Origin of the sequence: Amycolatopsis sp. DSM 110486, from assembly GCF_019468465.1 — a bacterium.
In the GTDB taxonomy this organism is placed as follows: domain Bacteria; phylum Actinomycetota; class Actinomycetes; order Mycobacteriales; family Pseudonocardiaceae; genus Amycolatopsis.
Map to the genome: position 1 here is coordinate 945,001 of NZ_CP080519.1, position 228,636 is coordinate 1,173,636.

Here is a 228,636-nt window from a genome sequence, read left to right on the forward strand (position 1 = left end):
CAGACCGTCGCCGACCACCCCGAGCGCGTCCAGGCGCTCCTCCTGGCCGACACCTTCCCCACCGCCGAGACCCCCGAGGGTCGCCAGAACAGACGAGCCGCCGCCACCAGGATCGAGCGACAAGGGATGAGCGACTACGCCGACGAGCTCCTCCCGAAGATGGTCTCCCCGCAAACTCGCGCGAAGAACCCCGAGGTCACCCAGCACGTCCTCACGATGATGCGCACGACGCCACCCGCCGGCGCCGCCGCGGCGCTTCGGGCCCGTGCGCTGCGCCCCGACTACCGGGTGACCCTCGAACAGGTCGACGTCCCCACTCTGGTGACAGTCGGCAGCGAAGACGAGTTCACCCCCGTGTCCGACGCCCAGCTCATGCGCGGGCTCGTGGCCGGTTCCGCACTGGCGGTGCTGGAAGGCGCGGGCCACCTGCCTAACCTGGAGTCCGCGGCCGGGTTCAACGACGTGTTCGGCCGGTTCCTGAACGCACTCCGGCCCCGGCCGGACCACCAGGCGGAAGAACGGTGACCCACCCCATGAAGACCGTATTCGTGACCGGCGCGAGTGCCGGGTTCGGTGCCGCGATCACGCGCCGGTTCGTGGCCGAGGGCTCGCGGGTCGTCGCCACGGCCCGCAGTGCCGACCGGCTCGCCGCGCTGACCTCGGAGCTCGGCGAGTCCGTGCTGCCCGTGGTGCTCGACGTGCGCGACAGCGACGCGATCGTCGCGGCCGTCGGCGCGCTGCCCGGCGACTGGGGCCGGATCGACGTGCTCGTGAACAACGCCGGCCTGGCCAAGGGCCTCGAGCCGGCGCAGGAGGCCAAGCTCGAGGACTGGGACCAGATGATCGAGACCAACGTGACCGGTCTCGTGCACCTCACCCGCGCGGTGCTGCCCGGCATGGTCGAGCGTGGCAGCGGCCACGTGATCAACATCGGCTCCATCGCCGGCACCTACCCCTACCCCGGCGGCAACGTCTACGGCGCGACCAAGGCGTTCGTCCACCAGTTCAGCCTCAACCTGCGCAGCGACCTGCGCGGCACCGGTGTGCGCGTGACCAACATCGAGCCCGGCATGGTCGGCGGCACGGAGTTCTCCAACGTCCGCTTCGGCGACGACGACAAGGCGGCAGGCGTCTACGCCGGCACCACCCCGCTCACGGCCGACGACATCGCCGAGTCCGTGTTCTGGGCCTCCGCGCAGCCGCCGCACGTGAACGTGAACGTCATCGAGATCATGCCGGTGGTGCAGAGCTTCTCGGCCCTGACCATCCACCGCGAGAGCTGAGCCTCGAAAATCTAGGGCGCGAATCGCTCCAGCCCGAACAGGTCGAACAGCGCCTGCTGGGCCGGGTCGCGGTCGGTGAGGATGCGGCGGCTGCGCGGCCGCCCGCCGGTGGACGGGTAGCGCAGCACCGTCTCGCCGATCCCGCATAGCTGATCGAGCAGCTCGCCCACGGACAGGTTCATCCCGTCGCGGTCGGCCTCGCGCCGCATGAGGTGCGTGACGGTGGCGGCGAGCACCGAGACCAGCGCGTGCACGGCGACGCGGTGCGGGGTCCACTCCCACCGCGGCGTCGGGCCGACCGCGGCGGGGCCGGTGAGCCAGCGGAACGTCGACTCCAGGTAGGTCCGCGCGCGGTAAGCGGTGACGATCTCGGCCACCGGCCAGTCGCGGTCGGTCACGAGGATCTGCTTGCCGAAGTACTCGTCCACCAGCCGCGCGACGGCCGCCTCGTCGACCCGGCGCGTCAGCCGGATCTCCCCCGGCCGGGTACCGGTGAGCGTCGCTTCCAGGACCCGGCCGACGCGGCGGCCGCGCGTGACCCGCGAGATCTCGGCGTGGACCTGCGTGCGGTCGCCGCGGTGGGTGCCGGCTTCCAGGGCCGCGGCCAGGCCGTCGAGCTCGCGGATCGCGGTGCTCAGCTCGTCGGTGAACGCGCGGTACTGCGCGGCGTACAGCGTGGCCGAGTGCGTGAGGATGACCCGGCGCCGCACGCCGTCGACGGTCGCGCGGGTGTCGATCGCGGTCAGCCCGGCGAAGCGTTCCGGGTCCACGCGCCGGCGGGCCGAAGCGGGCTGCGTGAGCAGGTCCGGGTGGTCGGCCGGCAGGACCGAGCCGACGAACCCGCGCCGCGCGCCGAGGTCGAGCTGCGCGGCCTGCCCGGCGTGGAAGACGAGCGTGACGTCCGTGGCCGGGTAGCGCTCGCCCAGCTCCCCCGCCAACGCGCCGAACGTCGGCGCCGCCCCGCTGTCCCTGCGGTACACCCGCGACGCGAGCGGGATCGCGCCGTCGCGCGTGACCACGAGGCCGAGTCCGGCCAGCGCATCCTGGCAGGCCGAGGGCACCGTGCAGTCGGCGGCGGTGAAGGCCGCGAACTGCGGGACGTCCACCGCGAGCGCGGAGGTGCCGTCGTCGCCGAGCAGGTCGAGCACGGCTTCGGCGACCGCCGTTTCGACGCCGGTGATGCGCTCCGGCGTCAGGCGCTGCAACGCCCGCCAGTGGGCCGCCGTGGTGACGGCGGCCTTCGGCGGACGCGGGCGCACGAGATCCTGCGCCGCGCAGCCGGCCCACCACTGTTCGAAGCTCACACCGGCGCCGGTCGCGCGGTGCAGCACGGCGAGCGCGACGTGGAACCCGAGCGTGGTCTTCGCGCGCTGCGGGCCCGCCACGGCGTCGACCCGACGGACGAGATCGAGGCGCTGGATCGTGCCCCACACGGCGGCCACATCACCGAACGTGCGGTGCCGCGCGCCGCCCGGTTCCGCGCCGCCGGGCAGCGCGCCGGCGATGTCCTCGGCCGTGCCGAGGTACCGCTGCGTCACCACCCGTGGCGCGCCGTCGACCCGCGCGGATTCGGCCAGGTAGTAGTACGTCCGGCCGCCGATGCGCTTCCCGATCACCGATGCCACACTTTAGGTAATACACGTTCCGCGGGTGATCGACAACCTTTCCACGCCTCTGACCAGCGCGGATGATCGTCTCTTCCGAACGGGTGAGCACGTGGCGGACAACGCACTGGCCCACCTCTGCGAGCTGGTCCTAGCGTGACGGGAATGGCACCCGAACCCGAGTTGACCGCCCCCACCCCGTCGGCGATGCGCCGCGCGCTCGCGCGGGCCAGGGACGGGAAGACGCTCGACCTCGCCGAGGCCACCGTGCTGCTGCACGCGCGCGGCGACGACCTCAAGACGCTGTCCGAGCACGCCTCCCGAATCCGCGACGCCGGCCTCGAAGCCGCCGGGCGCGCGGGCGTCATCACCTACAGCCGCAAGGTTTTCATCCCGCTGACGCGGCTGTGCCGCGACCGTTGCGGCTACTGCACCTTCGTGACCGTGCCGGGCCGGCTCGAGTCGCCGTTCCTCTCGCCCGACGAGGTCCTCGAGATCGCCCGCAAGGGCGCCGAGATGGGCTGTAAGGAAGCCCTGTTCACACTCGGCGACCGGCCCGAGGACCGCTGGACGGCGGCGCGCGACTGGCTCGACGCCCACGGCTACGACGACACGCTCTCCTACGTCCGCGCGATGGCCATCCGCGTGCTGGAGGAAACCGGCCTGCTGCCGCACCTGAACCCCGGCGTGCTGAGCTGGCAGGACTTCCAGCGGCTCAAGCCGGTGGCGCCGTCGATGGGCATGATGCTCGAGACCACGGCGACGCGGCTGTGGAGCGAGAAGGGCGGCCCGCACTACGGCTCGCCGGACAAGGATCCCGCCGTCCGGCTGCGCGTGCTGGAGGACGCAGGGCGCAGCTCCGTGCCGTTCACGACCGGCGTCCTGATCGGCATCGGCGAGACGCACGAGGAGCGGGCGGACGCGATGTTCGCCATCCGCAAGACCGCTCGCGAGTACGGCGGCATCCAGGAAGTCATCATCCAGAACTTCCGCGCGAAGCCGGACACGAAGATGCGTGCGACGCCCGACGCCGATCTCGAGGAGCTCGCGGCGAACATCGCCGTGGCGCGGCTCGTGCTCGGGCCGAAGATGCGCATCCAGGCGCCGCCGAACCTCATCGGCAACCAGTACGACCTGATGATCCGCGCCGGCATCGACGACTGGGGTGGCGTCTCGCCGCTGACCCCGGACCACGTGAACCCCGAGCGTGCGTGGCCGCAGATCGACCAGCTGGCCCGGCAGACGGAGAAGGCCGGCTTCACGCTGCGCGAGCGGCTGACCATCTACCCCGAGTTCGTGAACATCGGCGAGCCGTGGCTCGACCCGCGCGTGACGCGGCACGTGGCCGCGCTCGTCGACCCCGCGACGGGGCTGGCGCGCGAGGACGCGATGCCCGTCGGGATCCCGTGGCAGGAGCCGGACGGCGGCTGGCAGCAGTCGGGCCGCACCGACCTGCACACCGAGATCGACACCACCGGCCGCACCGACGACCGTCGAGGCGACTTCGACTCCGTCTACGGTGACTGGAAGGAAATCGGCCGCAAGATCAAGACGGGGCCGCAGAAGTTCGACACGGACATCCTGGAAGCCTTGCGCAGCGCGGAAAAGGACCCGGCGGGCCTGTCGGACGACGCCGCGCTGGCCCTGCTGCACGCGGACGGACCCGAGCTCGACGCCCTGGCGCGGATCGCCGACGACCTGCGGCGCGAGACGGTGGGCGACGACATCACGTTCGTGGTCACGCGAAACATCAACTTCACCAACGTCTGCTACACCGGCTGCCGCTTCTGCGCGTTCGCCCAGCGGCGCACCGACGCCGACGCGTACACGCTCTCGTTGGAGCAGGTCGGCGACCGCGTGGACGAGGCGTGGGCCGCGGGCGCGACCGAGATCTGCATGCAGGGCGGCATCCACCCGGATCTTCCCGGCACCGCGTACTTCGACCTCGCCGCCGAGGTCAAGCGCCGCCGGCCCGACATCCACCTCCACTCCTACAGCCCGATGGAGGTCGTGAACGGCGCGTCGCGCACCAACCTGTCCCTGCGCGACTGGCTGATCCGGGCCAAGGAGTCCGGTGTGGACTCCCTGCCGGGCACCGCCGCCGAAATCCTCGACGACGACGTGCGGTGGGTGCTCACCAAGGGCAAGCTGCCGACGTCGGCGTGGATCGAAGTCGTGACCACCGCGCACTCCGTGGGCCTCCCGACGACGTCGACGATGATGTACGGCCACGTCGACAACCCCAGCCACTGGGTCGCGCACCTGAAGCTCCTGGCGCGGTTGCAGCGCGAGGGCATGGAACGCAACGGCCGGCGCGGGTTCACCGAGTTCGTGCTGCTGCCCTTCATCCACCAGAGCGCGCCGATCTACCTCGCCGGCCTGGCTCGCCCCGGCACTTCCTTGCGGGAGAACCGCGCGGTCCACGCACTGGCACGGCTGCTCCTGCACGGCACGATCGACAACATCCAGAGCTCCTGGGTGAAGCTCGGCGAGGAAGGCAGCCGGGCGGTGCTGCAGGGCGGCGTCAACGACATCGGCGGCACGCTGATGGAAGAGACGATCTCCCGCATGGCAGGCGCGTCGAACGGCTCGTACAAGACGATCAGCGACATGCGCGCGATGGTCGAGCCGCTGGGCCGGCCGTTGCGCCAGCGGACGACGGGGTACGGAGTGCCGTCGGCTGAGCGCATTGCCGCCGCGGAGGCGTCGGACGGGGTGGCGACGGCGGTGCGGAAGCCGTTGTTGCCGTTGTTGACTTCCTGAGTTTCGGTGGTGCTGCGCCCCGGGCCGAGTTCGGTCCGGGGCGCATTCATGCGCACTGTCTCCACTCGATCGGGTGTAGACAACTGGCCTCGAGAGGGCCTGCGAGCCGGGAATTGTCGGTGGTCGCCGATAAACTGGACGTGGGACGCCCCCCTCGGGAGGGCGGGGTCTGTCCGGCGATTCCCGGGGCCGGGCACAGTCCCGGGTGGTCGAGAGCTAGGTTTCCTCGCCATGGGGATCTTCAAGGCGTTGCCGGTCGTTGTCGTGGCCCTCGCGGCCGTCGGGTGCGGTTCAGGGGAGCCGTCGGCGCCGGTCACCCAGGCGCCGGTGAGCTCGTCGCGAGTCGTGCCGCCGCCGGCGTTGGTGGTCTCCGCGGGGATCGTCGAGGCCGGGCTCGGGCATCGGGCGTCGGTGCTGACGCTGACCAACAACGACGCCGAAGCGCACACGCTGAATGGCTATCCCACCGTGCGGATCCTCGACGGAACCGGGAAGGCGCTGGATGTCCAGGTGCACCACGGGGTCTCGTACTTCTCGCCGGACCCCGGGCCGAAGCCGTTCACGTTGGCACCGCACGAAAAGCTGCTGAGCGTGGTGTCGTGGTCGGCCACGGTGACCTCGGGTGACACGACGACCGGCGCCGCGGTGGGCGTGGTCGCGGCGCCGGGTGAGGCCGAGCAGACCGTGCCGCTCGAGACCGACCTCGGGACGACCGGGGAGATCACCGTGACCGCCTGGATGAAGGACCTCCCGAAGTAGGCCTCAGCCGAGGATCCGCCGCAGCCACGGTGCCCGCGCCGCGCGGGCCTGCACCGAAAGCGCCGCGTCCGGGGCCGAGCCGTCGAAGCCGTGGTAGGCGCCGGGCCAGACGTGCAGCTCGGCCTGGACGCCGGCTTGCCACAGGCGCGTGGCGTAGGTGACGACCTCGTCGCGGAAGGTTTCGGCGGTGCCGACGTCCAGGAAGGCCGGCGGGAGGCCCGACAGGTCCGCGGCGCGGGCCGGGGCGGCGTAGGGCGAGACGTCGGGGCCGCCGCGGGCGGAGCCGAGCAGCGCGGTCCAGCCGATGTCGTTGGCGGTGCGGTCCCAGACGCCGAGGCCTGCCATCTGGAACGACGACGGGGTGTCGTTGCGGTCGTCGAGCATCGGGTAGAGCAGGAGCTGGCCGAGCAGCGCCGGGCCGCCGCGGTCGCGCGAGAGCAGGGCCACGGCGGCCGCCAAGCCGCCGCCCGCGCTGGCGCCGCCGACGACCACGCGAGCGGCGTCGATGCCCAGTGAACCGGCGTGCTCGACTGTCCACTTCAGACCCGTGTAGCAGTCTTCGACCGGCGCGGGATGCGGGTGTTCCGGGGCGACGCGGTAGTCGACCGAGACGAACGCGAGGCCGAGCGAAACCGCGTACTCCTTGAGCACCAGCAGATCACGGCCGCGGTGCCCGCCGAGGATCATGCCGCCGCCGTGCATCCAGTAGAGCACCGGAGCGTCGGCGGTCACGTGGGTCGGGCGGCCGATGACGAGCGGCACGCCGTCGGCGTCCACTTCGGACAGGGTGACAGTGCCGTCGGCCGCAACGTCGGCGAGCGAGAGCTCACGCGTGGCGCGCTCCTCGCGCAGGGCCGGGATCGCGGCGGCCGAGTCGAGCGCCGGCCGCTCGGCCCGCATCTGCTCCAGCACCACCTCGAGCTCGGGGTCGAACGGCAGCGGCGGCCCCACCTTCGGACGGGTCGCGGTCATCTCGGTACCTCCCAGGACGTCGTGGCTCTCGCCTGATCATCCTGGCCCGGCCGGGCCTCGCGCCACCTCCGCCAGGTGGCGGGAAATCCGTGAGCCGAACGAGCCATGACGTCGGATGTCGAAAATTTGCGTAAGTCCGTCCGACTATTGCGATTTCCTGTCGGTAATTCGTATGATCCAGCTCACACACTGTCCCCACCAGTGCACCCGACCCCGACGAAAGGCGAGTGCTGCTCCGTGTCTCCCCTAGGTGTCTTCAGCGCGCCCGAAAAACGACGACCCACCTCGAGAAAGATCGCCGCGCTCGGCAGCGCCGTGCTCGCGGCCGCCGGCCTCACCGCCCTGACCGTGATCGCGGCTCCCGGCAGCCCGGCGACAGCCACTCCGAACGCCGCCGTCGCCGGCCGCGGCGCGACCGTCCCGTTCATCGAGCAGGAAGCCGAGAACGCCGCCACCAACGGCACCGTGATCGGCCCCGACCGCACCGCCGGCACCCTTGCCGGCGAGGCTTCCGGCCGCAAGGCCGTCACCTTGACCGGCCAGGGCAAGTACGTCGAGTTCACCCTCAGCGCCCCGTCGAACTCGCTCGACTTCCGCTACAGCCTCCCCGACAGTGCCCAGGGCACCGGGATCAACGGCACGATCTCGGTCTACGTCAACGGCACCCACAACCGCGACCTGAACCTGACCTCCCGCTACGGCTGGTACTACGGCGGCTACCCCTTCAGCAACGACCCCGGCCAGGGCAAGGCGCACCACTTCTACGACGAGGTGCGCACGCTCTTCGGCACCAGCTACCCTGCCGGCACCAAGATCAAGCTGCAGATCGACGCCGGCGACGTCACCCCCGCGACGGTCGACCTCGCCGACTTCGAGCAGGTCGCCGCGCCCGCGACCAAACCGGCCAACGCCGTGAGTGTCACCGACTACGGCGCCACCGCCGGCGACACGAGCGACGACGCGGGTGCGTTCGACGCCGCCGCGGCCGCCGCGAAGAGCCAGGGCAAGCAGGTCTGGATCCCGGCGGGCTCGTTCACGCTCAACCACCACATCACCGTCGACCAGGTGACGATCCGGGGCGCCGGACCGTGGTACTCCGAGCTGCACGGCGCCCGCGCGGGCATCTTCGGCAAGGGCGAGCCGGCCAGCTGCTCCACCCCGACGTACCCCGGCAACGCGGCGGTGCCCGGGAGCAGCACGAACGTCGGGCTCTATGACTTCGCGATCATCGGCGACGTCCAGGCCCGGGTCGACTGCGACCAGTCCAACGCCATCGGCGGCGCGCTCGGCGGCGGTTCGGTCGTGCAGAACCTGTGGCTGCAGCACACGAAGGTCGGGCTCTGGCTCGACGGGCCGTTCGACGGGCTCACCGTGCGCGGCAACCGGATCCTCGACCAGACGGCCGACGGCCTCAACCTGCACCAAGGCATCAGCAACACGCTGGTGACGAACAACTTCCTGCGCAACACCGACGACGACGGCCTCGCCATGTGGGCCGAGCACGACGCCGACCACCACAACACGTTCTCGTTCAACACGGTGCTGCTGCCGATCCTCGCGAACAACATCGCGATCTACGGCGGCCACGACAACACCGTGTCCGACAACGTGGTGGCCGACAACCAGGACCAGGGCGGCGGCATCCACGTGGCCAACCGGTTCAGCGCCGTGCCGCTCTCGGGGACCACCACCGTCACGCGCAACACCGCGATCCGCACCGGCGTGCTCGACTCCAACTGGCAGTTCGGCGTCGGCGCGCTGTGGTTCGACGGTCGCGACTCGGCCATCACCGGCCGCATCGACGTGGTGGACAACGACCTGCTGGACAACAACTACGAGGGCGTGCAGTTCATCGACGGCGCCACCACCGACGTGCACTTCGACGGCCTGCGGATCACCGGCGCAGGCACGTTCGCGTGGCAGCTGCAGTCCAAACCGAGCGGTACGGTCAAGAACGTCGTCGCGACGAACGTCGGCCGCGCGGGCGTCTACAACTGCATGGGCCCGGACGCGCTGACGGGCCTGGCCGACCAGGGCGGCAACTCGGGCTGGACCACGACGTTCTGCGGTTCGTGGCCGACGCCGGTCTACAACGGCGGCACGACTCCCCCGACGACGCCGACCACACCGACGACACCGACGACGCCCACGCAGCCGCCGACCGGAAACCTGGCGCTGCACAAGGCAACCACGGCCAGCGGCTCCCAGGCCGGCTTCCCGCCGGCCAACGCCGCGGACGGCAATGCGAGCAGCTACTGGGAAAGCAGCAACAACGCGTTCCCGCAGACGCTGACCGTCGACCTCGGCAGCGCCCTGAATGTCAGCCGGCTCGTGCTGAAGCTGCCGCCTTCCAACGACTGGGGCGCCCGCACCCAGACGCTCACCGTGCAGGGCTCCACCAACGGCTCGTCGTTCAGCACGCTCAAGTCCGAGGCCGGCTACCGCTTCGACCCGGCGAGCGGCAACACCGCCATCGTCTCACTGAGCCCCACGAGCACGCGCTACCTGCGGCTGAGCTTCGCCGGCAACACCGGCTGGCCCGCCGGGCAGCTCTCCGAGCTCGAGGCCTACGCGTCCTGATCTTCTCCGGAAAATCCCCAGAAAGGACAAAGATGTCCCCCACCTCAGCACGACCCAGGGCAGCCTTGCTGGCCGCGGCGCTGGTGTCCTCCGGGCTGACCGTGTTCGCGGTCGGCTCGGGCACCCCCGCCGCGGCGGCGACCTGCCCGGCCACGGCGTCCGGCGGTGCGAGCGTTCCGTTCCGGATCGTCGAGGCCGAATGCAGCGCCACCAACGGATCCGCCGTCGGCCCCGACTACACGCAGGCCACGGTGGCCTCCGAGGCGTCCGGCCGCCAGGCCGTGCGGCTCGGGCAGGGCCAGTACGTGGAGTTCACGCTGCCGGCCGCGGCCAACTCGGTCAACGTCCACTACAACCTGCCCGACGGCAGCTCCGGCCGGATGTCGGTGTACGTCAACGGGACCAAGCTCGGCAGCGGGCTTTCCGTGACGTCGCAATACACCTACACCGACACCCCCGGCATCCCGGGCGCGAAGACCCACCACTTCTTCGACGACGCCCGTCTGCTGTTCGGCCAGAACGCCGCCGCGGGCGCGAAGGTCAAGGTGCAGCTGGACTCCGGCGACGTCGGGCAGGCCACGATCGACCTCGCCGACTTCGAGCAGGTCGGGGGCGCCGGCGCGCAACCGGCCGGCTCGCTGTCGGTCACCGACTACGGCGCCACGGCCAACGACGCCGGCGACGACACGCAAGCTTTCCGCAACGCCTTGCAAGCCGCCCGGCAGCAGGGCAAGGAAGTGTGGGTGCCGAGCGGCCGGTTCGAGATCGGGTCGGCGCTGCAGATCGACCAGACCACCGTGCGCGGCGCCGGGCAGTGGTACACCGTGCTGCACGGCAACAACATCTTCAACAACGGCAGCGCTTCCGGGAACATCAAGCTCTACGACTTCGCCGTGTTCGGCTCGGTCTCCGAGCGCAACGACTCCAGCCCGGACAACGCGTTCCACGGCGTGCTCGGCAATGGCTCGGTCGTCTCGGGGCTGTGGATCCAGGACACCAAGTGCGGCCTGTGGCTGATGAACGGCGCGTCCTCGAACCTCACGATCGAGGACAACCGCATCCTCGACACGCAGGCCGACGGCGTGAACTTCGACGGCGCCGTGACCAACTCCGCCATCCGCAACAACTACCTGCGCAACAACGGTGACGACGCGCTCGCGCTGTGGTCCAACGGCCAGGCCGACGCCGGCATCACCATCGCGAACAACACCGTGGTGCAGCCGAACCTGGCCAACGGCATCGCCCTCTACGGCGGCTCGAACAACACCGTCAGCGGCAACCTCATCCAGGACACCAACGCCCTCGGCGGCGGCTACCTCGTGGCCAACCGGTTCAACTCGGTGCCGCTCTCGGGCACGGTCACGCTGACGAACAACACCGCGCTGCGGGCCGGGGCACTCGACCCCAACTGGCAGTTCGGCGTCGGCGCGCTGTGGTTCGACGCCCGTGACCAGGCCATTTCCGGCGTGACCATCCGCGTCAACGGCTTCACGGCCATCGACAGCCCGTACGAGGCCATCCAGTTCATCGACGGCAACGGCGCGGGCAAGCAGGTCAGCGGCATCACGATCGACGGCGTGACCGTGCGCGGCGCGGGCACGTTCGTCGCACAGTCGCAGACGCAGGGCACGGTGTCGATCAGCAACCTGACGGCGTCGGGTGTCGGCGTGGTCGGCACGTACAACTGCCCCTACCCGAGCTCGATCCCGAAGATGACCTTCACCGGTTCGGGCAACAGTGGCTGGACCGGCACCTGGAACGACTGCGCCGGCTGGCCCGCGCCGAACTCCGGCCCGCCGCAGCCGCCGCAGTCGGGCGCGAACATCGCGCGCGGCAAGGCAATCACGGCGAGCGGCTCGCAGGGCGGCTTCCCGCCGGGCAATGCCGTGGACGGCAACGCGAGCTCCTACTGGGAGAGCACGAACAACGCGTTCCCGCAGACGCTGACCGTCGACCTCGGTGACCCGGCGGCGATCAACAAGGTGACGCTGAAGCTGCCGCCCTCGGGCGACTGGGGCGCCCGCACCCAGACGCTCACCGTGCAGGGCAGCACCGATGGCGGCTCGTGGACGACGCTGGTCGCCTCGCGCGGCTGGAACTTCAGCCCGTCGTCCGGCAACACCGCGTCGGCGAGTTTCGGCACGACGACGCAGCGCTTCGTGCGCGTGACGATCACCGGCAACACCGGCTGGCCGGCCGGGCAGGTCTCGGAACTGGAGGTGGCCGCGGCGTGATCTGACGGAGAAGGGCTCCCCGGCCGGCGGTGCCGACGGCAGGGGAGCCCTTCCTGTCACACCGCGGGAGCCGGTTCCAGCTCGGCGACCTCGGCCGTCCGCCGAGCCCGCCGTCCCAGGTAGAGGATCAGCACCGCGCACCCCAGCATCGGCCCGGACAACGCCAGGAAGATCGCCGCCGGGGACCAGGAGGCGGCCACCGCGGCGCCGACGACGAGCGGGCCGAGGATCCCGCCGAGGCGGCCGATGCCCAGCGCCCAGCCGACGCCCGTCGAGCGGATGTTGACCGGGTAGACCACGGCGGCCAGCGCGATCAGCGCCTTCTGGCCACCGCTGACCCCGCAGCCGACGAGGAACATCGCCGCCAGGAGGATCCACACCGGCGCGTGGAACGCCGGCCCGGTCACCGCGAGGAACACCGCGCCCACCACGAACAACGCACCCAGCGAACCGAACGCGCCCAGGCGGTCCATCGCCGGCCCCACGACGAGCGCGACGACGATGCCGCCGACGGTCGTGAGGCTCGTGGCCGTGACCACCGTGCCGTTCGCGAAACCGAGGTTCGTGAGCATCGTCGGCAACCAGCTCTGCAGCGCATAGAACTCGCCGAGGTTGACGGCGAAGACCACCCACAGCAGCACTGTGCTCAGCACCCCGCCGTTGGCCAGCAGCGCCTTCAGCTTCACGCGGCCACCGGCTTCGGCCACGTCGACGCTCACCGGCTGTGTCTCCGCGGGCAACGCCGGGTCGATGCGGCGGCACAGCCGGTACGCGCGTTCGGAGTTCGCGCCGCGGCCCACCAGGAACACGAGCGACTCCGGCAGGAACTTCAGCATCAGCGGGATGATCACCAGCGGCGCCAGCGCACCCACGAGGAACACCGAACGCCAGCCGGCCGTCGGCACGAGCCAGCCCGACACCACCCCGGCCACGACGAACCCGAGCGAGAATCCACAGTAGATCGCCAGGACGAAGCTCGCCCGCAGGCGTTTCGGGGTGTACTCGGCGGTGAGCGCGACCGCGCTGGGCGCCGCCGCGCCGAGACCGATGCCCGTGATGAGCCGCAGCACCACGAGCTCGGCCACGCCGCCGACCCAGACGGACACGAGGCTCGTCAGCGCGAACAACGCCGTGCCCGCGATCACGAGCCGCCGGTGGCCGAAGCGGTCGGACAGCGGCGAAAGCACGAGGTAGCCGATCATCAGGCCGACCAGGGCCGAGGAGAAGATCGGGCCGAGCACCGCGACCTTCAGCCCCCAATCTTTGGCGATGTGCGGAGCGAGGTAGTTGATGGCCTGCGTGTCGAAGCCGTCGAAGAACATCACGAGCCCGCACAGCACCACCGTGCCGTACTGGAACGGGCTGACGCGCTTGCCGTCGACGAACCCGGTCAGGCGGACGCCCGCCGTCACCGGGTGCCGGCCAGCAGGTCGGCCACTTCACGCGGGTGCGTCAGCGGGGCCAGGTGCGGGGCGTCGAGGCGCACGACGTGGTCGGCGCCCGCGGCCATCTTCTCCTGGTCCACGGGGAAAATCGCCTCGTCGCGCTCGCACACGACGTAGGTGACCGGGTGCGTGCGCTCGGGTTCGGTGGCCGGCTGGGTGAAGGTGACGGCCGCGTGCGCGCGGCGCTGCCCGTGGACGCCGGCGAACGCGGCTTCGTCGAGGTCGGGGGCGAGCACCTTGCGGGCCAACTCGTGGTCGTCGGTGACGTGCAGCGTGCCGTCTTCGCGGGGGACGATCCACTCCTCCGGGTGCGGAGAGCGGATGTCGAGCAGGTTCTCACCGCGGCGCGGGCGGAACGCGGACAGGAAGACGCTGTGACGCACGCGCGGGTGGTCGGAGAGCTCGCCGACGACGATGCCGCCGTAGGAATGCCCGACCAGCACGACGTCACGGCCGAGGCCGTCGACGAGGTCACGCACGTGGGCGACGTCCGTAGACACGTCGCCGAACGCCGCCGGGTCCGGGCCCCCGCTGGGCAGCTGCTCCACGACGTGCACCTCGTGGCCCTGCTCACGCAGCGCGTCGGCCACTTCCCGCCAGCTCCAGCCGGCGTACCAGGCGCCGTGGACGAGCACGAAGTCCATGGGATTCTCCTTTGAATCGTGGTGGGGTCTGACGGAAACGCAGTACGGAAACGCAGTACGGAAAGCGGTCAGGCGGGAATGCGGGGCTCGGCGGCGGGCACGAACGAGTCGGCCAGGAAGCTCTCGGCCGGCAGCCCGCCGCGGCCGGTGAGCAGGTCGTGGGCGTCGGTGGTCATCGCTTCGCTGCCGCACGCGTACGTGCGGTGGCCGGTCAGCTCCGGGTGGTCGGCGAGCGCGGTGTGCTGGACGTGGCCGGTGGCGCCGGACCAGCTCTTGCCCGGGCGGGAAAGCACCGGCGTGTAGTCGAACCAGCTGTGCCGGGCCGCCCAGCGCTCCGGGAGCTCGGCCAGGTAGAGGTCCGCCTCCGTGCGCGCGCCCCAGTAGAGGTGGACGGGCCGGGTGCTGCGGCGGGCGATGAGGTCGAGCACGATCGACTGGATCGGCGCGAAGCCGGTGCCCGTGGCGAGCAGCAGAATGGGTCCGGCGCCGTCGTCGAGCACGAACTCGCCGAACGGCGTTTCGACGTCGAGCGTGTCGCCGGGCCTCAGTGCCCCCACCGTGTGCTCGGAGAAGCGTCCGCCCCGTTCGGTGCGGACGTGCAGCTGCACCGCGTCGTTGTGGTGCGGCGGGTTCGCGAGCGAGTACGGGCGCGGTTCGTCGTCCGGCAGCTGCACTTCCAGGAACTGCCCGGCGCGGAACGGCGCGCGCCGCCCGATCGGGAACCGCAGGTCGAGCACGGTGACGCGGGGCGCGGGACGGCGGATGCGGTGCACCACCGTGGTGAGCTTCTTGCGCCGCGGCGGCTCGCTGCGTTCGATGCGGCGCGGCCGGACCACGACCGGGCCTTGTGGTTCGGCGCGGCAGAGCAGCACGCCGTCGGCCGGCCCCGTCAGCTCACCGCGGCCGCGCACCACCACCGAACCCGCGACGAGCGAGCCGGTGCACGACGTACAGACCCCCTTGCGGCACGAGTACGGGATCGCCCAGCCCGCGTTCTCGGCGGCTTCGAGCACGGTTTGCCCGTCGTCGCACGGGATCTCGACGTCCGTGTCCGCCACGGTGATCATGCGGTGGTCTCCTTCGTTCGTCCGAACAGGCCCAGCGCGCGCACCACGGCCGTCGGGTCCGCGACACCGCGCCCGGCGATGTCGAACGCCGTGCCGTGGCCGACGCTGCAGAACGGCACGCCGGCGCCCACGGTCAACGCGGTCGAGGTGCGGCCGGCGAGCAGCTTGACCGGAATGTGGCCCTGGTCGTGGTACAGCGCGACGAACCCGTCGTGGCCCGGGGTGGTGAGCGCCACGTCGGCGCCGGTCGGGCCGACGGCGTCGATGCCTTGCGCGACAAGGGAAGCCACGGCCGGCGCGGTGACGCCCTCGTCGTCGGTGCCGAACAGGCCGCCTTCGCCCGCGTGCGGGTTGATGCCGAAGACACCGATGCGCGGGACGGCGACGCCGAACGTCCGCAGGGCTTCCCACAGCGCTTTCCCGGCAGCGGTGACGAGCTCCGGGGTGAGCCGGGCGAGTGCGTTGGCGAGGCCTTCGTGCAGGGTCGCGTGCACGATGTTCAGGCCACCGCCCGACAGCAGCAGGAACACGCGGTCCTCGGGCACGCCGGTGAGCCGCGCGATCAGCGGCGGGTAGCCGCGGAACGGAATGCCCGCGGCGTGTACGGCCGTCTCCGAATGCGGGCAGGCGACCACGCCGCGGTAGCCGCCGCCGAGGGCGAGCGTGACGGCGGTGCTGACGTACCGGATCGTCGCCGCGCCCGCCTCGGCGCTGAGCACGCCCGGGCGGAACTCGTCCGGCGGCAGGTGCCCGACGTCCACGAGGTCGAGCAGACCGTCCTCCGCCGGGGCGCCGGGCGCGTGCTCACGCAGCCGGAAACCCTTCGCGGCGGCCAGATCCGCGAGAACATGATGGTCGCCCACCAGCACCGGCGGGTCCTCGGCCTGCGTGGCGGCCGCGACCGCGATCTCGGGCCCGATGCCGTTGGGGTCGCCGATGGCCAGCAGCACCCGGCTCACAGCGGCAGCGCCAGGAGCGTGTCGATCTCCTTGCTGTCGCACACGACCACGCGTTCGCGCAGCAGAGCCTGATCGCCCTCGACGCGGTAGCGGTCGACATAACGACCGCTGGCGAACAGGTCGGTCGGCCCGCCGCCGGTCACGCGCAGCACGAAAAACGGCGTCTCGCTCTCGACGTCACCACCGGACTCGGTGAGGATCGCGGGCTGGCCGAGCATGTGGCGGTACACGTGCGGCTCGTAGATGTTGGCTTCCTTCAGCGCCGACACGCGGTCGGTCAGCATGCCGCGGGTGTCGGCCCAGATCAGGCCGGCGGGCAGGCCGCGGGCGTAGTTGTCGGCTGTCGTCACGCGGTAGTGGCAGTCTTCGGTGAAGAACGTGGGCCAGTCCTCGAGCGGCCCGTCGTCGATGCAGCGGGCGTAGTGCGCCTGGGCACGGGCGATGGCGACCTGGTTGTCCATCAGGCACGCACCACCCGGGTGCGTTCGTGCTTGCCGATCTCGGGCAACGGCGCGTCGTCGTCGGGCACGAAACCCATCGACTGGCGGTAGGCCAGCCAGAACCCGCGGACCGACGCCTCCGTGACCCGGCTTTCGCTCGACTCCGCGGTGTCGCCGCCCATCTGCAGGGTGGCGTACTCGTCGGACGCACCGGCGATGCCGCGCTGCACGAAGCCGCCGATGCCACCGTCCTCCATGGACACGTAGCCGGCGGGACCGACCAGATTGGACTGTTTCATCCGGACGAGCCGCTGCTCCTCGGTGTCGGACTCGAAGCCGAGGTAGGTCCAGTTGAGCAGCGTGTCGTCGGTGCCACGCGGGAGAATCTGACGCACGGCCACGGAGTTCTGGATCTGCTGCAGCACGAACCCCGGGTAGACGGACAGGATCTGCAGCGTCACGTCGTCGCCGACCTCGCTGAAGCCCTGCAGCAGCGACGGGTCGGCCAGGCGGTATTCGGACTCGGACCGGATGTTCTGATCGCGGTACTCGGTGGTCTCGGTGGCGCTGCGGTCGATGGCCGAGTAGCTCACGTGGTGGCCACCGGACTCGTCGACGATGATCGCGCCCCGCTGCGAGAGGCGGTTGATCCCGAACGTCGTGAAGAACAAGTGCAGGATGCTGGCGTGGTAGGAGTCGCGGACGTTCTCCGCGTACAGCTTCCAGTTGTTCGGCAGCCGCTGCGCGAACCGGCCGAGCACCACGGGCTTGCGGCCGCCGAGCACGCGGTCGATGCGGTCGAGGATCTCCTCGCCCAGGTACTCCTCGATGTCGGGCAGGTCGTTGGACAGCGTGCCGAACACCAGACCGTGGACCACGGCGATGCGCAGCTTGCGCGGCCCGTGGTCGGACAGGCAGAAGCTCGGCGGCATCCCGCCCTTGCCGCCCACGCCCTCGGCGAACGCGACAGCCGTGAGATCGCCCTGCAGGTTGTAGGTCCAGGCGTGGTAAACGCAGGTGAAGTCGCGGGCCTTGCCGTGGTCGGCCATCGCGATCAGCGCGCCGCGGTGGGCGCAGCGGTTCTCGAACGCGTACACCTCGCCGTCGACGTCGCGCGTCACCAGCACCGGCTGCTCGCCGATGAAGGTCGCGCAGAAGTCGCCGGGCTCGGCCAGCTCGGCCTCGAGGCACAGGTAGCTCCAGTGCGGACCGTGGAAGATCCGGTCCTGCTCGGCGCGGTACACCGCCTCGTCCTGGAAAACCCAGTACGGCACCCGGGTCAGCGACCGCGGCCAGCTGCGGTCGGGTGCGCGGCCCGCAGTGGTCCCCGTGAGGCGATCCATCGTCGGTTCCTCCTCGCCCGGGGTGCCGCTCGACAGCTCGCGGCACCCCTGATAGTGTTCGAATAACGAACGCAGTTTCACTTGCCGAACACATTGAAGGCAAGCGAGGGCCTGCCGTCAAGACCCATCTCCGGGGAGAGCCGTGCCCGCAGCCGAAGGAATGGCCGGTTTGGCCAAGGGATTGGCGATCCTGGAGCTGTTCGGCGAGGCGTCTCCGAAGCTCGCGATCAGCGACGCGGCGCGCCTCACCGGCCTCAACCGCGCCGTGGCCCGCCGCTGCCTGCTCACGCTCGTCGACCTCGGATACCTCACCCACGACGGCAAGCACTTCCTGCCCACCCCGCGCCTGTTACGCCTGGGCGACGCGTACGTCGAGTCGACAGCGCTGCCGCAGCTCGCGCAGCCACACCTGGCGGCGGTGCGCGAGCACGTGCAGGAGTCGGCATCGCTGGCGGTGCTGCAGAACGACGAGGCGCTGTTCATCGCGCGCAGCGAGGTGAAGCGGATCGTCAACACGGGCGTGCGCATCGGCGCGAGCGTGCCGGCGTACGCGTCGGCGACCGGGCACGTGCTCCTTTCCGCACTGTCCACGGAGGACTTGACGGCCTATCTCGACCGGTCCGAACTCCACCCCAGGACCCCGAAAACACCGGTGACCCCCGACGAGATCCGCCGTCGGGTGGACCTCGTACGAGAGGAAGGCGCGGCGTTCACCGACGAGGAGCTGGAATACGGCCTGCGCTCGCTCGCCGTACCCGTGCTCGACTCGCGCGGCCGTACCGTCGCCGCGATGTCGGTGAGCGCCACCGCCGGCCGCATCTCGATGGACCAGCTGCGCGACGAGTTCCTGCCGGTACTGCTCGACCAGGCGGAGCAGCTGGGGCGCAAGCTGTAACCGGTGGCTCAGCGTGTCAGCACCCTCGCGCCGTGAAGTCGAGATTTTGCGAGCCGTTGCAGTAAAGTTTCAGCCATGACGCGTCGACTTGCCGAAGTGGCCCGACAGGTGGGGGTCAGCGAAGCCACGGTCAGCCGGGTGCTCAACGGCCGGCCCGGGGTTTCCGCGAGTACCCGGGCCGCCGTTCTCACCGCGCTGGACGTGATGGGCTACGAACGCCCCACCCAGCTGCGCGGGGAACGGGCCCGCCTGGTGGGGCTCGTGCTGCCCGAGCTGCAGAATCCGATCTTCCCCGCGCTGGCCGAGATCATGGGCAACGCGCTGGCCCAGCAGGGGTTCACGCCCGTGCTGTGCACGCGCACCGCCGGCGGGGTGTCCGAAGCCGAGTACGTGGAGCTGCTCCTGCAGCAGCAGGTGTCCGGGGTGGTGTTCGCCGGCGGGCTGTTCGCCCAGGCCGACGCCGTGCACACGCACTACCACCACCTCGTGGAACGCAAGCTGCCCACGGTGCTGATCAACGCCGCCGTCGACCACCTCGGGCTGCCGCAGGTCTCGTGCGACGACGCGGTGGCCGTGGAGCAGGTCGTGGGGCACCTGAGCTCACTCGGCCACGAGAAGATCGGCCTGGTCCTGGGCCCGGCCGACCACGTGCCGTCGCAGCGCAAGCTCGCGGCTTTCCGCTCGTACGCGGCGAAACTCGGCCTGCCCGTGCTCGACGAGCTGGTGGAGCACGGCATGTTCTCCATCGAGGGCGGGCACGCCGCGGCCGCGCGCCTGTACCCGCGCGGGGCCACCGCCGTGCTGTGCGCGAGCGACCTTCTGGCCCTCGGCGCGATCCGCGCCGCGCGGCGGCAAGGCCTCTCGGTGCCGGACGACATCTCCGTGGTCGGCTACGACGACTCCGCGCTCATGAACTGCACCGACCCGCCGCTCACGACCACGCGCCAGCCGATCGAGGCGATGGGCCGCGCCGTGGTGGAGCTGCTCGTGAAGCGGATCAACGGCGGCGAGGTCGCGGCCGAGGAACTGCTGTTCGCTCCCGAGCTCGTGGTGAGGGGGTCGACCGCGCGGCACCGGGCGTGATCACGTCCTGTTCGTAACTTGCAAATCCTCGTCGGGTTATTGCGGCGTTCTGGTCTCACACTTTAGAGTGACGGCCATCACGACACAGCCGTCGCGACCGCGAGAAGAGGCTTGAGATGAGCAGTCCCTGGTCCCGAGCAGCGAGGTCCAGCCGCACCCCCAGAACCGTGATCGCCCTGCTCACCGCGGGCGGCCTGGCCGTGAGCCTCGCCGCCTGCGGCTCCGGCTCCGAGGGCGGAGACGCCGGCGGAAAGGTCCAGATCACCGTCACCGGGCAGCCGCCGACCACGCAGCCGTTCGAGCGCAAGGTGTTCGACGCCGACGTCGCCGAGTTCGAGGCTTCGCACCCGGACATCGACATCGTGCCCCACGAGGGGTTCATGGACCCCAAGACGTTCTCGGCCAAGCTCGCCGGCGGCCAGCTCGAAGACGTGTACTACGTGTACTTCACCGACCCGGCTCAGATCATCGCCCGCCACCAGGCCGCCGACATCACGGAAGCGGCGAAGAGCGTGCCGCATGTGAACGACATCCAGCCGCAACTCCTGGACAACTTCCGGGACGCGAGCGGCAAGCTTTACGGCCTCCCGACGGCGAACTACACCATGGGGCTCGTCTACAACCGCAAGCTCTTCCAGCAGGCCGGGCTCGACCCGGACAAGCCGCCCGCCACCTGGGACGAGGTGCGGGCCGACGCGAAGAAGATCTCCGCACTGGGCAACGGGGTCGTCGGGTACGCCGACTACAGCAAGAACAACCAGGGTGGCTGGCACATGACCGGCTGGCTGTACTCGATGGGCGGCGACATCGCCCGCAAGGACGGCGACAAGTGGGTCGCCGACTTCGACAACGACAAGGGCCGGGCCGCGCTGGACTACCTGCACGCCATGCGCTGGGACGACAACTCCATGGGCAGCAAGCAGCTGCTGCAGGACGTCGACGTGCAGCGCATGATGGGCGCCGGCCAGCTCGGCATGTACATGGCCGCGCCGGACAACGTGCCCGTGCTGGTGAAGCAGTTCAACGGCAAGTACGAGGACTACGGCATCGCCGGTATGCCCGGCACGCAGGGCACCCTGCTCGGCGGCGAGGGCTACATGATCAACCCGAAGACATCGGCCGCGAAGATCAAGGCCGGTCTCGAGTGGATCCAGTGGAAGTACCTCAACCCCGACCGCTTCGACAAGCACGTGAAGCAGTACGCCGACGGCAAGCAGCCCGTGGGCCTGCCGACCGAGCCGACGCCGGACATCTGGCAGGGCGCGGTACGCGACCAGCAGCTGGCCGTGAAGAAGAAGTACGCCAACGTGCCCGCGGAGAACTACCAGTCCTACGTGGACACCGCGGACAAGATCAAGGGCAGCATCGAACCGCCGAACGCGCAACAGATCTACGCGGCGCTCGACAGCGTGATGCAGGCCGTGCTCACCGACCGCAACGCGAACATCGACCAGCTGCTCGGCTCGGCGCAGTCGAAGGTCAACAGTGTCCTCGCCCAGGTCAGGTAACGTGCTCGACTGGCCCGCGGTCACCCCGCGGGCCGGTCGGCCTGCCGCCTCGCCCGCCGAACGCCGGCGCGCCCGGCTCAAGCGGCGCCTGCGCGAGAACCTCACCGCGTACACGCTGTTGTGCGCCGCGCTCGTGGTGTTCGCGATGTTCTCCTGGTATCCCATCGTGCGCGGAGTGCTGCTGAGCTTCCAGCAGGTCGACTTCGTGAACCCGCCGACGTGGGTCGGGTTCGACAACTTCGTGCGCCTGTTCGCCGACCCGCTGTTCGGGGTCGCGTGGCGCAACACGTTGCTGTTCACCGGGTTCGCCCTCGTCTTCGGGTTCCTCGTACCGTTCGTCGCGGCGGTGCTGCTCAACGAACTGCGCCACGCGCGGGCGTACTTCCGGCTCGCCGTCTACCTGCCGGTGATGCTGCCGCCCGTGGTCACGGCGCTGATGTGGAAGTGGTTCTACGACCCGGGTCCCGGGCTGTTCAACTCGGCGCTGAACGCGGTCGGCCTGCCCGGTCTGCAGTGGCTCGACTCTTCGACGACTGCGATGCTGTCGCTGGTGTTCGTGTCCACCTGGGCCAACATGGGCAGCACCACGTTGATCTACCTCGCAGCGCTGCAGACCATCCCGGGTGAGCTGTACGAGGCCGCGGAGCTCGACGGCGCGGGGATGTGGCGGCGGCTGCGGCACGTGACCTTCCCGCAGACGCGGTTCGTGCTGCTGGTGCTCCTGCTGCTGCAGATCGTGGCGACGATGCAGGTGTTCACCGAGCCGTACGTGATGACCGGCGGTGGCCCGGACGACTCGACGGTGACCGTGCTCCTGCTGCTGTACCGCTACGCCTTCGTCTACAACGACTTCGGCTCGGCCAGCGCGATGAGCCTGCTGCTGTTCGTGGCGCTGGGCGTGTTCTCGGCGATGTACGTGCGTCTCACGAGGAGGGTGGAATGACAGCCGCGCGGACGCTGGTCTCGCCTTCGCAACTGCGTACACCGGGCGGCAAAACCGTCTACGTGATCGTGTTCGTGTGCACGTTCGCCTTGTTCACCTTGGCGTTCCTGTTTCCGTTGTACTGGGCGGTGACGGGGGCGATGAAGTCACCGGCGGAGCTGGCGGCGACCCCGGCGACGATCGTGCCGCGCGAGTGGCATCCGGAGTCGTTTTCCGAGGCCTGGGACCAAATGGACCTCGGAAAGTACTTCCTCAACACGGTGGTCGTAGCGGGTGGCGCGTGGCTGGTGCAGCTGGCGGTGGACGTACCGGCCGCGTTCGCGCTGTCGAAGCTGCGGCCCAAGTTCGGCAATGTCGTTCTGGGATTGATGCTCGTCACGCTCATGCTGCCGGCCGCGGCGCTGCTGGTGCCGACGTACGTGACGGTGACGGACCTGCCGCTGCTGCACTTGAACCTCATCAACTCGCCCGCCGCGATCTGGCTGCCCGCGGCGGCCAACGCGTTCAACATCTATCTGCTGAAACGGTTCTTCGACCAGATCCCGGACGAACTCATCGAAGCCGCGCGCCTCGACGGCGCCGGTCCGGTACGGACATTGTGGACGATCATCCTGCCCATCTCGCGCCCGATCCTCGCCGTGGTCTCGATCCTCACGATCGTGGCCGCGTGGAAGGACTTCATCTGGCCACTGCTGGTGTTCCCCGACACCGGCAAGCAGACGCTGAGCGTGATGCTGCAGCGGGTGGCCATTGACATGCCACTGAACCTGCTCGTGGCGGGGATGGTGCTGGCGAGCGTGCCGATGATCGTGCTGTTCCTCGTGTTCCAGCGCCAGATCCTCGCCGGGCTCACCGCCGGTTCGATCAAGGGCTGACACACCGACCGTGTACACAAACGACTCTGGGAGGACTACGCAGTGACCGAACTGTCTTCGGCTTGGTGGCGCAGCGCGGCGATCTACCAGGTGTACATCCGCAGCTTCGCCGACGGAAACGGCGACGGCATCGGCGACCTCGCCGGCGTCCGGTCCCGTTTGGACCATCTCGCCGAACTGGGGATCGACGCCATCTGGTTCACGCCTTGGTACCCGTCGCCCATGGACGACGGCGGCTACGACGTGGCCGACTTCCGTGACATCGAACCGCTTTTCGGCACTCTCGCCGAGGCCGAGGAGCTCATCGCCGAAGCGCACGAGCGCGGCATCCGCGTGATCATCGACATCGTGCCGAACCACTGCTCCGACGAGCATCGGTGGTTCCAGGCGGCACTCGCCGCCGGGCCGGGATCGGTCGAGCGGCAACGGTTCTGGTTCCGCCCCGGCCGCGGCGTCGACGGTTCGCAGCCGCCGAACAACTGGAAGTCTCGCTTCGGCGGTCCCGCGTGGACTCGCGTCGAGGACGGCGAGTGGTACCTGCACCTGTACAGCTCGCGCCAGCCCGATTTCAACTGGGACAACGCCGACATCCGCGCAGAGTTCGAGGACGTGCTGCGGTTCTGGTTCGACCGCGGCGTCGACGGCTTCCGCATCGACGTCGCCGACGGGCTCGTCAAGGACCCGGCACTGCCCGACGTCGAGAACGGGGACGAGACACCGTTCTCCGACCAGGAGGGGCTGCACGAGATCTACCGGTCGTGGCGCAAGATCGCCGACTCGTACGCGGGCGAACGCGTGCTCGTCGGCGAGATGTGGCTGCCCGACATGTCACGCGCCGCGCGCTATCTGCGCCGCGACGAGCTGCATTCGGCGTTCAACTTCGACTTCCTGGTGTGCCCGTGGGACGTCTCGCGCTTCCGCGACGTCATCTCGCGCACGCTGCGGGCCCACGACGAGGTCGGCGCGCCCGCGGCGTGGGTGCTGTCCAACCACGACGTGACGCGGCACGTCACCCGGTACGGCCGCTCCAGCGACACGGGCTTCTCGTTCGCCGACCGGCTGCACGGCACGCCGGTTTCGCTCTCCTTGGGCACCCGCCGAGCGCGGGCGGCGGCACTGCTGACATTGGCGCTGCCCGGCGGGGTGTACGTGTACCAGGGCGAAGAGCTGGGGTTGTGGGAAGTCGAGGACATCCCTTCGGAGCTGCGGCAGGACCCGGTGTGGGCGCGGACCGACGGCGCGGACCCGGGCCGGGACGGATGCCGGGTGCCGCTGCCGTGGTCGGGTCCTGCCGCACCATTCGGCTTCGGCACGGGGACGCCGTGGCTGCCGCAGCCGTCATCGTGGGCCGAGTACACGGCTTCGGCGGAGGCGGCGGACCCGGCGTCGATGCTGTCGCTGTACCGCGACGGCCTCCGGATCCGCGCGGAACAGGCTGCGCTCGGCGCGGGTGCGCTGGAGTGGCTTTCGCGCGATGACGGCGTGCTGGCGTTCACGCGGGAGCCGGGGTTCACGTTCGTGCTGAACTTCTCCGCCACGGCGGTTCCGTTGCCGGCCGGGGAGATCCTGCTGGCGAGCGGTCCGGTCTCCACGGAGATCCCGACGGACACCGCAGTGTGGCTGCGGTCCTGATCGTCGGTGGAGGGTGTCGAGGGGGCACCCTCCACCGGCGTCGGTCAGCTCCGCGAGTGGCGCGGAACAGCCGGCGGCCACCTCCCGTCTCGGCCGCCGGGCAGCCGCTCAGAAATTTTTCGAGCGACGGTGTCGATTGGTGTCGAGCGGGTTCGTAGGCAGGGTGAGGGGCCGCCTGGCCCCGAACCTCACTCAAGGAGCACACCATGACCGCCACCTACACCTTCGACGTCTTCTCCAGCCTCGACGGCTACGGCTCCCACACCGGCGACTGGGGTGGCTACTGGGGCAAGCAGGGCCCGGAGCTGCTGGCGCGCCGCCTCGAGCTGTACGGCGAGGGGCAGCGGATGGTGTTCGGGAAGACCACGTTCCGGGACAACGTGGAGATGTTCACCGAGTTCGGCGTGGAGAACCTCGACCCCTGGGTCGCCCGGATGCGGAACCTGCCGGCCACCGTCGTGTCCACCACCCTGCGCGGCCCCTTCGACTGGCCGGACGCGACGGTCCTCAGCGGCGACGCCGTCGACGTCATCGCGCGCCTCAAGAAGGAGTCCGACGCCCCGCTGCGCTCCCACGGCAGCCTGACCATGAACCGCGCCCTGATGGCCGCCGGCCTGGTCGACCGCGTGCAGCTGACGGTCTTCCCCGTGCTCACCGGCCGAACGGGCGCCGCCCGCATCTTCGAGGGGGCCGAGGACTTCGACCTGGAGCTCCTCGAAAGCCGCACCTTGGACGGCCACACGCAGGAACTGATCTACCGGCCCACGCGGCATTGATGAGTGGACTCAGTCGATCAACTTGTTCGTGCGCGGGCGGCGCGGAGGCGTTCGAACGCTTTCGGCCGCCCGATCGCATCGAGGCGGCCGGCGATCTCGCGGGCGCAGTCAGCCGCCGTGCGGTGAGTGGTGTCCACGACGAGGTCGTTGTCCCGGTGGGAGTAGATCAACGTCTGCGAGGCGGCGAGACCGTGCGGCCGGTCGCCGCGCGAGCGCTCCCGCCGGGCGAGCTCCTCCGGCGCGCAGTGGACGTCGACCAGGGTGACGTCGTAGCTGTCGAGGACGACGAGGAGATCGTCGAGGCGCCACGGCTCGCTGAGCAGGTAGTCCATGACCACGTCGTTCCCCGTGGACGTGAGGGCTGCGACGGCGCGGTGGTAACCCCGCCGGGTCCGTCGCAGCATTTCCTGGACTCCGGCGTCGTCGAGCTCACGGGTGTAGCGCGTCGACCGCATCCCGCTGATCCCGTCGACGGGGACGTGGAACCAAGGGTCGGGCAGGACCGCCAGCAGTGCCTGCCCGATGCTCGACTTCCCCGAGCTGGAAGGGCCGTTGAGGAGAATGACCCGGCCGCGCGACACTGGCTCCATGATCGAACTGTAGCCAGGCAAAGCTGATCGATCCCGGCCTGAACCCGGCGACTCTCAGGCAGTCAGCTTCAGGACATCCACGCCACGCACGTTGTCCGCCACATACACATACCCGTCATGCCAATACGGCGCCCACGAGCTGGCGTCCGCCGGGCGGAAGTAGGCGATCTGGCGCGGGTTGGTCGGGTCGCTGACGTCGAGGAAGCGCGTGCCCTGGGAGTAGAAGGACTGGACGAGTACGTGGTCGCGCAGGTCGAAGTAGTGGGCGGAGCAGTCGTCGGAGGCGGGGTCGCTGCCTTCCTGGCCGGCGACGCTCCAGGTGCCGATGCTCTGCAGACGGAAGGGATCCGACGCGGTCGAACGCCAGCCTTCGCCGTGGTACGAGCCGGCCAGGGACGAGATGGTGAGCACGCCGTCGCCCGCGCAGCCGTCGAGGAAGTTCTCCTCGGTGGCGTACACGAGGTCGTGGCCGCGCCAGGCGCCGGCGTCGCGGGGGCCGACCGGGTGGAAGCTGTTGTGCAGGAACTTCGACGGCGCGGCGGTCTCGTCGACGCCGCCGCCGGCGTACGGGATGGGCGCCAGCGCCGTGGCGCGGTGCACGCCGCCGCGGACGGGGTCGCGGTGCTGGCCGCTGGTCCAGTAGCCGCGGACGCCGCCGCGGCCCGACACCCACGCGACGCCCGCGGAGTCGACCTGGACGTCGTGGACGTAGTCGGTCTGGCCGTCGTTGCGGGCGAGTTCGATGGGGTCGGGGTGCACGACAGGGTGGCGCGGGTCGCGCACGTCGGTGACCCAGATCGGGCGCCCGCCCCAGTCGGCCGGCTGGTCGTCGGCCTTCGCGGGGCCGCCGGTCCACAGGTAGCGGCAGCTGTCGACGCAGCTGGTGGTGTGGCCGGCGGGCACGCGCACGTAGCTGAGGATCGTGGGCTTCTCCGGGCGCGAGACGTCGACGACGTAGATGCCGGACTCGCCGCTGTGCGTGTTGCCCTCGAACGCGCGCGGGTCGCGCGAGAGGAACACCAGCTTGCGCTGCGCGTCGACCTCCGTGTCCTCGGTCTCCCACAGGCCGGGCAGGCTGAGCTGCCCAATCGCCTTCGGTGCGGCGGGGTTGCGCGTGAGGTCGTAGACCTTGAGGCCGAACTCGCCGGACACCACCATCACGTCGCGGCGGCCGTAGGACAGGAAGTTGGCGGAGATCGCGCCCGCCGCGTCGGGCACGTTGCCGACGGCGCGCACGCCCTTGACCGCGCCCGGATCACCGGCGGTGTGTTTGGCCTGAACCGCAGGCTTGTCGTCCTCCCCGCACGCGGCCGCGGGCAGCTCGGTCGCGATGAGCGTCGCGGCTACAGTGGTCAGGGCCAAGCAAGATCGAACCCACCAGCGGCGCACACGAACCTCCCAGAACGCCCAGCGTGACCGTTGCACTCTAAGACGGTGACCAACCGGACACAACCGCCTTTCGTCCCTTTCCAACTGGTATTAAGACAGCATGCGCCTGCCCGCCCTGCTCGCCGCCGCAGTGGCGGCGTTGTCCGCGCTCGCCGGCTGTTCGTCCGACGAGCCGGCGCGCCCGGGCGTCGTCACGGTCGGACTGCAGGAGCCGGGCACGCTGCTGCCCGCCGACGTCGACGATCAGGCCGGGCGCTTCGTCACGGGCGCGCTCTGGACGCCGCTCGCCGACTACGACCCGGCCACGGGCAAGCTCACCCCGCGCGCCGCCGCGTCGATCACGAGCACCGACCGCGTGACGTGGACCGTGAAGCTGCGCCCCGGGTGGAAGTTCCACGACGGCACCCCGGTCACCGCACAGTCCTATGTGGACACCTGGCAAGCCATCGCCGGTGAGAACTGGGAGGTCACGCCGGTGCTGACGAAGTCGTTGCGGGCCAAGCAGATCACGGCCCCCGACGCGGCGACGATACGGCTCGTGCTCGACCGTCCGAGCAGCCAGGTACCGGCGTGGCTCTCGGCGCCGGGGCTCGTGCCGATGCCCGCCTCCGTGCTCGCTTCGCACGACTGGAACGGCTTCGCACGCCACCCCGTCGGCGACGGCCCCTTCCGTCTCGCCGACGGCTGGGCCCCCGGCACCGGCGGCACGCTCCTGCGCGTCACCCCGGCCGGCGAGCGGGCCACCGAGGTCGACCTGCGCGTGGGCGACCCGGTGGAGCAGTACGACGCCGTGCGCGACGGTTCGCTCGACCTCGTCACCTCCGTCCCCGGCGAACGCCACGAAGCCATGCACACCGACTTCGCCGACCGCCACACCACTTGGCCCCTGCCCGAGGCCGGCTACCTCGTCTTCCCCACGGCTGACCCCCGCTTCGCCGACGCGGCCGTCCGCCACGCCTTCGCCCTCGCTGTCGACCGCTCAGCGCTGGAGGCCGGTCCCCTCGCGCACCAGGTCGACCTCGCCCACGCCCTCCTGCCACCCGCCGACGCCCCCGGCGAACGCACCGGCACCTGCCGCCCCTGCTCCTTCGACGCGGCCGCCGCCAAGTCACTGCTGGGCCAGTCCGGCTTCACCGGCCCCACCACGGTCTACTTCGACCCCGGCGCGGGCCAGTGGACGCGCCCACTCGCCGCGGGCTTGACCACGGCACTGGGGGTTCCGGTGACCGCCGCCCAACGGCCGGACGGGCAAGCGGACGGTCCGTCTACTGTGGACTTGAACCTCGCCTCCGCCAGTCCGGCGGACTTGCTGTCGGCCCTGGCTTCCGTTTCGGGCTACTCGGACGCCGGCTTCGAGCAGGACCTCGCGGCGGCGGAGTCCGCGGCCACCGCCGCGGAAGCCGGACAGCTGTACCGGGTCGCCGAGAACCAGCTGCTGCGCGACCTCCCGGTGGCTCCTTTGTGGACGGGCCACGGGCACGCCGTGTGGTCGCCCCGCTTGCACGACGTGACGGCGGCGGCGTTCTCGGGTATCGACCTGGCCAGGCTTTCCGTCTGACGTTCACACCCTCGCGTGCCGCGCGAGGATCTCGACGAAACCGCTGGTCAACGGATCCGGCCCGGGGCGGTTGTAGGCCGTGAGCACCCGGCGCACCGGCTTCGACGGGCGCAGCACGCGGCCTTCGAAATTCGGCGGCAGCACGTTGGCGGGCACCAGCGCCGGGCCCAGGCCGGCCGCCGCGAGGATGGGGGCGGTGGCCGTCTGCTCGGTGCGCACGGCCGGGCGCGGGCGGAACCCGGCGTCGGCGCAGGCGGCGTCGAGGATCTCGGCCAGGCCGTGGCCGGGGGCGTAGTGCACCCAGGCGCAGTCGGCGAGGGTGGCCAGGTCGACGGTGCCGCCGTCGCCCTCGGTGGCGCCGTCGGGGGGGAGGACGACCACGAATTCCTCGACGCCCAGCGAACGCACCGGTCCTTCCCAGCCCGCGGGCTCCGGGCCGATCGCGACGTCGGCTTCGCCCGCCGTCATGGCTTCGCGGAGCTCGTCGGCGTGGCGGAATTCGAACAACCGCACGTCGACGGCGGGATGGTCGCGCCGCCACACCCGCAGCGCGGCGGGCAGCACGCCGAGGCTGACGGAGTACACCGTCGCGACGAGCAGCTCCCCCGCCATCAGCCCGGACGCCTGCCGAGCGGCGCAGAGGGCGCGTTCGGCGTCAGCGAGCGCGGCGCGGGCGTGCGGGAGCATCGCGCGGCCCATCGGCGTGAGGCGCACCGAGCGCGGCAGCCGTTCCAACAACGGCCCGCCCACGTGCTGCTCCAGCGCCCGAACCTGGTGCGACAGCGCGGGTTGCGTCACGTGCAGCTGCTCGGCCGCGCGCGTGAACGAGCCGGTGTCGACGACCGTCACGAGGTACTCCAGCTGCCGCAGGCTCGTCATGACCGCAGTTTATCGCTGACCAAAGAACTATGCCTTGGACTTATGCATAGCCCGGTCGCAGGATCGAAGGCATGAGCACCCCACGCAAAGCCCTGGTCGCCGGCGCCAACGGGATCATCGGCCGCACGCTGACCGACCACCTGCGCGGCCTCGGCGGCTGGGACGTCGTCGGCCTCTCACGGCGCGGCGGGCCCGGCGCGCTCGCCGTCGACCTGCTCGACGCCGCCGACACCCGCGCCAAGCTCGCGGACCACCGCGACGCGACGCACCTGTTCTACGCCGCCTACCAGGACCGGCCGACGTGGGCGGAGCTCGTCGCGCCGAACGTCGCGATGCTGGAGAACCTCGTCGACGGACTCGACGGCGGTGCGCTGGAGCACGTGAGCCTCATGCAGGGCTACAAGGTCTACGGCGCCCATCTCGGGCCGTTCAAGACGCCCGCGCGGGAGTCGGACGCCGGGCACATGCCGCCCGAGTTCAACGTCGACCAGCAGGAGCTGCTGGAGCGCCGGGCCCCCAGCTGGTCGGCGATCCGGCCGTCGGTCGTCGGCGGCACCACACTCGGCAACCCGATGAACCTCGCGCTCGTGATCGCGGTGTACGCGTCGATCTCGAAGGAACTCGGGCTGCCGCTGCGGTTCCCCGGCAAGCCCGGCGCCTACGACAGCCTCCTGGAGATGACCGACGCCGGCCTCCTGGCAGAAGCTACGGTCTGGGCCGCGACCTCCACCCGCAACGAGGCCTTCAACATCGCCAACGGCGACCTCTTCCGCTGGAGGGAGCTGTGGCCGAAGCTCGCCGCGTATTTCGAGCTCGACACGGCGCCGCCGCTGCCCATGTCGCTCGCGACCGTGATGGCGGACAAGGAGCCGCTGTGGTCCCGGATGTCCGCGAAGTACGGCCTCAAACCGGCCTACCGAGACGTGTCCGCCTGGCCCTTCGGCGACTTCGTGTTCTCCTGGGACTACGACATGTTCGCCGACACGTCGAAATCACGCCGCGCGGGCTTTCACTACTATGTGGACACCGAGCAGATGTTCTACCGGCTCTTCGATGAGTTCCGGCGAGACAAGGTCATTCCCTGACCCAAATCAGGCGTTCGGGTCCAGACCGACGTCGGCGGGCTTCGCGGTGGCGAGTGTGCCGTTGAAGCGGTCGTCCGTCAGCTTGAACGTCGCGTCGCCGAAGTCGGCGGAGGTGAGCTTGTCGCGGATGCCCGAGGGGTAGTTGTCCCAGCCCACGAGGCCCTTGACCTGCCACACGCCCTCATCGTTCTCGGGTGGCTCGTCACCGTTGCCGTCCTTGGGGAAGCGGAAGTCGTGCGTCGTGACGCCGTCCTTGTGGTACACGGCCTTCGGGTGGCTGTCCTGGAACGGGACCTCCGACGCCGGCTTCGTCTCGTAACCCTGGTGCTGGGAAACGGAAATGTACTTCGCCTGGTCGTCCTGCACCCACACGACGATGTGTTCCCAGTCGTGCTTGTGGCCGGCCGACACGGGGCCGTCGGAGACCTGGTCCTTCTCGAAGTAGTACCCGTAAAGATAGGCGCACCAGCCGTTGTTGCACTTGGCCCTGGAGTAGACGTTGGTGTTGGCCAGATCGGACTTGTCGTGGCAGTTTCCGTTCACGGCGCCGCCGAGGTCGAGGCCCGGGTTGAGCGTGCCGTCGGGGCCGATGGCCGGGGTGTTGTAACAACCGTCCTTGTCGAAGTCGAGCGCGGGCTGCCACTTGGCGTCGGCGGCGGGCGCGGCGGCCGGCAGGGCCGAGGGCGGGTCGGCCCACGCGGTCGCCGAACCGAAAGCGACGGAGCCGAATGTCACCGTGGCGATCGCCAGCGGTACGACGGCCAACCTACGCAACGTGCGGTGCTTCATCGAGCGGGTCCCTTCTCGTGATCGCACGCCCAGCGTGGTCGCGGGACACCAGCACCGCAGTGTGGATCAGACCACTCGAAGATCCTTGCCCGAACGGGTAACTCCGGCAGTACGGAAGGGTCAGCCCCTCCCGATGAACGGCATGGTCGTGGCCGTGATGGTCAGGAACTGGACATTCGCGTCCAGCGGCAGCCCCGCCATGTACAGCACCGCGTCGGCCACGTGGCTCGCGTCGAAGGTGGGCTCGGCGAGCACGCGGCCGTCGGCCTGCGGGATACCGCCGGACATGCGTTCGGTCATCTCCGTGGCGGCGTTGCCGATGTCGATCTGTCCACACGCGACGTTCCAGGCGCGGCCGTCGAGGGAGATCGACTTGGTCAGGCCCGTGACGGCGTGCTTCGTGGCGGTGTAGGCGACGCTCGCGGGACGCGGCGCGTGCGCGGAGATCGAGCCGTTGTTGATGATCCGCCCGCCCATGGGTTCCTGGTCCTTCATCAGGAGCACGGCCTGCTGCGCGCACAGGAACATTCCGGTGAGGTTCGTGTCGACCGTCCGGCGCCAGCGTTCCACGGACAGGTCCGCGACGGTCCCGCCCGCCGACACCCCGGCGTTGTTCACCAGCACATCCAGACGGCCCCACCGCTCCCGCACCGCCGCGAACAACGCCGCGACGGCCTCGGGCGAAGCGACGTCCGTGGGCACGACCAGCGCCCCCTCGGCACCGTCCGCCGTCTCCTCCAGCGCTTCGGCCCGGCGCCCCGCCAGCGCGACCTGGTAGCCGGCGCCCAGCAACGCCCGCGCCACCCGCCGGCCGATACCCGAACCCGCTCCGGTGACCACCGCGGTCTTCGTCGTCATCCCACCCCTCCTCGGCTTCGCCGCCCAGTACACAGCAGGCCAGCACGCTGCCACACCATCCGGGCCACCACAATCCAGGTCGTGGACTCGCGGCCGTCACGAGGGCAGACTTGCGGAAATGGGACCACGAGACACTCTGCTCGCCGGGCTGGCGCGGCAGCTCGGCAACCCCAGCGGGCTGCCTGGCCGGGCCGTCGGGCGGCTGCTGAACCGCGCCAATCGCGGCAACATGACGGCGGCCGTCGAAGCACTCGACCTGAAACCCGGGGAAACCGCGCTCGACATCGGCTTCGGCGGTGGCCTGGGCCTCGACCTGCTGCTGCGCGCCGCGGCGGGCGGCACGGTGCACGGCGTCGACATCTCCGACACGATGATCGCCAAGGCCCGCGCCGCGTTCCCCGCCAACATCGCCGCCGGCCGGTTGCGCCTGCACCGCGGCACGATGACCGCGCTGCCGCTGGAAGACGCGTCGATGGCCGCCGCGATCACGCTGGACACGGTGTACTTCATCGACGACCTCGACCTGGGGTTCGCGGAGGTCGCCCGCGTGCTCACTCCGGGTGGCCGGTTCGTGCTCGGCATCGGCGACCCGGAAGCCATGAAAGCCATGCCGTTCACCGAACACGGCTTCCGGCTGCGCCCGGTCGCCGACGTCGAGACGGCGCTGGGCGAGGCGGGCCTGCGCCTGGACCGCCACCAACGCATCGGCGAGGGCACCCGCGCCTTCCACCTGCTGATCACGAGCAGGTGAGCCGGCGGCCCCGATCAACCCGGGGCCGCCGGAACCGCACCTAGCTCTGCGGCACGCCCAGCGCGTCCAGCGCCGGGCCCGCCATGATCACGCCGGCGCCCGTCACGGCGTCGTACCCGGGCGCGCCCAGGTCGAACGCGCTCGACACCAGGGCCGAGCGGATCTCCGCGGGTGTCGCGGTGGGCTTGCCCGAGAGCAGCAGCGCCGCGATGGCGGCCGCGTGCGGGGCCGCCGCGGACGTGCCGTAGAACGGCTGGAAGCCGGCCACTGACGTGGCGACGCCGTCGGCCGCGGTGATGTCCGGCTTGGCGCGCGTGGCGCCGCCCGTCGAGGAGACGTTGCCCGGGGTGAGCTCGATGCCGTCGGGGTTGAAGAACACGTGGCGCTCACCGTCGGAGGTGAAGCGTTCCCACTTGCTCGCCGCAGTGAACTGGCCCGGGTACGGGCCGGCCGGGTTCGCCGGGTCGCCCGTCTCGAGTGGACGGCCGAACGCCGTCGCCGCCGGGGCCGCCGCCACGCTGAACGCGTCGGCCGCGGCCGAGTGGCCCGAGGTGACGCCCGCCGTGCTGAACGCCTTGAGCGAGCCCGAGTCCACGAACCGGCCGCGGATCACGTTGAGCGCGAGGAACCGGTCGGCGCCGCTGTACTTCACCACGGCCACGCGGTAGCCCGAGCCCGTGGTCGGCACCGAGGCGATCTCGTACGGGTTCTGCGAGCCGGTCTGCGGGTTGTCGCTGGAGGACACGACGCTGCCGGACGCGTTGAGGATGAACAGGTCGTAATCGTTGCCGGACTTGCTCCACGGGTCCGACCAGAACAGCGTGACGGGCTTGCCGAGCGAGCCCGCCGACAGCGGGTCGGAGGTCTGCACCGCCGAGCCCGGGTCGAAGTCGTGCGGCGTGCCGCTGATGCCCGGCAGCGTGGAGGCCGAGGCGCGGAAGTCGCCCTCGTAGTAGCCGCTGGTGCCGTCGGTGAAGTTGCCGGAGTTGCCGGCGGAGGAGAAGTACAGCGTGCCCGCGGCGGTCACGTCGTTGACGGCCTGCGCGACCTGCGTGTCCTGGAACGGCGACTCGTCGAAGTAGGCGACGTCGTCGACGATCACGGTGCAATGGCCGGTGGTGCGCAGGGCTCGGATGTTGGCGGCGAAGCTCGCTTCGCTGGTGAACGCCGTGGCGAAACCGAGCGTGGCGCCGGGCGCGAGGTCGTGGACGATCTCGAGCATCGCCGTGCCCTCGTCACCGCTGCCGGCCTGGCCCGCCAGCACGTCGACGGCCGGCAGCTCACCCGCGGCCTGCGACTTCGACAGGGAGTTGACGCCGTCGGACAGCACGCAGACCTTGATGCCGGAGCCGGTCACGCCGTACTGCGCGCGGGCGGTGTCGGCGCCGTGGGCCTTGTCGCCTTCGGACACCTGCGTCACCGCCTGGGCCACCAGCTCACGGCGCGGGTCCTGCTCACGCCACGTCATCGCCTGCGCGGCCGGCGCGACGGCGGCCACGTCACCGCGCGCCGCGATCTTGTCCACGGCGGCGAGCGGCAGGTCCGCGCGCACCGCGCCGTCCGGCGAGGCGTAGCGGACGGTGCCGCCGGCCGCACGCACGGCCTGGGCCACGGCGGTGCCGGCGATGCCGGCGACGCCTGTGATGTCGACGGAGACCGCACCGGTCTTAGCCACGGGCAAGCCGGTGCGGTAGTCGGGCAACAGCGCGGCGAGCGCGTGGTCGGCACGCAGGCGCTTCTCGATCACCAGCCGGCTGTCCTGCTTGCGCTCCGAGGGCGTCAGCGACTTCTTGATGCCCTGCAACGCGCTGATGCCGGCCTCGGTGCGCTGCGCGACGACATCGGCCGCGGACGGCTGCGCGCTCGCCACGCCGGTGCCCAGCAGCACGACCCCCACCGCCAACGGCACCGACCGAGTGGCGGCCCGGCTGAATCTCCGCATCGACTCTCTCTCCCTGCTTCGCCCGCCCCACCGGCGGTAGTCAGAAGAATCTAGAGAGTCACCACCGCGCAGTACACCGACAAAAGTTTGAATCGTCCGATGTGTCCACTCCGTGGACGCGGTGGTCAGCGTAGCGGCCCGTCCCCCGCTCGTGGACTCTCTCCAGGCAGACGGGTGATGAACCGGCGGACAACGACGCCGGACCGTCCGCAGTGGACGATCCGGCGTCGTGGCAGGAAGACCTCAGAAGTTGATCATGTGCCCGGCCAGGCCGTGGATCGCTTCCTTCACCGCCTCGCCCAGGGTCGGGTGGGCGTGGACGTTGCGGGCGACCTCGTGCACCGTCAGGTCCCACTGCTGGGCCAGCGTGAGCTCGGGCAGCAGCTCGGTCACGTCCGGGCCGATGAGGTGCGCGCCGAGCAGCTCGCCGTACTTGGCGTCGCTGAGGATCTTGACGAAGCCGCCGGCGTCGCCGAGGCCGTGGGCCTTGCCGTTGGCCGTGAAGGGGAACTTGGCGACCTGCACGTCGTAGCCCTTGTCGCGGGCCTGGGCCTCGGTCCAGCCGAAGCTGGCGATCTGCGGCTGGCAGTAGGTCGCGCGCGGGATCATCACGAAGTCGAGCTCCATGGTCTCCGCGCCGGCGATCGTCTCGGCCGCGACGATGCCCATGGACTCCGACGCGTGCGCCAGCATCAGCTTCGCCGTCACGTCGCCGATGGCGAACAGGTGGGGCACGTTGGTGCGGCCGCGGCCGTCCACCGCGATGGCGCCGCGCTCGGTGAGCTCGACGCCGGTGTTCTCCAGGCCGTAGCCCTTCACGTTGGGCGCGAAGCCGATGGCCTGCAGGACCTTGTCGGCTTCGAGCACGTCCTGCTTGCCGTCCTTCGACACCGTCACACGAACCTTCGCGCCCGAGACACCGGGGTCCTCGATGGCCTCGACCTTGGTGCCGGTCAGCACCTTGATGCCGAGTTTGCGGTAGCGCTTGGCCAGCTCCGCCGACACCTCGGCGTCCTCGAGCGGCACCATCCGGTCGAGGAACTCGACGATGGTCACGTCCACGCCGTAGTTGCGCAGCACGTACGCGAACTCCACGCCGATCGCACCGGCGCCCGCGATGACGATGCTCTCGGGCACCTCGCTTTCGAGGATCTGCTGTTCGTAGGTGACCACGCGGTCACTGCGGGAAGTCCCGGGCAGCAGACGCGCCGTGGCGCCGGTCGCGATGACGCAGTGGTCGAAGGTGATCCGCTCGCCGTTGACCTCGAGGGTGTGGTCGTCGACGAACGTGCCGTGGCCGTCGTACTCCGTGATCTTGTTCTTCTTCATCAGGAAGTGCACGCCCTTGACGCGGCCGTCCGCGACCTTGCGGCTGCGCTCGTAGGCGGCCGAGTAGTCGAAGCGGATCTCGCTGTCGGAGGAGATGCCGTAGGTGGCGGCTTCTTCCTTCACCGTGTGCGCCAGCTCTGCGTTGCGCAGCAGCGCCTTCGACGGGATGCAGCCGACGTTGAGGCAGACTCCGCCCCAGTACTTCTCCTCGACGACCGCCGCGCTCAGACCGAGCTGCGTGGCGCGAATGGCGGCCACGTAGCCGCCGACTCCGGCCCCCAGGACCACGACGTCATAGTGTGCACTCATACCATCCAAATTACCCCGAACCGGCTGGCGGGGCGGGGTGACGGTGCTCGCCTCACGGACGGTCGCCGGGGGGCTCTTCGCCGCGGATCCCGGCCAGCAGATCCGTCACCGCGCGCATGATCCGGGCGGTCGCTTCTTCGAGCACCTCGCGCGTCGGCGCGCCGTTGCGGAGATCCGAAAGGTCCACCGGCGGGCCGGCCACGAGCTCGACGGTCTTGCGCGGGATCCCGTGCAGGAACCAGGCCCCGGCGGGCAGCAGGTGGTGCGTGCCCCAGTTCGCGACGGGCACCACCGGCACGCCGGTCTCCAGCGCGATCCGCGCGACGCCCGTCTTGCCCTTCATCGGCCAGCCGCCGGGGTCGGCCGAGAACGTGGCCTCCGGGAAGATCGTCACGCACTCGCCGGCTTCCACCGCCTTCACGGCGTCGCGGTACGCGCCCGCCGCCGTCGGCGCGCCGCGGTACACCGGGATGTGCTGCCCGGACCGCATCACCGAGCCGACCACCGGCAGGTCCCACAGGCTCGACTTGGCCAGGTACCGCGGCACGCGGCCGGCGGCGAGGCAGAACGCCGTGAGCGTGGTCGGGTCGGCGAACGACAGGTGGTTCGACGCCACCAGCACCCCGCCCGAGGCCGGGATGTGGTGCGCGCCCCGCACGCGGAAGCGGCTGAACAGCACGAGGAACTGCCAGACCACCTCGATCGCGAAGCTGTACCAGGCACCACGGCCGGCGCGGGCGAAGCGCCGGCCGTAGGCCTCCATCTGACGGAAGGTGAGCAGTTCCCCCTCGTTCTCGAGCGGGGTCCAGCGGTCGCGCGACCGGTTTCGCAGGGCCATGAGCGTCATTCGTAGCCGAAGACCACCCGGCTCGGTGACCCCGGGTCCCGGACGCGGCGCGAATCACACCCGCTCGAGGACCACCACGGGGATCTCGCGGTCGGTCTTCTTCGCGTACTCGTTGTAGTCCGGCCACACCGCGGCGAGCTTGTCCCACAGCCGGGCGCGCTCCTCGCCGGAGACCGTGCGGGCCCGGGCGGTGAACTTGTCGGCCAGCACCTGCACGCCGGCCTCCGGGTTGGCCTCCAGGTTGAGGTACCAGCCGGGGTGATTCGGCGCGCCACCCTTGGAGGCAACGATGACGGGGTTGCCGTCCACCTCCTGGTAGATGAGCGCGAACTTGCGGTCCTCACCGGACTTGCGGCCCTTGGTCGTCAGGACCAGTGTCGGCACGCCGGGCTGCCACTCGTGGCCGATCTCGCCGTCGGTCTCCTCGTAGCGGCGGACGTGCTCGTCACCAAAAAGCATCCGTGTGTTTCCTCTCGGCTCGTCGATCTCGCGGTCGTCCCAGCCTGCCGCGAACCGGTCGGTCGTGCTGATCAGCTCGTGCAGGGTCCGGGGCTCGTCGAAGGCGTGACCGGCGTCGGAGATCATCTTCAGCTCCGCGCCGGGCAGGACCTGCGCCAGCTCCCACGCCGTGGTCGCGGGAGTGACCACGTCATACCTTCCCTGCACGAGAACGCACGGGATGCCCGCGAGCTTCCCGGCTTCGCGAATGAGCTGGTCCTCGGCCAGCCAGCCGCCATGGCGGAAGTAGTGGTTCTCGATGCGCGCGATGGCGAGCGCGAACTCCGGCTCGGTGAACGCCGACACCACTTCCTCCTGCGGCGTGAACTTCACCGTCTCGCCCTCCCACCGGCTCCACGCGATCGCCGCCGGTCCGTGGACTTCGGGGTCCGGGTGGTGCAGCAGCTCGTGGTACACCTCGAGCAGGTTGTCGCTGCGGCGCGCGTACGGCACGGGTGCGAGGAACCGCGACCACGCCTCCGGGAACAAGCACGCGGCGCCACCGCCGAAAAGCCACTGGATCTCTTTCACCCGCAGCGTCGCGACTCCGCGCAACACGAGCTCGCTGACGCGGTTCGGGTACTGCTCGGCGTACGCGAGGGCAAGCACGCTGCCCCAAGAGCCCCCGAACAGCTGCCACCGGCCGATGCCGCGGTCTTCGCGCAGGAGCTCCATATCGGCGACCAGATGCCAGGTGGTATTCACCGACAGGTCCGCCTCGGCCGTGCTGCCGTGAGGTGTGCTGCGGCCGCAACCGCGCTGGTCGAACAGCAGGATCCGGTACCGCTCGGGGTCGAACAGGCGCCGGTGCCGCGCCGACGCGCCGCCACCGGGACCGCCGTGCAGGAACGCCACCGGCTTGCCCGCGGGGTTCCCGCACTCCTCCCAGTAGATTACGTTGCCATCGCCCACCGGCAGCATCCCGTGGTCGTAGGGTTCGATTTCCGGGTACAGACCGAGCATGGGGCCACTATGCCCGAGGAACCACCATGGAGGAGCGATGAAGTCCGGGCCGCACGTGACCCTGGCGGACGTGGCACAAAGTGCCGACGTGTCACTCGCCACGGCTTCGCGGGTGCTCAACGGCACCGCATCCGTCCGCACGGACCTGCGCGATCGCGTGATGTCGGCCGCGGCTGAGCTCGCGTACGCACCGAACGCACACGCGCAGGCACTCGCCGGAGGGACACATCGGACGGTCGGGGTGATCTGTCACGATGTGTCCGATCCGTACTTCTCCGCGGTCGCCGGCGGGGTCATGAAGGTGGCCAACGGCAACGGCCTGCTCGTGATGCTCGCCGACACCTTCCGCGACGCCGACCGCGAAGTGGCGTACGTCTCGGCGCTGCGTGCGCAGCGGGCGTCGGCGATCGTGCTGATCGGGTCCGCGTTCGAGGACCGCTCGTGGGAACGCGCGATGGCCGCGGAGCTCGACCCGTACCGCCGTGGCGGCGGCCAGGTCGCCGCCGTCAGCCGGCACCGCGGGCTCAAAGTGGACACCGTGCAGCCCGACAACCGCGGCGGCGCGGCCGCGCTGGCTAAGGCGCTCGTCGGGCTGGGCCACAAGCGATTCGCCGTGCTGGCCGGGCCGACACGGCTCACCACGGTGTGCGACCGGCTCGACGGGTTCGCCGAAGAGCTCGCCGCCCAGGGCGTCACGCTGTCCGACGAAGACGTCCTCGAGACCGCCTTCACCCGCGACGGCGGCTACGAAGCAGCGAAGCGGCTTCTGGAGCGGCCGAAGCGCAAGCGCCCGACGTGCGTGTTCGCGGTCACAGACCTGATGGCGATCGGTGCGCTGGCCGCGTTGCGCGAGGCCGGCGTCGCCGTGCCGGGCGAGATCTCCGTGGCGGGCTTCGACGACATCCCGGTGGTCCGCGACCTCACGCCGGCGCTCACCACTGTCGCGCTTCCCCTGGAACAGCTGGGAGAACGCGCGATGGACCTCGCGCTCAAGGGTTCCGGCGCGCGAGCGCGCACGGTCCGGGTCAACGCCGAGGTCGTGCTGCGCGAAAGCACCGCGCGCCCGAGGCGCTGAGAACCGTCCTTTGTAGACGTAACCGGGTTCCGCGGATTTCCCGGCACGCCCCTGCCAGGGTGTTGGTTAGGCTGCTCCCGTGGCCAAGGTGCTGGTGGTGGAGGACGACGTGACGATCGGCGGCGTCCTGGAGTCGTCGCTCGCGCGCCACGGCCACGAGGTGCGCTGGTGTCGCGACGGCCGCAGCGCCCTGAACGAGGCCGGGGCCGAGCTCGTGCTGCTCGACCTGGGCCTGCCCGACCTCGACGGCGTGGACGTGTGCCGCCGCCTGCGCACGAGCATGCCGGGCGCCGTCGTCGTGATCCTCACCGCGCGGACCGACGAGATGGACGTGGTCGTGGGCCTCGACGCGGGTGCCGACGACTACCTCACCAAACCCATCCGCCTCGGCGAGCTGCTCGCCCGCGTGCGCGCCCACCTACGCCGCGGCGCGCCCGCGAAGCCCGCGGTGCCGGTGGTCACCGTCGGCTCGCTCGTGGTCGACGCGGCGAGCCGGCGCGCGGTCGTCGGCGGGCGGGAGGTGGACCTGCGGGCGCGGGAGTTCGACCTGCTGGCACGCCTCGCCGAGCAACCGGGCGTGGCGGTGAGCCGGGAGCGGCTGATGGCCGACGTCTGGGACGCGAACGCGCACGGCTCGACCAAGACGCTCGACGTCCACATCGCGGCCTTGCGGCGCAAGCTCGCGGACGCCGCGCCCGAGCCGGCCGACGTGCCCCGGATCGCCACCCTGCGCGGGCACGGCTACCGCCTGGAAGAGGCCTGAGCGTGCGCCGCCGGATCGTGACGCTCACGGTGCTCGCCGCGGTGGTCGCCACGGTGCTGTTCGGGCTGCCGCTGGCCGTCGCGGCACTGTGGTACTTCCGTGAGGACACCGGCTCCGAGCTCGAACGCGCCGCCGACGGCACGGCGCTGGAGGTGTCCGACGCGCTCGCCGCCGGGCGCGTGCCCCGCCAGCCGGTGCAGGGCAGCGCGACCGTCGGGATCTACGACCCGCGGGGACAGCTGGTCTCCGGCGCCGGCCCGGAGACCGCCGACGCGGTGGTGCACCAGGTGTCCGGGGCGGACGTCGACGTGGCGTCCGGACAGGTCGGCGGCGAGGACGTGCTGGCGGTGCCCGTGATGGACGGCGCGCGGCTCGCGGGCGTGGTCCGGGCAGCGATGCCGCACACCGTGCTCCTGCGCCGCGTCGGCCTGACCTGGCTCGGGATGATCGGGTTCGGCGTCGCCGCCGTGGCCGCGAGCTGGCTCATCGCGCGGCGCATCGCGGGTCGGCTGTCGAGCCCGCTGGAGGAGCTGTCGTCCGCCGCGACCCGGCTCGGCGACGGTGACTTCACGGCTCGCAGCCCCCGCGCGGGCATCGCCGAGATCGACCGGGTCGGCGCGGCGCTGGACGTGACCGCGGAGCGGATCGGCGAGACGCTCGATCGCGAGCGCGCGTTCTCGGCCGAGGCGTCGCACCAGCTGCGTACGCCACTCGCCGGCTTGCGGCTGCAGCTGGAGGCCGCGCTGGAGACGCCCGGGCTCGACCCGTACGAGGCGATCCGCGCCGGCATCGACTCGGCCGACCGGCTCGAGCGCACGATCGACGACCTGCTCGCGTTGTCCCGCGAACGCCGGGCACCGCGCGCGGAGCTCGACCTCGACGCGGTGCTGGCCGAGCTGCGCGAGGCCGGCGCTCCGCTGCTCAACGGCCGCGGGCTTCATGTCGACGTCCTGGACCCGCCCACCGTCCGGGCTTCGGCGGCGGCCGTGCGCCAGGTACTCGCGGTGCTGCTCGACAACGCGACGACGCACGGCCGTGGGCCGGTCACCGTTGTCGCGCGCGACGCGGGGGGCGCGCTCGCGATCGACGTGGCCGACGACGGCCCGGATCTCGGCGACACCGACCCGTTCGCCCTGGCCCGCACCGCGCCGCCGGGGCACGGCATCGGATTGCGGCTGGCCCGCAGCCTGGCCGAGGCCGACGGCGGGCGGCTGCGGCTGTCGAGCCCGCACCCGCCGACGTTCACCCTGCTGCTGCCAGCGAGCGACGACCCGGCGGAGCCGGCCGCACCCGCGGAGCCGGCTGAAGCGGCCCAGCCGGCCGAGCCGTCGCCCGCCGTCGCGGAGTGAACAGATCACCGTTTCCGACCGTGAAAGTGCAATGAAACACCCAGATCTCATCCGAACGCGCAACGTTTTCCAGTTTTCGGGGCACACTTCGCTCGATACCGTGGCTCGCACCCGATCTTCATCGCAGCCGCGACGACGAGGAGTAGCCAGGTGACGTCCACCCGACCCGCGTGCGGTTCGGCACTGCGCTGGGGCGCCGCAAACCGGTCGCGGACCTGGTGGCCGAAGCCGGCCACGGCCCGTTGAAACGGTCGCTCGGCCTGGGCCAGCTCACGATGCTGTCCATCGGCGCGACGCTGGGCAGCGGCATCTTCGTGGTGCTCGGCGAGGCCGTGCCCGTGGCCGGGCCCGCCGTGGTGCTCTCGTTCGTGCTCGCCGGGGTCACAGCGCTGTTCTCCGCGCTGTCCTACGCCGAGCTCGCGGGCCTGATCCCGCTGTCGGGCTCGTCGTACTCCTACGCGTACGCCACGCTCGGCGAGCTGGTGGCGTGGGTCTGCGGCTGGTGCCTGATCCTGGAGTACGGCGTGTCCGTGGCGTCGGTGGCCGTCGGCTGGGGCCAGTACGTGAACGAGCTGCTGCGGCTGGCGTTCGGATTCGCGCTGCCCGAGTCGATCAGCGGCCCACCCGGCGACGGCGGGCTGGTGAACCTGCCCGCGATCGTCGTGGTGCTGCTGGCGATGGTGCTGCTGCTTTCGGGTGCGAAGGAGAGCGCACGGGCCAACGCGATCATGGTCGTGGTGAAGATCGCGACGCTGGTCCTGTTCTGCGCCATCGCCTTCACCGCGGTGCAGGCCAAGAACTTCACGCCGTTCCTGCCGCTGGGCCTCGCCGGCATGAGCGCGGGTGGCGCGAAGCTGTTCTTCTCCTACATCGGGTTCGACGCCGCGTCGACCGCCGGCGAGGAGGCCCGCAACCCGCAACGCGACCTGCCGCGCGCGATCCTGCTCTCGCTCGGCATCGTCACGGTGCTCTACTGCCTGGTGGCCGTCGCGGCGGTCGGCGCCCTGCCGTGGCAGCGGTTCGACGACCAGCAGGCGGCCCTGTCGCACGTGCTGACCTCGGTGCTGGACAGCCCGTTCTGGGCCGGCGTGCTCGCCGTCGGCGCCATCGTGGCGATCTCCAGCGTGGTGCTGACCGTCCTCTACGGACAGACGCGGATCCTGTTCGCCATGTCGCGCGACGGGCTCGTACCCAAGGCACTGTCCACAGTGCACCCGAAGACCGGCGTACCGCGCACGAACACCCTGGTGGTGTCGGCGTTCGTCGCCGTGCTCGCCGCGTTCGTACCACTGGGCAAGCTCGCCGACGCGACCAGCATCGGCACACTCTTCGCGTTCGGCCTGGTCAACATCGCCGTGCTCGTGCTGCGCCGGCGCCGCCCGGACGACGCGCGCACGTTCCGCGTGCCGTTCTCCCCCGTCACACCGATCCTGGGCGTGCTCTGCTGCGCGTACATGATGTTCAGCCTCGACGGCGCCACCTGGGTCGTGTTCGGCGGCTGGATGCTGCTCGGGCTGGTGCTGTACTTCGGTTACGGCATCCGGCGTTCGCGGCTGGCGACGGCGAAATGATCGTCGCCGTCCACCAAGGGCCGTACGAGGAGCTGCCCGCCGCGCTCGCCGCCGCGGCCGAAGGCGGAGCCGCGCTCGTCGTCACCGCGGAGATGATCACCACGGGGTACGCCATCGGCGCCGCCGCGGTCGCCGAACGCGCCGAGCCGGCCGACGGAGCGCTGGCTCAGGAACTGGGCGCGCTCGCGGCCGAGCACGGCGTCGCACTGGTCTACGGCTACCCCGAACGCAACGGCGACGCCGTGTACAACTCCGTGCAACTGCTGTCCGCACAAGGGGAACGGCTCGCCAACTACCGCAAGACGCACCTGTTCGGCGACCTCGACCGCGGCCAGTTCTCCCCTGGCGCGGACCTGGTGGTGCAGGCGGACCTCGGCGGGCTGCGCGTGGGACTGCTCATCTGCTACGACGTGGAGTTTCCCGAGCCGGTGCGTGCGCGCCCTCGCCGGCACCCAGTTGCTGCTCGTGCCGACCGCCTTGATGCGGCCGTACGAGCGGGTCGCGGACGCGCTCGTCCCCATCCGGGCGCACGAAAGCCAGCTGTATGTCGTGTATGCGAACCGCTGTAACACCGAGGGCGAGCTGTCCTACTGCGGCCACTCCACCGTCGTCTCGCCCGACGAGACCGTGGCGAAAGCCGGCGAAGAACCCGAGCTGATCTTCGCCGACGTCGACCCGGCAGTGCTTGCGCGTCCGGAGAACACCTACCTGGCCGATCGCCGGCCCGCGTTGTACCGATCCCTGACCGAAGAAGGACTCCAGGCATGACCTCCGCCGTCCCGACCGCGATCCCCACGGACGAGCCGGCCGGGCGCCCGATCACCATGTTCGGCCCCGACTTTCCGTTCGCCTACGACGACTACCTCGCCCACCCCGCCGGGCTCGGCACCGTGCCGGCGGAGCACCACGGCACCGAGGTCGCCGTGATCGGCGGCGGGCTCTCCGGTGTCGTCACGGCCTACGAACTCATGAAGCTAGGGCTGCGCCCGGTGGTGTACGAGATCGCCGAGCTGGGCGGACGCCTGCGCACGCACCGCTTCCCCGGCTTGCCCGACGACGTGGTCGCCGAAATGGGCGCGATGCGCTTTCCCCCGGCGTCCACCGCGTTGTTCCACTACATCGACAAGGTGGGCCTGAAGACCTCACCGTTCCCGAACCCGCTCGCGCCCGCGACGTCGAGCACGGTCGTGGACCTCAAGGGCCACAGCCATTACGCGCGCACGCAGGACGATCTGCCGCCGGTGTTCGGCGAAGTCGCCCAGGCGTGGCAGCGCACGCTCGACGAGCACGCGTCCTTCGCCGAGATGCAGACCGCGATCCGCGACCGTGACGCGAAAACCGTGAAGCGGATCTGGAACGAGCTCGTGCCGCGCCTGGACAACCAGACCTTCTACGGCTTCCTGTGCGATTCGCCCGCGTTCGCGTCGTTCCGCCACCGCGAGATCTTCGGCCAGGTCGGTTTCGGCACGGGCGGCTGGGACACCGACTTCCCCAACTCGATCCTGGAGATTCTGCGCGTCGTCTACACCGGCGCCGACGACGAGCATCGCAGCATCACCGGCGGCAGCAGGCAGCTGCCGGTGCGGTTGTGGGACCACGCACCGGAAACGCTCGCGCACTGGCCCGCCGGCACCAGCCTCGCCACTCTGCACGAAAACGGCCGGCCGCGGCCCGGCGTCACGCGGCTGCACCGCACGGCGCCGAACAACGTGACCGTCACCGACGTGTCCGGGCACATCCGCACCTTCCGCGCCGCGGTGTTCACCGCGCAGAGCTGGATGCTGCTGTCCAAGATCGAATGCGATGAGGCACTGTTCCCGATCGACCACTGGACGGCCATCGAGCGCACGCACTACATGGAGTCGTCGAAGGTGTTCGTGCCGGTGGACCGGCCGTTCTGGCTCGACCGCGACCCCGTGACCGGGCGCGACACGATGAGCATGACGCTGACCGACCGGATGCCGCGCGGTACCTATCTGCTCGGCGACGACCCGGGCAAACCCGCCGTGATCTGCCTTTCCTACACGTGGGCCGACGATTCCCTGAAGTGGCTGCCGCTGAGGGTCTCCGAGCGCGTGGAGGTGATGCTGCAGTCGCTGCGCGAGATCTACCCCGGCGTCGACGTGCGCAAGCACCTCGTGGGCGACCCGGTGACCGTGTCGTGGGAAGCGGAACCGCATTTCATGGGCGCGTTCAAGGCGAACCTGCCCGGCCACTACCGCTACCAGCACCGGCTGTTCACGCACTTCAAGCAGGACGCGCTGCCCGAGCGCTACCGCGGGCTGTTCCTCGCCGGCGACGACGTGTCGTGGACCGCGGGCTGGGCCGAAGGCGCGGTGCAGACGGCGCTCAACGCGGTGTGGGGAGTGCAGCGGCACTTCGGCGGCGAGTCGGCGCCGGCCAACCCCGGTCCTGGTGACCTGTTCGACGACCTGGCGCCGATCGAACTGCCGGACTGACCCCGCGGCCAGTCAACCCGTACCCGCCGGTAGCCAACCAATGGTGTCCCCGGGCGCGACACCGCCGGAGATCGGTCGGCCCGGCTGAACCGATCATGCGAAAATATTACGTATGAATACGGAGCCGGCGCCGAAGTGGCGGAGACTGGAACCGGACGAGCGCAGAGAACAGATCTACGCCTGCGCGGCGCGCCTGTTCGGCGAACGGCCCTACTCGGCGGTGTCCACTTCGGACATCGCCGCGGCCGCCGGGGTCGCGCGGGGGTTGATCAACCACTACTTCGGCACGAAACGCGAGCTGTACCTGGAAATCGTGCGGCGCGCGCTGACCGTGCCGCGGCTCGCGATCGAGATCCTGCCCGACGGGCCGCTCGAGCTGCGCGCGGACGTGGCCATCGACTGGTTCCTCGACATGGTGCGCTCGCAGGAGAAGACGTGGCTCGCCGCGATCGCGCCCGAGGGCATCGGGCGCGACGCGGAGGTCGACCGCATCCTCGAAGAGGCCGACCGCGAATCGGCCGACCGCGTGCTGGAGGCCGTCGGCCTTTCGCGCGACAGCGAGCACGGTGAGGAGCTGAACGCGGCCGTGCGCGCGTTCGCCGGCATGGTGAAGGCGGCGGGACGGGAGTGGCTCGTGCGGGGTTCGCTGAGCCGGGACCAGGTGCACACGCTGCTGAGCAAATCGCTCGTCACGCTCATCGGTGAGGTGTTCCCGCTGATCCAGGGCGAAGTTCCCGGGGAATGACGGAACCCCCGGCACCACGAGGGGGGAGGAAAGTGCCGGGGGCCCCGGCCGGAAGCCTCACGACCCCCGGCTCCTTGCCACGTTACCCCTGGTCGACGTGGGTTCGCTGTCAGTTTCCCCCGGATTTCACCGGGGTGGTCACACGTTCGGCCCACGCCGGAAGGCTGCCGCCACCCGATCAACCCCGCGGGTCGGCCTCGAGCTCGGCCAGGCGGTGCGCCAGCCCGTCCACGCAGCGGCGCACCGCGTAGTCGTACAGGCGGGCGTACCAGCCGGCCGCCAGCTCCGGGTCGGCCATCAGCTCCCGCATCGCGCGGCCCTGCGCGGCCATGCCGGGCAGGTCGGCACGGTCGTGATAGGTCGCGTACTCCTCGGTGTTGTCCAGGCGCAACGCGAGCGTGCTGTCGCGGTCGTCCTCCATCGCGACGAACTGGCAGGCCGTGGCGACGAGCACGTTGTAGGCCAGCACGCTCTCCTCGCCGAAGCCGGCGGCGAGCAGCACGCCGATCCCGCGGTCGATCGTGCGGATGGCGGCCGACACCGACGGCCCGAACAGCACCAGCCGCCGCGCCGTGCCGGGGTGCGCTCGCAGCACCGTGCGCAACTCGGCCAGCAGTTCGGCGAACCAGTCCTGCCACGGCAGGTCTTCGTCGGGCAGGCTCAGCAGGCCGACGACGCGATCGAGCACCTCGGCCACGACCGCGTCCCGGTCGCCGACGTGGTGGTAGATCACCGCGGGGTAGGCGTCCACGGCCGCCGCGAGCTGGCGCAACGTCCAGTTGTCGAGGCCGCGCTCGGCGGTCAGCGCGACCGCCGCGTCGACCACCTTCTCGGCGGTGACGGCCGGCAGTCCCGCTGCCGCGCGCGAGCGCGGACGGTTCCCGGCCCGCGAGGACGAAGACGGCATGCGATGTACCGTATCCGGATAACGACGGCGCGTGCCAGGATTCGGGGATCTAGGGCAGGATCAGGGCATGCCCCGTGCCCTGGCCAACGGCCTCGAACTCGAGTACGACACTTTCGGCGACGCCGCGAACCCGCCACTGGTGCTCGTGATGGGCCTCGGTGCCCAGATGGTGACGTGGGAGACCGGGTTCTGCGAGCTGATCGCGAGCCAGGGATTCTTCGTCGTCCGCTTCGACAACCGCGACATCGGCCTGTCGGCCTACCTCGACGAACTCGGCGCGCCCGACCTGGCGGGGATCTCGGCCGGGCAGGCCTCGGCGCCGTACCTGCTCTCGGACCTCGCCGACGACACCGTCGGCCTGTTCGACGCGCTCGGCTTCGCGAAGGCCCACGTAGTGGGCGCGTCGATGGGCGGGATGGTCGTGCAGCAGCTCGCCATCGACCACCCGGACCGGCTGCTGAGCCTCACCTCGATCATGTCCACGACCGGCGACCCGACCGTCGGGCACACCTCGCCCGTCGCGCTGGCCACGCTGACGCGCCCGCCCGCGGCGACGCGCGAGGAGGCCATCGAGCAGAGCATCGCCTCCTACCGCACCACCGGCTCGCCTGGTTACCCCGCGACCGACGACTACCTGCGGTTCAAGGCGGCGCGGGGCTACGACCGCGCGCAGCACCCGATGGGCACGCTGCGCCAGGCCGCGGCAGTTGTCGCGTCGGGCGACCGCACGGAGGCGCTGCGCTCGCTGCGGCTGCCGACAGTGGTCGTGCACGGTGACTCCGACCCGATGATCGACGTGAGCGGCGGCAAGGCCACCGCCGCCGCGATCCCCGACGCGGAGCTGGTGGTCATCCCCGGCATGGGCCACGACCTGCCCGAACCGCTGTGGCCGGAAATCGTGGGCGCGATCGTGCGGGCCACGAGCCGCAGTTACTAATCGGGCCAAAAGTAGGCCGGCCCCCACGCGGTACGTAACCGTTGCTACGAAGCCATTCGGCCGTGACTGTGGTCGGATTGGTAACGATCGGCACAGTTAAGGAGACGTCAAGAACACCGCGCGGGCTGTAGGGAAAGCGTCCGCGCCTCTCGCGCGGTGCGGGCGGGCACGCTGAGCTGGACTCATGGGTATCACCGGTGGTTTCGGTTTCCCGCTCGGCTGCGCGGCCGTGGTGGCCGCCGCGATCGGGGCGGACATCGCGGGGGCGACCGCGCACCCGCTCTACGCGCTGGTGCCGCTGGCGCTCGTCGTGGTCGCCGCCGCTGCGACCACGGCCCCGGCCGCGGCGGCGGGGATCGCCGTCGTGGCCTGGGCCGTCGACTCCGGCTTCATCCTCGGCCGCGAAGGCCACCTCCTCTTCGACACCGCGAGCGGCCGCGCCGCCCTCGTGCTCGGCGCGGTGCTCGTCGTGGGCTTGCTGTCTCGGCTCGTGGTGACGGCGGCGGTCCGCGCCCGCCGCCGCGTTCACCCCCGGCCGCACCGGTTCGTGGCGTCCGTCCCCTCGCCGCGAACCGCCGGACAGCGGCGGACCGATCACGCAGCCTCCGCTTGATCGGTCCGGCCGGTACCCCGTCCGGAGCGGCCAACCCATCGTCGTTGGCCGTTCCCGGACGGGGTACCGGCGCGTCCGCGGCTGGTCGAGCGTGGTTGGCTGTGGGGGTGTGAGCGTGTCCCTGTGTGTCGAAATCGACTCGCGTCGGGCTCCCGGCGGTGCCAGGCTGGGACGGTCACACGTCGTCACCTTCGGAGGTAAGCATGAGTGATCCGCAACCGTCGCCCAGCGGCGAGGAGGACGACGTCAAGCGCAAGTTTCGCGAGGCGCTGGAGCGCAAGCAGGCCCACGCCCGCTCCGGCTCCGCCCACGAATCCGGCGGCGGCAAGAACCAGCACGCCCACGGGCCCGCCGCGAACAAGCGCACGTTCCGCCGCAAGAGCGGCTGAGCGTCACCCACCGGCGAAGGCCCTCTCACCGCGGTGAGAGGGCCTTTCTCATGCCTCCAGCAGCCGGGCCAGCCGCGCGGTGTCGCGCAGGTACTGCTCGTACGGGAAACCGGCTTCGAGCAACGCCGTGCGCAGCTCGTCGTAGAGCGGTTTCCCGTTGTCGTGGAAGGCTTTCGCGCCGACCTCGGTGATCGTCACGAGCCGGCGCCGGGCGTGTTCGGGGTCCTGGCGCACCTGTACGAGCCCGGCCGTCTCCAGCGGGCGTAGCGCCCGGCTGATCGCCGGGTCCGACACCGAGAGCGCCTGCGCCAGCTGGTGCTGGGTCACCGGCTGGATTTCCTCCAGTGTGCCCAGCAGTCGCATCTGGCTGTAGCTCAGACCCCCGGCACCACCGGAACTGTCAGCACGCCGGCGCGCGGCCTCCCCCAGCAGGAACACCACGCGATGCAGCAAGTCAGCGAGATCGTCGTCCACGCCACAAGTCTACCTTGAGTCTTGCAAGGTTAATATTAACCATGCAAGACTCAAGTCATGACCACGATCGAGTACCTCGCCCAGTCCGCCGTTCCCCTGCTCTTCGTCGTGGTGCCGGCCATCGGCGCCTTCGTCCGCACCCGGCACAGCCCCTCCCGCCAAGCCGCACTGGAGACCTGGCAACGATGGTGGGCCATCGGCGCCCTCGGCTGCTCGAGCCTCTGGATGACGCTGGCGTTCCTCGGTGCCCCGGACGTGATGTCCACGGCGATCGGCTTCACCCGGACCCCGTTCGAGTTCGAAATCGCCTTCGCCAACCTCGGGCTCGCGATCATGGGCTTCCGCGCCGCGTCGGCGTCGGCCCGGGAACGCATCACGATCGGCCTCGGTGCCGGGATGTTCCTCTGGGGCGCGGCCGCCGGCCACCTCTACCAGTGGTTCGCCAACGGCGACCACGCACCGGGCAACACCGGCGGCGTCGTGATCACCGACCTGCTCATCCCGGCCGTGCTGATCATCCTCGCCCGCCGCGCGCAGCGACTGTCCACAGCGGAACCGGCCACGCCGGCGCTGGTCTGAAAACCTTCCTACACAAAGAAAATCCTGAACAAAGAAAAGCGGGCGCACGGGAACACCGTGCGCCCGCCGTCGTGAAAAACTCAGACCGTGAGGATCGAACGCAGCCGGCCGACGTCGGCCATGCGGCGCTCTGCGAGGCGGTCGGCCGCCGCGGCGGGCGGGACGCCGTCGGCCTTGGCCAGGGCGTACACGGCCTTCGTGGTGTCGAAGATGGCCGTGGTCTTGCGCTGGGCGCGGGCGAAGTCGAAGCCGTGGCGTTCGTCGTCGACCTGGATGACGCCGCCGGCGTTGACCAGGTAGTCGGGCGCGAAGAGGATGCCGCGGTCGTCGAGGAGCTTGTCGACGCCCGGGTGGGCGAGCTGGTTGTTCGCGGCACCGCACACGATGCGGGCTTGCAGCGCGGCCACCCTCTCGTCCGTGAGCACGCCACCGAGAGCGCACGGGGCGAAGACGTCGAGGTCCGTGCGGATCAGGGTGTCCACATCGGACACGACCTCGACGCCCGGGTACGCGGCGCGCGTGCGCTCCAGCGCGGGCGCCGACACGTCGGTGATCACGACCTGCGCGCCGGCTTCGACGAGGTGGCCCACCAGGATGTGCCCGACCTTGCCGACCCCGGCGACGCCGACGCGGCGGCCGGCCAGCTCGGGCACGCCCCACACGTGGTCAGCCGAAGCGCGCATGCCCTGGTAGACGCCGTACGCGGTGAGCACCGAGGAGTCGCCCGCACCGCCGTCTTCGGGTGAGCGGCCGGTGACGAACTTGGTCTCGCGGGCCACCACGTCCATGTCGTGCACGTACGTGCCCACGTCGCAGGCCGTGATGTAGCGGCCGCCGAGGGACTGCACGAAGCGGCCGTATGCACGCAGCAGCGCTTCGGACTTCATCGTGGCCGGGTCGCCGAGGATCACGGCCTTGCCGCCGCCGAGGTCGAGTCCGGCCAGCGCGTTCTTGTACGCCATCCCCTTGGAGAGCGCGAGCACGTCGTCGAGCGCGTCGTCCTCGGTGGCGTAGGGGTAGAAGCGAGTGCCGCCGAGCGCCGGGCCCAGTGCGGTGGAGTAAATGCCGATGATGGCTTTGAGGCCGCTGGCCTCGTCGTGGCAGTACACGACTTGTTCATGGCCGCTGTGCCGGCCGAACACTCCTTCGGTCACGGTGGTGACTCCCTTGTCTGACCGCTCGCGGTTCGTGGCCGCGCGCTCCGGAAGGTGGTGTGCCGGACGGAGGTCGTCCACCCCGCACACCGCCAACCTAGAGCCATCCGCGCGAACCGACCACCGCAGGTCGTCGATCAGCCGGCGACGACCTTCCCGAGTGTCGCCATCGCTGCTTCCAGCTGGGCATCCGACAGGTACGGCGCCGGGCCGAACCGCAGGTAGGAGCCCCTGCTGTCGGTCCGGACGCCGTGCTCGGCCAGCGCGTTCTGCAGGTCGCCGGCCGAGGGGCTGCGCAGCGACAGGAACCCGCCGATCATCCCCGGCGGCGTCTCGCGGTCCCTCGACACCACGTCGGCGGGCAGGCCGAGGTCGTCGAAGCACTGCGCGAGCAGGCCGACCTGGTGCTGCGACACCGTGCGCAGGAACTCCGGCGTCAGGCCGTGCTCGGCGAAGAACCGCTGCACGCGCACGCCGCGGTAGTGGCTCGACGGGTCGTAGGTAGCGCCGGCGAAGCGGTCGCCGCCGGTGGCGTAGGCGACGCGGTCCGGGCGCTGCCGGTCGGCGAGCGCGCCGAACTCCGCGTACCAGCCGGTGACGACCGGGCGCAGCTCCTGCGCGTGGGCCGGCAGGCGCAGGAAGCAGTTGCCCTCGCCGAGCTGGAGGTACTTGTAGCCGCCGCCGACCACCCACGCGTTGGTGAGTCCCAGGTCGTGCAGCGAGAACGGCACGACGCCCAAGGCGTGGTAGGCGTCCACGACCAGTTCGACATTGCCGGCGCGGCAAACGTCGGCCAGGTGCGCGAGCCCGGGCACGAGCCGCGCGGTCTCGAACAACACGGCGGACACGAGCACGGCCGCCGTGTTCTCGTCGACCTCCGCGGCCACGCGTTCGGCCAGCGTCGGCACGGGGTCCACGGGCACCCGCACGACTTCGACGCCCTCTTCCTCCAGCCGTGCGAGCTGGCGGCGCAGGGTGTGGAACTCGCCGCCGGTGGTGACCAGGCGCGGGCGGGACCGCAGCTCGATCGCCGAGAGGAACCGGATCACGAGCTCGTGGGTGTTGGCGCCCAGGGCGTACTCGCCGTGCTGGTCGGACAGCAGCGCGCGGAAGCCGGCGCGCAGCTCGTCGGCCTTGGCGAACGCGGCGGTCCACTTCTCGTCGACGTCGCGGGCCGCGTCGGCGAACGCCTCGGCCAGACCCTCCTCCGCGACGTCGGGCCAGGCCTGGTGCGAGTGCGCCGAGAGCAGCAACCGGTCGGCCACACGGAAGCGCGAGTAGTGCGGCGCGAGCGCGTTGTCGTCCGCGCGCAGAGAATCCAGCGTCGTCACAACTTGCTCCGCACGGCCCACAGGTCCGGGAACATCGGCTGGAAGAGGGTGGTCCGCAGGTACGTCGCGCCCGACGACCCGCCCGTCCCGGTCTTGTCGCCGATGGTCCGCTCGACCATCTTCACGTGCCGGTAGCGCCACTCCTGCATCCCTTCGTCGAGGTCGACGAGGCACTCCGCGACCACCGAGGGGCCGCCGTCGTCCTGGTAGACCTTCAGCAGTACCGCCTGCAGTTCCGCCGACGGTGCCACCGGCCGGGTGACGTCTCGATCACGGTCCACGGCATAACCGCTGTTCGCGAGGTATTTGAGGAACGAGTCGAAGACCGACGGCCGGGCCATCGCGGCGGCGATCCGGGCGCGCTGCTCGCCGCCTTCCGGGTAGTGCGCGAACACGCGCTCGTCGCGGCGGCCGAGCACCGCCTCCAGCTCGCGGAACTGGGCCGACTGGAAGCCGCTGGACGCGTCGAGGCGCGCGCGGAAGCTCGTGAACTGGCTGGGCGTCATGGTCTCCAGCACGTCGAGCTGCGCGACGATCACCTTCAGCACCGTGAGGATCCGCCGCAGCGTGCGGATCGCGTGCGCGGTGTTGCCGGCTTCGAGGTTGGCCTGCAGGAACTCCGCCTCGTGCAGGATCTGCTTGAACCACAGCTCGTACACCTGGTGGATCACGATGAACAGCAGCTCGTCGTGCTCGTCGGAACGCGGGCGCTGGGCCTGGAGCACCTCGTCGAGCGCGAGGTACGACGTGTAGCTCAGCGCAGCCTGCGTGTCGTCGGTCTGGGTCATGGGTTCCTCACCTCGTCGAAATCACTGGTCCGCACGGCACGATCGAAGTGCCGTTGCGCCGCGGGCGCCAGCGCGGCGTACAGGTCGTGGAAGAGCTCGACGGCCGCCGCGCGCCGGCCGGGCGCGGGAATCAGCTCGCCGGGCAGCTCGGGATCGAGCGACGGGAACACGCGGAACTCGTGCACCAGTCTCGTTCGCACCGTAAACGCTTGCGCGTCGGGCAGATCGTGCGGGCTGCCACCGAACTCGGTCACGAACGCGTCATAGCGGGCCGACAGCTCGTCGAGGTCCCAGGCCCGCCCGGCGAACCGGCGGACGTCCAGCGCCGCCGACGGAGTGCCCAGCATCAGGCCGGCGTGCTCGGTCACGCCGAGCTCGGCGAGCAGGCCGAGCACCTCGGCCTCGCGGTCGTGCGGCGCGATCCACGTGCCGTCCTGCACCGGGCCGAAGCCGAGGAACCGCAAGCGCCGCACGAGCGTCTCGCGGGCCTGGCGGCGGGTCTCGGGGATGTTCTGCCACAGCACCGTCCACGGGCCGGCGGGCCGGTCGCGGCGGCCGAGGCTGAAGATGCGCCGGTCGCCGTCGGCCAGGACCGCGATGGTGCGGCTCGTGAGCGAGTAGTGCACCAGCCGGCCTTCGCGGTGGCGCGCCAGCAGGTCGCGGTTGACCAGCCGGGTGAGCGCGATGCGGGCGGCGCCGTCGGAGAAGCCCAGCTCGGTGAGCAGCGACACGAGGCCGCCCGACCACACGCGCCGGCTCTCGCGCGGCCGCGCGTAGCTGCCGAGGAGCGTGATCACCAGCTCCTGCGGTCCGGTGGGCGATGGTTCGGGCACGGCATGACTCTATACACCCCAGTCCGCTGCGGTGTAGCTTTCGAGTGAGCAGGTTGTCAGGAGGCTGGATGAAACGGCTGGTGGTCGTCACCGGCGGCACTCGCGGCATCGGCGCAGCGATCGCGGAACGGTTTACGGCGGCGGGTGACACAGTGCACGCGCCGGGCAGACGTGAGTGCGACGTGACCGACGAGCAGGCCGTGCGCTCGTACTTCGCCGATTTGGGCCCGGTCGACGTGCTCGTGAACAACGCCGGGATCTCGTCGAGCGCTCCCACCGCGAAGACGTCGATGGAGGACTGGCGAGCGCAGTTCGAGGTCAACGCGACCGGCGCGTTCCTGTGCACCCGCGAGGTGCTGCCGGGGATGCGCTCGCGCGACCGCGGCCGGATCGTCACGGTGGCCTCGACCGCCGGGCACGTCGGTTACCGTTACACCACGGGCTATACGGCCTCGAAGCACGCCGCGGTGGGGCTGATGCGCGCGGTCGCCGCGGAGATCACCGGGACCGGGGTGACGGCCAACGCGGTGTGCCCGGCGTTCGTGCGCACCGACATGACGGCCGACTCGGTCGCCCGCATCCGCGAACGCACCGGCCGCGACGAAGCCGACGCCGAAGCGGCTTTGGCGGCCGCGTCACCGTTGGGGCGGTTGCTCGAACCCTCGGAGGTCGCCTTCGCGGTGGCGTTCTTCGCCGCCGAGGAAGCGGCCGCGATCAATGGACAGACCCTCGTACTCGATGGTGGAGGAATTCAGAAATGAGCCCGTTCCGTGCGACTGCCCCGATCACGAAGTCGTGGGACCACTTCGAGTTCACCGTGGACGACGGCGTGGCCACGTTGACGTTCAACCGCCCGGAGAAGCTGAACGCGCTGACGTTTGACGTGTATGCGGATTTGCGGGACCTGGTCACGGAGCTGCCCCACCGCGGCGACGTGAAGGTGCTCGTGATCACCGGCCAGGGACGGGGCTTCTGCTCGGGCGGGGATGTCGAGGAGATCATCGGCGAACTCCAGAAGATGGAGACCGCGGAGCTGCTCGAGTTCACGCGCATGACCGGCGCGGTCGTGAAGGCGTTGCGGGAGACTCCCATTCCGGTCATCGCCGCTGTCAACGGCGTGGCGGCCGGTGCCGGGTCGGTCATCGCGTTGGCGTCGGACTTCCGTGTGCTGGCGAAGTCGGCGAAGTTCGCGTTCCTGTTCACGAAGGTCGGCTTGGCCGGCGCGGACATGGGCTCGGCATACCTGCTGCCCCGGCTGGTGGGCCTCGGCCGGGCCACGGAACTGCTGATGCTGGGCGACAAGCTGGACTCGGCCCGGGCTGAGGCGATCGGACTGGCGACGTCGGTCGTGGAGGACTCCGAGCTGGCGCCGACGGCCGCTGCGCTGGCCCGCCGCCTCGCTGACGGGCCGGCGTTGGCGTACTCGACTACGAAGGTCCTGCTGACCCGTGAGCTGGACATGGACCTGGGGTCGTCGATCGAACTCGAGGCGATGACGCAGGCGTTGCTGATGACGGCTCACGACCACAAGGAGTTCTACGCCGCTTGGTCGGCGGGGCGTAGTCCACAGTGGACTGGTCGGTGACCGGCGGCTTGGCGGCGGCTATTTCGTCGCCAAGGTGACGCTACCCAGGCCGGGAATGTCGGCCGCGAGACTTTCGCCGCCAGTGAACGGCGTCGGCGCGCACAGGGTGCCGGTGAGGATCAGGGCGCCCGCCGGGATTTCGTCGCCCGTCGTGGCGAGGTGGTTGGCGAGCCAGGCGATGGCGGCGGCGGGGTTGCCGTTCAGCACCGCGGTGGAGGCGCCCGGAACGACGCGGTCGCCGATGGTGAGGGTGCAGGTGATGGCCGAAAGGTCTTGCGGCACCGGGACCTGGGGGCCGAGCAGGGCGTAGGCGGCGTTGGTGTTGTCGGCGGCGAGCATGGGCAGCGTGGTGGGGCCGCCGGACCAGCGGGAGTCGACGATTTCGAAGGCGGGGGCGATCGCGGCCGTCGCGGCGAGGACGTTCTCGGCGGTGGTGTCGGGGCCGGAAAGCGGGCGGCCGAGGATGAAGGCGATTTCGACTTCGGCGCGAGGGGCGAACAGGTCCGCGGTCGACAAGGGTTGCCCGGGGTCCAGCACGGTGGAAGCCAGGACGTAGCCGAGGGCGGGCTCGGCGGCGCTGTAGGTGGCGCGGGCCGGCTCGGACGTGAGGCCGATTTTGTAGCCCGCGAGGCGGTCGCCGGCGGCCAGGGCCAGGTCGCGGGTCGATCGGGAGACGCGGTAGGCGTCCGCGAGATCGGCCAGGGGTTCGGGGGCGACGGCGGGGCCGCCGTGGGTGGCCTTGTGCAGGCGCCAGGCCAGGTCGTCGTCCGCCACCGTGTGCTCCTCAGGGGTCCGGGATGGGCCCGGTCATCTGATCACACCTCGGTGTGCGCGATGGCGTTGCCCTCCAGCGAACCGAACCACAGGCGACCGGCGTGCTCGCGGACGCCGACGAGCATGTGGAAGCCCGGGATCTCGCCCCACCGCTCGTGCTCCACAGCGCCGTCGGCGGCGATGCCGAGCACACCGACCTTGCGTTTCGGGGCGGGTTGCAGCGCAGCCGGCAGCGAGCGCACGGCGGCGCGCAACGAGGCGGGCAGGCTGCGGATGGCGTCGAGGGCGGGCACGCGTACGGAGGCCTGCGTGACCCAGATCAAGCCGTCGCTGCCGGTGGCGATGTTGTCGGGGAAGCCGGGCAAGTCCGCCACGAGGGTGTCGCGCTGGCCCTGGCGGGTGCCGTGGAGCCAGAAGCGGGTGACGCGGAACTCGCCGGTTTCGGCGACGGCCACGAAGGATTCGTCCGGGGGCAGGGCGACGCCGGTGGCGAACTGGAGGCCGTCGGCGATCAGATCGATGCTGCCGTCCGGGGCGCGGCGCAGAAGACGGCCACCGGCGGTCTGTTCGATGAGGTCGTCGCGCCAGCGGTCGATGCCGAAGCGGCGCGAGGAGTCGGTGAAGTAGATCGTGCCGTCGGTGGCGACGGCGGCGTTGTTGCAGAACACCAGGTCGAGGCCGGCGGCGGAGGTCGCGAGCGTGCGCACCGCTCCCCCGGCCAGCGGCATCGTGAGCAGGCCTGCGCGGGCGTCGCAGATGAGCAGGTCGTCGCCGTAGAGCTCCAGGCCCAGCGGACGGCCGCCGGTGTCGCCGAGGACGTCGATGCGACGGCCGTCGGGAGCGACGCGCAGGATGCGGCCGTCGTCGACGCCGGTGTAGACCCGGCCCTCGGCGTCCACCACCACGTCTTCGGGTGCGTGCCCGTTGACCGGGACCACCGTGACGTCACCGAAGTCCATCACGAACCTCCTACCGGTAGGTGAGCAGCTGCGCCGCCTCCGCTTCGAAGTGCGGGTGTTCGTTGAACGTCAACAGGTTCACGCCGCCGCGGCCCGAGGTGAGCTTGGTGATGCCGGTGTTCACGGTGACGCGGTTGAACTTCAGCAAGCCGACCTCGGGCACGCCCAGCACCGCGCCCGCGATCGTGCCGATCACGCCCCCGGAGGTGAACACCAGCGCGTGCTCGCCCTTGCCGAGTGACTCGACGAGGTCGGTCAGCCCGGCCGTGCAGCGTTCGAGGAACGCCGGCCACGTCTCGGCGCACGGCCCGTCGGCGCCCGCCGCCACCCACGCACCGAGCGCGGCGTCGAGCAGGCCCTGGTACGCGCGGGAATCCTCCTGCGGGGCGCCGCCGGCGTGGTGGCGCGAAATGTCCACGTGGTCGTATTCGTTCCACCGCGGGTCCTCGACCACGGGCACGTCCGAGCCGAGCGTCTTCAGCGCCGTCGCCGCCGTGTCGCGCTGGCGGGCGAGCGAGCCGGAGCGCACCTGCGCGAACTCGACGCCCCGGCGCGCGAGCTCACGACCGACCACAGTGGACTGTTCGAAGCCGCGCTCGGACAGCGCGTCGTAGTCGGCCGCGCCGAACGAGGCCTGACCGTGACGGACGAGGTAGATCGCACCCAACGCATTTGCTCCTTTTGGCTCGTCAGGAGAACTTGGCCAGCAACCCGGCGGGCAGCACGCGCATGACCGCACTGAGCGGCACCCACGGCCACGAAGGAACGTACGCCATTTTCGGCTCCGCCTCGATCGCCTTGGCCATCGCGCGGGCCCCCGCCTCGGCGCCGGTCAGCAACGGCGTGGTGCCGCTGCGGTCGGTCATTTCGGACGCGATGTAGCCGGGGCGGATCTCGGTGACGCTGATGTCCGTGCGGCGCAGCTCGACCCGCGTGCCCGCCACGAACGCGGAAATCCCGGCCTTCGAAGCGGCGTACGCGGTGAGGTTCTTGGGCAGGCCGCGGATCGCGCTGAACGACGAGACCACGGCGAGGTGCCCGTCACGCTGCTCGCGGAGGATGCCAACGGCGGCCTCGATCTGCGCGGCCGCGGCGACGAAGTTGGTCTCCAGCGTCTGGCGGTTGGCGTCGAAGCGGCCCTTGCCCACGGGCTGGCCCTTGCCGAGCCCGGCGTTCACGATCACGCGGTCGAGCGAGCCGAGCTCGCCGCGGAACTCTTCGAAGACGGTGAACACGCGGTCGTGGTCGTTGACGTCGAGCGGGCGGGTGACGACCGTGATCCCGGGGAAGGCGGCTTTGAGTTCGGCCGCGAGCTCGTCGAGGCGGTCGGTACGCCGCGCGCAGAGGGCGAGGTTGCGGCCGCGCGCCGCGAACTGGCGCGCCATGCCTTCGCCCAGCCCCGAACTGGCGCCGGTGATCAGGATGTTCTTCCGCAGGACCATGGGCCGGATCCTACCGGTTGGTAACCACCGTGCCGCGGCCCTTGACCGGTGGCCCGGCGCTGGGGGCATCGCCGGGCCACCGGTACCGGGTACGGCCGCCGGCCGTGCACGGGGCGCGGACCGCGGGCCGGGGCCGAAGTAGCTGCGCCGCAACCGGGATCGCCGGTGCGGGGCTCGATGGCCATACAAACGCGACCCCGCAGGTCAGGGCAATGGTTCACAGTTGCCAGTACTAGCCCGTTCGCCCCAGTGGTGACGCGGAGTGCCTGGTCGGCTGCTGATACGGTCTGGAGTGTCGGTTCGGACACTGTGGGTTTTCGGACACTCCGTTTGGAGGACCACGGGTTTTCGGACACGGGTTTTCACGGGTTTTCACCACGAACCGGTGCGGTGCGAGACCACGGGCGGGGGCATGGCTGGTGGAACTGCGGACGAGTCCGGGGCCGACGGCGCCCGGACCGCGTTCGCGAGCGCGCTGCGCGCGGCGATCACCGCCAGCGGCCTGTCGCTCGACCGGATCCAGGCGCGGCTGCGCGCCCGCGGCGCGGCCGTCAGCGTCACGGCGCTGAGCTACTGGCAGTCGGGCAAACGCCAGCCCGAACGCTCGGGTTCGCTGTCCGCGGTGCGCCTGCTGGAGGAGATCCTCGACGTCCCGGCCGGCTCGTTGCTGGGCCTGCTGCCGCCGCCCCGCCCCCGCGGCGCGACCCGCCGCGACCGCGTCGGCGAAGAGCCGTTGACGTTCACGCGCGAGACGCTGCAACCGCTGCTGGACCGCGTCGGCGCGTCGAACATGCTCGACCAGCAGCAGCACCTCAAGCTCGTCGGCCTGCACGACCGCTGCGAGATCGCCGCGGACGGCGGCCAGCAGGCCGTCACGTCCCGCGCCGTCTTCCAGGCCGGCGCCGACGGCCTCGACCGCTGGCTGCTCGTCTACGCCCAGGACGACGCCGCGTCCGTGCCGCAGGTCCACGCCGTGCGCAACTGTCGCGTCGGCCGCTTCGAGGCGGATTCCTCGCACGGGATCCTGGTGGCGGAACTGCTCTTCGACCGCCCGCTGGACCGCGGCGAGACGAACCTGATCGAGTACTCGCTGACCAACGCGGGCCCGCCCTACCCGCAATGCCGCGCCACGCACTACCGCGAGTTCCGCCGCCCCGTGCGCGAATACCTGCTGGAAATCCGCTTCGCCCCGGAAGCCGAGCCCGCGCGTTGCTGGCAGTACTCCCGCGGCGGCGACACCACCCCGTCCCGCCGCCGCCTCCGCCTCGACTCGGCCCACGGCGTGCACGCCGTGGCGCTCGACTTCGGGCCGGGGATCTTCGGCATCGGGTGGGAGTGAGTCAGCTCAGCTTGGAGCGCAACACCTTCCCGGTCGCATTGCGCGGAAGCTCGTCCAGGAACTCGACGTCGCGGGGCACCTTGTAGCGGGCGAGGTTCGACTTCACGTAGTCGCGCACCCCGTCGGCGTCGAGGGTGGAGTTCTCGCTGCGCACCACGAACGCCTTGAGCCGCTGGCCGAACTTGTCGTCCTCGACGCCGATCACGGCGGCCTCGATCACGTCTTCCCGCTCCACCAGGAGGTTCTCCACCTCCACCGGGAACACGTTCTCGCCGCCGGAGACGATCATCTCGTCGTCGCGGCCGTCGATGAAGAGCAGGCCGTCGTCGTCGAAGTGGCCGACGTCGCCGCTGGAGAGCAGGCCGTCGATGATCTCCTTGTGGCGGCCGTCGGTGTAGCCGCCGAAGCTGAGTCCGCTGCCGACGAAGACGCGGCCCGTCACGTTCGGCTCGGTGATCTGGCGGCCGTGCTCGTCGTACAGCGCGACGCGGCAACCCACGGGGGCGCGCCCGACGGTGCCCGGCGCCTTGCGCCAGTCTTCCGGCGTGGCGACTGTCGCGACGGCGACTTCCGTTGAGCCGTAAAGGTTGTGCACGACGTCGCCGAACTGCTCGTTGGCCCGGTTGCCCAGATCCGGCGACAGCGCGGAGCCCGCGACGAAGATGATCCGCAGGCACGAGGTGTCGTACCGGTCGCGCACCTCCTGCGGCAGGTCGACGATGCGCTGCAGCATCGTCGGCACCAGCACGAGCGTCGTGCAGCGGTGCTCGGCGACACCTTTCAAAGTCTGCTCCGGGTCGAACTTGCGCCGCATCACCACCTTGCAGCCCAGCGCGAAGCTCAGGATGAACTGCGAAAGCCCGGTGCCGTGAAAAAGCGGCGCGCCCATGTACGTGGCTTCGCCCGCGCGCAGCGGGATGCGGTCGAGGAACTGCGCGGACGCAAGCGGCGACGTGTGCGGCCGCGGCGCGCCCTTGGGCGTGCCGGTGGTGCCGCTGGTGAGCAGCACGAACCCGCCGGGCTTGGCGGGCGCGGGCAGCGGGCGGTCGTCGGTGCTGGCGATGATCTCGTCGAGCACGGGCACGGAGTGATCGCCCGGCTCGTCGACCCACGCGAGGTAGCGCTCGACGTCACCGGGGATCGCGTCGAGCAGGCCGGTGAACTCCTGGTCGTACACGAGCGCGGTGACGCGTTCGCGCTTCGCGACGTCGGCCAGCTGCGGCTTCGCGAAGCCGGTGTTCATCAGCAGCAGGCGCGCGCCGAGCTTGCCGGCGGCGGCCATGGTGAGCACGAGGCCGCGGTGGTCGCGACACAGCGCGGCGATCACGGTGCCCTCGCCGAGTCCGCGCTCGGACCAGGCCCTGGCCAGCGCGTTGGACCGGTCGTCGAGCTGTTTGAACGTGAGCGGGCCGAGCTCGTCGACGATCCCGACGGCCGCGGGGTCGCGGCGCGCGGCGATGTGGTTGGCGCCGGCGAACGGGCCGTACTTCCGGATGGCCACGACCGAGCGCACACCCTCGTCGAGCCGCGGGAACGGCACGAGTCCCGCGCGGCGCATCACGTCGATGCTGCGCACGGTCTCGGCCACCTTGTCCGTGACCTGGCTGGCGAGGCCGAACACCCCGGCCGGGTTCCTCATCCGGGCACCTCCGTTGCTGCTTCGGGGGAAAGCCGCCCGTACCGCCGGTATGGGTGGCTACTCGACAGTAGACCAAGCCGGGCGCCCGTGCACCAGACCACGGCGGCCGCGTTCGGTGACCGAAATTGTCGGTGCCCCCGCGCACAATGACGGCGTGCAGGTGATCACCGGCCAGGAGGAGGACTCCGGCTACACGATCTCGACGCCGGCGGGCACCTCCCGCGGGCTGTCGAGGGCCGGCTGGGTGGCCGAGGTGCGCCGGCTCGAGGAGGCCGAGGCGCCGCGCTGGGTGCTGCCCTCGGTCGACGCGCTGTACCCGAAGCTCATCGACGCGGGCGTGCGGCTGGGGCGCTGCTACGACCTGGGCTTGGCGGAAGGCCTGCTGCTCGCTTACGAGGGGCGTGAGAGCGAGTCGCGCAGCCTGCGCGCCGCGTGGGCGCGGGCGCAGGGCGAGGAGCCGCCCGACGACGGGCCCGCGTTCGGCGAGGCGGCGCAGCCCACGCTGTTCTCGCCGCGCGGACCGGGGCTGCCTTCTGGTGTGACGGTCGCCGACGCGGTCCGTCGCGTGCTGGTCGAGCAGGAGAAACGCGTGGCTTCCGTCGCTTCGCCAGGTCGGATGCGCGTGCTGCTGGCGGCGGAGTCGGCGAGCGCGCTGGCCGCGGCGGAGATGTCGGCGGCCGGGTTGCCGTGGCGGGCGGACCTGCACCGTGCGCTGCTGGAGTCCCGGCTCGGTCCTCGCGTGCCGTCCGGGCAGCGGCCGAAAGCGCTGGTCGCTTTGGCCGCGCAGATCACCGACGCGTTCGGCGGGCGGCCGGTGAATCCCGACTCGTCGCCGAGCGTCATCCGCGCTTTGGCCCGCGAGGGCATCGAGGTGCCGGCCGCGCGCAAGTACCTGCTGCGCGACATCGACCATCCGGCCGTCGCGCCGTTGCTGGAGTACAAGGAACTTTCCCGCCTGCACTCGGCCAACGGCTGGGCCTGGCTCGACGAATGGGTCACCGACGGCCGTTTCCGCCCCCACTACGTGGTCGGCGGCGTGGTCTCCGGCCGCTGGGCCACCCGCGGCGGCGGGGCGCTGCAGATCCCCAAGGTGCTGCGCACGTGTGTCCGCGCGGATCCCGGCTGGAAACTCGTCGTCGCCGACGCCGCGCAGCTGGAACCACGCGTCCTCACGGCGTTGTCCGGCGACCGCCGGCTGGCCGAGGTCTCGGCGGCCACCGACCTGTACGCCCGGCTGGGTGAGGCTCTCTTTTCGGGCGCCCGCTACGTTCCCCCACCGTCCGGTTCCTCGGACGACCGCTCCCGAGCCAAGATCGCCATGCTGTCCGCCATGTACGGCGGCACCTCCGGCGAGGCGGGACCCCTCCTCGCCCTGCTCCGCCAGCGCTTCCCCGACGCCGTGTCCTATGTGGAACAAGCCGCGGCCGCCGGCGAACGCGGCGAACGCGTGCGGTCCCGGTTGGGCCGCACCTCCCCCGCGCCGTCCGCCGCGTGGCGCGCCCTCACCGGCGGCCTCGCCGACGACGAAGCCACGGAAACCCGCGCCCGCCGCGCCTCCCGCGGCTGGGGCCGCTTCACCCGCAACTTCGTCGTGCAAGCCTCGGCGGCCGACCTCACCGCCGTCCTGCTGGCCACGCTGCGCGGCCGCCTCCCCGCCCCCGCCCACCTCGTCTTCTTCCAGCACGACGAGGTGATCGTCCACACCCCGGCCGAACTGGCGCCCGCCGTCTCGGCCCTCATCGAGTCCACCGTGACGGAGTCGGCGCAAATGCTGTTCGGCGAGGCGTGCCCGGTGCACTTCCCCATGCAGGCGGCCGCGGTGGACACGTACGCGGACGCGAAATAGCTCAACCCGACCTACGACAAGGACACCTGATGGGCAATCTGTACGACTACTTCGCCGCGAGCTCCGACGAACTGGCCGCCACGGTGCTGGAATCCCCCACCGTCACGAACTTTCCCGTGGTCGAGCTGAAAGACATCGATCCGATCATCCAGCTGAGCCGCGCCGAAGCTCTCCTCACGGGGACGGGTTTCGACACCGTTTGCGCGAACCCCAGATCGGATCACCTGATCGCCGAACTCGACGAATCCGTCTTTGTCTCCACGCTCACCGACGAACTCCGCGACGCCCTGGCCTCCGCCGACGAAACGCACCGCCGGCAGGTCGCCGAGCTTTGGGCGCGTTCCGAAGAATTCGATGGCGACATCGACCCGACAGATGTCCTCCCTGTGGTCGACGAACTCGCCGACCTCGCGCGCCAGGCAAAAGCGGCGGGCGATCGCCTGTACTGCTGGACCTGCCTGTGACTCCCGAAGCGTCAGCCGCCGACGCGAAGTAGCCGCGTCGGCCGTCAAAAGATCGAGTTCACCCGGCCTCGGACATGGGCCGGCAAACAAGGAGGTTCAATGGGAGCGTCAGGCTGGGACTACCGCGCACCGTACGCGGGCAGCGTCGAAGCAACACACCTCGCGGTGCAGGAACTACTCCTGGCCAGCGGCGAGTTCCTCTGGCCCTGGGAAGACATCAACCCCGAATACGTCGACGAAATGGTCCCCCGCCCGTCGTCGTTGGCCGACCTCGAGGCGGCGAAGGACGCCGAGGAGTTCTGGGACGCGGGCACCCACACGATCCTCGACACCCACGAGATCACCGAGGCTGACGGCGTCGGCACCGTCCGCCCGTTGAGCTCCGCGGAGCTCAACGGGGTGTTCGGCACCGACCGCCCGTCCGCCGCCGACTTCGAAGGCGTGCGCCGGCCCGGACCGTCAGGCCCCCTCGCCGACCTGATGGGCGACAGATGGACCGGCCGAAGCCTGGTGATCTACAAGAACGGCGCCCCCGACGAGGTCTACTTCTGGGGTTACTCCGGCGACTAGCCGGGCAGTCCGTCCACTTCCCCAGGCCGTCCCCGTCGACACGTGCGCACAACAGTTCGGCTTTGTCGCGGGGTCGGCCTGTGGTTGAGTCACACCATGCTCTACAGCTACTTCACGGCGAATTCGGACGAAGCAGCCGTAACGTCCCTCGAGGCGCCCGAAGGGCCGGCCGCGTTGTTCCCCATGGCCGCCTTCAAGCACCTCGACCCCTACCTGCAGGTGCCCCGGGCCGAGGCGTTCCTGACGGGGATCGGCGAGGAGGCGGCCGCCGACAACCCGCGGGCGATGAAGCTGCTCGCGGAGGTCGGGGAGGGCGACGTCGTGGTCGTCACGCTCACCGACGAGTTCCGTGACGCGATCGCGGCCACCGACGAAGCGCGCCGCCGGGAGCTGGCCGGATTCTGGTCGAGCGACGAGAAGCTCGAGGGCACAGCCGGGGACCTGCTGCCCGTCGTGGACGGGCTCGCAGCCCTCGCGAAGCAGGCGAAGCCCTCGGGCGGCCGGCTGTACTGCCACATCGCCGGCTGAAGCTCAGTAGCGCACCGAGTTCTGCAGCAGCGGCGGGTAGACCGCGTGCTCCTGCCCGTTCACGGTCGCGCCGGCGTAGCGCAGCATCGGGGCCATGCCGCGGTTCAGCTCAGCCGGGAAATTCAGCCGCGGCGCGGAAACCTCGTCCAGCGCGGCCACCTGCTCCGCGCTCAACTTCAAATCCAACGCCGCCAGATTCTCCGTCAGGTGCTCGACCCGCCGCGGCCCGATCAGCGTCGACGTGATCCCCCGCCGGCCCTGCACCCACGCCAGAGCCACCGCCGCCGGGCTCACCCCCAACTCCTTCGCGATCCCCACCACCACGTCGATCACCCGGAACTGCTCCTCGGTCGGCCCCACCCCGAACGCCGCCCCGCGCCGCGTATCCGCAGCCGCGCCGTCGCGGGTGTACTTGCCCGACAGGAACCCGCTTTTCAACGGACTCCACGGCAGCATCGCCATCCCCGCGTCCTCGGCGAGCGGCAGCAGCTCGCCCTCGATAGTGCGTTCCAGCAGCGAATACTCCATCTGCAACCCGGCCACCGGCGCCCACCCGCGGAACTGGGCGATCGTCTGCGCCTTGGCCGTGAACCACGCCGGAGTATCCGAGAACCCGACGTACCGGATCTTGCCGGCCCCGACAAGATCCTCGAGGGTCCGCAGCGTCTCCTCGACGGGCGTGTGGCGGTCGTAGTTGTGCAAGTAGTAGAGGTCGATGTAGTCCGTTCCGAGACGCCGCAGCGAATCGTCCAGCTGGTGCAGAATCGCCTTCCGACCGACACCACCGCCGTTGGGGTCGCCGGGGTGCAGGTTGACGAAGAACTTCGTCGCCAGCACCACCCGGTCACGCAGCCCCGGCGTCGCGGCGAGGAAATCGCCGACGATCTTCTCCGAGTGGGTGTTGGTGTAGAAGTTGGCGGTGTCGATGAAGTTGCCACCGCGGTCGAGGTAGGTCTGCTGGATCCTCTCGGACTCTTCGACACTGCAGCCGACGCCGGTGTCCTCACCGAAGTTCATGGCACCGAGGCAGAACGGGCTCACGACGAGGCCGGACCGGCCGAGGTGGACGTAGGAATCAAGGCTCACGGGGATTCTCCTGGCTCATCACGGGATTTCGTTGCCGTTCCATGACACCAGCGCCGGGCGTGGCACCGTGAGCCCGAAAGTCGTAGCCTCTTGCCTGATCCTGTCACGATCGCCAGTTGCCCCAGCGGGCGCGACCGTGGTCGAATCGAAGCGTGTCCCTCTCCGAGCTGCGCACGCTGATCACCCGCTACGCCGGCCGCACCGACCTGCCCGGCGGCCTGATGCTGTCGTGCGAGCGCGCGCCCACCGACCCGGCGGCCTCGCTGACCGGCCCGGTGCTCGCCGTCGTCGCGCAGGGCCGCAAGCGCATCGGCACGGGTGAGCGCACCTACGAGTACGGCGCCGGCCAGTACCTCGTGGTCACCGTCGACATGCCCGTGACCGGCCACTTCGTGGAGGCCAGCCCCACGGAACCGTTCCTGGGCGCCGGCCTGGTCCTCAAGCCGGAAGCCGTCGCCGCCCTCCTGCTCGAGACGGGCACCACGAACTCAGCCCCGTCCGCCCCGTCGGCCATCACCGTGAGCGACGCACCCGCCGAGCTGCTCGACGCGTTCGTCCGCCTGCTGCGGCTGGCCGACCACCCGGCCGACCGCCGCGTGCTCGCGCCGCTCATCGAGAAGGAGATCCTCTGGCGCCTCGTCACCGGCGCCCAGGGCGCGACCATCCGCCAGATCGGCCTCGCCGACAGCAGCCTGTCACACGTCGGGCGCGCCATCCGCTGGATCCGCGACCACCACGCGGAGTCCCTGCGCATCTCCGACCTCGCACGCCTCGCCGCGATGAGCGAGTCGTCGTTCCACCGCCACTTCCGCGCCGTGACGGCCATGACGCCCATCCAGTACCAGAAACACATCCGCCTCCAGGAGGCTCGCCTGCTCCTCCTGTCCCGCACCGACGACGACGTCGCATCCATCGGCTACACCGTGGGCTACGACAGCGCGTCCCAGTTCAGCCGCGAATACCGCCGCCAGTTTGGTGTGCCGCCGGGCCAGGATTCGACGAGGCTGCGGGCACACCACGGCTGACTTCCCCACCTCGCCGACTTCGGACTTCAGTAGTCCACGGTTACCTGCATGCGCACCGTGGTGCCGGGATGGGACCGGATATATGCCTGCAGCCAGCCGCTGCTCGCCGTGCATCCGGCGCTTGTCACACCATTCTCGGAAGTGGTATTCAAGACGACGGAACACCGAGCAAGATATTCATTTGCATCCGGCCGCAGAACATAAAATGTCGCGGATCCGGCGCCCTCGCCGCCGAGATTGCGAAAAATCGCGCTCATGGAGCACCAGGAGTCACCGCATGGCCCATCCCATTGTGAGGAGGTCACCTGGAACCTAGGTGAGGCCGGCGCGGTGGTTTCCGTTGACTCGTCGGCGTCTTCGGGGGGCGATGACGAGTCGTCGGCCGGTTCCTCGTCCACTTCGCTCGATCTCTGCGGCGGATCGTCGATCGGCGCCTCTTCCGGAGTCGTCGAGGGCGATATTCGGCTCGTTGCCGACTCCGAAGCCGGAGCGCCACCAGACTGGGACGTGAGGTCTTTCAACGGATTCCAGCCGGTCAAGCCGTTGATCGCCACCAGCACGGCGACGCCGCTGCCGATTGTAGCGACGACAACGTTCCATTTCTTATAGGCAGGCTCGTCGTCGGATTTCCCCGGCTTGTCCGGCTCTTCTGGCACGAGCGGCATTCTACTAGATCAACGCACACCGCGGGCGAGATTGCCCTAACCCGGATAAGGGCGTTCGCCCACCCGTTGACCTGGTCATTTGCCCACCGCCGAAGCGCTTGACCGGGACGATCAGTCCTCACACCGGCGCGTCATCCAAAGCTTTCGTGATGCGTTTCAGCGACACCGGATACGCCGTCCCGAGCGTCTGGGCGAAGAAGGACACCCGGAGTTCCTCGATCATCCACCGCACCTCCGACAGCGAGGGCGACGAGGTCCCCGCAGGCAGCGCGGCCAGAGCCGCCCGGTACTCCTCCGTGATCCACGCGATGTCGGCGGTGCGCTGCAGGTCGCGGGTGGGCTCGGAGACGAGTTTGTCCAAGCGGCGCGAGATGCCCCTCAGGTAACGCTCGACATCACGCAGCCGCGAGGCGCCCGTCTCGGTCACGAAGCCCGCGTGGACCAGGCCGGCGAGCTGGGCGCGCATGTCCGCCAACGACTCGGCCGGGCCGCGGGTGTCCGGCAGGACTGACTCCACGTCGATGGTCGCGCGCAGGATCCGCTCGACGTCCGTCAGAACCGCGAGCACAGCGGGGTTCAAGCCGGCGCGGACGTGCTCCAGCAGCGAAGCGAAACTCGCCTCGTCCCAAGCCGGGCCGCCGTACGACGTCATCAACGAATCCACTGCGCAGTCGACGCAGTCCTCCAGCAGGGCGGCGACGCTGCCGTGCGGGTTGCGGTTCAGCACGAGCTTCGAGGAGTTCGACAGCGACCGCGTGATGAACTTCATCGGCGAGTTCAGGTTCAGCCGCAGCATGCGCCGGGTGCCGGCCCACATCGCGTGCTGTTGTTGCGCCGGGGTGTCCAGCAGGCGGACGGCGACCGAAGCACCCTCGTCCACCAGAGCCGGGTACGCCTTCACGTCGTGGCCGCGCTGCGTGGAGGCGAAAACCTGAGGCAGGGAGCCGAAAGTCGGCCTTACCAGCCCCGCCTTCTCGATGCTGTTGGCGGCCTTCGAAATCGTCTCGCGCACCTTCGGGGCGAGGCTGAGCTTCAACGCCTCCAGGTCCTTGCCCTCGGCCACCTTGCGGCCGCGGTCGTCGACCACGCGGAACGTCACCCGCAGGTGGTCCGGCACGGAAGACAGGTCGTAGGCCGACAGTGGAACGTCGATGCGGCGAAGCGTGAACAGCTCGTCGGACAGCACCTCGACAAGGGGACCGTCCGAAGGCGACACTCGCGAAAGGACATACGCGGCCGTGTCGGGAGCCGGGACGAAGTTGCGCCGCAAGGCTTTCGGCAGCGACTTGATCAGCGCGGTGACCAGTTCCAAGCGCAGCCCCGGCACCTGCCAGTCGAACCCGTCCGGCGTCACCTGGTTCAGCACGGGCAGCGGGATGTGCACGGTGACGCCGTCGGCATCCGCGCCGGGCTCGAACTGGTAGGTGAGCCCGAAGACCTGCGAGCCCTGCGTCCACGAGTCGGGGTAGTCCGACTCGCGCACGCCTCCCGCGGTCTCGTTGATGAGCATGGACTTCTCGAACGACAGCAGGTCCGGGTCGCCGCGCCGCGCCTTCTTCCACCAGCTGTCGAAGTGGCGCACCGACACCACGTCGGCCGGCACACGCTGGTCGTAGAACTCGAACAGCGTCTCGTCGTCCACGAGGATGTCGCGGCGGCGGGCGCGGTTCTCCAGGTCCTCGACCTCGTCGAGCAGCGCGCGATTCTCGGAGAAGAACTGGTGGTTGGTGTGCCAGTCGCCTTCCACCAGCGCGTGGCGGATGAACAGCTCACGCGACAGCTCGGGATCGATGCGCCCGTAGTTCACGCGTCGGTCGGCGACGAGCGGCACGCCGTAGAGCGTCACCTTCTCCACCGCCATCACGGCGCCCTGCTTGCGCTCCCAGTGCGGCTCCGAATACGACCGCTTCACGACGTGCGCGGCCAGCGGCTCGACCCACTCCGGCTCGATGCGCGCGTTCACGCGCCCCCACAGCCGCGAAGTCTCCACCAGTTCCGCCGACATCACCCAGCGCGGCTGCTTCTTGAACAGCGCCGAGCCCGGGAACACCGAGAACCGCGCGCCGCGCGCGCCGAGGTAGTCGCCCTTGGCCGGGTCCTTGAGGCCGATGTGCGAGAGCAGCCCGGCGATCAGCGACGTGTGCACGTGCTGCGGGTCGGCCGGCGTGGTGCTCAACGAGATGTCGAGCGGCTTGGCCAGCTGGCGCAGCTGGCTGAAGATGTCCTGCCACTCGCGGATGCGCAGGTAGTTGAGGTACTCGTTGCGGCACAACCGGCGGAACTGGTTGCCCGTCAACGCTTTCTGCTGCTCGCTGACGTACTCCCACAGGTTGAGGTAGGCGAGGAAATCCGACGTCGGGTCGGCGAAGCGCGCGTGCTGCTGGTCGGCCGCCTGCTGCTTCTCCGCCGGACGCTCCCGCGGGTCCTGGATGGACAGTGCCGCGGCGATGATCATCACCTCGCGCACGCACCCGTTGCGCGCGGCCTCCAGCACCATGCGCCCCATCCGCGGGTCCACCGGCAGCTGCGCGAGCTTGCGGCCGATGTCCGTCAGCTTCGACGCGTCGTCCACCTCGAACGCGCCGAGCTCCTGCAGCAGCTGCACACCGTCGGCGACCTGGCGCCGATCCGGCGGCTCCACGAACGGGAACGCCGCCATGTCGCCCAGCCCCAGCGAGGTCATCTGAAGGATCACCGACGCGAGGTTGGTGCGCAGGATCTCCGGGTCCGTGAACTCCGGGCGCGACTCGAAGTCCTCTTCGGAGTACAGCCGGATGCAGATGCCGTCGGACGTACGGCCGCTGCGGCCTTTGCGCTGGTTGGCCGAGGCCTGCGAGATCGCCTCGATCGGCAGCCGCTGCACCTTCGTGCGGTGGCTGTAGCGCGAGATGCGCGCGTTGCCCGGGTCCACGACGTACTTGATGCCCGGCACGGTCAGCGACGTCTCCGCGACGTTCGTCGCGAGCACGATCCGGCGCCCCGTGTGGCGCTGGAACACGCGGTGCTGGTCGGCCGACGACAGCCGCGCGTACAGCGGCAGCACCTCGGTGTTGCGCAGGTCGAGCCGGTTGAGCGCATCCGCCGTGTCGCGGATCTCGCGCTCGCCGGAGAGAAACACCAGCACGTCGCCGGGGCCGGCGCTCTGCAGTTCCATGACGGCGTCGAGGATCCCCTGCGTCTGGTCGCGATCGGGGTCGACCTCGGGGTCGTCGGGGTCGATGATCGGCCGGTAGCGGACCTCGACGGGGTAGGTGCGGCCGGAGACCTCGACGATCGGCGCGTTGTCGAAGTGCTTCGAGAAGCGCTCCGGGTCGATCGTGGCCGAGGTGATGATCACCTTGAGGTCGGGCCGGCGCGGCAGCAGCTGCTTGACGTAGCCGAGGATGAAGTCGATGTTGAGGCTGCGTTCGTGGGCCTCGTCGATGATGATCGTGTCGTACTGGCGCAGCATCCGGTCGGTCTGGATCTCGGCGAGCAGGATGCCGTCGGTCATCAGCTTCACGAGCGTGTCCTGGCCGGACTGGTCGGTGAAGCGGACCTTGTACCCGACGGCGTCGCCCAGCTCGGTCTTCAGCTCGCTCGCGATGCGGTCGGCGACCGTGCGCGCGGCCAGCCGCCGCGGCTGCGTGTGCCCGATCTGCCCGCGGATGCCGCGGCCGAGCTCGAGGCAGATCTTCGGCAGCTGGGTCGTCTTGCCCGAGCCGGTCTCGCCCGCGACGATCACCACCTGGTTCTCGGCGATCGCCTTGCCGATCTCGTCCTTGAGCTTGCTGACCGGCAGCTCTTCGGGGTACTCGATCTTGGGCACGCTCTCGCGCCGGCGCTGCACGCGCAGCTCGGCGGCGGTCACGTCGGTGGCGAGGCGCTCGGCCACGGCTTGCTTGTCACGCGACCGGCGCGCGCCGTCGAGCCGACGGCGCAGGCGGTGCTCGTCGCGCGACATCAGCTCGGGCAGCCGCGCGCGCAACGCCTCGAGGGGGGATTGAGTGGACATACTTGTATCGAGGATAGCGGTGCGTGACGGGCCTGGCTCCTGAATATGCCCGGCGTCTCCCGTCACACCCGTTGCCGGGTCAGCCGGGCCGGCAACAGCCAGGTCAGCCGCTCCGAACGCACCACCGCGAGCGGCCCGATCACGGCGAGGAGCAGCACGTATCCCGCGACGAACGGGGCCACGCGCTCGTCGAGCCCGGCCGCCACCGCGAGCGTCGCGAGGACCAGCGAGAACTCGCCCCGCGTGAGCACGGTCAGGCCGATGTTCACCCCGGCCTGGCGATCGAAGCCGTGCAGCCGGGCGGCGAACGCGCCGGCCGCGAGGTTCAGCACGAGCGTCAGCGCGACGGCCGCGAGAACGGTGACCACGACCGTCCCCACGGCGCCCGGGTCGATCGAGAGGCCGAAGATGAAGAAGAACAACGCCCCGAACGCGTCGCGCAGCGGCAGCACCAGCTTGTGCACGCGCGGCGCGACCTTCGACCCTCCGAGCATCATGCCGACCATGAACGCGCCGATCGCGTCGGACACGCCCACCTCCTCGGCGACGGCCGCGCCCAGCACCGCGACGCCGACGAAGCACACGGTGAGCAGCTCGTCGTCTGCCGAGCCGAACAGCCGCGACACGAGCCGGCCGCCCCAGCGCGCCAGCGCCGCGAGCAGGAGCAGGAAGCCGAGTGCCTTGCCGAAGTCGGCGAGCGCCGCGCCGAAGCCGTCGGCGCGGCTGAGCACGGGCTGCAGCAGGGCCAGGTAGAGCGCGAGGAACAGGTCTTCGAGCACGATCACGCCCATGATCAGGCGTGATTCGGGATTGGCGGTGCGGCGGGTTTCGAGCAGCAGCTTGGTCACGATGGCCGACGACGAGATGCCGATCGCCCCCGCGATCACCAGCGCCTCCCGCGTGCCCCACCCCAGCGTGAACCCGAACGCGAGGCCGCCGCCGACGTTGAGAACCAGGTAACCCAGCCCCGCCACGGCCAGGCGTCTGCCGCCGCGCGCGAGGTCGTCGAGCGAGAACTCCAGGCCGAGGTAGAACAGCAGGAACACCAGGCCGAGGCCGGCCAGCACGCCGAGCTCGGCGGGGTCGTCCACAAGCGACAACCCGGGCGTGTGCGGGCCGAACACGAAGCCTGCCAGCATGAACAACGGGATCGTCGGCAGCCCGATCCGCGCCCCGACGCGCGCGACGACACCGGCCGCCAGGAACGCACCGCCGACGGCCAGCAAGGCATGACCGTTGGTCATGGGAAACCTCCAACAGCTGAGTACGGGTGAGTGGGCGACGTACTCAGCCGGCAGGAGGTGCCCGGGCGGGTGCTTTCGGGTCGGACCGGTGCTTTGCGGTGGTGCTTTTGTCGACGGTCGTGGCGCTTGACGCGGCGGGCCACTGCTTCGCTTGCTCCGGCGGTGTGGCTTCCGGGATTGGTTGCGCGGCAACGAAGTGCGGCAACTGCTGGGCAACCAGCACCGGCTTCGGATCGTCGTGCGACAGGCCCGGGTGCACCGGCCCGGGCGCGGCGACGCCGAGGAGCAGCAACGCGGCGAGCAGGACACTGAGCATGGACCGGTGCCGTGGCGCGGTGGCGGCGGCAGCGGTCATCGTGGCGTCAGTTTACCATCGCTTTAATATTGACCCGGCGATCCACAGTGGACCTTCACTACGGGGAGTGGCTGAATATCGTTCCTTTCATGTCCACCGACTCCTGCAGATGCATGGTCTGCCTCGACTACGGCGACCGCGACCACCTCGGCTCCGTCGACGCCGGTCTGTTCGAACACGTCGCCGACCCCGGCTGGGGTCTGCTGGCGATCCCCGAAGACGAGGTCAGCGCGGGCTGGACGTTCACAATCGGGCTGTGGCACTCGTTCCGCGTGCCAGAGCTCGCCGTGTTCGGGCTGGAGCCGGCGCCCGGGATGGGGCTGCTCAACGTGATCGGCGAGCAGGTGGCCGCGGGCCGGCGACCTGCCGCCGGTGACGAGCTGGACGACGTCCTCGAGTCCGGCCGCCTGGCGCTGCGGCCGGTCGACGAGGGCTGGCACGACGTTTTCTTCGGGACGGCACAACGCTTCTACCGCGCCACGCGGCCCGCCGCCCCCTTCCTGCAGGTGCTCTGGCCCGATCGCGACGGCCGTTTCCCGACGCAGGACGAGTTCGCTCCGGACCTCGCGCTGAGGCAGCCTCAGCTGTGGCGCAGCCCGTCCGGGCACCCGAAGGGGCCCTGGACCGCCGACCTCTGAGCCGCCGTCACGCCGAGCGTTCCGCCGCCACCTGTTCGCGGACGTCCGGGATGGTCTCGGCGATGAACACGTGCGATGCCCGGTCGTCCGCGCCGGAGAGCACGAAGGTGTCGAAGCCGCCGGCCAGGGCGAAGTCGGCGAGTTCCGAGGCGGTCGGGGTGGCGCCGACGTTGAGGACGCGGCGGATCGACGCCGGGTCGCGGCCGGCGTCGAGGGCGGCGGTGTCCACGGCGGAGGCCATGCGGAGGGCTTCGGCGGGGTCGTCGCGGAGGCTGACGACCCAGCCGTCGGCCACGCGGCCCGTGAGGCGCAGGGCGCGGGGGCCGTACGAGCCGAGCCAGAGGCCGATGGGACGCGCCGGCACGGGGCCGGAGTGGGCACCGGCCAGGGTGTGGAAGCGGCCGTCGAAGCGGAGGTTGCCCTCGCCGCTCCAGATCTTGCGGATGACGGTGATCGCCTCTTCCTCGGCGGCGAGCGCGTCGCCCGGGGTCCGGCGCGGGCCGCCGTAGGCGACGATCGCGTCCCAGAACGCGCCGGCGCCCAGCGCGAGGTCGAAGCGGCCGCCCGACAGCAGGTCGAGGCTGGCGGCGGCCTTCGCGAGCACGGCGGGGTTGCGCAGCGGCAGGTTGGCGACGTCGGGGAACACCCGGATCTTCGTCGTCGCGCCGAGCAGCACGCCCATGAGGGAGAAGGTCTCCACGTACCGGCGCTGGTACGGGTGGTCCTGCACGGCGAGGTGCTCGAACCCCGTCCGCTCCAGCTCGCGCGCGTGCTCGACCAGGGGGTCGGCCGCGTTCGGCACCAGGAAGTAGCCCGTCGAGATGTCCCGCCCGAAGTCTGTCATCACCACTCCTTCGCGGTGGTCAACGACGCCGGACGGGCGGAGATTCCGGCCCCGAAGTGACCCGGCGGTAACCTCGGGGCCGAACCTTCGGGAGGCACGCGCATGGCCGACTACGACCTGGTGCTGTTCGGCGCCACCGGCTTCACCGGCACGCTCACCGCGGAGTACCTCGCGCACTCCGCCCCGCCCGGCTGCCGCTGGGCGCTCGCGGGCCGCAATCGCGCCAAGCTCGAGGACCTGCGCACGCGGCTGGCGGCGATCGACGAGCGCCTGGGCACGTTGCCCCTGCTCAGCGCCGACATCGCGGACCCCGACTCGCTGCGCGCGATCGCCGCGTCGGCGAAGGTCGTGGCCACCACGGTCGGCCCGTACCTGCACTACGGCGAGCCGCTGGTCGCCGCGTGCGCCGCCGAGGGCACCGATTACGTCGACCTCACCGGCGAGTCCGAGTTCGTCGACCGCATGTACCTCGCCCACCACGCAAAGGCCGCCGAAACCGGCGCCCGGCTCGTGCACAGCTGCGGCTTCGACTCGATCCCCCACGACCTCGGCGCCTGGTACACCGTGCGCCAACTGCCCGAGGACGTCCCGCTGCAGGTCGACGGCTACGTCCGCGTCGGCGCCATGCCCTCGGGCGGCACCTTCCTCACGGCGATGACGGCGTTCTCCCGCCAGCCCGCCGCCAACCGCGCGGCCAAGGACCGCGCCGCCGCCGAACCCCCGCTCGCCGGCCGCCGCGTGGGCACCCCGATCGGCGCCCCGCACCGCGTGCCCGGCACCGGACAGTGGGCCGTACCGCTGCCGACGATCGACCCGCAGGTCGTGGGCCACTCGGCGCGGGCGTCCGCACGCTACGGCCCGGACTTCCGCTACCGCCACTTCGCGGCTTTCTCCGGCCTGCCGTCCGTAGCGGCCGCGACAGCCGGCGCGGGCGCGCTGTTCGCCGCCGCCCAGCTGGCCCCCGCGCGCGAGGCGCTGTCGAAGCTGCTCGCGCCGGGCCAGGGACCCAGCCTCGCGCGCCGGGCGAAGTCCTGGTTCACCGTCCGCTTCACCGGCTCAGGCGGCGGCGAGCACGTGACCACCGAAGTCTCCGGCGGCGACCCCGGCTACGACGAGACGGCGAAGATGCTGGCGGAATCGGCTCTGTGCCTGGCTTTCGACGAGCTGCCCACCACTGCCGGCCAGGTCACCACGGCGACGGCGATGGGGGATGCGTTGATCGAGCGGCTCATGCGGGCGGGTATGTCGTTCAGGACGTTGTAACCAAATGTCCTTTGTGGACTTACACTGGTTCACAAAGGACTTCATACAGCGCGCCGTCCTCCAGTTCGCACCGGGCACAAACAGTTTCCCGATCACCGGAACCCTGTACCACCCTCCGGGCAACAAATCCCACCGCGTGTTCACATCCGCGAAAACCCGATCTGCCCCTTGCCGCCGGGATCACGCGCGGTTATCGTTGCGCTACGCCGCAGCAGCACCGGAGCCGTGTTTACCGTGGTACGCCAGGGAATTCCCGGCTTCGTCCGCCTTGCCCACCTGTCATGGCCATGCCCTGACAATTCTGCGGAAAGGGAATTCCCCCATGCGCAAGACGATGCGGCCTGCCCTTGTTGCCGGTCTCACCGTGGCGTCGGCTCTCACCGTCGTCCTGGCCACACCGGCTCTCTCGAGCGCCGCCCCGACCCCCACACTCAGCAACGCAGCCTCGATCCTCGCTTCCGGCGGCGACCTCGCCTCGCCGGAGAAGAAGGACATCGCGATGCAGCTCGTCTCCAGTGCCGAGAACTCGAGCCTCGACTGGAAGGCCCAGTACAGCTACATCGAGGACATCGGCGACGGCCGCGGCTACACCGCCGGCATCATCGGCTTCTGCTCGGGCACCGGCGACATGCTCGAGCTCGTGCAGGCCTACACCAATTCCGTGCCGAACAACCCGCTGGCGAAGTACCTGCCGGCGTTGAGGAACGTCAACGGCACCGACTCGCACACCGGCCTCGGCCAGGCGTTCGTGGACGCGTGGAAGGCCGCGGCGAAGACGTCGCAGTTCCAGGCCGCGCAGAACAGCGAGCGCGACCGCGTGTACTTCAACCCGTCGGTGAACCAGGCGAAGTCCGACGGTCTCGGCGCACTGGGCCAGTTCATCTACTACGACGCCATCGTGATGCACGGCCCCGGCAACAGCTCCGACAGCTTCGGCGGCATCCGCAACTCCGCCATCAAGAAGGCGAAGCCGCCGTCACAGGGCGGCAACGAGACCACCTACCTCAAGGCGTTCCTCGACGCCCGCAAGGTGATCATGAAGCAGGAGGAGGCCCACGCCGACACCTCGCGCGTGGACACCGAACAGCTCGTGTTCCTCAACGCGGGCAACCTCGACCTCCACACACCCCTGAAGTGGAAGGTCTACGGCGACTCCTACACGATCAACTGAGCAAGAACCCGGGCCGCCGATTTCCCCGCGGCGGCCTGGGTTCTTGCCGTAAGCTCTCGCGCCATGAGAACCGTTCTCGGGACGCTGGTCTGCGTCGCACTGGGTACGCTCGCAACCGCCGCACCGGCTTCGCCCGCCCAGAGTCCTGCGCAGAATCCCCCGTTGCCTTACCACGGTTCCGCCGGCCAGATGGTCACGGTCACCGCCCCGGACCCGTCGTCGACCACCGCGACGCTGATCGCCTGGCAGCGCAAGGGTTCCCACTGGGTGCGGGCCCTCGGGCCGTTCCCGGCGTTCGTCGGCACGCAGGGCATCGGCGAAGCGAGCGAAACGACGTCGCACACCCCCACGGGCGTCTGGACGCTCACCGAAGCGTTCGGCATCCAGCCCACCAACGGCACCCGGCTGCCCTACCGCCAGGTGACCGAGAACGACTGGTGGGTCTCCGACGTCAAGTCGCCCTTCTACAACACGCACCACTCGTGCGCGCCCGGCACCTGCCCGTTCAACGAGGCGGCCGGCGAAGACCTCGGCAAGGCCGGTCCCGTCTACGACCACGCCACCGTGATCGACTACAACCGCTCGCCCGCCGTGCCGGGCATGGGTTCGGCGTTCTTCCTGCACGTCTCGTCGGGCAAACCGACGGCGGGCTGCGTGTCCGTCCCGGGCGCGGACCTCGACGCCGTGATGCGCTGGCTCGACCCGGCCGGGCATCCCGTGATCAACATCGGGATCAGTCCACAGTAGACTAGACGAGCTCGTCCGCCGGCCGGGTGTTGATCACGCGATCCGCGGTGAGACCAACCTTTTCGGCACGTGCGCACCCGTAGACCTGCCAGTCGAGCTGGCCGGGTGCGTGCGCGTCGCTGTCGATGGCGAACTCGCAGCCCAGCTCCACGGCCATTCGCAGCAGCGGCATGGGCGGGTCGAGCCGCTCCGGGCGCGAATTGATCTCCACCGCCACGCCGTGGTCCCGGCAGGCGGTGAACACCTTCTCGGCGTCGAACGTCGACGGCGGCCGCTCGCGAGGACCGCGCACCAGCCGGCCGGTGCAGTGGCCCAGCACGCGCACGTGCGGGTTCGCGACGGCCGCCAGCAGCCGCGGCGTCAGCTCGCGCGAGGGCATGCGCAGCTTCGAGTGCACGCTGGCGACCACGAAATCCAGCCGCTCCAGCAAGTCCGAACGCTGGTCGAGCGCGCCGTCGTCGAGGATGTCGACCTCGATGCCGTGCAGCAGCCGGAACGGGGCGAGTTCGGAGTTGACGCGCGCGACCTCGTCCATCTGCTTGCGCAGCCGCTCGGGCGAAAGACCGTTGGCCACGGTCAGGCGCGGCGAGTGGTCGGTGAGCACGATCCATTCGTGGCCGAGGTCGCGCGCGGCCTCGGCCATCTCCTGGATCGGGCTGCCGCCGTCGGACCAGTCGGAGTGCGTGTGGCAGTCGCCGCGCAGCGCGGCGCGCAGTTCGCCACCGTCGGGCAGATCGGCTTCGGCGACCTTCGCCGCATACGCGGGCACGCGGCCGAGCCACGCGTCCTCGATGACCCCGGCCGTCGCCTTGCCGATGCCCTTGAGCGCCTGCAGCGTGCCCGAGCGCACGCGGCTCTCCAGCTCTTCCTGCGACAGGTGATCGACCACCGCCGCCGCCTGCCGGAAGGCGCGGACGCGGTAGGTCGGCTCAGCCGCGCGTTCGAGCTGGAACGCGATGTCGCGCAGTGCGCGTGCCGGGTCCATGCGTCCTGTTTACCCGTTCAGGCGCGCCGGGGCAGCTCGTGGAGCTCGACGTCGGTGAGTTTCCCGGCGCGGATCTCGGCGGTCTGGTACGTGCAGAACTCCTGGCGCCGCCGGTCGGTGGGCGAGCCGGGGTTGAGCAGGCGCAGGCCGCCGGGTGTCACGGTGTCCCAGGGGATATGGCTGTGGCCGAACACGAGCACGTCGGTGTCGGGGAACTGCGCTTCACAACGCGCTTCGCGGCCCTTCGCCTCGCCCGTTTCGTGGATCACGGCCAGGCGCACACCACCGAGCGTCACGCGGGCGACCTCGGGCAGCCACTCGCGCAGCTCGGGTCCGTCGTTGTTGCCGTAGACCGCGACGAGCCGTTTGCTGGCCACGGCGAGCTCGTCGAACGCGTCGAGATCGACCCAGTCGCCCGCGTGCACGACGACGTCGGCCCGCTCCACCTCGGCCCAGACCTCGTCAGGCAGCTCTTTGGCGCGTTTGGGCAAGTGGGTGTCCGCGACGAGCAGCAGCCGCACGGTCGTTACGCCCCCTCGTCCGGGATCGCGGCCAGCACTCGCTCGAGGAACGCGCCGATGTGCTTGCGCAGCAACGCGGCCGCGCCCTCGGCGTCACCCTTCTTCGCGGCGCCGAGCACAGTCTTGTGCTCGGTCCACTCCTTGCGCCAGCTGGGGTTCGTGTCCCAGCCGACCACGGTGATGAGCGCGGCGCGGTCCTTGAGGTCGTCGAGCATCGAGACCATCAGCGGGTTGCCGCAGCCGGCGTAGAGCGCGCGGTGGAAGCGGCGGTTGAGCAGGCTGAGCGCGGTGTGGTCCTTGTCCGCGAGCGCCGCCTGCGCCTCCTTCAGCGCTTCGGCCGCGTCGTCGAACGACGCCCCCGCCGCCACCGAACGGCGCAGCGCCTCGGGCTCCAGCACCATCCGCACGTCGTACACCGAACGCGCGAGCTCCGCGTCGACCACGCACACCGACGCGCCGCGGTACGGGCTGAACGTGACCAGCCCGGAGTTCGACAGCACCTTCAGCGCCTCGCGCACCGGCGTCTTCGACACGCCGAGGCGCTGCGCCAGCTCGGCCTCCACCAGCGGCTGGCCCGGGAGCAGCTCGCGGGTCAGGATGCCGCGCCGGATCTCCTCCAGGACCACTTCGGTCCGGGAGGCGGGCAGGCTGAACGTCGGTGGCATCGGACACTCCAGGCTCGCGCGGTCTGCCGCGGTGAACAGACCGACATTCAACCAGGCGGGCGCGGACGGTGCCCGCGACCCGCGCGGCGAGCTGTGATCATATATCAGATGCCATACTGCTCGTAGCGACGAAAGGCGGCCCGGCCATGAAAACACCGGAGGACCTGCGCAGCCACCGCTGGTTCGGTGGCGACGAACTGCGCAACTTCAGCCACCGCGCCCGGGCCCGCCAGCTCGGTTACGACCCCGGCGAACACCTGGGCAAACCGGTGATCGCCGTGCTCAACACGTGGAGCGACATCAACCCGTGCCACATGCACCTGCGAGAGCGCGCCGAGCAGGTGAAGCGCGGCGTCTGGCAGGCCGGTGGGTTCCCGCTGGAGTTCCCGGTGGCGACGCTGTCGGAGACGTACCAGAAGCCCACGCCCATGCTGTACCGCAACCTGCTGGCGATGGAGACCGAGGAGATCCTGCGCTCCTACCCCGTCGACGGCGCGGTGCTGATGGGCGGCTGCGACAAGACCACGCCCGCGTTGCTGATGGGCGCGGCGAGCGCCGGGCTGCCGGCGATCTTCGTGCCCGCCGGGCCGATGCTGCGGGGCCATTGGCGCAACGAGGTGCTGGGCAGCGGCACGGACATGTGGAAGTACTGGGACGAGCGCCGCGCCGGCACGATCGGCGACGAGGAGCTGTCCGAGCTCGAACGCGGCCTGGCCCGCTCCCCCGGCCACTGCATGACGATGGGCACGGCGTCGACCATGACGTCGGCCGCGGAGGTCCTCGGCGTGACGCTGCCGGGCGCTGCGTCGATCCCGGCCGTGGACTCGGCGCACCACCGGATGGCCGCGGCGAGCGGCGCGCGGATCGTGGACATGGTGTGGGAGGACCTCACGATCACCAAGGTCCTCGACGAGCGCGCGTACGCCGACGCCATCACCACCGTGCTCGCGCTCGGCGGCTCGACCAACGCCGTGATCCACCTGATCGCGATGGCCGGGCGCAGCGGCCTGTCGCTGAGCCTGGCCGATTTCGACGAGATCGCGCGCCGCGTGCCCGTGCTCGCCAACATCCGCCCGGGCGGCGCGTGGCTGATGGAGGACTTCTACTACGCGGGCGGCCTGCCCGGGCTACTGTCGCGCCTGACGGACCTGCTGCACACCGAGCGGCTGACCGTCTCCGGCCACACCCTGGCCGAGACGCTCACGACCGCGCAGGTGCACAACGACGACGTGATCCGCCCACGCGACAACCCGCTGGCGGCCGAAGGCGGCGTCGCCGTGCTGCACGGCAACCTGGCGCCCTCGGGCGCGGTGATCAAGCACATCGCCGCGACGCCGGAGCTGCTCACCCACACCGGGCCCGCCGTCGTGTTCGACGACTACGCCGACCTCAAGAAGCGCATCAACGACCCGTCGCTCCGCATCACGGCCGACTCCGTGCTGGTGCTGCGCGGCTCCGGCCCGCTCGGCGGCCCGGGCATGCCCGAGTACGGCATGCTGCCGATCCCCGACCACCTGCTCGCGCAGGGCGTGCGGGACATGGTGCGCATCTCCGACGCGCGCATGAGCGGCACGTCGTACGGCGCGTGCGTGCTGCACGTCGCCCCGGAATCGCACATCGGCGGCCCGCTCGCCCTGGTCCGCGACGGCGACCTGATCACGCTCGACGTGCCCGCCCGCGTGTTGCGGCTGGAGGTGCCCGACGACGAGCTGGCGCGCCGGCGGGCGGACTGGCTCGAGCCTGCGCCGCGCTTCGAACGCGGTTACGGTGCCCTGTACGCCGAGCACATCACCCAGGCCGACGAGGGCTGCGACTTCGACTTCCTCGCGCGCGCCGGCGCCAACCCCGAACCCGACGCTCGCTGACCGGTTTGTTCCGCAAGGGGCACTAGTCCGGCATGTCCGGCTCAGGCCGTACGCTGTGGCGCGGGACGCAGCAAACGGAGGGTCGAACAGGTGCCGTACGAACCGCACTGGCCGGAGTCCGAGGACGAGCAGACGGTCGTGCTGCAGGCGGTTCCCGCCGAGCCCGAATCGCGCCCTCGCCTGCGCAAAGCCCTGTGGGTCTCCGGCGGGGTGCTCGCCGCGCTGCTGGTCGTGTACCTGATCGACCTGCTCACCAGCCAGGGCAGCGTGCCACGCGGGACCACGGTGGCGGGCGTCGACGTCGGCGGCCTCGACCGGCCGGTGGCCGAGCGGGAGCTGCGGGGTCTCATCGAGCCGCGTCTGACGCAGCCCTTGACGGTGACCGCGGGCGAGGTCCGCACCACGCTGTCGCCGACGTTGGCCGGCTTGCGCCTCGACTGGTCCGCGACGCTCGACCAGGCGGGCGACCAGCCGCTGAACCCGTTCACGCGGCTGGCGTCGTTCTTCTCGACGCACGAGATCGGCGTCGTCTCTCATGCCGAGGGTGACCGGCTGGATCCGGCCCTGGAGGACCTGCGCGGGCGGGTGGATCGTGCCGCGGTGGAGGGCACGGTGCGGTTCGACGGCACCACGCCGGTCGCCGTGGCACCGCAGCCGGGGCAGAAGCTCGACGTCGCCGCGGCGAAGGCTGCCGTGCTGAGTCAGTGGGCGACGGGTTCCGAGCTGGCTTTGCCGGTGGTGCCGGCGCCGGTGCGGACCACTGCTGCCGGGGTGCAGGCGGCTTTGGAGCAGTTCGCCCGGCCCGCGGTGGCTTCGCCGGTGACTGTCGAGGGTGAGGGCGCTGCCGCTGTTCTGGAGCCGCGTGACATCGCCTCGGCTTTGACTTTCGCGCCCGCTGACGGCGGCGGGCTCGTGCCGGTTGTGGACCAGAAGAAGCTCGTCGCGGTTGCCGGCCCGCAGCTGAAGTCCACCGAGAAGGAGGGCAAGGAGGCGACCGTCGGGTTCAGCGGCGGGAAGCCGGCCGTCGAGCCTTCGGTGGACGGCAAGACCGTCGATTGGGAGCCGAGCCTGAAGCCGCTGCCGGACGTGCTGAAGCGCGCCGACGGTCGTTCGCTGAAGGCCGTGTACAAGAACAGCCCGGCCAAGGTGACGACCGAGCAGGCCAACGCGATGGGCGTGAAGGAGGTCGTCGGCGAGTTCACCACCGGCGGCTTCGCCCCCGACTCGGGCGTCAACATCCGCGTCGTCGCCCAGAAAGTCAACGGCGCCATCGTGAAACCCGGCGAAACCTTCAGCCTCAACGGCTTCACCGGCCCCCGCGGCAAACCCCAGGGCTACGTCGAGGCCGGCGTCATCGAGAACGGCGCCCCGGCCCGCGAAGTCGGCGGCGGCATCTCGCAGTTCGCGACCACGCTGTACAACGCCGCGTACTTCGCGGGCATGAAGGACGCGGGGCACAAGGAGCACAGTTACTACATCAGCCGTTATCCGGCGGCGCGCGAGGCGACGGTTTTTCAGAACCCCAACGGGTCCAGCGTGATCGATTTGAAGTTCACGAATGATTCGTCCACGGGGATTGCCATTCAGACGATTTGGTCGCCTTCGTCGTTGACGGTGAAGCTGTGGGGCACGAAGCGGTATTCGGTGGAGTCGATTCCCGGGGAGCGGATCAATCCGACGCCTCAGCCGACGAAGCCGGGTCCGGCGGAGAACTGCCACGCCTCCAATGGCGCGCCTGGGTTCACGACCACGGATACCCGGGTGCTGAAGGACGCGGCCACGGGGCAGGAAGTCTCGCGCCACACCCGGACGGTGCGGTACAACCCGCAGCCGAAGATCACCTGCGGGGCGTAGGTGCTTGTGGTCAACATGGTGGAGAAGTTCGGCGCGGACGAATTCCTCGAACGGGAGTGGGATCTGCCGGCGGAGGTCGTCGAGCCGTTGCGCGGGCAGGTCGACATGACGCCCGAGGGCTGGATCATGCACGTGTGGCGGATAACGGCGGAGATCGCCGCCATCGTGCAGCCTTGGGTCGACGAGCCCATCGACGTCGAGTCGGGCGCCTGGTACGTCAGCTCGGCGCAGGTCGACTGAAGCGGCGACGGCTCGGCCGGTGCGTTTCGCCGTGAAGATCGCAGGCTGGCATCCTTCTGACTGAGCTTCAGGAGGATGCCTTGGCGACTGTGCTGATCCCCGTCCCGGCCCGGGACTCGGACCCGTCCGAAGTGGCCGTCAGCCGGGCGGTGCTCGGCGGGCACACGGTGGTCTTCGCGACCCCCGAGGGTGTGCAGGCGACCTGCGACGAACTCATGGTCACCGGCGAAGGCCTCGACCTGTGGAGCCGCGTGCCGGGTCTGCGGAAGCTCACCGCCGTCGGCCGGATGCTGCGGGCGGACGCGGCCGCGCGCTCGGCGCACACCGCCCTGCTCGCCGACCCGGCGTGGCGCGCCCCGATCCGCTGGGCCGACATCAAGCTCGACGACTTCGACGGCCTACTGCTCCCGGGCGGGCATCGCGCCCGTGGCATGCGCGAGTACCTCGAAAGCCCAGTGTTGCAGGACGTGGTCGTCTCCGCGTTCCGGCGGGACCTGCCGGTCGGCGCGATCTGTCATGGCGTGCTGCTCGCCGCGCGCAGCGTCGACCCGGACACCGGCCGCTCGGTCCTGCACGGCCGCACGACGACGGCGCTGACCTGGCAACTGGAACGCACCGCCTGGCGGCTCGCGCGGCGGACCCGGTTCTGGGACCCGGACTACTACCGCACCTACCGCGAGGAACCGGGGCAGCCCGCCGGGTACATGTCGGTGCAGCAGGAGGTCACCCGCGCCCTCACGCGTCCGGAGGACTTCCGCGACACGACGGACCGGGTCCAGGCGAGCGGCCGCGCCCGCGACACGTTGGACAACGCCCGCCCGGCGTTTGTCGTCGAGGACGGTAACTACGTGTCGGCTCGGTGGCCGGGTGACGTGCACACGTTCGCGAAAACATTTGCCACGCGCCTCTGATTCACGCGGGCGACCAGCACACCGTGGCGAGCTCCCGGCCCGAAGACCCCAGATCGGGCGGTAACGCCGGATCGACACCCAGCTCCAGCAGGGCGTCGGCCACCTCACCTGAGCGCGCGACGGGCAGGCACAGCCGGCGCCGCGTCACGTCGACGAGGTCGGCGAACGTCTCGTGCTCGGCCTCGTCCGGGCGGCGCCACAGCGTGGTGTGCGGTTCGACGCCGAGTTCGACCAGCGCGGCGCAGAAGTCCTGGGCGGTCGGGCCGGCGGGGCGGCGGACGCCGTGGAACCGCGCCCACAGCTCGTTCAGCTCAGTCAGCGGGTGCTTGAGCGCGGTCTCGACCACCACGCGCCGGCGGGCCCGCTTCGTGAGGGCGCGAACGAACGGCTCGAGGTCGGGCACGTTGTAGATCACGTTCCCGCACAGCACCAAGTCGGCGTCGGCCACCTGCTCGGCGACGCCGGGCCAGTGCCCGAGCACCGTCTCCGCGGGCACGCCGAGACGCGCGGCCCGGGCGGCGAACGACGCGAGCAGCTGCTCGTCCCCGTCGACGCCGCACACCGCCGTGACGCCGGCCCGGCCCACCAGCGACAGGCTCGTCGCGCCGGCCGCGGCACCGACGTCGAGCACGGTGCCCGGCTCGGCCAGCACCGCCGCCGCTTCGGCGAAAGTCCAGCCGATCGGCGCCGCGATCTGCGCGTCAGCGCGGCGCTCGAACACTCGCCGGGGCAGCACCCACGGCGGGTCCGCGACGGCGTCGGCGATCTCACCGGGCACCGCCCACGCAGCCAACTGCTCTGCCCACCTCCGCACCGCCGACACCCGCATCGCCTCCTACTCGGATTCGTCCCCGTAATCCTCCCGCAAACATCGCGCACACCTCCCCCAACCCGCGTAATCTCCCCATCCAGACCACGGAAGGGGGCACTCGTGGCCGAAAACGGCGCGGACGCCGCAATGGGCCTGTACGGGCTCACCAAACGGTTCGGCACCACGCTCGCAGTCGACAGTGTCACCTTGGAGGTCCCGAGGGGATCGTTCTTCGGGCTCGTCGGGCCGAACGGCGCGGGCAAGACCACGTCGCTGTCGATGGCGGTCGGGTTGTTGCGGCCGGACCAGGGGCAGGCGAACGTGTTCGGCGTCGACGTGTGGAGGGAGCCGGAGCGGGCGAAAAGTCTGATCGGTGTGCTTCCGGACGGACTGTCCATTCCGGAGCGCCTCACGGGCCGCGAGCTGTTGACCTACATGGGACTTCTCCGGGGTCTTCCGCCGAACACGGTCGCGGAGCGGGCGCAGGAGTTGCTCGGCGTGCTGGAGCTGCTGGAGGCCGAGCGCACGCTCGTGATCGACTACTCCGCGGGGATGCGCAAGAAGATCGGGCTCGCGATGGCGCTGCTGCACGGGCCTCGGCTGCTCGTGCTGGACGAGCCGTTCGAAGCGGTGGACCCGGTGTCGGCGTCGACGATCCGGACGATCCTGCAGCGGTTCGTCGCCTCGGGTGGCGCGGTGGTGCTCTCGAGCCACGTGATGGCGCTGGTCGAGCAGCTGTGCAGCCACGTCGCGGTGATCACGCGCGGCCGGGTGGTCGCGGCGGGCGCCGTGGACGACGTGCGGGGTGGCGGGAGTCTGGAAGACGCGTTCGTGCACATCGTGGGCGGGCGCACCGGCGGAGCGGAAGGGCTGTCGTGGTTGGCGTCCTCGTCCGACTGAAGCTGCGCGTCCTGCGCAATTCCCTGCGCGGCGGCCGAGTCGCGGGCATGGTCGTCGGCGGGGTGATCGGGCTCGTCGCGGCGGTGCTGACGATCGTGCTGGGCCTAGTGCCGATCCGTGGCGGCGACGGGGTCACCGTCGACCTGCTGGCCACGGTCTACGCGGGATGGGCGGCCGGCTGGGTGCTCGCGCCCATCGCCACTGGCGGCGGGGACGACACGTTGCGCCCGGAGCACTTCGCGCTGCTGCCGATCGGCCGGCGCAAGCTCGCCGTCGGGCTGCTGGCCGCGAACTTCGTCGGCGTGACGACGCTGGTCAGCCTGGTCGCGTTCCTCGGCCTGTTCTTCTACGGCCTGCGCCTCGGCGCGGGCGCGGCGCTGGTCGGGCTCGTGTTCACGGTGCTGCAGCTGGCGTTCGTGGTGCTGCTCTACCGCGTGGTGATGGCGGCGCTCGGCGCGCTGCTGACGTCACGCAAGGGCAAGGAGCTCGGCATCATCCTGGTCGCCCTCACCGGTCTGTCCGGCGTCGGCGTGAACCTGGCGATCAACAGCCTCGGCCCCGCGATCATCAACGGCCGCGTGCCGGGCTTCGTGAACGTGATGCACGTGCTGCCGTCCGGCTGGGGCACGGTCGCGGTGCACGCGGCGGGCACCGGCGAGTGGGGCACCGCGCTCGGGTTGCTGGTCGCGATGCTCGCGCTGATCGCCGTGCTGATCGCGGCGTGGGGCGCGCTGCTCGCGCGGCAGGTGACGAGCCCGTCGTTCCGCGGCGCGTCGCGCACGAAGGTGCGGGCCGAGGGGGCGCGCGTGCGCCGCAGCCTGCTGCCCGCGACGCCCGTGGGTGCCGTGGCGCGCAAGGAGCTGTTCACGTGGTGGCGCGACGCCCGCCGGCGCGTCGCCCTGCTGTCGACGCTGATCGTCGGCGTCGTGGTCACGGTCCTCCCGGCGCTGTCCGGCGGCGGCCGGCCGGCGATCGTGCCCTACCTCGGGGTCGCGGTGGTGTTCTTCGCGTGCATGCAGTCGGGCAACCTCTACGGCTTCGACGGCAGCGCGCTGTGGCACACGCTCACCGTGCCCGGCGCCGAACGCGCTGACGTGCGCGGCCGGCAGCTCGCGTGGGCGTTGATCGTGGCGCCCGTGGCGCTGGTGCTGGCCGCGGTCCTGCCGGGCGCGGTCGGCGAGAGCGGCGCGTACCCGTGGGTGTTCGGCCTGGTGCCATCGCTGCTGGGCGCCGGCGCGGGCGTGCTGATGCTGCAGTCGGTGTACCTCGCGTACCCGCTGCCCGACCAGCGCAAGAGCTCGAGCCCCTGGTCGTCCGGCGGTCGCCCGGGCTGCGCGCGGCTGCTGCAGATGTTCGCGACGATGCTGCTGGTCGCCGCCGGGGCGCTGCCGGTGCTGGCGCTGTGCATCGCGGGCGCGGTGCTCGGCTCGCCGGTGCTGCAATGGCTCGGTGTGCCGGTCGGGATCGTGGTCGGCGCCGTGCTGGCGTGGTGGTGGGGCGGGCTCGCGCGCCAGCGTCTCGCGACGCGTGGCCCCGAGCTGCTGGCGACGGTGTCGAAGGAGCGGTGAACCGCGGGCCGCGGGTCCGGGTGACCCGCGGCCCGTGGCGTCACGGCAACTCGGCCAGCGAAGTGGCGAGCACGTCGTCGGACAGCTCGTTGTCCACCATCTCGCCCGAGAGGTACGCGCCGTAGGCAGGCAGGTCGAGGTGCGCATGGCCGCACAGCGCCGTGAGGATCACCTTCTCCTCCCCGGTTTCCTTGCAGCGCAACGCTTCCTGGATACACGCGGCCAGCGCGTGCGTCGGCTCCGGCGCCGGGACGATGCCCTCCGCGCGGGCGAAGCGCACGCCCGCGGCGAAGCACTCCTGCTGTCCGACGGCCAGCGCCTCCATGAGGCCCAGCTCGTAGATGTGCGAGATGAGCGGCGACATCCCGTGGTAGCGCAGGCCGCCCGCGTGGATCGGGTCGGGGATGAAGCCGTGGCCGAGCGTGTGCATCTTCAGCAGCGGGGTGAGGCCCGCCGTGTCGCCGAAGTCGTACGCGTACGTGCCGCGCGTGAGCGTCGGGCACGCCAACGGCTCGACGGCGCGGATGACCGGATTCATCCGGCCCGCCAGCTTCTCACGCAGGAACGGGAACGCGAGCCCGCCGAAGTTGGAGCCGCCGCCGGTGCAGCCGACGAGGATGTCCGGGGTGTCGCCCGCGAGCTCGAACTGCTTGAGCGCCTCCTCGCCGATCACCGTCTGGTGCATCAGCACGTGGTTGAGCACGCTGCCGAGCGCGTACCGCGCGTTCGGGTCGGCCGCGGCCTGCTCCACGGCTTCGCTGATCGCGATGCCGAGGCTGCCGGTGGAGTCTGGGTCGTCGGCGAGGATTTTCCGCCCGGACTGGGTGAGCGCCGACGGGCTCGGGTGCACGGTCGCGCCGTACGTCTCCATCATGAGCTTGCGGTAGGGCTTCTGGTCGTAGGAGGCGCGGACCTGCCACACCTCGCACTCGAGCCCGTACTGCGCGCACGCGAACGCCAGCGCGCTGCCCCACTGGCCGGCGCCCGTCTCGGTCGTCAGGCGCGTGACGCCCTCCGCGGCGTTGTAGAACGCCTGCGGCACCGCGGTGTTCGGCTTGTGCGAGCCGACGGGGCTCACGCCCTCGTACTTGTAGTAGATGCGCGCCGGCGTGCCCAGCGCCTTCTCCAGCCGGTGCGCGCGGTAGAGCGGCGAGGGGCGCCACAGGCGGTAGACGTCGCGGACCTCCTCGGGGATGTCCACGTAGCGCTCGGTGCTCACCTCCTGCGCGATCAGCGCCTGCGGGAACAGCGGCGCCAGGTCCTCGGGCCCCACGGGCTCGCGCGTGCCCGGGTGCAGCGGCGGGGGCGGCGGCTCCGGCAGGTCGGGCACCACGTTGTACCACTGTGTCGGGAGATCGGCTTCGTCCAGGATGTACTTGGTGCGCTCCGCCATCACGCCTCCTGAGTTCTGGAAAACTCAACATAGATCGCCGGAGGCCGGTGGGCCAGCCCGTCGTGATTGTCCACAGTGGATCTATTTTGGGAGGAAACTTGCCCACTCGTGTCGATCGCCTGCAGCTCGCCGACGGTCCCGTCGACCTGCCCGTGTGGCTCCCCGCCGGCGGCCACGGCCCCGGCCTGGTGCTGATCCAGGAAATCTTCGGCCTGGACGCTTATCTCTCCGGCGTTGCCGCGGACCTCGCCGAGCTGGGTTACGTCGTCGCCGTGCCCGAACTGTTCCACCGCTTCGCGCCGGGCTGGTCGTCGGCCCATGACGAGGCCGGGGTCGCCCGGTCGATGGAGATCGCCGGTCAGCTCGACCACGCGCTCGCTCTGTCGGACGTCCTGGCGACCCTCGCGCACCTGCGCGGCGTGAGCTCTGGTGCCGGTGTGCTGGGCTTCTGCTTGGGCGGGTCTCTCGCGTTCGCTGCTGCTGCCGCGGGCACGCCGGACACGGCGGTGTCGTTCTACGGGTCGACGGTGGCTGGGGAGATCGCTTCGCTGGACGAGGTGAGTTGCCCGATCCAGTTCCATTTCGGTGGCCAGGACCCGTTCATTCCGCGGTCGGACGTTTCTGTGGTGGAGGCGGCGGTGGCCTTGCATCCGGGGGCGGAGATTTTCGTGCAGGAGGACGCCGGGCACGCGTTCCACAACCGCGTGGCGCCGATGTTCTACCGACCTGAGGCGGCGGCGCGGGCATGGGAGTTGACGAAGGAGTTCCTGCGCCGGACTCTGCCGGTGTAGAGGCGGCGTCACGACCTCCGTTCCCGATGGCGGACACCTTGAAGCACGCCTACCCAGATCGACAAGTGCGTTTCCGCACTGAGCGCACCATCTCCTGGCTGCTGCGGGTTAAACCGTTCGGAGGCCGAGCCCGCTGACCGTAAGATCATCGACGTGGTGAGCCCGCTGGTGAGCAGGAACCTGGTAGTCGTCGGCGCCGGCATTATCGGCGCCTCGGTGGCCTATCACGCCGCTCGGGCCGGCGCCGTCGTGACCCTGGTCGACGCCGGGCGGCCAGGTGCCGGTGTGACGGCGGGCTCGTTCGCCTGGATCGGAGCGGCCGGTGTGCGCACCGGTCCGGCCGCCGGGCTGCGGGTGACCGCGGCGGAGGAGTACCGCCGGCTCGAGGCCGAGCTGCCGGGACTCCCCGTGACCTGGTCCGGCTCACTGTCCTGGGGCGCGGCGGACACCGTGCCGGAGGCTGGGCCCGGGCAGGAGATCGTGGACGCGGCCACCGTGGCAAAGCTTGAGCCCACCCTTACGCAGCCTCCGGAGTGGGCCGTCTGGGCACCCGGTGACGGCGCCGCCGACCCGGTAGGCGTGAGCGAGCGGCTGGTCGCGGGCGCCCGCGCCCACGGCGCCCGGGTGCATCCGGACACCCCGGTCATCGCGGTCCGACGGGACGCCGCGGGTCGGGTCGCCGGGGTCGAGACGGCCGCGGGACCCCTCGCCGGTGCGACTGTGGTGCTCGCGGCCGGAGTGGCCACGGCCGCGTTGGCCGCGCCGCTCGGCGTTCGCGTCCCGGTCGACCCGTCGCCGGCGACGCTCTTCCGGCTCCGCGCCCCCGCCGGTAGGGTCCGCACCGTGGTCCACAACCGGGACTTCGATCTCCGGCAGGTCGCCACCGACCGGCTCCACGCCGCTGCAGACTCGCCAGAACGGACTCTCGCCGCCGTCCGGGCCACCTTCCGCGGCGCGGCGAACGTCGAGCTACTCAGCACCCGGGTCGGCGTACGCCCCATGCCGGCCGACGGCGAGCCGATCATCGGCCCGGTCCCCGAGGTGCCCGGCCTCTACCTGGCGGTGATGCACTCCGCGGTCACGCTCGCCGCGGCCGTAGGCCACCTGGTCGCGCGGGAGCTGGTCGACGGCACCGTCGAGCCCTCGCTGGCGGGCTGCCGCCTCGACCGCTTCTAGTCCGAGTCGCCGCTCACGGGCGAAAGCGACACGGCGAGTTCTGAGATCAGGTCTTGGTATCGCTGGATTTCATTGAGGGAAACGGCATTCGCGCCCGGACTTCGACGGCCGCGGCCTCCGCGGCGGTTTGGAGTCCACCGCGCAGGTCGCGCCAGGTGAACGAAGCGCACTCCGCCTCGGTAGCGAGGATCCATTCTCCCCGCCCGGCAGCCGCTGCCCGTGCGTGGGAGTCGACAACGAAGTTCTCGCAGCGGACCTTGCCGGCCTGAAAGCACGTTCAGCGTGCTGAGCGTCGAGCCAAGTTCGCCTGATGTGGGCCCGCGAGCCAATCCTGTTCGAGACGCACGTCGACCGGTTCCTCGCCCCGCCGCAGGGCGTCGATATACGCACGATCGGCGGCAATTCGGGCCGCCACCTCGGGCCCTTCGGCGACGGCGCCGTGGCCGGGGACCAGGACGTCGACGTGCCGGGCGGCCTCGGCCAGCCGGTCGAGTGCTGCTTCGTAGGCGTCCACCTGGCCGGGGCGGCGAGGGTCCAGCAGCGGGATGAGGACATCGGAGAGCATGTCGCCGGCGAGCAGGACGCCCCGGTCCGCGAGGAGGACCGCGGCGTGGCCGGCGGCGTGCGCCTCGTGCTCGACGAGCTCGCCCGGCACCGGTCCGCCGTCCGCGGGCAGCGGGGTGAGCAGCGCGACCAGGTCGAGCGGGATGCCCGACGCGCTCTCCGCGGCCATCGTCCGCGCCCGCTCCCGGGCTCCGCTCGCGACCTCGGCGCAGGCGGCGGTGGCGTAGCGCGGCACGTCGCCGAACCGGGAGTGCCAGAGCAGGTGGTCCCAGTGGGGATGGGTCGCGAACCCGGCGACCACCGGAACGCCGAGCCGCTCCACGTCGTCGGCGAGCTCGTTCAGATCGGCACCGCCGATGCCGGGGTCGACCAGGACCAGCCCGCCGTCGGCGCGCACCACGATGGCGTTGCTCCAGACCCACTCGCTCTGCCGCACCCAGACGCCGTCGGCCACCTGATTCAGCATCGGTCCACTGTGTCAGGTGTCCCCGCCCGACGCGAGGGGCGACGGTGAGGCGAATACCGGAGCGACGCCGGCCGCCGAGGTGGAGACTTCCGGGGTGGACATGGCGGACGTCGGTGCGCGGTTGGCGGGGCGATTCGGTCCTGCGGTCGAGGATTGGCTCGCTGAGGTCCCGGCACTGGCTGCGCGGCTGGCTTCCCGGTGGGGCCTCGTGCTCGGTGAGGTTTTCGCGAGTGGAGCGTCGTCCGTGGTCGTGCGCTGTCGATGGCACGACGGGACCCGAGCGGTTCTCAAGCTCAGTCCGGATCGGGCGTTGTTGACCAAGCAGGTGGAGATGCTGCGCGTGTTCGCGCCTTCGGGGCGGGTGCCGGTCGTCTTGACCGCCGATGCGGAAGCCGGGGTGATGGTGCTGGAGGAGATCGTCCCCGGCACCGAAGCCGGAGACCTGCCTCAGCCGGCTTTGCCGCGGCGGTGGGGTGAGCTGCTTGGCGCGCTGCACGCCGTGGCCCCACCCGCGCACTGGCCATGGCACTTGCGCGGCCGGTGTGACGAGGCCTTCGCCCGGATCGGCCGGAGGCTTTCCGACCCGGCCGTCGGCGCGCGGATCGATCAGGCCACGTGGCGACGGGCGATGCGGCGCTGCGAGACATTGCTGGCCACGCAGACCAAGCTCGTGCTGGTGCACGGCGACCTGCATCTCGGCAACGTCCTCGACGGCGGCCCGTCGCGGGGGCTGGTCGCGATCGACCCGAAGGCGTGTCTGGGCGATCCGTGCTTCGATGCCGTCGACTACGTGGTAGCCGGTGCCGGGCACGAGGGTGTCGCGGCCCGGTGCCGGCGGGTGGCGGCCGCGTGCGGGCTCGACGGGAACCGGCTGTACGCCTGGAGTCAGGTGATCGCACCGATGGCAGCCATCGCGCGCCTCACCTACGGCGGACCGGAGCCCGTGATCGAGGAACTGCTCGACCTGGCTCGGTGATCAAGCCGCCCGCTCACAGCCAGCCGCGGCGCTCCGCCAGACTGCCCGCCTGAAACCGCGTCGACGCGCCCAGCTCGGTCATCAGGCGCTGAAGCCGGCGGTACGTCGTCCGGGTGCTCCAGCCGTTCACGCGCGCGATGGCCGTGTCGGTGAGGCCCGCCATCATCATCGTGAGCAGGGCGCGGGTTTCGTCGTCCGGCCGGGGACCGCCACCAAAAGGACCCGGCGTCACCGCGGACGCGTCGAGCGGGGCGGCCTGGGCCCATTCGCCCTCGAAGAGCGCCTCGAGGGCGGTGAGGAGCGGGGATCGGCGGACGAGGTAGGCGACCTGCAGGCCGCTGTGGCTGAGGTCGAACGGGATGAGGGCGTCCTGGTCGTCGCGGATGATGAGTTTGATGGGCAGCGTCCGGCGGGTCCGGGCTTCTTCGCCGCCGCGGACGGCGGGCAGGATGTCGGTTTCCAGCTTCTGGGGCCAGGCCACCGCGTCGAGGCTGTAGATCACGCGGTGCGCGACGCCGTCGTTCTGGTGGCGCGCGATCTGCGCCTGGGTGTTGCGGGCGGCGCCTTCGCCCCCGGGCGACTCGTAGTACGGCGGTGTGTCGAACACGCGGACCTGGTGCAGCGCCTCGGATTCCAGGTGTGCGACGGCCGCGGCGATCGTTTCGCGGTCGGTGAGCTGCTCGATCACGAGCTCGGGGCTCGTGCGGTGCGCGCTGCGGTGGATCTCCGAGAGCGAATGCACTTTCGCGCGCGCCGCGCTGAGTTCGCGTTCCCGCTGCTGCACGAGCTGGTTGATCGCGATGTCCGGCGGAGCGGCCAGGTACCGCGCCGGGCTGCCGCTGGCGGCCACCAAGTGCTTGTCGACGAGAGCGTCGAGCGTCCGCTGCAACGGGCCCGCCGGGCCCGACAGGTGGTCGGCAAGCGCAGCAACCGTCGACCCGGGCAGGGCGACGAGCGCTTCATAGACCCGCTCCTCGTCGGCGGACAACCCCAGGACAGCGAGCTCCATGCGAATGTCCTACCCGAGTTGTCGGGATTGTGCCAGGTGGCAGTGAGCAGCCACTCGGGGATCTTGTGACGGGTTCCGGCGGCTGGCACTGTTCGGCCGTTCCGGTGTGGCAGTTGCGCCCGCCGGTCTGCCCCTGCGCAGGAAGGAATCCCCTCGTTGAGAACTTCACGCAAGCGTCGGGCCGTCGCGGCGGCCGCGTGCCTCGCGTCGTCGCTCAGCTCGATTCTGGTCGCCGGTCCGGCCTCGGCCGCTCCCGGCAGAGCGTCGGGGCCCGCGGCCCCGACAACCCACACCGTCACCCTGGTCACCGGTGATGTCGTCACGGTGAACACGACCGGCGACGCCGGTGACAGCGGGGGGACGATCTCGGTCAAGGGGCCGGACGGCGGCCCCTCCGACGCGCGGATCCTCGAGTCGGCAGGCGACGTGTACGTCTACCCGTCCTCGGCGATGTCCTACCTCGCCAAGGGGATCCTGGACCGCCGCCTCTTCGACGTCACGGACCTGATCGCCGCCGGCTACGACGACGCGCACCGCGCCGACCTGCCCCTGATCGTCTCCTACACCAACCCTTCCCCCGGATTCCAGGCGAACACCGCGCCCCGCGGCTCGACCCTGGTCCGGCCGCTGGCGAGCGTCGACGGCGCCGCCGTCACCGAGAACCGCGCGCAGGCGCGGGACTTCTGGGCCGCGGTGACGGCTGGGGCGCCGTCCTCCTTCGCGGCGGCACCGGCGTTCGCCAACGGCATCAAGCAGATCTGGCTCGACGGCAAGGTCTACGCCGACCTGGCCGAATCGACCGCGCAGATCGGCGCACCCGAGGTCTGGACCGGCGGCGACACCGGGCAGGGCGTCGACGTCGCGGTCCTCGACACGGGCGTGGACGAGGGCCACCCCGATCTGGCGGGACGCATCGTCGACACGCGCAGCTTCATCCCCGGCGAGGACGTCAAGGACCTTCACGGCCACGGCACCCACGTCGCCTCCACCATCGCCGGCACGGGCGCCGCGTCCGGCGGCACCGAGAAGGGTGTCGCCCCGGGCGCTCGCCTGCACATCGGCAAGGTGCTGGCGAACTCCGGCTCCGGCAGCGACTCCGAGATCCTCGCCGGCATGGAGTGGGCGGCGGTCGACGAGCACGCCAAGATCATCAACATGAGCCTGGGCACGCAGGAGCCCTCCGACGGCACGGATCCGATGTCGCAGGCGGTGAACCGGCTCAGCGCGCAGACCGGTGCCCTGTTCGTGATCGCCGCGGGCAACACCTCCGGCCCCGGCACCGTCAGCTCGCCCGGCGCCGCCGACGCGGCGCTGACCGTGGGCGCGGTGGACGGCACCGACCACCTCGCCGAGTTCTCGAGCCAAGGCCCCCGGGTCGGCGACGGCGCACTCAAGCCGGAGATCACCGCCCCCGGCGTCGACATCCTGGCCGCGCGGTCGCAGTACGCGTCCGAAGGCGAGGGTTTCTACCAAACGCTGAGCGGCACGTCGATGTCCACGCCGCACGTGGTCGGCGCCGCCGCGCTGCTCGCCGCGGAGCACCCCGAGCTCACCGGCGCCCAGCTGAAGGACCTGCTGACCAGCACCGCGAAGCAGACCCCCGACTACACCGCGTTCCAGGCCGGCAGCGGCCGCGTGGACGTGGCTGCCGCCTCCCGCGCCGGGATCTTCGCCTCGGCCACCGCGTACGCCGGGCAGGACGGGTCCGGCGCCGTCAGCCGCCCGGTGACGTACACCAACTTCGGTGCCACGCCGGTGAACCTCGCCCTGTCGATCGCCGCGCCCGGCGTGACGCAGGGGATGTTCACGCTCTCGGCCGACCGGGTCACCGTGCCCGCGCACGGCACCGCCGCGGTCACCGTGACCATCGACCCGCACGCCGCGCCCGGCCCGTCCGACGGCTTCACCGCCCAGATCCTGGCCACCGGAGGAGACGGTGCGCTCGCCGCGCACACCGCCGTCTCGCTCGGCGCGCCGACGCACCTGCTGACCATCAACGTCAAGGACTCCGCCGGCCAGCCCGCGTCCGCCTTCGTCATGGTGCTCCGGGCGGGCGATCCGAACCCGATCCCGGTGCCGGTCGACGGCAGCGTGAGCTTCTACACGCCGGACGACCAGTACTCGGCGCTCGGTTACCTGACCGTGCCCGGTGTCCACGGCCCGAATTCCCAGGGCGTGGCGCTGCTCGGCGATCCTGACTTCACGTTCGACGGGGACCGCACGATCACCCTCGACGCCGGACACGTCCGGCTGGTCGACGAGACCACTCCGCAGCCCGGCGTCCCCAGCTACCTGCGGCTCGAGTACTCGCGGATGCTCAACCAGGACGGCCGCTGGCACGACTTCGGTCTGGCGAACACCGGCGTCGACAGCCTGTGGATCCAGCCGCAGGGCAAGGTGACGCACGGCGACTTCACCGTCGGCGCGCGGTGGCGCAAGGAACAACCGGCGTTGACAGTCTCCGACCGGGGTACCGACTACACCGACGTCCTGCGGCAGGCGGGCGTCACCCCGCTGTCCGACGGAACCCGGAACCTGCCGCTCGTCTTCGCCGGCAATGGCGCGCCTTCGGACTACGCCGGCCTCGGCGCGAGGGGCAAAGCGGTGGTCATCCGGCGCACCGCGTCGGCGACCCCGGCCGCGCTGGCCAAGGCGGCGGCCGACGCCGGCGCCAAGCTGCTGCTGGTCGCCAACGATCAGCCCGGACGGCAGAGCCTGTTCTTCGGCACGGACTCGCTGCACCCGAGCCCGATCGACGTCGGGCTCCTCAGCCCCGACGAGGGCGCCAAGCTGATCGCCCAGGCCCGGCAGCGCAACGCGACGCTGCACACGGAGTCGCACCCGGCGCCGGCGTACCTCTACGACCTCATGCACACCTGGCAGAACGACCTGCCCAAGGACATGGTCGTCCACGCGTCGGGCAAGAACCTCGCGCGCGTCGACGAGACGTTCGCCGGGTCCGTTCCGAACGGCGGCGGTGAGGAGTGGCGGTACGACTTCCCGTCGTACTCGGAGTGGGGCATCGGGAACTACGTCGCCATGGCCGCCAGCGGCCACCGCACCGACTGGGTCACCACCGACGGCGCGAACCGGTGGGGCCACGAAGTCACCGACGGCGTGCTGGGCGAATGGGGCGTCGCGCGGACGTACCGGCCCGGCACCGTGTCGAGCGACGACTGGTTCACGCCGATCCAGCGGCCGTACCTCAACAACAACTACCTCGGCCCGACGCGCACCGGTGACCAGATGCGGATCGACGTGCCGGGCTACGGCAACGCCGACCACGTCGGCGCCAGCTCCGACGCGCGCCAGACCGTGACCCTCTTCCAGGGCGACACCCAGCTGGGCAAGTCCGACAACGGGCTCATCATGTACCCCACCGCCCCCAGCTCCGGGCCGCGGCAGTACCGCCTGGTCGTGGCGAACGAGCGCGACACGAACCCGTACTCGTCCTCGACCACGACGGCGTGGACGTTCACCTCGGCCGCCCCGAAGGTCTTCGGTGAACAGGATCTGTTGCCCCTGCTGCAGATCCGCTACGACCTCGACCCGAACGCCTCCGGATCCGTACCGCGTGACTCGAAGTTCGGCGTCACCGTCGAACAACGCGCCCCGGTGTCCGTGGGCCTGACCCCGGTCTCGATCGCGGGCGGCGGCACCGTTCGCGCGCCCCGCGTCGAGATCTCCTACGACGACGGCACCACCTGGACCCGCCTCTCCGACGACCACCGAGGCGACTACCGGCTGGACGCACCGAAAAAGGCGCGGTTCGCCTCGCTGCGGGTGACCGCTTCCGATTCCGCGGGCAACTCCGTCACGCAGACGATCGTGCGGGCTTTCGGGCTTCGCTGATCGTTTCTTGCGGCCCGCCCCTCTTTCGGGGCGGGCCGCAAGAGCGCACCCTCGCTCCTCTGCGCCTACGCTCGGTGGACGACGCCGGACCCGGACGCGGAGGAACTCGCCATGCCCCACACCGTCGACTTCGTCACCGTATCGACCGACGGCCTGGAGTCCTCACCGGTCGCCGCCGCGCTCGCCGGCCTGCGCGCGAACGAGGCCCGGTACTTCAAGAACAAATACGACCACGTCTTCACGGTCGAGCCCGCCGCCGACGCCGCGGCGACCGTCGACTGGGTCCACCGGATCCTCTCGGAAGAACGCGGCATCGTCATCGCCTCCCGCCCTCTCGAGGCGACGGCGTTCCAGGTCGAGAACGTCCGGATGGCCTACGTCTTCTACGAGGACGGGCTGTCGATCAACGTCATGTACACCCTCGACGAAGCCGGGAAACGGGCCGTCGGGTTCAAGCTGTCCGACGGGATGGAGGTTCCCGCGGAGCTCGGCGCGTTCAAGTTCGCTCGCCAGAAGTCGAAGCTGGCGGGAACGATCCGAGGGTCTTACTTCGTGATCAAGAACGAGTACTGACCCGCGTCACCGCCGGCTGCAGAGATCCTGTTCCCCCGCCGCGCACGCGTAGTACTCGAACCCTGCCATCGCATTCCTCGCCTCGGGCGTCAGCAGATAGTCCCGAAACGCCGCCGCCAACGACCCCGACTCCAAAGGCCCCCGGCTGAAGACATACTCGACAGTCCAAAACGGATAGCCGCCGCGGATGTCGTCGAGGGTGGCGTTGCGGCCGTCCAGGCTGATCTTCTTCACGGCGCTCGACTGGGCCACGTCGGAGACGTCCGCGTAGCCGATGGCGTCGCCGAGGGTGGCGATGCGGTCGATGAGGTCGCCGGTCGAGCCTTGTTCGCAGATGATCGGGGACGAGGCGGCGACGCCGGGGCGCAGGTCGCGGCAGGAGTCGGACGTGGCTTGGGCCTGGCCGACCGGGGCGGAAGGCGTGCCGAGGAGGTACTTCTCCAGCGTGCGGCGCGTGCCGGACGAGGTGGAGCGGCCCGCGACGCGGATTTCGCCGGTGTCGCGCGGGTTGCCGGTGATGTCGCTCCAGACGCGGGCGCCGCCGGTGAAGATCTTCCGCACGTCTGCCACGGACAAGCTGTTGACGGGCACGTTTTTGCTCGCCACCAACGTAAACGGGACGATCGCGAGCTTCTGCGGCACGAACTGCGCGAAGTCGGGCTCGTCGAACTTGCCGTCGGACAGGGCGAGGTCGATGGTGCCGTCGTGCAGGCGCTGCAGGCCTTCCACGCTGCCGGGCGTGCCGACCTTCACCGCCGCCCCCGGGCAGTACGCCTCGTACGAGCCGGCCAGCTCCGTCGCCGCCCGGCCGAAGGCGCTGGACCCCTCCACGCTCAGCGAACCAGCCTCGCACGCCACGCCTCGCGGCAGCTTGGTGAACGGCGCGACGTTGTTGAGCAGCAACACCACCGCGAGCGCACCGGCGCAGATCGCCGTGAGACCGCCCCACGCGAGCGTGCCCGGGCCGACCTTTTCCTTGCCTTCGCGGGTGGTGATCCGGCCGTCGCGCAGGAGCCCTTCGACGGCGATCTGGTGCTTCTCCCCCGGCCTCGTCCCGGAGAGCACGATCACGAGCTTGTACGAGGCTTCCCGTTCGAGCGGGACCTTCGGCAGCTGCACCCGGTCTTCCTCGATCGTGAAACCGGGCAGCTTGTTGATCACCCGTTGCAGCTCGCCGGGCTCGAACTCGGTAGCGTCGACGGAGATCACCTGCCGGCCCGGGAAGTGCAGGGCGAGCGGGGACACGTAGTCCGCCGCCGTGATCGTCGAGCCGCCGGTGTTCTTCACCCGCACCACGACGACACCCGGGTCGGTCACGGTCGTGTGTTCGCCTTCCAGGCGCACGGTTTCGCCGATGTCGACGCCGAACGGCGCGTCGATCCGCACCCGGCACGACAGGATCTGGCGCCGGCGCACCCGCACGTAGCTGACGCTCGTGGCCAGCGCGGCCACCACCGCCGCGATCGACAGGCCGAGGATGCCGTCGCCGCTGATCGCGGTCTCGGCAACCCATTGCCGCTCCGCGATCCCGAGCACGAGAGCCACGAGCACCACGACGGCCAGCACCACCGCGGCCGCGATGCGCGGCCCCCGGCGCGGCTTCGGTGCGGCGCGGTTGATCACCGCGTCGGTCAGCGGGCGGGCGCCCGGCGAGGTCGAGGGGTCGGCCTGCTCCGCGCGGCCGATCCGCTCGACGGCCACCGACACCTGCTCCTCGACCCAGTCGGGATCGTCGGTCCGCTCCGGGTAGGCCGCCTGGTACAGACTCCTGGCGATCTCGTCGACGGTCTGCGGCGGCTGCGGGTCATTGGCGGGCATTGATTTTCCCCTCGCCCTTCGCCGCTGTTTCTTCGCACACCGGGCACTTTCCGGACATTCCGTCCAGGACGTAGGAGGCCTCCAGCACGGCCTGCCACATCGCCTGACGCGGCCCGTGGGTGCGATCGGACTCCGCAGCGTTGAGGAACTTCTCGACGATGATCTCCCAGTGGTCCTGCGCGCGAGCCCAGTCTCCGTCGTGGCGCAGGGCGAACCGGATGCCGAAGTAGTGCGGCACCTCGAACCCGTGCCGGCGGTACTGCAGGCGGTCGAGCAGCGGGATGAGGGCGATGCGGCGCGCGTTCCCCCGGCCGCGCATCCGCCCGATATTGCGGTTGTCCGTCACCTCGGTCACCACGTAACCCGCCACGGCGCCCGCGAAACCGGTCACCACGAGCCAGCCGGAGAGTGACAACGGCAGGGCGAGCGCGGGGCTCGAGGTGTCCCACGGCGAGTCGATCTGCACGGTCACGTCGTAGGCGACCCGGCCCCCGATGACCACGGCGTTGACCACGAACAGTCCCGCGAACGCGGCGAGGAAGTAGTAGCCCCGCACGCGCAGCCAGTACTGGATGCCCCTGAACCGGCCGACACCCCGGCGTCGACGCCGCAGCAACGCCCGCAGCGACTCGCGCGGCGGCGGTGGATCGACCTTGCTCGTTTCGGTGATTTGCCTGGTCATGTGCCGCGCGGCCACGCTCGAGCTGAGCGAGGTCCCCCTCCGCCACCCATGACCGAAAATCTACCGGACAGCGGCGGTCAGTCAAAGAAGCGTGGCAGGAGGCTGCCACCCGCGAATACCGAGCAGGAATGGAGAAGCACTGGTCACGGGTGCGCGCCTACCGTTCCAGCCATGACCTCAATCGACACGATCACCCTCGAAGTGACCGATCCCACCGCCGCCGAACGCTTCTACGCCGACGCCTTCGGGCTCGGCTCCCGCCTGCGTCTGCGGGCGTCGCAGAAACCGTCCGACGGCTTCCGCGGCTTCACGCTCTCGCTGACGGTTTCCCAGCCCGCCAACGTCGACGCCCTCATCTCCGCTGCTCTGAAGGCCGGCGCCACGACGCTCAAGGCCCCCGCGAAATCCATGTGGGGCTACGGCGGCGTCGTCCAGGCCCCCGACGGCACGATCTGGAAGGTCGCCACGTCCGCCAAGAAGGACACCGGCCCGGCCACGCGGGAGTTCGACGCCATCGTGCTCCTGCTCGGCGTCGACGACGTGGTCGCGAGCAAGAAGTTCTACGCCTCACGCGGGTTGAGCGTGGGCAAGAGCTTCGGGCGCATGTACGTGGAGTTCGAGACGGGCCCGGTGAAGCTGGCCCTGTACCGCCGCCGCGCGCTGGCGAAGGACGCCGGCGTGGCCCCCGCGGGGACGGGTTCGCACCGGATCGCGGTGGTCGGCGGAGAGGAAGCTTTCACGGACCCGGACGGTTTCGCGTGGGAAACCACCGCGTCGGCCAAGGTGTCTTGATGTGCCGCTACCGGTTGTACGCGATGGCCCGGCCGGGGTCTGCCGAGGAGGAAGATCCTTGAAGAGATCGCGCCGACGAACGCGTTATGGCGGCCGGCCGGGTCGAGGAACCGAACCGGGCGACCCGTCTCGACGGAGAAGAGGAAGTCCCGGCTCAGGCCGCCGTTATGTCCACTTCGGACAGCGTGCTGCCCTGACCGGCCCACGATTCCCGCGAGGCGCCCGGAAAGACATCGTCGAGCATTGCGCCCACCACCCGGCCCGGGGCCGAAACCCCGGGCCGGACAGTTTCACTTCACCAGCTCGTCGAACATCCCCGCCTCGTACGACCCACCCGGGTTGCGCACGATCACGTTCATCCGGTTGGCCGCGTTGATCATCGACACCAGGCACACCAGCGCCGCGATCTGGTCGTCGTCGAAGTTCTTGCGGACGTGGGACCACGTTTCGTCCGAGACGCCCGCCGAGTCGGCCATGCGGGTGGCCTCCTCGGTCAACGCGAGGGCCGCGCGCTCGGCTTCGGTGAACACGGTGGACTCGCGCCACGCCGCCACCAACGCGAGGCGCACCGCGGTTTCGCCGGCGGCCGCGGCGTCCTTGACGTGCATGTCGACGCAGAAGCCGCAGCCGTTGAGCTGGCTGGCGCGGAGGTTGACCAGCTCCTGGGTGGCCTTGGGCAGGGCCGAGGATTCGAACAGGAGGCTCGCGGAGGCGAAGCGCTTGGCGAACTTCGTGGCGAACTCGTTCTCGAACAGGTTCATGCGGGTCATGGAGTCGTCCTCACTCGTCGTTTCGTGAACTGATGCCCACCAGATGCCGGCGACGCCGCCGTTGTGACATGTCACGAAACACAGCCGGGCGGCGTCTGGTGGGGGACGCTGTCGATACCGAAGGGGGAAGCGCATGGCCGACCGCAGCACGGAGCTGTTCCTCACGCACCGCAACCTGCTGTTCACCATCGCCTACGAGATGCTCGGCTCGGCCGCCGACGCGGAGGACGTGCTGCAGGAGACGTGGCTGCGGTGGGTGGACGTCGACTTCGACGCGGTGCAGAACCACCGTGCGTACCTGGTGCGCATCACCACGCGCCAGGCGCTGAGCCGGCTGCGGACGCTGGGGCGCCGCAAGGAGTCCTACGTCGGGCCGTGGCTGCCGGAGCCGTTGCTGACCGCGCCGGACGTTGCCGAGGACGTGGAACTGGCCGACAGCGTGTCGATGGCCATGTTGCTCGTGCTGGAGACGCTCACGCCGACCGAACGCGCGGTGTTCGTGCTGCGCGAGGTGTTCGACCTGGGCTACGGCGAGATCGCCGACGCCGTCGGCAAGAGCGGCGCCGCCGTGCGGCAGATCGCGCACCGCGCGCGGGAGCACGTGGCCGCCCGCCGGCCGCGCGGGCCCGTCTCGCGCACCGCCACCCGCGATGCCCTCGACGCCTTCCAGCACGCGATCGAAACCGGCGACCTGCAGCACCTGCTCGACATCCTCTCCCCGGACGTCGTCTTCCTCGGCGACGGCGGCGGCGTCAAGCAGGCCGTGCTCAAGCCCGTGGTCGGGGCCGAACGGGTGGCGCGCATCCTGGGCGCCGGCCTGGGCCACCTCGCCACGTCCACCCGGCTGCCCGCGCAGGTCAACGGCTACCCCGCCCTCACCGTCCACTTCGACGGCGCCCTCGACACCGTCCTGGCCCTGCGCATCGACGACGGACTCGTCACCGGCATCTACGCGGTGCGGAACCCGGAGAAGCTGTCGCACATGGACAAGGAGTGGAGCCTGCAGCGATAGGCGAGGCCGGAATGTTTGCCCGGCCACCGGATTTTGTCGGTGCCCGCGGGTAAGTTCGATGACATGGCAACAATGGTGACGTTCCACGCCCACCCCGACGACGAGTGCATCGTGACCGGTGGCGTGATGCGCAAAGCGGCCGACGACGGGCACCGCGTGGTGCTGGTGGTCGCGACGCGCGGCGAGGTGGGCGAGGTGCCCGACGGGTTCCTCGGCGACGGCGAGCAGCTGTGGGAGCGCCGCGTGCGCGAGACCCACGCGGCGGCCGAGGTGCTCGGCGTCAAGCGCGTGGAGTTCCTGGGCTACCGCGACTCCGGGATGATGGGCGAGCCGACCAACGACGCGCCGGGCGCGTTCTGGCGGGCGTCGATCGAGGAGGCGGCCCAGCGGCTGGCCGAGATCCTGCGTGAGGAGGACGCCGAGGTCCTCACGGTCTACGACGACTACGGCAACTACGGCCACCCCGACCACATCCAGGTCCACCGCGTCGGCCTGCGCGCCGCCGAGCTGGCGGGCACGCCGCGCGTCTACCAGGCGACCGCGAACCGCGACCACATGCGCCGCGGGATGGAGCTGGCGGTGGAGATGGGGGCGATTCCGCGGGAGGCGGTGCCGGACGTCGACGCGCAGGAGAAGTTCGGCAAGCCCGAGGAGGAGATCACGGCGGCGGTCGACGTCAAGCCGTTTCTCGCCGCGAAGCGCGCGGCCATGCGGGCGCACCCGAGCCAGATCAGCGAGGAGTCGTGGTTCCTCGCGATGCCCGACGAGGCGTTCGGCCACGCGTTCGGCATCGAGTGGTTCATCCGCGCCGGCCACGGTCCGGGGATCACGGAGACGGACCTGATGGCGGGCCTATGACACGGCGGCGGTGACGTCGAGCTCCACCAGCTGGCCCGGATAACCGAGGCACGTCACGCCCAGCAGCGTGCTTGCGGTGCTGAACGCCGGCCCGATCGCCGAGCCGGTGAACCGGTCCCAGACGGCGGAGAGCACGGCGCGCTCGGCCGTGGCCACGTAGATCACCGTGCGGACCACGTCGTCGGCGGTGGCGCCCGCGGCCGCGAGCGCGGTGGCCGTGTTGGCGACGACCTGGTTCACCTGCGCAAGCACGTCGCCGCCGACCACGGCACCGTCCAGCCCGAGCGGGCACTGGCCGGCGAGGTGCACGGTCGTGCGGCCCGAGACGGTGGTCACGTGGTGGTAGCCGGGCGTCGCGTGCAGGGTCGGCGGGTTCTGCCGTTGAATGGTCACGGGGCCGCATGGTGGTGCACCCATCGCGTGGCCGGCCAGCGATTTTCGGGGGCTCGGGAGGACAGATGCGCAGGACCGTGGACTGGGCCGACGGCGCCGTCGTGATCATCGACCAGGTCGCGCTGCCCGGCGCGTACCGGACGCTGGAGCTGCGGACGGTCGACGAGCTCGTCGACGCGATCCAGCGGCTCGCCGTGCGAGGTGCTCCCGCGCTGGGCGCCGCCGGGGCGCTGGGTGTCGCTCTGGCGGCGTTCGCAGGCGGCTCGGAAGGCGCCGTGCAAGCTGAAGCCGAACGCCTCGCGAGCGCCCGCCCGACGGCCGTCAACCTCCGCTGGGGCGTCAGCCGTGCCCTCGGCAAGCTCCACGACGGCCCCGAAGCCGTGCTCGCCGAGGCCCTGGCCATGCTCGACGAGGACGAACACCTCAACCGCACCGCGTCGGGCCACGCGGCGGAAGTCGTGCTGCGCGAGACCACCCGCCGCCCGCTGCGGCTGCTGAGCCACTGCAACGCGGGCCACCTCGCCACCGTCGCGTGGGGCACGGCGCTCGGCGTCGTCTGGCACCTGCACGAGCGGGGCCTCGTCGAGTCGGTGCTGGTCGACGAGACCCGCCCCCTCCTGCAGGGCTCCCGCCTCACCGCGTGGGAACTCGCCCAGGCCGGCGTCCCCCACCGCGTCCAACCCGACGGCGCCGCCGCCCTCGCGATGTCCCGCGGCCTCGTCGACTGCGTCCTCGTGGGCGCCGACCGCATCGCCGCCAACGGCGACGTCGCCAACAAGATCGGCACCTACAGCCTCGCGATCGCCGCCGCACACCACGGGGTGCCGTTCGTGGTCGTCGCTCCGGAGTCCACTGTGGACGCCTCGATCGCCACGGGCGCCGACATCGAGATCGAAGAGCGCCGGGCTTCGGAGCTCACGGAGTTCGGCGGCGTCCGCATCGCTCCCGACGGCGCCGAGGTCTTCAACCCGGCCTTCGACGTGACGCCGGCCGCGCTCATCACGGCGGTGGTGACGGAAAACGGCGTCCGACTCCCTCAGCCGACTCCGTAGACCGCGACGGTTCCCTTGCCCTGCAAAACGATCCGGTCGCTCGTCGCGGCAGTTACCCCACGAGCGACCGGTACAACTCCAGGTGCGCCCGCGCGGCAGCGGCCCACGTGTGGCGCTCAGCCAGAGCCACACCCGCCGCGCGGTCTTCCGGTCCGGAATCCAGCGCTGCCTCGATCGAGGCGGCGAAGCCGTGCGGCGTGGCAGCGAACCGGGCCACCCCGCCGAAAACCTCGCGCAGCACCGGGAGATCACGCGCCACCAAAGGCACTCCCGCAGCCAAAGCCTCCATCGCCGCCAGACCGAAGCCCTCCTTCGTCGAGGGGAAGGCGAACACCGCGGCCGACCGGACCAGCGACGGCAGCGAGTCGTGCGCAACCGGCCCCAGCACCACCGGATCCACACCCAGCGCGGCCGCCCGCTTGTCCCAGCGCTCGCGGTAGTCGCGGTAGTCGAAGAGCGTTTCGCCGCCCGCGATCACCAGGCGCACCGCGGGGTCGAGCAAAGCGACGGCCTCCAGCAGGTCCAAAGAACCCTTGCGCGGCTCGATACCGCCGACCGCGAGCACATACCGGCCGAACCGCGCCCGCCAATCCCCGTACGGCGCCGAAGAAAACCGCGCAGCATCAACGCCGTTGGGAATCACGGTGGCTTCGATCCCCCAGCCCGCGCGCACCTCGGCGGCCACCGACGCCGACACGCACACGTGCGCGAACGGCCGCGTGATCGCCCGTTCGTGACACGCGGCCAGCTCGGGCGTGGTGAACGTGTCGAGGTGGTGCACCGTCCGCACGCACCGGTCCACGGCGTTGGCCGAGATGCAGTCCTGCGCGTGCACGATGTCGTACTCGCCATCAGGGAAAGCCGCCCCCAAAACCGCGATCGAGCGCACGATCCGGGAGCCCACCGACTCACCCGGCACCTCGGGAAACGGCACGACCATCGTCGTCACCCGCGGATCCACCGGCCGGAAGAACCCACTGTCACCACCACGGCCCAGGGTCCACACCGTCACGTCCGCACCGAGCGCGGCCAGGGCCTCCGCCAGCGCCAGCGTGTGCACCACGCCGCCGCGGGGTTTCGTCGAATAGCTCAGCAACGCGATGCGCAACGTCAGCCCTCCCGGTACGCGAAAGGTTTGCGTTCCCCCAGGTGGTGCAGCACGCGGCGGGCGTTCGCGACTTCCCCCGCCACGTCGACCTCGGCCACCGCGAGCCCCGCCTTCGACCAGGTGCGCGCCAGGATCTCGCCACCGGGGCCGACGACCTTGGCCTGGCCGAGGAACCGCATGCCACCCATCGCGCCGGTCTGGTTGGACGACACGAGAACCACCTGGTTCTCCGCGGCGCGCGCCTGGTCGTACAGGTCGAACAGCCGCGACTGGCGGTCCTGCGCCATCCGCGGTGCCCGGTCGGTGATGCTCGTCGGCCACGCCGAGAGGCACGCGACGATCTCCGCGCCGTCCACCGCGAGCGAGCGCGCCGACTCCGGGAACGTCTTGTCGTAGTCGATCAGCATCCCGACGCGCCCGGCGGGGGTGTCGAACGCGGTGAAGGAATCCCCCGCGTCGTACGCGACGCTCTCTCCCGGCGGCTGGTGCACCTTCCGGTGGTGGCCGAGCACACCGTCGCCCGTCACGCACACGGCCGCGTTGTAGCGGCGCGTACCGTCGGCCTCGCAGTAACCCACGCACACGGTCATCTCCGCGGCCAAAGCCTGCACCGTTTTCAGCTCGGGGCAACCGGGTTCGAGCGCCGGCGGCAGCGCGTCCGGGTCGGGGTGGCGCAGGTCGGCGAGGTAGCCGCCGAGCGCCGCGTCGGGCAGCACCAGCAGGTCGGCGCCGCTCTGGCGCGCGTGGTCGATCAACGTGGCGATGCGCCGCAGGTCGAACTCGAGGTCGCGCCCGAAGTGCGCGGCCACGGCGGCGATCCGGAGCCGGCTCATTCACCCACCCACGGCATACGCGGCGGGCCGGCGGTCGGCCAGGTGCGCCATCGCCCGGCGCGCGCCCGCCAACGCCGCGGCGACGTCCAGCTCGGCGATCGCCAGCCCCTCGCCCACGCCCGTGTCGGCCAGCACCTCACCACCCGGGTCGACGATCTTCGCGCTCGCCACGAACCGCAGGTCGCCGAAGGTGCCGGACTGGTTCGCCGATACCCACACGATCTGGTTCTCCAACGCACGGGCTCGGTCGAACAGGTCGAACCGGCGCTTCCACCGGTCCTCGGCGAGGTCGGCACTCGGGTTGGTCCGGCTGCCCGGCCACGCCGACATGCACACCACCACCTGCGCGCCATCGAGCGCCAGCGCCCGCGCCGACTCCGGAAACGCCTTGTCGTAACAGATCATCATGCCCAGCCGGCCCACCGGCGTGTCGAACGCGGCGAACCCGCTGCCCGCGCCGTAGCTGGCGTCCTCCGACAACGGCTGGTGCACCTTCCGGTGGTGCCCCAGCACGCCGTCGCCGGTCACGCACACGGCCGAGTTGTAGCGCCGGTCGCCGTCGCGCTCGCAGTACCCGGCCGTGACCACGAGGTCGCCCGCCAGCTCGGCCAGGCGGCGGATCTCCGGGCCCGCCGGGTCGAGCGCGGGCGGGCCCTCCGCGTCACCGTCGAGGTTCGCGAGGTACCCGCCGAGCGCCGCCTCGGGCAGCGCGAGCAGCCCGACGCCCTCCGCCCTGGCCTCGGCGATCAGCTTCTCGATCCGCGCGAAGTCGCCCTCGACGTCGCGGTCGAAGGGCGCCGCCACCGCGGCCATCCGCACCGTGCTCATGTTCTCTCCTCGGTCATGCTGCCTCCCCCAACCCTGTGACCCCGCCGTCCACGACGGTGGTCACCTCGCCGTCCGGCCACCGCAGCCGCACGCCGGATCCCGCCACGAGCTCGCCGCATTCGGCGGTCACGGCGGCGCGGGCCGGAGCGGGCGCCCCGGCCGTGAGCATCGCGAAGCCCGGGAAGCAGGTGAACCAGTCGCCCACCGTCGTCCCGGCCGGGCGCGGCACCTTCGTGACGTCCAGCACCGCGCCGCAGCCCGACGCCTCGGCGAGCATCCCGAGCGTGCCGGCGAGGCCCGCCATCGACACGTCCTTCGCCGCCGCGGGCCGCGCCCGGGCGACGGCGCCGAGCTGGTCACGCAGCTCGGGTGTGCGCCGTGAGCTCGTCGAATCCCATTGCCGCCCGGTGTAGCCGGGCCGCCAGCGGCCTTCGAGGTCGGCGGTCAGGTACACCGCCTGGCCGGGTTGTCCGCCGCCACCTGGCACCGGCTCGGCAGCGCGGCCCAGCGCGGTGACGGCCAACGACGCCGGGACGCCGAACTGCGTGTGCCCGCCGAGCACCGGCACCCCGTACGCGGTGCTCGCCTTCCGGAGTCCGGAAAGGACTCTCGCCGCGAACGACGCGTCCCGCGCGCCCAGAGCGTCCAGCAGCGCAACGGGTTCCGCACCCATCGCCGCCAGGTCGTTCACGTTCACCAGCACCGAGCACCAGCCCGCCCACTCCGGATCGCGCTCGACCATCGACGGCACGATCGCGTCGCACGCCGCGACGAGATCGCTGCCCGGAATCGGCACGCCGTCGTCGCCGAAGAAGCCCGGGCTGCCGGTGAGGCCGGGCAACAGTGTCCCCAGTGGACGTTTGGTGGCCTGCGCCAACGCGGCCACTCGGCCGATCGGCCAGCGCATCAGGACGTGCCGGACATCCGCGACCGTGACCGGCCGGACGTGCTGCCAGCCCAGCCGTGTGAACATCCGCTCGTTCTGCACCTGCACGGTCGCCTCGAACCGCAGCGCGCCTTCCGTTTCGGCCCGGGCGCACGCGGCTCGCACGAGAGCGCGTCCGACACCGTGCGGGCTGCCCGGCGCGACGACCAGCCGTCCACCGGTCCACCAGCCGAAGTCCGGGCCGTCTTGTGCCGGGCCGAGCCGGACGCCGCCGAGCACGGTGCCGGCGGCGTCGCGCGCCACGAGCACCAGCGTCCGCGGGTCGGTGTCGCGGTCATCGACGTCATGGCTCGCGAACAGGCCTTGGCGCTCGACAAACGTCTCGTGCCGCAAAGCCCGGTACGCCGTCAGTCCACTGTGGTCGGCCGGTTCGATTCGGAACTCCGGTGGGGAAGCGGCGCTACGGGAATCGCCGAGCAACGCCAGGATGTCGTGCTCCACTTCAGCCTCCCGCCGCACTGAGCACGCTGCACGCTCCGCAAGCCGCGCAACCCGCTCCCTGGTCCGCCCCGGTCATCCCCGCGGCCCGCAACAGCTCAGCCACCCGCAGCGTCACGTCACGCACCAACGCAGGCGTTGGGGCCACGGCGCCGTCGCGTCGGGCAAGCGTGCCGAGCATCGGCCGCATCGGTACCACGAACGGGTACACGCCCCGCTCGATCAGCCGACCGGCGCCCGCGACGAGCTCGTCCGGATCCTCACCGAGGCCGATCAGCAGGTACGTCGACACGCGGTTGGGGCCGAACACGCGCACGGCCTCGTCCCACGCCGCCTCGTACTCCGCCATCGGCACACTCGACTTGCCGGGCATCCACCGGCGGCGCACGTCCTCGTCGAGCGACTCCACGTGGATGCCGATCGACGTCGCGCCCGCCTCGCGCAGCTCGGTCAGCACGGCGAGGTCGCCTGGCGGCTCGATCTGCACCTGGATCGGCAAGCCGGGCACGGCGTCGAGCACCGCGCGCACGCAGCGCACGAGGTGCCGGGCCCCGCGATCCGGCCCGGCCGTGGTGCCGGTGGTCAGCACCATCTGCTTGATCCCGTCGAGCCGCACGGCCGCTTCCGCGACCTCGGCGAGCTGCGCCGGGGTCTTGGCCGCGACCGTCGAATCGGCGTGAAGCGACTCTTCGATGGTGCAGAACCGGCAACGCTGGTCTTCGACGTAGCGGATGCAGGTCTGCACGACGGTGCTCGCGAGCACGTCCTTCCCGTGCAGCAGCGCGATCTTGCGATAGGGCACCCCGTCCTCGGTGGACAGGTCGTAGAACTTCGGCCGGGCCACGGGTTCGACCGAGAGGCCGAGGTCCAGCGAGCCGCGGAACACGCGACCTTCCCGTACTTGGTAGGGACTTTCGTCGTTCAGCGGCAGCGTGGCGTTGGCACCGTCGACGACCAGGTGCCCGTCGTCACTCGGCCCGGCGCCTTTGCTGCGCTGCACGGGTGCGTCCATCCGCACCCCGCGGACGGCCATGTCGGCGCGGGTGTCCAGAATATCTTCGGTGTCGATGTCAGTGGTGCCAACGCGCACGCCCGCCTCCTAGAACATGTACGTGGAGTTGATGATCGCGCCCTTGCGCGCGTAGTGGATCAACGCGTCCTGCACGTCGAGCGGGTGCGCCGGGATCACGCCTTCGATGAGGTCTTCCTCGCGGGCGCCGTGCAGCGAAAGCCCGAAGCGGCAGCAGTAGACCTTGCCGCCCTCGGCGATGAACGTCTTGAGCTGGTCGTTGATGTTCAGCTCGCCGGGGAACGCGGCGTTGCCGGTGGTGGGGAACCCGCGCGTGGCCAGGCAGTTGAGCGAGCCCGGGCCGTAGAAGTAGATCGCGGTCTCGAAACCCTTGCGCAGCGCGCGGGTCGCCTGCAGGATCGCGACGAAGCTCACCGACGACTCGTGCGCGATGCCGTGCACGAGGGTGAAGTACGTCTCCCCGTTCTCCGCCTGGTAGTCGGGGAAGATCTTGGTGGCGCCGTAGAGGTTCGAACCCTGCGGCAAAGACGGGTGCGGAATCTCGTCGAGGCTGGTCTTCTCGAGGTCGGTCAGCTCGGCCATCGGTCATTTCCCTTTCTTCGGTCCGTACAGCACCTCGAACGTGCTCCGGAAAACGTGGTCGGCCAGCTCGCCGTCGCCGACCACCGCGGTCAGCTTCGCGAGCTCGCCCTCGTGGTCGCCCCACGGCTCGTCGGAGGCGAAGAGCACGCGGTCGTGCCCGATGCCGCGCCGGGAGATCTCCTCGGCGAGCCAGCGCGGGGTGAAGCCGATCGCCCAGGACAGGTCGGTGTAGACCTTTTTGCCGGCGGCGATCCAGTCGAAGAAGCGGCCGCCGGCGAGCTTGATGTGCCCGCTCATGCCGCCGCCGAAGTGCACGAGGTGCAGCTTCGCGTGGTCGGCGTACTCGTCGACAAGTTTTCCCACTTCGTCCACATCGGACGCGGCGCCGGGCGAGGTGTGGACGTGGACGACTAGGTCGTGCTCGCGGGCGGTGGCAAAGATCTTGTCGAGCTGGGGTTTGCAGGCCGGGTCGCTCGCGCGGCCGCCGAGGAGGAAGCTGAGCTTGAGCGCGCGGACGCCGGGTTCGCCGGCGAGCTTGAGTGCCTGGTCGGTTCTCGCGGCGTCTTCTTTCCGGGGCGACACCCACAGAGCCGCGGCGAGGCGGTCGTCCTTTTCGGATGCTTCGACGCAGAGCTCGTTGAAGGAGAACGCGATTTCCGGGTCGGGCACGCCGTAGTTGGGGATCACGAGGGCGCGTTCGGTGCCCTCACGGTCCAAATCGGACAGTAGCTCGTCGATCGTCGCGCGCGCACCGACGGCCGGGGCGACCGGCGGGCCGCCGTAGAAGGGGTACGCGGGCAGCACGCCGAGGTGGCGGTGGGCGTCGGCGATCCAGCGCATCACGCGACCGTCCTCGGAGCGACCCAGTCGTCGGCCGGCTCGGTGTTTCGTGGCGTGCCGGAGATCCAGCGGACGTCGGCCGCGCGCTCGCCCGCGACGATGCGTCGCGCCAGGTATTCCGCGTCGGCACCGACGCCGCAGAACCGGCCGGAGCCCCAGGTGTGCTGCCACGGCAGGCCGAGGAAGAACAGACCCGGGCAGGTCGTGACGCCGCGGCGGTGCGTCGGGTAGCCCTTGCCGTCGAACACGGGAACGTCGATCCAGCGGTGGTCCCGGCCGAATCCGGTGCTCCAGACGACGGCGGAGATCCCTTTCGTGTCAAGGGTTCGCGGCTCGTTGTCCGGCTGCCAGACGGGAGTGTAGCGGGGTTCTGGTGGTGCTTCGATGTTCGCCCGGGTGAGGTAGGCGTCGATCGAGTCCTTGATGCCTTCGGACACGGCGTCTGCCGCGTCGAGGTTGCGCCGGAGATCGGGGGCGAAGGTCAGGGTGTGGTCGCGGACGTCGGTGAGGCGCCCGTAGAGCTGCATGCCCTCGCGGGCGAACGCGCGCAGGTCGATGTCGTGGCCGCCGTCGCGTCCGGTGACGTAGTGGTTGGCACGGAACCGGACGGCGTCGGCGTCGGCGAACTCGTCGATTCCCCTGGCGTAGTAACCCATGTCGTCGAGCCAGGCCACCACGTCGCGGCCCCGGTAGCGCCGCGCCACCCGCGGCGCCGACCCGACCGCGAGGTGCACGCGGCGGCCGGCGAGGTGCAGATCCTCGGCGATCTGGCAGCCGGACTGGCCGGTGCCGACCACGAGCACCTCGCCGTCGGGCAGCTGCTCCGGGTTGCGGTAGTCGGAACTGTGCAGCTGCGTCGTGGTGGCCGGCAACCGCTCGGCCAGCCGCGGCTTGAGCGGCACCTGGTACGGGCCGGTCGCCACCACGACGTGGTCCGCCGTCAGCTCACCCTGCGTGGTGGCCACGCGGAACCCGCCACCGGGCACCTTCGTCAGGCGCGTGGCCTCGACCCCCTCGACGATCGGCACGTCGAAGGATTTCTTGTAGTCTTCGAGGTAGGCGACGATGTCGTCGCGCACCATGAACCCGTCCGGATCACCACCGGGGTAGGGGAAACCGGGAAGCCGGCACTGCCAGTTGGGCGTCACCAGGCAGAAGCTGTCCCAGCGGCGTTCTCGCCACTCGTGCCCCGCGCTCGCGCGCTCGAGCACCACGTGCCCGACCCCGGCGGTCGTCAGGCACTGGGACATCGAGAGCCCCGCTTGTCCGCCGCCGATCACGATCACCGGCCGGTGCAGGCCGTCGAGCTGGAAGTTCATGCCGCACAGTGCACCGCCGGGCGGAGTCCGAACCGTTTCATCCGGAACACCGCCGTGTTACATGCACCGCGCAGAGTTACGGTTCCCGGCGGTGTGCGTTAACACGATTTCGGGTGGGGGTAAGAAATCGCGCCGCCCGCCTCACCCGATCGAGTGACGTCAGGCAGGACAACCCTTCAGGCTTCTCGGGCGTGTGAGCTCAGAACGCCCCTCCGCGGGCGCAGCCCGGCGAGCGAGCGAGGGAACTCGAGTGGGACGCTGGATCACGAAGAACGGCCAGCACATCTACATCAAGGGCAGCGGCAAGGGTGTCGCTGTCGCAGTCGCCGGCCTGATGTTGTTCGGTGGTGCTGCGGGGGCCGGAGCGCTCAGCGGTGCCGCGGGCGGAGCCGCCGTGGATGCGGCAGCTGAGTCGCTGGCCGGGAACACCGCAGGCGACGTCGTGGACTCGCTGCCGGGACGCTCGCTGAAAGCCCGGACCAAGTCCGGGCAGGAAAGCGCACGCAAGGGCGATGCCAAGAACGCGTGGAGCCGGCTGAAGTTCAAGGAGCTCAAGCGCAAGGTCGAACGCAAGCTCGAACCGGAGGCCGACTGCTTGGTCGCCGCGTCGGGCCGGGTCCGAGAGTTCCTGGCCAAGACCCCGTGCACATCGCTGGACCGGATGCTCCTGGCCGTCGGAGACGGTCGTGGCAACGCGGCTGTCGTCTCGGTGGTGCGTGTCGGGTTCAAGACCAAGGCTCAGGCAGGCAAATTCCGTCAGGTCGAGACTGTGCAGGGCATTGGGGACGTCCGCCCGTTGGAGGCCGCCGTGACGCTCGGGCTGGCCGGTGTCCGCATGACGGGCCTCAACTACTCCGACCGTCCCGACGGCACCGGCTTGGTCGTCGCCGAAGCAGATCAAGCCACTGGGCACGTGCCGCGTGAGACCTTGCAGGCGCTCGCCGAGGTCGCCGCGTACCTGCCGGTGAAGTAAACGAAACAGGGCCCTTCCGCCGACAACGGAAGGGCCCTGTTTCACCACCTCAAGGCCGTGGCCCCACAACCTCCGCGCCATCCGTGATCGTGATCGCCATCGCCGGGCAGGAGTCGGCGGCGTCGAGGGCGGTCTCGTCCGGCGGGACGGTGTCGGCCAAGGTGTGGGCGACCGGGCCGTCCAGGGCGAAGAGCTCCGGCATCAGCGAGGCGCACATGCCGGAGCCGATGCATGTGTGTTCGTCGACTTCCACTTTCCAGGTCATCGTCACCACCCGATCGGCATGGAGCGTGGTCCGCGGACCAGCATCTGGGTCTTCCACACGATATCGCCGGCGAGGTGGAGGTTCGGCATTTCGCGCGTGAGAGCTTTCAGCGCCTCCTGCAGCTCCAGGCGGGCGAGCGGCGCGCCGAGGCAGTGGTGCACGCCGTGGCCGAAGCCGAGGTGGTGGGTGTCCTCGCGGTCGAACACGAGGGTGTCCGCGTCGCCGAACTGGAGGCGGTCGCGGTTGGCCGCGCCGATCGCGACGAGCACCGGTTCGCCCTCGCGGACGAGCACGTCGCCGACCTGCACGTCTTCGGTGGCGTAGCGCGCGAAGCCGGCGCCGGCGCCCAGGGGGACGAAGCGCAGCAGCTCCTCGACGGCGGTGTTGATCAGCGACGGGTCTTCGACGAGCTTCTTCCACTGCTCCGGCTGGTCGAGCAGCGCGTAGACGAAGTTCGGGATCTGGCTCGCCGTGGTCTCGTGGCCGGCGATGAGGATGCCGACGCACAGGTCGACGAGCTCCAGCTCCGTGAGCCGGTCGCGCACGTCGCGCGCCTCGATCAGCGCCGTCATCAGGTCGTCCTGCGGCTGCTCGCGGTGCTGCGCGATCAGGCCTGACATGTACTCGCGCAGCTCCTCGCGGTTGCGCTCGGCCTCCTCGGCGGTCAGGCCGCTCGTGGTCAGCGCCGCGTCGCTCCACACGCGGAACTTCGGGCGGTCCTCGGCCGGCACGCCGAGCAGCTCGCAGATCACCGCGACGGGGATCGGCAGCGCATACGCGTCGACCAGGTCGGCCGGCTGCCCGGCCGCCTTCATGTCCTCGATCAGGCCGGTCGCCAGCTCCTCGACGCGCGGCCGCAGCAGCTCCACGCGCCGGACGGTGAACGCCTTCGCCACCAGCGTGCGCAGCCGCGTGTGGTCGGGCGGGTCCATGGAGAGGATCCCGTTGGTCCGCCGGTGCGCGGTCATCCGCGGCTCGTCCTTCTCCACGGACATCGCGCGCGAGAACCGCCGGTCTCCCAGCACGAGCCGGGCGTCGGCGAACCGCGTGGCGAGCCAGGCCTGCTCACCGTGCGGCATCTGCACGCGGATCATGCCCTCTGCGTCGCGGGCGGCGGCATACGCCGCGTTGAGCGCGAGCCCCGCCTCTTCGTTGAACGGGTACGCAAGCGGCTCCGACTGCGTGGTGGTCATGTGGAGAACTCCCAATCTGACGGAAAGTCCGGTTTGTAAGCACGCGCTTACAACCACGGTACCGAGTCGGCCCCGGCTTGTCAGCCGCTGCGCAGCGGCTGATCAACGTTACTTTCCGTGACGACCGATGGGCGCGCTCGAACCCGGCCCCGGTGCCCGGCGAGTTACCGCGGGCCGTCCCCCCGCGTGTGGCCGCCGGTGAAGATCCCTGTGTCGGGATCGAGGTGCCCGTGCAGCACCTGCTCGTGCACGCCCGGCGGGATGGCCGGCGCCTCGGGCGCGGTCCCGGTCCACTCCCCCAGGTCACCGCCGCCGGCGACGACCTCGTCCAGGAACTCGCGAACGGGCAGCGAAGACGGCGGGAGAAACGCCGGCAACCCGTTGCGCGGCACGGCGATCACACTCGGGATGCACGCCTTGTCGAACTCGCCGTCCTCGATGAAAGCGACGCTGTTGAACGGCACGATCCAAGCCAGTTCGTGCTCCGACACGTACTCCTCTTCCACGACGAGCCGCCCGACCACGGGGTGGATGAGCTCCGGGCCCACCTGGTCGGCGATGAACCGCGTCGCGATCGCCACGGCGTCTTGCTTCTGCATGTGCTCCGCCTGTCCGAATCAGCCGTTGAAGTGCTGGTCTGCCTTGAGCCAGTCCTGGTAGACCGGGTCGATGTTGTTGCCCGCGGCCGGGGCGGCCGGGACCGGCACCGGGTTCGGCGCGGGAGCCGCCGCCGGCGGAGGTGTCCACCCGGGCGGCGGGCCCAACGCGGCGTGCTCCGGCGGGTCGTACCGGAAGTACTGCACGTTGCGCGGGTCCACATCGAGCTTGCCGAGCTTGCCGGACTGCCCGTCGAGGAAAACGACGCCCTTGTCGGTGTTGATCACGTTCATCACGTGGGAGCTGCGGTCGTCGCGGACGACGATGACGTAGCCCTTGCTGTTGGGGTGCTCACTGGCCTTGTCGATGACCTGGTCCCAGTTGTCCAGGTCGGCCGGCCGGTCGGCGTTCGGGTTCTTCTGCCGCAGCGGGTGGTTCGGCCCGACGGAGGTGCCGATCTGCTGGTCCGGGGGCAGCTTCGGCGCGGGTTTGACCTTGCCGCCCAGCATCTCGTCAACGGACGTGATGGCCAGCGTGCAGTTCTTCCCGTCCTTGGTCGGGTTCAGCTTGTTGAGGTTCGGGTAGTACTTGCTCGCGAAATTGCCCGCGCCGAGGGTGTCGGCGTTGATCGACGGTTTGGTCGTGCCACCCGGGCCGGCCGAGGCCTTGACCTTGTTGCCGGGGACGAAGACGCCGCCGACCTTGTTGAAGAACGAGCTGGTGGTGTCGCCGAGACCGTGCACCGGCGAGTCGACGGGGTCGGCGCTGCGGGGCGGCGGGGATTTCGGGGTGTCGCCGCCCGCGCTGGACGTGTGAGTGGTGTCGCCCGACTTCGGGGTTCCGCCGCCTCCGCCCGACTTGGGTGTGCCGCCGCCTCCGCCCGTCTTCGCCGGCGGGGGCGTGAAGTCGGATCCCGAGCCGGTGTAGCCCGAGCCGCCGGGCGCGTCGTCGGCCGACTTCGCGGCGGGCGGCGGGGTGTAGTCCTGGGGTGAGCCTTCGTAGCCGGACGCCTTGGTCGAGTCGTCCGCGCCCGACTTGCCCGGGGGTGGGGTGTAGTCCTTCGGCGTGCCCTCGTAGCCGCCGCCCTTCGGCGCGCCGCCGCCGTCACCAGCGGTTTTCACCGGCGGGGCCTGCGGGGTGCCGCTGAGGTCCTTGGTCTTCGGCGGCGGGGCGACCTTGCCGCCCTTGAAGCCTTTCAGCGCCTTGCCCGCGTCCTCGAACAGCGTGCCGGCCTTCTTCAGCAGCGGGACCAGCGCCTTGAGCGCTTTGACCAGCTTCGTCACGAGGCCCGTGATCTGCGAAGCCGTCTTCGCGACGGCACTGGCGACCTGCGGGACCACCCACGCCAGGCCGATGCCGAGCGTGAACACCACCTGCAACGCCCAGCTGATCAGGTGCCCGATGAGCTCGGAGATGATGTCGCGCACGAGCGTTCGGACGGCGGCGACCACTTCACCCGCGGTCTTGACCCCGGACGACGCGCCTTCGGTGCCCTTCTGCGCGGACTGCAGCAGCGTGCCGAGGTCCTGCGCACGTTGCCGGTACGCGTCCGATGCGGAGCCCGACCACGACTGCAGGTCGGCGTTCACGGCGTCGGTCAGGTCCGAGGCGACGCTGCCGAGCTCTTTGGCGACGTTCGCCCAGGTCTCGGACTGCGCCTTGATCTGGTCGGCGTTGCCGGTGAGGCCGTTGAGCGCGTCCTTGAGTGGTCCGACGTGCTCCATGAGCCACGACACACCCGCGGCCAGGATCGCGCCGAAGGGATCCATCGCGACCGACAACGCGTCGAGCGCGGTCCCCACCGCCCCCATCGCGACCGACGCCCAGTCGCCCGACTCGATGGCCGTCGAGAGGTCGTTCGCGGTCTCCAGCAGGGAAATCCCCGAATACGCCTTGGTCGAATCCACGGTCGGCGCAATCAGCGGATTGCTCATGCGGTGTCTCCTCGTGCCCCTGAACTTGATCTCATCCCATCACGGCCGCGCGGGGGCCGTCGGTTCACCAACCCTGATGTGTCTCCGCGCACAAACCCACCGGAACGAGTGCACGATCGACCCGGCCTGCCCGCGTGACGCAGCGCCGATGCGTCCTCACCGCGCGCACTGCGGTTAACCTCTTGCGCGAACGGGAGGCGCCATGACCGCAGAATCGCACGCCCGGAAGCGAGACGCCGCGGCGACGAAAGCGGCGCTGCTCGACGCCGCCGAACAACTCTTCGCCGAGCGCGGCTTCGACCGCACCACCGTGCGCGACATCGCCGGCCGCGCGGGCGCGAACCAGGCGCTGCTGTTCCGCTACTTCGGCAGCAAAGAAGCCCTCTTCGAGTCCGTCATGGCCCGCGGCGGCTTCGCCCAGCTGGAGGCGACCCAGCCCGAGCACCTGTTCGCCGAAACCCTTCGCAGCCTCCTCAAGGACGACTCCGAACGCCGCGACCGCTCCCTGGAGACCTACCTGCGCTCCACCGGCACCGACGGCGCCGGTGCCGCCCTGCGCGACCAGCTCGGCGAGGAATACGCCCGCGCCCTGGCCTCCCTCACCGACGAGCCCGACGCCGCCCTCCGCGCCGACCTCGCGCTGGCCTGGCTGCTCGGCATCGGCCTCGTCCGCGCGGTCACCCGCAAGGACCCCCTGGCGAGCGCCTCGCCGGAAGACGTGGCCCGGCTGACGGGGCCGGCGGTGCGGACGTTGCTGGAGCGCAGCGAATAAGCCGGAGCGGCGCAACGAGCGGGTCCGACATGGTCGCGCTGACGCGGTCGGCGCACCCGGCATGGCCGCCTCAGCGGCCCGCCGCCGAGACGCCGCCGTGCTGCCGACCGGACCCGCCGCACGGGCACGGCCGCCCGAAGCAAACAGGCCGGCCCAGTGCGGTCGAGCCGACGCCGCCGGGGCCTTGCCCAGACCGAACCGCCCGCGGGGAACTGTGGCAACCAGCCACCGCGGAAGCGCCGCGAGCGGCCCCCTGGTCCCCGTCCCGGCTGCGGTGCAACCTCGGCGTCGGCTGACCGAGTCAGTGCGGCGGATCAGGCGCCCTGCGTGGTGAGCCAGTTGTCGATGGTGCTGGTGGCCGGCGCGGCGGCGGGGCTGAGAGTGCGGGAGCGCGCGGCGCCCGGGATGGCGGCTGCGGTGAAGGACGCGGCGGAGGGGAAGAAGCCGCGCTCGGCCTGGGTGATGGCGGTGGCCGTGGTGCAGGGGTGGCCGAGGGCGCCGGGGCAGAAGAGGGTGTCGGCGGCGCCGTTTGCGATGAGGACGGGGCGGTGACGGCGAAGGAGTTGGTGACGGGCCAGGACGCTGAGCGCTTGCACCGCGCCGTCGGCCTCGGTGGCGGAGAGGACCGACTTCGTGGCCTCGTCGTGGGCGACGGCGGAGGCGCTGGCGTTGTCGCCGTCGAAGAGGGTGCGGCGGTGGCCCGGCAGGGTCGTGAGCAGGCCCGCGTCGAGGCCGGCGGTGGGGCCGACCTGTGCATCGAGGACGGCCGGGTAGAGATGCTGGGTGAGCCCACCGGCGCCGAGGCCGAGTTCGACCGGCCCACCCGGGCCGGCCCGCCGCCAGTGCCTTGCTCCACTGGCTAACGCAACGCCCGCCGCAGCAACTCCGCCAGGTGCACCGCCTGCCGGCCCGACTCCTGCGCGATCTGCGTCCGGCAGCTGAACCCGTCGGACAACACCACGGTGGACTCCGCGGCCTCCCGCACCGCCGGCAGCAAGCGGTCCTCCGCCACGGCCTTGGACACCTCGTAGTGCCCCTTCTCGAACCCGAAGTTCCCGGCCAGCCCGCAGCACCCCGAGTCCAGCGTCGTGTTGCGCACGCCCGCCGCCGCCATGGCCGCTTCGTCGGCGGCGAAGCCGAGCACGGCGTGCTGGTGGCAGTGGACCTGCGTGATCGTCTCGACGTCGAGCGACACCTCCAGCGGCTTCGGCGCGTCGGCCAGCAGCTCGGCGAATGTCCGGGTCCGCGAGGCCAGCAGCTCGCCGACGGGATCGCCGGGCAGCAAGGCCGCCAGGTCACCCCGGAACAGTGCCGTGCAGCTCGGCTCCAGCCCCGCCACCTCGTAGCCGGCTTCGAGATACGGCCGCAGCACCGTCAACGTCCGCTGCAGCACGCGCTTCGCCACGTCCAGCTGGCCCGTCGACACCCACGTCAGTCCACAGCAGACACCGCGGTCGGGCAGGACCACGTCGTACCCGGCCGCCGTGAGCACCTCGGTCGCGGCTTCGAGCACGTCCGGCGTGAGGTAGTTGTTGAACGAGTCCGGCCACAGCACCACCCGCCGCTCGCCCGTCGCCCAGCGGCGCAAGTCGCGACGGGCCCGCGTGAACGGCACGGTGGCAAACGTGGGCAGGTCGCGTTCGGCAGCGATGCCGCCCAACCGCTTCAGCGGCCCGGCGGCCCAGCGGCGGCGAGAGAAGAAGTTCGCCACTCGCGGCGCGACCGACACCGCGCGCAGCCACATCGGCAGCCAGCCCATCGAGTAGTGCGACGCCGGGCGCCGCCGCCCGCGGTAGTGCTGGTGCAGGAACTCGGCCTTGTAGGTGGCCATGTCGACGTCCACCGGGCAGTCGGACAGGCAGCCCTTGCACGACAGGCACAGATCCAGCGCCTCGGCGACCTCCTCGGACGCCCAGCCGTCCTTGATCACCTCGCCGTTCACCATCTCGGCCAGCAGATGTGCGCGTCCGCGCGTGGAATGTCGCTCTTCGCGCGTCGCGCGGTAACTCGGGCACATCACGCCACCACCGCTGGTGTTGCGGCACTTCCCGACACCGACGCACCGCCGCATCGCCTGGCCGAAACTGCCGCGGTCCTCGGGGTAACCGAGCACCGTCACGTCTTCGAGCGCGAGCGGCGCGCGGCGCACGCGCAGGTCGGCGTCCACCGGCCGCGGGTCCACGATGATGCCCGGGTTCATCCGGCCCTCCGGGTCGAAGATCCCCTTGAACCGCGCGAACAACGCCATCATCTCCGGGCTGTACATGCGGCCCAGCAGCTCCGAACGCGCCTGCCCGTCGCCGTGCTCCCCCGACAGCGAACCGCCGTGCGCGGCGACGAGATCCGCGGCCTGCTCCAGGAACGTCCGGAATTGCGCCTTCCCGGGTGTGGAAAGCAGGTCGAAGTCGAGCCGCAAGTGCAGACAGCCCTCGCCGTAGTGGCCGTAGACCACGCTGCGGCGGCCGTGCTCGCGCATCAGCTCCTTGAACTTCCGCAGGTACGAGCCGAGCTGTTCGGGCGGCACCGCGGCATCCTCCCAGCCGGGCCAGGCTTCCGCGCCGTCGGCCAGCCGCGTGGCCAGCCCCGCCCCCTCCTCGCGGATACGCCACAACCGGCGCTGCGCCGCGGGATCGTCGAGCACCACCGAACCCGTGAGCGCGCCACCCAGCGAAGCCGCCAGCTCCCGCGCTCGCGAAGCGGCTTCGGCCGGCGAGGAACCCGCCAGCTCCACGAAAAGCCACGCCCCACCCGGCGGAAGTCCTTGCGCCCGACCGGGTTCCAGCATCGCGACGAGCTCCGCGTCCACGCCCTCGACGGTCAGCGGCGACCACGGCAGGATCCCCGGCACCGCGTCGGCCGCGTCGATGTCGGACGGGAAGCCCAGCACCGCCAGCACGCGGTGCTTCGGCAGCTCGGCGAGCGCGACGGTCGCCCCCAGCACCGTCACACACGTGCCCTCGCTGCCGACCAGCGCCTTGGCGACGTCGAACCCGTTCTCCGGCAACAGGTGCTCCAGCCCGTAGCCGGAAACACGCCGCGAGAAGCTCGACAGTTCCGTCCGCAGCAAAGCGAGGTTGTCCCGCACCAGCGAACGCAGCTCGGTGAACACCCGCCCCTCGGTGCCCGGAAGAGCTGCGCGGTCGTCCACTTCGGACGGCGCCGCCGGCCCGAGCGTGAGCCGCGTGCCGTCGTAGAGGAGCACGTCGAGCTCACGCACGACGTCGACGGTCCGGCCCCACGCCACGGAGTGCGAACCGCAGGCGTTGTTGCCGATCATGCCGCCGATCGTGCAACGGCTGTGCGTGGACGGGTCCGGCCCGAACCGCAGCCCGTGCGGCGCGGCCACCGCCTGCAGGTCGTCGAGTACCGTGCCGGGCGCCACGCGCGCGAGCCGCGTTTCGGGATCGATCCACTCGACGCCGCGCACGTGCCGTGACGTGTCGACCACGATCCCCGGCCCGCACGAGTTCCCCGCGACACTCGTGCCCCCGCCGCGCGGCACCAGCGGCGCCCCGCGCTCGCGCGCCGCCGCGACGGCGGCGACCACGTCGTCCACCGTCTCCGGTAGCACCACGCCGAGCGGCACGTGGCGGTAGTTCGACGCGTCGGTGGTGTAGAGCGCCAGCGTGGCGGTGTCGCTGAGGATTCGCACGCCCTCCATTCAAGACACGCCGTCCTCCGGGCGGCACAGGGGGACCCCGGAAAATCTCGACATCACCCCAGAGAACACGTGAAATGCACGACTTCGGGCCTGTCGCGACGGAAACTGTCGGTGGTCCGGGTTCTACTGGAGCAGCGAAGGAAGGAGGCACCGCGATGCAAAGTGAGCACTCGAGTGAGCTGAACCACCGCGAGCGGGCCACCCTGAGAGCCGTCGCATCGGGGCGGGCCGAGATCAGCTGCAGCTGCGAGCCAGACCTGTACGTCGACGGGTTGAGCTGCTGCGACCAGGCCACCACCCGCCGGCTCGTCCGGCGCGGGTTCATCGAGGCCGCGGCCGAAGGGCCGTGCGGCGAGCTGGTGCTGGCCGTGCTGACCGCGGCCGGGATGGTGGCGCTGAACGAAGCCACTCCGTCCGGGGCGGTCACCGCCGCCTGAGCCGGCCCGCGCACCGAGCGCGATTCCCGGCGCCCCACGGCGGTTCCGCGGGGGAGGCGTCCGTCAGGAACGCACCCATTCCTCCCCGAGTTCGACAGCCTCCGCCGTCCCGCCGGTCAGATCGGCGAGCCAGGCGGCGAACGCCGGTTCCTCGCCAGGAGCCAGGCCGACCTCGAAGTGCGCCGACGCCTCGAACCGGGTGTCGTGCAGCACATACGACGAAGCACGCAGGTCGTTCTCCAGCCGGCCCGAGCGGGTGTAGTCCACCTCGACGTCGAACAGCAGCAGGCGCCGGTACTCGACCACGGAAGCGGCGTCCAGCGCGTCGGACACCGCCTGCCCGTACGCGCGGATCAGACCCCCCGCACCGAGCAGCACCCCGCCGAAGTGCCGCGACACCACGGCGACCGCGTCGGTGACCTCGCGCCGGCGCAGCACCTCCAGCATGGGGACGCCCGCGGTGCCGGCCGGTTCGCCGTCGTCGCTGGAGCGCTGGGTGCGCCCGTCGGGGCCGAGGACGAAGGCGTGGCAGTGGTGGCGCGCCGCCGGTTCGGCCTTGCGCCGGGCCGCGATCACGGCCCGCGCGGCGGCCTCGTCGGCTACCGGAGCGAGCGCGCAGAGGAACCGGGAGCGCTTGATCTCGATCTCATGCAGTACCGGGCTCGCCACGGAGAGATAACGATCAGCCATCGACGGTTCGCCTCATGTGTCCAGTCAGCCAGCTTCGCCCGCGGCACAACCCGCGACCCGCACAGGTGTTTGCGCAGGTCAGCGCGGCTACTGACCAGTGGTCGGGAGACGTGGCCCGACATATGGGCATACCCCGGGGGCCGTCAACGTAAGCGTGGCATTTCCCACCCGGGCGCAACGACATATGTCGAACACAGCGAATTCACACTATCGTCATAAGACCCGGCGAACCCGGGAGTAACACCACGCGCCCGGCCGGCCCCCCACCACACAGGCTGACCGAACCGCGCGTGCGCAGCCGCAGCGAACCGCTGCACCAACGAAGGACTGCTGCACCGACGAGAACAACAGCGCCGATCGTCAGGATCACACTGGCGGAGAACGCGGCGCTGACGTAACTTGTGGCCGCCCAGTGCTGTGCGGCTGTACACCCGGAACCGCCCCTGCCGCAGCCCGGTCGATGTCGACCGAGCCGGTTTCTAGGGCGGTTCCCCCCTTCTCGACTGACCATCGCGGTTCCGGACCACTTCGTTAACCGGTTCAGTGTCGAACCACCCGATGGAGTGAGTACCGGTCGCGCCAACGCCTTGGGAGGCGGCCAGCCGTGACCCACCGTTCCACTGCCGGTTCCACCGGTCTGTACGACCCCGCGTATGAGCACGACGCCTGCGGAGTCGCCTTCGTCGCCGATCTCGCCGGTCGCCGAGATCATCAGATCGTGGCGAAAGCCCTGGTCGCACTGCGGAACCTGGAGCATCGCGGGGCGCGCGGCGCCGAACCCGACACCGGCGACGGCGCCGGATTGCTGATCCAGGTACCCGACGCGTTCTTCCGCGAGGTCGTGGACTTCACGCTGCCCGAAGAGGGCGCGTACGCCGTCGGCACCGCGTTCCTGCCCCGTGACGAGAAGCGCCGCGGCCGGGCCATGACCACCATCGAGCGGATCGCCGCCGAGGAGGACATGCGCGTGGTCGGCTGGCGCGAGGTGCCCGTGGACACCGCGCACTGCGGCCCCACCGCCGCCGAGACGCGCCCGCACCTCACGCAGCTGTTCCTCGCCGGGCGCCGGCACAACCGCGACGGCCTCGGGCTCGAGCGGTCGGCCTTCTGCGTGCGCAAGCGCGCCGAGCACGAGCTCGTGGACGACGACGTGTACTTCCCGTCGCTGTCCTCGCGCACCATCGTCTACAAAGGAATGCTCACCGAGGACCAGGTCGAGCGGTTCTTCCTCGACCTGCAGGACGAGCGCGTGACGAGCGCCATCGGCCTCGTGCACTCCCGCTTCTCCACCAACACCTTCCCGTCGTGGCCGCTCGCGCACCCGTACCGCTACGTGGCGCACAACGGCGAGATCAACACGCTCAAGGGCAACCGCAACTGGATGGACGCCCGCGAGGCCCTGCTGGAGACGGACCTCATCCCCGGCGACCTCAAGCGCATCTACCCGGTCATCACGCGCGGCGCGAGCGACTCCGCCTCGTTCGACGAGGTGCTCGAGCTGCTGCACCTCGGCGGCCGCTCGCTCCCGCACTCGGTCCTCATGATGATCCCCGAGGCCTGGGAGAACCACCAGGAAATGGACCCCGCCCGGCGGGCCTTCTACGAGTTCCACTCCACGCTGATGGAGCCGTGGGACGGACCGGCGCTGGTGGCGTTCACCGACGGCGCGCAGATCGGCGCGGTCCTCGACCGCAACGGCCTGCGCCCCGGCCGCTACTGGGTCACCGACGACGGCCTCGTCGTGCTCGCCTCCGAGGTCGGCGTGCTGGAGCTGGACCAGTCGACGATCGTGCGCAAGGGCCGGCTGGAGCCGGGCCGCATGTTCCTCGTGGACACGGTCGAGGGCCGGATCATCGAGGACGAGGAGATCAAGGGCCAGCTCGCCATCGCGCACCCGTACGACGAGTGGGTGGACGGCGGCCTGCTGCGCCTGGAGGAGCTGCCCGAGCGCGACCGCGAGGTGCCGCTGCACGCCGCGCTCGTGCGGCGCCAGCAGTCCTTCGGCTACACCGAGGAAGAGCTCGAGACCATCCTCGAGCCGATGGCCCGCACCGGCGCGGAGCCGATCGGCTCGATGGGCAACGACTCGCCGCTCGCGCCGCTGTCTTCGCGTTCGCGGCCCTTGTTCGACTACTTCATCCAGCTCTTCGCCCAGGTGACGAACCCGCCGCTGGACGCCATCCGCGAGGAGCTCGTGACGGCGCTGGGCACGCAGGTCGGCGCCGAGCCGAACCTGCTCGTGGCCAACGCGGCGTCGTGCCGGCGCATCGTGCTGCCGTTCCCGGTGCTGGACAACGACCAGCTCGCCAAGCTCGTGCACGTCAACGACGACGGCAACCTGCCCGAGTTCCAGGCCGTGACGGTGCTCGGCCGCTACAACGTCCACGGTGGCGGCGAAGCGCTCCTTCAGCGGCTCGACGAGATCCGTTCCGAGGTGTCCGAGGCCATCGAGGACGGCGCGCGGCTGATCGTGCTGTCCGACCGCGGCGTCGACGAGAACCACGCGGCCATCCCGTCTCTGCTGCTGACCGGCGCCGTGCACCACCACCTCGTGCGGGAGAAGACCCGCACGCAGGTGGGCCTCATCGTCGAGGCCGGCGACGCGCGCGAGGTGCACCACATCGCGCTGCTCGTCGGGTACGGCGCGGCCGCGGTCAACCCCTACCTCGCGATGGCGACGGTCGAGGAGATGGCCCACCAGGGCCTGATCCCGGGCGTCACGGCGAAGCAGGCGACCGCGAACCTGATCAGGGCGCTCGGCAAGGGCGTGCGCAAGACGATGTCCAAGATGGGCGTCTCGACAGTCGCGTCCTACACCGGTGCGCAGATCTTCGAGGCCGTGGGCCTGGGTGCCGACATCGTCGACACCTGCTTCACCGCCACCACCTCGCGGCTCGGCGGCGTCGGGTTCGACACGATCGCCGACGAGGTCGAGCAGCGCCACCGCCGTGCGTTCCCTGGCGACGGTGTGCGCGCGAGCCACCGCGAACTGGAGACCGGCTCGGACTACCAGTGGCGCCGCGAAGGCGAGCCGCACCTGTTCAACCCGCAGACCGTGTTCAAGCTGCAGCACTCCACGCGCAGCGGGAAGTACGAGGTCTTCAAGGAGTACACGAAGGCCGTCAACGACCAGTCCGAGAAGCTGCAGACGCTGCGCGGGCTGTTCGACTTCAAGACCGGCGAGCGCCCACCGGTGCCGATCGAGGAGGTCGAACCGGTCTCGGAGATCGTGAAGCGCTTCGCGACCGGCGCCATCTCCTACGGCTCGATCTCGATGGAGATGCACCAGACGCTGGCGATCGCGATGAACCGCCTCGGCGGCAAGTCCAACACCGGCGAGGGCGGCGAGGACGCCGAACGGCTCTACGACCCCGAGCGCCGCTCCGCGGTGAAGCAGGTCGCTTCGGGCCGGTTCGGCGTGACGAGCGAGTACCTCGTGAACGCCGACGACATCCAGATCAAGATGGCGCAGGGCGCGAAGCCCGGCGAAGGCGGGCAGCTGCCCGGCGCGAAGGTGTACCCGTGGATCGCGAAGACGCGGTACTCGACGCCGGGCGTGGGGCTCATTTCCCCGCCGCCGCACCACGACATCTACTCGATCGAGGACCTCGCCCAGCTGATCCACGACCTGAAGAACGCCAACCCGGCCGCGCGCATCCACGTGAAGCTCGTGTCCGAGGTCGGCGTCGGCACGGTCGCGGCGGGCGTATCCAAGGCGCACGCCGACGTGGTGCTCATCTCGGGCCACGACGGCGGCACCGGCGCTTCGCCGCTGTCGTCGATCAAGCACGCGGGCGGACCGTGGGAACTGGGCCTGGCCGAGACGCAGCAGACGCTGCTGGCCAACCGGCTGCGCGACCGCATCGTGGTACAGACCGACGGGCAGCTCAAGACCGGCCGCGACGTCGTGATCGCCGCGCTGCTCGGTGCCGAGGAGTTCGGTTTCGCGACCGCGCCGCTCGTGGTTTCGGGCTGCATCATGATGCGCGTGTGCCACCTCGACACCTGCCCGGTGGGCGTCGCGACGCAGAACCCCAAGCTGCGCGAGAAGTTCAGCGGCAAGGCCGAGTACGTGGTGAACTTCTTCGAGTTCATCGCCCAGGAAGTGCGGGAGTACCTGGCGGAACTGGGTTTCCGGTCGATCGAAGAGGCTGTGGGCCGCGCCGAGGTGCTCGACAAGCGCAAGGCCGTGGACCACTGGAAGGCCGCCGGGCTCGACCTGTCGCCGATCTTCTACGTGCCGGAGCTGGCCCCGCGCGCGGCGCGACACCAGGTCGTGAAGCAGGACCACGGGCTCGACAAGGCGCTGGACAACACGCTGATCCAGCTCGCCGAGGGCGCGCTCTCCTCGGGTGACAAGGTGCGGCTGGAGCTGCCGGTGCGCAACGTCAACCGCACCGTCGGCACGATGCTGGGCTCGGAGCTCACGAAGAAATGGGGCGGCGAGGGCCTGCCGGACGACACGATCGACGTGACGTTCACCGGTACCGCGGGCCAGTCGTTCGGCGCGTTCGTGCCGAAGGGCATCACGCTGCGGCTCATCGGCGACGGCAACGACTACGTCGGCAAGGGCCTTTCGGGCGGACGGCTGATCGTGCGGCCGCCCAAGGAGGTCTCGTTCGCGGCCGAGGACCACATCATCGCGGGCAACGTGATCGCCTACGGCGCCACGAGCGGCGAGATCTTCATCCGCGGCAAGGTCGGCGAACGGTTCTGCGTGCGCAACTCGGGCGCGCTGGCCGTCGTCGAAGGCGTGGGCGACCACGGCGGCGAGTACATGACGGGCGGGCGCGTGGTGGTGCTCGGCGCCATCGGGCGCAACTTCGCGGCCGGCATGTCCGGCGGCATCGCCTACGTGCTCGACCTGCCGGCGCACCGCGTGAACCCGGAGATGGTCGACATCGACCCGCTCGACGCCGACGACACCGACTTCCTGCGCGAGACCGTGGAGAAGCACTACAACGAAACGGAGTCCGCGGTCGCGCGCGAGCTGCTCGCCGACTGGGACGCCGCCGTCGACCGGTTCGGCAAGGTCATGCCGAAGGACTACAAGCGCGTGCTCGCCGCTCAGGTGCAAGCCGAGCGGGATGGGCGTGACGTGAACGAGGCGATCATGGAGGCAGCTCATGGCTGATAATCGCGAAGCCGGCTATGAGTGCCGACTGGGTGCGGGTATCCCGCAAGACACGGAGGCCGCACATGGCTGACCCCAAGGGCTTTCTGACCACCACCCGTGAAGAACCGAAGCGCCGTCCGGTCGATCTTCGGCTGATGGACTGGCGTGAGGTCTACGAGGACTTCGCGTCGACCAAGCTGGAGAAGCAGGCCGGGCGGTGCATGGACTGCGGCATTCCGTTCTGCCACCAGGGCTGTCCGCTCGGGAACCTGATTCCCGAGTGGAACACGCTGGTGTGGCGGGAAGACTGGCGCGAGGCGGCCGAGCGGCTGCACGCGACCAACAACTTCCCGGAATTCACCGGCACGCTGTGCCCGGCGCCGTGCGAGACCGCGTGCGTGCTCGGCATCAACGACGACCCGGTGACGATCAAGCGCGTCGAGATCTCCATCATCGACCGGGCCTTCGCCGAAGGCTGGGTCACGCCGCAGATCCCGGTGGCGAAGACGGGCAAGAAGGTCGCCGTCGTCGGTTCCGGGCCGTCCGGGCTGGCCGCGGCGCAGCAGCTCACGCGAGCGGGCCACAGCGTGGTGGTCTACGAGCGGGCCGACAAGATCGGCGGGCTGCTGCGCTTCGGCATCCCGGAGTTCAAGATGGAGAAGCACCGCCTCGACCGCCGGCTCGACCAGATGCGGGCCGAGGGCACGGAGTTCCGGACGTCGGTGAACGTCGGCGTGGACGTCACCATCGAGCAGCTGCGCTCGAACCACGACGCGGTGGTGCTCGCCGGCGGCGCGACCGCGTGGCGCGACCTGCCGATCGACGGCCGCGAGCACGACGGGATCCTGCAGGCGATGGAGTTCCTGCCGCCGGCCAACCGCGTCGCCTCGGGTGACCTCGACGCGGTGCCGTACTCCGCCGAGGGCCTCGACGTCGTGGTCATCGGCGGCGGCGACACGGGCGCGGACTGCGTCGGCACGTCGCACCGCCAGGGCGCTCGTTCGGTGACTCAGCTGGAGATCATGCCGCGGCCGCCGCAGGACCGTTCGGACGCGCACCCGTGGCCGACGTACCCGATGATCTACCGGGTGTCCTCGGCCCACGAAGAGGGCGGCGAGCGCCTGTACTCCGTGAACACGCAGGAGTTCCTGGCCGACGCCGACGGCCGCGTCCGCGCGCTGAAGCTCGTGGAGGTGCGCAACGAGGGCGGCAAGTTCGTCCCGGTCGAGGGGAGCGAGAACGAGCTGCCCGCGCAGCTCGTGCTGCTGGCGATGGGTTTCGTCGGCCCGCAGCACTCGGGCCTGCTGGAGGACCTCGGCGTCGACCTCGACCAGCGCGGCAACGTCGCGCGCGACCAGGACTTCCGCACGAGCGTCGACAACGTCTTCGTCGCCGGCGACATGGGCCGCGGCCAGTCGCTGATCGTGTGGGCCATCGCCGAGGGCCGCTCGTGCGCCGCCGGCGTCGACGCCTTCCTCACCGGCCGGGCCTTCCTCCCGGCCCCGATCGCGCCGACGGACCGGCCGATCGCGTGACCTCGTGGTCGGGCGCACCAACGGTGCTGCGCCCGCCACGATCCCCTCAACTCGAGGCAGGCGCACCAGCGTTGTTGCGCCTGCCTTGTCCTCAGTGGACCGTCCGCGGTCCCGCCACGGACCCGGGTGGTCACGGCAACGGCGCCGTGTCCGCCCGGCCCGAGGTGCGCGCCTGGGCGAGGTTCGCGACCGGGCGAGGTGCGCAAGGCAATCCCCTACCTGGCTCGGCAAACCCCCGCCCTCCCAAGGGGGGCGTCCCGGCTCCAGTCTATCGGCCGCCCCCGACAAAACCCGTGGCCAAGCCAAAAACGGGCCGAGCTGTCCACAACTCGGTAAGCCTGTGGACAAGCCGCGCAAACGTGTGCGCGCGCCTGAACCACGCCGAGCCCCGCGCCGGGAAGCCCACCCGCGAAATCACCTGCCACGCAACAGATCCAGCGCCAGCAACCCCGCACCGAGCCGCCCGGCTTCGTCACCCAGTGAGGCCACCCGAAGTTCCGGCATCCGCTGGAAAGTCAGCGCCGAAGCCAAGTAGTCGCGCACCGGATCGAGTACGTAGTCGGCCGCGGTGAACAGCCCGCCGCCCAGCACGATCACCTCCGGTGCCAGCAACGTCAGCAGCGTCCGCAAGCCGTGGCCGAGGCCGTCGAGCGCGTCGGACACGACGGCGACCGCGGCTTCGTCGCCGTGGCGCGCGGCGTCGACCACGGGCTGCGCGCCGTCGGCCGGGCGGCCGGTCCGTTCGGTGTAGCGGCGCGCGATGGCCGACGCCGACGAGATCGCCTCGAGACAGCCCGTGGCGCCGCAGCCGCAGACGATGCGGTGGCCCACGTCGATGTGGCCGACCTCGCCGGCCAGCCCGTGGGCCCGGTAGAGGCGCCCGTCGAGCAGCATCGCGGCTGCGATCCCGGTGCCCACGGCGATGAACGCCGCGTCGGTGCAGCCTTTCCCCGCGCCCACGCGGAACTCCGCCAGCCCGCCGGCGCTCACGTCGTGGCCGAATGCCACCGGCAGCCCCAGCCGGTTCTCCAGCAGGTCGCCGAACGGCACGTCGCGCCAGTCGAGGTTGGCCGAGAACCGGGCGACGCGCGCCTGTTCGTCGACGATGCCCGGAACCACGACGCCGACCGCACCCGGCGAACCCGTGCCGGCCTGCTCCGCGAGCGAGGAGACGACGTCGGCCACCTGCTCGGCCAGCGCCGTGCCGTCCGCGCTCTTCGCCGTGGGCACGCGAGTCGTCGCGAGCACGTTGAGTTCCCCGTCGAGCAGGGCCGCCTTCACGGTCGTGCCGCCCACGTCCAATGCCGCCACCAATTCAGCCATACCGTGATTCTCACATCGGGCACCTCACATCGATGTGACATTGACGGGCGGTAGCACAGCAACCTACGCTCGGTCAGCCAGACGACGAGTTCCGGAACGCGGTGAGAATCCGCGCGGTCGCGCCACTGTGACCCCTCGACGAACCTCGAGGGGAAGCCAGACCCGGACCCGTCGTGTCGCTCCCGATGAGGCCGCGAAAAGCCCGAGGAGGCACAGTGACCACCCCCGCAGCACCCGCCGTCGCCACACCGATCCCCGTCCGGATCCCCGTCCGCCAGATCGTTCCGTGGGCAGTGCTGGTGGGCCTGCTCGCCCTCATCGCCCTCTACTTCGTGAGCGCCGAACAGGGCGCCACCGCGGTGTTCGCCAACATGTACGTGCACGAGTTCGTGCACGACGGCCGGCACCTGCTCGCGTTCCCCTGCCACTGAGGCGGGCGAACCACCATGATGAGGTCCCTGCTGGTCCGCGGCATGCTCGCGGGCCTGATCGCCGGCGTGCTCGCGTTCGTCTTCGCCTACCTGTTCGGCGAGCCGTCGGTCAACAGCGCCATCGGCATCGAGGAGGCCGGCTCCGCCGCGCATTCCCACACCCACGACCCGGCCGCCGGCCAAGGCACCGGCGAGGCTGCGCAGCCGGCCGACGAGCCCGAAGAAGAGCTGGTGCCGCGCGACATCCAGAGCACCGTCGGCCTGCTGACCGGCGTGCTCGTCTACGGTGTCGCGATCGGCGGGCTGTTCTCGCTGGCTTTCGCGTTCGTCTACGGCCGCATCGGGTCACTGCGCCCCCGCCTGACCACGGCGTTGCTCACCGCGGGCGCGTTCGGCGTGGTGTTCTTCGTGCCGTTCCTCAAGTACCCGGCCAACCCGCCCGCAGTGGGCCAGCCGGGCACCATCGGGGAACGCACCGAGCTGTACTTCGGCTTCGTCGCCGTCTCCCTGCTCGCGGGCATCCTCGCCACGGTGTTCGGCCGCAAGCTCGCCGACCGCCTCGGCGCGTGGCGCGGCGGCCTGCTGGCCTGCGCCGGTTACGTCGCGGTGATGGCCGTGGTCGCGTGGCTGATGCCGGTGATCGACGAGGTGCCGCCGACGTTCCCGGCGTCCACGCTGTGGAGCTTCCGTACCGCGTCGATCGGCACGCAGGTGACGCTGTGGCTCACGCTCGGCCTGTTCTTCGGTTTCTTCGCGGAGAAGGTACTGAAGCCCTCCCAGAAGGCCGTCGCGGCAGCCGTCTGAGCCTCACCAGTCCAGGTCGCCGGTCATCTCACGCCTTCCGTGTCTTTTGCCTCGGCTCCGCCGAGGCGGCGAGATCGCCTGGGAGCCGGCGTCTCGATCAGACGGTCGGATCGGCCAGGGGCCGATCGCACCGCCTGATCGAGACGCCGGCGCGATCTCGCGGTCGCCGGTCATCTCACGCCCTCCAGTCCGGGTGGCCCGGCATCGCCGGAGTGGTGGACGCGTACAGCCAGTCGTGGAAGAACGCGCCCAGGTCGCGGCCGGAGACGCGTTCGGCCACGGCGACGTAGTCCTGCGTCGCGGCCGGGCGGCCTTGGAACTCGTCGAAGAAGGTGCGTTCGATGCGGTCGAAGGTCGCCGGGCCAACGAGGCTGCGCAGCGCGTACAGCGTGAGCTTGCCGCCGAGATCGGTGCCGAACATGACACCCGCCGCGTAGGTCTGGCGGGCGACCGGGCCGTTCTGCTTCAGGATCTCGTTGTTCTGCGCGTAGCCGGACTTCGCCGTCTCGTCGAACGGTCTCCCGCCGTGCTCGGAGTCGTAGAGGTCCTGGTAGAAGGTGGCGTGGCCTTCGCTGAGCCACATGTCGTCCCAGTGGCGCACCGGCACGGCGTCACCGAAGTACTCGTGCGTGAGCTCGTGCGCCATGGTCGAGACCTCGCGGGGGTTTTCGAGGGCCAGGGCGCTGTAGGTCGGCATCGCCGCGGTCTCCAGCGCGACGCCGCCACCGTAGAGGCGGTTGACGCCGAGGGTGCCGGCGCTCGCGTACGGGTACGGGCGGCCCAGGCGCTGCTCCAGCCACGCGATGATCTCCGGGGTCTTGCGCGCGGTGTCGAGCGCGGCCGGTTTCGCCGCCGTCGTCACGTAACTGCGCACCGGCAGGCCGTGCGGGCCCACCTGGTCGACCTCGGTGAAGTGGCCGGCCGCGAGCTGCACGACGTCGGTGGCCGTGGGCCGATCGACACGGAACACCGAGGTCACCCGGTCGCCCGCACGGTGCTTCCCGACGAGCGTGCCGCTGCCGACGCCCTGCACGTCGGCCGGGGTCGTGATCCGCAGGGTGTAGGTGGCCGGGTCGCCCGGCACATCGTCGGACGGGAAGACCGCGTGCTCACGGTCCGTCTGCCCCATCACCGCGAACCCGTCCGGGGTGTTCTGCCAGACACCGATGGCCTCGGCGAGATCGGGCGGCAGCGGCTGCCCGGTGGGCGACTGCGGGCTCTTCGCCCGGTCCGCGACGTAGCCGATCCGCACGGTGAAGGGCACGCCCTTGCGCACCGGCCGCGCGGGCGTGACCACCAGCTTTTCGCCCTGCACCACGAACTTCGCCGCCGTGCCGTCGACCTCGACCGTCCGGATCTCGCCCACGGCCGAGTCGAGCCCGAAGGACGACAGCGACTGCGTGGCGACGGCGCGCATCGTCACCGCCGCGTCCATCGTGGTCACGCCCGGCCGGTAGTCGAGGGAGACGTCGTAGTCGCGGGCGTCGTAGCCGCCGTTGCCGAGCCCGGGGAACAGCCGCTCGCCCGCGCTCAGCGCGCCGGGAGACGCGGGATCAGCCGTGGCGGCGGTCGCGGTGCCGGCGGCCAGCACCGCGGCGAGCCCTGCCACCGCTGCGGTTTTCACGATCGTTTTCACCATGCGCCCTACCTTGCCGAGACCGCCGCCGCACGCACATCAGCCGGGCAGCTCGAACGGGCTAACCGGAAAGTCGTACGGTGATCGCCGTGCGACTGCTGCTGCTCGACGCCTGCCTGGCGATCGCGGTCGCGGGCGCGCTCACGCTGGAGGCGCTCAACGGCGTGAACCGGCCCGCGCTGTGGCAGCTCACGATCGTGGCCGTGCTGGTGCTGTTGCTGCTGCGTCGCCGGTTCCCGCTGGTCACGATGCTGGCGATGGCGGTGCTGGCGTGGTTCGAGCCGACGGCGCAGCTCGCCACGATCTTCTCGCTCTACACCGTCGCGGCCCAGCGCGGACCGAAGTGGCCGACGGCGGTCGCGGTGGCCGTGGATCTGGTGATCACGTTCGTCACCTACCGGCCCGACGACCTGCAGGCCTGGGAGATCGTCGGCTTCGTCGCGGCCCTGATGCTGGTCCTGCCCTTGCTCGCGGGCCTGTGGATGCACCAGCGCGCCGTGCTCGTCGACGCCCTGCACGACCGCGCGGACCAGGCCGAACGCACGCGCGACCTGCTCGCCGAACGCGCCGTGACGGCCGAGCGCCGGCGGATCGCGCGCGAGATGCACGACGTGGTGGCCCACCGCGTGAGCATCGTCGCGCTGCAGGCCGGAGCGTTGTCCGTGCGCGCGCCCAACGACGAGACCGCGCGGCTCGCCGAGGTGATCCGCGAGTCGAGCGCCGCCGCGCTCACCGAGCTGCGCGACATCCTGCGGGTGCTGCGCGAGGAGGAGACCGAGCCGAAGGCGCTGCCGAGCCCGACGCTGGACGGCGTCGCGCAGCTGGCCGGCGACCTCGCCGCGGCCGGCGCGGACGTCGACGCCGAGGTACCCGATCCCCTGCCGCAGGTGCCGGAAATGGTGGGCCGGGCGGCGTACCGGATCGTGCAGGAAGCCCTGACCAACGCGGCGAAACACGCACCGGGCGCGCCGATCCGCGTCCGGCTGTCCCTCGACAGCGGCAAGCTCGTCGTCGAGGTGGCCAACGCCCTCGGCGCGTCGGCGGGCTTGCCCGGCGCGGGCTACGGCGTGATCGGCATGCGCGAGCGCGTGACGTTGGCCGGCGGCGCGCTGCGCGTCGGCCCTGACAGCTCGGGTGACTACGTGGTGCGCGCGGTGTTCCCGCTCGCCGGCGGTACGTGAGATGAGGAGGACGCTGCGGTGATCAAGGTCGTGCTGCTGGACGACGAGGTGCTCGTGCGCAGCGGCATCCGGATGATCCTCGAGTCGGATCCGGAGATCCGCGTGGTCGCGGAGGCGGGCGACGGCACGGGCGTCGCCGAGCTCGTCGCGCGGCATCAACCCGACGTCGTGCTCACTGACATCCAGATGCCCGGCGTCGACGGCCTCGAGGTGACCCGCGTGGTCACGGCGCTGCCCGAGGCGCCGGCGGTGGTCGTGCTGACCACGTTCGACCTCGACGAGTACGTGCACACCGCGTTGCGCCGCGGCGCCACCGGGTTCCTGCTCAAGGACACGCCGCCGCGCGACCTGGTGAGCGCTGTGCACGTGGTGCGCCGCGGCGAGGCGATGCTGTCGCCCGCCATCACGCGGCGGCTGCTCGGCGAGTTCGCCTCAGGCGGGGCCACGGAGAGCGCGAAGGCGCGGCTGACGGCGCTGACCTCCCGCGAACGCGAGGTCGCGGTGGCCGTCGCCGAGGGCTGGAGCAACGCAGTGATCGCCACCCACCTCGGCGTCAGCGAGGCCACCGTGAAGGTCCATCTGGGCCGCATCATGTCCAAAGTGGAGGCCTCGAACCGCACTCAGGTGGCCATTCTCGTGCACGATGCTGGTCTTGCTTGAATCGTTGTCGCGCAAGCGGTGCCCGGTTGGTTACGATCATGCCCGGGTCGGGGGATTCCACGGAGAATTCAGGGGACCCTCATGTCCGATTCAGTCCTGCCGCCCAAGCCGACCGGGCCGAGCTACCAGGACGCGCCACCGCCACCGCCGCCACCCGCGACGGGCAAGACCAACGGTTACGCCATCACCTCACTGGTGCTCGCGATCGTCCCGCTGCTGAAGGTGCTCTTCGGCTTCGCTCTGGCGATCCCGGGGATCAGCCTGCTGCTGAGCGTGATCTTCGGTGTCGTCGCGCTGCGTCAGATCCGGCGCACCGGCGACAGCGGCCGCGGCCTGGCCATCGCGGGCCTCGCCCTGTGCGGTGCGTGGCTGCTGACGCTGATCATCACCGCCGGCAACTCCTCCGGTTCGAGCAGCGAAGACGCCGCCATCGACGAGCTGTCGGGCGGCGGCAACAGCGTGTTCTCGGCCGAGCAAGGCGAGTGCTTCTCCGGCTACGACAAGCTCACCAGCGACATCGCCAAGGTCTCGTGCGACGTGGCGCACGCCGACGAGATCTATGCAGTGGTGCCCCTGCCGGAGTCCGAGAGCTATCCCGGCGAGGAAGCCCTGACCACGCTGAGCCGCCAGTACTGCACCACAGCGCAGTCGGGGTTCTTCGTCGACACCACGATGCCGGCGGACCTGGTGATGGGCGTGTACTACCCGCCGGCCGGAGCGTGGCAGAACCAGAACCGCTCGGTGGTCTGCACCCTGGAATCCAAGTCCGGCGTGCTGAAGGCCCCGGTGGCGCACTAGCGGATCACGGTGCGCCGGGCGGGACGAACGGCAACCCGCCCGGCGCACCGTTTTCCAGCAGCCGCAGCAACTGCGCGGTGTCCACTTCGGACTCGATGGCGTCGGCCAGGCGCTCCAGCATGTCCTCACGCAAGGCCGCGAAACCTGGCGCGTCCGGGGCCGGGGTCCAGTCGACCCCGGACTGCGCCGCCACCTCCGTGAGCCAGGCGCGGCGGAAGCCATCGTTTTCGAAGGCGCCGTGCCAGGTCGTGCCCCACACGGACCCGACGCGAAAACCGTCCAAAAAGGACTCTTCGGCGGTGCCCGATGCCGTGCCGTGGTGGATCTCGTAGGCCTCGACCCGGTGGCCGCGCCATTCGCCGACCGGGCGGCCGAGCACCTTCTCCCCCGCGAACGTGACGTCGGTGGGCAGTAGACCGAGGCCGTCGACCGTGCCGGCGCGCGACTCGACGTCGTCGTGGATTGTGGTGGCGAGCATCTGGTAGCCGCCGCAGATGCCGAGCACGGGACGGCCGGCGGCGGCGCGCGCGGTCACCGCGTCGGCGAGGCCGCGCTCGCTCAGCCAGCGCAGATCGTCCACGGTGGCGCGGGAACCGGGCAGCACCACGAGATCCGCGGCGGCGACCGTGTCCGGGTCGGCCGTGAGGCTCACCGTCACGCCGGGTTCGGCCGCGAGGGCGTCGACGTCGGTGGCGTTCGAGGCGCGCGGGAAGCGCACCACGGCCACGCGCAGCCCGCCGCCGCGCGGAGCCTCGTGCCGCCAGCCCGCGGCGGCCAGCGCGTCTTCGGAGTCGATCCACACGCGGTCCAGCCACGGCAGCACCCCGAGCACGGGCCGGCCGGTCACGTCTTCGAGGCTCTTCAGCCCCGGGCGCAGCAAGCCGACGTCGCCGCGGAACTTGTTGACCACCCAGCCCGCGACCAGAGCCTGGTCTTCCGGTGACAGCAGCGCGAGCGTGCCGAACATCGCCGCCAGCACGCCGCCCCGGTCGATGTCGCCGACCACGACCACCGGCAGCGAGAACCGCCGCGCCAAACCCAGGTTCACGTAGTCCCCGCCGCGCAGGTTGATCTCCGCGGGGCTGCCGGCGCCCTCGCACACGACCACGTCGAACCGGGAGCTCAGGTCCTCGAAAGCGCCGAACGCGATCTCCGCCAGCCCCGCGCGGCCGGTCGCGTACCCGCCGGCTTCCAGCGTGCCGAACGGTTTCCCGAGCGCGATCACGTGACTGCGCCGGTCGCTGCCCGGCTTGAGCAGCACGGGGTTCATCGCCGCTTCGGGCTCGACGCGCGCGGCGCGGGCCTGCAGCCACTGCGCGCGGCCGATCTCGGCACCGTCGGCGCAGACCATCGAGTTGTTCGACATGTTCTGCGCCTTGAACGGCGCCACCCGCACACCGCGGCGGGCCAGCCAGCGGCAGATCCCGGCCGTGACCAGGCTCTTCCCTGCATCGGACGTCGTGCCGGCGACCAGCAGCCCGCTCATCGCGCCACCGCCACCGCTGCTGCCACCAAGGCCGCGGCCGCGCCGGCCACGCGCGACAACCGCACCGCGCGGCGCAGGTCGACGGGCTGCGGCGCGCGGCCGTCACCGAGCGTGCCGCGGTCCTCGACCTCGCCGCCGTAGCTGTTGGTGCCGCCGAGACGCAGGCCGAGCGCGCCGGCGAACGCGGCCTCGACCTGGCCGGCGTTGGGGCTCGGGTGGTGCGAGCCGTAGCGCCGCCACGCCCGCCACGACGCCCGGGTCTGCCCACCCGCGAGCGGCGCGGACACCGCGGTGAGCACGGCGCCGGCCCGCGACGGGACGAGGTTGACGATGTCGTCGAGGCGCGCCGCCGCCCAGCCGAAGTTGCGGTGACGCGGCGAGCGGTAGCCGACCATCGCGTCGAGCGTGTTGAGCGCGCGGTAGCCGAGCAGGCCGGGGATGCCCGCGACGGCGCCCCACAGCAGCGGCGCGACCACAGCGTCGGACGTGTTCTCGGCGATCGACTCGGTAGCCGCGCGCGTGAGCTCCGCGGGGTCGAGCTCCGACGCGTCGCGCGCGCAGAGGTGCGACAGGCGGGCACGGGCGGCGGGGACGTCGCCGGCGTCGAGCAGCCGCGCCATCTCGCGGCCCTCCGCCGCGAGCCCGCGGCCGCCGAGCACGACCCACGTCGCGGCGGCCGTGAGGGCGAAGCGCGCGAAGGGACGTCGGCGCGTGCTCAGCTGAGCGGCCACGCCCAGGCCCGTCGCGGCTCCCGCGCACACCGCCGCGTACGCCGCTCCGCGCGGCTTCGAGTCGGCCCACCAGCGGCGTTCCAGCGCGCCGGCCCAGCTGCCGAACACCGCGACCGGGTGCCCGCGGCGGGGGTCACCGAAGAGTGAGTCGGCCGCATATCCGGTGATCAGGCCGGCCGCGGTGACGGCTTGTCGGAGTGGCACGTGGCGAACGGTAGCGCGTGCACGAGAATGCCGGGTATGACCAAGCTGACGCACCGGCTCGCCGGGTATCTCGAGACCCTGGCGCGGACCCTCCGCCGGTACGGACGCGACGACGGCAAGGTGCTGGTCCTCGGCGGCGTCCGCTCGGGGAAGTCGAGGCACGCGGAGCGGATCGTCGCGCACCACACGCACCTCGTGTACGTGGCCCCCGGCCTCCCCCCGAGCGACGACGACCCCGACTGGGCCGCCCGCGTCGCCGCGCACAAGGCCCGGCGCCCGCGCCACTGGACCACGGTGGAGACCACCGACCTCGCGACCGTGCTGCGCTCGGCGACGAGCCCGCTGCTCATCGACTGCCTCGGCACGTGGCTCTCGCGCGTGCTCGACGAGGTCGGCGCGTGGTCGGGCAAACCGGGCTGGGAGCGCCGTCTCGACGACCGGCTCGAGGACTTCCTGGCCGCGTGGACCCAGGCCCGCGTGCCCGTGGTGGCCGTGAGCAACGAGGTTGGCAGCGGTGTGGTGCCCGCTACGTCGTCCGGACGGCTGTTCCGTGATGTGCTGGGCGCACTCAACAACCGGGTGTCCGCCGAGTCCGACCGGAGTCTGCTGGTCGTCGCCGGGCGGGTGCTCGAACTGCCGTAAGGAGTCCGCCGTGCCGCGTTTCGACATTCCCGTGCCCGACGCCGCCGTCCGCGCCGCCGCGCAGGAGCGCCTCGACGGCCTGGTGAAGCCACTGGGCGCGCTGGGCCGGCTCGAGGAACTGGCCGCGTGGCTCAGCGCCGCCCACGGCGTGGTGCCGCCGCGTCCGCTGGACGACGTGCGCGTGGTCGTCTTCGCGGGCGATCACGGGGTGTCGGCGCAGTCGGCCTACCCGCGTGAGGTCACGGCGGCGATGGTGCGGGTGTTCCTCGCCGGGCGCAGTGGCGTCACGGTGCTCGCCGCGCAGGTCGGCGCTCGCGTGCGCGTGGCGGACATCGCGGTCGATTGGGACGCTTCGGATGTTCCGGCTTCCGTGACCGCGCACAAGATCCGCCGCGGCTCGGGCGCCATCGACGTCGAGGACGCGCTCGCCCCGGGTGAGGCCCTCGCCGCGTTCGAGGCGGGGCGCGCCATCGCGGCGGAGGAGGCGGACGCGGACCTGCTCATCCCGGGCGACATGGGCATCGGCAACACCACGATGTGCGCGGCCCTGGTCGCGGCCACGCTGGGCCTGCCCGCGGCCGAGGTCGTCGGCACGGGCACCGGTGTGTCCGGGGCGGCCTTGGACGCGAAGACGGCCGTGGTCGAGGCCGCGGTGCAGCGCGCCGCGGGACGGGTGGCCGATCCGTTCGAGCGGCTGACGGCGTTGGGCAGCGCCTGCGTCGCGGCCACCGCGGGGTTCCTCGTGGAGGCCGCGGTGCGGGGCATCCCCGTGCTGCTCGACGGCATCTTCTCCGGCGCGGCCGCCCTGGTCGCCCGGGACATCGCGCCGGGTGCCGAGCAGTGGTGGCTCGCCGGGCACCGCTCGACGGAGCCTTCGCAGGCGTTCGCGTTGAAGGCGCTCGGGCTCACGCCGATCCTCGACCTGGGCCTGCGCCTCGGCGAGGGCAGCGGCGCCGTCCAGGCCGTTCCGACGCTGCGTGCGGCGCGGGCGATCATCGCGGACATGGGGTTGCTGGCGGACCTCGCGTGAGGGCTGCCTGCGAGGACGTGAGGGCCACCGGAGCACGGCTCGAAGGATTCGGGTGGCCGTCTGCCAAGGCGCGGCGTAGCGCGGCGGGGCGGCCGGCGGCCGTTGTCAGGTGCCTCGATTCCGGAGGGCTGCGGGTGGGGCGCCGGTGAAGCTCGGCGACGCGCTGCGGCTGGCCTTCGGCACACTGACCACCGTGCCCGTGCCGGCCCCGCGCGTCATCGATCGAGGGGTGGCCGGGGCGGCGATGGTGCTGGGCCCGGTCGCGGCGGTCCCCCTCGCGGCGGCCGCGGGCCTGGTCGTGGCCGGCGGCGTGGCCGTGGGACTGCCCGCGCTCGCCGTCGCCGCCCTCGCGCTGGGAGTGGTGGCCCTGGGCAGCCGCGGCCTGCACCTCGACGGGCTGGCCGATACCGCGGACGGGCTCGGCGCGTCGTACGACCGCGCCAAAGCCCTCGACGTCATGCGCCGCGGCGACTCGGGCCCGACCGGGGTGGCGACGCTCGTCTTCGTGCTCCTGGTGCAGGTCGGTGCTTTGACCGGCGCCGTGTCGGCGGACCACGGCGTCGTGGCCGCCGTGGTCTCCGTGCTGGCGGGCCGGTGCACGCTGTCGATGTCGTGCGCGCGCGGCGTGCCGTCCGCCCGGCCGGAGGGGCTCGGAGCGACGGTGGCGGGGTCCGTGCCGCGGGTGGTCGCGGTGGCCGTCGGTCTGGTGGCCGCCGCGCTGGCCGCGCTGGCGCCCGGGTTGCCGTGGTGGCAAGGGGTAGCCGCGGTCGGCGCCGGGTACCTCGTCGCGGCCGCCTTGCTCGCCCGGTGCGTCCGGCGCCTCGGCGGAATCACCGGTGACGTCCTCGGCGCCGGAGTCGAAGTGGCGGTGGCGGCGACGCTGCTCACGCTCGCCGTCTGAGCCGCACCCGGTTCCGGTCGGCGACGGCGACGGGGCTAGCCGAACGTGAACACGTACGCCTGGGCGCCGGGTTCGAGGAAGGTGATCTCCAGCGTCCGCTCGCGGACCTCGTCGTGCTGGCGCACGAGCTGGTAGAGGCGAGCGTCCCGGAGCAGGCCGTTCCCGTCCTCGTCGACGTCCACACCGTGCGCCGGGCCCGGAGCCGCGCCATCGAGGAACACGCGGAAGAGAACCGGCTCCCCCGCACCGCGAGACAGCACGACATGCGCGTCCCGCGCGTGGAACCGGTAGGAGATGCTCCCGCCGGCTCGGTCGAGCACGACGTTCTCGGGCCCGATCGTCCAATCGCCGGCGAGGGCCCAGTTGCCGAGGTGCAGGCGCGGCGGGAGCCCGTAGGTGCGGCGTTCGTCGAACCCGACGCGGCCCGGCGACGCGAAGTGCTCACCACGCCCGTAGCCGAGATACGTCTCGGACGTCCGCAGGTGCTCCCAGTCGGCCTCGGCCTCCACGCCGCGCCCAGCGACGGAGACGAGCTCGCGCTCGACACCGAGCAGCCGCTGGATGACGCGCTCCGACTGCTCGTAGCGTCCTTCCCCGAAGTGGTGGTCGCGGATGACGCCTTGGGCGTCCACGAAGTAGAGCGCCGGCCAGTAGTGGTTGTCGAAGGCGCTCCAGATGGCGTAGTCGTTGTCGACCGTGACCGGGTAGTCGATTCCTCGTTCCATCGTCGCCTGCCGCACGCGGTCGATCTTGTGCTCGAACGAGAACTCCGGCGTGTGGACTCCGACGACGACCAACCCGTCGTCCCGATAGGCCCGCGACCAGGCGCGGACGTAGGGCTCCTGGCGCAGCCAGTTGATGCAGGTCAGCGTCCAGAAGTTGACGACGACGACGCGGCCCTCCAGCTCGGCGGGGCCGAGTGACCCGGAGTTGAGCCACTCGGCCCCGCCGAGCGCGGGCATCTGCACGCGTGCGGATACCGACATCTAGCGAACCGAACGCAATCCGGCGCGGACCTCGGAGGCGAACAGCTTCGGCTGCTCCCAGGCGGCGAAGTGCCCGCCCTTGTCGAGGCGGTTGTAGTGGACGAGGCGGGGATAGGCCTCCTCCGCCCAGCTCCGCGGCACCTGGTAGAGCTCGTCCGGGAAAACGCTCACCGCCACCGGGACGGAGACGCCCTTCGGGTCGAAGAAGCCGAGCTTGTTTTCCCGGTAGAGACGTCCCGAGGAAACCCCCGTGTTCGTCAGCCAGTAGTGGGTGATGTTGTCGAGCACGTCGTCTCGGGTCAGGCCCTCGTCCTGCCCGTCGAAGACGCGGGCGATCAGCGCCAGACTGGCCGAGTCGTGGTCGAGCATCCAGGCGGCGAGGCCGACGGGTGAATCGGCGATCCCGTAGAGCGTCTGCGGGTGGGTCCCCATCTCGAGGGCATAGGCCACGTCGGTCGCGAAGAAGTCCTTCAACTTTTCGTAGAGGCGGGTTCCCTCGTCGGACAGATCGGGCGGTGCCGGGCCGCCGGACTGCACGGCCTGGGCGACATCGGGTCGAACGGCGCCGGGGAAGTTGGTGTGGATGCCGATCAGGCCTCCCGGCGCCTGTGCACCCATCAGATCGACGATCTGCCCGCCCCAATCGCCGCCCGAGGCGACGTAGCGCTCGTAGCCCAGGCGCTTCATCAGCTGCGCCCAGGCGCGCGCGATGTGCTCGGGGCCCCAACCGGTGACGGCCGGCTTGCCCGAGAACCCGTAGCCGGGCATCGACGGGATCACCAGGTGGAACGCGTCCGCTTCGCTCGCGCCGTGGGCAGTGGGATTGGTGAGCGGATCGATGATCTTCAGCTGCTCGATGACCGAGCCGGGCCATCCGTGCGCGACGAGGAGCGGCAACGCGTCTTCGTGTTTCGAGCGAACGTGGATGAAGTGGATGTCGAGGCCGTCGATCTCGGTGATGAAGTGCGGTAGAGCCTTCAGCCTCTCCTCGCATCTGCGCCAGTCGTACTCCGTCGCCCAATAGCGGGCGAGCGCCTGCATCGTCTCCAGCGGCACGCCCTGCGAGATGTCCGAGACGGGTTCCTTTTCCGGCCAGCGAGTGGCCAGAATGCGCGCACGCAGATCATCAAGATCCGCATCGGGCGTCTCGACCGTGAACGGCCGGATCGCTTGATCGTGCGCTGCTCCTTCAGTCGTGACAGACATGCGTCTCCTCGGTGGGATGGGTGCGGTGGTCGATGTCGCGTTGCCGGACCAGACGCGAAACTCGGTACTGTGCCACCCGACCACCGGCGGTTCCTCACCCGAAACGAGTGATACGCACGGTTTCGTCGTGCTCGCCGGCTAGAGCGAGCGGGCCAGCGCGGCGACGAACCCGTCGGTCACCTCGCGGGAACGGACCGCCAGGCGCAGGTGCCGGGGGCCCAAGCCGGGGAACGTATCGCCGCGGCGCACCGCGTACCCCGCGGAGCGCAGGCGGGAACGCAGGCTTTCGTCGGGAGCCTCGATCAGCACGAACGGACCCCGCGGGTCACCCAGGACCGGAATGCCCAGTCCGCTCAGGCGGGACACGAGGTAGTCGCGGTCCGATTCGGCGGTGGCGGCCAGCTTTTCCGCTTCTTCCAGCGCGGTCGGGCGGCAGCAGGCGACCGTGGCGACCGCGGCCGGCGTCGACACCGACCACGGTGGCTGGACGGCCCGCAGCCGCGCGAGGACTTGAGGCGGGCCGAGGACGTAACCCGCGCGCAAGCCCGCCAGGCCCCACGTCTTGGTGAGGCTGCGCAGCACGACCACGCCGTCTAGCGACGAACCCGCCAGGCTCTCCGCTTCGCCGGGGATGGCGTCGAGGAAGGCTTCGTCCACCACGAGCAGGCGGCCGGGTTGTGCCAAGGCACGAAGTACGTGAGCGGGGTGCAGCACCGAGGTCGGGTTCGTCGGGTTGCCGACGAACACCAGGTCGGCCGACGCCGGGACGAGGCCGGGATCCAGCACGAAACCGTCCGACGACGGCAGGACTACACGCGAGACGTCGTGACCCGCCGCGCGCAGGGCGGCCTCGGGTTCCGTGAACTGCGGGTGCACGACCACCGCGTGCCGCGGCTTCAAAGCCGAAGCCAGCAGGGTGAACGCCTCCGCCGCACCGGCCGTCACCAGCACTTCGTCCACCGGACGGCCGTGCCGCGCGGCAACAGCTGCCTGTGCCGCCGACGGATCGGGGTACGCGGCCAGACTGTCCACAGCGGACACCAGCTCCCGCCGCAACCACTCGGGCGGGCGCGGCAGCCGGACGTTCACCGCGAGGTCCACCAGCCCCGGCCCGACCTCGCGATCGCCGTGGTGGTGCAGGTCGTAGTCCGAGGTGTCAGCCACGCGAAGCCACCTGGGCAAAGGTTCGTACGTGGGTAGCGAACCGTTCCGCCAGCTCCGGATACCCGGCCCAGTGCACATGCAGGTACGACGCGTGCAGCGAACTCGAAGCGAACCCGTCCACCGTCCGCTCCCAGCCCCACGCCGGCGACGGACCGGCCCCGGGCGTGAGCTCCGTGCGGTGGAACTCGTGGCCGGTCACGCGCTGGCCCGTGACCGCGAGCACGTTGTCCGCCAGCGAAACCGCCGTCCGGTACCCCAGCTTCCCGCGTTTGGTCATCACCGCGGTCGCGTCCACGACACCGGCCATCGGCAGTCCGTCCAGCTCACGGCACAGGTAGAGCAGCCCCGCGCACTCCGCGCTCACCGGCATACCCTGCCCGACCGCGTCCGCCACCGCCGTGAGCAACGGCTTGTTCGCCGACAGCTCCGCCGCGTGCACCTCCGGGAACCCGCCACCGAAGTACAACCCGGCACAGCCCTCGGGCAGCTGCTCGTCCCGCAGCGGATCCACGTCGACGACGTCCACGCCGAGCGAGGCCAGCAGCTCGACGTTCTCCGTGTACCGGAACGTGAACGCCGGCCCGGCCGCCGCGGCCACCACCGTCCGCGGTCCCTCGAAGCCACCGGGCGGTGTCCACACGGGACCGGTCAACGGCGGCGCCGCCCGCGCGACCCGGACCACGGCTTCAAGATCCACCCCGCCGGCCACCCACGACGCCAGCTCAGGCAACACCCGCTGCGAGTCGGCAGCGCGCTCGGCCGCGGGCACCAGGCCGAGGTGGCGGCTCGGCGCGTGCACGTTCTCGTTGCGCCGCAACGCACCCAGCAGCGGAACGCCCGTGGCCTCCAGCGCGGACGCGATCTCGTCCTCGTGGCGCTGCGAACCCAGCTTGTTCAGGATCACCCCGGCGAGGCGTACGCGCGTGTCGTAGTTCGCGAACCCGAGCACGGTCGCCGCGACGCTGCGCGAAGCGGCCGAAGCGTCGACCACCAGCACCACCGGCGCGTCGAGCACCCGGGCGACGTGCGCGGTCGACGCGTAACCCTCCGTGCCGAGCGCGCCGTCGAACAGTCCCATCACGCCTTCGATCACGGCGATGTCCGCGTCGGCGGAACCGTGGCGCAGCAAGGGAACCAGCCGGTCCTCACCCTGCAGGAACGGGTCGAGGTTGCGCGCGGGACGACCCGTGGCCAGCGCGTGGTAGCTCGGGTCGATGAAGTCGGGCCCGACCTTGTGGCCCGACACGCGGTGCCCGGCGGCGCGCAACGCCGCCATCAGCCCGGCGGCGATGGTGGTCTTGCCGTGCCCCGAGCCGGGCGCGGCGATGACCACCCGCGCTACCACTCGATCCCCCGCTGCCCCTTCTGGCCCGCGTCCATGGGGTGCTTGACCTTCGTCATCTCGGCCACCAGGTCGGCGGCCTCGACGAGCTCCGGCGGCGCGTAGCGGCCGGTGATCACCACGTGCTGGTGCCCGGGCCGGGAGACCAAAGTGGACACCACGTCGTCGACCTCGAGCCAGCCCCACTTGAGCAGGTAGGAGAACTCGTCGAGCACGTAGAAGTCGTGCGTCTCGGCGGCGAGGCGGCGCTTGATCTCGGCCCAGCCCTCGCGCGCGTTGGCGGCGTGGTCTTCGTCGGTCCCGGACTTGCGCGTCCAGCTCCAGCCCTCGCCCATCTTGTGCCACTCGACGGGCCCGCCCTCGCCCGTGTCGTCGTGCAGCTTCCCGAGCGCGCGGAACGCGGCTTCCTCGCCGACGCGCCACTTCGCCGACTTCACGAACTGGAACACCCCGATCGACCAGCCCTGGTTCCACGCGCGCAGCGCCATGCCGAACGCGGCGGTCGACTTGCCCTTCATCTCGCCGGTGTGCACGGCGAGCAGAGGGCGGTTGCGGCGCTGTCGCGTGGTGAGCCCGTCCTGCGGGACGACGGCCGGTTTCCCTTGCGGCATCAGGCAGCCCTCCCGGTGCGTTCGCGGACGGCCGAGGCCAGCGTCTCGGCCGCGACCTCGGCGAGTGCCACATGCTCGGCGCCGAGGTGCCCGGCCAGCTCCGCCGCCAGCCCGAGGCGCATCCGGCCGCTCTCGCAGTCCATCACGATGGTGGTGACGCCGGCCAGCAACCCCGCCGCGGCCTGCGAGCGTGCGACGGCGTCGGCTCCGCTCGTGGCCCGCCCGTCCGTGACGAGAACCAGCAGCGGACGCCGGCGCGGATCGCGGATCGCCTCCACGCGCAGCACGCGCGCGGCTTCCAGCAGCCCTTCCGCGAGCGGCGTGCGGCCGCCCGTCGGCAGTCCTTCCAGCCGCGCGGCCGCGGCCTCGACGCTGATCGTCGGCGGCAGCGTGAGCTCGGCCGAGTCACCACGGAAGGTGACGAGCCCGACCTTGTCACGCCGTTGGTAGGCGTCCAACAGCAGCGACAGCACCGCCGTCTTCACTTCGCGCATCCGCGTGCGCGCGCCCATGGAGCCCGACGCGTCCACGCAGAACAGCACGAGGTTGCCTTCGCGCCCTTCGCGCAACGCGAACCGCAGATCCTGCGTACGCACCAGCAGCCCGGGACCGCTGCGGCCACGGGACCGCTGGTGCGGCGCGGCGGCACGCATCGTGGCGACGAGGTGCGGCCGGCCGTCGCGGACGCTCGGTGGCTGGACCCCGATCGTGCGGCCGGTGTCGGTGATGGCCCGCGACCGGCGGCCACGCTCGCCTTCGCCGGTTCCCTTCACGCGGAACACGCGCGCCCGGAACGTCTCGCCGGAACCGACCGTGTTCTGCGGTCCGGAACCCGTCCCCTCGCCCGGTTGCTGCTGCGGTTGCTGCTGGGGCGGCGCCGGCTGGTCCCCCGGCGGCTGCTCACCTTCGGCGCTCGGGGACCCGGAACCCGAGCCGGGACCGTCGTCCTCCGGGCCAGGACCGGGATCCTCAGGCGGTTGCGCGTCCTGCAACGCCTGTTCCAGCTGCTCCTCGGAAATCCCCGGCGCGTCGAACGGGTTGCGGCGGCGCCGGTGCGGCAACGCGAGCCGCGCGGCCACGCGCACGTCCTCGGTGGTCACCTCGTTGCGCCCGGCCCACGCCGCGTGCGCGACGGCCGTGCGCGCCGTGACGATGTCGGCCCGCATCCCGTCCACCTCGAACGACGCGCACACCTCGGCGATCTGCCGCAGCGCGTCGTCGGGCAGCTTCACCGCGGGCAGAAGCCGTTGTGCCGCCTCGATGTCCGCGGCCAGCGCCGAGTCTTCGGCGGCGTACGCGGCCGCAAACCCGTCGGGATCCGCCTCGTACGCGAGGCGCCGGCGGACCACCTCCACGCGCTGCTCGGGCTCTCGGCTGGACGCGACCTCGACCGTCAGCCCGAACCGGTCCAGCAGCTGCGGCCGCAGCTCGCCTTCCTCGGGGTTCATCGTGCCGATCAGCACGAACCGCGCCGCGTGCGACACGGACACGCCCTCGCGCTCCACGGTCGCGCGGCCCATCGCGGCGGCATCGAGCAGGGTGTCGACGAGGTGGTCGTGCAGCAGGTTGACCTCGTCCACGTAGAGCAGGCCCCGGTTGGCCGCGGCCAGCAGACCCGGCTGGTAGTCCGTGACGCCCTCCGACAGCGCCTTCTCCAGGTTCAGCGACCCGACGACCCGGTCCTCCGCCGCGCCGACGGGCAGCTCCACCAGCCGCGCCGGCCTCCGGTGCGCGGGCGCGCCCGCGGGGTGCGGGCCGTCCGGGCAGACGGGGTCGGGCGCGGCGGGATCGCACGAGAACCGGCAGCCGTCCACCACGTCGAGCTGGGGCAGCAGACCGGCGAGCGCACGCACCATCGTCGACTTCGCCGTGCCCTTCTCGCCCCGCACCAGCACGCCGCCCACGGCGGGTGAGATCGAGGACAGGATCAGCGCCAGGCGCAGGTCCGGCATCCCGACGACGGCGGTGAACGGGTACGGCTTCAAGAGCTCTCCTCGTGGTCGGCGTCCGGCCGATCATCGCACAGGAAACGCGTCGTCTAGCGTGGGTGAACGTGCGCGAAAAATCACCCCTGTTCGTGGTCGGCATCGGGGCCGACGGCTGGCCGGGATTGGCCGAGCGGGCGCGGAAAGCCGTGCTCGAAGCCGACGTCGTGCTGGGTGCGCCGCGGCAGCTCGCGATGCTGCCCGAAGGCGTCCGCACGCAAGCCTGGCCGAGCCCGTTGCTCCCGGCGCTCGACGACGTCCTCGCCGCGCACGCCGGGAGTCGCGTCTGCGTGCTGGCCAGCGGCGATCCCCTGCTCTCAGGCATCGGCACGACCCTGCGCGACCGCGGCCACGAGATCGACGTCCTGCCCGCGCTTTCGTCGGTGACGCTGGCCCGCGCGCGGCTCGGCTGGTCGTTCGAGGAGACCGAGGTGATCACCGTCGTCGGGCGCGCCGTGGACCGCGTGGCCCGGGTGCTCGCGCCGCGCCGGAAAGTGCTGGTGCTGGGCGCGAACGCGGCCGACCTGCGGGAGCTGCTCCGGACCCGCGGCTACGGCGAGTCCACCCTGACCAGCCTCGAAAACCTCGGCGCCGAAGACGAGCACATCGAAGACGGCTGGATCGGCGAACCCGGCCCGCTCACCGTGTTCGCCCTGGTCTGCGCCGGCCCTGCGCTCCCGCTCACCGGCCTGCCCGACAGCGCCTTCGAACACGACGGCCAGCTCACCAAACGCGACGTCCGCGCGTCCGCCCTCGCCCACCTCGCGCCCGTCCCCGGCGAGCTGCTCTGGGACGTCGGCGCGGGTGCGGGCAGCGTCGGCATCGAATGGTCCCGCGCGCACCCGCTCAACCGCGCGATCGCCGTCGAACGCGACCCCGCGCGCGCCGAGCGCATCACTCGCAACGCCGCCACACTCGGTGTCCCCGAGCTGCGGGTGGTCACCGGCCCGGCCCCCGACGCACTGGCGACCCTGCCCCGGCCCGACGCCGTCTTCATCGGCGGCGGCCTCACCGTGCCCGGCCTGCTCGACGCGTGCCTCGCCACGGGTGCCCGCGTGGTCGCCCACGGTGTCACGCTGGAAGCAGAACAGATCCTGGCGAACGCCTACGCGAGCCGGGGTGGTGAGCTGACGAGGATCACCGTCGACCACGCGCAGCCGCTCGGCGGGTTCACGGGGTGGACCCCGTCGCGCACCGTGACGTCCTGGAGTTCGAGATGACCGTTCACTTCATCGGCGCCGGCCCCGGCGCGGCCGACCTCATCACCGTCCGTGGCCGCGACCTGCTCGCGCGCTGCGGTGTGTGCCTGTACCCGGGCAGCATGACGCCGACCGACCTGCTCGCGTACTGCGCGCCCGAGACCGAGCGCGTCGACACGGCCAACCTGAGCCTCGACGAGATCGTCGAACGCCTGATCGCGGCCCACCACGCGGGCCACGACGTCGCGCGGCTGGTGTCCGGCGACCCGTCGCTCTACAGCGCGGTGGCGGAAACCGTGCGCCGCCTCGACGCCGCCGGAGTGCCCTACGCCATCGTCCCCGGCGTCCCCGCGTTCGCCGCGTCGGCCGCCGTGCTGGGCCGTGAGCTGACCGTGCCCGGCATCGGGCAGAGCCTCGTGATCACGCGCGCGCAAGCGCGGTCGACGGCGTTGCCCGAAGGCGAGACGCTGGCGAACTTCGCTCGCAGCGGCACCACACTCGCGTTGCACCTGGCCATCAACCACATCGAGCGCGTCACCGAGGAGCTCGTGCCGTTCTACGGCGCCGGCTGCCCCGCGGCCGTCGTGGCGCTGGCGAGCCAGCCGGGCGAAACCGTCGTGCGCGGCACGCTCACCGACATCGCCGCACAGGCGCGCGAAGCGGGAATGACGCGCGCGGCCACCATCTTCGTCGGCCAGGTGCTCGCCGCCGGAGGATTCCCCGACAGCTTCCTGTATTCGAGCACCCGAGACCGCGCGAGCCAACCGGAGTCACTGTGACAGACCTACGCTGGGGCCTGCTGGCCGCCGGATCGATCGCCGCCGACTTCGCGACCGGCGTCGAGCTCAGCAAACACGGCACGCTGGAAGCCGTCGCCGCCCGCTCGGCCGACCGGGCGCGCGAGTTCGCCACCCGCTTCGACATCCCGAAGGCCTACGGCTCCTACGGCGACCTGCTCGCCGACCCGGACGTCGACGCCGTCTACATCGCCACGCCGCACCCGATGCACGCGGAGTGGGCGATCCGCGCCGCCGAAGCCGGCAAGCACGTGCTGTGCGAGAAACCGCTCACGGTCACCGCGGCCGAGGCCGAGAAGGTGATCGACGCGGCGCGCCGCCACGACGTCTTCCTCATGGAGGCGTTCATGTACCGCCTGCACCCGCAGACGCGCCGGCTCGTCGAGCTGATTTCGTGCGGCGCGATCGGTGAGGTCCGGGCCGTCGACGTCTCGTTCAGCTTCGACACCGGCGCCAACGACGCCCCTCGCCTGGCCGACCCGGCGCTCGGCGGCGGCGGGATCCTCGACGTCGGCTGTTACTGCACGTCGCTCGCGCGGCTCGTTTCGCAGGCGGCGACCGGCATCGACGTCGTGGAACCCACTACCGTCACCGGGATGGCGCGGCTGACCGACCGCGGCGTCGACGAGTTCGCGATGGCCCTGCTGCGGCTGCCGGGCGACATCATCGCGCAGCTGTCCTGCGGCTACCGGCTCACGCAGGACGACCACATCCGGATCTACGGCACCACCGGGCAGATCCACGTGCCGAAACCCGCCTGGCTGCCGCAGATGCGCCGCGCGACGTCGTCGCAGATCGTGCTGACGCCGGCGGGCGGCGAGCCCGAGGTGATCGAGATCGAGGCGACGCAGAGTGTGTTCGCGCGCGAGGCCGACCACGTCGCCGCCCATGTGGACAACCGGCAGGCACCCGAGCTGACCTGGGCCGAGACGCTCGCGAACATGCGCACGCTCGACCGCTGGCGCGCGGCCGTCGGCTACGGCGGATGACCGTGCTGGTCCTCGGCGGCACGGCCGAGGCGCGGGCGCTCGCGGCCGAACTGCACTCGCGCGGGGTCGCCGTGGTGTCGTCGCTCGCCGGGCGGGTCGCCCGGCCGCGGCTGCCCGTCGGCGAAGTGCGGGTCGGGGGTTTCGGTGGTGTCGAAGGGCTGTCCGCGTGGCTGCGTGAGCACGACGTGGCGGCGGTTGTCGACGCGACCCATCCGTTCGCGGAACGCATTGGTACCAACGCTTTCGCCGCCACCTCGGCCATCGGCGTGCCACTGCTGCGGCTCGCCCGGCCCGGTTGGCAGCCCGCCGAAAGCGATCGCTGGCACTGGGCCGATGACCTCGGCGCCGCCGCCGAACTGCTGCCCGGCCTCGGCTCCCGCGTCTTCCTGACCAGCGGACGACAGGGGCTCGCCGCGTTCGCCGAGCTCGACGCGTTGTGGTTCCTCATCCGCTGCGTCGACCCGCCCGAGCCGCCGTTGCCGAGGCAGCACCAGGTCCTGCTGAACCGCGGACCGTACGAAGTGGACGGAGAACGCGCGCTGCTGGCCGAGCACCGCATCGACGTCCTCGTCACCAAGGACAGCGGCGGCCCGATGACCGCCGCGAAGCTCACCGCCGCCCGCGAGCTGGGCCTGCCGGTGGTCGTCGTCCGCCGCCCGCCGCGCCCGGCCACCGCCGAGGTCGCGGGGGTCGCCGAAGCCGTGGAATGGGTGCTGCACCGATGATCGACGAGTTCTACGAAGTTCTTCGCCGCCGCCGCGACGTCCGAGGCGAGTTCACCGGCGAGCCGATCGACGACGCCGTGCTCACCCGCGTGCTCGAAGCCGCGCACGCCGCGCCGAGCGTGGGCCTGAGCCAGCCGTGGGACTTCGTGCTCGTGCGCGACCCCGCCACGCGCGCGGCGTTCGCCCAGCACGTGCACGACGAACGCGACGTGTTCGCGGCCGAGCTGGCAGGCGAACGCGCCGATACGTTCTCCCGCATCAAGATCGAGGGCATCCGCGAGTCGACCCTTGGCATCGTCGTCACCTACGACGCCGAACGCGGCGCGCCCGCCGTGCTGGGCCGGCACGCCATCGCCGACGCCGGGCTGTACTCCGTCTGCCTCGCCATCCAGAACCTGTGGCTGGCCGCGACCGCCGAGGGCCTCGGCGTCGGCTGGGTGAGCTTCTACCGCGAGCCGTTCCTCGCGTCGTTGCTCGGCATCCCGGCCGGAATCCGGCCTGTGGCCTGGCTCTGCGTCGGCCCCGTGACCGCGCTGGCCGAGGTCCCGGACCTCGAGCGCCACGGCTGGCGCACCCGCGCGCCGTTGGCCAACGCCGTGCACCACGAGCGCTTCACGCCCCGTGACGAGGGGTGTGCGTAGCCCCTTCGGCCGACCGGATAGCTTTCCCGGATGCGTCCGATTGCCGTAGCGCTGGGGTTGCTTTCGGCGCTGTGCGCCCTGGCTTATCCGTTCCTGCCCGTCGTGCAGGACACCGCGCAGGTCGGCTGGCCCACCGGCTCCGACACCCGGTCCGTCAACGCGCCCTTGACCGGGTACTGGGCCCAGGACCTCGAGGCCGAGATCCCGTGCGCCACGGTCAAGTCGCTCGACGCGCGCACGAACGGTCCCGCGCTGCTGTTCGCGACGGTGCCGGACGGGCGCACCGACCCGCGCGCCGGCAACGGCGTCGGATTGCAGCTGCGCGTGGACAACGGCGTGCTGCTCGCGTCCAGCCAGGGCCAGCAGATCGCGCAGCAGCCACTGCCACCGGCCGGCTGCACGGTGACGCTGAAGTCGGACGCCACGCAGATGACGCTCGCCGTCGCGGGCACGACGGTGTTCCACACGACCGGCGACGTCCGCCCGCGCGTGGTCGGCATCTACTCCTCGATCAGCTCCGCGAAGGACCCGATCTCGGGCCTGCACGTGACGGTCGTGCCGGACACCCGCTACCAGACTTCGCCGACGGCGTTGAAGATCGGCGTCGGCATCCTCGGCGTGCTCGCGTTCATCGCCTGCCTGATCGTGGTGTGGCGCATGGACTCCGGGTTCGCCCGTCGCGCGCCGCGGTGGGCTCCCGTGGGCTGGTGGCGCCTGACCGGCCGCGACGCGACGGTGATCCTCGCGCTCGGCGCGTGGGTGTTCATCGGACCGGTGACCTCGGACGACGGCTACATCCTCACGATGGCCAGAGTCACGGAGTCCACGGGCTTCCTGACCAACTACCACCGCTGGTTCGGCGTCGCTGAGGCGCCGTTCGGCTGGTTCTACCACCTCTACGAGCTGATGACGCACGTCAGCACGGTGCCGCCGTGGATCCGGCTGCCCTCGTACCTGGTGGGCGTGATCAGCTGGCTGCTCATCAGCCGCGAAGTGATGCCCCGGCTGGGCACGCAGGTGCGCGGCAGCCGCGCGGCCGGCTGGGCCGCGGCGGCCGTGTTCCTCGTCTGGTGGATGCCCTACAACAACGGCGTGCGGCCGGAACCCGTGGCCGCGCTGGGTTCGCTGCTCGCGATCTGCGCCGTGGAACGCGCGTTGGTGACGCGCCGCCTGCTGCCGCTGTGCCTCGGCCTCACCGCGGCCGCGTTCACGCTCGCCGCGACGCCGACGGGGCTGATCGCGGTGGCGCCGTTCCTGGTGGCCGCGCGGCCGTTGTTCAAGCTCGTGCGCCAGCGCGCGGCCGGTGGCTGGCTCCCGATCCTCGCGCCGATCGCCGCGTCGGGGCTGCTCGTGCTCGTGGTGGTGTTCGCGGACCAGACGTTCGCGACCGTGCAGGAGGCCACGCGCATCCGCACGCAGGTGGGGCCGAACCTGTCGTGGTTCCAGGAGCTCGCGCGCTACCAGCTGCTGTTCGAGAACCTGCCCGACGGGTCCGCGCCACGCCGGTTCCCGGTGCTGCTGGTGGTCCTGTGCACGGTGACGTGCCTGGTCGTGCTGCTGCGGCGCGGCCGGATCCCGGGCGCGGCACTCGGGCCGAGCCGGCGGCTGATCGGCACCACCGCGTTGTTCTTCCTGCTGCTGGCCCTCACGCCGACGAAATGGACGCACCACTTCGGCGCGTTCGCGGCTGTCGGGGCGTCGATGGCCGCGTTGACCGCGTTGGCGACGAGTTCCACCGTGCTGCGCTCGAACCGCAACCGGGCAACGTTCCTCGCGGGGCTGCTCGTGGTGGGCGCGCTCGCCGCGACGGGACCCAACACGTACTGGTTCGTCTCGCGCCTGGGCGTGCCGTGGACCGGGCTCGCGCCGTCGATCGCCGGGATCCCGCTGTCGACGATCCTGCTGGTGGCCGCGGCGATCGCGGGGATCTACGCGTTCGTGGAGAACATCCGCGCCCACCGCCCGGGCGCGCCCGCGCCGCAGGAAAAACGCGGCCGGTCGCTGCGGCTGGGCTCGCTGTCGCTCGTGGTCGTGTGCGGCTTGGTCGCGTCCGGCGAGTTCTACACGATGGCAGCGGCGATCTACATCCAGCGCGGCAGCTACAGCCTGGGCGCCGCCGACTTCGGGCACCTGTTCGGCAAGAGCTGCAACCTGTCCGACCACGTGATGGTGGAGACCGACGCCGCGAAGAGTGTCCTGCACCCGCAGCCCGAGCAGCGGACCGTGCCGGCGAAACAGGAAGAGTCGCCGCTGCCGAACCCGGACCAGGGCAACGGCCAGGTCCAGACCGGCTTCCACACGCGTCCCACCGAAGAGGACGACCCGCTTTCCGAGCCCCCGCACGGCTTCACGCCCGACACCGTGCCGATGTGGAGCAGCTACTTCGAGCAGAACCGCACGGGCCGGCTGCGCAGCGAGTGGTACGCGCTGGCCGACAAACCCGCCGACGGCCAGATCGTGATCGCGACGGCAGGCCAGCCGCGGCGTCCCGCGTCGGTGAGCCTCGACTACGGCGTGGTGACGCCCGACGGCGTCAAGGTGCTGCGCAGCCAGTTCGCCCTCCCGCCGGGCGCCGGCACCGGCGGCTGGAACGACACCCGCATCAACCTGCGTGACCTGCCGCCGCAGACCACGTCGGTGCGCGTGGACATCGTCGACAACGACCTCACCGAGGACGGCTGGATCGCCGCGTCCGCCCCGCGCGTGCCGACCTTCACCACACTGACGGACAAGCTCGTGGGCAAGTCCGTGTACATCGACTGGCCCGCGTCGTTCGTCTACCCGTGTGCGAACCCCGTGACCTCCCGCGACGGCATCTCGCAGGTCCCCGACTACCGCATCACGGCCGGCGCACTGGCCGACGAGGCGGAATGGGCGTCGGCCACCAACGGCGGGCCGATCGGCTGGCTCGAGGAGGTGGCGAAGGAACCCGAGGTGCCCAGCTACCTGATCGGCCAGCCGAGCCAGTCGTGGGGCCAGCTGCTGCAGGTGGAACCGTTCAGCGAAGGCATCGCGCCCACGGTGCAGCACGGCCGGAAGACGGTGTGGGGCTGGTGGTCTCCGGGTCCGGGGCCGGCACAGCCGAACGGGAAGGACCCGACGCGCTGACCCTCACGCCTTGACCGTCTCCTGTGGACGGTCCTCGTGGTGCGGTTCGGTCAGCCCGCGGGCCGCGACCGCGGCGAGCACCGGCAGCACGGCCAGCGACAGCAGCGCCCACTGCAGGCCCGCCGCGTTCGCGAGCACGCCGACCGCGGGCGCGGCCAGCCCGCCGACGCTCACCGCCAGGCCGAGCGTGACGCCGCTGGCCGTGCCGTGGCGGTGGGGCAGGTAGTCCTGGCCGAGCGTGACGTGCAGGGAGAACGGGACGTAGGTGGCCACGGCGGTCAGCGCCACCAGCGCGTACACCGCGGGTCCGGGCACGAGCGCGACGCCGGCGACGGCGGGAATCGCGACGAGGTACGCCACGCGCAGGGTGCGGATCCGGCCCCAGCGCTCGGCCAGCACTCCGCCGAGCAGGGTGCTCGCGGCGCCGGCACCGAACAGCACGACCAGCGCCGCCTCACCCGCCGTCGGACCACCGCCGACCCGTTGCGCGACCCAGATCGCGAGGAACGTGCTCAGCCCGAACGTCACCATCGAGCGCGCGACGACCACGATCGTCAGCCGGGCGAACTGGCGCCAGTCGTCGCGGCCGGCCGCGGCGGCCTGGTTCGCGGCGGCGCCGGGAGCCTGCAGCTTCCGCAGCACGGCGACGGTGAGCAGGCCCGCGGCGAGCGCCGGGACCGCCAGCAGCGGGGTCGCGCCGAGCCCGCCGAGGTGCAGCACGGGCGTGACGAGGATCGGGCCGAGCGCGAAACCGACGTTGCCGCCCAAGGAGAACCAGCTCATGCCGACGTGCCCGCGCCGCGCGACCCGGCGGGCCAGCCGCGCCGATTCGGGGTGGTAGGCGGCGACGCCGAGCCCGGACAACGCGATGGCCAGCCACGTGAGCGCGTACGAGTTCCCGAGACCGGACAACCCGATGCCGGCACCGGCGACCGTCATGCCGGCCGGGACGAGCCAGGGCAGCGCCCGCCGGTCGGTCAGCACGCCGAACAGCGGCTGCACCACCGACGACAGCAGCGTCGCGGCCAGCGTGATGCCGGCCGCGGCGAGGTAACCGTAGGAGCGCTCGGCCACGAGGAACGGGACGAGGGCCGGCACGGCGCCCTGGTAGAGGTCGTCGACCGCGTGGCCGACGACGAGCATCACCATCGGCCACCGGGAGTTCGCTGAAGTCATGCGGAGATCGTTGCGCCGGACCAGGGGTTCCCGATTCCGCTATTCTGCCGACCTATGTCGATTTCTCGCCATCTGCCCGCGGCGCCCACCTCGAGCCGCGAGCTGGAGACCGCCGAGCCGGTCGCGGCGCACTGGCACGACGAGAACCAGGTCGTCTACGCGAGCCGCGGCGTGCTCGCGGTACACACGGAAACCTCGCGGTGGATCACGCCGGCCCACCGCGCGCTGTGGGTCCCGGCGGGCACCGTGCACGCCCACCGCGCGTACGGCGTCACGCGGATCCACTTGGTCGGCCTCGCCCGCGCGTTCAACCCGCTGGGCCTGGTCGAGCCGACCGCGCTGGCGGTCTCCCCGTTGCTGCGGGAACTCCTCGTCGCCTACACCGTGCTCGCCGACGATCGCGACAGCCCGGCCGGGCGGCGGATGCGCGCGGTGCTGCTGGATCAGCTCGCCGCCGCCGAGGAGCGGCCGGTACGCGTGCCGGAAGCCCGGGATCCGCGCCTGGCCGCGGTCTGCCGGCTGCTGGAGGCCGACCCGTCGGACTCGCGCGGACTCGACGCGCTGGGCCGCGAGGCCGGGGCGAGCGGGCGCACGTTGACGCGGCTGTTCCGGCAGGACACGGGCATGACGTTCCCGCAGTGGCGCACCCAGCTGCGGCTCTACCACGCGCTGCGGCTGCTCGCCGAGGACACGCCCGTGACGACCGTCGCGCGCGAATGCGGCTTCGCGACGGCGAGCGCGTTCATCGACGTGTTCCGCCGGTCGCTCGGGCACACCCCCGGGTACTACCTGCGCGACTGAGGGCGGGCCAGTGGACGGCCGGAGCCGATCGCGGCTAGGTTCGAAGCGTGTCTGATACTCCCCGCCTGCCCGGGTTGACGTTGGCCGAAGCGGACCAGCTGGTGAACACGGCGCACGCCGTCGCCGCCGAGCGAGGGTTCGCGCCGCTGGCGGTCGCCGTCCTCGACGTCACCGGTGAGGTGATCGCGCTGAAGCGCGCCGACGGTGGCACGCCCGTGACCAGCCGCGTCGCCGTTGCCAAGGCCCGCACCGCGCTGCGCATGCTCAAGCCCTCCGGCGAAGTCACCCTGCCCGGCGAGGTCGTCGGCCCCCTCCAGCACGTCTACGGCGGCGACTTCGTCGCGCGCGCCGGCGGCATCCTCGTCACCGACGGCGACGTGGTCGTCGGCGCCATCGGTGCGTCGGGTGCGCAGAGCGCGCAGGACGAAGAAGCCGTGCGCGCCGCCGTCGAACAGCTGCAACCTCACGCGTAGGTGCGCGGGGTCCAGACGACCGTCGTGCCGTCCGGGCCCTCCTGCGCCACCGTTTTCGACGAGCCCACGATGAGCAGGCACCGCATGTCCACAGTGGACGGATCCAGCTCGCCCAGCGTGGTCACCGTGATCCGCTCCTCCGGCCCGCCCACGTCACGCGCCACGACGACCGGGGTGGCCGGTTCGCGGTGGCGCAGCAGGACTTCCCGCGTGGTGGCCAGCTGGGTCGTGCGAGTGCGTGAAGCCGGGTTGTACAGCGCCAGCACCAGATCGGCCGCGCCCGCAGCGTCGAGGCGGCGTTCGATGACGTCCCACGGCTTGAGGCGGTCCGAAAGGGACAGCACGCAGTAGTCGTGACCCAGCGGCGCGCCGACGCGGGAAGCGGCGGCCTGCGCGGCCGTCACCCCCGGGACGATGCGCACGCGCACGCCGGCGCCTCGACCGGCGGCGACCTGTTCCAGCACGGCGGAGGCCATGGCGAACACGCCCGGGTCGCCTGAGGAAACCACGGCAACCCTCGCCCCGGAATCCGCCAGCTCCAGCGCTTCCACCGCACGGTCGGCCTCGACGCGGTTGCCCGACGCGTGCCGCTCCTGGCCGGCGCGCTGGGGCACGCGGGCGACGTACGGGCCGTAGCCCACGATGTGCTCCGCCGCGGCCAGCTCGGCCGACGCTTCGGGCGTCAGCCACTCCGGACCCGCCGGGCCGAGGCCGACGACCACGACCTCGCCGGTGCCGGAAACCGGCTTCGCCGCCGGAGGAACCACCGCCGGCTCACCGTCCACCCGGGACGCATACGCCGGGCTCGGCAGCAACGCCAGCGAGAAGTACGGCACCGTCGACGGATCGACGTCGGCGAGCGGCTCGATCCGCTGCTCACCCCACGTGGCGCGCTCGACGTACCACGCGTCGTCCAGCTTGCCCGCCTCCGCGAACGCCTCGCGGACGGCACCGAAGGTGCGCCCCAGCTTCAGCACGGCCGCGGCCTGCGTGTCGGCCAGCCGGCGCGCCAGCTCGGGCGCCGGCAACGTGCCCGGCAGGACCGTGAGCACCTCGTCGCGCTGCACCAGCGGACGGCTGAGCACCGACGACGCCGCGCTCACCGACGTCACGCCCGGCACGACCTCGGCCTCGAAGCGACCGGCGAGGCGCTCGTGCATGTACATGTAGGAGCCGTAGAAGAACGGGTCGCCCTCGCACAGCACGACCACGTCGCGTCCGGCGTCGAGGTGCTCGGCCAGCTTTTTCGCGCTCAGCTCGTAGAAATCGGCGATCGCGCCCTCGTAGCCGCCGGGGTGGTCGGTGGTCTCCGTGGTGACCGGGTAGACCAGCGGCTCCTCCAGCTGGCCCTCGCGCAGGTACGGCGCGGCCACCGAACGCGCGATGCTGCGGCCGTGGCGCGCGCTGTGGTAGGCGATCACGTCGGCCTCGCCGATCAGCCGCGCGGCCTTCACCGTCATCAGTTCCGGGTCGCCGGGGCCGAGCCCGACGCCGTAGAGCCGGCCGGTCATTCGACCACGCTCGCGATCGCGTTGACGGCCGCCACGGCCATCGCGCTGCCACCCCGGCGCCCCTGCACCACGAGGTACGGCGCCGGAGCCCGCTTCGCCAGTTCCACTTTGGACTCGGCCGCGCCGACGAAACCCACCGGCACGCCGATGATCGCGGCCGGCGCCCCGACGCCTTCCTCGAGCAGCTCCAGCAGGCGGAACAACGCCGTCGGCGCGTTGCCGATCGCCACCACCGAACCCGGCAGCCGGTCGCGCCACAGCTCCAGCGCCGCGGCCGACCGCGTCGTGCCCATCCGCTCGGCCAGCCCCGGCACGCTCGGGTCGTCGAGGGTGCAGACGATGTCGTTGGCCGCGGGCAGCCGCTTGCGCGTGATGCCGCTGGCGATCATCTTCGCGTCGCACAGCACCGGCGCGCCCGCCTCGAGCGCCGCCCGGCCGGCCTCCACGACGTCAAGGGAGTAGCGCAGGTCGTCGACCAGGTCGACCATGCCGCAGGAGTGGATCATCCGCACCGCGACGCCGGCGACGTCGTCCGGCAGAATCGCCAGGTCCGCCTCCTCGCGGATCGTGGCGAACGAGTGCCGGTAGATCTCGGCACCGTCGGCCAGGTAGTCGATCACGGGTTTTCCTTCCTCACCAAGGAGTCCGCCAGGCGGGACGCCGCCAGCAGGCGTCCGCCGACACGGTAGCCGCCGGCTTCGGCGACCACGTCGAGGTGGGGGCCCGACGGCCGCCCGCAGCGCCGTGCACAGCCCGCCACGTGGGCGCGGACCCCGGCCGGGACCAGGCGCGCGGCGTCGGCGCGCACGTCGGCCAGCGACTTCGCGCAGCCGGGGCGGCCGATGCAGGCGGTGATCTCCAGCGCGGCGGGGTCGGTGCTCAGACCGGCCGCGTGCAGGCGCGCGGCCGCGTCCGGTGCGGCGTCCGGCAGCACGATCGACCGCCACGGTGTGACGACGGCGAGGTCGGCGAGGTCGGCGAGAATCCGCAGCTGCGCGGCCGTGAGCTGCCCGAACCGGGGCGCGACACCGACGCCGTGGTCGCCGAGCGGCCCGACGGTCGGGTCCACGCGCACCGGGCGCTCCACCGGCTCCGCCTCCGATCCCCGGGGCAGCAGCACGGTGGGATCAGGGAGCTCCGCGATCCGCCAAGCCGTCTCCCGCTGTGCGGCGAACTCACGCGCGACAGCCAGCAACGCGGCCACAGCTTCGTCACGCGGCACGGGCCAGCCGGTGTCCACGCCAGCGAGCAGCACCGTGCCCGCGTCGGACGTCACCGCGCGCCAGCACACATCGGCGCCTTCGCCCGCGACGTCACCCCGGCCGTCGTCGAACGCGAACAGGAACCGCCCCGGCAGCTCGGCCAGCTCCGGCTCGGCGCACAAGGCCACGTCCAGCTCCCCCGCCAGCCCGCGGACGTCGGCGGTCCCGCCGTGCACCCCGCTCAACGGCGAGGCCAGCACGTTGCGCACCCGCTCGTGCGTCGGCGAAGGCAACAACCCGGCAGCCATGAGCCTCGACGCGAGACCGGGCCGTGCCACCCCACGCAGCTGGACGTTGCCCCGCGAGGTGAGGTGCACGTCGCCGTCACCGAGGTCTTCGGCGCAGGAAGCCAGCACCCGCAACCGCTCCGCGGAGACGACCCCACCGGGCAGGCGCACGCGGGCGAGCGGTCCGTCCGCCGCGTCGTGCGTGGCGAAGACCCCGGGGCAGGCGTCGGCGCGTACGCGGGCAGGGCTGGACATGCCGCTCACTGTAGCTGGCTGCGGATTAAGCAGACTTGCGATCGTATGTAGTAGGTGTGCTACATTTCGTCGCACACAAACGATGGGGGTGGATTCGGTTTGAGGAATCCAGAGGAAGTCGTGCTGCGGGTCGAGGACCTGCGCATGAGATACGGCACCAACGACGTACTCCACGGCGTCGACTTCAAGGCCTACCGCGGCGAAGTGCTCTGCCTGCTCGGGCCCAACGGCGCCGGCAAGACGACCACGATCGAGATCCTCGAGGGTTTCCGGATGCGCTCGGCGGGCGACGTCGAGGTACTCGGCACCGATCCCGCGCGCGGCGGTGAGGACTGGCGGGCACGGCTGGGGGTCGTGCTCCAGTCCTGGCGTGACCACGGGAAATGGCGCGTGCGCGAGCTGCTGGCGCACCTCGGCGAGTACTACGCGCCGTACTCGACCGACACGATCCGCCGCCCGTGGGACACCCGCGAGCTGATCGACGCCGTCGGGCTCACCCCGCACGCGGACAAGAAGATCCGGCAGCTCTCCGGCGGGCAGCGGCGCCGCCTCGACGTCGCGATCGGCATCGTCGGCCGGCCCGAGCTGCTCTTCCTCGACGAACCGACGGCGGGCTTCGACCCCGAGGCACGGCGCGAGTTCCACGACCTCGTGCACCGGCTGACCGACGACGAGGACACCACGATCCTGCTCACCACCCACGACCTCGACGAGGCCGAGAAGCTGGCCGACCGGATCCTCATCCTCAACGGCGGCCGGATCGTCGCCGACGGTTCCGCCGACGAGCTCAGCCGCCGGATCTCCGGCGAGGCCGAGGTGCGCTGGTCCGTCGACGGGCAGCACTTCGTGCACTCCACCACGGAGGCCACGAAGTACGTGTTCGAACTCTTCAAGCAGCACGGCGAAGCCGTGGCCGACCTGGAGGTCCGCCGCGCGTCCCTCGAGGACACCTACATGACCCTGGTGCACCGCGCCGAGGCCGGACTCGTGGAAGCGGGTGTGTGATGACTGCGATGACCACGCCGATGGCGTTCGCCGCGGCCGCGAAGCGAAGGGCCCTGCGCAGTGGGTTGCGCCGCGGGCTGACCGAGTTCCGCCAGCAGTGGACCAACCGAGACGACGTGCTCGGCCAGGTGGTCTGGCTGGTCCTGATCCTGACCACGCTGTTCTTCATGCGCAACGCGCACCTGCCCGGCACGTCGTTCTCACTGGGCACCGCGACCGTGCCGAGCGTGCTCGGCGCCGGGATCGTGTTCAACGGCCTTTCGGGCGCGGCCGGCCAGCTCGTGATCGACCGCGAGGACGGCACGCTGCTGCGCGCCAAGGCCACGCCCAACGGCATGCTCGGCTACCTGCTCGGCAAGATCGTGTCGCTCTCGCTCATGCAGGTGGCCGGCCTGGTCGTGGTGCTGGTGCCGTGCCTGTTCCTGTTCTCCGGGCTGGCCGCGGACGGCGTGTGGTCGTGGCTCAACCTGCTCTGGGTCCTGGTGCTCGGGCTGCTGGCCACGCTGCCACTGGGCGCCGCGATCGGCTCCCTCATCCGCGACCCTCGGGCGATGGCCCTGGTCATGCTGCCGGTCACGGGCCTGACCGCGATCTCCGGCATCTTCTACCCGATCACGGCCCTGCCGGTCTGGGTGCAGGGCATCGCCCAGGTGTTCCCGATGTACTGGCTCGGCCTCGGCATGCGCTCGGCGCTGCTGCCGGACTCGGCCGTGGTGGTGGAGATCGGGCAGTCGTGGCGGCCCTGGTGGACCCTCGGCGTGCTGGTCGTGTGGGCCGTGATCGGATTGGCGCTGGCCCCGGTACTGCTTCGGCGCATGGCGCGGCGGGAATCCGGGTCGTCGGTGGCCGAACGACGGGAGAGGGCACTGCAGCGTGTGTGATCCGCGGTGAGCGAGAACGTCTACAACCGCATCGCGGTGCTGCGCGCCGAGCGCGGGATCTCGCGCCGGCAGCTGGCCGACGCGCTCGGCGTGCACTACCAGACGATCGGGTACCTGGAACGCGGCGAGTACAGCCCGAGCCTCTACCTGGCCCTGCGGATCGCGGAGTTCTTCGAGGTGGCCGTGGAGGTGCTCTTCTCCACCGAGCCGTTCCCGCGGATCGGCGACCGGTCGGCGTAGAACGGATGGGGTGACCGCCCATCTGCACGCCGCCGAGGACTTCATCGACCACCTCTCGCCGGAGGCCAACCGCTACAAGGCCTCCGGCGAGCCCGACGTCGTGAGCTGGACGCGGCCACAGCGCAACCACACGCAGTGCGCCTCGTTCCAGACCCAGCTGCTCAAGCACGTCTACGACTGGGCCGACGACGAGTTCTTCACCACCCATTTCCGCTCGGTGAGCCCGCCTTCACGCACGTACCGGTGGGTCTTCGAACAGCGGCAAGTGCCGCACTTCGCACGCGTGGACACCGTCGCCGACCTGCGTCCCGGTGATCTCGTGGTGATCGACTACGGGCACCGCCGGCCGACGAACACCGGGCACATCGCGCTGGTGCGGGGCACGCCCGTCGTGGACGAGGCCAAGTCGTACGTCGTGCCCGTGGCCGATTGCACCGCCGACCCGCACGGCACATCGCCGGACTTCCCCGACAGCCGCTCCCCCGCGGGTCAGGGCGCCGGTTACGGGCACCTGGTCGTACACGCGTCGCCGGATACGGGCGGGTTCGCGGGTTACGCGTGGAGCGTCACGGCCCAGCGGTCCCACCCCGTGGCCGAGCGGCCGATCGTGGCCGTGCGCGTGGTCTGAGACGTCACCTTGACGCGGGCTCGCACGCCCGTGAGAGTGAGTGGCGAACCACGCGTCGGCAGGTGGAGGAACCCGGTGAGAGTCCGGGACGGTCCCGCCACTGTGACCCGGAGTGATCCGGGGAGCCAGGAACTCCCGCCGGCGCGACCGACGACCCGGGGCGCGGACACCCCGAGTGAGGAACGCCGTGATCCTGTTGCTGTCCACTTCGGACACCGATCTGCTCAGCGCCCGGGCCAGCGAGGGCGAGTTTCGGCTCGCGAACCCCGCCCGGCTCGACGTCGCGGACCTGCCGGGGCTGCTGGACGGCGCGCCGATCGTCGTGGTCCGGATCCTGGGCACGCCGCGGTCGTGGCAGGAGGGCCTCGACACGCTGCGCGCGTCGGGCTCGCACGTGGTGGTGCTGGGCGGTGAGCAGACGCCGGACGCGGAGCTGATGAAGCTCTCCACCGTGCCGGCGGGCATCGCGGCCGAGGCGCACGCCTACCTCGCGCAGGGCGGGCCGGAGAACCTCACGCAGCTGCACCGGTTCCTGTCCGACACGCTGCTGCTGACCGGCGACGGTTTCGAGCCGCCCGCGCAGCTGCCGTCGTGGGGGGTGCTGGAGCGCGCTTCTTCGGGCCCGGCGGACGGTCCGGTCGTCGGGATCCTCTACTACCGCGCGCACCACCTGTCCGGGAACACCGGGTTCGTCCACGCGCTGGCCGACGCGATCGAGGCCGCGGGCGGGCGCGCGCTGCCGATCCACTGCGCGTCGCTGCGCAACCGCGAGCCGGAGATGATGGCCGAACTGGGTCGGGCCGACGCGCTGCTGGTCACAGTGCTGGCGGCGGGCGGCACGCGGCCCTCGGAGGCCGGCGCGGGTGGCGACGACGAGGCGTGGGACGTCGCGGAGATGGCGGGGCTCGACATCCCGATCCTGCAGGCGCTGTGCCTCACCAGCGACCGCGCGACGTGGTCGGCGAGCGACGAGGGCCTGTCGCCGCTGGACGCCGGCAACCAGATGGCCGTGCCGGAGTTCGACGGCCGGCTGATCACGGTGCCGTTCTCGTTCAAGGAGTTCGACGAAGACGGCCTGCCGCGCTATGTCGCCGACGCCGAGCGCGCTTCGCGGGTGGCCGGGATCGCCCTGGCGCACGCGCGGCTGCGGCACACGCCTCCCGCGTCCCGGCGCATCGCGCTGATGCTCTCGGCGTACCCGACGAAGCACTCGCGGGTGGGCAACGCCGTGGGGCTGGACACGCCGGCGTCGGCGATCAAGCTGCTGCGGCTCATGCGTTCGGAGGGTTACGACCTGGGCGCCGACGCGTTCCCCGGCGTCGAGCCGACGGGCACCGACCAGCCGGACGGCGACGCGTTGATCCACGCGCTGATCGCCGCGGGCGGGCAGGACCCGGAGTGGCTGACGGAGGAACAGCTCTCGGGCAACCCGATCCGGGTCCCCGCGGCGCGGTACCGCTCGTGGTTCGCCGAGTTGCCCGCAGAGCTGCGTGAGGCGATGGAGGAGCACTGGGGTCCCGCGCCGGGCTCTCTGTATGTCGACACATCGGCAAATCCCGAGGGCGACATCGTGCTGGCGTCGCTCCAGTCGGGCAACGTCGTGATCATGATCCAGCCGCCGCGCGGGTTCGGCGAGAACCCCGTGGCGATTTACCACAACCCGGACCTGCCGCCGAGCCACCACTACCTCGCCGCGTACCGCTGGCTGGAGGAGGAGTTCGGCGCGCACGCCGTGGTGCACCTGGGCAAACACGGTTCGCTGGAGTGGCTGCCGGGCAAGACGGCGGGCCTGTCGGCGTCCTGCGCGCCCGACGCCGTTCTGGGCAACCTGCCGCTGATCTACCCGTTCCTCATCAACGACCCGGGCGAGGGCGCGCAGGCGAAACGGCGGGCACACGCCACGATCGTCGACCACCTGATCCCGCCGATGGCGCGCGCCGAGTCCTACGGCGACCTCGCGCGGCTCGAGCAGCTGATGGACGAGCACGCGAACATCGCCGCGATGGACCCGGCCAAGCTGCCGGCCATCCGCGCCCAGATCTGGACGCTCATCCAGGCGGCGAAGCTCGACCACGACCTGGGCGTCGCCGAGCGCCCGCACGACGTGGAGTTCGACGACTTCCTGCTGCACATCGACGGCTGGCTCTGCGAGGTGAAGGACGCGCAGATCCGCGACGGCCTGCACATCCTCGGCGAGGCCCCCGTCGGCGAGGCGCGCGTGAACCTCGTGCTGGCGATGCTGCGGGCCCAGCAGATGTGGGGCGGCAAGCAGGGGGCGGTGCCGGGGCTGCGTTCGGCGTTGGGGCTGAAGGAGAACTCCGACGCCCCGCTGTCCGAAGTGGACGCGATCGAGACCACGGCGCGGTCGCTGGTGGTGGCGATGGAAGCGCGTTCGTGGGCTGCGTCGGCCGTGCCCGCCGTGGTCTCCGAAGTTCTGGGCACTGCGGACGCGGAAGTCTCGCGGGTGCTGACGTTCGCGGCTTCCGAGATCGTCCCCCGGCTGGCGGGTACCTCGGGCGAGATCTCCGCGGTGCTGCACGCTCTCGACGGCGGTTACATCCCGGCCGGGCCGAGTGGTTCGCCGTTGCGCGGCTTGGTGAACGTGCTGCCGACCGGGCGGAACTTCTACACCGTCGACCCGAAGGCCATCCCGAGCCGCCTGGCGTGGGAGACCGGCCAGGCACTGGCCGACTCGCTGTTGCGCCGCTACCGCGACGACACCGGCTCGTGGCCGACGTCGGTGGGGCTCTCGGTCTGGGGCACCTCGGCGATGCGCACCTCCGGCGACGACGCCGCGGAAGTGCTGGCGCTGCTGGGCGTGCAGCCGGTGTGGGACGAGGCTTCGCGGCGCGTCACCGGCCTGGAGGCCATTCCGCTGGCCGAGCTGGGCCGCCCGCGCATCGACGTCACGGTGCGCATCAGCGGCTTCTTCCGCGACGCTTTCCCCCACGTGATCACTTTGCTGGACGACGCCGTCCGACTGGTGGCAGCTTTGGACGAGCCTGCTTCGGAGAACTTCGTCCGCGCCCACGTCTCCGCGGACTTGGCCACGCACGGCGATGCTCGCCGCGCGACCACCCGCATCTTCGGCTCGAAACCCGGCGCCTACGGTGCCGGCCTGCTGCCCCTGATGGACTCCGGCAACTGGCGCGACGACAAGGACCTGGCCGAGGTCTACGCCGTCTGGGGCGGCTTCGCCTACGGCCGCGACCTCGACGGCCGCCCCGCGCGCGAAGACATGGAGCAGTCCTACCGGCGCATCGTCGTGGCCGCCAAGAACACCGACACGCGCGAACACGACATCGCCGACTCCGACGACTACTTCCAGTACCACGGCGGCATGATCGCCACCGTTCGCGCGCTGACGGGCTCCGCGCCCGCGTCGTACATCGGCGACAGCACCACCCCGGACGCCGTCCGCACCCGCACCCTGGGCGAAGAAACGGCGCGCGTGTTCCGCGCCCGCGTGGTCAACCCGCGCTGGCTCTCGGCCATGCGCCGCCACGGCTACAAGGGCGCCTTCGAACTCGCCGCCACGGTCGATTACCTCTTCGGCTTCGACGCCACCGCCGGCGTCGTGGGCGACTGGATGTACGAAAAGCTGTCCGAGTCGTACGTGCTGGACGCCGAAAACCAGGACTTCCTGCGCCAGGCCAACCCGTGGGCCCTGCGCGGCATCATCGAGCGCCTCACCGAAGCCGCCGACCGCGGCCTCTGGTCCGACCCGGACCCCGACCTGATGGCCCAACTGCGCGACGTCTACCTCACCCTCGAAGGCGACCTCGAAGGCGAGTGACCACCCCTACCCCTACCCCGGCTCTGACGGCGCGGCCCTCACCTACCGCTCCATCGGCTCCGGCCGCCCCCTGATCCTCCTCCACGGCTTCACGGCACGCGGCACCCAGTGGCTCGCCTCCGGCCCCGCGGCACACCTCGCCTCCACCGGCCACCACGTCATCCTCCCCCCTTGGCGGCGATCCTCAGGACCTGCTCCACATCCTGGATACCCACGTCCCGACTTCCCCCACCGACTTGGAACGCATCCCACGCCGACCCTGGTCACCGTCGGCGCTGACGACCTGCACCGCACCTCCGCCGAACAACTCGCCGCCACCATGCCCCGCGCCGAGTTCCGCGAAGTCCCGTGCAACCACTTCACCGCCCTTTGCGCCGCGAAGTTCGCCGCCGCGATCACGTCATTCCTGGCCCGGCCTATCACCTAGTTCGCGCCTCCTCCGCCTGGCCCCAGACGTGTCCCGTCGTGGCCTCACCTAGTTGCTGGCAGTTCGCGCTTCGCGTTGCCCGCAACCGAGCCACGCACTCCGCCTTTCCCAGTCCGCCTTGGCGTTCGCGACCTGCTCGCCGGACCGAGCGCGTGCGTCGCAGTCTTCCGGCCGGGCGAGCACCTCGATCGCACCCCGCGTGGCCAAGGCGCTCACCCCGGCGGAACGGGGCTGTCCGCAGTGGACCAGCGGGGCGGTTGGTCCGCGTCCGGTCGGGGGCGGGTGCGTTGGGCCGCCAGGGTGAACACCGGCGGCCGATACCGACATTTCGCCCGTAGCGGCCAGCCGATCGTCGGGTGGCGGGTTGACTTCGTATTGGTCTAGTCCAATGCTGTAGCGCACCCCGCTCGTCAGCTGGAGGACAGATGCAACGAAGCAGACTGGCCGCCGTCGGGCTCGCCGCCGCCGCCGTGCTCGGGACAGCCGCGACCCTGTCCGCCACGGCCGACGCCCAGCCCGCGGCCGCCGCGGCCCTGAGCAACAACTGGTACGCCTCGGCGCCGTACCTCATGCCCGTGAGCAACAACCCGCCCGACCCGGTCACGGTGATGAACGCGACCGGGCAGAAGGCGTTCCAGCTGGCCTTCATCCTCGCCCCCGACGGCGGCGGCTGCAGCCCGACGTGGGACGGCAAGTCGGCGGTCTCGTCGGACACCGCGATCGCCGGGGTCGTGAACCGCATCCGCGGCAACGGCGGCGACGTCTCGGTGTCCGTCGGCGGCTACGGCGGCACGAAGCTGGGCCAGACGTGCGGCACCGTCGACGCGACCGCCGCCGCCTACCAGCAGGTGGTGACGAAGTACGGCCTCAAGGCCATCGACTTCGACCTGGAAGAACCCGAGTACGAGAACACCACGGCGATCGCCAACGAGCTCGGCGCCGCGAAGAAGCTGCAGGCCGACAACCCGGGCCTGTTCGTGTCCGTCACGATGCCCGGCACCTCGGCCGGCACGGGCTGGTTCGGCACGCAGCTGCTCGACCAGGCCAAGTCCATCGGCTTCACACCCAACAACTTCTCGATCATGCCCTTCGACGGCGGCTTCAACGGCTCCTCGGCGCAAGTGTCCGCGCTCGAGAACTTCCACGGCCTGCTGGAAAGCCACCTCGGCTGGGACAGCGCCACCGCGTACTCGCACGAGGGCTTCTCCGGCATGAACGGCCGCTCCGACAACGCGGAGATCTTCACCCTCGCCGACTTCCAGACCGTCTACGACTACGCGACCAGCCACCACCTAGGCCGCTTCACGTACTGGGCCGTCAACCGCGACCGCCCGTGCACCACCACGACCGACAACGCCGTGTGCTCCAACGTCACCCAGAACGACTGGGACTTCACCAAGTTCACCACCCGCTTCGCCGGCGCGACGCCGCCCCAGACCGGCCCGCCGACGACCCCGCCCACCAACCCGCCGGGCACCTGCACCGCGCCCGAGTGGCAGAAAGCCTCGGTCTACGTCGGCGGCAACTCCGTCTCCCACAACGCCCACAAGTGGACCGCCAAGTGGTGGACCCAGGGCGAAGAACCCGGTGCAGGCGGCCCCGACGGCGTCTGGTCGGACAACGGCCCCTGCTGATCGCTTTCCCGGTCCCCCGCTGCCGGGTGGTCCACGGTGAATCCACTGTGGACCACCCGGTGTTCCACGTTCGGCGGCAGGCTCAGGGGCGAATGCCGGGCAGGTGGGTGTTGGCGCGGCGGACCTCGGAGGCCAGCGCGGGCACCTCGACGACCTTGCGGCCCGCCGCGGCGAGCAGTTCGACGCCCTCGGCCTCGACGAACAGGGACGGCTCGCGCCAGGCGATGACGACGCGTGGGATGGGCGTTTCGAGGATCAGCTGTGTGCAGCTCTTCGGGTGGGAAGCGCGGGAGCTGCACGGTTCGAGCGAGCTGTACATGGTCGCGGTGGCCAGGCGGGGGTCGTCCGCGCGGAGCTTGGCCAGGGCGGCTTCCTCGGCGTGGTTGTGCGGCTCGCCCTCGCCGGAGTGGCCGGTGGCGAGCACGGTGCCGTCGGGCGCGGCGATGACGGCGCCGACGCGGAACGTCGAGCTGGGCGGGCATTCGTCCGCCAGCGCGATCGCCTGGCGCAGGCGCAGGACGTCGATCGGGGTGGGCTCGGCGGCCGCGCGGTAGTGGAGCACGGCGACGTTGCCGAGCTGGCGCAGTTCGGCCAGCTCCAGCGGACGCGGGAATGCGCCGGGGCCGAGAAAGCGCGGCGCGCGCGGGTCGCCGACCACCAGGGGCGCGATGGCGAGGCGCAGCTCGTCGGCGAGGCCGGCTTCGAGGAACTGCGTGTGGACGGCGCCGCCACCCTCCACGAGGAGCCGGCGGACGCCGCGTTCGCCGAGGTCGTCGAGGATGCGCTCGAGCCGGGGCGGGGTGCCGGCGTCGATGATCGTGGCGACGTCGCGCAGGCCGTCGACCGCGACCGGCGGCGCGTAGACGAGCTTCGGCGCTTCGCCGACCGTGAAGAAGCGCGACGCCGGATCGAGCTTGCCGGTGCTCGTCACCGTCACCTTGATCGGCTGCTCCGGCCGCCCTGCCGCGACTCGCTCGCTTCGCAGCTCCGCCGAACGCACGAGCAGCCGCGGGTTGTCCGCGCGCACCGTGTTGGCGCCGACGAGGATCGCGTCGGCGTCGGCACGCAGGCGGTCGACCTCGGCGAAATCGTCCTCATTGGACAGGATCAGCCGGGTGGTGCTCGCGTCGTCGAGATAGCCGTCCAGCGACTGGGCGGCGGAGAGTACGACGTGGGGACGCCTGCTCATGCGGGTTGGACCGCGTACTGGCGCACATACAGGTCGGTGTAGGTCACCGGCCCGCGCGGCCCCGGCACGCGGTCGAGGTTGATCCCGGTCTCGGGCACGGCCAGCAGCTTGAAGCCGTCGAGCAGCCGCGTCGGCGCGTTCCAGAAGACGCCCGTGCCGGTGTAGCCGTCGAAGAACGCGCCGGCCGCCACCTCGTCCTCGGTGGCGATGCCCGCCGCGAGGCCCGACGTCCGCTCGTTCGCGATCTCCACGGCCTCGTCGAGCCCGCTCACGCGCTCGACCGTGACGGTCGCCTCGCGGTCGGAGTCCAGCGCCCACTCGTAGCCGATGGCGTGCTCGTGCGGCGCCAGCGACGGCGTGACCCCGCGCTCGGCCAGCGCGGCGGTGATCGACGGCCACACGGCGTCGTGCACGTCGTCGTGGACGAGCAGCAGGTTGAGCCGGTTGCACACGCCGAGCCGGTCGAGGCTCGCGGACACGAGGTCGCGCACCTTGCCGGCGTCGGCCGCCGCGTCGACGTACAGCACGCCGCCGCCGTCCGCGTGTGCCAGCGTGCGCACGCCGTGCACGGCCGCCTCGGTGGCCAGCGCGCGCGTGCTGTCGCCGCTGCCGCGCAGGATCACCAGCGGCACCAGCCCCGGTAGGCGCACCAGCGCCGACGCGGCCTCCCGCTCGACGCGCGGCACCAGCTGCACCACGTCCGGGTCGATCCCGGCCTCAGCCAGCGCCGGCGCGATCACCGTGTCACGCAGCCGCTGGGCCGAGCCCAGCGCCGCCGACCCGGTGCGCAGCACCCCGGCGTTGCGCGACTTCACCAGCTGCGACGCCACGTCGACCGTCACGTTCGGCCGCGCCTCGTAGTTCGCGCCGATGACGCCCACCGGACGGCGCCGCTCGATCAGCCGCAGCCCACCGTCCAATGTGGACACCTCGACGGACCGCTCCTGGTGCGGCGCGCCGGCCAGCAGCCGCAACTGCTCGGCCATGCCGTCGAGGCGCTCGGGCGTGATGGTGAGCCGGTCGAGCAGACCCGCGCTCATCCCGTCCTCGCGCGCCTTGGCGACGTCGGCCCGGTTGGCGTCGAGCACCTCCTCGCGGTGCGTCTGCAGGCGCTCGGCCATGCCTCGCAGCGCCGCGTCCACGGCCTCCTCGGTGGCCTTGGCCAGCGACGGCGCGGCCAGCTTCGCCGCTCGCGCGCACTCCTCGACGGCCTTCGCGACCTCGTCCATCGTCGTCTCCCTCCGCGCGTTCGGCAGAGGACCAGTTTGCCGCACCGCCCACATCCGGGGACGACTGGCTCAACCCTCGGGACGCACCCTCACGCGACGACCGGCTCCAGCAGCCACAGCGCACCGGCCAGCAGACAGCTCACCGTGAGCACCACGAACACCAGCACCCACAGCACGGCGGGCACCGCGGTCAGGCGGCTGAGCTGGTCGGCGTCGGAGTCGCGCGCCTGGCCGCGATGGCGCTTGACCTGCAGCTCCACCACCGGCCGGACGCCCCCGAACAGCAGGAACCACGTCAGCAGGTACGCGAACGGCGCCTGCACCACCGGCGGCGCGACCAGCGCCACGAGCCCCAGCACGACCGCGCTCGCAACCACGGTGAACACGCCGTACGCGTTGCGCACCATGATCAGCACACCCAGCAGCAGCAACGCCACCAGCACCAGCACGGCCGTGATCAGGTCCTGCCCGACCAGGCTCGCGAACAGCAAGCCCAGCACCGACGGCGCGACGTACCCGGCCAGCGCCGTGAACGCCATGCCCGGCCCCTCCGGCTTGCCGCGCGACACGGTGACGCCCGAGGTGTCCGAGTGCAGCTTGATCGAGCGCAACCGCCGCCCGACCAGCACCGCGGCCAGCGCGTGGCCCGCCTCGTGCACGATGGTCACCACGTTGCGCGCGAACCGCCACGGCGTGCCGCCCACCAGCACCACCAGCAACGCGACACCACCGGTGACCAGCGTGATCGCCGCCGGGGTGTTCGCCTGCGTGAGCGCCGCCTCGACGGCCCCGGGCGCGCCGGCCGCACGCTCCCACCCACCAGCCACGGCTTGGCTGGTGACCACGGACGAGACGTCGAGCACACGCGAAATCACGCGCACACCTCACCACAAGCGACATCTGGCCACTGTTAGTGCCCGTTGCGGGATGGGCCGACTGAGGTCGGTATGGGGTGGGTCACGTCATGGGGTCTCCCTTCTTCGTCTTCGACATTTGTTGGCCGGGGCGCAGGCCTCTTCGGCGCCGCTGACCACCTCCTTCACTTGACTGCCCGCCCCTCGGCCAGGGCCGCGGCTTGCGGCTCCGGCTGCGCCGCCCACCACCGCCACCGCCCCCGGCCCCGGCACCGGATGCGAAGCAGCTGGGCCCGCAGAACGCGCTCGTGAGCAATCCCTGCGCCCGCACGCCTTCCCGTCCCCGTCTCAGCGCGCGCCGTCGGACCCCAACCGACTGACCCCGGCCGACTGCGAGCAGCCGGGCCACCGCCGACCGCCGCCGGCCCGGCACCGGTCGCGAGGCAGGCTGGGCCCGCAGAACGTGCCCGTGGGCAATCCCTGCGCCCGCACGCCTTCCTCTCGCCGACCCACTCTCCGACTCAGCGCCCGCACGCCTTCCTGTCCACGACTCAGCGCGCGCCGTCGGACCCCAACCGACTGACACCCCGGCCGACTGCGAGGAGCCAGGCCACCGCCGAGGCCGGCTCGGCAGTCACTGCCCAGAAGGGCGGCACCGCCGCGGCCGGAGCGGCGCGTCCCCGCGAGCCATTTCGCGAGCCGCAGTCAGCCGGGCGAGCGCGGCGCCGGCGCCGGCGCGGGTGCGGGTGCGGGCGTCACAGTGCGGCCGAGCCCGTAACCACCTCCTCAGCCGAGGAAGCCGCGTCGGGGTCTGGCGGGACGGCGTCGAGGGTGGCCCGGAACAGCAAGGCGATCCAGCTGCGGTAGGGGCGCCAGTCGTCGGCCAGGGGGATCAGTTCGGAGGCCGGGGTCGTGGCCGGGAGGCCGTACTCGTCGCGCATGGCTTCGTGCAGGCGGCCGTCGGCGCGGGGGAAGAGGTCGGGGTGCCCCGCGCCGCGCAGGAGGATTTGTTCGGCGGAGAAGGCGCCGATGCCGGGGATGGCGCGCAGGTGCGCGAGGGCGTCGGGGATGGGAAGCGCGCGAAGCTCGGCAGGGTCGAGGCGGCCGTCGGCGGTGGCTTGGGCGACGGAGCGCAGGCGGGCGACGCGGAAGTCGGCCAGGCCGTCTTCCGAGGCGAGCTCGGCCAGGACCGCGGGTGCGGGGAACGAGACCACTTGGTATTCGCCGACGTCGATGATGGCGCCGTGGCGTTCGGCGAGCACGCGGCGGCGCCGGATGGCCGTGGTGAAGCGCATGCCTTGGGAGAGCACGGACCAGCAGGCGGCTTCGTAGGGCGAGGAGAACAGCACGGGGCGCAAACCCGGATGGGCAGCGCGCAAGCGGGCGGCGACGGAGTCGCGCAGGTCGATGTCGGGCAGTCCGGAGGCGTCGACGTCGAGGGAGAGCATGCGGCTCACCTGGCCCATCACGCGCGCCGCCAGGTCGACCGGCGCGGAGACCTCCACCTCCACCGTGCCGGGCGATCTCTGGCGGATCGCGGCTCCGGCGTGGGTCCAGACGCCGTCCACGGGAAAGGCCAACCGCAGCACACCCGGCTCCGAGGCGGCGTCGGGCCGGGCGGCCGGGCCGAAGCCGGCCAGGTAGAGGCTCGCGGCGCACAGGTCGAACGGTCCGCGCACGGCTATCTCGCCGGTCGGCACGTCGATGGGCAGCAGGATCGGTGCGGTCATCGGGGTGTCCCTCCTCTGCGGCCTCCGGGGGTCGGAGAACCGTGGAAGCGACGTTAGGAAGAGGGGCCGACAATCCGGGGCCTCGAACGCCTGATCGGCGAGATCTTCACTCGATCGTGGAAAACCAGGCTTTGGCATACTGCCGGTATCCGAACCGGAAGGGAGCGAAACCGGTGGTAGAGCACCCAAAAGCCCAGGACCGTCTCGCCGATCTGCTCGACGCGCCGGCCAAGACCACGGACGCGGGTTACCTCGACGTCCTCGGCGACGCGCCCCAAGCCGGGCCCACCACGGGAATCACCCAGCGCGTGATGCGCACGACGCTGCTCCCCCAGGTCTACGAACGCTACTGGCGTCCCATGTTCGGCCGGCTGTTCAAGGGCCCGTTCGGCCCCAGCATGGCCGGCGAAGTCCGCCTCGCCACGGAGCTCCTCGCGCTCGAACCCGGTCGGATCGTGCTCGACGTCGCCTGCGGCACCGGCCGGTTCACCCGTGCTTTCGGGGCAGCCGTGGGAAAAGAGGGCCTCGCCATCGGCCTCGACGGTGCGCCCTCGATGCTCACCCGCGCCGTCACCGAGACCGATGAAGACGGAGTCGCCTACCTCCGCGCCGACGCCGTCGAACCGCCGTTCACACCCTCCACAGTGGACGCCATCTGCTGCTTCGCCGCCCTGCACATGTTCGCCGAGCCCGAACGCGCGCTGGACTCGTTCGCGCGGATCCTGCGCCCCGGCGGCCGCGTCGTGCTGCTCACGAGCGCGCGCCGCGACTGGCAACCCGCGCGAGTCGTCGACACGGCGGGCGGGATCCTCAGCGGGCAGCGGATGTTCGACCGCGGCGAGATCGCCGCCGCCTTGCGCGCCCGGGGTCTCCGCATCGTCGCCGAGCGGTTCGCGGGCGTCACCCAGATCGTCGCCGGCGAGCTGCCCGAGGCGGACTGATCCACTTTGTCGGTGCCCGGGGATAGCATCCCCGCATGACCGACGCCGCTCCCGTCCCGCCCGACGACTCCCACCTGCGCGCCCTGATCGAAGCCACGGCCGAAGCCGTCGCGGCCGCCGAACCCCTCGGCTCCGACCACACCGGAGCCGAGTCCGGGGTGCGCGCGGCCGTGGCACAAGAAGTGCGGGCTCGCGCCGACGAACTCGTTGCGCTGAGCCAAGACCTGCACGCCCACCCGGAAGAGGGCTTCACCGAGCACCGCTCCGTCGGTGCGCTGGCGGAGCTCCTGCGCGCCCACGGCCACGAGGTCACGGTCGGCCTCGGCGGCCTCGACACCGCCCTGCGCGCGAGCACCCCGGACAACGGCGGCCCGCACATCGCCGTGCTGTCGGAGTACGACGCGCTGCCCGGGCTCGGGCACGCGTGCGGGCACAACGTCATCTGCACCGCCGGCGCCGGCGGGTTCCTGGGCGCCGCGGCCGTGGCCGAGCAGGTCGGCGGACGCGTGTCCCTCGTCGGCACGCCCGCGGAGGAAGGCGGCGGCGGCAAGGAGACGCTCGCGCGCGCCGGGGTGTTCGACGACGTCGACGCCGTGATCATGCTCCACCCGTTCAGCCACGACATCGCGCTGCACCCGTTCCTCGGCCGGCGGCAGCTGGAGATGGTGTTCCACGGCGTCGGGGCCCACGCGTCGGCGCAGCCGTTCATGGGGCGCAACGCTCTCGACTCCGCGGTCGCGGCCTACCAGGGCGTGTCGATGCTGCGCCAGCAACTGCCTTCGACCGACCGCGTGCACGGCGTCTTCACCGACGGCGGCGCCCGGCCCAACGTGATCCCCGAACGCGCTGCGCTCCTGTTCTACCTCCGCTCGGCCGACCCCGAGACGTTGCGCGACCTCGCGAAGCGGATGACCGCGATCGCCCACGGCGCCGCCGAAATGACGGGCTGCGGCGTGGAGCTCACGTGGGATTCGCAGCCGGCGTACCTGCCGATCCGCTTCAACACCACGTTCGCCGGGCGCTGGTCGGCGAACCAGGCCGACACGGGCCGCAAGCCGCTGCCGCCGGGGATCGTGCCCGAGTTCCTCACAGGGTCCACCGATCTGGGCAATTTGTCCTACCGGATGCCCGCGCTGCACCCGATGATCGCCGTCTCCGGACCGACGGTTGCCTTGCACACCAAGGAGTTCGCCGAAGCCGCCGGCTCGCCCGCGGGCGACAAGGCCGTGGTCGACGGCGCGCTCGGCCTCGCCCTCACCGCCGCCGACTACCTCGCCGACGCGACGCTGCGCCAAGCCGTGCACGACGAGTTCGAAGCCTCGGGAGGTGCGCTCGACGTCCCGAAGTTCTTCGACTGAAAGCCACCGAACCAGGCTGAGGAACGCCTGAGGATTCTCAGCTGATTCTTCTCAGCAAAGCCGAAGGGATTTCCACAGGGTTCTCACAACCACCGCCGCGAATCTGGTGTCATGACCGAGAACGAGAGTCGGCCCGGCCCCGCCTCACCCGGTGGGCACCAGCCGCACCAGACCCACCCGATCGCTGCTCAGCAGAACGCCCAGCAGCACACCCAGCCGCAGTACGGCCCGTATGCCCAGCACGGGCAGTACCGCCACCAGCAGCAGGCCGCGCCGAACCCGCTCTTCACACAGCAGCCGCAGGCTCAGCCGGCCACGCAGCCGAAGCGACGGGGCGGCAAGCTCGCCGCCGTCGTCGGCGCGACCGCGCTCGCCGCGGCGCTCGTCGGCGGTGGCGCCGGTGCGGCGATCGTCGGGCTGACCACCACCTCGGTGGCCTCGCCCGCGTCGTCCTCCGCGGTCGCCGGGCAGACGGTCAGCAACACGACCTCCACCGGCGACGTCAGCACGGTCGCGGCGAAGGTCCTGCCGAGCGTCGTGCAGGTCAACGTCGACACCGGCCAGGGCGAGGCCATCGGCTCGGGCGTCATCCTGAGCTCCGACGGCCGGATCCTCACCAACGCCCACGTGGTCGACGGCGCGGTCGGCGACGTCACGATCACGACGTCCGACGGCAAGCAGTACCAGGCCGGCGTGGTCGGCGCCGACACCAAGGGCGACATCGCGGTGCTGCAGGCCAAGGGCGCCAGCGGCCTCACCGCCGCCACCCTCGGCGACTCGAGCAAGCTCGTGGTCGGCCAGGAAGTGATCGCCATCGGCTCGCCGGGCGGGCTGCAGAACACCGTGACCACCGGCATCGTCAGCGCGCTGAACCGGCCGCTGTCCGACGTCGGCGGGGGCGAGCAGCAGCAGCAGTCGCCGTTCAGCCGCACGTCGAACCAGGCGGACAACGGCCCCAGCTACACCGCGATCCAGACCGACGCCTCGATCAACCAGGGCAACTCCGGCGGCGCGCTCGTCGACGCCCAGGGCCAGGTCATCGGCATCAACTCCGCCCTCTACAACCCGTCGGCCTCGGCCAACGGCTCCGCGGGCAGCGTCGGGATCGGCTTCGCGATCCCGGTCAACGACGCCAAGACGATCGTGGATCAGATCGTCAACGGCTGACGCAGTCGCGGACGGACCGCGGTCGGGGCGGCCCGTCCGACTTTCCTCGCTCGAATCGGGGTAGTGGGGAAAAACGGTGAAAGCCGCTCTCCCAGGGTTTCGGGGCCCTGAGAGAGCGGCTTTCACGCTGCCGGGAGCTCGTAGGTCAGCGTGAACGTGTGGTGGCCGGCCTCGTCCTGCGTGATGGCGGCGGAGCCGGAGATGCCCGTCAGCTCTCCCGATCCGGAGCCCGCGAGGATCAGCAGCGACAAGCCCTCGTCGCCCGCCGCGTGCCGCAGCACGAACGAACCCTTGCGCCCGTCGACGGACACCGCCAGGCCTCGAAGGCGACGTACGCGCGCGAAGTGGCATTCGAGGCCGTCAGCATCTCGACGGTGCTGGTGCCCTCGACCGCACCCGTGAAGGTTTTGGCGATGGCCACACGGGCGAACTCGGTGCCACCCGTCTCGTCCTGGGCCTGCGGCTCCCACTTGTCGAGCTCGAACGTGGCGGTCGCGGTGCTGGTCATGGCGGGTCCTTCCGATCGTGAGCTCTCAGCCTGCCCGCCATACCTGCCAGCTTGTGTCAGGTATTTTCATCGCCGGCGGTTGCCGAACAGCCCCCGCGTGATCTCCCGCCCCAGCGCGGACGCGGCCGAGCGCATGAAGGACTTCACCGCCGGGTTGCTCATCGCCTGCGAGATCAGCCCGGGGTCCTCCTTCTCGGCCTTCCCAGCAGGAGCCGGTGCAGGGGCCTCGGCAGCAGGCGGCGCGTCCGCCGGCGCCGCGACCCGAGCCGCCAGCTTCTCGTACGCCGACTCGCGGTCGATCGTCTCCGAGTACTTCGCGTGCAGGTCCGACGACGCGACCGCCGCGGCCACCGCCTCGTCCCCGACCGAGCCCATCTTCGACCGCGGCGCCCGCAGCCGCGTCCACGCGACCGGCGTCGGCGCGCCCCGCTCGGACAGCACCGTGACGACCGCCTCGCCGATGCCGAGTGACGTCAGCGCCGTCTCGAGGTCGTAGTGCGGTGTCTTCGGGTACGTCTTCACCGTCCTGGCCAGGGCTTTCTGGTCGTCCGGCGTGAACGCCCGCAGCGCGTGCTGCACCCGCGCGCCCAGCTGCGACAGCACCGCGTTGGGGATGTCCGTGGGCAGCTGCGTGCAGAAGAACACGCCGACGCCCTTCGACCGGATCAGTTTCACCGTCTGCTCGATGCGCTCCAGGAACGCCTTCGACGCGTCGTTGAACAACAGGTGCGCCTCGTCGAAGAAGAACACCAGCTTCGGCTTGTCGAGGTCGCCCTCCTCGGGCAGCTCCTCGAACAGCTCGGCCAGCAGCCACATCAGGAACGTCGAGAACAACGCCGGCTTCGACTGCAGGTCGTCCAGCTCCAGCAGCGTCACCACACCTTTGCCATCGACCTCGCGCATGAGGTCGTGGACGTCGAGCTCGGGCTCGCCGAAGAAGTCCTCGCCGCCCTGGGCCTCCAGATTGGACAGTGCGCGCAGGATCACCCCGGCCGTCGCCGAGGAGACGCCGCCGATGCCCTTGAGGTCGGCCTTGCCCTCGTCGCTGGTCAGGTGCGTGATCACCGACCGCAGGTCCTTCGTGTCGAGCAGCGCCAGTCCTCGCTGGTCGGCCCAGTGGAAGATCAGGCCGAGAGTCGACTCCTGCGTCTCGTTCAGGCCCAGCACCTTGGACAGCAGCACCGGGCCGAAGCTCGTGATCGTGGCCCGGATCGGCGAGCCCTTCCCACCGGTACCCAGCGACAGGAACTGCACCGGGCACGCGGCGGGCGCCCAGTCGTCACCCAGCTCCTGCGCGCGTTTCGTGAGCTTGTCGTTCGCCTCACCCGCCGCCGACAGCCCCGAAAGGTCGCCCTTCACGTCGGCCAGCACCACCGGCACGCCGGCGGCGGAGAGCTGCTCCGAGATCAGCTGCAACGTCTTCGTCTTGCCGGTGCCGGTCGCACCCGCCACCAGACCGTGGCGGTTCAGCGTGGCCAGCGGCAGCCGCACGGCCGCGGCCGCCTCGGTCCGCCCGTCGATCACCACGGCGCCCAGCTCCACCGCGTCGCCCTCACTCACGTAACCCTGCGCGATCTCCGCCGCAGGCGCCGACCCCTGCTCGGCCACTGGCCGCACCCCGTTCCGAGTCCGAAATCACACTCTTTCACCTGGCTGCCCGAGCGTAACGCGCCGAATGCGCAGGTAACCCGGCTGACATCCCCGTGTCGGGTTAGGGTTGTCCGGGTGACCGACCACCTAGTCTGGATCGACTGCGAGATGACGGGGCTCGACCTCGGCAAAGACGCGTTGATCGAAATAGCCGCCCTCGTGACCGACGCCGACCTCAACGTCCTCGGCGAGGGAGTCGACATCGTCATCCACACCGACGACACCACGCTCGACGGCATGCCGCAGGTGGTCCACGACATGCACGCCAAGTCCGGGCTCACCGAAGAGGTCCGCGCCTCCGCGGTGACGCTCGCCGAAGCCGAGCAGCGCGTGCTCGACTACATCCGCGAGCACGTCCCCGACCCCGGCACAGCCCCGCTGGCAGGCAACTCCATCGCCACCGACCGCGGCTTCATCTCCCGCGACATGCCGGCGCTCGACAGCCACCTGCATTACCGCATGGTCGACGTGTCGTCGGTCAAGGAACTCGTCCGGCGCTGGTACCCGCGGATCTACTACGCGAAGCCCGAGAAGGGCCTCGCCCACCGCGCGCTCGCCGACATCAAGGAATCCATCGGCGAACTCGACTACTACCGCAACGTCGCCTTCGTCCCCCAACCCGGGCCGACCAGCGAACAAGCCAAAGCCGCGGCCGCCGAAGTGCAGGAACGCCACCAAAGCTGACCCGGTGAAAACCCGTCGCGAGGGCACGCTACGATATTCCGTAGCAAGGTGATCGCGACGATCCCTCGCAGATGGTGGGCGTAGCTCAGCTGGTAGAGCACCTGGTTGTGGTCCAGGAGGTCGCGGGTTCGAAACCCGTCGCTCACCCCATTACCCCAGTTTGGTCGGTCCCTGGTGGGACCTTTCCCGAACTGGGGTTTCGCCTTTTCCTGGGGGTCGGACCCCCAGACCCCCGCCGGGGGATGCCCCCGGACCCCCATCAGGTGTGGTCGCCCCGGATCCCCGTCCTGCCGGGTTGCCCGGACCCCTGACCCGTGCGGTGGCCGTGGTGTGTGGGGTGGTGACGAATCCGTGGTCGGGTGCGGTGGGTGGTGGGGTCCTTTGTGGAGGGTTAGGAGTGGAGGAGGGCGTCGCGGAGGGTGGTTAGGAGGGCGATCAGGAGGGCGGTTGGGGGGCGGCGAGTGGGGCGGGTGTCGGCGCCGCGGCCCAGGCGCGCGAGTTGTTGTTGGTGCCAGGAGGAGTTGAGCAGGTCGTCGAGGAGTTTGTGACCGACTTTGGGGGTGGGGGCGGCGCTGTGGGTGGCGGGGTTGGTCAGGACACGGTGGGGGAACGTCGGGTCGTGGGTGATGGGGCGGGCCAGGCCCACGAGGTCGACGGAGCCGGAGGTGACGGCCTCGGCCATGGCGGCGTGGGAGCGGAAGCCGCCGGTGAGCATGAGGGGGACCGTGAGCTCGCGGGCGAAGTGGTCGGCGAAGTCGTGGAAGTAGGCCTCGCGGGCGCGGGTTGAGGCGCGTTCGGGCGTGCCGTCGACGACAGCGACGCTTTCGTAGGTGCCACCGGAGACTTCGAGCAGGTCGACGCCTTCCTGTTCCAGGGCCTTGGCGACCACGAGGGCGTCTTCGGGGGCGAAGCCGCCGCGTTGGAAGTCGGCGGAGTTGAGTTTGACCGACAGGATGAACGACGGCGGCGCGCCGGCGCGGATGGCGCGGACGACGTCCAGAAGGAAGCGCATCCGGTTCTCCAGCGGGCCGCCCCAGCGGTCGTCACGGCGGTTGACGAGCGGGGACAGGAACTGGTTGAGCAGGTAGCCGTGCGCGGCGTGCAACTGGACCCCGGCGAAGCCCGCTTCGGCCGCGACCTGGGCTGCGGTCGCGAAGCGCTGGACAAGTGCGACGACTTCCACGTCCGAGAGCGCTCGCGGTCGCCGGAACAGCCACTTGCCCAGGTCCAGGGGCACGGCTGACGGGGCGACGACGTCTTGCTTCCGCCCGGCGAGTTTGAGGCCGCGCATCGACTGCCGGCCGGCGTGCGAGAGCTGCAAGAGCAACTTCGCCTCGGTGCCGACGGTCGCGGCGGCCCATCGGCGCAGCTCGGGCAAGTGGCGGGCGTCTTCGATCACGACATTGCGCTGAGCCTCCAGCGCCGATCCGTCGACCATGACGTTTCCGCTGATCAGCAGGCCGGCACCGGAGTGCGCGAGCCGCCGGTAGGCCTCCGTGAGCTGCCGCGTCGGTGCGCCGCGCCGGTCGGCCAGGTGCTCACTGGTCGCGGCCTTCGCGAGCCGATTGGCCAGGACGGCGCCGTTGGGCAGCGTGAGCGGGGTGGCGAGGATGGTCTCCTGTACGTCGTACATGACACCAGAGTGACCTGTACGACGTACAGTTGTCAACGGCCGGTTCACCACCTTGGCGGCCCCACAACGGCCCCCGACCTGTCAGACTGACCTCGAACGCGCAGCTAGGAGCCCTCCAGCCGCCGCGGCGACCACCCGCGCGCGGTTAACGTGACCCCCCTGAAACGCGGCTTGAACAGCCTGCTAATCTTTTCCACGTCGCCGAGGGAAACCAAAGCGGCGGGCAGCACCAAGCGCCATTAGCTCAATTGGCAGAGCAGCTGGCTCTTAACCAGCGGGTTCGGGGTTCGAGTCCCTGATGGCGCACCCTCATTCCCCAGGTTCGGATCGCTTCCGGCCTGGGGATTTGTGTTATGTGGAAGCGTTTCTTCCGCTTGATCACTGTCCACAATGGTCGGTGCGGTGCCCGAGCTGTCGCGTTGCCGTCCGCGGGATGATTTTGGCTGTGGCCTCGGCGGCCGCGAGTGCGACTTCGGGCAACACGGTCGTGTAGGCGTCGGCGGTCACCGTGATCGACGAATGCCTCAGCATGTTCTGCACGACCTTCATATCCGCCCCCGCCTCCAGCGCCAAGCTCGCCGCCGTGTGGCGCAGGTCATGCAGCCGGATCGGCGGCAACCCAGCCTGGCGGGTGAGTTCCTGGAACCGGGCAGTCACGTCCGCCGGGTGCAACGGGCTGCCATCAGGCTGGGTGAACAGCAGTCCGCTCTCGACCCAGGCGGCGCCGAGCCGGGCCCGCGCCTCATCCTGGCTGGCGAGGTGCGCCTTGAGCACGATGACAGTGCCGGCGTCCAATGCGACGAGGCCTTCAGACGAGGTGGTCTTGGGACCCGACTCCCCGGTCTCCCAGCCGTACTGCACGATCTGATTCGCCCCTCAAGATCGCCGCATCCAAATACGTGTCCGTACGTCGCTGCCCACACGGCTCACCACGCCGAAGCCCCACGTGCGCGATCACATGAAACAACGCATACAGCCGGTCATTGACCGCGTGATCCAAAAACCGGCCCGCCTGCCGCGGGGTCCACACCATCACCGGCGACGGGACCTCCCCAGTCTGCCGCCACCACGCCACCCGCTCCTCGGTCCACACCTTCGCCTTCGGACGAACCGCCGGCGGCAACTCCACCAACGACGCCACATTCACCACCAGCAAGCCCTCCTTGACCACCGGGCTCAACATCGCCCGCAACGTCTCCCGAATCCGCCGAACCGACGTCGGACCAACCGGCCGCTGCCACTTCACCACCGCGATCTTCCGCGAGTCGCCGCTGGCGCGGTACTCGGCGATCAGGTCGTTGTGCTCAACGATCGCGTCAAACATCCCATCCAAGTGCGCCACGCTCAGCTTGTCCCGCCGGATGTGCGCCAGATGCGGCCGGAAGTAGAGGCGTACTTGTGACTCATAGGAGCGGTAGGTGTTGCGGCTGCCGGTCTTCCTTTTCTTCGCCAGGAACACGGTGAACACCTCGCCCAAGAACGGATGTTCCAGTACCTCGGCACCCACACGCACCAGCCGGCGCAGATCCTCGATTTCCGGGAGCTTCTGCTTGGCCGTGATCGCCGCGGCGATCAAGTCGCCGATCTTGCGGAGCATGCATGTCCGTGTCGTCGTCGTCCCCGGCGATGGCCAGCACGTCACCGACGTGATCCGGTTCGTCCTGGGCCTTTGTCGCGGTCGGGAATCCACCACGCCGCCTCGGCCGGCGACGCCCGGCACGGTCGGCTGGCAACTCGATGCGGTAGCACCACTGGCCGCGCCTGCTCTGGTCCGGTCTCGGGCACTCCTTGCCCAGGCTTCGACCGCTTTTATCCTTGCAGGAGCAGCGTTTGTACACCGATCCCTCGGCCATCTTCTGCACCCGCCCTTCGGTTGGTTGAATCAGCGGGTTGCCGCGATACTCGCGCTACAGACGGTCCTCGGGGAAGCCCGAGCCCACCCACGTTCACCCAATGGGTGGATCTATACCGAGAACCCGCAGCACCCCGACGACCGGAACGCGGTACTCCCCACCGACCAGCAACAACGGACACGGGAAACCATCCTCACGCGCCAACGCGTACGCCGTCGTCCGCCCAATCCGCAAAACCTGCGCCGCCGTCATCAAGTCCACTACTGCGGGCAACGCAGCCACGTCGGCCACCGTCATCACATCCGCCACGGATTCCCCGGGCTTCACGCGGCGGCCCCGATATCAGCGAGTCGGCGGTGTGCCATCGCCTGGCCGGCCGGGCAAGGTCGATGCCGACGAACGAACACCCCTGCTCCAGCGCAGCAACGCCCGTGGTCCCGCTGCCGCAGAACGGATCGAGCACGACATCGCCACCCGGACAACCCAGACGGACACAACGCCGGGCGATCTCCAACGTCCCCGCCGCCGGATGCCCAGTGCGGGAACGACCCGCCGACACCTGCCACAGATCCGTCCCATCCTCAGCCGCCGAGCCACAGGACCAGAACTGGTGCGTTCCCGACTGCGCCAGCAAGAACACCATCTCGTAGCGCTGGGCAAGCCGATCGCGCACACTCTCCGGCCGCGCATTCGGCTTCTCCCACACCACCGCGCTCCGCAAGAACCAACCGCGCTCCTGCAAGGAAACACCACCCGCCAGGGCACCCCGACGAGATCCTTGCTTCGATGAGCCGAATGCGGTGGCCGATGTACCCCGTAGCCAGTCGCAGTCGAGCCCGAGCCGGCGCATCGCGATCCGGTGGTAGGCGGGGTTGGTGTCGATGCCGATGTAGTGCCGGCCGAGTGCGCGGGCGGTGACTCCGGTGGTGCCACCGCCGCTGAACGGGTCGAAGACGTGGCCGCCGGGTGGAGATCCGGCCGCGATGCAACGGCCTGGGATCTCCGACGGTGAGGGAGCCTGATGCCCGGCTCGTGTGCGGTCGGGTGGGATGGTCCACACGTTGCCCGGATTACGGCACCGCTGGCTATAGCCTGGTGTCCACGGCCAAGGTCGAGGTGCGGTGTTGTGGGTGCCGCCGCGGTGGGCACGGCGGCGCAGGGCATGGTCGTCGGTGTGCGATTGTCGGATCGCGTCAAGGTCGAAGAAGTAGTCGGGCTGCGTGACGAACAGGAAGACCATCTCGTGGCGGGTGGCGAGACGGTCCTGGATGGGAGTGGGCGTGGTGTGGGGCTTGTGCCAGACGATCGCCGAGCGCAAGAGCCACCCGTCGTCCTGCATCGCCAACGCCGGCCGCCACGGCATACCGAGCAGATTCTTGTGCAGCACATCCGCACGCGGCCGGTAACGCGGCTGCCCGAACTCGCCGGGCGCAACGCACCAGTAGCCATCGGAATTGGTGGAGTAGCTGTCACCAAGGTTGATCCACACCGTGGCCCGCGCAGTAAGCACCCTCCGGGCCGCGGAGAACAACGCACGAAGATTCTCGATGTAATCGTCCGCACTCGGCTCCAGCCCAATCTGCGGTTTCTCGCGCCACGCCCCGCAGTCTCGGCATCGCCACCGCCGGCACCGCGGTCACCGCGTGAGGCACCGGCATCAGCTGGGCGGTGCCGGCAGCCAGGACGGCCGCCTGTTCTGCTGTCCGGTCAGGCCGAGGCGGCGCAGACCGATGTCGTGGAGGTCGGGGTTGAGGTCGATGCCAATGTAGGAGCGGCCAGGCTGTTGCGCGGCCAAGAGGTCGCAGGCCGGACGGTTTGTCCGGGAGTCGGGTATGACGCGGCCGGCCGGAGGTCAGGCCGCGCGGCACAACCTGCGCATACCCGGGTTATCCGGCATCAAACTCGCCGGATATGCCCACCGAGCGGCAGGGCTCGCTGCCTTGGGCGGCGACGCTTTGCTGAATGCCGGATCACGGCAAATAACACCTGAATCGACGAATTCAGCGTAGCCCTGTTCGACCGCCTTGGGACCTCTCCTTCTCGTGTTCGGCGAGGGCGCACATCGGGTACCTCCCCCGGATGACCGAGTCCGAAGGCACGGGAGGCCGGTCCGGGGACTTCCATCGTGTCCGGCGCGGACGGTAAGCCGCCCGGAATATGCCCGGACGACCACGCCAGTGAAAGGTCGGATGCACCATGAACAGCGATGAGCCCCCCGCACAGCATGGTGTGCGCAGCGCTGAGGAGGTCCGTGCGGCGGTGCCTTACGGGTTGCGGGTCGGGGCCGCCGTCTTCGGCCGCCTGCTGGTCGTCGCCGGTGGCTTGGCACTGATCGGGTACGTGGCGGTGAAATTGGCCGCGGTGCTGGTACCGGTCGCGGTGGCGCTGCTGCTCGCCGCGCTGCTCGCCCCTACGGTCTCCTGGCTGGCCCGGAAGAAGGTACCTCGCGGGCTGGCCACCGCTGTGGTGCTGGTCGGCGGATTGGCCGTGGTGGGCGGCGTCGTCACCTTCGTGGTCATCACCGTCACGGCGGGCATGCCAGAGCTGATCGCCCAGATCGCGCGCACCGTGGACGAGCTGCGCACCTGGTTACGCACCGGACCGTTGCACCTGAGCCAGGGCCAGATCGACAGCATGCTCGCCCAGCTGACCACCACACTGAGCGAGAACCAATCGGCCATCGCCTCCGGCGCGCTGTCCACCGCCGTCACGGTCGGAGAGTTGGTCACCGAGTTCCTGCTGATGGTGTTCTGCCTGATCTTCTTCCTCGCTCAAGGCGGGAAGATCTGGACGTTCCTGCTCGGCGCCGTCCCCGTTCGGGTGCGGCATCGGGTGGGCCTGGCCGGGCACGCCGGGTTCACCACCCTGGCCGGCTACATTCGCGGCACCGCGGCCGTGGCGGTCGTGGACGCCGTCGGCGTCGGCGTCGGCCTGCTCATTGTCGGCGTGCCGCTGGCCGCTCCGCTGGCCGCGTTGGTGTTCCTCGGCGCGTTCATCCCGGTGGTCGGGTCTGTGGTCGCCGGCGCAGTCGCGGTGCTCGTGGCACTGGTGACCGGCGGGCTCGTGCCGGCCATCATCGTGCTCGCCATCGTGATCGGTGTGATGCAGCTGGAAAGCCATGTGCTGCAACCGTTCCTCCTCGGCCGCGTCGTACGCCTGCACCCCCTGGCCGTCGTGCTCGCCCTGGCCGCCGGGCTCGTCACCGCCGGCATCATCGGCGCCTTGCTCGCCGTCCCACTGCTCGCCGTGCTCAGCTCCGCCCTGCGCACCCTCGCCGCCCCGCCGCCGCAACCCGATGCCCCGACTGCGGCGACCGACAGCACTGGTCCAGAGGACTCTTCGGGGCGGCAGACCGCGGCGTAGCGGAGGCCAGGTCGCACCGGTCCACTGCTCGGACCCGCCAACACGATGTCCTTCGCACCAACCCGGCATCCGGCAGCTCTTCCCGGCCGCCGGGCGGGCCGGCCGTTCCGCCCCGACCACCTGTCCGCACTCCTCAACGACGTCGGGATCCGGCCGGAGCCGCCCTCGGCGCCGCCATCCGGCAGCAACTCCTGGAGATGCCCGCACCGTCGTCCCGGATGCTTTCGGCTACCACGACAAAACCACCGCCCGACTCCTGAAAGAGACCGGCAGGACCTGGGGTCGATACGCCCCGGAAGCCACGGAAAGTCACTTCCAGGCTCAGCGACCCCGTCAACACCCGACAGTTGAATACGAGCCCCAACCAGTACCACGGCCGACCCAGCAGCAGTGACACCGACCCAGGCCGCAGCGGATCGCCTGCTCGACCGTGATGTCCCGTGGTCTACGCCGTACGGCTCGACCGGGTCCAGGGGCGGCTGGGCAAGGGACCGGCCGGGTGCGTGGTGCGATTGGGCGGCGTGTACCAGGAACGGGTGGCGGCCTCGCCACCCAACGACAACGACGTCGCCTGGCCGGCACGAGACGACGTCGATCGGTGCCCACTGGTGGCGGCGAGAATCCCGCCCCTCCATCTCCGCGCGCAGACCGGTCGCTTGCAAAGCACGCGGTGCCTGCAGCCTGGCTGGGGGCCGGCCCCGATTCTTCCGGCGAAGCCATGGCCTGAGCTGCGTGCGCGCCGGTCGCGTGGTGGGGCACGGCGAACGTGGGATCTGTCGTGCCGCTGGCCTGTCACGGATCACCAGCGACACGTTCGGCTCGAGCGGCGGTGGCGGGAAGGTTGCTGACCGGTAACCGGGGTCCTTTCTGATGCACCGGCTTTTGCGGCTGGGTGCGGTGCGCGAGGATTGCGGGGATGTCCGCGGTGCCCTCGGCCACTGCTCGGGCGAGATCGGAGAGACGCTCGTTGTGGGAGCGGGCATAGCCGCGCAGAGCGGTGAACGCCGTTTCCATGTCGAGGCCCTCGCCGCCGGTGGAGAGCACGCCTTTGGCCTGTTCGATGATGACCCTGCTGTTGAGCGCGGTCTGCAGCTGTTCGGAGAGCAGGTCTGCGCTCTCGATCGCCCGCTGTTGCAGCATGCCGATGGTGGCGACGTCGGCGAGTGCCTGCCCGAGCCGGGCGCTGGTGTCGTCGACTCCGTTTCGGTCGGCCTTGAGCAAGGTGAGCACGCCGATGACCTGGCGGCGCAGCCGCATGGGAACCGCTTGGACGGCGTGGAATCCGCAGTCACGGGCGGCGGCGGCGAAGCGCGGCCAGCGGGTGGCGTCGGCGGTGAGGTCTGCGCTGGCGATCGGAATTCCGCTGCGAACGCAGTCGATGCAGGGCCCGTCCTCGGTCTGGACAGCGAACACCTCCAGCACCTGCGCGCGCTCCGAGGATGCCGCTGCCGTGCGCAGTCCGCCGTGCCCGTCGAGCAGGATCACCCCGGCTGCAGACACTTCGAGAAGCTCGACGCACTGATCGCACAGCATGTGCAGGAATTCCAGCGCGTCGAACTCGTCGACAAGGGTGTCGGCCAGCGCCACGAACGTGTCGGCCAAACGCTGTTCACGGCCGTGGCCCCCGGCTGCGCCCGGAATGGTGCGGACGGTGTGGGGTTGTTCGGACATGCTGGTCACTCTCCTGTCCCGAGTCGAAGGCGGTAGCTGATGATCTGGTGGGACACCTGGTCGAGGGGTGTCTGGTGGGAGTAGGCGTGGGCGCGGATGAGCAAAAGCGCGTCGCGCATTGTCACGTTCAACTGCGCGGTGACGACTCCGGTGGCTTGGTGGACCACGGCGTGGATATCGGAGAGCCAGCCGATGTCCATCGGGTCCGGGCTGCGCAGATCGTCGAGGACTGTGTGCGTGGCGATGTCGGCCAGTGCCAGCGCGTCCCGCAGCTCGGTCCGGTTCAGGGAGCCCGCGGTGGTGCGGTACAGGTCGAGCGTCCCGAGCCGGACCGCGCCGATGTGCAGCGGGAACGAGAACACCGCGGCCACGCCGGCAGCTCGGGCTCCGGGGGTGAATCCGGGCCAGCGGGCCTCCGCAGTTGCCAGATCGGCGACCAGGGTGGGGCCGCCGCGTTCGTGCGCCGCCGGCCCGGGGCCTTCGCCGACCGTGCGCTGCAGGTCGTCGAGGACCAGGCTGGTCGCGTCGGTCGCGCACGCCAATGCCTGCGCAGTGCCATCGTCGCCGCCTTGAACAGTCATCGCGGCGCCAGTGACCGCGCACAAGTCGACGCAGAGGCCGGACACCCGCCGCAGCAGGGCCGCCGGGTCGCTGTGGTCGGCGCGGAGCAGGGCCAGCAGCTCGACGTATCGTTCGGTACTCATGGCGCGGGCAGGCTGTCAGCGCTCGGCCGTGCTGCCCGGCGATCGGTTTCGGACAGCCCGCCCCACACGCCGTAGACCTCCTGGGTCACCAGCGCGTGCGCGCGGCACTGCGCCAGCACCGGGCAGCTGTGGCAGATCTGCTTGGCCCGGGCCACCCGCTCGGCTTTGACGCGGCCACGTTCGCCGTCGGGGTGGAAGAACAGGGCGCTGTCAAGCCCGCGGCAGGCGCCTCGCAGCTGCCAGTCCCAGCTGTCCACCACGGCGGTGCCACGTCGCCAGCCGTGAGTCACGCGGAGCCACCCACGGCGCTCCTGGCGCGCAGCGGCGCGCTGACCCGGTGCAGGTGCTGCAGGGCGTGGCCGTAGGACCGCAGGAGGCCGCACTGGGTGTACTCGATGCTGTGCTGGGCGCAGAATTGCTGGACCAAGCGCTGAGTGGCCCGCAGGTTGGTGCGGGGCATGCTCGGGAACAGGTGGTGTTCCACCTGGTAATTCAGCCCGCCGAGCACGAAGTCGACCATCGCACCGCCCCGGACGTTGCGGCTGCTGAGTACCTGCTTGCGCAGGAAGTCCGGGCTGGCGCCCTCGGTGTAGGTGGGCATGCCCTTGTGCCCTGGCGCGAAGGAACAGCCCATGTACACCCCCCACAGCCCTTGGTGCACGGCGATGAACGCCAACGCCACCGGCGGGGACAGAACGAGGAATATCGCGGCCAGGTACACAGCCGTGTGCAGCACCAACAGCGTTGCCTCCAGCTTGCGGGCCTTGACTTTGCCCTGCCCGACGGTGGCGATGCTGGCCCAGTGCAGGTTGAGCCCTTCGAGCAGCAGCAACGGGAGGAACAGGAACGCCTGGTACTTGGCGGTGAAGCGGACGAACCACTTCCGGTCGCGGGACTGGCCGGAGGTGAACGCCAGCATGGGGATGTCGAGGTCGGGGTCGTCCTCTTCGTGGTTCGGGCTGGTGTGATGACGGTTGCGCTTGTCGATCCACCAGCCGTAGCTGATGCCGACGAGTCCGGCGTGGACGTAGCCGACGGTGTTGTTGGCCTGCCGGGAGCGGAAGATCTGCCGGTGGCCGGCGTCGTGGCCGATGAAGGCAAGCTGGGTGGACATCACCGCGAAAAACCCGGCCGTGACCAGCTGCCACCACGTGTCGCCCAGCACAGCGAAAGCGGCACACCCACCGGCGAAGGCCAGGAGTGTCAGGCTGATCTTGACGGCGTAGTACCCGCGGCGCCGTCCCAGCAGGCCGGCGCGTGCCACGACCCGCTGCAGGTCGGAGAAGCCGGCTTCGGCGGGGGCCACGTGTTTCAAGGAACCGTCGGGGCCACCGACGGCGGGGCCGGGCGAAATCGGTCGGGACGTGGTCATCACAGATCCTCTGTGGACAGTTTCGGACTGGATCAGTCCTGCGTGCGCCGGGGTCCCGGGCGTGGCTGTATTCCAGCCTCTGGATGCGAGTGCTCGTTGCGAGCGTTCAATCGATCATAGGCGCTCTGGGTGCAGACTGCGGGCTCACCGCGTTGCCGGGGCGTCCTGGCGTGAAAAATGGACGGACAGGTAGTAGCCCAGCCCGGTGATCCGCAACGGCCGCAGCACCCGATGAGAACCGGCCACCATCTTGCCGGCCACTACCGATCCTCACCGTGCGGATCAGGATCGCGGTGCGCAGGTCAGGAACGCGACACGGCCGCAACTGGGCGGGTGCCGGTGAAGCCGCCTTCGGATTCCCAGCGGTAGACATCGTTTTCGGCCGGCAGGTGAGTGACGCCGGCTCCTTCGAGGATCTGTTCCGGGCGTGTCGCGTTGTTCTGATCCGAGGCTGCCGACAGCGCGCGTTCAGCGATGGCAGGCGTCGTTTGCGGTGGTATGACGAGCAGGGTGAGCCGCTGCATCAAGCTGCCGGTCACGTGCACAACGTGCGGATCTTGCGAGCGGAACCCTTCCAGGCGCACAACCCGGCCCCGGTGGACCAGCTTGGCTCCGGCGGCCGTCCACGCCTGCGAGGCGAACGCCACGCGCCACACCGGCCCGATCCGGTCGGCGAGCGCAGCGGCGAGTCCTGGCACCTCGGCTGCCAGATCGCCGGAGGGCGGCCACCAGGCGCCGTCGACGAAGCCGGTGACGGAGAGCCGGGGCTTGAGCTGCACCCTGGGGCGGTCAGGCGTGGCGGGACCACGACCGTGCGGACTGTCGACCATGAAAACTCCGATCCCGATCAGGAAGGCCGGTGAGGTAACGGTGGGCGACACGGCTGGACCGGAGTGCGAATTGCTCCCGGTCCCCTCGAGACTCCCGGTCGGGCGGGGTTCATGCCGGGCCGGTGACGCCGCTGGCGGTCAGGATCAGCTGGGCGGAATCGGTGGTGTCCGGGGCGGAGGTCACGCTCAGCGCGCGTTCCGCTGCGACCGGGTCGGCTTCCGGGGGGATCACCAGCAGGGTCAGGTGATGGATGCGTGGTCCGATCACCACGATGGTGTGCTGCTGGAGGCCGGAGAAACTCGCCAGCCGCACCAGATCGGGTCCGTGGGCGAGCCGGTCCGGTGCGAGGTCCCATGCAGCCGGGTTGAAGCCGATGCGGTCCACGCTTCCGAATTCTGCGGTGAGCGAGGCGACGAGGGCGCTGAATTCAGTGACCGGATCCCTTGACCGTGGCCACCACGCGCCGTCGAAACAGCCTTTTGTGGCTCCCGGTTCCTTCAGCTGCAGCCTATGCCCGATGGCGAAAGAGTTGATCACGGTTGCCGAGGCACCGTTGCCTGGTACGAACTTCATCGTCGCGCTCCTGTCCGGCCCGCATCGTGCGGTGGTGATTGCCGTGGTTGCTGCGCGGCGGTGCCGGTGCGCGCCGTTCTCGGCCGACGGAGTCGGACTTCGATTCGCTCAGGCCGATGTGTTCAGCCTACGCCGAATCACAGGCTCTGCTGTCACCGTTCACAAGTGGAGCGGGTGCGCGGAAGGGCACAGTCAGCGGCGGCGCTGCCGCCGCGTGCGCGCTTGTGGCTGGCGCGGATGCGTTTCCGCGCGTTCGCCGGGCCGAGCGGCCGGGGGCCGGAACAAGCTGCCATAACGGGTTTCCTGCGGCTCGACAAGAGCGCCGGACCGACGCTCTTCTGCGACGGGGTGGCTGAAGAGTGGCTTTCCCAAGGGTGAGGTACTGATGGTTTTCCTTTCGAGACAACGTGATCGATGTCCGCCACCGAGTATCGGGAGCGGGCCACGTCGCACCATCGCCGTAACCCTTTTGGGCGCTGTCGGCTGGCACCGCGGACGCGGTCGGAGCCGGAGCGGCTCGACGGCCTTCAGGCCGATGGGTGACGATGGTGTGTCGTGGGCCCGGCTACATGCCGTGCTCCCGTCCTCGGCCGGAACCGACCGGAGGAGGGCCGAGGACGGCGCGGGCTCGATCGCCCACACACGAGATGCTCTCGGACACCACCCACACTACACCGACGAGCGGCCGAACGCGCTGTGGAGTGCTGCCCCTGCGACGAGGGCTCCGTGCGACGGCCGGATACCCGTTGCGGGACAACGGGACCGAACCCGGGGAGTAGCCTGGCAGCACCGGAGGCGAAGCAATGTCCGGCCGTTCGCCGGGCCCACCTCTGGCGTGCGAACGATCCCCGGCCCGGTCACGGGCCGGAGACAGGAGCGCCGGGATGGTGGTCTCGGTTCAGCTGGAAACGTCGACCGAAGGTGAGCAGCTTTCCACGCCCCGCCTGCGGATGAAGCAGGCCGGCGCCGAACGCGGCCACGTCGATGGCGGCTGGTGGCCGCGCGCGACGGATCTGGTGGCGGAGCTGCCGTCATTGGCGAATGCGCTTGAGCAGTGGGTGGGACCGGTCACGCGCGTGTCCTACCACCTGGACACCTGGGGGCTGGTCACCCGGAAGGTACGCGTCGGCGACCGCATGGTGCGGCTCGAGGGCTTCCGCTTCACGGACCCCCACACGATCACCGTGATCGGTTCGGACTCCCGGGGGACGATCCTGCTGGTCGTGCCACCGGGGACCGACAGGGAAGCAGCTCGCGCGGCGCTGCGGTCGGCTGCCGGTGAGGAGTCCACCGCCGCCGCCGCGGAAATCCTCTCCGGCAAAGAGTTTTCCCCGCGACCCTGAGCGACCGCAGGGCCGGTCCGGTGTCTCGGGTGGACGGTTCGGCCCACCAGCGGCCACCGGACTCCGCCCGATCAGCGCCACGCCGAGCGGCTGATGACCGGAGAACCGCTGGCGGCGGTTCGTGGACGCTGACCTCGCGGCACAGCGTGGTCCGGCCGGGTGTGCTGTCGTGACCTTCCGGTACCTGGCCACGTGTAGTGTCAGTGGTGTCCGGAAGCATCCCGCGCGATGGCAGTAGAGCACGCGCCGTCCCCGGCTCGTAGCACGCCTGGCGATGATCAGCGCCCAAGGCGAGTCACTGGCCGCAGCAGCTGGGCGAGGCATCGGACACGATGATGACGCACGCGCTTGCGTTGCTCTGCAATCTGCAGAGCTCGCGTTGCTCTGCAATCTGCAGAGCTCGTGGAGCTCGGCGTGGACAAGAACACCACCGTGGTGTTCCCCGCCCCGCTGATGAGCACCATCGGTGAGCTGGGCGCTTTCCTCGCCCGCGAGAACGCGGCCGCGAACACCCCGCCGCCGCCGTTCGTCGCGACGGTCGTGACGTCGAACGGAGCCGAGGCGGCCGACCAGTGAGGAGCACGAATTGATCACCGAACTCGCCCCATTGCCGCCGACGGGCGTGCGGACGGACGTTGGCGGCTGCCCTGTCTGTCCACATGAGACAGACAGCCACGACACGATCGCGAGCCGCTTCTGCGCGGCGACGGCGGCAGGTGGGCTCCACCGTGGCTGCGCCTGCCCTGCAAGAAGCCCGGAAACCGAGGAAGAGGAAGAGATCATGACCAGTGAGGTGGTCTTCGTGTCGCGGTACGACCGGCGGGTCGTACTGGTACGCGATGTGCTGAAAGCAGATACGGACCTGACCGAAGCGGCGTGCCAAGCGCTTGCGGTGCGGCTACTGCACCTCATCGACGAGGCACCCGAGAAAGTGCGGCGGTAGGAGCTCGCCTTGCCGGTCCGGAAGGCGGCACAGGATGGGGCGGAGGTTTCCACCGAGCTGTTCGTTCCCGTCGGCTACTGGATCGCGGCCCGGGTGTCCACCAGCCCTGGCTCGTGGCAAACATCGTCAGCCACGGGCCGTGAGCCGAATGCCGTGGGGCATGGCGGAGAGCATGGTTGCCGCGGCGGGGACGTGGTGGAGGCGCCGGAGCGCAATCGACCAGGCAAGGGCAAGGAGCAGGACGGCTTGCCAGCCGGCGCACCACCGGACCCGGTGCCTGACCAAATCCCCCGTTCTCCCGAATTCGCATCCATGGGGACCAGTGTCGGTGACCGGGCACCATTTCCCGCATTCAGAACCCGCGACGGGAGAACCCCGCAGGGGACCCGCTAAGCCCGCCGTATCAGCTCGCCATGAAGTCCGCACGAAATCCGCCGACGCCGGGATACCGCCGAGTAGAGGAAAAGGTCGAGCCCGGCATCACTCGACACCATCCGACACGTCGCTCTTAACCAGCGGGTTCGGGGTTCGAGTCCCTGATGGCGCACATTCCTGAATCGAGGGCGGCGGCCGCGGGCGGTGGTGTGGACGGATGCCGGGGTGGCGCATTGGCGGGCCGCCGGTGAACGTCCGCCGGTGGCGGTGTGGACGGCGCAGCAAACGGCCGAGTTCCTCGACCACGCGCGGCCGCATCCGCTTTATGAGTTGTACCTGTCGATCGCCCTGCTCGGTCTGCGTCGTGCTGAGGCGGCGGGGCTTCGGTGGTGTGATCTTGATTTGGATGTGGGGACCGTGCAGGTGTCGCATCAGGTGCAGGACCGTGGCGGTCGGACTGTCGTGTGCCCGCCGAAGACTGAGGGGCTGCGTGCGCACGTTGGCTTTGGACCACGTCCTGAGGCGTTCGTTGCGGAAGTTTGGTGTGCGCACCCGTGCGGGTCAGCCGTCCGGATTCGTCTTTTCTCGGCCGGGCGGACTACCGTTCAGCCCTGGCTATCTGACGTTGGCAGGGTGTGGCATGCCGGACCCGAAGGCTGAGCCGATGGTGATGTCCAGCGAGGAACAGCGAGTTTTGCTGGGACGTGTTACGTGCCGTCGCCGAGACCGGTGGGGTGATCGGGATGTCCGCGCCGCCGCACACCACCTTGTCGCATAGCCATCTCCTGCACGACATCCATTCGGGCAAGGACCATTTCCGGTACTGCGCAGACCTGGTCGGCATCGAGCACGTCGCGGTCGGGCCCGACACCCGCTACGGCGACCACGTCGGCCTGCACACCGTGTTCGGGCATCTGCTCGGCAAGACGACAGGAGGCGGACCGCCCCGTGAGAAAGTGCCCCATGTGGACGGATTGGAGAACCCGACGGAGAACTTCGGCAACATCTGTGGGGAGCTGGTCCGAGACGGGCTCTCCGACAGCGAGATCGCGCCGTGCTGGGCGGCAACATCCTGCGGGTGCTGAAGGAAGTCCGGGCATGACCGCTGCGCCCGGCCGGATCGCCGGGCGCAGTCCTGCCTGCGTTACCCGCAGACAGCGCCCTGGGAGGCCGAGCCGACGAGCCTGGAGTACTTGGCCAGCACGCCGCGAGTGTAGCGGGCCGGCAGTGGCGTCCAGCCCGCCCGGCGGGTCGCCAGCTCGGCGGCATCCACGCCGAGGTCCAGCATGCCGGTCGCGACGTTGAGGCTGACGGGATCGCCATCGCGGACGAAGGCGATCGGCCCGCCGTCGGCTGCCTCCGGGGCGACATGGCCGACGCACAGGCCCGTCGTGCCGCCGGAGAAACGGCCGTCGGTGAGCAGCAGGACGTCCTTGCCGAGCCCCGCGCCCTTGATCGCCGCAGTGATGGCGAGCATCTCCCGCATCCCCGGCCCGCCCTTGGGGCCCTCGTAGCGGATCACCACGACGTCGCCCGCGATGATCGTGCCGTCCTCCAGCGCGTCCATCGCGGCGCGTTCGCGATCGAACACCCTGGCGGTGCCGGTGAATACGTCCGAGTCGAAACCGGCGGACTTCACGACCGCGCCGTCCGGCGCCAGGGAACCACGCAGGATCGTGATGCCGCCGGTCGGGTGGATCGGCGAGGCCATCGCGCGCAGCACCGTGCCGTCCGGGTCCGGCGGCGCGATCTCGGCCAGGTTCTCGGCGACCGTACGCCCGGTCACGGTCAGGCAATCGCCGTGCAGAAGATCCGCTTCCAGCAACGCTTTCATCACCACGGGCACGCCGCCGATGCGGTCGACGTCGGTCATCACATGCCGTCCGAACGGTTTCACGTCGGCCAGGTGCGGCACCCGCGCACCGATCCGCGTGAAGTCGTCCAGGCTGAGCGGTACCTCCGCCTCGTGCGCGATGGCGAGCAGGTGCAGGACCGCGTTGGTGGAGCCGCCGAACGCCATCACCACGGCGATCGCGTTCTCGAACGCCTCCAGAGTCATGATCTGCCGAGCGGTGATCCCCTTGCGCAGCATCTCGACCACCGCCTGACCGGACCGCCGCGCGAACCCGTCACGCCGCCGGTCCGTCGCCGGCGGAGCCGCGCTGCCGGGCAGCGACATACCCAGTGCCTCGGCCGCACTGGCCATCGTGTTCGCCGTGTACATCCCGCCACACGCGCCTTCGCCGGGGCAGATAGCGCGCTCGATCAGTCCGACGTCCGCGCGGCTCATCAGGCCCCTGGCGCAGGCACCGACTGCCTCGAACGCGTCGATGATCGTGACTTCGCGCTCGCCGCCGTCCGACAGCGTGACCCGCCCGGGCAGGATCGAACCGGCGTAGAGGAACACGCTGGCGAGGTCGAGCCGGGCGGCCGCCATCAGCATTCCCGGCAGCGACTTGTCACAGCCGGCCAGCAGCACTGAGCCGTCCAGCCGCTCGGCCTGCATCACGGTCTCCACACTGTCCGCGATCACCTCACGCGACACCAGAGAGAAGTGCATGCCCTCGTGGCCCATCGAGATACCGTCGGACACCGAGATCGTGCCGAACTCCAGCGGGTAGCCACCCGCGGCGTGCACGCCGTCCTTGCTCGCCTTCGCCAGCCGGTCCAGTGACAGGTTGCACGGCGTGATCTCGTTCCACGAAGAAGCGACACCGATCTGGGGCTTCACCCAGTCGTCGTCACCCATACCCACGGCCCGCAGCATCCCGCGCGCGGCGGTGCGCTCCAGGCCGTCCGTGACGTCGCGACTGCGCGGCTTGATGTCCGGAGTCTCGTCCATGAACGGAGCCTACCGCTCCACCACGCCACGAGGAGCACCAAAAGAGCTGTCACGGATGGCGAAGCTGGGTGCCAGGTTCGGGACCGTGTAGCTCAACGCCAGGCCGGCCCACATGTCCGCGACGGCTGGCACCACGGACAGGCCCAGTGCCCGGTAGGGACGAGTGGTCAGCCGGACGGCCGCTCCGGCGGGGGCGGCGAGGCCGAGCAACAGCAAAGCCCCGACCGCCTGCGCGGCTTCAGCGGTGCAAGCGCCGACGAGGGCGAGAAAACCGAACCCGATCAGCCGCACCGGCAGGCCGCGGGCAGCGGCGGCGTCCGGGTCCAGGGTCGCGAACAGCAGCGGCCGCGCGAGCAGCTGCATCAGCAGGCACAGCACGGCACCGATGACCGCGGCAAGAACGGCGTTACCGGAACTGATGCCGAAGATCGATCCGAACAGGACGTTCACCCCGGCGGGCGCCGTTGCCGGTGCTGCGGTTGGTGGTGTCCACGGTGAGGAAGAAGACGCCGAGTCCCAGGATCCAGGCGAAGATGTTGCCGATCACGACGTCGTCCGGGTGTCCCCTGCGAGTCCCTGATGGCGCACCCTCACCCCCCAGGTTCGGATCACTTCCGACCTGGGGATTTGTGTTATGTGGACGCATTTCTTCCGATTACTCACCGTCCACAATGGTCGGTGGCGTGCCCGATTCGTGCGCGAGCTGTCGCGTTGCCGACCGTGGGATGATCTTGGCGGTGGCCTCGGCAGCAGCGAGGGCGACTTCAGGCAGCACGGTCGTGTAGGTATCCATGGTCACCGTGATCGACGAATGCCGAAGCATGTTCTGCACAACCTTCATCGGAAAACGTGAATACTAGTGGCCTACAACGTAGCACCTACACTTATCTACCCCTTTAATGTGACTCCAAATGTCCGGCTCCCATGCCCCTGATCCCGCCTCGTGCGAACATCCTTACGTTCAGTCCCGGATCACACTCAGTTTGCGTCCCGGGCATGTCCGAGGGTTTCCCATGTCCGAGTTCCCGTTCCGCATCGACCCCGTCGGTTGCTCATGCCAGCACTGCCAAGGAGGATGGCGCAGCAGCCCTTTCAATCCCGTCGGCGGCCCCATGCAGTTCCAGTAACTGCTGCACGAAGGGGTCCGCGACGCCACCCGATGACGACACTGGTGGATCGCACGACCGGACAGCCGGCCTCCGCACTGAGGTGCGGGACGTCGGCGGCGGCGCGGGCGCCACCGATGCCGTGTTCTGCGAACTCCGCCAGTTTCCAGGAGCTGCCGGCGTTTGGTCCGAGGTGCCGCGACAGTCACCGGGATTTCGTTCACCCCGTCCGCGGATCGACACCAGGACGGGGTGTCCCGGCGCCCGCGGGCGGGTGGGCCACGGTGAGGGCTCCGGCGATGGTCGTCGCGAGCACGCGGTGGTCGATGTCCTCGATGCGGGCGCAGGCGGTGAGGGCCATCGCGCGGTCGAGCTCCGAGGTCAGTATCTGCAGCACCCGCTCCACGCCCGCTTGCCCGCCGGCCGCGAGCCCGTACAAGTAGGGCCGGCCGATCAGCACCGCGCGGGCGCCGGTGGCCAGGGCGGCGAGCACGTCGGTGCCCCGTCGCACGCCGCCGTCCAGGAACACCTCGGCGTGGCCCGCGACTTCGGCGACGACGCCTGCGAGGGCTTCGATGGTGGCGGGCGCACGGTCGAGCTGGCGGCCGCCGTGGTTGGACACCACGATGCCGTCGGCGCCGTGGTCGAGCAGCACGCGGCAGTCGGCCGGGCGAAGCACGCCCTTGACCACGAGCGGGCCGGACCACCACGCGCGCAGGTCGGCGAGGTCCCGCGCGGTCACCGGGTAGAGGCTGCGCAGCATGTCTCGCTGCATCGCGTGCGGCGCGACCCGGCCGTGGCGCGAGCCGCGCCGCCGCAGGTGACCGCGCGCGATGTCCACCGCCCAGCTCGGGCGCGTGGCGCAGTGCAGCGCCATCCGGGGCCCGAATCGCATCGGCACGGTGAATCCGTTGCGGCGGTCCCGTTCGCGGTTGCCGAACACCGCACTGTCCACAGTGACCACCAGAGCCCGGTACCCGGCCGCCGCGACGCGGTCCAGCAGCGCGCGCACCGCGGCGCGGTCCGGCCAGAGGTAGAGCTGGTACCACCGCGGGCCAGGGGCCGCGGCGGCGACCTGCTCAAGGGTGAAGCTGCCCACCATGCCCTGGACGTAGACGGTGTCGCGGGCAGCGGCCGCACGGGCGACGGCCATCTCGGCGTCGCCGTGCAGCACCCGTGCCGCGCCGGTCGGTGCGAGCAGGATCGGCGACGCCAGCCGGTCGCCGAAGATCCGCACCGCGGTATCGCGCTCGCCGGGCATGGCCAGGGCCGAGGGCAGCAGCCGCGTGGCACGGAACGCTTCGACGTTGCGCCGCAGCGTCACCTCGTCTTCGGCGCCGCCCTCGACCAGGTCGAACACCGGGCGAGGGACCCGGCGGCGTGCGCGCTCGCGCAGTTCGGCGATGTTGCCGGCGCGGTTCACCCCTCGCCTCGCGCGTACCGTGCCAGCAGGTCGGCCGCCGCCTCGATCGCCCGCGCCTTTCCCTGCCGCGTTGCGCCCGCGATGTGCGGCGACAGGAAACACCCCGGGGCCGTCCACAGTGGATGATCCGGCGGCAGTGGCTCGGGGTCGGTGACGTCCAGCACCGCCAGCAGCCGCCCGGCGAGGACCTCGGCGGTCAGCGCCGCCGTGTCGACCACCGTGCCGCGCGCGGCGTTCACCAGCACGGCCCCGTCCGGCATCCGGGCCAGCAATCCCGCCCCCACCAGGCCCGCGGTGCCGGCGGTCGCCGGCACGAGCAGGACCACCGCGTCGGCCTCGGCCACGAGGTCGTCGAGCTCGGTCACCGGGTGCACCCCGGCACGACCGGTGCGCGCGACCACGGTGACCGATGCCCCGAGGCCGGCGAGCTTGTCGCGGGCGCAGCGGCCGATCGACCCGGCACCGACGAGCACCGCCCGGGCCCCGGCCAGCTCCGCGCTCACCGTACGGCGCCATCGCCGCTGACACTGCTCGCGCACGGCGAGCAGCAGCCCGCTGGCCAGCCCGAGCAACGCCGCGGCGACCCACTCGGCCACCGCGTTGTCGCGCGCACCGGCGGGCCGACTCAGCCGCACCCGGTCCGGCAGGTACGGCTCGAGCCACTCGGCACCGGCGATCAGCGTCTGCACGACCCGCAGCGCGGGCAGCTCGCCGAGCACGGGGAGCAGGTCGGTGCGCTGGTGCTCCAGCACGAGGAACTCGACGTCCCACAACGCCCGCACCGCTGCCGGTCCCCCGGACGAGGGGAGCGGGACGACGCAGACCCGCCCCGGCGCGGCGGCGCGCAGCGCGGGCAGTGCCTCGTCCGGTCCGGAAACCACGACCTGACTCGTCATCAGCCCAGCTCGGCCAGCCGCTTGTCGAACTTGTGCAGCTCCTCGACGCCGTCGTCCCCGATGATCACGTTGTCGCACACCCAGTGGCAGAAGCCGTCGAGCACGTAGCGCGGGTGGCAGGCGAGGTTCATACCCGCGGCCAGCACCATCGGCTCTTCGGCCCGGATCAGCGGGCGCTCGACGAGATCGGTGCCCTGGCCGTGGCAGTGCAGCCGCAGCTCCTCCGGCCGCCCGTTGTCGCACAGGAACTCGTTGTACTCCGCCCAGATGTCGGCGGGCGCTGCGCCTGGACGCAGCAGGCCGTAGCAGAACCGCTGCGCCCGCAGGCAGAACTCGTACTCCTCGGCGATCCGGTCCGGGACCCGGCCGACGACGCCGGAGCGGCCGATCTCGGTGTACATCCCGCCAGGGCCGTTCACCTCCACCATGAGGTGGAACGCATCGCCCTCGCGGATCACCCGGTGCTGGCTGTGCGGGTGCGCGATCCGGCCGGGCTCGCCGAGTGGTGTCGAGACGCACCAGTAGATGCCTTGCTCACTGCCCAGCGACTGCGCCGTGTGCTGCGCGATGGCGGCCACGTCGCTGTCGCGCATCCCCGGTGCCACCGCCTCGAACGCCGCCGCGATCGCCGCGTCCTGCAGCTTCGCGGTGGCGCGCACCAGGTCCAGCTCCTCTTCGGACTTGAGCGCACGGACGGTGTCGACGACGTCGGCGGCTTCGGTGAACGTCGCCGCGTGCAGCTCACGCTGCAGGTACTCGCCGAAGGCCATCGGGATCGTGCCGGTGCCGACCCATCCGATCCGGCCGGTGGCGAACGGCCGCAGCGCGTCGAGCGCGAGCTCCGCAGCGTCGTAGCGGGTGTAGGACACCGAGCTCATGTACGGGCTCGCCAGCGCCCGGCCGACGCCGCGCAGCACCGGGTCGTGGACGGGATCGACCACCAGATCCTCGCCGCGCGCGCCGTGCCGGATGATCGTCATCGGCTCCTCGCGGGGGAACACGACGGTGACCGGGTAGCCGTTGGTCGCCGGGATGTCGGTGAGGTAGCGGATGTAGCCGCCGACGTAGTCGTTGTTCGTCTGCGCCACCAGCACGTCGATCCCGCAGGCGGCCATACCCTCGCGGATCGCGCGCCACCGCCGCTGCAGCTCGGCGGTGCTCACCGGGTGGTTCAGCCGTTCGGACAGCTCGGTTCCGGTCATCGGGCAGCTCCCGTCTTCGCGCCGCTGATCAGGGTGAGCACCTCGGTGCGCAGCTCGGTGAACCGCGGCAGGGCCTTGGTCGTCACCTGGCTGCGCGGCCGGGGCAGGTCGACGTCGAGCGTCCGCAGCACCGTGGTCGGGCGTCCGGACATCACGATCACCCGGTCACCGAGGTACACGGCTTCGTCGATGTCGTGGGTGACCAGCACGATCGTCAGCCCGGCGTCGTGGCGCACCCGCAGCACCAGGTCCTCCAGGTCCGCGCGCGTCTGGGCGTCCACCGACGCGAACGGCTCGTCCATGATGAGGAACTCGGGCCGGTAGGCGATGGCCCGCGCGATCGCGACCCGCTGCTGCATCCCGCCGGAGAGCTGCCACGGGTAGCTGTCGTCGAATCCGTCGAGGCCCACCTCTTCCAGCGCCTTGCGCACCGCGGCCCGGCGCGCCGCGCGGTCGCGGATCTTGTTCTTCAACGGGATCGCGACGTTGCGGGCGACCTTCGACCAGGGCATCAGCGATCGGCTGTAGTCCTGGAAGACGCACGCGACCTCCGGCGGCGGGCTCTCGATCACCTTGCCCGTCTCGGTGAGCACGACCTTGCCCCCGGACGAGGGCAGCAGGCCGGACAGGCAGCGCAGCAAGGTGGTCTTACCGGCACCGGACGGGCCGACGATCGTGACGAACTCGCCGGCGTTCACGGTGAACGAGATGTCGCGCAGCACCTCCAGCTCGCTGCCGGCGGAGCGGTAGGACTTCCTCAGGTGTTCCACGGTCAGCATGTCAGCTCTCCCGATCCTTGGTGTACCAGCGCAGCAGCCGGCGTTCGACCAGCACGAAGGCGCCGTTGAAGAGCACGCCGAGGATCCCCAGCAGGAGCATGCCCGCCCACATCTGGGACACCTCGAAGCTCTGCTGCGCCTGCAACGTGACGAACCCGATCCCGTTGGTCGCCGCCACGAGCTCGGTCACCACCATCATCACGAACGCCACGGTCAGGGCGATGCGCATCCCGGCGAGGATGTTCGGCGCGGCGGCGGGCAGCTGCACGTGCAGCACCCGCTGCGCCCGGGTCAGCCGGTAGGACCGCGCGGCATCCTCGAGCTCCCGATCGACTGCCCGCACCCCGTCGATGGTGTTGAGCAGCACGGGAAAGACCGTGACGAACGCGGTGAGCACGATCTTCGGCAGGTCACCGATCCCGAGCAGCACGATGCTCACCGGCACCAGTGCGGTGGCGGGCAAGGCCCGGCAGAACTGCAGCGCCGGGTCGAACGCCCGGTGCAGCAGCGGCAACCGTCCGAAGAGGACACCGAGCGCTATGCCGATCACCACGGCGACGCAGTAGCCCAGCAGCATCCGGCCGACGCTCGGCAGCACGTCGGAGGCGAACCGGCTGAACAGCCACAACTGCTGGAACGACACCAGGATCGAGCGCAGCGAAGGCCAGAACGGCGAGGTGTTGCCGAGCGAGGCGAACCACCAGGTCAGCAGTGCCGCGACCGGGACGATGAGCGAGACGAGCCACGCCGTGAACCGGTGTCCGGCCCGGCGCGGGCGCACCATCGAAGTCATCTGGCCTCCTCACGGTAGGAGATGTGCCAGCCCAGCACACGACGCTCGATCGCGAGCAGTCCGACGTTGGCCAGGACACCGAGCACACCGACGACGAACACCAGCGCGTACATGCTCGGGTAGACCGCGTTGGAGGCGTAGACGGCGATATCGGCACCGATCCCCCGCACTGACGCGATGATCTCGACCGCCACCACCACGACCAGCACGTGCGACGCAGCGAGCCGCACCCCGGTGGCCACGAACGGCGCCACGGCGGGCAGCACCACGTGCCCGAGCCGTTGGTGGGCTCGCAGCCCGAACACGCGGGCGCTGTCGCGCAGCACGTCGTTGATGCCGCTGACCCCGTAGAAGGTCTGGAAGAGCATCGGCCACAGCGCGCCGACCATGCCGAGCAAAGTGGACACCCGGGGGGTGGCACCGAGCAACAGCAGCATCAGCGGCAGGAACACCACTGCCGGCACGAAACGCAGGAAGTCGAGCGGGTAGTGCACGAGCCGGTACAGCAGCGGCACGGTGCCGAGCGCGACGCCGAGGACCAGGCCGGCGACCACACCGCCGGCCAGGCCGACGGCGACCTGCTCCAGGGTCGCCATCAGGGCGTGGACGAACCCCGCGGTGGGAGCCAATTCGACGAGCGCCGCCCCGATCGCGCTGATCGACGGCACCTCCGGCGGCAGCCAGCCGGCGCGGGCGATCAGTTCCCACAGCACGAGGATGCCGAGGGTGGTCAGCCACGGGAGGCCGCGCAGCAGCCACGGCCGGGAAGCCCGGCGGGCGGGGGCGGCCGCCGGCGTCGGTGCGTCGAATCCGGCGGGCGCGGGGGCCAGGCCGGTGGGGGTCGGCTGGGTGCTCACGGCACTACGTACGTTCCGTACGCGGGCGCGACCGAGACCACCCCGTACTTGACTGTGAACGCCGCTTCCTTCTCGATCACCTGGCGGCTGACGTCCGCGGTGTAGAGCGGTAACGGAGCCTGGGCCACGAGATCGGGATCGGCCTTCGTCTGCTTCACGATGGCCTTGCGGGTCTCGTCGGGATGTGCGTTGGCGTACTCACTGGACTCTCGCACCGCCTTGCGCCACCTTTCCACGATGCCGGGATGCTGGTCGATGAAGGACTTGGCCATGAAGAACACCGTGTTGTCGGCGTCCGGATCGGCGAACGCGACGGCCGGCGAGTCACCGATGTCCCGAAAGCCCTTCTTCCGCAACGCCGTCGCGTACGGCTGGGCGGTGCTGATCGCGTCGACCTTGCCCTGATCGAGGGCGGTGATCTGGTCGGGGAACGTGAGCTGTACCAAGTGGACGGACGACGCGTCGCCGCCGTCCTTCTCGATCGCCTCGCGGATCCAGAACTCCCAGCAGCACTTCAGGGAGTTCACGGCGACCGTCTTGCCCGCAAGGTCCTTGAAGGACCGGATCGAGCTGCCGCCCGCCACCATGGTCTGGTACTGCGCCCCGGCCGCGGCGGGACGGTCGGCGACCGCGCCCGACACGATCTGCACCGGGATGTGCGAGGCCGCCGCGATCACGACCGGCGAGATGCCGCCGAGCGCCACCTGCTGCTGGCCGTTGATGACCTGGGTGATCGCTCCGGCGCCGGTGGCCGCGCGGCCGATGGTGAGGTCGATCCCGTTCTGCGCGAAGAACCCGTGCTGCTCTCCCACCAGGATCGCGGTGGACGACTGCGACGCCGCGACCCCCGCCGTGATCGGGATCAGGCCGCCGGTCGACCCGCCACCGAGCGTGTTGGTCGCGCTCAGCGCCCCGCACGCCGACAGCAGGAACATGGCCCCGGTGAGCACCAGGCACGCGAGTTTGCGTCGATACTTCACGGTTGGCTCCGTTTCGCCGGTGAAACGAATCAAAGTCCTTGCGGGGCCGCGGAAATCGCCCGTTCGGGAGAAGAATTGTGCCCGTATCGTACGCCGTGCTCGCGCGCACGAACACAGTTTTTCGTTGTTATTACTGGGAAATACGCGCCGTGTCCGCTTCGGACACCCGCGGTAGCAGTGCGAGTGCGTTGTCCCGGTTGACGGCGGCGCGCTGCGTTTCGGACAGCGGATACGCGTCCAGCTGCGCGGTGAAGTACTGGGAATTGTCGCCGCGGGCATAGGGCCAGTCGCTGCCGTAGAGCACGCGGTCCGGCGCGGCGAACGCGAGCAGGCTCGGCAGGGTGTCCGCGTTGGCGGACAACGCCGTGTCGAAGTAGAACGTGCGCAGGTCGCGCAGGAAGTTCTCGCGCGTGACGACGTGCCCCGCCGCGCCTTCGGTGAGACTGGCCATGCGGTGTGCCGCGTACGGTACGAACCCGCCGGCGTGCGAGAGGATCATCCGCATCCGGGTCGACCGGGCCACCACGCCGTGGCGCACGAGGTTGAGGGCCGCGCGGGTGGTGTCGAGCAAGAAGTCGGCGGCGAAGGGCGGCACGCCCGGCACCGCGGGTCCGGGCGGCGCGGTCGGATGGACGAACACCACCGCCGCCCGCCGGTCCAATTCGGCCATCAGCGGGTCGAACGCCGGGTCGCCGAGGTACACGCCGTCCACATTGGCCAACAGGATCACGCCGTCGGCGTGCAGCTCGTCGAAGGCGTAGGCCACCTCGGCGAGCGAACCGTCCACATCGGGCAGTGGTACCGAGGCGAAGAACCCGAAGCGACCGGGGTGGTCGCGGACCAGCCCGGCGGAGAACTCGTTGACCTGCCGTGCCAATTTCCGCGTGTCGGCGGCGCTGCCGCCCAGGTGCACGCCGGGACGCCCGACGGAGACGACGGCCGTCGCAATGGCGAGCTCGTCGAGCAGCTCGAGCGCGGCGGCCGGGCTCCACGCCGGCGTGGCCTGCCCGCCGAAGTAGCCGCTCGTGCGCAGCGCGTCCGCCCACACAGGGGGGACGATGTGGTGGTGGGTGTCGATCCGGCCGGTGGTCATGTCAGCACTTTCCCTTCCGTGCTTTTCCCTTCCCCGGCCGGGGCGCCAAGCCTGCCTCGGGCCCGGGTGAACCCGCGGGGGTTGTTCCAACCGAGGATGCCGGTCACGCGGCCGCCCGCCGCGTGGGCGGCCACGAACTTGCCATCGGCCACCGAGCCGTCGACGACCGTCAGCTCACCGTCGGCGAAGGTGCCGGCGGCCTGGATCCGGATGTCGCCGGCGTCGGTCCAGAAGAAACGCGACGGCGCGAACGGCTCGTCGTGCCCGAGCAGGTTCAGCGCGGCGCGCCGGCCTTGCTCGGTGGCGTTCATCCGGTGTTCGAACCGGCGGTGGGTACCGGTCGCCGGATCGGGGTTGGCCGCGACGTCGCCGGCCACGTAGACGCCGTCGGCGGCTCGGCAGAACGCGTCGCAGCGCACGCCACCGCGCAGGTCCAGCCCGGAGCCGGCAAGCCACTCCGTGGCCGGTTCGGCGCCGACGGCCGCGACCACGACGTCGGCCGCGAGCGTCGTGCCATCGTCCAGCCGCACCAATCCGGCGTCCGCGGTCGTGACCCCGACGCCCATCCGGAACTCCACGCCGCGTTCTTCACCCGCCGCCCGCACAAGCTCGCCCAATGCCGGCCCGAATTGCCGGATCATGGGACTGGGCAACGGATCGACGACGGTGACGGTCGAGCCGAGCGACCGCGCGGCCGCCGCGATCTCGACGCCGAGGAACCCCGCGCCGACCACGACGGTGCGCCGCGCCGAGCGCAGCCGTTCCCGCAGGACCACTGCGTCCTCGACCGTACGCAGGTAACACACGCCCTCGGCGCCGGGCAGCCGCCGCGGCCGCACGCCGGTGGCGATCACGAGCGCGTCGAACGCCACTGCCGTCCCATCGTCGAGCCGGACGCGGCGGCCGGGCAGGTCCAGCCCGGTTGCCTGCCGGCCGAACCGGGTGTCCAGCCCGAGCTCGGTGTAGCTGCCGGGCGGGCGCAGTGCGAGCCGGTCCGGCTCCCAGGAACCGAGCAGCACCTGCTTCGACAGCGGCGGCCGGTCGTACGGGGCGTGGGGCTCCGCGCCGATCAGGGTGAGCCGGCCGTCGAAACCGTGCTCCCGCAGCGTCTCCACCGCAGTGAGCCCCGCCGCGCCCGCACCCACGACCACCACCGCTCTCATGCCCGCGCTCACCCGCCCGACGTGGTCAGGCGGATCGCCCGCGCGGGACAGATCCGTTCGGCGCTGCGGACGGCGTCCTCTTCGGACGAAGGCACGTCGTTCACGCGGAGCACGACGATCCCGTCGTCCTCACGCTGGTCGAACACCGCGTCGGACAACAGCACGCACTGCCCCGACGCGATGCACTTGTCGGCTTCCACTTCGACCTTCATGCATTGGCTCCGTTACCACTCGACGGGCATCGCGAAGAGCCCGTAGAACACGTTCTTCGTCTTGAACGGCAGTTCGCTCACCGGCGCCGCGAGCCGCAGATCCGGCAGGCGCCGCAGCAGCGTGGGGTACACCACTTGCAGCTCGACGCGCGCCAGCGGCTGCCCGAGGCACTGGTGGACCCCGTAGCCGAAGGTGAGGTGGTGCCGCGCGGACCGGGACAGGTCCAGCTCGTCGGGGTTGTCGCCGAACGCCTCCGGGTCGCGATTGGCCGAGTCGTTGGCCGCCACCACGCCCTCGCCCTTGCGGATCAGCCTGCCCGCGACCTCGACGTCCTCGAGCGCGACGCGCCGCCGGCCGTAGTGCGTGATCGTCAGGTAGCGCAGCAACTCCTCGACCGCGTTCGCCACCACTGCCGGCGAAGTGTCGGCCTTCAACGCGGCGAGCTGGGCGGGGTTCTGAAGCAGCGCCAACGTCCCGAGCGCGATCATGTTGGCGGTCGTCTCGTGCCCGGCGCGCAGCAGCAGGTTGAGCATGTTGATCAACTCGTCGCGGCTCAGGCCGCCCGCGCGCTCGATTTCGAGCAGGTGGCTGATCACGTCCGGTGCGGGCTCGGCGGCCTTGCGCTCGACCAGGCCACCGAGGTACTCGCGGATCGTGGCGAACGCCTCCAACGCCTCGTCCGCACCGGTCTCACCGGAGATGAGCAACCCACTCTGCCGCTGGAAGAACTCGTGATCTTCGTACGGAACACCGAGCAGTTCGGAGATCACCGACGAGGTGACCGGCAGTGCGAATCCGGTGACCAGGTCGGCGGGCTGTGGGCCGGCCGTGAACTCGTCGAGCAGCTCGTCGACGTGCCGCTGGATGCGCGGGCGCAGCGCCTCGACCCGCTTGATCATGAAGTCCCGGGTGAGCATCCGGCGGTGCCTGGCGTGCTCGGGGTCGTCCATGTTCAAGAACGTGGGGTGCTTCTGGCGGGTCACGGAAACGCCCGCGCTGTGGCTGGGGAAGCCCGGGTTGGTCATGTCCGCGCTGAACCGCGGGTCGGCCAGCACCTCGCGGACGTCGTCGAAGCGGGTGACCAGCCAGGCGATCTTGCCGTCCCACAACCGCACGCGGGAGATCGGCTCGTCCGCGCGCAGGTCGCGGAACTCGGCGGGCGGGTCGAACGGACAGCCCGGCGGGCGGGACATCGGGTAGTCGGGGATCGGCTGCCCGGAAATCTCTGTGGTAGTGATGGTGCACCTCCGACTTGGCTTGAGCGGCCGGGAAAGCGGGATCAGTTCGCCGTGCGAGCGCGGACGGGGGTGAGCTCGGCCGGCGGCACCGGGCCCGCCCCCGCGCCCAGGGTCGGGCAGGTGACGGCACCGGCCGCGCTGACGCCGACGGTCAGCTCGCCGACCCGCGTCACGGCCGCGGTCACCGAATCGCCGTCGTTGATGGCCCCGACGCCGGCCGGCGTGCCGGTGCTGATGACGTCACCAGGATGGAGTGTCATCACCGACGAGACGTACTCGATGAGCGCGGGCACGTCCCAGATGAGGTCGCGGACGTCGGCGTCCTGGCGCAGGGTGCCGTTCACCGAGCAGGTCAGCCGGAGTGTCTCGAGTGGACCGACCTCGTCCGGCGTCACCAGCCAGGGCCCCATCGGCGTGAAGGTGTCGAACGACTTGCGGGTGGAGCGGTCCTCGCCGCCGCGCATGGTGATGTCGAGCAGGCACGTGTAGCCGAACACATGCGACAGTGCGTCGGCCGCGGGCACCCCGCGGGCCGTGCGGCCGATCACCACGGCCAGCTCACCCTCCTGGTCGAACCGGCGGTCGGTGTAGGGCAGGCGGACCACGTCGCCGGCACCGATCAGCGACGAGGGTGCCTTGAGGAACACGCCGAGCGAGCCGACGTGCACGCTCTGGCTCATCTCGGCCTGGTGGTCCACGTAGTTCACCGGCGCGGCCACGATCTTGGTCGGATCCGGCACCGGCGGCAGCACGCGGACCTCGTCGAGCGGGACGCCGGGACCGTCGGCGAGCGGGACCTCCCCCGCGGGAGACCCGGACGCCGCGATGAGGCGCCGCATCGGGCTGAGCCCGGCCGGCCCGGCGGCGCGTTCCGGTGAGACCTCGCGCACCACGCCGTCGGCGACGACGCCGACCCGGTCGAGGCCGTCGCGGCCGCGGTAACTGAGCAACTTCATTGTCGGCTCCTCGGTGTCGTGCCGATCAGGACGAAAGGACGGCGGATTCCGCCGCGTACAACCAGTCCAGCTCGCTGTAGTCGTCCGGCCGCCGGGAGCGCATGTACCGGTCGCGCAGCGCGAGTGTGACCGGGTCGCCGGTGTGCCAGACCTGGCCCCACAGCCGCGCCCGCGTCTGGCATAGGCCGGCGCGGGGGACGCGGACGGCGTCGTAGGACTTCACGGCTTTCCCGATGTCGGTGCCGCTCCCGCGGACCGCTTCGCCGAGCGCCAGCGCGTCCTCGAGCGCCTGGCACGCCCCCTGGCCGAGGTACTGCAGCATCGGATGCGCCGCGTCGCCGAGGAGCACCGCCCGGCCGTGCACCCACGTGGGCAGCGGGTCCCGGTCGTAGATCGGCCAGCAGCGGCCGGTCTCGATGCGCGAGACGTGCCGCTGCACCTCCTCGCACGCTTCGCCGAACCGGCCGAACAGCTCCTCGACCGGGCCCACCTGCTCGTCGCCGCGGCCGAAGCTGTCACTGCGGAACACCGCGACCTGGTTGTACAGCTCGCCGCGGCGCACCGGGTACTGGATGAGGTGCAGCCCGGGCCCTACCCACAGCACCACGTCGTCGTTGCTGACCTCGGTCCTCACCTCGCTCATGGGCAGCGCGCCGCGGTAGGCGACGAATCCGCTCGGCACCGGCTGGTCGACGGAGACCAGCTTGCGCACCACGGAGTGCAGCCCATCGGCGCCGACGAGCAGCTCGGCGCGGTACGTGGCGCCGTCCTCGCAGCGCACGCCGGCGCTGTCCTCGTCGGCCCACGCCTCGGCGACGACCCGGTTTTTCTCCAGCCGCACCAACGGTTCCGCCCGGCAGGCTTCGACCAGAATGGACAGCAGATCACTGCGGTGCACCACCACGTAGGGGTAGCCGTAGCGCTCCCGGAAGGCACCGCCGAGATCGAGTGTGGTGAGCGGGTCGGCGGTGATCGCGTGCCGCATCACGCCGTGCCGCGGCAACACCGCGACGTCGAGCAGCTCGGTGAGCAGGCCGAGCCGGTCGAGCATCCGGATCGCGTTCGGGCCGAACTGCAGGCCGGCGCCGATCTCGGTGAACTCGGCCGCGCGTTCGAGCAGGTGGACCTCGCGCCCGGCGCGCGCCACGGACAGCGCCGCGGCAAGCCCGCCGATACCGCCACCGACGATCAACGTGGGCAGTGGTGTCGTCACCATGCGCTCAGCACTCCCGTTCGCGGTAGAGGCCCAGCGCTTCCAGCACGGGTGCGTCACTGACGCTGAACACGTCCAGGTGCTCCTCGGCGGCAAGGCCGTAGGGAGCCCACGACGGCACAGCGAAGACGTCACCCGGTGCGAGCGCGAAGCGCTGGTCACCGATCAGCACCTCGCCGGTGCCGGCCAGCACGGCCCCCACCCGGGACCCTGCCTGGCGGGTTGTGCGGCTGCGGCTGCCGGCGCGCACGCGGCGCATCTCGCAGCGCATGGTGGGCATGACGTCGGCGCCGGTCTGCGGATTGGTGTAGCGGATCTGCGCCTCGCTCGCGCCGGTGGCGGCCAGCTGCGCCGCGAGCGCCCGGTCGGTGTCGGCGCGCCGGTACACCAGCAGCGGCGAATGCGCCGCCTCGTGCCGGGCCTTGCCGAGCCCGCCGGGCACGAGGCCGGGACCAGCGCCCCAGAGCCGTTCGGCGGCCGAAGCAGGCTCACTGCTCAAGCCACCCTGCGCGTCGGAGCCCTCCTCGAAGAACACCGCGTCGAGCGCGGCGACGACCGGCAAGTCGAGCACGTCCAGCCACATCATCGGCTCGGCGCCGGGGTTGTGGTGTTCGTGGAAGGTCATGCTCGGGGTGAGCACGAGGTCGCCGGTCGCCATGCGCAACGGGTCGCCGTCGACAAGCGTCCAGGCACCCTCGCCTGCGAGGACGAATCGCAGGGCCGCCGGGGTGTGCCGGTGCGCGGGCGCGCGCTCCCCCGCGCCCAGGTACTGCATCCCGGCCCACATGGTGGAGGTCGCGTACGGCGCACCGCCGAGACCGGGATTCGCGCAGGCCAGCACCCGGCGATCGCCGCCCCGGTCGATGCCGACCAGTTCGCCACTGCGCGCCGCGAGCCCGCTGAGCGCTTCGGCCCGCCACCGGTACGGGACGGTCCGGGGCACCGGCTCCGGCGTCAACAGGCCGGAGAGCTTCCACAACGGCTGGAGATCGGCTGCCGCTACGTCGCCGTACAGCTCGTCCAGCCGGCTGTCCTGATCCGTGAAGCGAGATGTCGCCATGGGGGTTTCCCTCCGCATGCCACGAGACAAGCTGAATTAGTACGTGTACGTACTATGCAACGGGACGCTAGACGCTGATTTCCTGACAGTCAAGGGCTTCGCGGCGCAACCACGGCGTCGATCAAGCCAAGATAGTACGGACACGGCCGATCTCGGTCCGCTACAGTGAACCGGTCAAGAAGGGGACTCTCGTGCGAAACACCGCCATCGGCAGCAGCCCACCTCCCCAGGCACCGGGACCGGTCACCCTCGTGCTGCCACCCGACACGACGGCCGGGCACCTCATCCGCCGCGCCCAGCAGGCGCACACGGCGCTGTGGTCAGCCGAGGTCGGCACCGAAGTCACCGGCCCGCAGTACGCGATCCTGAGCGCGCTGAGCCGCCGGTCGGGGGTCGACCAGGTCACCGCGGGCCGCGCGGCGTCACTGGACAAGTCGACGACGGCCGACATCGTCGACCGGCTGCGGCGCAAGGACTGGATCCAGCGTGACCGCGACACCGGCGACGGCCGCCGGTACCTGCTGTCGCTGACCCCCTCGGCCAAGGCGATGCTGCCCGACCTCACCGCCCGGGTGGAGACGGTGCAGGACCGGCTGCTGCACCCGCTGGGACCGAACCTGCGGCGCAGCTTCGGCAGACTGCTGGGCCAAGTGGCCTACCAGGGGCCGGTGCCCACCGGAGGCAAGGACGAGGACAAGGACATCGAGGTGCTGCGGCTCAGCTCGACGCCCGGCCACCTCATCCGGCGGGCCGAGCAAGTGCACGGCGCACTCTGGACCCGGCACGTCGGCACCCAGCTCACGCCATCGCAGTACGCGCTGCTGTGCAGCCTCGTCTGGCGCCCGGCCATCGACCAGACCGCGGCCGGCGAGATGGCGTCGCTCGACAAGTCCAGTGCCGCGGACATCGTGGCGCGACTGCGGCGGCGAGGCTGGCTGCTCGACACCCGGGACGAGACCGACCGGCGGCGCAAGCTCCTGGTGCTCACCGACCTCGCGCGCTACACGCTCGCCGAGGTGACGCCCGCGGTGCAGACCGTTCAGCGCGACCTGGTGGCACCGCTGTCTCCCGCCGAACAGGACAAGCTGATCAGCCTGCTGCGGCGCGTCGCGTACCAATGACCGTCCGGTGAAGACTGTCGCCGCATCAGGTGACCGAGTCGGAACGCGAGGTGGTCCGTGTACGCGCCGCGCACGTGCGCGAGGTCCTGACCGAGTCGTCATCGTCCCAACTATCGGCAACGGATTCTCGACGCGATCAACACTGCCCGCCTGCGATGCTCCACTTTCCCTTGTGGCACTGAATGTCTCGTCCTTGTGACGCAATGCCTGCCCGCGAGACACTTGGAATGTCGACCGGGAAGATCGCAGAAATGTAGTCCTGACAGGGTTCGTCGAACTCGGCGATTCAGATCAGATCCTTTTGCGGCCGATGGACGGAGGGGCCTTGTCCTCCAGCAGATCCCGGGTGCCGTCGTGTCCAGGACTCCGGGAATCGGCGATGAATGCGTGAAGAAACGCAAAGCCAATTGCCAATCCGACTCCATGGGTCACCACAAACCTGGCTGGTGTGACAGCAAGACCACCGAGGAAGAGTTCAAGACACTGTGCGACCTTTCGGACCGCCGAAAGTGAGCCCCGAAACGTGGGTGGTCACCTGAGCCGATGGCCGGGCCCTACCGCGGGATGGCGGTGTGGTCGATGTCGAGGATGACGGGCGCGTGGTCGGTGCACTGGCCGACGGCGGCGTGGTCGACGACGTGGACGCTGCGGACGGCGGCGTCGGGCGCGTGGTGGGTGGCGTACCAGCGGTCGATGCGGCGGGGCGGGTGGTGATCGGCCGGGTGGAACCCGGTGGTGGCGGCCCAGGGGCGCCGGTGATCCGGGCGCAGTCGCGCATCCGGCCCAGGTGCTCGAGCCGGATCGCGACGCGGCGGTCGAGGTGTCCGTGCTCGTCGAACTGGTAGGCGTGGTCGGGGTGCCAGGGCTGGTGCAGGTAGGGGTCGTGGTCGTAGAAGTGGCTGTCGCCGTCGACGGTCGGGACCGTGGTGGCGCCGACGCCGTTGAAGCCCCCGCCGATGAACCCGGGCACGTCGTCGCGGTGCATGGCACGCAGGATCTGCGCGGCGTCCGACCATCCCCAGGCCTGGTCGAACCGGGACAGTTGAACGGACCCGACGCGCAGTCGTGGGCCGCCGAGGTCGAAGACGCAGGTGACCATCGAGTGCCACATCCCGGCGTCGGCGCGCTCGAACCGGCCGATGGTGCCGGGCACGGGGGTGACTCCGTCGCGCCAGAGCAGCGCGGTGTGGTGGATGTCGCCGCCCAGGGCGAGCATCGGCTCGCCGCGGTGTTTCCACTGCCGGTCCACGGCCTTGGCCAGTCGTCGCAGCCGCGTCGTCGCCAGGTCCCGCTTGTCGGGGTCGCGGGGGCCGGGTTCGCGGGCGACGATCTCCTGCACCGCCAGCACATCCGCGTCGAGCCCACGCACTAGCGCCTCCAGGCGCGCGAACCGTTCCTCCGCGGCCGGGCTGTCGCCGTCGTAGAGGTTGAACGCGTTCACCGACACCAGCCGCACCGCGACCTCCGAGTTCGTCCCGTCCAGCACCGACCGGCCCAGCCGATGGCGCGGGGCCGACGGCGACACCGTAGCGCGGTGATCACCGCGCCGGCCCGGTGCCGAGAGCCGGGCCTGCCAGGATGAGGTGATGATTCAGGACAGGCCGTCGTGGAGGGACGCGACTTAAAGGACTACACCGCTGCCAACGACCCGAACCACATGCTCCGCCGGCCCAACGGCTACACATCCAAAGACGCGTTCGCCGACAGCCGGATCCCTGCCGACCAACTGCAGGGATCCGAGGCCGACGCGATCGAGCGCGGCGGCAGTATCGAGGTGTTCGCCGACGAGGACTGCGCGAAGACCCGGATGGACTACATCCAAGCGATCGGGAAGGGCCTGCCCGCTGCGGCCGAGTATGACTTCCTCGCCGGCCCCATGCCAGTCGCGAGTTCTCCGGCGACTCTATATTCAGCGGTCCCTCGATGACACCAGGCCCGGCGCGACCAGATCATGCCGCGGGGCGTCGAATCGGATGGAGAGGGCTCGAAGGCCTTCGAGCAGCTCGACGCACGCCAGGCCGTAGCCGAGGCTGCTCCGTCGAACGAGCCGTTCGTGACGGTCGCCAGCTGCATGGGCAGGCTCGCCTTCAGCGGTGACTCCTTCGGATCGACGCTGCCGAGCCGTCGAACTCATCGTCAACCACGGGGCGGGCGCGTCATCCCGGACCATCGGGATGGGAGAGGTCGTAGGCGCGGGAGACCTTCTGGGGGACCACCATCCGCCACGCGTCCACGACGAACTCGCGGGCCTCGGTCGGGTCCAGCGGAGCGAGCTCGGCGTGGACCCAGTTGAACCGCATGTCCGACTCCGACGGCAGCCCGAACTTCTCCGGCTCGCCGGCGATGAGCGCGGCGCGCTCCTCTTTCGGGAACGCGAACCCCATCACTGTCTCGTCGAGGGAGAACGCGACATAGACGATCTGCTTGACCCGGAACTTCAACCGGCCGCGCACGTAGACCGGATAGGAGCGCTCGAGCTCCGAGCCCAGGGCGCGAACGTCCTCGATTACCGCCATGACGCACCTCCTCACCCGAGGACTAAGGCTGCCACGTCGCGCCCAGCGCGCGCGGGATGCCGGTTGTCCTGGGTCGTTCCCGTCACCAGGGTGCCCTCGATCGGCAGATGCAGCCAGCCGGCCGCGCGCTCGGGGTCGGTGTGGTCCATCTCCTCCAGCTCCCCAATCAGGCGCTCACCAAGCCGCCGGCGGAACCCTCGGTCTCGACTCGGGCCGGATAGTCGGGATCCTCGAGGGCGATGTCGCCGGCGAAGTAGAGGCAGCAGCGGAAGTCGTCGTTCGCGACGAGCTCGTCGAGCCGGTCGAAGAGGCCGAGCAGTTCGCACTGCGACAGTGCGGCAACGGCGGCGTTGCCCGGCGCCGCGTGCGCTTGTTCTTGACCTGGGATGTCGAACGGCGTCTCGAAATGGTTTCGAGCAACCAGTTCCCCGGCCCGCGCGCGCGAACCATCCACAGTGATCGCCCAAGGGATTAGTGCGAGATCAGATACGCGGACTTACCGGTCGCATTGGCGTATCGCCTCGGGACAGATAACGACGCGCGCCCCCAGCCGGTTCGCCAACCTGCACCATCTTGACCCTACTCCGTGGTCGCCGGTACCTCGGTGGACGAGCGGCGAGGTTTCGACCGCGACCGGGCTGCGAAAAGACGAATCCGAAGATCATCAAGAGGTCGACAAACGCGGTGCCGATGCACACACCGAAGTCGATCTCATCGGGTCGATGCAGGTCCACCGCCGCCGCCGGGTCGGCGACCACCTCGACAGCCGAACCGGACAGTTGGACCGCAGAGCAGTTCACGCCGCCGTCCAAGTACACGAAGAACGCAATGGTCGTCGTCACGCCGGACGGGCAGCGTGGCGTCGTCGCCGTCGACGGCGACAAGCCCTTAGTTGTGCTGGCGGTCGCGCGAGCGGTAGCGGTGTTCCCTGTCGACTGATGGCGACGACGCACGCGTGGTCGACGCGGTGAAGCTGGTGTTGGCCACGGCGGTGGCACGAGAGCGCCAGCTCGAGCGTGTCCATGTAGTGACTGACAGTGGTGCCACTCCGACCGCTCAATGATCGGCATGACCGCCATTGTCTCGATCCACATCGATGACAGCATCCATCGATTCGGACCGATACTCTCCGAAACGAAGGAGGGGCCGACCCGCGTGACGGGCTGGCAGACGGTAAGAATGAGAGCGTGCCGGAAGAAGTCGAGGTCAGCGCCGGGCGCACCCGCAACAGACGCGGCGAAGGCGACCGGCTGCGCAGGGAGATCCTCGACGCGGCCAGCCGGCTGCTGTCCGAGCTCGGCGGCGAAGACGGGCTCACGATCCGCGGCGTCGCCCGCGCGGTCGGCATCGCGCCCGCGAGCATCTACCAGCACTTCACGGACCGCTCCGCGCTCGTCGCGGGCCTGCTCGACTACGAGTTCGCCCGGCTACGCGCCGCGATGGAAGCGGCCGAAGCGAGCGAGGACCCGGACGACGTCGTCGGCCGCGTGCGGGCGCTGCTCCACGCCTACTGCCGGTTCGCCATGGAGAACCCGGGGCACCACCGGCTGATGATGGCCAACGGGGTCACCCGGCCCGGGCCCGAGGTGCGCCCGCAAGGGCCGCTGCCGGCCATCGTCGATCTGGTCATCACCGGCTTCGCTCGCTGCGACGCCGGCGGCTTCCCGCTGCGGGTACCCGCCGAGCGGGCCGGCGTGATCGCGTTCGTCGGCGCCCACGGTCGAGTCGCGCTGTTCCACAATTCGCCGGAGCGTGCGAACGCCGCCACGATGGAGCCGTTCGTCGACGAGGTCGTTTCGCTCGTCTTTGCTTGACCCACGGGCGTTTTCTCCCGTTTGCCCCCGACTGTTCTCGGCCGTCCCGGTGATCTTGTGCACGAGGGTGGCCAACTTCCCACCAGGTTGCTTACTCTGTGCTCAGTCCTTATCCGAACAATCGTTCGGTTACCCTGCGTAGGAGGTATGAGATGTCGGAGGCTCTGTCCGACGCGCCCCAATACCCGATGTCGCGCGGCCGCTGTCCGTTCGACCCGCCGCCGGAACTCGATCGGCGACTGCATGACGAGCCGGTGTCCCACGTCAAGATCTGGGACGGCAGCGAACCCTGGCTGTTCACACGCTACGAAGACGTCCGGGCGATGCTCGCCGACTCGCGGGTCAGTGCCGACACCGATGTACCCGGCTATCCGCAGCAGTCCCCGGGTATCGCCGCCAGGAGCAAGCGCGCCAAGGTGTTTTTCAGCATGGACGATCCCGGACACGCCGCCCAACGGCGCCTGTTCACCGCCGACTTCATGGTGAAGAAGGTGGAGCGCCTGCGGCCACGGATCCAGAAGATCGTCGACGAGCTGATCGACGACTTGCTGGCCGGCCCGAAGCCCGTGGACCTGGTGCAGGCCTTCGCCCTGCCCCTGCCTTCGCTGGTGATCTGCGAGCTGCTCGGTGTGCCGTACTCCGACCGCGCGTTTTTCCACCGCGTCAGCAAGATCCTGATCTCGAAGGCATCGTCGCCGGATGAACAAATGTCGGGAACGGAAGAGCTGCTGGCCTACCTGCGCGGGCTGGTGAAGGAGAAGCAGGCCGAGCCGGGCGACGACGTGCTCAGCCGGCTCGCCGTGGAGCAGGTGACCACCGGGAAGATGACCGCGGACGAAGTCGCGATGATGGGCCAGCTGCTGCTCGTGGCCGGCCACGAGACCACGGCCAACATGATCGCGCTCGGTACCACGGCACTGCTGGAACACCCGGATCAGCTCGACCTCGTGCGAGACGGCGACCCGGCGCTGGTGGCCAACGCCGTGGAGGAACTGCTGCGCTACCTCTCGATCGTCCACACGGGACGCCGACGGGTGGCGCTGGAGGACATGGAGCTCGCCGGGCAGACGATTCGCAAGGGCGACGGGTTGATCGGCGCGTCGGACGTCGCGAACCGCGACGCCGAGGCGTTCCCGGAGCCCGACAAGCTCGATGTCACGCGCAAGGCTCGCCACCACGTGGCGTTCGGCTACGGCGTGCACCAGTGTCTCGGGCAGCCGCTGGCTCGAGTCGAGCTACAGGTGGTCTACAGCACGCTCTACCGGCGGATCCCGACGCTCAAGCTCGCAGCGCCATTGGAGGAGCTGGACTTCAAGCACGACATGGTCGTCTACGGGCTGCACTCACTGCCCGTGACATGGTGACTGTTCCCGAAAGGACGCAACAGATGAAGGTGGTCATCGACCAGGCCCGGTGCGTCGGAGCGGGCCAGTGCGTGCTCGCGGCGCCGGAGGTGTTCGACCAGCGCGAGGACGACGGCATCGTGGTGCTGCTGGACGAGAACCCGCCCGAACAGCTGCACAACCAGGTCCGCGAGGCGGCGCAGATCTGCCCCGCACTGGCGATCGAACTGGAGAGCTGAGGGTTTCCGGTTGTCCACTGTGGAACAGGTCGCGCGCCACACGGTGGTGTGACGCCCGACCGGATGTCCGGGGGGCCAGCCGCCCGTGCTAGATCGGCCTGAGGCTCATGGACAGGTCGGCTCGCGCGCCGAACGGGGTGGTGGTCGTTGTCGTGACTGGTCTTCGCTTCATCCGCGGTGTCGGCACGGTCCGGCGCGGACTGGTTCGAGGACGACTGTCCAGAGTGGACTGGTGCGTCGGGTGTGGAGCAGGCGGTGGAGCACAGCCCCGAACACGGCGCCCAGGACCGGGGCGATCAGGTAGATCCACAGATCGCCGAGGTGTCCGCTGAGGATGGCCGGCCCGAGCTGGCGGGCCGGGTTGAGCGAACCACCGCTGCGCGGCCCGAGGAGTGCGATCACCAGGCCGACCGACAGCCCGATGACGTACGGAATCAGGCGGGCGTGACCGGAGAAGCTTCCAACCACGAGCATCAAGAGGGCCATGAAGCCCGCTTCCGCGAGGAAGACGGAAGCGGGCTGCCAGCCGGGCGCGGGGCTGATCGCGGCAATCGCGATCTGCGGGTGGGTGACCACCTGCCCCCACGCCAGCCGCCCGAGGGCGGCGCCCGCCACCGAACCCGTGAGCTGGGCGAGCACATACGGCGCGACGCGACGCCCCGGGAAGTCGTTCATCAGCCACAGTGCGACCGTCACGGCGGGGTTCATGTGTCCCCCGCTGCGCCTGCCGAGCGGGCTCAGCATGAGTCCGATGAGCATCGCCCCGCTGAGTACCCCGATCACGGCCAGCGCGCGGGGCAAGTTGGCGATGTAAAGCGTGCCTCCCGGATCACGCAGCCACCGGACCTCGGTCACCGTGAGGAACAGCAACACGGTGGTGAGCACGAATTCGTCGGCGGCGTATGCGAAGGACAACCGGCGTAGCAGGACAGGAGCGGTATTCACGATGGCCTCCGAGGGTCGCGTGCCGGGAACCGGGAATTTCCCGGCACCGTGGCCGCTGATCAGCCGCGCAGTCCTACGGCGAGTTCGCCGGCGCCCGCAGCGGGTACACGCAGTCCGCACCGGGGCGGTGCGGTCGTTTTCGCGTCAGGCGTTCGGCGTGTAGTGGCCGGGCACCATGCGAGTCGACACGCCGAAGCGGTTGAACGCGTTGATGGTGGTGATGGCCGCGATGAGGTGGGCGAGTTCGGTTTCGTCGAACTCCTTCGCCGCCTTCGCGTACACGTCGTTCGGGACGAATCCGTCGGTGATCACGGTGATCGCCTCGGTGAGTTCGATCGCCGCGATTTCCCGTGCGGTGTAGAAGTGCCGCGATTCCGCCCACGCGTCCAGTTGCAGGATCCGTTCCGCGGATTCACCAGTGGCCAGGGCGTCCTTGCTGTGCATGTCGAGGCAGAAAGCGCAGTGGTTGAGCTGCGACGCGCGGATCTTGACCAGGTTGACCAGGTCGGGGTCGAGGTTCTTCTTCGCCGCGGTGTCCAGGCGCAGCATCGCCTTGAACACGTCTGGGGCCAGCTTCATCCAGTCGAGGCGTGGAGCGTGCTCCGGGAGGCGTATGTGATTCGTCGTCATGACAGCCACGCTACGGGCCACAATCCCGCACACCTGGTCCATTTCCCGGCCGGGGCGGTGGGCCACTCACGGCCGCGTCCGGTATGAGCCAGTGCACAGTGGACATGCCACCGGCTGCCCTTACAGTGGGAAGACCGAGGCCCGCCGACCGAAACAGGCCGCGCCCGAATTCAGCACCGACTCCAAGAAGGAATCACGGGATGAACCAGACGTACCCCGTGCTGCTCGATTTCGCCGTGAGTGGCACCGGCACCCTCCTCGTCGCCCTGCACGTACCCGGTGAAAACCGTCGATCGTGGGACCGGCTCATGCTCGAGAGCCACTTTCGCGTGATCCACGTCGATCTGCCACGGCCGGCTGCCCACGACGTCCTCACCCTCGCAGACGACTTGCACGCCGTCGTCGAGGCGGTCGCGCCGGGGCATCGGCCGCGGCTGGTAGGGCAGTCGATCGGCGCGGTGGTCGCCGCCGCGTACGCCGCTGCCCACCCCGCAGGCGAAGTGGCCAACCTGGACCAGCTGCTCGAACTGTCCGTTGTGGACTTCCGGCGGTGGGTCGCACGCAGCACCTCCACACCGGCATGGCTCGTCGCCCTGGACATCGACGGGACCCTGCTGCGCGAAGACGGGTCCGTGAGCGACGCGGTGCTCACGCAGGTCCACCGGCTCGATGCCGCCGGGCACCATGTGGTGCTCACCACCGGCCGCTCCGCAGCGACCACCGTCCCGCTGCTCGACCGTCTCGGCATCACCCCGCAGTTCCTGGTGTGCGCCAACGGAGCGGTGACCCTACACCGGGATCTGGACGTCCCAGGCGGCTACCGGCGCGGCCGGGTGGAGTCCTTCGACCCGGCCGACGTGCTCCGGTCGATCCGCGCACATCTGCCCGACGCCCGCTTCGCCGCCGAGGACAACCACGGTCGTTACCGCCTCACGGAACCCTTCCCGTTCGGCACGACCGGATTCGACGACGAGCCGGTACAGGTGGCGTTCGAGGACCTTTTGGGCCATCCCGCGACCCGCGTCGTCGCGTTCGCGCCCGGCCACGACATGACCGATTTCCTTTCCGTGGTGGGGAAAATGAGCCTGCGGCGGGTGAGTTTCGCCGTCGGCTGCACACCGTGGCTCGACCTCGCCGCCGAGGGCGTCAACAAGGCCAGGGCGGCTGAAGGCGTACGCGCCGAGCTCGGCGTCCCCCGCGAGCGGGTCCTGGCCGTCGGCGACGGCCACAACGACCTCGAACTGCTCGCCTGGGCGGCCGAGCGCGGCCGCGGCGTCGCGATGGGACAGTCGCCCGCCGAGCTGATCGCGGCCGCCGGCGAACTGACCGGAACCGTCCACGAAGACGGGCTCGCCCAGGTCCTCGCCACGCTGTAGCTCAGCGAGGCAGCACCTGGCACAGCGCGGCGAGCGCGCCCGCCCACGCACTGTCGGACGGGGTGGCGTACCCCACGACGAGCCCGTCACCGCGCGGCACCGGTCGCTCCCCCGCATCGTCCGGATGGGACTCCCGCACTGACGGGTGCGCGAAGTCCCCCAGCCCGTCGAGAGCGACACCCACCCGGGCACCCGCGGCGATCACCGACCGCTCGGTGCCCGGCGGGAGGTCGAGCACCGCGTGAAGACCCGCCGCGATCCCTGACACGCGAATCCCTGGCGCCTGCTCCGCGACCGCCGCGACCAGCTGGTCACGGCGGCGCCGGTAGCGCAGCCGCATCGCCCGCACGTGCCGGTCGTAGTCGCCGGACGTGAGGAACTCGGCGAGCGTCAGCTGGTCGAAGGACCCGGGTGCCCAGTCCACGTGGCCCTTGGCGGCGATCACGCCCTGCGTCACCGACCGGGGTAGCACCATCCACCCGATGCGCAGCCCGGGCGCGAGCGATTTGCTCGCGGTGCCGAAATAGACGACCCGATCGGGGTCAAGGCCTTGCAGCGCACCAATGGGCTGGCGGTCGTACCGGAACTCGCCGTCGTAGTCGTCCTCGAGCACCAGCCCGCCGGTCGCCCGCGCCCAGTC

Annotated in this window: 212 protein-coding genes, 2 tRNA genes, 2 pseudogenes and 1 riboswitch (2 of these 217 cut by a window edge); of the genes and pseudogenes, 101 read left to right on the plus strand and 115 right to left on the minus strand. The window is 70.8% G+C overall.

The annotated features are described in order from the left end of the window. Together K1T34_RS04580 and K1T34_RS04585 are read left to right on the plus strand one after the other, a co-directional pair. Positions 1–525, plus strand: partial view of an alpha/beta fold hydrolase gene (locus tag K1T34_RS04580; RefSeq protein WP_220243042.1) — the 3' portion only. 306 nt of this gene lie to the left of the window's left edge; the window shows 525 of its 831 coding nt (coding positions 307–831); the start codon falls outside the window, past its left edge; its stop codon occupies positions 523–525. Between the two features lie 8 nt (positions 526–533). After that, positions 534–1,283 (plus strand): SDR family oxidoreductase, encoded by a 750-nt coding sequence (locus K1T34_RS04585; RefSeq protein WP_220243043.1) that lies wholly within the window; start codon positions 534–536, stop codon positions 1,281–1,283. Positions 1,284–1,294: 11 nt separating this feature from the next. On the opposite strand, the gene K1T34_RS04590 is transcribed toward K1T34_RS04585, so the two are convergent. After that, entirely contained in the window at positions 1,295–2,899 is a 1,605-nt protein-coding gene (locus K1T34_RS04590) for a transposase (RefSeq protein ID WP_220243044.1), read from the minus strand. A 153-nt stretch (positions 2,900–3,052) separates the two neighbouring features. Here K1T34_RS04590 and K1T34_RS04595 point away from each other — a divergent pair, with 153 nt between their 5' ends. Together K1T34_RS04595 and K1T34_RS04600 are read left to right on the plus strand one after the other, a co-directional pair. Continuing rightward, positions 3,053–5,650 (plus strand): bifunctional FO biosynthesis protein CofGH, encoded by a 2,598-nt coding sequence (locus K1T34_RS04595; RefSeq protein ID WP_220243045.1) that lies wholly within the window; start codon positions 3,053–3,055, stop codon positions 5,648–5,650. A gap of 231 nt (positions 5,651–5,881) precedes the next feature. Continuing rightward, entirely contained in the window at positions 5,882–6,409 is a 528-nt protein-coding gene (locus K1T34_RS04600) for a DUF4232 domain-containing protein (protein WP_220243046.1), read from the plus strand. 3 nt (positions 6,410–6,412) lie between these two features. On the opposite strand, the gene K1T34_RS04605 is transcribed toward K1T34_RS04600, so the two are convergent. Continuing rightward, the gene (locus K1T34_RS04605) at positions 6,413–7,381 is read right to left on the minus strand and encodes an alpha/beta hydrolase (protein ID WP_220243047.1); all 969 of its coding nucleotides are present in this window, start codon (positions 7,379–7,381) and stop codon (positions 6,413–6,415) included. A gap of 237 nt (positions 7,382–7,618) precedes the next feature. Here K1T34_RS04605 and K1T34_RS04610 point away from each other — a divergent pair, with 237 nt between their 5' ends. Together K1T34_RS04610 and K1T34_RS04615 are read left to right on the plus strand one after the other, a co-directional pair. Beyond that, positions 7,619–9,961, plus strand: coding sequence for a discoidin domain-containing protein (locus K1T34_RS04610; protein WP_370643625.1), 2,343 nt, complete (start codon positions 7,619–7,621; stop codon positions 9,959–9,961). 32 nt (positions 9,962–9,993) lie between these two features. Further along, complete coding sequence (locus K1T34_RS04615; protein WP_220243048.1) at positions 9,994–12,195, plus strand: discoidin domain-containing protein; 2,202 nt, start codon at positions 9,994–9,996, stop codon at positions 12,193–12,195. A gap of 56 nt (positions 12,196–12,251) precedes the next feature. Here K1T34_RS04615 and K1T34_RS04620 read toward each other — a convergent pair whose 3' ends face one another. From K1T34_RS04620 to K1T34_RS04645, 6 genes are all read right to left on the minus strand, one after another. Beyond that, positions 12,252–13,607 carry an MFS transporter gene (locus K1T34_RS04620; RefSeq protein ID WP_220243049.1) on the minus strand — a complete coding sequence of 452 codons (1,356 nt, stop codon included), beginning with the start codon at positions 13,605–13,607 and terminating at the stop codon, positions 12,252–12,254. After that, entirely contained in the window at positions 13,604–14,284 is a 681-nt protein-coding gene (locus tag K1T34_RS04625; RefSeq protein ID WP_220243050.1) for an alpha/beta fold hydrolase, read from the minus strand. Before K1T34_RS04625 ends, K1T34_RS04620 begins: the two co-directional genes overlap by 4 nt. A 68-nt stretch (positions 14,285–14,352) precedes the next feature. Further along, positions 14,353–15,351 (minus strand): 2Fe-2S iron-sulfur cluster-binding protein, encoded by a 999-nt coding sequence (locus K1T34_RS04630; RefSeq protein ID WP_220243051.1) that lies wholly within the window; start codon positions 15,349–15,351, stop codon positions 14,353–14,355. Continuing rightward, positions 15,348–16,310: a PdxA family protein gene (locus tag K1T34_RS04635; protein WP_220243052.1), complete on the minus strand. Its 963-nt coding sequence runs from the start codon at positions 16,308–16,310 to the stop codon at positions 15,348–15,350. The genes K1T34_RS04630 and K1T34_RS04635 overlap by 4 nt, the downstream gene beginning before the upstream one ends. Next, positions 16,307–16,771 carry an aromatic-ring-hydroxylating dioxygenase subunit beta gene (locus tag K1T34_RS04640; RefSeq protein ID WP_220243053.1) on the minus strand — a complete coding sequence of 155 codons (465 nt, stop codon included), beginning with the start codon at positions 16,769–16,771 and terminating at the stop codon, positions 16,307–16,309. Before K1T34_RS04640 ends, K1T34_RS04635 begins: the two co-directional genes overlap by 4 nt. Beyond that, positions 16,771–18,093, minus strand: coding sequence for an aromatic ring-hydroxylating dioxygenase subunit alpha (locus tag K1T34_RS04645; RefSeq protein ID WP_220243054.1), 1,323 nt, complete (start codon positions 18,091–18,093; stop codon positions 16,771–16,773). Before K1T34_RS04645 ends, K1T34_RS04640 begins: the two co-directional genes overlap by 1 nt. Positions 18,094–18,235: 142 nt before the next feature. On the opposite strand from K1T34_RS04645, the gene K1T34_RS04650 reads away from it, so the two are divergent. The 7 genes from K1T34_RS04650 (at position 18,236) to K1T34_RS04680 (ending at position 25,805) form a co-directional block, all read left to right on the plus strand. After that, positions 18,236–18,988, plus strand: coding sequence for an IclR family transcriptional regulator C-terminal domain-containing protein (locus K1T34_RS04650; protein ID WP_220243055.1), 753 nt, complete (start codon positions 18,236–18,238; stop codon positions 18,986–18,988). 75 nt (positions 18,989–19,063) lie between these two features. Further along, positions 19,064–20,071, plus strand: coding sequence for a LacI family DNA-binding transcriptional regulator (locus K1T34_RS04655; RefSeq protein ID WP_220243056.1), 1,008 nt, complete (start codon positions 19,064–19,066; stop codon positions 20,069–20,071). Between the two features lie 116 nt (positions 20,072–20,187). Next, complete coding sequence (locus K1T34_RS04660) at positions 20,188–21,579, plus strand: ABC transporter substrate-binding protein (RefSeq protein ID WP_220243057.1); 1,392 nt, start codon at positions 20,188–20,190, stop codon at positions 21,577–21,579. Further along, complete coding sequence (locus K1T34_RS04665; protein WP_220243058.1) at positions 21,557–22,522, plus strand: carbohydrate ABC transporter permease; 966 nt, start codon at positions 21,557–21,559, stop codon at positions 22,520–22,522. The genes K1T34_RS04660 and K1T34_RS04665 overlap by 23 nt, the downstream gene beginning before the upstream one ends. Further along, positions 22,519–23,397 carry a carbohydrate ABC transporter permease gene (locus tag K1T34_RS04670; RefSeq protein ID WP_220243059.1) on the plus strand — a complete coding sequence of 293 codons (879 nt, stop codon included), beginning with the start codon at positions 22,519–22,521 and terminating at the stop codon, positions 23,395–23,397. Before K1T34_RS04665 ends, K1T34_RS04670 begins: the two co-directional genes overlap by 4 nt. 42 nt (positions 23,398–23,439) lie before the next feature. Beyond that, positions 23,440–25,029 carry an alpha-amylase family glycosyl hydrolase gene (locus tag K1T34_RS04675; RefSeq protein WP_220243060.1) on the plus strand — a complete coding sequence of 530 codons (1,590 nt, stop codon included), beginning with the start codon at positions 23,440–23,442 and terminating at the stop codon, positions 25,027–25,029. Between the two features lie 206 nt (positions 25,030–25,235). After that, positions 25,236–25,805, plus strand: a complete 570-nt coding sequence (locus tag K1T34_RS04680) for a dihydrofolate reductase family protein (RefSeq protein WP_220243061.1) — start codon at positions 25,236–25,238, stop codon at positions 25,803–25,805. A 17-nt stretch (positions 25,806–25,822) separates the two neighbouring features. On the opposite strand, the gene K1T34_RS04685 is transcribed toward K1T34_RS04680, so the two are convergent. Then, positions 25,823–26,395, minus strand: a complete 573-nt coding sequence (locus K1T34_RS04685) for a chloramphenicol phosphotransferase CPT family protein (RefSeq protein WP_220243062.1) — start codon at positions 26,393–26,395, stop codon at positions 25,823–25,825. Positions 26,396–26,449: 54 nt separating this feature from the next. Beyond that, the gene (locus tag K1T34_RS04690; RefSeq protein WP_360591398.1) at positions 26,450–27,751 is read right to left on the minus strand and encodes a hypothetical protein; all 1,302 of its coding nucleotides are present in this window, start codon (positions 27,749–27,751) and stop codon (positions 26,450–26,452) included. 133 nt (positions 27,752–27,884) lie between these two features. Here K1T34_RS04690 and K1T34_RS04695 point away from each other — a divergent pair, with 133 nt between their 5' ends. Continuing rightward, positions 27,885–29,342 carry an ABC transporter substrate-binding protein gene (locus K1T34_RS04695; protein WP_220243063.1) on the plus strand — a complete coding sequence of 486 codons (1,458 nt, stop codon included), beginning with the start codon at positions 27,885–27,887 and terminating at the stop codon, positions 29,340–29,342. A 3-nt stretch (positions 29,343–29,345) separates the two neighbouring features. Here K1T34_RS04695 and K1T34_RS04700 read toward each other — a convergent pair whose 3' ends face one another. After that, positions 29,346–30,221: a LysR family transcriptional regulator gene (locus K1T34_RS04700; RefSeq protein WP_220243064.1), complete on the minus strand. Its 876-nt coding sequence runs from the start codon at positions 30,219–30,221 to the stop codon at positions 29,346–29,348. A 71-nt stretch (positions 30,222–30,292) separates the two neighbouring features. Here K1T34_RS04700 and K1T34_RS04705 point away from each other — a divergent pair, with 71 nt between their 5' ends. Further along, on the plus strand, positions 30,293–31,306 hold the full coding sequence (locus tag K1T34_RS04705; protein WP_220243065.1) for an SDR family oxidoreductase: 1,014 nt from the start codon (positions 30,293–30,295) through the stop codon (positions 31,304–31,306). 6 nt (positions 31,307–31,312) lie between these two features. Here K1T34_RS04705 and K1T34_RS04710 read toward each other — a convergent pair whose 3' ends face one another. Next, a complete protein-coding gene (locus tag K1T34_RS04710; protein ID WP_255638309.1) occupies positions 31,313–32,071 on the minus strand; it encodes an NPP1 family protein in 759 nt (252 codons plus the stop codon). Between the two features lie 144 nt (positions 32,072–32,215). Next, positions 32,216–32,953, minus strand: coding sequence for an SDR family oxidoreductase (locus K1T34_RS04715; protein ID WP_220243067.1), 738 nt, complete (start codon positions 32,951–32,953; stop codon positions 32,216–32,218). A gap of 118 nt (positions 32,954–33,071) precedes the next feature. Between K1T34_RS04715 and K1T34_RS04720 the strand changes: the two genes are divergently transcribed. Beyond that, positions 33,072–33,704 carry a class I SAM-dependent methyltransferase gene (locus K1T34_RS04720; RefSeq protein ID WP_220243068.1) on the plus strand — a complete coding sequence of 211 codons (633 nt, stop codon included), beginning with the start codon at positions 33,072–33,074 and terminating at the stop codon, positions 33,702–33,704. A gap of 40 nt (positions 33,705–33,744) precedes the next feature. On the opposite strand, the gene K1T34_RS04725 is transcribed toward K1T34_RS04720, so the two are convergent. The 4 genes from K1T34_RS04725 to pip form a co-directional block, all read right to left on the minus strand. After that, on the minus strand, positions 33,745–35,646 hold the full coding sequence (locus tag K1T34_RS04725) for a S8 family serine peptidase (RefSeq protein ID WP_220243069.1): 1,902 nt from the start codon (positions 35,644–35,646) through the stop codon (positions 33,745–33,747). A 243-nt stretch (positions 35,647–35,889) separates the two neighbouring features. Beyond that, on the minus strand, positions 35,890–37,284 hold the full coding sequence (lpdA, locus tag K1T34_RS04730; RefSeq protein ID WP_220243070.1) for a dihydrolipoyl dehydrogenase: 1,395 nt from the start codon (positions 37,282–37,284) through the stop codon (positions 35,890–35,892). Positions 37,285–37,336: 52 nt separating this feature from the next. Then, positions 37,337–38,131 carry a lysophospholipid acyltransferase family protein gene (locus K1T34_RS04735; protein ID WP_370643627.1) on the minus strand — a complete coding sequence of 265 codons (795 nt, stop codon included), beginning with the start codon at positions 38,129–38,131 and terminating at the stop codon, positions 37,337–37,339. Between the two features lie 54 nt (positions 38,132–38,185). Continuing rightward, positions 38,186–39,592 carry a prolyl aminopeptidase gene (pip, locus tag K1T34_RS04740; protein ID WP_220243072.1) on the minus strand — a complete coding sequence of 469 codons (1,407 nt, stop codon included), beginning with the start codon at positions 39,590–39,592 and terminating at the stop codon, positions 38,186–38,188. 37 nt (positions 39,593–39,629) lie between these two features. Here pip and K1T34_RS04745 point away from each other — a divergent pair, with 37 nt between their 5' ends. The 7 genes and pseudogenes from K1T34_RS04745 to K1T34_RS04775 all read left to right on the plus strand — a co-directional run bounded on the left by K1T34_RS04745 (position 39,630) and on the right by K1T34_RS04775 (position 47,554). Next, positions 39,630–40,667 carry a LacI family DNA-binding transcriptional regulator gene (locus tag K1T34_RS04745; protein ID WP_220243073.1) on the plus strand — a complete coding sequence of 346 codons (1,038 nt, stop codon included), beginning with the start codon at positions 39,630–39,632 and terminating at the stop codon, positions 40,665–40,667. A 79-nt stretch (positions 40,668–40,746) separates the two neighbouring features. Next, entirely contained in the window at positions 40,747–41,430 is a 684-nt protein-coding gene (locus K1T34_RS04750) for a response regulator transcription factor (RefSeq protein ID WP_220243074.1), read from the plus strand. Positions 41,431–41,432: 2 nt separating this feature from the next. After that, a complete protein-coding gene (locus tag K1T34_RS04755; protein WP_220243075.1) occupies positions 41,433–42,779 on the plus strand; it encodes a HAMP domain-containing sensor histidine kinase in 1,347 nt (448 codons plus the stop codon). Positions 42,780–42,949: 170 nt separating this feature from the next. After that, positions 42,950–44,350: an amino acid permease gene (locus tag K1T34_RS04760; RefSeq protein ID WP_220243076.1), complete on the plus strand. Its 1,401-nt coding sequence runs from the start codon at positions 42,950–42,952 to the stop codon at positions 44,348–44,350. Next, positions 44,347–45,118, plus strand: a pseudogene (locus K1T34_RS04765) (carbon-nitrogen hydrolase family protein). The gene K1T34_RS04760 and the pseudogene K1T34_RS04765 overlap by 4 nt, the downstream one beginning before the upstream one ends. After that, positions 45,115–46,809, plus strand: a complete 1,695-nt coding sequence (locus tag K1T34_RS04770; protein WP_220243077.1) for an NAD(P)/FAD-dependent oxidoreductase — start codon at positions 45,115–45,117, stop codon at positions 46,807–46,809. The pseudogene K1T34_RS04765 and the gene K1T34_RS04770 overlap by 4 nt, the downstream one beginning before the upstream one ends. A 112-nt stretch (positions 46,810–46,921) precedes the next feature. Beyond that, positions 46,922–47,554: a TetR/AcrR family transcriptional regulator gene (locus tag K1T34_RS04775; RefSeq protein ID WP_220243078.1), complete on the plus strand. Its 633-nt coding sequence runs from the start codon at positions 46,922–46,924 to the stop codon at positions 47,552–47,554. A gap of 178 nt (positions 47,555–47,732) precedes the next feature. Here K1T34_RS04775 and K1T34_RS04780 read toward each other — a convergent pair whose 3' ends face one another. After that, positions 47,733–48,461, minus strand: a complete 729-nt coding sequence (locus K1T34_RS04780; protein ID WP_220243079.1) for a TetR/AcrR family transcriptional regulator — start codon at positions 48,459–48,461, stop codon at positions 47,733–47,735. Positions 48,462–48,528: 67 nt separating this feature from the next. Between K1T34_RS04780 and K1T34_RS04785 the strand changes: the two genes are divergently transcribed. From K1T34_RS04785 to K1T34_RS04795, 3 genes are all read left to right on the plus strand, one after another. Then, positions 48,529–49,398, plus strand: a complete 870-nt coding sequence (locus tag K1T34_RS04785) for an alpha/beta fold hydrolase (RefSeq protein WP_220243080.1) — start codon at positions 48,529–48,531, stop codon at positions 49,396–49,398. 184 nt (positions 49,399–49,582) lie between these two features. Continuing rightward, positions 49,583–50,011 (plus strand): hypothetical protein, encoded by a 429-nt coding sequence (locus tag K1T34_RS04790; protein WP_220243081.1) that lies wholly within the window; start codon positions 49,583–49,585, stop codon positions 50,009–50,011. A 203-nt stretch (positions 50,012–50,214) separates the two neighbouring features. Continuing rightward, on the plus strand, positions 50,215–50,400 hold the full coding sequence (locus K1T34_RS04795) for a DUF5302 domain-containing protein (protein WP_220243082.1): 186 nt from the start codon (positions 50,215–50,217) through the stop codon (positions 50,398–50,400). 48 nt (positions 50,401–50,448) lie between these two features. Here the strand turns inward: K1T34_RS04795 and K1T34_RS04800 are convergent, their stop codons facing one another. Further along, positions 50,449–50,874, minus strand: a complete 426-nt coding sequence (locus K1T34_RS04800; RefSeq protein ID WP_220243083.1) for a MarR family winged helix-turn-helix transcriptional regulator — start codon at positions 50,872–50,874, stop codon at positions 50,449–50,451. A 57-nt stretch (positions 50,875–50,931) separates the two neighbouring features. Here K1T34_RS04800 and K1T34_RS04805 point away from each other — a divergent pair, with 57 nt between their 5' ends. Then, a complete protein-coding gene (locus tag K1T34_RS04805; RefSeq protein ID WP_220243084.1) occupies positions 50,932–51,453 on the plus strand; it encodes a DUF6790 family protein in 522 nt (173 codons plus the stop codon). Between the two features lie 80 nt (positions 51,454–51,533). Here the strand turns inward: K1T34_RS04805 and K1T34_RS04810 are convergent, their stop codons facing one another. From K1T34_RS04810 to K1T34_RS04825, 4 genes are all read right to left on the minus strand, one after another. Further along, entirely contained in the window at positions 51,534–52,607 is a 1,074-nt protein-coding gene (locus tag K1T34_RS04810; RefSeq protein WP_220243085.1) for a Glu/Leu/Phe/Val dehydrogenase dimerization domain-containing protein, read from the minus strand. Between the two features lie 137 nt (positions 52,608–52,744). Continuing rightward, positions 52,745–53,938, minus strand: a complete 1,194-nt coding sequence (locus K1T34_RS04815; protein WP_220243086.1) for a kynureninase — start codon at positions 53,936–53,938, stop codon at positions 52,745–52,747. Beyond that, positions 53,935–54,726, minus strand: coding sequence for a tryptophan 2,3-dioxygenase (locus tag K1T34_RS04820; protein WP_220243087.1), 792 nt, complete (start codon positions 54,724–54,726; stop codon positions 53,935–53,937). Before K1T34_RS04820 ends, K1T34_RS04815 begins: the two co-directional genes overlap by 4 nt. After that, a complete protein-coding gene (locus tag K1T34_RS04825) occupies positions 54,723–55,559 on the minus strand; it encodes a PaaX family transcriptional regulator C-terminal domain-containing protein (protein ID WP_255638312.1) in 837 nt (278 codons plus the stop codon). The genes K1T34_RS04820 and K1T34_RS04825 overlap by 4 nt, the downstream gene beginning before the upstream one ends. 68 nt (positions 55,560–55,627) lie before the next feature. Here K1T34_RS04825 and K1T34_RS04830 point away from each other — a divergent pair, with 68 nt between their 5' ends. Then, positions 55,628–56,320: an SDR family NAD(P)-dependent oxidoreductase gene (locus tag K1T34_RS04830; protein ID WP_220243088.1), complete on the plus strand. Its 693-nt coding sequence runs from the start codon at positions 55,628–55,630 to the stop codon at positions 56,318–56,320. Next, positions 56,317–57,144 (plus strand): enoyl-CoA hydratase family protein, encoded by an 828-nt coding sequence (locus K1T34_RS04835; protein WP_220243089.1) that lies wholly within the window; start codon positions 56,317–56,319, stop codon positions 57,142–57,144. Before K1T34_RS04830 ends, K1T34_RS04835 begins: the two co-directional genes overlap by 4 nt. Positions 57,145–57,162: 18 nt before the next feature. Here K1T34_RS04835 and K1T34_RS04840 read toward each other — a convergent pair whose 3' ends face one another. From K1T34_RS04840 to K1T34_RS04855, 4 genes are read right to left on the minus strand one after another with little or no spacing between them, the layout of a single operon-like run. Beyond that, positions 57,163–57,918 carry a 2-keto-4-pentenoate hydratase gene (locus K1T34_RS04840; protein ID WP_220243090.1) on the minus strand — a complete coding sequence of 252 codons (756 nt, stop codon included), beginning with the start codon at positions 57,916–57,918 and terminating at the stop codon, positions 57,163–57,165. A gap of 41 nt (positions 57,919–57,959) precedes the next feature. Beyond that, the gene (locus tag K1T34_RS04845; RefSeq protein ID WP_220243091.1) at positions 57,960–58,877 is read right to left on the minus strand and encodes an SMP-30/gluconolactonase/LRE family protein; all 918 of its coding nucleotides are present in this window, start codon (positions 58,875–58,877) and stop codon (positions 57,960–57,962) included. A gap of 10 nt (positions 58,878–58,887) precedes the next feature. Beyond that, the gene (locus tag K1T34_RS04850) at positions 58,888–59,544 is read right to left on the minus strand and encodes a histidine phosphatase family protein (protein ID WP_220243092.1); all 657 of its coding nucleotides are present in this window, start codon (positions 59,542–59,544) and stop codon (positions 58,888–58,890) included. A 22-nt stretch (positions 59,545–59,566) separates the two neighbouring features. Continuing rightward, positions 59,567–60,319: an SDR family oxidoreductase gene (locus K1T34_RS04855; RefSeq protein WP_220243093.1), complete on the minus strand. Its 753-nt coding sequence runs from the start codon at positions 60,317–60,319 to the stop codon at positions 59,567–59,569. A gap of 412 nt (positions 60,320–60,731) precedes the next feature. On the opposite strand from K1T34_RS04855, the gene K1T34_RS04860 reads away from it, so the two are divergent. Continuing rightward, a complete protein-coding gene (locus K1T34_RS04860) occupies positions 60,732–61,658 on the plus strand; it encodes a hypothetical protein (protein ID WP_220243094.1) in 927 nt (308 codons plus the stop codon). 1 nt (position 61,659) lies between these two features. Here the strand turns inward: K1T34_RS04860 and K1T34_RS04865 are convergent, their stop codons facing one another. Continuing rightward, entirely contained in the window at positions 61,660–63,297 is a 1,638-nt protein-coding gene (locus K1T34_RS04865; protein WP_220243095.1) for an acyl-CoA synthetase, read from the minus strand. 154 nt (positions 63,298–63,451) lie between these two features. On the opposite strand from K1T34_RS04865, the gene K1T34_RS04870 reads away from it, so the two are divergent. The 4 genes from K1T34_RS04870 (at position 63,452) to K1T34_RS04885 (ending at position 66,705) form a co-directional block, all read left to right on the plus strand. Then, a complete protein-coding gene (locus tag K1T34_RS04870) occupies positions 63,452–65,143 on the plus strand; it encodes a bifunctional 3'-5' exonuclease/DNA polymerase (protein WP_220243096.1) in 1,692 nt (563 codons plus the stop codon). Positions 65,144–65,172: 29 nt separating this feature from the next. Continuing rightward, positions 65,173–65,607 (plus strand): hypothetical protein, encoded by a 435-nt coding sequence (locus K1T34_RS04875; RefSeq protein WP_220243097.1) that lies wholly within the window; start codon positions 65,173–65,175, stop codon positions 65,605–65,607. A 99-nt stretch (positions 65,608–65,706) separates the two neighbouring features. Beyond that, entirely contained in the window at positions 65,707–66,177 is a 471-nt protein-coding gene (locus K1T34_RS04880) for a hypothetical protein (protein ID WP_220243098.1), read from the plus strand. 96 nt (positions 66,178–66,273) lie between these two features. Next, positions 66,274–66,705: a hypothetical protein gene (locus K1T34_RS04885; RefSeq protein ID WP_220243099.1), complete on the plus strand. Its 432-nt coding sequence runs from the start codon at positions 66,274–66,276 to the stop codon at positions 66,703–66,705. Between the two features lie 3 nt (positions 66,706–66,708). Here K1T34_RS04885 and K1T34_RS04890 read toward each other — a convergent pair whose 3' ends face one another. Further along, entirely contained in the window at positions 66,709–67,791 is a 1,083-nt protein-coding gene (locus K1T34_RS04890; RefSeq protein ID WP_220243100.1) for an aldo/keto reductase, read from the minus strand. 152 nt (positions 67,792–67,943) lie between these two features. On the opposite strand from K1T34_RS04890, the gene K1T34_RS04895 reads away from it, so the two are divergent. Beyond that, positions 67,944–68,816 (plus strand): AraC family transcriptional regulator, encoded by an 873-nt coding sequence (locus K1T34_RS04895; RefSeq protein WP_255638313.1) that lies wholly within the window; start codon positions 67,944–67,946, stop codon positions 68,814–68,816. Positions 68,817–68,842: 26 nt separating this feature from the next. Here K1T34_RS04895 and K1T34_RS04900 read toward each other — a convergent pair whose 3' ends face one another. The 4 genes from K1T34_RS04900 to K1T34_RS04915 form a co-directional block, all read right to left on the minus strand. Further along, the gene (locus tag K1T34_RS04900; RefSeq protein WP_255638314.1) at positions 68,843–69,472 is read right to left on the minus strand and encodes a hypothetical protein; all 630 of its coding nucleotides are present in this window, start codon (positions 69,470–69,472) and stop codon (positions 68,843–68,845) included. Between the two features lie 127 nt (positions 69,473–69,599). Further along, the gene (gene hrpA / locus K1T34_RS04905; RefSeq protein ID WP_220243102.1) at positions 69,600–73,475 is read right to left on the minus strand and encodes an ATP-dependent RNA helicase HrpA; all 3,876 of its coding nucleotides are present in this window, start codon (positions 73,473–73,475) and stop codon (positions 69,600–69,602) included. A 62-nt stretch (positions 73,476–73,537) separates the two neighbouring features. Beyond that, positions 73,538–74,719, minus strand: a complete 1,182-nt coding sequence (locus tag K1T34_RS04910; RefSeq protein ID WP_220243103.1) for a cation:proton antiporter — start codon at positions 74,717–74,719, stop codon at positions 73,538–73,540. A gap of 43 nt (positions 74,720–74,762) precedes the next feature. After that, positions 74,763–75,074, minus strand: a complete 312-nt coding sequence (locus K1T34_RS04915; RefSeq protein ID WP_220243104.1) for a hypothetical protein — start codon at positions 75,072–75,074, stop codon at positions 74,763–74,765. Positions 75,075–75,163: 89 nt separating this feature from the next. Here K1T34_RS04915 and K1T34_RS04920 point away from each other — a divergent pair, with 89 nt between their 5' ends. Continuing rightward, entirely contained in the window at positions 75,164–75,712 is a 549-nt protein-coding gene (locus K1T34_RS04920; RefSeq protein ID WP_220243105.1) for a DUF4262 domain-containing protein, read from the plus strand. A 7-nt stretch (positions 75,713–75,719) separates the two neighbouring features. Here the strand turns inward: K1T34_RS04920 and K1T34_RS04925 are convergent, their stop codons facing one another. Further along, a complete protein-coding gene (locus tag K1T34_RS04925; RefSeq protein ID WP_220243106.1) occupies positions 75,720–76,556 on the minus strand; it encodes an LLM class flavin-dependent oxidoreductase in 837 nt (278 codons plus the stop codon). 102 nt (positions 76,557–76,658) lie between these two features. Here K1T34_RS04925 and K1T34_RS04930 point away from each other — a divergent pair, with 102 nt between their 5' ends. The 3 genes from K1T34_RS04930 to K1T34_RS04940 all read left to right on the plus strand — a co-directional run bounded on the left by K1T34_RS04930 (position 76,659) and on the right by K1T34_RS04940 (position 79,737). Then, a complete protein-coding gene (locus tag K1T34_RS04930; RefSeq protein WP_220243107.1) occupies positions 76,659–77,819 on the plus strand; it encodes a trans-acting enoyl reductase family protein in 1,161 nt (386 codons plus the stop codon). Positions 77,820–78,141: 322 nt separating this feature from the next. Further along, positions 78,142–78,990 (plus strand): chitosanase, encoded by an 849-nt coding sequence (locus K1T34_RS04935; RefSeq protein WP_220243108.1) that lies wholly within the window; start codon positions 78,142–78,144, stop codon positions 78,988–78,990. A gap of 63 nt (positions 78,991–79,053) precedes the next feature. Continuing rightward, the gene (locus K1T34_RS04940; RefSeq protein ID WP_220243109.1) at positions 79,054–79,737 is read left to right on the plus strand and encodes a L,D-transpeptidase; all 684 of its coding nucleotides are present in this window, start codon (positions 79,054–79,056) and stop codon (positions 79,735–79,737) included. 1 nt (position 79,738) lies between these two features. On the opposite strand, the gene K1T34_RS04945 is transcribed toward K1T34_RS04940, so the two are convergent. From K1T34_RS04945 to K1T34_RS04955, 3 genes are read right to left on the minus strand one after another with little or no spacing between them, the layout of a single operon-like run. Continuing rightward, positions 79,739–80,722: a PHP domain-containing protein gene (locus tag K1T34_RS04945; RefSeq protein WP_220243110.1), complete on the minus strand. Its 984-nt coding sequence runs from the start codon at positions 80,720–80,722 to the stop codon at positions 79,739–79,741. A gap of 17 nt (positions 80,723–80,739) precedes the next feature. After that, entirely contained in the window at positions 80,740–81,243 is a 504-nt protein-coding gene (locus tag K1T34_RS04950; protein WP_220243111.1) for a metallophosphoesterase, read from the minus strand. 5 nt (positions 81,244–81,248) lie between these two features. Further along, positions 81,249–81,908 carry a GntR family transcriptional regulator gene (locus K1T34_RS04955; RefSeq protein WP_220243112.1) on the minus strand — a complete coding sequence of 220 codons (660 nt, stop codon included), beginning with the start codon at positions 81,906–81,908 and terminating at the stop codon, positions 81,249–81,251. 146 nt (positions 81,909–82,054) lie between these two features. Here K1T34_RS04955 and araD point away from each other — a divergent pair, with 146 nt between their 5' ends. The 4 genes from araD (at position 82,055) to K1T34_RS04975 (ending at position 86,778) form a co-directional block, all read left to right on the plus strand. Further along, positions 82,055–83,773 carry an L-arabinonate dehydratase gene (araD, locus tag K1T34_RS04960; RefSeq protein WP_220243113.1) on the plus strand — a complete coding sequence of 573 codons (1,719 nt, stop codon included), beginning with the start codon at positions 82,055–82,057 and terminating at the stop codon, positions 83,771–83,773. A gap of 90 nt (positions 83,774–83,863) precedes the next feature. Further along, a complete protein-coding gene (locus K1T34_RS04965; protein WP_220243114.1) occupies positions 83,864–85,627 on the plus strand; it encodes a VanW family protein in 1,764 nt (587 codons plus the stop codon). A gap of 15 nt (positions 85,628–85,642) precedes the next feature. Continuing rightward, positions 85,643–85,867, plus strand: a complete 225-nt coding sequence (locus tag K1T34_RS04970) for a hypothetical protein (protein WP_220243115.1) — start codon at positions 85,643–85,645, stop codon at positions 85,865–85,867. An 89-nt stretch (positions 85,868–85,956) separates the two neighbouring features. Then, complete coding sequence (locus K1T34_RS04975; RefSeq protein WP_255638731.1) at positions 85,957–86,778, plus strand: DJ-1/PfpI family protein; 822 nt, start codon at positions 85,957–85,959, stop codon at positions 86,776–86,778. Between the two features lies 1 nt (position 86,779). Here K1T34_RS04975 and K1T34_RS04980 read toward each other — a convergent pair whose 3' ends face one another. Next, on the minus strand, positions 86,780–87,571 hold the full coding sequence (locus tag K1T34_RS04980; RefSeq protein ID WP_370643628.1) for a class I SAM-dependent methyltransferase: 792 nt from the start codon (positions 87,569–87,571) through the stop codon (positions 86,780–86,782). A 165-nt stretch (positions 87,572–87,736) separates the two neighbouring features. Here K1T34_RS04980 and K1T34_RS04985 point away from each other — a divergent pair, with 165 nt between their 5' ends. Together K1T34_RS04985 and K1T34_RS04990 are read left to right on the plus strand one after the other, a co-directional pair. Next, on the plus strand, positions 87,737–88,489 hold the full coding sequence (locus K1T34_RS04985) for an ABC transporter ATP-binding protein (RefSeq protein WP_220247002.1): 753 nt from the start codon (positions 87,737–87,739) through the stop codon (positions 88,487–88,489). Further along, a complete protein-coding gene (locus K1T34_RS04990; protein WP_220243117.1) occupies positions 88,465–90,057 on the plus strand; it encodes a hypothetical protein in 1,593 nt (530 codons plus the stop codon). Before K1T34_RS04985 ends, K1T34_RS04990 begins: the two co-directional genes overlap by 25 nt. Before the next feature lie 40 nt (positions 90,058–90,097). Here K1T34_RS04990 and K1T34_RS04995 read toward each other — a convergent pair whose 3' ends face one another. Continuing rightward, entirely contained in the window at positions 90,098–91,450 is a 1,353-nt protein-coding gene (locus K1T34_RS04995; RefSeq protein ID WP_220243118.1) for a TrpB-like pyridoxal phosphate-dependent enzyme, read from the minus strand. 98 nt (positions 91,451–91,548) lie between these two features. Between K1T34_RS04995 and K1T34_RS05000 the strand changes: the two genes are divergently transcribed. Then, positions 91,549–92,241 (plus strand): dienelactone hydrolase family protein, encoded by a 693-nt coding sequence (locus K1T34_RS05000; RefSeq protein WP_220243119.1) that lies wholly within the window; start codon positions 91,549–91,551, stop codon positions 92,239–92,241. A 153-nt stretch (positions 92,242–92,394) separates the two neighbouring features. Further along, positions 92,395–93,417: an FAD-binding oxidoreductase gene (locus tag K1T34_RS05005; protein ID WP_220243120.1), complete on the plus strand. Its 1,023-nt coding sequence runs from the start codon at positions 92,395–92,397 to the stop codon at positions 93,415–93,417. A gap of 277 nt (positions 93,418–93,694) precedes the next feature. On the opposite strand, the gene K1T34_RS05010 is transcribed toward K1T34_RS05005, so the two are convergent. Next, complete coding sequence (locus K1T34_RS05010) at positions 93,695–94,447, minus strand: MBL fold metallo-hydrolase (RefSeq protein WP_220243121.1); 753 nt, start codon at positions 94,445–94,447, stop codon at positions 93,695–93,697. Positions 94,448–94,547: 100 nt separating this feature from the next. On the opposite strand from K1T34_RS05010, the gene K1T34_RS05015 reads away from it, so the two are divergent. Then, the gene (locus K1T34_RS05015) at positions 94,548–95,423 is read left to right on the plus strand and encodes an aminoglycoside phosphotransferase family protein (RefSeq protein WP_220247003.1); all 876 of its coding nucleotides are present in this window, start codon (positions 94,548–94,550) and stop codon (positions 95,421–95,423) included. A gap of 13 nt (positions 95,424–95,436) precedes the next feature. Here the strand turns inward: K1T34_RS05015 and K1T34_RS05020 are convergent, their stop codons facing one another. Next, positions 95,437–96,432: a helix-turn-helix domain-containing protein gene (locus K1T34_RS05020; RefSeq protein WP_220243122.1), complete on the minus strand. Its 996-nt coding sequence runs from the start codon at positions 96,430–96,432 to the stop codon at positions 95,437–95,439. A gap of 156 nt (positions 96,433–96,588) precedes the next feature. Between K1T34_RS05020 and K1T34_RS05025 the strand changes: the two genes are divergently transcribed. Then, positions 96,589–100,284 carry a S8 family serine peptidase gene (locus K1T34_RS05025; protein ID WP_220243123.1) on the plus strand — a complete coding sequence of 1,232 codons (3,696 nt, stop codon included), beginning with the start codon at positions 96,589–96,591 and terminating at the stop codon, positions 100,282–100,284. Between the two features lie 111 nt (positions 100,285–100,395). Beyond that, positions 100,396–100,857, plus strand: coding sequence for a phage tail protein (locus K1T34_RS05030; RefSeq protein ID WP_220243124.1), 462 nt, complete (start codon positions 100,396–100,398; stop codon positions 100,855–100,857). 6 nt (positions 100,858–100,863) lie between these two features. On the opposite strand, the gene K1T34_RS05035 is transcribed toward K1T34_RS05030, so the two are convergent. Beyond that, on the minus strand, positions 100,864–102,675 hold the full coding sequence (locus K1T34_RS05035) for a PstS family phosphate ABC transporter substrate-binding protein (protein WP_220243125.1): 1,812 nt from the start codon (positions 102,673–102,675) through the stop codon (positions 100,864–100,866). Further along, positions 102,662–103,357, minus strand: a complete 696-nt coding sequence (locus K1T34_RS05040) for a DUF6313 family protein (protein ID WP_220243126.1) — start codon at positions 103,355–103,357, stop codon at positions 102,662–102,664. Before K1T34_RS05040 ends, K1T34_RS05035 begins: the two co-directional genes overlap by 14 nt. 171 nt (positions 103,358–103,528) lie before the next feature. On the opposite strand from K1T34_RS05040, the gene K1T34_RS05045 reads away from it, so the two are divergent. Further along, entirely contained in the window at positions 103,529–104,149 is a 621-nt protein-coding gene (locus K1T34_RS05045; protein WP_220243127.1) for a glyoxalase, read from the plus strand. Positions 104,150–104,439: 290 nt separating this feature from the next. Here K1T34_RS05045 and K1T34_RS05050 read toward each other — a convergent pair whose 3' ends face one another. Next, a complete protein-coding gene (locus K1T34_RS05050; RefSeq protein WP_220243128.1) occupies positions 104,440–104,919 on the minus strand; it encodes a carboxymuconolactone decarboxylase family protein in 480 nt (159 codons plus the stop codon). Between the two features lie 133 nt (positions 104,920–105,052). Here K1T34_RS05050 and K1T34_RS05055 point away from each other — a divergent pair, with 133 nt between their 5' ends. Then, positions 105,053–105,931, plus strand: coding sequence for an RNA polymerase sigma-70 factor (locus K1T34_RS05055; RefSeq protein WP_220243129.1), 879 nt, complete (start codon positions 105,053–105,055; stop codon positions 105,929–105,931). Between the two features lie 63 nt (positions 105,932–105,994). Beyond that, entirely contained in the window at positions 105,995–106,789 is a 795-nt protein-coding gene (locus tag K1T34_RS05060; protein ID WP_220243130.1) for a PIG-L family deacetylase, read from the plus strand. Here the strand turns inward: K1T34_RS05060 and K1T34_RS05065 are convergent. Next, a complete protein-coding gene (locus K1T34_RS05065; protein WP_220243131.1) occupies positions 106,784–107,182 on the minus strand; it encodes a RidA family protein in 399 nt (132 codons plus the stop codon). The genes K1T34_RS05060 and K1T34_RS05065 overlap by 6 nt on opposite strands. A 65-nt stretch (positions 107,183–107,247) precedes the next feature. On the opposite strand from K1T34_RS05065, the gene mtnA reads away from it, so the two are divergent. Continuing rightward, on the plus strand, positions 107,248–108,234 hold the full coding sequence (gene mtnA / locus K1T34_RS05070) for an S-methyl-5-thioribose-1-phosphate isomerase (protein WP_220243132.1): 987 nt from the start codon (positions 107,248–107,250) through the stop codon (positions 108,232–108,234). Positions 108,235–108,286: 52 nt separating this feature from the next. Here the strand turns inward: mtnA and K1T34_RS05075 are convergent, their stop codons facing one another. Genes K1T34_RS05075 through K1T34_RS05110 form a run of 8 tightly spaced genes read right to left on the minus strand, consistent with a single transcriptional unit; the run spans position 108,287 to position 116,158 of the window. Further along, a complete protein-coding gene (locus K1T34_RS05075) occupies positions 108,287–109,342 on the minus strand; it encodes an MSMEG_0565 family glycosyltransferase (RefSeq protein ID WP_220243133.1) in 1,056 nt (351 codons plus the stop codon). A gap of 2 nt (positions 109,343–109,344) precedes the next feature. Continuing rightward, positions 109,345–110,175, minus strand: coding sequence for a carbon-nitrogen hydrolase family protein (locus K1T34_RS05080; RefSeq protein WP_220243134.1), 831 nt, complete (start codon positions 110,173–110,175; stop codon positions 109,345–109,347). After that, the gene (locus K1T34_RS05085; protein WP_220243135.1) at positions 110,176–111,003 is read right to left on the minus strand and encodes a carbon-nitrogen hydrolase family protein; all 828 of its coding nucleotides are present in this window, start codon (positions 111,001–111,003) and stop codon (positions 110,176–110,178) included. 13 nt (positions 111,004–111,016) lie between these two features. Next, positions 111,017–112,390, minus strand: coding sequence for an MSMEG_0567/sll0787 family protein (locus K1T34_RS05090; RefSeq protein WP_220243136.1), 1,374 nt, complete (start codon positions 112,388–112,390; stop codon positions 111,017–111,019). A 1-nt stretch (position 112,391) separates the two neighbouring features. Beyond that, the gene (locus K1T34_RS05095) at positions 112,392–113,477 is read right to left on the minus strand and encodes an MSMEG_0568 family radical SAM protein (protein WP_255638316.1); all 1,086 of its coding nucleotides are present in this window, start codon (positions 113,475–113,477) and stop codon (positions 112,392–112,394) included. A 9-nt stretch (positions 113,478–113,486) separates the two neighbouring features. After that, a complete protein-coding gene (locus tag K1T34_RS05100; protein WP_220243137.1) occupies positions 113,487–113,999 on the minus strand; it encodes an MSMEG_0572/Sll0783 family nitrogen starvation response protein in 513 nt (170 codons plus the stop codon). A 3-nt stretch (positions 114,000–114,002) separates the two neighbouring features. Further along, entirely contained in the window at positions 114,003–114,839 is an 837-nt protein-coding gene (locus K1T34_RS05105) for an amidohydrolase family protein (RefSeq protein ID WP_220247005.1), read from the minus strand. Continuing rightward, on the minus strand, positions 114,839–116,158 hold the full coding sequence (locus K1T34_RS05110; RefSeq protein ID WP_220243138.1) for an MSMEG_0569 family flavin-dependent oxidoreductase: 1,320 nt from the start codon (positions 116,156–116,158) through the stop codon (positions 114,839–114,841). Before K1T34_RS05110 ends, K1T34_RS05105 begins: the two co-directional genes overlap by 1 nt. Positions 116,159–116,408: 250 nt before the next feature. Here K1T34_RS05110 and K1T34_RS05115 point away from each other — a divergent pair, with 250 nt between their 5' ends. After that, on the plus strand, positions 116,409–117,131 hold the full coding sequence (locus tag K1T34_RS05115; protein WP_255638317.1) for a hypothetical protein: 723 nt from the start codon (positions 116,409–116,411) through the stop codon (positions 117,129–117,131). A 49-nt stretch (positions 117,132–117,180) separates the two neighbouring features. Here K1T34_RS05115 and K1T34_RS05120 read toward each other — a convergent pair whose 3' ends face one another. The 4 genes from K1T34_RS05120 to K1T34_RS54610 all read right to left on the minus strand — a co-directional run bounded on the left by K1T34_RS05120 (position 117,181) and on the right by K1T34_RS54610 (position 121,120). Then, positions 117,181–117,396: a ferredoxin gene (locus tag K1T34_RS05120; protein ID WP_220243139.1), complete on the minus strand. Its 216-nt coding sequence runs from the start codon at positions 117,394–117,396 to the stop codon at positions 117,181–117,183. A 2-nt stretch (positions 117,397–117,398) separates the two neighbouring features. Continuing rightward, on the minus strand, positions 117,399–118,589 hold the full coding sequence (locus tag K1T34_RS05125; RefSeq protein WP_220243140.1) for a cytochrome P450: 1,191 nt from the start codon (positions 118,587–118,589) through the stop codon (positions 117,399–117,401). A 164-nt stretch (positions 118,590–118,753) separates the two neighbouring features. Further along, entirely contained in the window at positions 118,754–119,188 is a 435-nt protein-coding gene (locus tag K1T34_RS05130) for a YrhB domain-containing protein (protein WP_220243141.1), read from the minus strand. Positions 119,189–119,206: 18 nt separating this feature from the next. After that, positions 119,207–121,120: a toxin glutamine deamidase domain-containing protein gene (locus K1T34_RS54610; RefSeq protein ID WP_220243142.1), complete on the minus strand. Its 1,914-nt coding sequence runs from the start codon at positions 121,118–121,120 to the stop codon at positions 119,207–119,209. A 202-nt stretch (positions 121,121–121,322) separates the two neighbouring features. Here K1T34_RS54610 and K1T34_RS05140 point away from each other — a divergent pair, with 202 nt between their 5' ends. After that, the gene (locus K1T34_RS05140) at positions 121,323–121,892 is read left to right on the plus strand and encodes a TetR/AcrR family transcriptional regulator (RefSeq protein WP_220243143.1); all 570 of its coding nucleotides are present in this window, start codon (positions 121,323–121,325) and stop codon (positions 121,890–121,892) included. Positions 121,893–122,206: 314 nt separating this feature from the next. On the opposite strand, the gene K1T34_RS05145 is transcribed toward K1T34_RS05140, so the two are convergent. Then, complete coding sequence (locus K1T34_RS05145) at positions 122,207–122,488, minus strand: hypothetical protein (protein WP_220243144.1); 282 nt, start codon at positions 122,486–122,488, stop codon at positions 122,207–122,209. A 99-nt stretch (positions 122,489–122,587) separates the two neighbouring features. Here K1T34_RS05145 and K1T34_RS05150 point away from each other — a divergent pair, with 99 nt between their 5' ends. Beyond that, positions 122,588–122,755 (plus strand): hypothetical protein, encoded by a 168-nt coding sequence (locus K1T34_RS05150; RefSeq protein WP_220243145.1) that lies wholly within the window; start codon positions 122,588–122,590, stop codon positions 122,753–122,755. Here K1T34_RS05150 and K1T34_RS05155 read toward each other — a convergent pair. Beyond that, a complete protein-coding gene (locus tag K1T34_RS05155) occupies positions 122,752–125,544 on the minus strand; it encodes an FAD-binding and (Fe-S)-binding domain-containing protein (protein ID WP_220243146.1) in 2,793 nt (930 codons plus the stop codon). The two genes, K1T34_RS05150 and K1T34_RS05155, sit on opposite strands and share 4 nt — an antisense overlap. Before the next feature lie 164 nt (positions 125,545–125,708). Between K1T34_RS05155 and K1T34_RS05160 the strand changes: the two genes are divergently transcribed. Further along, on the plus strand, positions 125,709–125,990 hold the full coding sequence (locus K1T34_RS05160) for a hypothetical protein (RefSeq protein ID WP_220243147.1): 282 nt from the start codon (positions 125,709–125,711) through the stop codon (positions 125,988–125,990). 63 nt (positions 125,991–126,053) lie between these two features. Here the strand turns inward: K1T34_RS05160 and K1T34_RS05165 are convergent, their stop codons facing one another. After that, positions 126,054–126,680 carry a YigZ family protein gene (locus tag K1T34_RS05165; RefSeq protein WP_220243148.1) on the minus strand — a complete coding sequence of 209 codons (627 nt, stop codon included), beginning with the start codon at positions 126,678–126,680 and terminating at the stop codon, positions 126,054–126,056. 604 nt (positions 126,681–127,284) lie between these two features. On the opposite strand from K1T34_RS05165, the gene gltB reads away from it, so the two are divergent. After that, complete coding sequence (gene gltB, locus K1T34_RS05170) at positions 127,285–131,814, plus strand: glutamate synthase large subunit (RefSeq protein WP_220243149.1); 4,530 nt, start codon at positions 127,285–127,287, stop codon at positions 131,812–131,814. Between the two features lie 65 nt (positions 131,815–131,879). Further along, positions 131,880–133,331 carry a glutamate synthase subunit beta gene (locus K1T34_RS05175; RefSeq protein ID WP_220243150.1) on the plus strand — a complete coding sequence of 484 codons (1,452 nt, stop codon included), beginning with the start codon at positions 131,880–131,882 and terminating at the stop codon, positions 133,329–133,331. Positions 133,332–133,745: 414 nt separating this feature from the next. On the opposite strand, the gene K1T34_RS05180 is transcribed toward K1T34_RS05175, so the two are convergent. Next, positions 133,746–134,654: an ROK family protein gene (locus K1T34_RS05180; protein WP_220243151.1), complete on the minus strand. Its 909-nt coding sequence runs from the start codon at positions 134,652–134,654 to the stop codon at positions 133,746–133,748. A 215-nt stretch (positions 134,655–134,869) separates the two neighbouring features. Here K1T34_RS05180 and K1T34_RS05185 point away from each other — a divergent pair, with 215 nt between their 5' ends. Both K1T34_RS05185 and K1T34_RS05190 read left to right on the plus strand, forming a co-directional pair. Then, positions 134,870–135,085, plus strand: coding sequence for a CbtB-domain containing protein (locus tag K1T34_RS05185; protein ID WP_255638318.1), 216 nt, complete (start codon positions 134,870–134,872; stop codon positions 135,083–135,085). Positions 135,086–135,100: 15 nt separating this feature from the next. After that, positions 135,101–135,889, plus strand: coding sequence for a CbtA family protein (locus tag K1T34_RS05190; protein WP_220243153.1), 789 nt, complete (start codon positions 135,101–135,103; stop codon positions 135,887–135,889). Between the two features lie 175 nt (positions 135,890–136,064). Here K1T34_RS05190 and K1T34_RS05195 read toward each other — a convergent pair whose 3' ends face one another. After that, on the minus strand, positions 136,065–137,528 hold the full coding sequence (locus tag K1T34_RS05195; protein WP_220243154.1) for a M1 family metallopeptidase: 1,464 nt from the start codon (positions 137,526–137,528) through the stop codon (positions 136,065–136,067). A 77-nt stretch (positions 137,529–137,605) separates the two neighbouring features. Between K1T34_RS05195 and K1T34_RS05200 the strand changes: the two genes are divergently transcribed. The 3 genes from K1T34_RS05200 to K1T34_RS05210 all read left to right on the plus strand — a co-directional run bounded on the left by K1T34_RS05200 (position 137,606) and on the right by K1T34_RS05210 (position 140,164). Further along, entirely contained in the window at positions 137,606–138,706 is a 1,101-nt protein-coding gene (locus K1T34_RS05200; RefSeq protein WP_220243155.1) for a sensor histidine kinase, read from the plus strand. A gap of 18 nt (positions 138,707–138,724) precedes the next feature. Beyond that, a complete protein-coding gene (locus tag K1T34_RS05205; protein ID WP_220243156.1) occupies positions 138,725–139,366 on the plus strand; it encodes a response regulator transcription factor in 642 nt (213 codons plus the stop codon). A gap of 81 nt (positions 139,367–139,447) precedes the next feature. Continuing rightward, a complete protein-coding gene (locus K1T34_RS05210; RefSeq protein WP_220243157.1) occupies positions 139,448–140,164 on the plus strand; it encodes a DUF4190 domain-containing protein in 717 nt (238 codons plus the stop codon). A 4-nt stretch (positions 140,165–140,168) separates the two neighbouring features. Here the strand turns inward: K1T34_RS05210 and K1T34_RS05215 are convergent, their stop codons facing one another. Then, entirely contained in the window at positions 140,169–141,650 is a 1,482-nt protein-coding gene (locus K1T34_RS05215) for a cobyric acid synthase (protein ID WP_220243158.1), read from the minus strand. Further along, complete coding sequence (locus K1T34_RS05220; protein WP_220243159.1) at positions 141,647–142,585, minus strand: cobalamin biosynthesis protein; 939 nt, start codon at positions 142,583–142,585, stop codon at positions 141,647–141,649. The genes K1T34_RS05215 and K1T34_RS05220 overlap by 4 nt, the downstream gene beginning before the upstream one ends. 36 nt (positions 142,586–142,621) lie before the next feature. Between K1T34_RS05220 and K1T34_RS05225 the strand changes: the two genes are divergently transcribed. The 3 genes from K1T34_RS05225 (at position 142,622) to K1T34_RS05235 (ending at position 145,158) form a co-directional block, all read left to right on the plus strand. Continuing rightward, a complete protein-coding gene (locus K1T34_RS05225; RefSeq protein ID WP_220243160.1) occupies positions 142,622–143,227 on the plus strand; it encodes a bifunctional adenosylcobinamide kinase/adenosylcobinamide-phosphate guanylyltransferase in 606 nt (201 codons plus the stop codon). A 10-nt stretch (positions 143,228–143,237) separates the two neighbouring features. Beyond that, positions 143,238–144,257 carry a nicotinate-nucleotide--dimethylbenzimidazole phosphoribosyltransferase gene (cobT, locus tag K1T34_RS05230; RefSeq protein ID WP_255638320.1) on the plus strand — a complete coding sequence of 340 codons (1,020 nt, stop codon included), beginning with the start codon at positions 143,238–143,240 and terminating at the stop codon, positions 144,255–144,257. Positions 144,258–144,402: 145 nt separating this feature from the next. Continuing rightward, positions 144,403–145,158 carry an adenosylcobinamide-GDP ribazoletransferase gene (locus K1T34_RS05235; RefSeq protein WP_255638321.1) on the plus strand — a complete coding sequence of 252 codons (756 nt, stop codon included), beginning with the start codon at positions 144,403–144,405 and terminating at the stop codon, positions 145,156–145,158. A gap of 35 nt (positions 145,159–145,193) precedes the next feature. On the opposite strand, the gene K1T34_RS05240 is transcribed toward K1T34_RS05235, so the two are convergent. From K1T34_RS05240 to K1T34_RS05265, 6 genes are read right to left on the minus strand one after another with little or no spacing between them, the layout of a single operon-like run. Then, entirely contained in the window at positions 145,194–146,144 is a 951-nt protein-coding gene (locus tag K1T34_RS05240; protein ID WP_220243162.1) for a redoxin domain-containing protein, read from the minus strand. Further along, positions 146,145–147,434 carry an epoxide hydrolase family protein gene (locus tag K1T34_RS05245; protein WP_255638322.1) on the minus strand — a complete coding sequence of 430 codons (1,290 nt, stop codon included), beginning with the start codon at positions 147,432–147,434 and terminating at the stop codon, positions 146,145–146,147. 54 nt (positions 147,435–147,488) lie between these two features. Continuing rightward, entirely contained in the window at positions 147,489–148,514 is a 1,026-nt protein-coding gene (gene cobC, locus K1T34_RS05250; RefSeq protein ID WP_255638323.1) for an Rv2231c family pyridoxal phosphate-dependent protein CobC, read from the minus strand. Next, positions 148,507–149,847 (minus strand): cobyrinate a,c-diamide synthase, encoded by a 1,341-nt coding sequence (locus K1T34_RS05255; protein WP_255638324.1) that lies wholly within the window; start codon positions 149,845–149,847, stop codon positions 148,507–148,509. Before K1T34_RS05255 ends, cobC begins: the two co-directional genes overlap by 8 nt. A 5-nt stretch (positions 149,848–149,852) precedes the next feature. After that, entirely contained in the window at positions 149,853–150,467 is a 615-nt protein-coding gene (gene cobO / locus K1T34_RS05260; protein ID WP_220243165.1) for a cob(I)yrinic acid a,c-diamide adenosyltransferase, read from the minus strand. Beyond that, positions 150,467–152,452, minus strand: a complete 1,986-nt coding sequence (locus tag K1T34_RS05265) for a putative cobaltochelatase (protein WP_220243166.1) — start codon at positions 152,450–152,452, stop codon at positions 150,467–150,469. The genes cobO and K1T34_RS05265 overlap by 1 nt, the downstream gene beginning before the upstream one ends. Before the next feature lie 68 nt (positions 152,453–152,520). Between K1T34_RS05265 and cbiE the strand changes: the two genes are divergently transcribed. From cbiE to K1T34_RS05295, 6 genes are read left to right on the plus strand one after another with little or no spacing between them, the layout of a single operon-like run. After that, a complete protein-coding gene (gene cbiE / locus K1T34_RS05270) occupies positions 152,521–153,672 on the plus strand; it encodes a precorrin-6y C5,15-methyltransferase (decarboxylating) subunit CbiE (protein ID WP_255638326.1) in 1,152 nt (383 codons plus the stop codon). After that, positions 153,669–154,430 carry a cobalt-precorrin-4/precorrin-4 C(11)-methyltransferase gene (locus K1T34_RS05275; protein ID WP_220243168.1) on the plus strand — a complete coding sequence of 254 codons (762 nt, stop codon included), beginning with the start codon at positions 153,669–153,671 and terminating at the stop codon, positions 154,428–154,430. Before cbiE ends, K1T34_RS05275 begins: the two co-directional genes overlap by 4 nt. Then, a complete protein-coding gene (locus K1T34_RS05280; protein WP_220243169.1) occupies positions 154,427–155,437 on the plus strand; it encodes a Gfo/Idh/MocA family protein in 1,011 nt (336 codons plus the stop codon). The genes K1T34_RS05275 and K1T34_RS05280 overlap by 4 nt, the downstream gene beginning before the upstream one ends. Further along, on the plus strand, positions 155,434–156,162 hold the full coding sequence (locus K1T34_RS05285; RefSeq protein WP_220243170.1) for a cobalt-precorrin-6A reductase: 729 nt from the start codon (positions 155,434–155,436) through the stop codon (positions 156,160–156,162). The genes K1T34_RS05280 and K1T34_RS05285 overlap by 4 nt, the downstream gene beginning before the upstream one ends. Further along, on the plus strand, positions 156,159–156,803 hold the full coding sequence (bluB, locus tag K1T34_RS05290; RefSeq protein ID WP_220243171.1) for a 5,6-dimethylbenzimidazole synthase: 645 nt from the start codon (positions 156,159–156,161) through the stop codon (positions 156,801–156,803). The genes K1T34_RS05285 and bluB overlap by 4 nt, the downstream gene beginning before the upstream one ends. Before the next feature lie 30 nt (positions 156,804–156,833). After that, positions 156,834–159,911: an arabinosyltransferase domain-containing protein gene (locus tag K1T34_RS05295; RefSeq protein ID WP_220243172.1), complete on the plus strand. Its 3,078-nt coding sequence runs from the start codon at positions 156,834–156,836 to the stop codon at positions 159,909–159,911. 3 nt (positions 159,912–159,914) lie between these two features. Here the strand turns inward: K1T34_RS05295 and K1T34_RS05300 are convergent, their stop codons facing one another. After that, on the minus strand, positions 159,915–161,087 hold the full coding sequence (locus tag K1T34_RS05300) for an MFS transporter (RefSeq protein ID WP_255638327.1): 1,173 nt from the start codon (positions 161,085–161,087) through the stop codon (positions 159,915–159,917). A 54-nt stretch (positions 161,088–161,141) separates the two neighbouring features. Here K1T34_RS05300 and K1T34_RS05305 point away from each other — a divergent pair, with 54 nt between their 5' ends. Then, positions 161,142–161,888: a helix-turn-helix transcriptional regulator gene (locus tag K1T34_RS05305; protein ID WP_220243173.1), complete on the plus strand. Its 747-nt coding sequence runs from the start codon at positions 161,142–161,144 to the stop codon at positions 161,886–161,888. Between the two features lie 47 nt (positions 161,889–161,935). Next, positions 161,936–162,361, plus strand: coding sequence for a heme-binding protein (locus K1T34_RS05310; RefSeq protein ID WP_255638328.1), 426 nt, complete (start codon positions 161,936–161,938; stop codon positions 162,359–162,361). Here the strand turns inward: K1T34_RS05310 and K1T34_RS05315 are convergent. From K1T34_RS05315 to K1T34_RS05325, 3 genes are read right to left on the minus strand one after another with little or no spacing between them, the layout of a single operon-like run. After that, positions 162,352–163,872 carry a precorrin-2 C(20)-methyltransferase gene (locus K1T34_RS05315; RefSeq protein ID WP_220243174.1) on the minus strand — a complete coding sequence of 507 codons (1,521 nt, stop codon included), beginning with the start codon at positions 163,870–163,872 and terminating at the stop codon, positions 162,352–162,354. The two genes, K1T34_RS05310 and K1T34_RS05315, sit on opposite strands and share 10 nt — an antisense overlap. Next, entirely contained in the window at positions 163,869–164,492 is a 624-nt protein-coding gene (locus K1T34_RS05320) for a precorrin-8X methylmutase (RefSeq protein WP_220243175.1), read from the minus strand. Before K1T34_RS05320 ends, K1T34_RS05315 begins: the two co-directional genes overlap by 4 nt. Beyond that, positions 164,489–165,616, minus strand: coding sequence for a precorrin-3B synthase (locus K1T34_RS05325; protein ID WP_220243176.1), 1,128 nt, complete (start codon positions 165,614–165,616; stop codon positions 164,489–164,491). Before K1T34_RS05325 ends, K1T34_RS05320 begins: the two co-directional genes overlap by 4 nt. 144 nt (positions 165,617–165,760) lie before the next feature. Here K1T34_RS05325 and K1T34_RS05330 point away from each other — a divergent pair, with 144 nt between their 5' ends. The 6 genes from K1T34_RS05330 to K1T34_RS05355 all read left to right on the plus strand — a co-directional run bounded on the left by K1T34_RS05330 (position 165,761) and on the right by K1T34_RS05355 (position 174,227). Next, on the plus strand, positions 165,761–166,621 hold the full coding sequence (locus K1T34_RS05330) for an ABC transporter ATP-binding protein (protein ID WP_220247011.1): 861 nt from the start codon (positions 165,761–165,763) through the stop codon (positions 166,619–166,621). Positions 166,622–166,629: 8 nt separating this feature from the next. Further along, positions 166,630–167,502, plus strand: a complete 873-nt coding sequence (locus tag K1T34_RS05335; RefSeq protein ID WP_370643631.1) for an ABC transporter permease — start codon at positions 166,630–166,632, stop codon at positions 167,500–167,502. Positions 167,503–167,508: 6 nt separating this feature from the next. Next, the gene (locus tag K1T34_RS05340; protein ID WP_220243178.1) at positions 167,509–167,742 is read left to right on the plus strand and encodes a helix-turn-helix transcriptional regulator; all 234 of its coding nucleotides are present in this window, start codon (positions 167,509–167,511) and stop codon (positions 167,740–167,742) included. A gap of 10 nt (positions 167,743–167,752) precedes the next feature. Then, positions 167,753–168,370: a hypothetical protein gene (locus tag K1T34_RS05345; protein WP_220243179.1), complete on the plus strand. Its 618-nt coding sequence runs from the start codon at positions 167,753–167,755 to the stop codon at positions 168,368–168,370. A 65-nt stretch (positions 168,371–168,435) separates the two neighbouring features. Then, positions 168,436–168,505, plus strand: a riboswitch (cobalamin riboswitch). Positions 168,506–168,557: 52 nt separating this feature from the next. Then, complete coding sequence (cobN, locus tag K1T34_RS05350; RefSeq protein ID WP_220243180.1) at positions 168,558–172,166, plus strand: cobaltochelatase subunit CobN; 3,609 nt, start codon at positions 168,558–168,560, stop codon at positions 172,164–172,166. A gap of 852 nt (positions 172,167–173,018) precedes the next feature. Beyond that, positions 173,019–174,227, plus strand: a complete 1,209-nt coding sequence (locus tag K1T34_RS05355; RefSeq protein WP_220243181.1) for a chitinase — start codon at positions 173,019–173,021, stop codon at positions 174,225–174,227. Between the two features lie 82 nt (positions 174,228–174,309). Here K1T34_RS05355 and K1T34_RS05360 read toward each other — a convergent pair whose 3' ends face one another. From K1T34_RS05360 to K1T34_RS05375, 4 genes are all read right to left on the minus strand, one after another. Then, positions 174,310–175,416 (minus strand): dihydrofolate reductase family protein, encoded by a 1,107-nt coding sequence (locus K1T34_RS05360; protein ID WP_220243182.1) that lies wholly within the window; start codon positions 175,414–175,416, stop codon positions 174,310–174,312. After that, complete coding sequence (locus K1T34_RS05365) at positions 175,413–176,645, minus strand: aldehyde dehydrogenase family protein (RefSeq protein ID WP_220243183.1); 1,233 nt, start codon at positions 176,643–176,645, stop codon at positions 175,413–175,415. Before K1T34_RS05365 ends, K1T34_RS05360 begins: the two co-directional genes overlap by 4 nt. A gap of 89 nt (positions 176,646–176,734) precedes the next feature. Further along, positions 176,735–177,391: a M50 family metallopeptidase gene (locus K1T34_RS05370; RefSeq protein WP_220247012.1), complete on the minus strand. Its 657-nt coding sequence runs from the start codon at positions 177,389–177,391 to the stop codon at positions 176,735–176,737. Positions 177,392–178,254: 863 nt separating this feature from the next. Beyond that, the gene (locus K1T34_RS05375) at positions 178,255–179,229 is read right to left on the minus strand and encodes a DNA-3-methyladenine glycosylase (RefSeq protein ID WP_220243184.1); all 975 of its coding nucleotides are present in this window, start codon (positions 179,227–179,229) and stop codon (positions 178,255–178,257) included. 173 nt (positions 179,230–179,402) lie between these two features. On the opposite strand from K1T34_RS05375, the gene K1T34_RS05380 reads away from it, so the two are divergent. The 3 genes from K1T34_RS05380 to K1T34_RS05390 all read left to right on the plus strand — a co-directional run bounded on the left by K1T34_RS05380 (position 179,403) and on the right by K1T34_RS05390 (position 182,695). Next, positions 179,403–180,170, plus strand: coding sequence for a class I SAM-dependent methyltransferase (locus K1T34_RS05380; RefSeq protein WP_220243185.1), 768 nt, complete (start codon positions 179,403–179,405; stop codon positions 180,168–180,170). Between the two features lie 35 nt (positions 180,171–180,205). Next, positions 180,206–181,528, plus strand: a complete 1,323-nt coding sequence (locus tag K1T34_RS05385) for a M20 family metallopeptidase (protein ID WP_220243186.1) — start codon at positions 180,206–180,208, stop codon at positions 181,526–181,528. Between the two features lie 111 nt (positions 181,529–181,639). Next, the gene (locus tag K1T34_RS05390; protein ID WP_220243187.1) at positions 181,640–182,695 is read left to right on the plus strand and encodes a trypsin-like peptidase domain-containing protein; all 1,056 of its coding nucleotides are present in this window, start codon (positions 181,640–181,642) and stop codon (positions 182,693–182,695) included. A gap of 122 nt (positions 182,696–182,817) precedes the next feature. Here K1T34_RS05390 and K1T34_RS05395 read toward each other — a convergent pair. Next, positions 182,818–183,203 (minus strand): annotated as a pseudogene (locus tag K1T34_RS05395) (DUF3224 domain-containing protein). 66 nt (positions 183,204–183,269) lie between these two features. Then, complete coding sequence (locus K1T34_RS05400) at positions 183,270–184,811, minus strand: helicase HerA-like domain-containing protein (RefSeq protein ID WP_220243188.1); 1,542 nt, start codon at positions 184,809–184,811, stop codon at positions 183,270–183,272. Positions 184,812–184,928: 117 nt separating this feature from the next. On the opposite strand from K1T34_RS05400, the gene orn reads away from it, so the two are divergent. Both orn and K1T34_RS05410 read left to right on the plus strand, forming a co-directional pair. Beyond that, on the plus strand, positions 184,929–185,537 hold the full coding sequence (gene orn, locus K1T34_RS05405; protein ID WP_220243189.1) for an oligoribonuclease: 609 nt from the start codon (positions 184,929–184,931) through the stop codon (positions 185,535–185,537). A gap of 74 nt (positions 185,538–185,611) precedes the next feature. Further along, a tRNA-His gene (locus K1T34_RS05410) sits at positions 185,612–185,687 on the plus strand. A gap of 241 nt (positions 185,688–185,928) precedes the next feature. Here the strand turns inward: K1T34_RS05410 and K1T34_RS05415 are convergent. Beyond that, complete coding sequence (locus K1T34_RS05415; RefSeq protein WP_220243190.1) at positions 185,929–187,170, minus strand: NADH:flavin oxidoreductase/NADH oxidase family protein; 1,242 nt, start codon at positions 187,168–187,170, stop codon at positions 185,929–185,931. 233 nt (positions 187,171–187,403) lie between these two features. Between K1T34_RS05415 and K1T34_RS05420 the strand changes: the two genes are divergently transcribed. Beyond that, a tRNA-Lys gene (locus K1T34_RS05420) sits at positions 187,404–187,476 on the plus strand. Positions 187,477–187,548: 72 nt separating this feature from the next. On the opposite strand, the gene K1T34_RS05425 is transcribed toward K1T34_RS05420, so the two are convergent. From K1T34_RS05425 to K1T34_RS53110, 3 genes are all read right to left on the minus strand, one after another. After that, positions 187,549–188,031, minus strand: coding sequence for a tyrosine-type recombinase/integrase (locus K1T34_RS05425; protein ID WP_220243191.1), 483 nt, complete (start codon positions 188,029–188,031; stop codon positions 187,549–187,551). Further along, positions 187,979–188,767 (minus strand): hypothetical protein, encoded by a 789-nt coding sequence (locus tag K1T34_RS05430; protein ID WP_220243192.1) that lies wholly within the window; start codon positions 188,765–188,767, stop codon positions 187,979–187,981. The genes K1T34_RS05425 and K1T34_RS05430 overlap by 53 nt, the downstream gene beginning before the upstream one ends. Positions 188,768–189,216: 449 nt before the next feature. Next, positions 189,217–190,602: a site-specific DNA-methyltransferase gene (locus K1T34_RS53110; protein WP_255638733.1), complete on the minus strand. Its 1,386-nt coding sequence runs from the start codon at positions 190,600–190,602 to the stop codon at positions 189,217–189,219. A gap of 617 nt (positions 190,603–191,219) precedes the next feature. Between K1T34_RS53110 and K1T34_RS05445 the strand changes: the two genes are divergently transcribed. Further along, positions 191,220–192,386: an AI-2E family transporter gene (locus K1T34_RS05445; RefSeq protein ID WP_220243193.1), complete on the plus strand. Its 1,167-nt coding sequence runs from the start codon at positions 191,220–191,222 to the stop codon at positions 192,384–192,386. A 792-nt stretch (positions 192,387–193,178) separates the two neighbouring features. On the opposite strand, the gene K1T34_RS05450 is transcribed toward K1T34_RS05445, so the two are convergent. The 6 genes from K1T34_RS05450 to K1T34_RS05475 form a co-directional block, all read right to left on the minus strand. Then, the gene (locus K1T34_RS05450) at positions 193,179–194,057 is read right to left on the minus strand and encodes a GAF and ANTAR domain-containing protein (RefSeq protein WP_220243194.1); all 879 of its coding nucleotides are present in this window, start codon (positions 194,055–194,057) and stop codon (positions 193,179–193,181) included. A 5-nt stretch (positions 194,058–194,062) separates the two neighbouring features. Beyond that, entirely contained in the window at positions 194,063–194,761 is a 699-nt protein-coding gene (locus K1T34_RS05455; RefSeq protein WP_220243195.1) for an ANTAR domain-containing protein, read from the minus strand. Further along, positions 194,758–195,051, minus strand: coding sequence for a WhiB family transcriptional regulator (locus K1T34_RS05460; protein ID WP_220243196.1), 294 nt, complete (start codon positions 195,049–195,051; stop codon positions 194,758–194,760). The genes K1T34_RS05455 and K1T34_RS05460 overlap by 4 nt, the downstream gene beginning before the upstream one ends. Next, a complete protein-coding gene (locus tag K1T34_RS05465) occupies positions 195,048–196,133 on the minus strand; it encodes an acyl-CoA desaturase (protein ID WP_220243197.1) in 1,086 nt (361 codons plus the stop codon). The genes K1T34_RS05460 and K1T34_RS05465 overlap by 4 nt, the downstream gene beginning before the upstream one ends. Positions 196,134–196,435: 302 nt before the next feature. After that, positions 196,436–196,912, minus strand: a complete 477-nt coding sequence (locus K1T34_RS05470) for a DUF5994 family protein (RefSeq protein WP_220243198.1) — start codon at positions 196,910–196,912, stop codon at positions 196,436–196,438. 160 nt (positions 196,913–197,072) lie between these two features. Further along, on the minus strand, positions 197,073–197,537 hold the full coding sequence (locus K1T34_RS05475) for a DUF5994 family protein (RefSeq protein ID WP_220243199.1): 465 nt from the start codon (positions 197,535–197,537) through the stop codon (positions 197,073–197,075). A 165-nt stretch (positions 197,538–197,702) separates the two neighbouring features. On the opposite strand from K1T34_RS05475, the gene K1T34_RS05480 reads away from it, so the two are divergent. The 5 genes from K1T34_RS05480 (at position 197,703) to K1T34_RS05505 (ending at position 201,283) form a co-directional block, all read left to right on the plus strand. Continuing rightward, positions 197,703–197,915: a hypothetical protein gene (locus K1T34_RS05480; protein WP_220243200.1), complete on the plus strand. Its 213-nt coding sequence runs from the start codon at positions 197,703–197,705 to the stop codon at positions 197,913–197,915. 506 nt (positions 197,916–198,421) lie between these two features. Beyond that, positions 198,422–198,880: a DUF5994 family protein gene (locus tag K1T34_RS05485; RefSeq protein WP_220243201.1), complete on the plus strand. Its 459-nt coding sequence runs from the start codon at positions 198,422–198,424 to the stop codon at positions 198,878–198,880. Positions 198,881–199,294: 414 nt separating this feature from the next. Next, positions 199,295–199,456, plus strand: a complete 162-nt coding sequence (locus K1T34_RS53115; protein WP_255638330.1) for a hypothetical protein — start codon at positions 199,295–199,297, stop codon at positions 199,454–199,456. 10 nt (positions 199,457–199,466) lie between these two features. Beyond that, positions 199,467–199,823, plus strand: coding sequence for an RGCVC family protein (locus K1T34_RS53120; RefSeq protein WP_255638331.1), 357 nt, complete (start codon positions 199,467–199,469; stop codon positions 199,821–199,823). Positions 199,824–200,902: 1,079 nt separating this feature from the next. Further along, complete coding sequence (locus tag K1T34_RS05505) at positions 200,903–201,283, plus strand: membrane dipeptidase (protein ID WP_255638332.1); 381 nt, start codon at positions 200,903–200,905, stop codon at positions 201,281–201,283. A 59-nt stretch (positions 201,284–201,342) separates the two neighbouring features. Here the strand turns inward: K1T34_RS05505 and ilvD are convergent, their stop codons facing one another. The 18 genes from ilvD to K1T34_RS05595 form a co-directional block, all read right to left on the minus strand. Continuing rightward, positions 201,343–203,040 carry a dihydroxy-acid dehydratase gene (ilvD, locus tag K1T34_RS05510; RefSeq protein WP_220243203.1) on the minus strand — a complete coding sequence of 566 codons (1,698 nt, stop codon included), beginning with the start codon at positions 203,038–203,040 and terminating at the stop codon, positions 201,343–201,345. A 9-nt stretch (positions 203,041–203,049) separates the two neighbouring features. Beyond that, positions 203,050–203,490: a metal ABC transporter permease gene (locus K1T34_RS05515; RefSeq protein WP_220243204.1), complete on the minus strand. Its 441-nt coding sequence runs from the start codon at positions 203,488–203,490 to the stop codon at positions 203,050–203,052. Further along, positions 203,447–203,587 carry a hypothetical protein gene (locus tag K1T34_RS05520; protein WP_220243205.1) on the minus strand — a complete coding sequence of 47 codons (141 nt, stop codon included), beginning with the start codon at positions 203,585–203,587 and terminating at the stop codon, positions 203,447–203,449. Before K1T34_RS05520 ends, K1T34_RS05515 begins: the two co-directional genes overlap by 44 nt. A 108-nt stretch (positions 203,588–203,695) precedes the next feature. Next, on the minus strand, positions 203,696–203,881 hold the full coding sequence (locus tag K1T34_RS05525; protein WP_220243206.1) for a hypothetical protein: 186 nt from the start codon (positions 203,879–203,881) through the stop codon (positions 203,696–203,698). Between the two features lie 485 nt (positions 203,882–204,366). Next, the gene (locus K1T34_RS05530; RefSeq protein WP_220243207.1) at positions 204,367–205,569 is read right to left on the minus strand and encodes an alpha-hydroxy acid oxidase; all 1,203 of its coding nucleotides are present in this window, start codon (positions 205,567–205,569) and stop codon (positions 204,367–204,369) included. Further along, positions 205,566–206,465: an NAD(P)-dependent oxidoreductase gene (locus tag K1T34_RS05535; protein ID WP_220243208.1), complete on the minus strand. Its 900-nt coding sequence runs from the start codon at positions 206,463–206,465 to the stop codon at positions 205,566–205,568. Before K1T34_RS05535 ends, K1T34_RS05530 begins: the two co-directional genes overlap by 4 nt. Then, positions 206,465–207,667 (minus strand): M24 family metallopeptidase, encoded by a 1,203-nt coding sequence (locus K1T34_RS05540; RefSeq protein ID WP_220243209.1) that lies wholly within the window; start codon positions 207,665–207,667, stop codon positions 206,465–206,467. Before K1T34_RS05540 ends, K1T34_RS05535 begins: the two co-directional genes overlap by 1 nt. Continuing rightward, the gene (locus tag K1T34_RS05545) at positions 207,664–208,446 is read right to left on the minus strand and encodes an ABC transporter ATP-binding protein (RefSeq protein WP_220243210.1); all 783 of its coding nucleotides are present in this window, start codon (positions 208,444–208,446) and stop codon (positions 207,664–207,666) included. Before K1T34_RS05545 ends, K1T34_RS05540 begins: the two co-directional genes overlap by 4 nt. A 1-nt stretch (position 208,447) precedes the next feature. Next, complete coding sequence (locus tag K1T34_RS05550) at positions 208,448–209,239, minus strand: ABC transporter permease (RefSeq protein ID WP_255638334.1); 792 nt, start codon at positions 209,237–209,239, stop codon at positions 208,448–208,450. Then, positions 209,236–210,096, minus strand: a complete 861-nt coding sequence (locus K1T34_RS05555) for an ABC transporter permease (RefSeq protein WP_220243211.1) — start codon at positions 210,094–210,096, stop codon at positions 209,236–209,238. The genes K1T34_RS05550 and K1T34_RS05555 overlap by 4 nt, the downstream gene beginning before the upstream one ends. After that, a complete protein-coding gene (locus K1T34_RS05560; RefSeq protein ID WP_220243212.1) occupies positions 210,093–211,076 on the minus strand; it encodes an ABC transporter substrate-binding protein in 984 nt (327 codons plus the stop codon). The genes K1T34_RS05555 and K1T34_RS05560 overlap by 4 nt, the downstream gene beginning before the upstream one ends. 130 nt (positions 211,077–211,206) lie before the next feature. Then, positions 211,207–212,169, minus strand: a complete 963-nt coding sequence (locus K1T34_RS05565) for an amidohydrolase family protein (protein WP_220243213.1) — start codon at positions 212,167–212,169, stop codon at positions 211,207–211,209. Then, the gene (locus K1T34_RS05570; RefSeq protein ID WP_220243214.1) at positions 212,166–213,332 is read right to left on the minus strand and encodes an NAD(P)/FAD-dependent oxidoreductase; all 1,167 of its coding nucleotides are present in this window, start codon (positions 213,330–213,332) and stop codon (positions 212,166–212,168) included. Before K1T34_RS05570 ends, K1T34_RS05565 begins: the two co-directional genes overlap by 4 nt. A gap of 8 nt (positions 213,333–213,340) precedes the next feature. After that, the gene (locus K1T34_RS05575) at positions 213,341–213,544 is read right to left on the minus strand and encodes a ferredoxin (protein WP_220243215.1); all 204 of its coding nucleotides are present in this window, start codon (positions 213,542–213,544) and stop codon (positions 213,341–213,343) included. A gap of 12 nt (positions 213,545–213,556) precedes the next feature. Then, positions 213,557–214,738 carry a cytochrome P450 gene (locus K1T34_RS05580; RefSeq protein ID WP_220243216.1) on the minus strand — a complete coding sequence of 394 codons (1,182 nt, stop codon included), beginning with the start codon at positions 214,736–214,738 and terminating at the stop codon, positions 213,557–213,559. Positions 214,739–214,824: 86 nt separating this feature from the next. Continuing rightward, positions 214,825–215,739, minus strand: a complete 915-nt coding sequence (locus tag K1T34_RS05585; RefSeq protein WP_255638335.1) for a fumarylacetoacetate hydrolase family protein — start codon at positions 215,737–215,739, stop codon at positions 214,825–214,827. 25 nt (positions 215,740–215,764) lie between these two features. Further along, positions 215,765–216,955 (minus strand): FAD-dependent monooxygenase, encoded by a 1,191-nt coding sequence (locus K1T34_RS05590; protein WP_220243217.1) that lies wholly within the window; start codon positions 216,953–216,955, stop codon positions 215,765–215,767. Between the two features lie 4 nt (positions 216,956–216,959). Further along, entirely contained in the window at positions 216,960–218,012 is a 1,053-nt protein-coding gene (locus tag K1T34_RS05595; protein WP_220243218.1) for a cupin domain-containing protein, read from the minus strand. A gap of 191 nt (positions 218,013–218,203) precedes the next feature. Here K1T34_RS05595 and K1T34_RS05600 point away from each other — a divergent pair, with 191 nt between their 5' ends. Further along, positions 218,204–219,133: a MarR family winged helix-turn-helix transcriptional regulator gene (locus K1T34_RS05600; protein ID WP_220243219.1), complete on the plus strand. Its 930-nt coding sequence runs from the start codon at positions 218,204–218,206 to the stop codon at positions 219,131–219,133. A 475-nt stretch (positions 219,134–219,608) separates the two neighbouring features. On the opposite strand, the gene K1T34_RS05605 is transcribed toward K1T34_RS05600, so the two are convergent. Then, the gene (locus K1T34_RS05605) at positions 219,609–220,658 is read right to left on the minus strand and encodes a hypothetical protein (protein WP_220243220.1); all 1,050 of its coding nucleotides are present in this window, start codon (positions 220,656–220,658) and stop codon (positions 219,609–219,611) included. An 81-nt stretch (positions 220,659–220,739) separates the two neighbouring features. Between K1T34_RS05605 and K1T34_RS05610 the strand changes: the two genes are divergently transcribed. After that, positions 220,740–221,060, plus strand: coding sequence for a hypothetical protein (locus tag K1T34_RS05610; RefSeq protein ID WP_220243221.1), 321 nt, complete (start codon positions 220,740–220,742; stop codon positions 221,058–221,060). Positions 221,061–221,289: 229 nt separating this feature from the next. Here K1T34_RS05610 and K1T34_RS05615 read toward each other — a convergent pair whose 3' ends face one another. Genes K1T34_RS05615 through K1T34_RS05625 form a run of 3 tightly spaced genes read right to left on the minus strand, consistent with a single transcriptional unit; the run spans position 221,290 to position 222,103 of the window. Beyond that, positions 221,290–221,649, minus strand: a complete 360-nt coding sequence (locus tag K1T34_RS05615; protein WP_220243222.1) for an MmcQ/YjbR family DNA-binding protein — start codon at positions 221,647–221,649, stop codon at positions 221,290–221,292. Between the two features lie 11 nt (positions 221,650–221,660). Then, positions 221,661–221,798, minus strand: coding sequence for a hypothetical protein (locus K1T34_RS05620; protein ID WP_220243223.1), 138 nt, complete (start codon positions 221,796–221,798; stop codon positions 221,661–221,663). A gap of 17 nt (positions 221,799–221,815) precedes the next feature. Further along, complete coding sequence (locus K1T34_RS05625; RefSeq protein WP_220243224.1) at positions 221,816–222,103, minus strand: hypothetical protein; 288 nt, start codon at positions 222,101–222,103, stop codon at positions 221,816–221,818. A gap of 236 nt (positions 222,104–222,339) precedes the next feature. Here K1T34_RS05625 and K1T34_RS05630 point away from each other — a divergent pair, with 236 nt between their 5' ends. From K1T34_RS05630 to K1T34_RS05645, 4 genes are all read left to right on the plus strand, one after another. Next, complete coding sequence (locus K1T34_RS05630) at positions 222,340–222,588, plus strand: hypothetical protein (RefSeq protein ID WP_220243225.1); 249 nt, start codon at positions 222,340–222,342, stop codon at positions 222,586–222,588. A gap of 248 nt (positions 222,589–222,836) precedes the next feature. After that, positions 222,837–223,463, plus strand: a complete 627-nt coding sequence (locus K1T34_RS05635; RefSeq protein ID WP_255638336.1) for a TetR/AcrR family transcriptional regulator — start codon at positions 222,837–222,839, stop codon at positions 223,461–223,463. 152 nt (positions 223,464–223,615) lie between these two features. Beyond that, the gene (locus K1T34_RS05640) at positions 223,616–224,827 is read left to right on the plus strand and encodes a cytochrome P450 (RefSeq protein WP_220243226.1); all 1,212 of its coding nucleotides are present in this window, start codon (positions 223,616–223,618) and stop codon (positions 224,825–224,827) included. Positions 224,828–224,850: 23 nt separating this feature from the next. Beyond that, positions 224,851–225,045 (plus strand): ferredoxin, encoded by a 195-nt coding sequence (locus tag K1T34_RS05645; RefSeq protein WP_220243227.1) that lies wholly within the window; start codon positions 224,851–224,853, stop codon positions 225,043–225,045. 168 nt (positions 225,046–225,213) lie between these two features. Here K1T34_RS05645 and K1T34_RS05650 read toward each other — a convergent pair whose 3' ends face one another. Beyond that, on the minus strand, positions 225,214–225,990 hold the full coding sequence (locus tag K1T34_RS05650; protein WP_220243228.1) for an MIP/aquaporin family protein: 777 nt from the start codon (positions 225,988–225,990) through the stop codon (positions 225,214–225,216). A 144-nt stretch (positions 225,991–226,134) separates the two neighbouring features. Then, positions 226,135–226,620: a carboxymuconolactone decarboxylase family protein gene (locus tag K1T34_RS05655; RefSeq protein WP_220243229.1), complete on the minus strand. Its 486-nt coding sequence runs from the start codon at positions 226,618–226,620 to the stop codon at positions 226,135–226,137. 200 nt (positions 226,621–226,820) lie between these two features. Between K1T34_RS05655 and K1T34_RS05660 the strand changes: the two genes are divergently transcribed. After that, positions 226,821–227,996: an HAD family hydrolase gene (locus K1T34_RS05660; RefSeq protein ID WP_220243230.1), complete on the plus strand. Its 1,176-nt coding sequence runs from the start codon at positions 226,821–226,823 to the stop codon at positions 227,994–227,996. Between the two features lies 1 nt (position 227,997). Here K1T34_RS05660 and K1T34_RS05665 read toward each other — a convergent pair whose 3' ends face one another. After that, on the minus strand, positions 227,998–228,636 hold the 3' portion of the coding sequence (locus tag K1T34_RS05665) for a PLP-dependent aminotransferase family protein (RefSeq protein WP_220243231.1). It continues 861 nt past the right edge of the window; the window shows 639 of its 1,500 coding nt (coding positions 862–1,500); the start codon falls outside the window, past its right edge; its stop codon occupies positions 227,998–228,000.

Excerpts from the sequence above, each read along its gene's own strand:
- K1T34_RS04585 (WP_220243043.1), top strand. The coding sequence starts at position 534 with ATGAAGACCGTATTCGTGACCGGCGCGAGTGCCGGGTTCGGTGCCGCG.
- K1T34_RS04595 (WP_220243045.1), top strand. The coding sequence starts at position 3,053 with ATGGCACCCGAACCCGAGTTGACCGCCCCCACCCCGTCGGCGATGCGC.
- K1T34_RS04600 (WP_220243046.1), top strand. The coding sequence starts at position 5,882 with ATGGGGATCTTCAAGGCGTTGCCGGTCGTTGTCGTGGCCCTCGCGGCC.
- K1T34_RS04605 (WP_220243047.1), bottom strand. The coding sequence starts at position 7,381 with ATGACCGCGACCCGTCCGAAGGTGGGGCCGCCGCTGCCGTTCGACCCC.
- K1T34_RS04615 (WP_220243048.1), top strand. The coding sequence starts at position 9,994 with ATGTCCCCCACCTCAGCACGACCCAGGGCAGCCTTGCTGGCCGCGGCG.
- K1T34_RS04625 (WP_220243050.1), bottom strand. The coding sequence starts at position 14,284 with ATGGACTTCGTGCTCGTCCACGGCGCCTGGTACGCCGGCTGGAGCTGG.
- K1T34_RS04630 (WP_220243051.1), bottom strand. The coding sequence starts at position 15,351 with ATGATCACCGTGGCGGACACGGACGTCGAGATCCCGTGCGACGACGGG.
- K1T34_RS04640 (WP_220243053.1), bottom strand. The coding sequence starts at position 16,771 with ATGGACAACCAGGTCGCCATCGCCCGTGCCCAGGCGCACTACGCCCGC.
- K1T34_RS04645 (WP_220243054.1), bottom strand. The coding sequence starts at position 18,093 with ATGGATCGCCTCACGGGGACCACTGCGGGCCGCGCACCCGACCGCAGC.
- K1T34_RS04655 (WP_220243056.1), top strand. The coding sequence starts at position 19,064 with ATGACGCGTCGACTTGCCGAAGTGGCCCGACAGGTGGGGGTCAGCGAA.
- K1T34_RS04660 (WP_220243057.1), top strand. The coding sequence starts at position 20,188 with ATGAGCAGTCCCTGGTCCCGAGCAGCGAGGTCCAGCCGCACCCCCAGA.
- K1T34_RS04670 (WP_220243059.1), top strand. The coding sequence starts at position 22,519 with ATGACAGCCGCGCGGACGCTGGTCTCGCCTTCGCAACTGCGTACACCG.
- K1T34_RS04680 (WP_220243061.1), top strand. The coding sequence starts at position 25,236 with ATGACCGCCACCTACACCTTCGACGTCTTCTCCAGCCTCGACGGCTAC.
- K1T34_RS04685 (WP_220243062.1), bottom strand. The coding sequence starts at position 26,395 with ATGGAGCCAGTGTCGCGCGGCCGGGTCATTCTCCTCAACGGCCCTTCC.
- K1T34_RS04695 (WP_220243063.1), top strand. The coding sequence starts at position 27,885 with ATGCGCCTGCCCGCCCTGCTCGCCGCCGCAGTGGCGGCGTTGTCCGCG.
- K1T34_RS04700 (WP_220243064.1), bottom strand. The coding sequence starts at position 30,221 with ATGACGAGCCTGCGGCAGCTGGAGTACCTCGTGACGGTCGTCGACACC.
- K1T34_RS04705 (WP_220243065.1), top strand. The coding sequence starts at position 30,293 with ATGAGCACCCCACGCAAAGCCCTGGTCGCCGGCGCCAACGGGATCATC.
- K1T34_RS04715 (WP_220243067.1), bottom strand. The coding sequence starts at position 32,953 with ATGACGACGAAGACCGCGGTGGTCACCGGAGCGGGTTCGGGTATCGGC.
- K1T34_RS04720 (WP_220243068.1), top strand. The coding sequence starts at position 33,072 with ATGGGACCACGAGACACTCTGCTCGCCGGGCTGGCGCGGCAGCTCGGC.
- K1T34_RS04725 (WP_220243069.1), bottom strand. The coding sequence starts at position 35,646 with ATGCGGAGATTCAGCCGGGCCGCCACTCGGTCGGTGCCGTTGGCGGTG.
- lpdA (WP_220243070.1), bottom strand. The coding sequence starts at position 37,284 with ATGAGTGCACACTATGACGTCGTGGTCCTGGGGGCCGGAGTCGGCGGC.
- K1T34_RS04735 (WP_370643627.1), bottom strand. The coding sequence starts at position 38,131 with ATGACGCTCATGGCCCTGCGAAACCGGTCGCGCGACCGCTGGACCCCG.
- pip (WP_220243072.1), bottom strand. The coding sequence starts at position 39,592 with ATGCTCGGTCTGTACCCGGAAATCGAACCCTACGACCACGGGATGCTG.
- K1T34_RS04745 (WP_220243073.1), top strand. The coding sequence starts at position 39,630 with ATGAAGTCCGGGCCGCACGTGACCCTGGCGGACGTGGCACAAAGTGCC.
- K1T34_RS04770 (WP_220243077.1), top strand. The coding sequence starts at position 45,115 with ATGACCTCCGCCGTCCCGACCGCGATCCCCACGGACGAGCCGGCCGGG.
- K1T34_RS04775 (WP_220243078.1), top strand. The coding sequence starts at position 46,922 with ATGAATACGGAGCCGGCGCCGAAGTGGCGGAGACTGGAACCGGACGAG.
- K1T34_RS04780 (WP_220243079.1), bottom strand. The coding sequence starts at position 48,461 with ATGCCGTCTTCGTCCTCGCGGGCCGGGAACCGTCCGCGCTCGCGCGCG.
- K1T34_RS04785 (WP_220243080.1), top strand. The coding sequence starts at position 48,529 with ATGCCCCGTGCCCTGGCCAACGGCCTCGAACTCGAGTACGACACTTTC.
- K1T34_RS04790 (WP_220243081.1), top strand. The coding sequence starts at position 49,583 with ATGGGTATCACCGGTGGTTTCGGTTTCCCGCTCGGCTGCGCGGCCGTG.
- K1T34_RS04795 (WP_220243082.1), top strand. The coding sequence starts at position 50,215 with ATGAGTGATCCGCAACCGTCGCCCAGCGGCGAGGAGGACGACGTCAAG.
- K1T34_RS04805 (WP_220243084.1), top strand. The coding sequence starts at position 50,932 with ATGACCACGATCGAGTACCTCGCCCAGTCCGCCGTTCCCCTGCTCTTC.
- K1T34_RS04820 (WP_220243087.1), bottom strand. The coding sequence starts at position 54,726 with ATGACCCAGACCGACGACACGCAGGCTGCGCTGAGCTACACGTCGTAC.
- K1T34_RS04830 (WP_220243088.1), top strand. The coding sequence starts at position 55,628 with ATGAAACGGCTGGTGGTCGTCACCGGCGGCACTCGCGGCATCGGCGCA.
- K1T34_RS04835 (WP_220243089.1), top strand. The coding sequence starts at position 56,317 with ATGAGCCCGTTCCGTGCGACTGCCCCGATCACGAAGTCGTGGGACCAC.
- K1T34_RS04845 (WP_220243091.1), bottom strand. The coding sequence starts at position 58,877 with ATGGACTTCGGTGACGTCACGGTGGTCCCGGTCAACGGGCACGCACCC.
- K1T34_RS04855 (WP_220243093.1), bottom strand. The coding sequence starts at position 60,319 with ATGGTCCTGCGGAAGAACATCCTGATCACCGGCGCCAGTTCGGGGCTG.
- K1T34_RS04860 (WP_220243094.1), top strand. The coding sequence starts at position 60,732 with ATGGCTGGTGGAACTGCGGACGAGTCCGGGGCCGACGGCGCCCGGACC.
- K1T34_RS04865 (WP_220243095.1), bottom strand. The coding sequence starts at position 63,297 with ATGAGGAACCCGGCCGGGGTGTTCGGCCTCGCCAGCCAGGTCACGGAC.
- K1T34_RS04875 (WP_220243097.1), top strand. The coding sequence starts at position 65,173 with ATGGGCAATCTGTACGACTACTTCGCCGCGAGCTCCGACGAACTGGCC.
- K1T34_RS04880 (WP_220243098.1), top strand. The coding sequence starts at position 65,707 with ATGGGAGCGTCAGGCTGGGACTACCGCGCACCGTACGCGGGCAGCGTC.
- K1T34_RS04885 (WP_220243099.1), top strand. The coding sequence starts at position 66,274 with ATGCTCTACAGCTACTTCACGGCGAATTCGGACGAAGCAGCCGTAACG.
- hrpA (WP_220243102.1), bottom strand. The coding sequence starts at position 73,475 with ATGTCCACTCAATCCCCCCTCGAGGCGTTGCGCGCGCGGCTGCCCGAG.
- K1T34_RS04910 (WP_220243103.1), bottom strand. The coding sequence starts at position 74,719 with ATGACCAACGGTCATGCCTTGCTGGCCGTCGGCGGTGCGTTCCTGGCG.
- K1T34_RS04915 (WP_220243104.1), bottom strand. The coding sequence starts at position 75,074 with ATGACCGCTGCCGCCGCCACCGCGCCACGGCACCGGTCCATGCTCAGT.
- K1T34_RS04920 (WP_220243105.1), top strand. The coding sequence starts at position 75,164 with ATGTCCACCGACTCCTGCAGATGCATGGTCTGCCTCGACTACGGCGAC.
- K1T34_RS04925 (WP_220243106.1), bottom strand. The coding sequence starts at position 76,556 with ATGACAGACTTCGGGCGGGACATCTCGACGGGCTACTTCCTGGTGCCG.
- K1T34_RS04930 (WP_220243107.1), top strand. The coding sequence starts at position 76,659 with ATGGCCGACTACGACCTGGTGCTGTTCGGCGCCACCGGCTTCACCGGC.
- K1T34_RS04935 (WP_220243108.1), top strand. The coding sequence starts at position 78,142 with ATGCGCAAGACGATGCGGCCTGCCCTTGTTGCCGGTCTCACCGTGGCG.
- K1T34_RS04940 (WP_220243109.1), top strand. The coding sequence starts at position 79,054 with ATGAGAACCGTTCTCGGGACGCTGGTCTGCGTCGCACTGGGTACGCTC.
- K1T34_RS04945 (WP_220243110.1), bottom strand. The coding sequence starts at position 80,722 with ATGGACCCGGCACGCGCACTGCGCGACATCGCGTTCCAGCTCGAACGC.
- K1T34_RS04955 (WP_220243112.1), bottom strand. The coding sequence starts at position 81,908 with ATGCCACCGACGTTCAGCCTGCCCGCCTCCCGGACCGAAGTGGTCCTG.
- araD (WP_220243113.1), top strand. The coding sequence starts at position 82,055 with ATGAAAACACCGGAGGACCTGCGCAGCCACCGCTGGTTCGGTGGCGAC.
- K1T34_RS04970 (WP_220243115.1), top strand. The coding sequence starts at position 85,643 with ATGGTGGAGAAGTTCGGCGCGGACGAATTCCTCGAACGGGAGTGGGAT.
- K1T34_RS04985 (WP_220247002.1), top strand. The coding sequence starts at position 87,737 with ATGGGCCTGTACGGGCTCACCAAACGGTTCGGCACCACGCTCGCAGTC.
- K1T34_RS04995 (WP_220243118.1), bottom strand. The coding sequence starts at position 91,450 with ATGGCGGAGCGCACCAAGTACATCCTGGACGAAGCCGATCTCCCGACA.
- K1T34_RS05010 (WP_220243121.1), bottom strand. The coding sequence starts at position 94,447 with ATGCTGAATCAGGTGGCCGACGGCGTCTGGGTGCGGCAGAGCGAGTGG.
- K1T34_RS05015 (WP_220247003.1), top strand. The coding sequence starts at position 94,548 with ATGGCGGACGTCGGTGCGCGGTTGGCGGGGCGATTCGGTCCTGCGGTC.
- K1T34_RS05020 (WP_220243122.1), bottom strand. The coding sequence starts at position 96,432 with ATGGAGCTCGCTGTCCTGGGGTTGTCCGCCGACGAGGAGCGGGTCTAT.
- K1T34_RS05030 (WP_220243124.1), top strand. The coding sequence starts at position 100,396 with ATGCCCCACACCGTCGACTTCGTCACCGTATCGACCGACGGCCTGGAG.
- K1T34_RS05035 (WP_220243125.1), bottom strand. The coding sequence starts at position 102,675 with ATGCCCGCCAATGACCCGCAGCCGCCGCAGACCGTCGACGAGATCGCC.
- K1T34_RS05040 (WP_220243126.1), bottom strand. The coding sequence starts at position 103,357 with ATGACCAGGCAAATCACCGAAACGAGCAAGGTCGATCCACCGCCGCCG.
- K1T34_RS05045 (WP_220243127.1), top strand. The coding sequence starts at position 103,529 with ATGACCTCAATCGACACGATCACCCTCGAAGTGACCGATCCCACCGCC.
- K1T34_RS05050 (WP_220243128.1), bottom strand. The coding sequence starts at position 104,919 with ATGACCCGCATGAACCTGTTCGAGAACGAGTTCGCCACGAAGTTCGCC.
- K1T34_RS05055 (WP_220243129.1), top strand. The coding sequence starts at position 105,053 with ATGGCCGACCGCAGCACGGAGCTGTTCCTCACGCACCGCAACCTGCTG.
- K1T34_RS05060 (WP_220243130.1), top strand. The coding sequence starts at position 105,995 with ATGGCAACAATGGTGACGTTCCACGCCCACCCCGACGACGAGTGCATC.
- mtnA (WP_220243132.1), top strand. The coding sequence starts at position 107,248 with ATGCGCAGGACCGTGGACTGGGCCGACGGCGCCGTCGTGATCATCGAC.
- K1T34_RS05080 (WP_220243134.1), bottom strand. The coding sequence starts at position 110,175 with ATGAGCCGGCTCCGGATCGCCGCCGTGGCCGCGCACTTCGGGCGCGAC.
- K1T34_RS05085 (WP_220243135.1), bottom strand. The coding sequence starts at position 111,003 with ATGAGCACGGTGCGGATGGCCGCGGTGGCGGCGCCCTTCGACCGCGAC.
- K1T34_RS05100 (WP_220243137.1), bottom strand. The coding sequence starts at position 113,999 with ATGGCCGAGCTGACCGACCTCGAGAAGACCAGCCTCGACGAGATTCCG.
- K1T34_RS05105 (WP_220247005.1), bottom strand. The coding sequence starts at position 114,839 with ATGCGCTGGATCGCCGACGCCCACCGCCACCTCGGCGTGCTGCCCGCG.
- K1T34_RS05110 (WP_220243138.1), bottom strand. The coding sequence starts at position 116,158 with ATGAACTTCCAGCTCGACGGCCTGCACCGGCCGGTGATCGTGATCGGC.
- K1T34_RS05120 (WP_220243139.1), bottom strand. The coding sequence starts at position 117,396 with ATGACCTGGAAAGTGGAAGTCGACGAACACACATGCATCGGCTCCGGC.
- K1T34_RS05125 (WP_220243140.1), bottom strand. The coding sequence starts at position 118,589 with ATGACCACCACGCAGTCGGAGCCGCTTGCGTACCCGTTCAACGAAGAG.
- K1T34_RS05130 (WP_220243141.1), bottom strand. The coding sequence starts at position 119,188 with ATGCAGAAGCAAGACGCCGTGGCGATCGCGACGCGGTTCATCGCCGAC.
- K1T34_RS54610 (WP_220243142.1), bottom strand. The coding sequence starts at position 121,120 with ATGAGCAATCCGCTGATTGCGCCGACCGTGGATTCGACCAAGGCGTAT.
- K1T34_RS05140 (WP_220243143.1), top strand. The coding sequence starts at position 121,323 with ATGACCGCAGAATCGCACGCCCGGAAGCGAGACGCCGCGGCGACGAAA.
- K1T34_RS05160 (WP_220243147.1), top strand. The coding sequence starts at position 125,709 with ATGCAAAGTGAGCACTCGAGTGAGCTGAACCACCGCGAGCGGGCCACC.
- K1T34_RS05165 (WP_220243148.1), bottom strand. The coding sequence starts at position 126,680 with ATGGCTGATCGTTATCTCTCCGTGGCGAGCCCGGTACTGCATGAGATC.
- K1T34_RS05175 (WP_220243150.1), top strand. The coding sequence starts at position 131,880 with ATGGCTGACCCCAAGGGCTTTCTGACCACCACCCGTGAAGAACCGAAG.
- K1T34_RS05180 (WP_220243151.1), bottom strand. The coding sequence starts at position 134,654 with ATGGCTGAATTGGTGGCGGCATTGGACGTGGGCGGCACGACCGTGAAG.
- K1T34_RS05190 (WP_220243153.1), top strand. The coding sequence starts at position 135,101 with ATGATGAGGTCCCTGCTGGTCCGCGGCATGCTCGCGGGCCTGATCGCC.
- K1T34_RS05195 (WP_220243154.1), bottom strand. The coding sequence starts at position 137,528 with ATGGTGAAAACGATCGTGAAAACCGCAGCGGTGGCAGGGCTCGCCGCG.
- K1T34_RS05210 (WP_220243157.1), top strand. The coding sequence starts at position 139,448 with ATGTCCGATTCAGTCCTGCCGCCCAAGCCGACCGGGCCGAGCTACCAG.
- K1T34_RS05215 (WP_220243158.1), bottom strand. The coding sequence starts at position 141,650 with ATGAGCGGGCTGCTGGTCGCCGGCACGACGTCCGATGCAGGGAAGAGC.
- K1T34_RS05225 (WP_220243160.1), top strand. The coding sequence starts at position 142,622 with ATGACCAAGCTGACGCACCGGCTCGCCGGGTATCTCGAGACCCTGGCG.
- K1T34_RS05240 (WP_220243162.1), bottom strand. The coding sequence starts at position 146,144 with ATGTCGGTATCCGCACGCGTGCAGATGCCCGCGCTCGGCGGGGCCGAG.
- cobO (WP_220243165.1), bottom strand. The coding sequence starts at position 150,467 with ATGCCGCAAGGGAAACCGGCCGTCGTCCCGCAGGACGGGCTCACCACG.
- K1T34_RS05275 (WP_220243168.1), top strand. The coding sequence starts at position 153,669 with ATGACCGTTCACTTCATCGGCGCCGGCCCCGGCGCGGCCGACCTCATC.
- K1T34_RS05285 (WP_220243170.1), top strand. The coding sequence starts at position 155,434 with ATGACCGTGCTGGTCCTCGGCGGCACGGCCGAGGCGCGGGCGCTCGCG.
- bluB (WP_220243171.1), top strand. The coding sequence starts at position 156,159 with ATGATCGACGAGTTCTACGAAGTTCTTCGCCGCCGCCGCGACGTCCGA.
- K1T34_RS05295 (WP_220243172.1), top strand. The coding sequence starts at position 156,834 with ATGCGTCCGATTGCCGTAGCGCTGGGGTTGCTTTCGGCGCTGTGCGCC.
- K1T34_RS05300 (WP_255638327.1), bottom strand. The coding sequence starts at position 161,087 with ATGACTTCAGCGAACTCCCGGTGGCCGATGGTGATGCTCGTCGTCGGC.
- K1T34_RS05305 (WP_220243173.1), top strand. The coding sequence starts at position 161,142 with ATGTCGATTTCTCGCCATCTGCCCGCGGCGCCCACCTCGAGCCGCGAG.
- K1T34_RS05315 (WP_220243174.1), bottom strand. The coding sequence starts at position 163,872 with ATGACCGGCCGGCTCTACGGCGTCGGGCTCGGCCCCGGCGACCCGGAA.
- K1T34_RS05325 (WP_220243176.1), bottom strand. The coding sequence starts at position 165,616 with ATGTCCAGCCCTGCCCGCGTACGCGCCGACGCCTGCCCCGGGGTCTTC.
- K1T34_RS05330 (WP_220247011.1), top strand. The coding sequence starts at position 165,761 with ATGAGATACGGCACCAACGACGTACTCCACGGCGTCGACTTCAAGGCC.
- K1T34_RS05335 (WP_370643631.1), top strand. The coding sequence starts at position 166,630 with ATGACCACGCCGATGGCGTTCGCCGCGGCCGCGAAGCGAAGGGCCCTG.
- K1T34_RS05355 (WP_220243181.1), top strand. The coding sequence starts at position 173,019 with ATGCAACGAAGCAGACTGGCCGCCGTCGGGCTCGCCGCCGCCGCCGTG.
- K1T34_RS05360 (WP_220243182.1), bottom strand. The coding sequence starts at position 175,416 with ATGAGCAGGCGTCCCCACGTCGTACTCTCCGCCGCCCAGTCGCTGGAC.
- K1T34_RS05365 (WP_220243183.1), bottom strand. The coding sequence starts at position 176,645 with ATGGACGAGGTCGCGAAGGCCGTCGAGGAGTGCGCGCGAGCGGCGAAG.
- K1T34_RS05375 (WP_220243184.1), bottom strand. The coding sequence starts at position 179,229 with ATGACCGCACCGATCCTGCTGCCCATCGACGTGCCGACCGGCGAGATA.
- K1T34_RS05385 (WP_220243186.1), top strand. The coding sequence starts at position 180,206 with ATGACCGACGCCGCTCCCGTCCCGCCCGACGACTCCCACCTGCGCGCC.
- K1T34_RS05390 (WP_220243187.1), top strand. The coding sequence starts at position 181,640 with ATGACCGAGAACGAGAGTCGGCCCGGCCCCGCCTCACCCGGTGGGCAC.
- K1T34_RS05415 (WP_220243190.1), bottom strand. The coding sequence starts at position 187,170 with ATGTACGACGTACAGGAGACCATCCTCGCCACCCCGCTCACGCTGCCC.
- K1T34_RS05430 (WP_220243192.1), bottom strand. The coding sequence starts at position 188,767 with ATGCTCCGCAAGATCGGCGACTTGATCGCCGCGGCGATCACGGCCAAG.
- K1T34_RS05445 (WP_220243193.1), top strand. The coding sequence starts at position 191,220 with ATGAACAGCGATGAGCCCCCCGCACAGCATGGTGTGCGCAGCGCTGAG.
- K1T34_RS05450 (WP_220243194.1), bottom strand. The coding sequence starts at position 194,057 with ATGTCCGAACAACCCCACACCGTCCGCACCATTCCGGGCGCAGCCGGG.
- K1T34_RS05455 (WP_220243195.1), bottom strand. The coding sequence starts at position 194,761 with ATGAGTACCGAACGATACGTCGAGCTGCTGGCCCTGCTCCGCGCCGAC.
- K1T34_RS05465 (WP_220243197.1), bottom strand. The coding sequence starts at position 196,133 with ATGACCACGTCCCGACCGATTTCGCCCGGCCCCGCCGTCGGTGGCCCC.
- K1T34_RS05475 (WP_220243199.1), bottom strand. The coding sequence starts at position 197,537 with ATGAAGTTCGTACCAGGCAACGGTGCCTCGGCAACCGTGATCAACTCT.
- K1T34_RS05485 (WP_220243201.1), top strand. The coding sequence starts at position 198,422 with ATGGTGGTCTCGGTTCAGCTGGAAACGTCGACCGAAGGTGAGCAGCTT.
- ilvD (WP_220243203.1), bottom strand. The coding sequence starts at position 203,040 with ATGGACGAGACTCCGGACATCAAGCCGCGCAGTCGCGACGTCACGGAC.
- K1T34_RS05525 (WP_220243206.1), bottom strand. The coding sequence starts at position 203,881 with ATGAAGGTTGTGCAGAACATGCTTCGGCATTCGTCGATCACGGTGACC.
- K1T34_RS05535 (WP_220243208.1), bottom strand. The coding sequence starts at position 206,465 with ATGACGAGTCAGGTCGTGGTTTCCGGACCGGACGAGGCACTGCCCGCG.
- K1T34_RS05540 (WP_220243209.1), bottom strand. The coding sequence starts at position 207,667 with ATGACCGGAACCGAGCTGTCCGAACGGCTGAACCACCCGGTGAGCACC.
- K1T34_RS05545 (WP_220243210.1), bottom strand. The coding sequence starts at position 208,446 with ATGCTGACCGTGGAACACCTGAGGAAGTCCTACCGCTCCGCCGGCAGC.
- K1T34_RS05550 (WP_255638334.1), bottom strand. The coding sequence starts at position 209,239 with ATGACTTCGATGGTGCGCCCGCGCCGGGCCGGACACCGGTTCACGGCG.
- K1T34_RS05565 (WP_220243213.1), bottom strand. The coding sequence starts at position 212,169 with ATGACCACCGGCCGGATCGACACCCACCACCACATCGTCCCCCCTGTG.
- K1T34_RS05570 (WP_220243214.1), bottom strand. The coding sequence starts at position 213,332 with ATGAGAGCGGTGGTGGTCGTGGGTGCGGGCGCGGCGGGGCTCACTGCG.
- K1T34_RS05575 (WP_220243215.1), bottom strand. The coding sequence starts at position 213,544 with ATGAAGGTCGAAGTGGAAGCCGACAAGTGCATCGCGTCGGGGCAGTGC.
- K1T34_RS05580 (WP_220243216.1), bottom strand. The coding sequence starts at position 214,738 with ATGTCCCGCCCGCCGGGCTGTCCGTTCGACCCGCCCGCCGAGTTCCGC.
- K1T34_RS05585 (WP_255638335.1), bottom strand. The coding sequence starts at position 215,739 with ATGAAGTTGCTCAGTTACCGCGGCCGCGACGGCCTCGACCGGGTCGGC.
- K1T34_RS05590 (WP_220243217.1), bottom strand. The coding sequence starts at position 216,955 with ATGGTGACGACACCACTGCCCACGTTGATCGTCGGTGGCGGTATCGGC.
- K1T34_RS05595 (WP_220243218.1), bottom strand. The coding sequence starts at position 218,012 with ATGGCGACATCTCGCTTCACGGATCAGGACAGCCGGCTGGACGAGCTG.
- K1T34_RS05615 (WP_220243222.1), bottom strand. The coding sequence starts at position 221,649 with ATGGCGGTAATCGAGGACGTTCGCGCCCTGGGCTCGGAGCTCGAGCGC.
- K1T34_RS05620 (WP_220243223.1), bottom strand. The coding sequence starts at position 221,798 with ATGGACCACACCGACCCCGAGCGCGCGGCCGGCTGGCTGCATCTGCCG.
- K1T34_RS05630 (WP_220243225.1), top strand. The coding sequence starts at position 222,340 with ATGCACACACCGAAGTCGATCTCATCGGGTCGATGCAGGTCCACCGCC.
- K1T34_RS05640 (WP_220243226.1), top strand. The coding sequence starts at position 223,616 with ATGTCGGAGGCTCTGTCCGACGCGCCCCAATACCCGATGTCGCGCGGC.
- K1T34_RS05645 (WP_220243227.1), top strand. The coding sequence starts at position 224,851 with ATGAAGGTGGTCATCGACCAGGCCCGGTGCGTCGGAGCGGGCCAGTGC.
- K1T34_RS05655 (WP_220243229.1), bottom strand. The coding sequence starts at position 226,620 with ATGACGACGAATCACATACGCCTCCCGGAGCACGCTCCACGCCTCGAC.
- K1T34_RS05660 (WP_220243230.1), top strand. The coding sequence starts at position 226,821 with ATGAACCAGACGTACCCCGTGCTGCTCGATTTCGCCGTGAGTGGCACC.